This window comes from Stenotrophomonas maltophilia (assembly GCF_006974125.1).
GTDB lineage: Bacteria > Pseudomonadota > Gammaproteobacteria > Xanthomonadales > Xanthomonadaceae > Stenotrophomonas > Stenotrophomonas maltophilia_O.
Map to the genome: position 1 here is coordinate 3864143 of NZ_CP037858.1, position 228932 is coordinate 4093074.

Genomic DNA, 228932 nt, shown 5'->3' on the forward strand with positions numbered 1-228932 from the left:
GATCCGTAGTCTGGTCGGGTGGCTTCAGGCAGCGCGGGCTGCTGCCAGCCAACCATCCCATCCAAGTGAGGAGTCCTGCAAGATGAGCAAGCCAAGCATCATTCTGGTTCATGGTTTCTGGGGCGGTGCCGCGCATTGGGCCAAGGTGATCCTGGAGCTCGATCGCCGGGGTTTCCACGACCTGCATGCCGTGGAACTGCCCCTGACATCGCTGGCCGACGACGCGGAACGCACCCGCCGCATGATCCGCCAGGTGCAGGGGCCGGTGCTGCTGGTCGGCCATTCCTATGGTGGCGCGGTGATCTCCGAAGCTGGAAACGAACCCAACGTGACCGGCCTGGTCTTCATCGCCGCGTTCGCGCCGGATGCGGGCGAGAGCCCCGGCGGCATTACCCAGCAGCAGTTGCCCGAGGCGGCGGCCAACCTGGCGCCGGACGGTGACGGATACCTGTGGCTGCAGCCGGGCAGGTTCCACGAGAGCTTCTGCCAGGACCTGCCGGCCGACGAGGCGCGGGTAATGGCGGTCACCCAGAAGGCACCTCTGGCGAGCACCTTCGGCGATGCCATCACCGATCCGGCGTGGCGGCACAAGCCGAGCTGGTACCAGGTCTCCAGCGCCGATCACATGATCCATCCCGACAACCAGCGGCGCATGGCGGCGCGCATGCAGCCGCGTGCCACCATCACGCTGGATGCCAGTCATGCATCGCTGGCGTCGCAGCCGGTAGCGGTGGCCCAACTGATCACCGACGCTGCGTCCGACGGACAAGGCTGAGTATCCCGGTCTGCCGCAGTGGCGGTGTTCCGGCAAGCCTGGGCACCGCCGCTGTGATGCGGCCGCGCGGGACGGCCAGCGGCCGTGATGAGGTGGGTTACTTGTTCTGGCGCTCGTGCTCCTGCATGTCCTCATGCAGGATCCGCCGTAGTTCGACGATGGCCGGCGTGGCTTCCTGCACGCTGTGCCCGGACACGATCACCTTCTCCGAGTCCGCGTGCGGCAGGTGAGAGCTCCAGTAGGGCACCAGCCCGTCGTCGGTCTTTTCCAGCGGACCATCGGCCTTGGCGCGCGCGATGATCGAGTGGTAGTGCACCTTCGGCGACATCGGCAGGTCGGCCACGGCGCGGACGAAGGGATCGTCCTTGTCCAGATTCTGGATGCTGTTCATCTGGTAGCCGTGCTTGCCGTCGTTGCGATCGATCTGGCCGTCGTTGGCGATGGTGGCGACGTCTTCCAGCACGGTCAGCGGCAACCGCACCAGGCGCCCGATCCAGCGGCCCAGGCGGGTGCCGGCCACATCGGTGCCGCGGTGTGGCGTGGCGATGAACACCACCCGCGACACTTCCGGTTCCGGCAGGAAGGTCAGCACCGGTGCGCCCTTGGTGCGCAGAAGTTCCTGCTGTGCAGGTGTCATCTGAGCGGTTGCCAGCAGCGTGTCCACCAGATGATCGCCGGAAGAGGAGATCATCAGCCGCGCGATCACGCCACCCATGCTGTGCCCGACCAGCACCATGTCATGCGACGCCTGCGCCTTGCCGCTGGGATCGAAATGCTTGAACACCTCGTCCAGCGTATGACGCATTGAATCGTGGCTCATCGCGATGGGCATGTTGGTCGGGTAGTAGAACTGCCAGACCTGGAAGTCCTGGCGGATCTCGTCGTCGCGCATCAGCTCGTTGGCGACGTTGACCCAGGCTTCCGGACTGCTGGCCAGGCCATGGATCATCAGCAGCACGCGGCGGTTCGGGTCGTAGGGCTGCATCATGTACAGATGCGGCGTGTCGATGCCGCCCTTGCCACCAAACAGCGAACGCAGCGATTGGTGGCTGAAATTGGAGCGCGCCAGCCAAAGTGCGTAGCCTGCGGTGAAGTTCGCGGCCAATGGCACCTGCTGGCCATGCAGGGTGACTTCGGTGACCTGGTAGGGGTCGTGGATCTCCAGCTCCGGCTCGTCGTCGTGCAGCACTTCCCACAGGTTCTTTCCGGAGAAGCGCAGCAGCACCGTCATCGACGGCGACGGCATCTCGCTCCAGCTCTGCGTGGCCGAAGTGCTGGCCTGCGTAGCAGGCGTCGCTGCCGGCGGCGTGGTGGTCGTGGCGGCTGCAGGATCGTCCATCACCGCCACAAGTTCGGCACCGAAGCCATCGCGGCGATGCACGCTGCGCAGCGTGCCGGTGAACGACAGCGAGGCCGCCGGTACCAGTTCGGTGGGCGTGCGCGTATCCAGCGGTGATGCCTCGCCTGAAGGCGCCAGTACGAAGGTCCAGCGGCCCAGCTGGAAATGGCTGGCTTCAGCATGCACGCGCCCGGTGGCATAGGCGTTGTACAACTGCACCGAGGCTTCCTGCACGGCCAGGTTGTAGTAGTCGCGCACCTGGGTCTGGCGGTCTTCGAAACCGCGCTGGTTGGCCGTGCGCTCGGTGAAGAACAGGTAGGCGTAGGCCTGCCGTGCGACCTGCATCCACGCGTCCAGGCGCGGCTGGAAGTCGGCGTCCAGTTCGGTGATCGCGCTCTTGGCGCGGCCTGACGTGGAGTACTCGCGCTTGGGCGCGGGCAGGGTCATCGCATACTGCAGCCACAGCTCGGCCAGGCTTGAGCGCTTGTCCTCCTCGCGCACCACGATGCTGCCTTCCATGGCCTCGATGCAGGGCAGGCCGGGCCTGGCGCAGACGCCTTCATCCAGGCCGGCCACGCGCAGCGTTTCCATCGTTGCCGAACTGAGCTTGCCGGTGGTGAGGATGTCACCGCGCTTGAGCGCGATGTACTGGCCGGGCGTGACCGAGGCCACCTGCACCGAGGGGCCGAACTGGCGCAATGTCGCGCAGCCGCCCAGGGTGAGCAGCACGGTGATGATGAGGGTCGTGCGGCCGATGAAGCCCAAGCCCGTGGTAGCCATACGATCCTCCTGCGCGGTCGCGCCACTCTAGCGGTCGGCCTGTCAAAGCGGAAGATACCGGGCGGTCGGTTTGGGCCCCTGAGCCGCTGCCATGCAAGCGATTCAGGCAGTTCCGTGTGACACTGGAGTGAATGGGGCGATGCAGGAACTGCGATGACGTGGTTTGAAACCCGGATCCCGCCGCCGCTGGTGATGCTGTTGTGCGCGGGGATCGGCTGGCTGGGGAGCCGACTGTGGCCGGGTGCGGTGTTGCCCCTGCCGATGCCGGCGCTGATGGCAGGCGGGGTGATGGTGATCGGTTTGGCGCTGAACCTGCTGCCGAAGCTCGCGTTCCAGAGGGCGCGCACCACGGTCAATCCGCTGCGCCCTTCGGCATCGAGCGCGCTGGTCACGCGCGGCGTGTACCGCTACACGCGCAATCCGATGTATCTCGGCCAGGCAACGATCCTGACGGGCGCGATGTTGTACCTGCAGAACACGATCGCGTTGCTGGCTGTACCGTTGTTCGTGCTGTACATCACCTGGCTGCAGATCATGCCGGAAGAGCGGGCGTTGCTGGCCCGCTTCCCCGAGGTGTATCCGTTGTTCCGCCAACGTGTGCGGCGTTGGCTGTAGCGGGGATCAACCCGCTACCGGGTGATCTGGCACTTCACGGCCGCGGAATAGCCTTCGTAGTCGTCGCCTGCGATCACGTGCAGGGTGTGTCGCTTGTCGATGGCCTTCACGTATGAAGGTTCCTCCGTGTTGGCGTGTTCGTTGACCGTGGTCACTGACCACGCCTTGGCCAGATGCTTGGAGTCAACGCCGTTCAAATAGACGAAGAGGCTCTTCTCGCCCTCGGCCACGTTCACATCGGCACTGGTGACGGTACCGCCGAACAGGGCGACCGGCTTGTCCTCCGGCTCGAAGGTGCCACCCGGTTTCCTGGCCAGGCCGGCGGCCTGCAGTGCATCGATGGCGTCGGCCTCGCTGAAGTTCGAGCCGGCCTTGCAGGCCAGCATGGCTTCCAGCGTGGCGGTGCCAGGTGGAGCAATGGCTGGTGCGGCGGCGTGCGTGGCCGGAGCTGCGGCGAATGCGGCGAATGCGGCGAAGAGCAGGGTGTGAGCGAGGGGGGCTTTCATGGCAGATCCTTCAATGTGCTGCGGGATAGCCGGTGGCGGGGCGAACAGACCCCGGCCACCGGCCACATTCGGCGTGACGGGTCAGTCGAACCAGACCAGCGGCATGTCGGCATTGAGCGACATGTGGCGGAAATCTCCCAGTACCTGGGCCACGGCCTGCACGGTGTGGCAGCCCGCTCCCAGCGCGGACGATCCCGCGCTCAGGTAGCTGGCGGAGATGGTACGGGTGCTGACCGAGTCCGGCCTGGAACCCAACTGCTGGGTGCCGAGGCTGCCCACCTGTTGGCCATCGATCTTCAGGAACAGGAACACGCTGCCGCCGCCGTCGTTCGGGTCACCCTGCACACGGGACTTCGTCGAGAACAGCACCACCCCGTTGTGCCCCTGCGGGATGCAGACCTGGCCCTCACCAATGACCACCTGCGAGCCCACCGACGGGCAGCCGGGCGCGAAGCCATTGGTCCCGACGCAGACATAGGCGAAGCGGCGGTAAGGGCCCGCGGCGGCGTAGTTGAATCCTGGATTCAAGCCCTTTCCGGCCACGCCAAAGCCGTTGGACAGCGTCACCAGTCGGGAGTTGGCGCCGAACTTGTACTTTACGTTGTTGGTGTTGGCGTCCTGCGGCTGGTAGTAAGGCGATTCGGACGCGACGAAGCTGACAGTGCTGTAAGCCGGCGGATTGACGAACAGGCCCTGCGAATAGAAGGGAGCCTGCGTTTCGGCGCCACTGAAGATGTCATTGATCGACCAGGTCATCGATTCGATGCCGGGTTCCTGCTCGTTCAGGAAAATCCCCAGCATGCCGTCGCCGTAGCTGCCCCACGCGAACGCGCGGCCGGAAGCCATGGCCACGATGGGGCCACCGGGGTTGCCGGCCTGGGCGGTCATCAGCAGCCTGCGGTCCTTGGCCTGCAACGCCATTCCTTCAGGGCTGCCGACGGTATTGAAGTCCAGCTGCGTGGTGTCACTGGCAAGGCTGCTGTTGGTTACCGAGCCTGCGGAGGTGATGAGCACGGAGAGGTTGCTGGCAGAGCCGAAATTGACGGCCGAACCGATGGCCTGACCGGCCAGGTTGACCGTATGGCGTCCGGCAGGCAGGTATTTGGCACCTATGACATTGAAGGAGTGCTGCTGGGCCGACGTCGACTGCCGCCAGTCGATGTAGCTGTCGTTTGAGACCACCTCACCGTTGATGGTGATGTAGGCATTGGCGGCAGAGCTGCCGCCAGGGAAGTACCGTCCATCCGACTGCACGTACACCCAGCCGGGGGCGCTCAGATCGATGGTGCTTGAAAGCAGGGTTGCCGTGCCGGGTTGTACGCGCTGGTCAGCGGCCAGCTGCAGATAACGGGACCCTGGCGTGGCAGCGGAAGCCTGCCCCAGTGCCAACGCCACGGCCAAGCCCACAAACAGTGTGATGCGTTTCATCTGATGTCCTTTCAGGTGTCGGGTCACGTCGTGTGACGCAGGGACTCTACTGGATCCGGATCCCAGCTTTTGTGACTGGCTCCCGATGCGGGTGGCATTGGGGATGTCGGAACAGCAGATGGGGCACCATCTTCGGAAAACAAAAAAGCCGGAACTCCGTTGCGGGAGATCCGGCTTCTTGCGGCCTCGACAGGCCGTACAGATGGTGGAGGTGGGCGGAATTGAACCGCCGTCCGAAGGCACTCCATCCCCAGCACTACATGCTTAGCTCGCCGTTGAATCTCGTCCCCGAACAGCACGGCGTGCAAAGCGCATCCGGGAACCAGCCTGTTGTGTTCTAGTGCCGGACTGACAGGCAGCCACCCAGCGCGATTCCATGATAGTGACTCTACACCGCGAGCATGGACACAAGCGGTTTCGAGGCTTAGGCCTTAAGCGGCCAGAGCGTAGTTGTCGTCGTTGGCAACTAGAGTTTTGCAGCTGGATTTACGAGGAAAGCTACCCCCTCGGCATGCGCCAGGCGACTTCACAACCCCCGTCGAAACCAATGCACCCCCGGTTTCTTCAAGTATTGCAAGGCTCTCAGGCCCTTGGTTGACCAAATGTTGACCAAGAACCCGCCTAACGATGTGGATGGTACGGCAATCTTCCTGAACAGTCACGCGCGGCCAGGGCTGCCGGCGAACCGGTTCAGTCGCCGCTGCCGTCCAGCAGCAGGCTGCGGGGCAGGGGGGGGCCGTGAGCGGGTTCCAGACTGCCGCCGCCTTGGCGCCGGCATCGGGGACCATCGATGGATCCACCGGCCGTACTTCTTGGCAGTGATCGTCCAGTCGCGGTGCCCCATCTGCCGCGCCACCCACATGACGTTCTCACCAGTGCTGAGCGCCTGGGAGGCAAAGCTGTGGCGCATCTGGTAGTAGGGGTACCGGTACCGAACGCCGGCCTTGCGCAGCGCGCGCTGCCATTCGCCAGCGCGGATGCTTTGATCCGACCCCCACCGCGCATTCGTTCTGGGATCGTGGAAGACGAACTCGCCGGCGGTAATGGTATGGGCACGCTGGGCCTTCAGGGCATTGATCGCCGGCTGCAGCAGCTGCACCTCGCGCACGCCCGACCCGGTCTTGGGCGCTTTCATCTTGCCCATCACCCAAGCGCGCCGGATCTTGACCGTGCCCTTGCGCCAGTCGATGTCCGACCAGCAGAGACCGATCATTTCTGAGGTCCGCAGGCCCGTGGCGAAGTTGAACTGGCAGTAGTTGCGAACCTGGTCGTCGCGGCAGGCGGCCAGGATCGCCTGGACTTCCTCCGGCGTGAAGGGGTCGACCTCTTCACGCGCGTTGGCCTTGGCACGCCGCTTCACCCTAAAGCCGTCCAAGGGGTTGGTGGGGATCAAGTCATCGGCCACAGCCTCATCGAGGGCACCGCGGAGCGGGCCCAAGACGTTGTTGATGCGCTTGGCCGACGTCGACTCGTCGAATGTGGCCACCAGCTCCTTCAGGGCGATACGGTCGAAGTCACGCAACGCGATCGCTCCGCAGCGCGGCACTAGGATGTTGTCGACGATGCGGCGGTAGCCGATCAGGCTGCTGTGCTCGAGCTCCGGTTCCTTCTGTGCCAGCCAACGCGCCAGCACCTTCTCCAGGGTATCCAGGGCCGCTGGCTTTGTTGCCACCTGCACCGCGCGCTTGCTCCCAGGGAAGTGGGTGGCATAGTTGAACGTGCCCTTTTCGATCTCGACTTTGATCTGCCCCAGCAGATTCTCGCAGCAGCGCAGGTTCCGAGCGGTCGGCGGGAGCTTGATTCGCTCACGGCACCGCTTGCCCCGATAGTAGAAGTCTATTGTGATGCTGCTTTGTGTAGCTGGCCTGACGCCGCCCTGCCGTGCATTACCCACTCTTCGTACCCCTCCAGGTCGATCAGGTTTCTTCCATCTGGCGCCTTGATGAAAACGGCGCCCTCCAGCCAGTCGCTACGCTTGATCTTTGAGTTGACCGCGTCGACCGTGTAGCCGTCAGCGTCTCGAACTGTTTGAGCGTGACGAATCGGACGGGACGCAGATTCGCGGGGGCTCCGGTCCTCGGCAATCCTCGGGCAGGGGGGCATTTGTCTCTCACGAGAATCCTCCCGCGAGACAGCTACGGCCAACGAATCTGCCTGGTGGCTGTGTCGAGGGAGGCGTTGATTGCGGGAAGCAGGATCCGTTGAGGAGGTTAGACGCCACTAGGGCAGATCCCGCCGGAACTGCTGGACATGTATGACCAGCTGACACGTGACCAGCACGCGCTGGCGCGGACCTCGTTCGTGCTCCTCGCGGCAATGCGGAGACAATTGGGCTTGCCGGAACTGTAGTGCGCTTACTTGAACCTCAACGAAAAGGGCTCCCCAAAACGGGAGCCCTTACAAAGCAATCCGCAGTGAATCGCGCTGCTGCGTCAGTATGCGACGCACTGGACTGGGCCACCGCCGGCACTGCTGCAAGCAAAACGTGTGTGGCTCACTGGTCCGCTGACCGGAATGCCGTTCTGATGAGCCCAGACAAGGAAGTTCTGTAGATCTGTAGATGGCGGACCCTGGAAATTGTATTCACGATAGCCGTCACCGGCGAAGTCCTCCCTTTTCTCTGGGATCGAGTTGTTGTGCCCGTCACGAGCACTGTTGGGTATCCGTTCCCACATTTTACTGTCGTAGTTGTAGGTAATAAGAACTGTTGTCTTATCGTGGAACTCCAAGCGAACGTAAACTTGCGAGCTTTTCGATCCCAGCCAAACCGCCGGGTTGAAAACGCGAATGACACTCTGGCCGCCAGCAATGAAGGAGGGGAATTTCGTCTCCATCCAGGCATGAACGTTGTTCATTTTTGAGGAGTTGGAGATGGCCTCGTAGGCATTCTCCGGGAGGTCATGGCCGGTTGCCGATGCCCGTGCCGACTGGACACGCAGTGTCGCTCTGCTTGCTGCGCTCATATCAGAGGCGATCACATCAATAGGAACCTTGAACTCCAGGGAGCCGCCGTTCCTCTGGTAAAGATAGACGAGTTCCGCGTAATAGTCGGCTAGGTCGGGGTTGACCGGAAGCTCGATAATACGGAGATCAGGCATGATAACGAATGAATTGATCTCTCCAGTGGACAGGCTGAACACAGCCACGCCTCCAAAGTCAATTTCACTTCTAGCAGCCTCGATTTTTTGCTGGTAACTACATCCTTCGCATTGGGCTGCCGCAACTGCCTGTGCAGAGGCGTTGTCGACTGCCCCTGCGCCAACCACCAAAACCACACTTGCCAATAGTCCCTTCAGCATGACGTTCATCCTTATCACTGTTTCAGTAGAAAAGAATGAGCAATCTCAAGATCACGGCGATGAAAACGCCAATTGAGAGCGCTCGAACGGGTCTGGACGTATTGCGCAACCAAAGGGCCGCGATGAGAGATGAGAGCAAAGCGACGCCACAGGACCACCAAAGCAAGTGGCCACTCACAGTGAAAGTGGCACCAAAGCACAACACGGCCACTAGGCTCAGAAGTACGGCAAGCGAGCCACTACGCTTCAGATACATGCTCTTGACCCCCTCGAGAGAGCAATTCGCCCGCAGCCTAAGTACACCAAATGAGAATGAGTGTCAATATCATGTGCGGTGGTGCGCGCTAGCATCTGGACGTAGTCGTAGGCTGCCAGCTTGCAGGTGGCGCAGAGGCAGGCAGTCACGAGTGTGGCAATAGAGTGTTCGCAATCGCAGCCGCCGCGACCGCAATTCGTATCCTCCCGGCCATGCCGCTTCCCGCCTCCTTCTACTGGACCACACGCTCTGCCAGCAGGCCGGACGATCCGCTGACTGTGATTGCCTGCCAGGGCGTCTGGGTCTTGTCCGTGACCGAGCGTGTCGATGATGGCATCTGGGTCGCGCACCTCGATCGACATCGGTATGGTCCTGGTAGTGGACCATGTCGGAAATGCACCAGCTACGAGCTGGGTCGCGCCGGCGCCGAGCTCTGGGTGGCGAGGCACGAGGCGAGGCTGCGGGACGACGTGGCCAAGATCACGGCCTGGCGGGCAGCCGTGCGGGCAAACAGGCTGGCCAGGGCGAACACCGAGCCACCGTTTGGGTGGATGGGGTAGGTACTTCCTGCGGAGTCCTACGGATCGCGCATGCGAGGCGGCAGGGGAGGCGCCTTCAGGTAGACCTTCAGCACTTCGATGATGGTTGTGAAATCTGCAAGTATCTGGGGGTGCAGCAGGATAGGTTCGTCCGGCGTTGCGAACGACAGCACGATCAGATACCCATGCCCGTGCACTTGGCCGGCCTCTTCCTGTAGGGCAATAAGCGAGTCCCAGTCGGCCGTCGCCATTGCCGCCAGCTTTCGGTCTTCAATTTTCTGGAGTGCGCTCGCCTCGTGCTGCGTGTGAGTCTCCGGTATATAGGGGGGGATGCGGTGGGCAAGTGCATCCCGGTAGGGCTTCAAGTAGGTATCGCGCCAGGCGACCATTTCAGCTGTCGTCAAGTGATCAACCAGAAGCTGCGGAAGCACCTCTTGCGTCCGCGCCTTGAACAGATCGACGTGATTGCGGTTGACCTGACTCTGGAGGCCGTGCCAATGGAGGTAAGCCCAAGCCATGTTGTCCATGACTCCAACCGTGTGAATCAAAAATGCCTGAAGGTTGATAGTTGCGCGCTTTATGACGTCGCGCGATACCTTCGTGCGCGCCGGCGGGATAAGAGTAAAGACTGCGTCCGCAGTGGCGAGCATTGTGTCCAGCCTGCGACCAACACCTTGGGTCAACTGGTCCTTCGCCCCAGTTGGGGCAGTTGCTGACAGATGCCATAGAGTAATCAGGAGGTCCGTGACCTGGGGTCTGAGGGCCCTCCAATTCTCGAGGAGGTACGCCACGGCCTTCGGCGAGTATTGGGATTGACGGGGCTCGCTGGTCATGCGCGGACTATAGCCGTAGGCGTGCCGGAGTCGCCAGTTTGATCTATTCGACAAATCATTCAGGCAGGATGTGCGCTCACCAAGCAAGACGAGAATGGCATGCCAATAGAAATTCTGATTGCGCCCGCGGCGCCCGCGGCAGAGTCGGCGAGCGAATTCTGGAAGTACGGCCTGCCCGTTGTCTCGCTGGTCGCGGGCATCTTGCTGAAGGCGGGGTTGGATTTTTTCCTCGAGCGCCGCCGTGATGCGGCACAGGAAGCGAAGCGCTTGGTCGAGCGCCGCGATGCGCTAAGGGCCAAGCGAATAGAGGCGGAACGAGGCAATCTACTTGCGGTGCAGCCGGTTCTCGTCGGCTTGCTTCATGCTGGCCGAAAGGTTCGAAACGCGCGGACTGCAGCCCAGACAACGGGAGAGGATTGGTCCAAAGCAACAATCGACCCTGAGTTGGTTCCGAAAGTTGAGGAATGGGCTGCGCTGCTATTGCCGATTCGGGCTCGCATCCATTCGTCGAAAGTGACGACACCTATGGATACCTTCATCAACAAGTTCTGGAAGGCTTTCAGAGCAAAGAGCAACGAAGACGCGGAGAGTTTGTGGGACGAAACGTCATCAGCCCACACCAAACTGCAGGCCGAGATCGGTCGGGTCATCAAGCAGCTTGAGGATGAGAACTACCAGCTGAAAGATCCGCCGGCGAGCTGAGGACGGCAGTGGTCAACATCGGATGTTGACCAAGAAGTTGACCAAACGCTGCCAATCGATGCCCATTTCTGCCCATGCGGCAGTCATGAACGAAAAAGCCCATCATGCTAAGGCATTGATGGGCTTCATTATTTCTGCGTTTTGGAAACCGGCGCCGATGGCGTCACGGGGACAATGCACCCCCGGTTTCTACAGTGCTGCAAGGTGCAGGGCCGATTCCGTGTCGCCACGGGCAGGGCCTGCCCAGCGCCGCGAGTGTTACGGCAATACGGCTGAACAGTCACGCACGGGAGTCGGAACCTGGAAATACACGATGGAGCCGGCGGAGGGGCCATCCGTCCGTCGCCGGCTCCGCCCATGCCGCTTGGCACGTTGTGGTCACCGCAGCGGCGTGCTCGAATCGGTCAACGCCCTTCCGCGGACGGCCCCGGCCATGCCCTCCAGCTCCCGCATTCTGCGATTCCGTGGTGCTGCCGCAGCACTCGCCGTCCTGGTGGCGATGCCGTTCTGCACGCTCCAGGCGGCGGAGCCTCCCTATTCGGTGGAGGCCCGCTACAGCCGGGCGCTGGATCTGTTCAATCTGCTGGACAACCTGCCGGACTGGCTGCCTGGATACACCTCGCCGGTGTATCGGGAAGCGTGGCAACGCCGCTTTGGCCTGAGCGATCAGGACCGGGCGCTGTTGGCCGACTACGCGGCTTTCCGACAGCGCACGTCACCGCTTGCGCGGAGCGGTAGGGAACCATCGGCGCCGGCTGATCGCCTGTTCGCGGGTGCTGACACCCGCACCGGCGATCCTTACGCGAGGTATTTCCTGGCCGTGCCGTCCTTCACCGCAGCGGTTGACGCCGCCATCGCGGGGCAGGACAGGGAGGATCAGCTGCTGCTGCGCCGCTACTATGCGCACTTCGCGCCACATGCCGAACAGCTGCTGGCGGCCCAGGCGCCGTTTGTTGCGCAGCAGGCATTGCTTGCCCGGCAACTGGCCGCGCCTGCAGTGCTGGCGCTGGCCCAGCAGATGAAGGCGTTCTTCAACGTGGACGATTCGCCCGTCTTCCAGGTCCGCTTCGTATGGTGGCCCGAGGCGGAACGAACCCAGGCCAAGCTGCGCGGGGGCTACATCCTGCTGTTCTCGACGTTCGGGACCGACGAGGATTGGGCGCCGATCGTGATGCGCGAGTTCAGTCATTTTCTTTCGGCGGGACAGCCAGCGCCGCAGCGGCGGCTCCTGGCCGAGTCCTTCGCCGCGTTGTGCCCGGAGGCCCTGGCACTGCCCAACCCCCTCAATGCACTGGAAGAGCCGCTGGCGATCTACTGGGGCCAGTACCGCTTCGAGCAGCAGGTGCGGGGCGAGGCGCTGTCGGCGGAGAGCGCCTGGTACGTGCAGCCGCAGGCCGACCGTGCGGCGAAGGCGCTTGCAATGGCCTTCCCGGCCCGCGGCCCCGCGCCACGCCTGGAGGTGGGCCCCTTGCTGCGAGCTGCGGCGTCTGCCTGCAGCGCTCCAGAAGACGAGCGGCGTTGATTGGCACGCCGGGGTATCCGGTCCGCAGGGTTGGCGCCTGCCCGCGCATTCTGGCAATCCGCAAGAAGTTGTAGAGCCGCCGTCATAGCGGATTGGTAACTTCATTGGCACGAATTTGCGACACACTGGCGACGACCATCCAAGCCGGTACAGACACGGAGACGGTGGGTGACCGATGCAAGCCAACAACGCAGCCTGCGACAGCTGATCGGGCCGGTCGGTGCCGACTACCAGCGGCGCGCGTTGCCGCCGGGCTGGGTCTGGGCGGTGCTGGCGGTGCTGCTGGCGGCCACCTGGCTGACCGAGCTGCCGGCCACGGCTGCGGCCGCGCTGATCGCCAGCGCGGTGGTGGTGCACTGGTCGCAGCGCGGTCGCATCCATTGGCTGGGTTGGCGCCTGCCGGGCCTGGCCGTACTGGCGGCCCTGCTGTGGGGGCCGGAAGTGCTGTCGCAGTGGTTCGAGCACGGGCTGGCCGTGGTCCTGATGTCGCTGGCCAGTCTCAGTATTGGCGTGCACGTGTGGCAGTCGCGGCAGATGGCGCGCCAGCTGCAGGGCGCCGCCGATGCGCTGGATGATGCCCAGCTGCTGTCCTTGCTGCCGGATGATGCCGCGCAGCTGGCCCAGCAGTGGCGGAGGGGGGATGATCGCCATGCGCCGGAACTGGCGGTGGTGATGCACCTGGCGGTGATGCACGCGGCGCTGGCGCCGCGCATGCGCGGGCAGGGCGTGCTGGCAGGGTGATCGGTCGGCGGCGTCTACAGCCGCTGCGGCCGGGAACCTGGCAACGCCTTGCGCAGGTAGATCCGCTCGTGACCGGGCGGGCAGTCGGGCAGCCGCCCGTACACGGTGTAGCCCTGCCGCAGGTAGAAGGCTTCGGCCTGCCAGTCGAACGTGTCCAGCATCACGCTGCGGGCGCCATGGCGGTGCGCAACGGCTTCCGCTTCCGCCAGCAGGCACTGGCCGATGCCTTGCCCGCGCAGTTCCGGGTCCACCCACAGCACATGCACCTGCAGCCAGCCGGCACAGACATCGGCCAGTACGCCGCCGCGTAGCGCGCCGTGCTCGTCATGCCAGGCCAGGCGCACTGGAATGTCGTCGAACGCATCGCCGCCGTGGGCCTTGTTGAAGGCCAGCAGGCGCGCACACAAGGTGCGCGTTTCATCGGCGCTGGCGGTCACCATGGCGCCGATGGGAGTGTTCATGCGTCGCGGTTGCCGCGACGCATCACGCGCTGCTTCTCGATCGCCCAGTCGCGATCCTTGGCGGCATCGCGCTTGTCGTGGGTCTGCTTGCCCTTGGCCAGCGCGACTTCGAGCTTGATCTTGTTCTTGCTCCAGTACATCGCGGTCGGCACGATCGTGTAGCCATCGCGCTCGACCTTGCCGACCAGCTTGTCGATCTCGCTCCGGTGCAGCAGCAGCTTGCGCTCGCGCCGGTCGTTGGCGACCACGTGGGTGGAGGCCTGGATCAACGGGGTGATCTGGGCGCCGATCAGGAAGATCTCGCCGTGCTTCACGTAGGCGTAGGCATCGATGATGTTGCCGCGGCCAGCGCGGATCGACTTCACCTCCCAGCCCTGCAGGGCCAGGCCGGCCTCGAAGCGCTCTTCGATGTGGTACTCGTGGCGGGCACGCTTGTTCAACGCGATGGTCTTGTTGGCCGTCGCGCTCTTTGCTTTATCCTTGCCGCTGTTCTTGCTCATTTCCGTATTGTCTCCGATTCGGGCCCGCCCGGTCGATTGCCGAAACGTCCTGTATTCATGCCTACTATCCGCCGCAGCGCCCTGGTCGAGCATTCGTCCGCGCGCATGTTCGACCTGGTCAACGATGTCCAGGCCTATCCGCGCCGCTTCCGCTGGTGCTCGGCTGCCCAGATCCTGGAGCAGGGCGAGGACCGCCTGGTGGCGCGCCTGGACCTGGGCCTGGGTTCGTTCAGCACCTGGTTCCAGACCGAAAACACCCTGCAGCGCCCGCACAGCATCGACATGCAGCTGCGCGATGGCCCGTTCAAGCAGTTGCACGGCCGCTGGGAATTCCATGCACTGGCCGAGGACGCCTGCAAGGTCACCCTGACCCTGGAATTCGAGCCCAGCTCGCGCCTGCTGGGGCCGGCCCTGGCGATCGGCTTCCAGGGTCTGGCCGATCGGATGGTCAATGATTTCGTCCGCGTCGCCGACGAGGCCTGAGCGATGATCGAGGTCGAGGTGGTACTCGCCTGGCCGCAGCACGTGCTGTCGCGCCGGCTGCAGCTGGACGAGGGCGCGACCGTGGCCGATGCCATTGCCGCCGCCGCGCTGGAGGGCAGTGACCGATGCCCGGCCGCGGCCGTGCATGGCGTACTGGCGCGCCCGCAGCAGGTGGTGCTGGAGGGTGACCGCATCGAGCTGCTACGCCCGTTGCTGGCCGACCCAAAGGACAACCGCCGGCGACGCGCGCTCGGCGGTTGATGCCCGCAACCCGTCCGTGGGGACGGACAGGGGGCCTCAGCGGCCCTTCTTCTTCTTGTCCTTCGGCAGGTTGCGGCCGAACTGGCGCACGGTCTGCTGGGCCAGGGCCTTGTCGTTGCCCGGGAAGTAATCGCCTTCCCAACGGGTCACGGTGTCATTCTCGAAGAACACCACGAAGTTCTTCACTTCGGTGCGGCCCAGGCGGTTCACGCGCTGGCTGGAGGTGTAGTCCCAGCGCTGGGCGTGGAACGGATCGGGAATGGACGGGGTGCCCAGCAGCGCGGTGACCTGCTGCTTGCTCTGCCCGACCTGCAGCTTGGCCACGGCATCTTCCCGGATCAGGTTGCCCTGATAGATGGGTTGCTTGTAGATGATGCCGCACCCGGTGGTGGACAGGGCGACGGCGGCGACCAACAGGAGATTGCGCATCGGGACTGGCGGTTGGGGAAATCAAACCGATGATACACTCCCGGCGTGCCACCGCGACCCAATCCGAGGCAGCTGGCGCTAAATCGCCAATGAACGGAGACCTATGGAAACCCACGACCTGCGAAAAGTCGGCCTGAAGGTGACCCATCCACGGATGCGGATCCTGGCGCTGCTCGAACAGCGCAATGCCCAGCACCACATGACCGCCGAAGACATCTACCGCCAGCTGCTGGAGCATGGCGATGAGATCGGCCTGGCTACGGTGTACCGGGTGCTGACCCAGTTCGAGGCCGCCGGCCTCGTGCTCAAGCACAATTTCGAAGGCGGCCAGGCCGTCTACGAGCTGGACCGTGGCGGCCACCACGACCATATGGTCGACGTGGACAGCGGCAAGATCATCGAGTTTGAAAGCCACGAGATCGAGGAGCTGCAGCGCAAGATTGCAGCCGACCACGGCTACGAGCTGGAAGAGCACTCGCTGGTGCTGTACGTGCGCAAGAAGCGCAAGTAAGCCGATCCGCCCAGCCATAAGCGACGAAACCCCGGGCCTGCCCGGGGTTTTTCGTTGCCGGGGTCAGAGCCCTTTCCCTTCAGGAAAGGGATCCGACCCCTTGTGACCCAGCAGGATCTCCAGATCCACCGCTTCGGCCATCGCCCGGTTGCCCGCATCGCCCGGGTGCAGGTGATCGCCGGAGTCGTAAGCAGCGGCCATCCGTGACGGATCGGCCGGGTCGCGCAGCGCGGCATCCAGGTCGATCACCGCGTCAAACGGACTGTCCGTGCGCAGCCAGGCATTGAGCTGGCGGCGCAGGGAATCCTTGTCCGGCTGGTAGTAGTCGTCCAGCGGCGTGCCGGGCAGGGCGTCGGCGAACGGTGTCAGCGTGACGCCCACGATCCGAACGCCATGGTGGTGGGCCTGTTCGGCCAGGGCGCGATACCCCGCCTGCAGTTCGGCAAGCGTGGGCCGCGCCTGCTTGAGGGCGAAGGCGGTGCCGGGCCAGCTGATGTCATTGATGCCAACCAGCACGATCACGTTGGACACGCCAGGCTGATCCAGTGCATCGCGGTGGAAACGGACCAGCGCGGACTCCCCCATGCCGTCGCGCAAGAGGCGGCCACCGGAGATACCGGCATTGACCACCGCCACGCCACGCGGTGCCAGACGCGCGGCCAGATGGTCGGTCCAGCGCTGGTCCCGGTCGAGGCTGGCGGTGGCGCCGTCGGTGATCGAATCGCCGATCACCACCACGCTGCGCGCGCTGGCCGGTGCCTCGACCTCGATACCGGTCAGGAACAGGCGGGCCGTGGTGGCGCTGGCCCGGTCCAGCCCGCGTGCCAGGCTCTGGTCGCCGGGGGCGATCCAACTGGTCTGGCGGCCCTCCCAATGAAAGGTCTGCAGCGGCGTCGGCGCTGGCACAAAGACGCTGATCTGCAGCGCCTGGCCATCCTGTACAGCCAGCGACAGCGGGTCGCTCAGCCGTTCCTGGCCGGGGCCGATCAGCACCTCGGGCCGGCCATCGAAGCGGAGCGGCTGCGGCGTCGCACCTGCCTGCGGCGCCACGCTGGCGCCGCCGATCCGCAGCGGGCGGGTGCCATGGGCATTGCTCAACCGCACCCGCAGGCGCGGGCCGCCCAGGCTGATGCGTGCGGTCTGGCGGAAGGTCTGGTCGTGCAGCGACGCCGGTATCAATGACGGGAACAGGAAGTCCGCTCCCCAGACCGGTTGCGGGCTGGCCTGCCAGCTGGCAACCCAGTGCGGGGCAGGGGCGGCGCTGGCGGCGCTGGACAGGCCGATCAATGCGGTGGCGGCGAGCTGGCTGAAGCGGTTCATTGGGCAATCCCGGCTGGAGGGAAGGCCATGGTGATTCCGCACTCATCTGTGAACTAGACTGCGCATGGACAATCATCTGTGAACTGGATTCATTGCCATGGCGCGCTCCGACATCAACCGATCCGGCGAACTGGAAGTGTTCGTGCGGGTGATCGAGACCGGCGGCTTTTCCGCGGCCGCCCGAACGTTGGAGATGACCCCGTCGGCGGTCAGCAAGCTGGTGGCGAGGCTGGAACAACGGTTGGGTACGCGCCTGCTGCAACGCTCCACCCGCCAGCTGCAGCTGACTCCGGAGGGCTGCGCGTTCTACGAGCGCGGCCTGCGCGTGCTGGCCGACCTGGACGAGGCCGAGCGCTGTGCCAGTGCTCACGCCGAGCCGCGTGGACGCCTGCGGGTCAATTCCAATGTGCCGTTCGGCCAGCATTTCCTGTTGCCGCTGCTGCCGGCGTTCCTGCAGCGCAACCCGCAGGTAGGCGTGGACCTGACCCTCAACGACGAGGTGATCGACCTGCTGGAGCAGCGCACCGACGTGGCGGTGCGGGCCGGTCCGCTGAAGAGCTCCAGCCTGGTGGCGCGGCGGCTGGGCGCGACGCGGATGATGATCGTGGTTGCACCTGCATATGCGCAGCGCCACGGCCTGCCGGCCGACGTCGAGGCGCTGCAGTCACACAATCGGCTGGACATCGGCCATGCACGTGCGATGCAGGGCTGGCCGCTGCTGCAGGACGGACGCGAGCGGATGCTGCTGCCCAGTGGCAATGCCCGTGCCAGCAACGGCGATGCGCTGCGCCAGCTGGTGCTGGGTGGTCTGGGCATGGCACGGCTGGCCGCGTTCCAGGTGCAGGCCGACATCGCTGCCGGACGCCTGCTGCCGGTGCTGGAGGAAGCCAATCCCGGTGACCTGGAAGAGGTGCACGCGGTGTTCCTGGGGCAGGGCGGCTACCTGCCGCTGCGGGTGCGCGCGTTCCTGGATTTCCTGGTGGAGAACGTCGACCTGACGCAACCACGGGGGTAGTGCCGGCCGCTGGCCGGCAACCTCACGATCTTCGCCCACCCGCATCGGGGTGCCGGCCAGCGGCCGGCACTACCGCGCGCGTTGTAGATCCACGCCATGCGTGGATAACCGCGAACAGGCGTTACACCTGCAGCAGCTTGCGGGCGGCGGCGCGCGCTTCCTTGCTCACTTCCACGCCGCCCAGCATGCGTGCCAGCTCCTCCTCGCGCGCCTTGCTGTCCAGCTTTTCCACCGCGCTCTGGGTCATGCCTTCCACCGGGGCCTTGCTGACCCGGTAATGGGCATGGCCCTTGGAGGCGACCTGCGGCAGGTGGGTCACGCACAGCACCTGCCGCTTCTCGCCGAGGGCGCGCAGCTTCTGGCCAACGATGTCCGCCACTGCGCCGCCGATGCCGGAGTCGACCTCGTCGAACACCATGGTCGGCACCGCATCCAGGTCCAGCGCGGCCACTTCGATGGCCAGCGAAATGCGCGACAGTTCACCGCCCGAGGCCACCTTGCGCAGGGCGCGCGGCGGCTGGCCGGCGTTGGCCGCCACCAGGAACTCCACACGCTCGGCGCCCTGCGGGTCCGGCTTGCCGGCGTCCTGCGGCTCCAGTTCGATCAGGAACTGGCCGCCGCCCATGCCCAGCTCGGCGATGATGCCGGTGGTGGTGGCCGACAGTTCGGCAGCAGCGCTGCGACGGCTGGCGGTCAGCACTTCGGCCTGTGCGCGCCAGGCGGCGGCGGCCTTGTCGATCTCGCCGGCCAGGCGCTGCAGGCGTTCGTCGGCGCCGCGCAGCTGCTCCACTTCGGCGTGCATGCGCTCGCGCTGCGCGCCCAGCTCGTCCATCGGCACGCGGTGCTTGCGGGCCAGGTCGTGCAGGCGGCCGAGGCGGCGCTCATTCTCCTCGAACTGCTCCGGGTCGGCGTCGAGGTCGTCATGTACGCGGTCCAGCAGCGACAGGGCTTCGTGCAGCTGGATCGAGGCGTTCTCGATCAGGCCGTCCACCTCGCCCAGGCGCAGGTCGTGTTCGATCAGGCGAGACAGCTCGTGGCGCACCTGCTGCAGCAGGTCCAGTGCGGAACTGCCGTCGTCGCCGTTGAGCTGGTTGCTGGCCGCCTGGCAGGCGCTCAGCAGGGCGCTGGCGTGGGCCTGGCGACGGTGGCTGGCACCGAGTGCCGCGATCGACTCCGGCTCCAGGTCTTCACGGTCCAGTTCGCGCAGCTGGTGTTCCAGGAAGCCTATCCTGTCACTCACGTCGCCTTGTTGCGACAGCGCCAGCGATTCATCGACCAGTGCCTGCCACGCGGCGGCGGCGCGGCGCACCTGGCGGCGCTCGTTCTCGTTGCCGGCATAGGCATCCAGCAGGGCCAGCTGCGACGGGCGCGTCAATAGGGCCTGCTGTTCGTGCTGGCCGTGGATCTCCACCAGCAACGAGGCCAGGTCGCCCAGCTGGGCCAGGGTCACCGGGCGGCCATTGATCCACGCCCGCGAACCGCCGTCGGCACGGATCACGCGGCGCAGCTGGCATTGTTCTTCGTCGTCCAGCTCGTTGTCGGCCAGCCACTGGCGCGCGGCCTGCAGCTGCTCCAACGCGAACTCGGCCGAAAGCTCGGCACGGGCGGCGCCGTGGCGGACCACGCCGCTGTCGGCGCGCAGGCCGGACAGGAAGCCCAGCGCGTCGACCATCAGCGACTTGCCGGCGCCGGTCTCGCCTGAAACCACGGTCATGCCTGGCCCGAACTCCAGTTCGGTGGCGCGGACGACGGCAAAATCCTTGATCGAAAGATGTCTGAGCATGGGTAAGGGGGTATCAGCAGCCGCGCAACGCTAGCACGCGGGCGAGGGAGGTCCAATGACTTGCCAAGGTGATGCGCCGCCATTATCTAGTGTCCGTGTCTCACAGGTTGATTCCATGCACGGTTCTCCCGACCAGCTTGCCCCACGTGCGCGCCATCTGCTGCGCACGCTGATCGCGCGTTACATCCAGGACGGTGAGCCGGTCGGCTCGCAGACGCTGGCGCGCGTGGCCGGCCTGGAGGTCAGTCCGGCCACCATCCGCAACATCCTCGGCGACCTGGAAGACCTGGGGCTGCTGGCGTCGCCGCACACCTCGGCCGGGCGCATCCCGACCGCGCATGGCTACCGGGTGTTCGTCGACAGCCTGCTGCAGATGCAGCCGCCGGGCGAGGGTGAGCTGGCCCGGTTGCGCCAGGAGCTGGCCGGTGGCGGCAGCACCCAGGCCCTGCTCGGCAGCGCCTCGGAGCTGCTGTCGGCGATGAGCCACTTCGTCGGCGTGGTCAGTGCGCCGCGGCGCGAGCAGTTCGCTTTCCGCCAGATCGATTTCGTGGCACTGGACGGGCGCCGGGTGCTGGCGATCCTGGTGTTTGCCGACAACGAGGTGCAGAACCGGGTCATCGAGACCCGCCAGGAGTTCGCGCCGGGCCAGCTGGAGCAGGTGGCCAACTACCTCAATGCCCATTTCGCCGGCCTGCCGATGGCCGAGATCCGCACTCGCCTGCTGCTGGAACTACGCGATGCCCGTTCCGAGCTGGAGCAGCTGCTGGCGCACAGCATCGAGCTGGCCGAGCAGGCCCTGCAGCCGGCGGCCGACGACATGCTGGTGGCCGGCCAGACCCGCCTGATGGGGGTACAGGACCTGTCCGACCTGGAGCGCCTGCGCGAGCTCTTCGAGCTGTTCTCCAGCAAACGCGAAATCCTGCAGCTGCTGGAACGGACCATCCAGGCCCCCGGCGTGCGCATCTTCATCGGCGAGGAGACCGGGATGATGCCGCTGCAGGGCGTCTCGCTGGTCACCGCCCCGTACACCGCCAACGGCCAGGTGCTGGGCGTGCTGGGCGTGATCGGCCCCAAGCGGATGGCCTACGACCGTGTGATCCCGCTGGTCCAGGCCACCGCCGATGTGCTCGGCGCGGCCTTTTCGCCGGCCGGCCGCACGCCGGGAACATCCGACGCTTGAAACGCAGCATCCCGCCCACACTAGGGTGGGTGGAGGCGGAGATTGACCGCCAGGGACCCAGACATGAACCACGAACATCCAGATATCGAATCCCAGCAGAGTGCCGCCGATGCGGCCGCCGCCGCCGGCGTCAATGACGAAGTGGAGCGCCTGCGCGCTGAAGTTGAACAGGTCAAGGCCGATGCGCTGCGTGAGCGCGCCGACCTGGAGAACCAGCGCAAGCGCGTTGCCCGTGACATCGAGCAGGCCCGCAAGTTCGCCAACGAGAAGCTGCTTGGGGAGCTGCTGCCGGTATTCGACAGCCTGGATGCTGGCCTGAAGGCTGCCGGCGACGACGCCCACCCGTTGCGCGAAGGCCTGGAGCTGACCTACAAGCAGCTGCTGAAGGTTGCCGGTGACAATGGCCTGGTCCTGCTGGACCCGACCGGCCAGCCGTTCAACCCGGAACACCACCAGGCCATCAGCCAGGTGCCGGCCCCGGGCGCCGCCCCCGGCACCGTGGTGACCGTGTTCCAGAAGGGCTACCTGCTCAACGAGCGCCTGCTGCGGCCGGCGCTGGTGGTGGTGGCCGCCGACTGACCCTGCCGGGCCGGGAGGCGGAATGACCCGCGACCCGGCCCGACGCTGAACGCGCCGGACGACCGGAAACACAGCGTTCGGGAGATGGCTTGAATGTTCCACGAGCCTCCCCCACATCGTATTCATCCACCGGCCGAACGGCCGGACTGACCCCAACAAGCATCCTCAGGAGTCTCCCCCATGGGCAAGATCATTGGTATCGACCTCGGCACCACCAACTCGTGCGTGGCGATCATGGACGGCGGCAAGGCCCGCGTCATCGAGAATTCGGAAGGCGATCGCACCACCCCGTCGATCGTCGCCTACACCAAGGACGGCGAAGTCCTGGTCGGCGCCTCGGCCAAGCGCCAGGCCGTGACCAACCCGAAGAACACCTTCTACGCGGTGAAGCGCCTGATCGGCCGCAAGTTCACCGACGCCGAAGTGCAGAAGGACATCGCGCACGTCCCGTACGGCATCCTGGCCCATGACAATGGCGACGCCTGGGTGTCGACCAGCGACGGCAAGAAGATGGCCCCGCAGGAAATCTCGGCCAAGGTGCTGGAAAAGATGAAGAAGACCGCCGAGGACTTCCTCGGTGAGAAGGTCACCGAAGCGGTCATCACCGTGCCGGCCTACTTCAATGACAGCCAGCGCCAGGCGACCAAGGACGCCGGCCGCATCGCCGGCCTGGACGTCAAGCGCATCATCAACGAGCCGACCGCGGCCGCGCTGGCCTATGGCCTGGACAAGGGCGACAACAAGGATCGCAAGATCGTGGTGTACGACCTGGGCGGCGGCACCTTCGACGTCTCGGTGATCGAGATCGCCAACGTCGACGGCGAGAAGCAGTTCGAAGTGCTGGCCACCAACGGTGATACCTTCCTGGGCGGCGAAGACTTCGACAACCGTGTCATCGAGTACCTGGTTGAAGAGTTCAACAAGGACCAGGGCATCGACCTGCGCAAGGATCCGCTGGCCCTGCAGCGCCTGAAGGACGCTGCCGAGCGCGCCAAGATCGAGCTGTCCAGCGCCCAGCAGACCGAAGTGAACCTGCCGTACGTCACCGCTGACGCGTCGGGTCCGAAGCACCTGAACATCAAGCTGACCCGCGCCAAGCTGGAAGCGCTGGTGGAAGACCTGATCAAGAAGTCGATCGAGCCGTGCCGCGTCGCCCTGAACGATGCCGGCCTGCGTTCGAGCGACATCAGCGAAGTGATCCTGGTCGGTGGCCAGACCCGCATGCCGAAGGTGCAGCAGGCGGTGACCGAGTTCTTCGGCAAGGAACCGCGCAAGGACGTCAACCCGGACGAAGCCGTGGCACTGGGTGCTGCGATCCAGGGCGGCGTGCTGGGCGGCGACGTCAAGGACGTTCTGCTGCTGGACGTGACCCCGCTGTCGCTTGGCATCGAGACCATGGGCGGCGTGTTCACCAAGATCATCGAGAAGAACACCACCATCCCGACCAAGGCCTCGCAGGTGTTCTCCACCGCCGAGGACAACCAGTCGGCCGTGACCGTGCACGTGCTGCAGGGTGAGCGCGAACAGGCCCGCTTCAACAAGTCGCTGGCCAAGTTCGACCTGTCCGGCATCGAGCCGGCCCCGCGTGGCCTGCCGCAGGTGGAAGTGTCCTTCGACATCGACGCCAACGGCATCCTGCATGTGTCGGCCAAGGACAAGAAGACCAACAAGGAACAGAAGGTCGAGATCAAGGCCGGTTCGGGCCTGTCCGAGGAAGAGATCGCACGCATGGTCGCCGACGCGGAAGCCAACCGCGAAGAAGACAAGAAGTTCCAGGAACTGGTGCAGGCCCGCAACCAGGCCGACGCCCTGATCCACGGCACCCGCAGCGCGATCACCGAGCACGGCAGCAAGGTCGGTGGCGAAGTGATCGGCAAGGTCGAGGCGGCGCTGGCCGACCTGGAGACCGCGATGAAGGGTGACGACAAGGCACAGATCGAAGCCAAGTCGAAGGCACTGGAAGAAGCTGGCCAGTCGCTGTTCGCCGCTGCTTCGGCCGACCAGGGCGGTGCCCCGGGTGCCGATGCCGGCAATGCCGGCAAGGCGCAGGACGACGTGGTCGACGCCGAGTTCACCGAAGTCAAGGACGACAAGAAGTCCTGATCCGGACCGACACGGGACGCTGGCAACCAGCGTCCCGTTGTCGCATCAGGGTCCTGACCGCCCACCGGCGTGTCGGGGCGCCCGACGCAAGAGCGGACCTGGTTCCGCTCTTCCGCTTTGACGAATCCCGACTTTCCGGAACCAGATCCACGATATGAGCAAGCGCGATTACTACGAAGTGCTGGGCGTTGCCCGCACCGCCACCGACGAAGAGCTGAAGAAGGCCTACCGTCGCTGCGCGATGAAGTTCCACCCGGACCGCAACCCGGGTGATGCGGCGGCCGAAGCCTCCTTCAAGGAGTGCAAGGAAGCCTACGAAGTGCTGTCCGACGGCAACAAGCGCCGCATGTACGACAGCCACGGCCACGCTGCGTTCGAGCACGGCATGGGTGGTGGTGGCGGTCCGGGCGGCCCGGACATGAACGATATCTTCGGCGATATCTTCGGCAACATTTTTGGCGGTGGCGGCGGTGGTCCGCGCCAGGCCCGTCGCGGTGCCGACATCGGCTACGTGATGGAGCTGGACCTGGAAGAAGCCGTGCGCGGCGTCGAGCGCCGGATCGAGATCCCGACCCTGGCCGAGTGCGGCGACTGCGATGGCAGTGGCTCGGAAGACGGCAAGGTCGAGACCTGCAACGTCTGTCATGGCCGCGGCCAGGTGCGCATCCAGCGCGGCATCTTCGCCATGCAGCAGGCCTGCCACAACTGCGGCGGCCGTGGCCAGATCATCGCCAAGCCCTGCAAGACCTGTCACGGCAACGGCCGTGTCGAGGAAGACAAGGTGCTGTCGGTGAAGGTGCCTGCGGGCGTCGATACTGGTGACCGCATCCGCCTGCAGGGCGAGGGCGAGGCCGGCCCGGCCGGTACGCCGCCGGGTGACCTGTACGTGGAAGTGCGCGTGCGCGAGCATGCGATCTTCCAGCGCGATGGTGACGACCTGCACTGCGAAGTGCCGATCCGCATCTCGCAGGCGGCACTGGGTGACACCGTGCGCGTGGCCACCCTCGGCGGCGAAGCGGAAATCCGCATCCCGGCCGAGACCCAGACCGGCAAGCTGTTCCGCCTGCGTGGCAAGGGCGTACGTTCGGTGCGCAGCCGCAGCGAGGGCGACCTGTACTGCCGCGTGGTGGTGGAGACCCCGGTCAACCTCACCAACGAGCAGCGCAAGCTGCTGGAGCAGTTCGAAGCCACCTTCGTCGGTGAGGAAGCGCGCAAGCATTCGCCGAAGTCGGCCACCTTCATGGATGGCGTAAAGGGCTTCTGGGACCGGATGACGTCCTGAGTTTTCAACGGAAGCGTTGAACGGTAGCGCCGGGCGATGCCCGGCGTTTTCGTTTGCGGGCGCGGCTGCATTCTGCCAGCGTGGCCCGGCGCTACCGGGGAATGCTCACCGGAAAAACGCCGCCGGCGTTTGCCCCAGCTGCCGTTTGAACATGCTGGTGAACGCGCTGGGGCTGTCATACCCCATCGCCAGCGCGACATCGATGACCTTGTCGCCGACTGCCAGCCGTTCCATCGCGGCCAGCAGTCGCGCCTGTTGCCGCCACTGCCCGAAAGTCATGCCCAGCTCGCTGGCGAAGTGGCGCTGGATGGTTTTCACGTCCACCTGCAGTGCCTGCGCCCAGTCCTGCAGGGTGGCATCGTCACCGGGGTGCTTCTGGATGTGCTGGCAGATCCGCTGCAGGCGCGGGTCGGTGGGCGAGGGCAGGTGCAGCGGCAGCACGTCCATGCGGTGCAGTTCGTCCAGCAGCAGGCGCACCAGGCGGCCGTCGCGGCTATCGTCCACATGCACGGTCTCGATCAGGCTGGCGGCCAGCAGCAGCTCGCGCAGCAGCGGCGCTACCTGTACCGCGAACGCCTCGTCCGGCAGCTGCGGCGCGAAGTCCGGTTCCACGTACAGGCTGCGCATGTGTACTTCGGCGATGCAGTCCACTGCGTGCGCCATGCCGGCCGGTACCCAGATCGCGCGGGTCGAGGGCACCACCCAGTGGCCGCCGTCTGCACGCACCACCATCAGTCCGGACATGGCGAACACCAGCTGGTGACGGCGATGCCGGTGGGGCGCGATGTGGGTGCCGGGCTTGTAGTGGCGGGCGCGGCAGGTCACCGGGCGGTGTACCGGAACTTCGTTCCAGGGTGCAGTCTCGCGGACCGGGCAGGGGGTGTCCTTTTTGCGATATGCCATGACCCGAACGCGGCAGAAGGGAGGGGGAGGTCACCGTAGCATGCGTGGCTCGCCCCCAACCTGACTGTGTCCATGTCGACTCTGGCTTCTCCCGCAACGACCTCACGCCCGGTGGCCCCCGGCGTGCTGGCCGCCATCTCCACCTCGCATGTCGTCAACGACATGATGCAGTCGCTGATCCTGGCCATCTATCCAGTGATCAAGGGCGGCTTCAACCTGAGCTTCACCCAGATCGGCCTGATCACGCTGACCTACCAGCTCACCGCCTCGATCTTCCAGCCGTTGATCGGCATGGCCACCGACCGCCGTCCGGCGCCGTACTCGCTGCCGATCGGCATGGCCTCGACCCTGTGCGGCATGCTGCTGCTCGGCTTCGCACCGAACTACGCGGTGGTGCTGATGGCGGCGGCGATGGTCGGCATTGGTTCGGCCATCTTCCATCCGGAAGCCTCGCGCATCGCGCGGCTGGCCTCGGGGGGCCGCCATGGCTTCGCGCAGTCGGTGTTCCAGGTCGGCGGCAACTTCGGTACCGCGCTGGGCCCGCTGATTGCAGCGGCGGTGATCGTGCCGTATGGCCAGCATGCCGCCTCGTGGTTTGCCGGCGCCGCCCTGATCGGCATCGCATTGCTGACCTATGTCGGCCGCTGGTACGCGCTGCACCTGGGCACCCCGCGCCCGGCCAGCACCGCCTCGATGGCTCCACGCCATCCGCCGCGCACCGTGGCCAAGGTGCTGGCGATCCTGCTGGTGCTGATCTTCAGCAAGTACTTCTACATGGCCAGCATCGGCAGCTACTTCACCTTCTACCTGATCCACCACTTCGGCATTCCGGTCGCGCAGGCGCAGCTGCATCTGTTCGCGTTCCTGGTGGCGTCCGCCGCCGGCGGCTTCCTCGGTGGCCCGCTGGGAGACCGCATCGGCCGCAAGCCGATCATCTGGACCTCGATCCTGGGCGTGGCGCCGTTCGCACTGATGCTGCCGCACGCCGACCTGTTCTGGACCACGGTGCTGGCGGTACTGATCGGTTTCGTTCTGTCCTCGGCGTTTTCGGCGATCGTGGTCTATGCGCAGGAGATGATGCCGCACCGCATCGGCATGGTGTCCGGCCTGTTCTTCGGCTTTGCGTTCGGCATGGGTGGTCTGGGTGCTGCCGTGCTAGGCCTGCTGGCGGACAAGACCAGCATTGAGTACGTCTACCAGCTGACCGCGTTCCTGCCGCTGCTGGGCATCGTGGCGGCGTGGCTGCCGCCGTCGCGGCCTGCTGCTCACTGAGGGGGTTTGGTTTGCAGGGCTTGCAGCCCTGCACCTGCCGAAGCAACGTCAACGTCAACAGCAGAAGCTGGCTATCCGTGGGTTGGCGGGGTGGGTCCGGTTGAGGGGGACGCTGCAAGTACGTCCATGTAAGCTCGGTCGCGCCATCCATGGCGCTCACGCCCCCTCAACCGGACCCACCCCGCCTTCGACAGTTGGCCGCGATCTGTCGGGCAGCGTTCTGCTTTGGTGGGTGCCGACCGTTGGTCGGCACAAGGTCGGATATCGATATTTGACAGACGTGTCGACCAACGGTCGACACCTACCAACAGCCGCAGTTGCCAGTAGAGCCACGCCATGCGTGGATGAATTCATTCGGTATCCGACAGATGTGCCGACCAACGGTCGGCACCCACCAACAGCCGCGTGAACCTGTCAGAGGTGGGGCGGTGTCGGAGTGCGGGGTGTCAGCCGCATGGATGCGGCTGCCAAGCCCCCAAGGACGGGTTCACGGCGTCCCCGCATTCCGACACCGCCCCGCCATCCCACGGATAGCCCGCTTTGGCTTTTGCCGTTGCCGTTGCATTGAGCAGGTGCAGGGCTGCAAGCCCTGCCGAAAACCCCCTTGGGCGTAGAATGCGGTCATGAGCGAATCCCTTGATAACCACCTGGTCCACGGCCGCCGCCTGCGGCCCGACGGCCCGTCGCCGATCGATGTCATCTCGGTCCAGTCGCAACTTGTCTACGGCCATGCCGGGAACAGCGCCGCCGTACCGCCGATGCGCGCACTCGGCGTGCGCGTAGCCGAAATTCCGACCGTGCTGCTCAGCAATGCGCCGTTCTACGACACCACGCGCGGTCGCGTGCTGCCCGCCGACTGGTTCGCCGACCTGCTGCTGGGCACCCACGAGCGCGGCCTGCCGCAGCGGGCGAAGATGCTGGTGTCCGGCTATTTCGGCAGCACCGCCAACGGTGCTGCCTTCGCCGACTGGCTGGACGAGATCCTGCCGACCTGCCCGCAGCTGCGTTACTGCCTGGATCCGGTGATTGGTGACACGCACACCGGCCCCTATGTGGAGCCGGGCCTGGAAGCGATCTTCGCCGAGCGCCTGCTGCCGCATGCCTGGCTGGTCACGCCGAATGCATTCGAACTCAATCGCCTTACCGGCATGCCTGCGTTGGCCGAAGCCGATGCCATCGCCGCCGCACGCACGCTGCTGGACCGTGGTCCGCACTGGGTGATCGCGCACAGCGTGGGCGGCAACCCGGGTGAACTGGTGACCCTGGCCGTTGGCCGCGAGGAAACCTGGCGCTGGACCTCACCGCTGCTGCCGGTGGACGTGGCCGGCACTGGCGATGTGTTGATGTCGCTGGTGGTGTCGTTCCTGCTGCGCGGTGAATCGATGCAGCAGGCGATCTCGCACGCCATCGCCGGTACCCATGCGGCATTGGAAGCGACCCTGGACAACGGTTTCGAAGAGTTCGACGTGATCGTCGCAGCACCCGCTGCCCTGGCCGATGGCGCACGCTTCCGCGCCGAACGCGTGGCATGAGCGTCCTGCTCGAACGCACGCCGCGCACGGTCGGCATCGTCGGAAGCGCCGGCGCCTACGGGCGCTGGTTGAGCCGCTTCTTCCAGCAGCACATGCAGCTGCAGGTGATCGGCCACGATCCGGCCGATCCGGACTCGCATACGCCGGAACACCTGTTGGCGCTGGCCGACGTGCTGGTGTTCTCGGCGCCGATCCGGCATACGCCCGCGTTGATCGCCGAATACGTGCGGCAGTCCGCAGGCCGCGAGCGCGATCGCCTGTGGCTGGACGTGACCTCGGTGAAAGAGGCGCCGGTGCAGGCGATGCTGGCCTCGCAGGCCGAGGTGGTCGGGCTGCACCCGATGACCGCGCCGCCCAAGGCACCCACCCTGAAGGGCCGGGTAATGGTGGTCTGCGAAGCACGGCTGAAGCACTGGCAACCCTGGGTCGATGCGTTGTGCGCGACGCTGCAGGCCGAGTGCGTGCGCGCCACCCCGCAGCACCACGACCAGATGATGGCGCTGGTGCAGGCGATGGTGCACGCCACCCATCTGGCCCAGGCCGGCGTGCTGCGCCAGTACCAGCCGCAGCTGGGCGACCTGGCTGCGATGATGCCGTACCGCTCGGCGTCGTTCGAACTGGATACCGCAATCATCTCGCGCATCCTGTCGTTGAACCCGGCAATCTATGAGGACATCCAGTTCGGCAACCCGTACGTTGCGCCGATGCTGGAGCGCTTGGTCGCCCAACTTCAGGCCCTGCAGGCCCAGGTCGGGCAGGGCGACGACACTGCACGCAGTGCATTCCGTGAGCAGCTGTTGTCGGCCAATCGCAGCGCGTTCGGCGAGCAGGCGCTGGCCGAGGGCAACTACACCTTCGAACGCGTGGGCTATCTGCTGGCAGACCTGACCGAGCGCAACGCGCTGTCGGTGCACCTGCCGGAAGACCGGCCGGGGTCGTTGCGCGAACTGCTGAACGTGTTCGAGCAGCATCGCATCAGCCTGGCTTCGATCCACTCCTCGCGCACCCCCGGCGGCGAAGTCCATTTCCGCATCGGTTTCGTTGCGGGCAGCGACCCTGCAGCGATCACCGTGGCGGCGGCCGAAGTGGACGCCAGCGGCATCGGGCGCGTGCTCGGCTGATCGCATTCATCCACAGGCGGTGTGGATGGCTTCTGCGCAAACATGTGGATAACCGCGCGCAGCCCTTGGCAGCCAAGGCTGTCAAGATGGCTGGTCAAAAATTGACCACGCTTTCTTGTAGCGTCGAGCCATGCTCGACTGCTTTTGGCGAAACGCGTGCCGACCAAGGTCGGCACCTGCCAAAGCAGGGCGATGCGAAATCCGGTCGCGCCGGGCCATGCCCGGCGCACCTCAGATCGTCAGCCTCAGCTCACCACCGCTGGTGGTGAATTCGCGGCCATTGCGCACCAGCAATCGACCGTCATCGAGCTCGTAACGGGGCGTGGCTTCGGAGTGGTGCCCGCTGCCATTCGACTCGGGCTTGAACTCGATGATGATGTGGCTTTCACCGTTGCTGTCGACGGCGGGAAACTGACGGAACGACATCCTGCACCTCCTTCAGCGGATGCTGTTGATGCGGTGCCAGCTTCACTCCGCCGATGTTAGCCGGCCGTCATCAATCGATGAACTGCAGTCGTGCCAGTTCAGCGTACAGGCCGCCTTCGGCCAGCAGCTGTGCGTGCGTCCCTTCCGCCACGATGCGGCCCTGGTCCATCACCACGATACGGTCGGCCTTGAGTACGGTGGCCAGGCGGTGCGCGATCACCAGCGTGGTGCGGCCCGCCATCAAGCGCTCCAGGGCCTGCTGCACGCCATGCTCGCTCTGTGCGTCCAGCGCGCTGGTGGCTTCGTCCAGCAACAGGATCGGTGCGTCCTTCAGCAGTGCGCGGGCAATCGCCACACGCTGCTGCTGGCCGCCGGACAAGCGGGCGCCACGCTCGCCCAGCTCACTGTCATAGCCCTGCGGCAACGCGCGCAGGAAGCCGTCCGCCTCGGCGGCGCGTGCGGCAGCCTCGACCTCGCTGTCGCTGGCCTGCAGGCGGCCATAGCGGATGTTGTCGCGTGCACTGGCCGCGAACAGCGTCGGCTGTTGCGGCACCAGCGCCAGCTGCGCGCGCAGTTCGGCCGGGTCGACCTGGCGCACGTCGATGCCATCCACGCAGATGCGGCCACCGGCCGGATCGTGGAAGCGCAGCAGCATCGACAGCACCGTGCTCTTGCCTGCGCCCGACGGGCCGACCAAAGCCACGGTCTCACCCGGGCGGACATGCAGGTTGAAATGGTCCAGCGCGGCCTGGTCCGGGCGCTGCGGATAGTGGAACACCACGTCGTCGAACTGGATCTCGCCACGCAGCGGCTGCGGCAGCACGTGCGGCTGCGCCGGCGCGCGGATCTCGATGTCTTCCTGCAGCAGTTCGCCGATGCGGCCCATGCCGCCGGCCGCGCGCTGCAGTTCGTTCCAGACTTCGGCCAGCGCACCGACCGAGCCACCGCCGATCAGTGCATACAGCACGAACTGGCCCAGGGTGCCTGCGCTGAGGCGACCGTCGATGACATCGTGCGCACCCAGCCACAGCACGCCGACGATGGCGCCGAACACCAGCAGGATGGCGCTGGCGGTGACCAGCGACTGCGCACCGATGCGGCGCCGCGCGGCCTTGATGGCATCGCCCAGTGCGTGATCGAAGCGGCCGCGCTCGTAGGGCTCGCGTGCATGCGCCTGCACCGTCCGTACGGCGCCCAGGGTCTCGCTGGCCAGGCTGTTGGCATCGGCGATGCGGTCCTGGCTGCTGCGCGCGACAGTGCGCAGCTTGCGCGCACCGATGATGATCGGCAGGACCGCAAGCGGGATGCCCAGCAGCGACCACGCCGCCAGCCGTGGGCTGGTGACGAACAGCATCGCCAGGCTGCCAACCACCGTAACGCTGCTGCGCAATGCCACCGACATGGTCGAGCCGACCACGCTGCGCAGCAGTTCACTGTCGGCGGTCAGGCGCGAGACCAGCTCGCCGCTGCGGCTGCGGTCATGGAACCCGGCACCGAGCTGGATCAGGTGGGCGTACAGGCGGCTGCGCAGGTCAGCCACGACCTTTTCGCCCAGCAGTGACACGAAGTAGAAGCGTGCGGCGGTGGCCAGGGCCAGCACCACGGCCACCAGCATCAGCAGGGCGAAGGCGCGGTTGATCTGGCCGCCGCTGCTGAAGCCATGGTCGATCATCTGCTTGACCGCCGGCGGCAGGCTCAGCGTGGCCGCCGAAGACACCGCCAGGGCCAGCAGCCAGGCGGTGAACAGGCCACTGTGGCGGCGCACGAACGGCCATAGCGTGCGCAGGCTGCCGAGGCGGCGCAGCGGCGGGGGCGAGGCGAGGGCGCCGTCCTTGTCAGTCATCCTGGTGGTCGTCTTCTATGCGGATACGGTCACGAGTGGCGTCGCGCAGGCGGATTTTCAATGCGCCGACCTGATCGGCCGGCAATTCAACGCGCAGGCGCACCCCGTTCGCGTCGAACTGTTCATCGCGCTTCTCCGCGCCGAATGCCGGCAGGGCCGCATGCAGGGTACCCAGATCTTCGAAGCCGGCCTGCAGCTGTAGCCGTGCCATGGCGACCAGCGCCAGCCGCGGTGCGGTGCGCAGGCATTCTGCGGCGGCGCCGCCGTACGCCCGGACCAGGCCGCCGGCCCCGAGCTTGATGCCACCGAACCAGCGCGTCACCACCACCATCACCCGGTCGAACCCCTGCCCGTCGATCGCGGCCAGGATCGGCCGCCCGGCGGTGCCTGCCGGCTCGCCATCATCGCTGGAGCGGTAGTCCTGGCCATGCCGGTAGGCCCAGCAGTTGTGCGTGGCGTCGGCCACGGCAACCTGTTGCAGGAACGCCAGCGCTGCGGGGGCGCCGTCGATCGGCGCGGCATGGGCGATGAAGCGGCTGTGTTTGACTTCCAGCGTGTGGCTGACGGGCTGGGCGAGGGTATCGAGCATTCCCGTCATTCTACGGGGTTGCCGGGTATCCCCGTCCGTTTCAGTCGTCCAGCAGCGGGCGCAGGTCGCGGGGCAGGCGCGCTTCCGGATACTGCTGTATGTAGCGCTCCAGGCTGGCGCGGGCGAGGTCGCGCTGGTCCTGGTCACGGCGCTCGCGGATCTTCTGCAGCCATTGCCGGCGCGGCAGGCGCGCGTCGGCGTCTACTTCGGCCTGCACCGTGTCCGCACTCAGTCCGGCTTCGCTGCCGCGACGCATGACGCCGGGTGCCGAGCGGTTGGTGGCAACGCGCTTGCTGGAAGTGACCTGGACCCGATCGAGTGCCGGAGCCGGTTCGGCGTCGGCTGTGCTGGCTGCGGTTGGCGCAGCGCTGCGCGCCTGCATGGCGCCGACCGGAGCCGGTGCGGATGCCGGAGCGGGTGCGGCGTAGGCAACCGGTGCCACAGGCGCCGCTGACGGCGGAGGTGGTGGCAACGCTGCGAAGGCGGTATCGGCGACAGGCTCTGCGACGCGTGCGCGTGCCGCCGCTGCCTTCACCGGGGCGGGAGCCGGCGCTTCAGCAGGCGCTGCCGGGGCTGGCACCGGGGCGCGGGCGGCGGCGGGCGCCGCCTGGGAAGCGGCGGGGGGCACCGACTGAGGTGCGGCGAGTGGCGCCGCCTCTGGTGCGGGCGGAGCCGGAGCCATCGCAGTCTCGGCGGCATTGCCTTCGGCGGTCTGGTCGGCCACGGCGTCGTCAGCGGCAGGCGCGGCGGCGACCTGCGTTTCGCCGGCCGGAATCGGCGGCGGTTCCGGACGCAGCTGCCAGGCGATACCGATGGCGAATACCATCGAGGCGGCGATGCCGAACACCGCCGGCCAACGCGGGCGGGTGCGCTGCGTGCGCGGCGCCTCGGGAGAGGCGACCGCATCGGCCGCCGGCGGGTCTACGGCAGCGCGGGCCGCAGCCAGGATGGCAGCATCCAGCGCAGCGGGCGGAGCCTGCTCGGCGCGACGGCCGAGCAGCCGGGCCAGCTCGCGTTCTTCCGGCGTCAGGGGTTCGTCTCGGTTCATGCGTTCAGTCCCGCACGCAGCTTGTCCATCGCATAGCGCAGCCGCGATTTCACGGTTTCCCGGCCCACGCCGGTGATCTGGCCGATCTCCTCCAGGCTCAGTTCCTGATCCAGCCGCAGCTGCAGCACTTCGCGCTGCTCGGGCGGCAGTTGTTCCATCGCCAGCTGGATGCGGCGACGTTGTTCGAATTCGGAAAGCTCGCCTTCCGGGGTCTGCCCATCCTCGATCGCTGCCAGGCGCAGATCGGCGTCGGCCGGTGCAGCCGGGCGATGACGGGCGGCACGCCAATGGTCGTTCAGGCGGTTGTGGGCGATGCGGAACAGCCAGGTGCTGAACGCTGCCTCGGGTTGCCAGCCGGCGCGCGCGCTGATCACCCGCTGCCAGACGTCCTGGAAGATCTCCTCGGCCAGCGCGTTGTCGCGCAGTTGCCGCAGCAGGAAGCCGAACAGGCGCTTGCGATGGCGCGCATACAGGCTTTCGAACGCACGCAGGTCGCCACCGGCCCAGGCCAGCATCAAGGCTTCATCGGTTGGCAGTGCGCTGGCTTCCACGGCGTACAGGGTAAGGCCTGCAGGCGATGGCGCATAGCCGGTGGCGGGGGCGGGCAGGGCGAGGGTCATGGCTCGGAAGGGGCTACGGACAGCAGGAAAAACGTACGGGCGCACGATTCGGGGTTTACGGGCTTCCATTGCCCCCCGGGTGGCGCGCTATGCTCGGCGGCTCAGGGGAGGCGACGCACAGACGGCGCCAAGAGATTGTCATTTGTCCACGCATGCTGAACCGGCGGAAGAGCCACCACACGAGGCCGTGCTGAGCACGGCGCTGGTGCGCGCGTTGCATGCGCTTTTGCCGGAGACGGCGGTGGTCCGCGTCGGTTGGGACGACCCGCAGCTGGGATATGGCCGGGGCGGCTGGCCCTTGCTTGCAACTGACAGCGCTGCATCCGTGGAACCCGGCACCGGCGATGGCCAGCACGGCTGGGAGTATGACGGTGCGCGGCTGCTGCTGTCGGTTGCGGGCGCGGCGCCTTCACCCGCGTGGTGGGGGCTGGCCCGGCAGGCAATGGAGCTGGCCCTGCAGCGCGGCCGCCAGGCCGGCCAGATCAGGGCACTGGAAGAAGCCGAGCGGCTCCAACAGGCCCTGTTCCAGATCGCCGACCTGGCCGGTGCCGACCTGGAGATGGGCGAGATGCTGCGCCACGTGCACGGCGTGCTGGGCACGCTGATGTACGCGGAGAACTGCTACATCGTCGAGTATGACGATGTGCGCGACCAGATCCGTTTCCTGTACTTCGCCGATCAGGTCGATGACTTCGTCGCCGATCCCACGCAGAGCCATGATGCCAGCGATATGCCGCGCAGCCTGACCGTGGCGCTGCTGCGCCATGGCAAGCCGCTCAGTGGCCCGTCGCGCGAACTTCTGGCGCAGGTGATGGAACAGGAGCACGACCCGCAGCGTGGGCCCGAAAGCCTGGACTGGCTGGGCGTGCCGATGCTGCGCGATGGCCGTGTCTGCGGCGCCATCGTAGTGCAGAGCTACGAGCATGCCGCCCGCTATGGCGAGGCGGAGCGGGCCCTGCTGGGGTTCGTTGCCCAGCACGTCCAGACTGCGATGGACCGGCGGCAGGCGCAGGTGCGGCTGGAACAGCAGGTGGAGCGGCGCACGCTCGAGCTGCAGCGCGCCAACCGCAGCCTGCAGGATGAGGTGGCCGAGCGTCGCCGCGCCGAACAGCTGCAGACCGCGCTGTACAACATCGCCGAGATGGCGATGTCGGCCGACAGCCTGGCCCAGTTCTACGGCCAGGTGCACGGTGTGGTCGGGCGCCTGCTCGATGCCCGCAATTTCTACATCGCCCTGGTCAACCCGGCCGGCAATGGCCTGGACTTCGTCTATTCGGTGGACGAGCACAATGCCAGCCGCGCGCCACGGCCGTTCAGCCGTGGCCTGACCGAGTATGTGGTGCGCAACCGGCGTCCGCTGCTGGCGTCACGCGCGCAGATCGATGCGCTGCTGGCCAGTGGTGAAGTGCGCGAATCCGGCGCGCGCTCGCATTGCTGGCTGGGCGTGCCGCTGCTGCGCGACGACGAAGTGGTCGGCGCGATCGTGGTGCAGAGCTACAGCGAGAACAGCACGTTCAGCGTGCATGACCAGCGCCTGCTGATCTTTGTCGCGCAGAACATCGGCACCGGGCTGGCCCGGCAGCGCGACCAGCAACGGCTGCGTTCGGCGCATGCCGAGCTGGAAAAGCGCGTGGAAGAGCGTACCCGCGAGCTGGCCGAAGTGAACGAGAAGCTGCTCGGCCAGATCGGCGAGCGCCTGCGCGCCGAGCAGCGCCTGACCCACCAGGCCATGCACGATGCGTTGACCGGCCTGCCCAACCGCCTGCACCTGCTGGATCGCCTGCAGGATGCCCTGGCACTGGCCAAGCGTGAAGGCGGGCCGGTATTTGCCGTTCTGTTCCTCGACCTTGACCGCTTCAAGCTGGTCAACGACAGCATCGGCCATGCGGCCGGTGACCGCATGCTGGTGGAAGTGGCCAAGCGCATCGTGTCGATGGCCGGTACCGAAGATGTGGTGGCACGGCTCGGCGGTGATGAGTTTGCTGTGCTGCTGCAGTGCCCGCAGGGCCTGGCGCAGGCACTGGATTTCGGCCAGCGGCTGCTGCTGGCGTTGCAGGAATCGATGTGGATCGCCGGGCGCGAACTGTTTCCGTCCGGCAGCCTGGGCATTGCCCTGTGGAATCCACGCTACCGCACCGGTGAGGAGCTGCTGCGCGATGCGGATGCAGCGATGTACCGGGCCAAGGCGCAGGGCCATGACCGCTGTGCGATCTTCGACGAGGACATGCGCGAGGAAGCCATGCGCAGCCTGGACCTGGAAGCCGATCTGCGCCGTGCGATCAACAACCGCGACTTCCTGCCGTTCTACCAGCCGATCGTGCGCTTGTCCGACGGCGAAGTGGTCGGTCACGAGGCGCTGCTTCGCTGGCAGCATGAGCGCCGTGGCCTGCTGCTGCCCGGTGCGTTCCTGGAACTGGGCGAAGAGAGCGGCCTGATCGAGCAGGTGGACTGGTTGATCTACGAACAGGTCATCGCGGGGCTGGCACGGGGGGGGCGAAGGCTACGTCTCGGTGAACGTGTCGCCCCGGCATTTCCGCTCGGCGGAGTTCAGTGATCGCCTGTTCGGCCTGCTCGACAGCTGCGGTGCCGATCCGCGCCGGCTGCGCCTGGAAATCACCGAGGTAGCGTTGCTGGACGACGGTCCGCACACGCTGCGCATCCTGCAGGGCCTGCGCGAGCGCGGCATCCAGGTGCAGCTGGATGATTTCGGCACAGGCTTCTCCGCGTTGTCCTACCTGCATCGCTTCCCGATCAGCACGCTGAAGATCGACCAGAGCTTCATCGCCGGCCTGCATGGTCCGGAGGTGCAGAGTACGCGCGCACTGGTTGAGGGCGTGCTGTCGCTGGCGCGCACGCTGGGCATCGAAACCATCGGCGAAGGCATCGAGACCGACGCGCAGCGGCAGACCCTGCGTGAACTGGGCTGCGACTACGGCCAGGGCTACCTGCTGGGGCGGCCCGCCCCATGGGCGCACGCGGCGGCCTGAGCCGCCGCGTACTGTTGCATCATCGCAGGGCGGCGCGGCGCTTCTCGTCGATCCATTTCGAGGCCTGCGCCGGCTGGTAATTCTTCATCCACTCCAGCATCTCTTCGATGTCCGAGCCGTACCACAGGTCCTGGCGCTGGTCCGGGTGCAGGAAGCGCTCTTCCACCATGCGGTCGATCATGCCGATCAACGGGGCGTAGAAGCCTTCCACGTCGAGGAACGCGCATGGCTTGTTGCCGATGCCCAGCTGGCGCCAGGTCAGCATCTCGAAGATCTCTTCCATGGTGCCGAAGCCGCCGGGAAGGGTAACGAAGCCATCGGCGAGGTCGAACATGCGCGACTTGCGCTCATGCATCGAACCGACGATTTCCAGTTCGGTCAGGCCACGGTGGGCCACTTCCCAATCGGCCAACTGGCGCGGGATCACGCCGGTCACCTCGCCGCCGGCGGCGAGCACGGCATTGGCCACGGTTCCCATCAGGCCGACGTTGCCGCCGCCATACACCAGGCGCAGGCCATCGCGGGCGATGCGGTCACCCAGGGCAATGGCGCGTTCGGTGTAGGCCGGCTTGCTGCCAGCGTTGGAACCACAGTACACACAGATCGATTTCATGGATCTTCCTGTCTCTTGGCCGGAAACGAAAACGCCCCGTCGCCGACCGAAAGGCAGTCAGCGACGGGGTGTGCGTAGAGTATGAGGCCTTGAGAGGCCTTCTGTAGAGTCGAGCATGGCTATGCCGGTCGTCCTGACCGGCACCCTTCGGGCCGTCGCCAGCGACGTTGGCAGCGGCTCCTGCCGCTGCCTTCGGCTCTACCGACGCGGGCGCTTACGCCGCCGCGGCCTGCTCGCGGCGCGGGCCTTCACGCAGGGCGCGGCCGACCATGCCCACCAGCAGGTCCAGCTCCTCGCTGTCCATGCCGAAGTGCGGGGTGAAGCGCAGCGAGTTCTCGCCACCGTGGATCACGTTGATGCCGTGCTGGCGCAGCCATTCCTCTGTGGAGTTGGCGCCGTAGCACTTGAACTGCGGGGCCAGCTCGCAGGAGAACAGCAGGCCGGTGCCCTGCACCTTGGTGATCAGCCCGCCCAGCTCGTTCTTCAGCTGTTCAAGCTTGCGCACGGCCTCGGCACCACGCTCGGCGATGTTGGCGCGCACCTGCGGGGTCAGCTGGGCCAGGGTGGCGCAGGCCACATCCAGCGCGCGCGGGTTGCTGGTCATGGTGTTGCCATAGATGCCCTTGCGGTACAGCTGCGCGGCATGCTCGGTCACCGCCAGCACCGACAGCGGGTACTGCGCGGCGTTGAGCGCCTTGGAGTAGGTCTCCATGTCCGGCGGGTCCAGGCCTTCGAAGCCCGGGTAATCGACCACCGACAGCACGCCATGCGCACGCAGGCCGGCCTGGATCGAGTCGAGCAGCAGCAGGCTGCCATGGGCACGGGTCAGTTCGCGGGCCACGGCATAGAACGACGGCGGCACCGAACGGCCCGGGTCGCCTTCGCCCATCACCGGCTCCAGGAACACCGCCTCGATGAACCACTGGTTGCGCGCGGCGTCCTCGAACACCTTGCGCAGGCCGGCTTCGTCGTACGGCGCCACGGTGATCACCGAGTCCTCGCCACGGTAGCTGGCCAGGTGCTGCATGTAGCTCTTGCGGCTGGAATCCGAATAGAGGGCAGGGCGGTCGGTACGGCCATGGAAGCTGCCCTTGACCACCACGCGCTTGATCGCAGCGCCGGCGTGGCGAGCACCCGGGTCGGTCTGCAGCTTGGCGTTGACGTCGGCGATGCGCGCGGCCAGGCCGACCGCTTCGGAGCCGGAATTCAGGCACATGAAACGGGCAAACGGGCAACCGCCACGGCGGTGGCCGATCTCGGCGCGCAGGGCAGTGATGAAGCGCTGCTGCGACAGGCTGGGGGTCATGATGTTGGCCATCACCTGCGGGCGGGCCATCGCCTCCAGCACGGCGTCCGGGGTGTGCCCGAAGCCGAGCATGCCGTAGCCGCCGGCGTCGTACAGCACGGCGCCCTTCAGGGTGACCACCCACGGGCCGCGCGCGGCCAGCGCCACGTACGGGGTCACCGCGTCATCGGCATAGAAATTGACGAAACCGTCCTGCATCGCGTCGATCTGCGCCTGTTCGTCCTGCGCCAGCAGCGGCCCCAGGTCGGCCTGTACGCGCGCGAATTCCTCGGCGGCGGCGTCCACCGCGGCGATCAGCTGCGGGTGGTTGGCGGACAGGGCGGTCAGGGTGGCATCGTCCAGACCGGAGGTAAGGCGGGCGCCGGGCTGGTTGCGCAGGGGGGCGAGGCGTTCGATGAAGCTCATTGCAGATCTCCTGAAACAATGGGTCGCACGGGTCTTCAAAAGCAAAACGCGCGTCATCACGCGCGCTTGGGGCAGGCTCGTGCAGCGGACTTCCGGCTCGATGCTAGCACTTGTTTTTTTGCGCGATAACCCCGCAAAAGCCTGCTGCATAGCAGCATTTTGCGCGACGTTCGCTGCGAAGCGCGCCGGCTCGCAGACGCTGGACGTACAATGCGCGCCATTGTCGACCTGTTGCCGCCCACTGCCTTGAAGAAGTCCGATTTCCACTACGACCTGCCGGCTGAACTGATCGCGCAGGCACCCCTGGCCGAACGTTCCGCAAGCCGCCTGCTGCTGGTGCCGCCGGCGCCCGATGCCTTCACCGATCTGCAGGTGCGCGACCTGCCGTCGCTGCTGCAGCCGGGCGACCTGCTGGTGTTCAACGACACCCGGGTGATCCCGGCGCGCCTGTTCGGGCAGAAGGCCAGCGGTGGCCGCGTGGAGATCCTGATCGAGCGCCTGCTCGGCGCCCAGCAGGCACGCGCGCAGGTCGGCGCCAGCAAGTCGCCGAAGGCGGGCAGCCGCATCGCGCTGGATGCCGGTGGCGAAGCCGAGGTGCTGGGCCGCGATGGCGAGTTCTACGTGCTGCAGTTCCATGTGCCGGAATCGCTGGAACAATGGCTGCTGCATGCCGGCCGCCTGCCGCTGCCGCCGTACATCCAGCGCGAGCCGGGCGTGGACGACCGCGAGCGCTACCAGACCGTGTTCGCGCGCGAAGTGGGCGCGGTGGCGGCGCCGACCGCCGGCCTGCATTTCGACGAACCGCTGCTGGCTGCGCTGAAGGACAAGGGCGTGGAGTTCGGCCACGTCACCCTGCACGTGGGTGCGGGCACCTTCCAGCCGGTGCGTGCCGATGACCTGAAGGACCACGTGATGCACCGCGAGTGGCTGAACGTCGGCGCCGAGCTGGTGCAGCAGGTGCGGCGCACGCGCGCCGGCGGCGGCCGCGTGATCGGCGTCGGCACCACCGTGGTGCGCGCGCTGGAAAGCGCGATGCGCGATGGCGAGCTGCTGCCGTTCGTCGGAGAAACGCAGATCTTCATCACCCCGGGTTATCGCATCCGCAGTGTCGATGCGATGGTGACCAACTTCCACCTGCCGGAAAGCACGCTGCTGATGATGATCTCTGCGTTCGCCGGCAAGGAGCGCGTGTTCGAGGCCTACCAGCACGCGATCGAGCAGCGCTATCGCTTCTTCAGCTACGGCGACGCGATGCTGCTGTTCCCGCAGGCAGGCTGACGCGCACTTCATCCACGCATGGCGTGGATCTACTACCGTCCAGTAGATCCACGCCATGCGTGGATGAATCCGGTACCCCCGGCCATCTCCGGCGGATCTCGCCGCCGGGCATGGCCCGGCGCTACCGGAGCAGGGAAGGCGGTTTTGGGAGACAATAGGCAACTATTTGCCTGAACGACCGCTCCATGTCCCGATTGCAGTTCCAGCTCCAGACCCGCGACGGCCGTGCCCGCCGTGGCCGCCTGACCTTTCCGCGTGGCACGGTGGAAACGCCGGCCTTCATGCCGGTGGGGACCTATGGCTCGGTCAAGGGCATCCTGCCGGACCAGGTGCGTGCGCTGGGCGCCGAGATCATCCTCGGCAACACCTTCCACCTGTATCTGCGCCCGGGCCTGGACATCATCGCCGACCACGGCGGCCTGCACGGTTTCTGCCGCTGGGATGGCCCGATCCTGACCGACTCCGGCGGCTTCCAGGTGTTCTCGCTGGCCCACCGCCGCAAGATCACCGAGCAGGGCGTGACCTTTGCCTCGCCCACCGACGGTGCCCGTGTGTTCCTGGGGCCGGAAGAGAGCATGAAGATCCAGAAGGTGCTCGATTCGGACGTGGTGATGATCTTCGACGAGTGCACCCCGTACCCGGCCACCGAGGATGTGGCGCGCCGCTCGATGGAGCTGAGCCTGCGCTGGGCCCAGCGCAGCCGCAACGCGCATGACGAGCTCGGCAACGACGCGGCCCTGTTCGGCATCGTCCAGGGCGGCGTGCACACCGACCTGCGCAGCCGTTCGGCCGAGGCCCTGCAGGCGATCGGCTTCGACGGCTACGCCATCGGCGGCCTGGCCGTGGGCGAGCCCGAGCACGAGCGCAACGCCATGCTCGACCACCTGGACCCGGAGCTGCCGGGCGACCGCCCGCGCTACCTGATGGGCGTGGGCCGGCCGGAGGATCTGGTCGAGGGTGTCGCACGTGGCGTGGACATGTTCGATTGCGTGATGCCAACCCGGAATGCGCGCAACGGCCACTATTTCACCTCGTTCGGCACCGTCCGCATCCGCAATTCCCAGTACGCGCGGGACATGGACCCGATCGAGCCGGGCTGCGGCTGCGTGGCCTGCACCGGCGGCTACACCCGGTCCTACCTGCGCCACCTGGACCGCTGCAACGAGATGCTGGCACCGATGCTGGGCACCCTGCACAACCTGTTCTATTACGAAAAGCTGATGGCCGACATCCGCGCGGCGATCGAGGCGGGAACCTTCCTGGCCTTCCGTGAGTCTTTCTACGCGGCACGCGGGGCAGTTGCCCCGCCCCTGTAACCCGGATGCCCCCTGCCGAACGGCCCAAGGACGAACGCCTGGGGCCGTGGCATACTTCAAGGCTGACCCAGATCCGCGGTCGACACCCCCGCCCCTGAAGGGACGGGAGCGCCGCCCAACCAAAGGACCAACGATGAACCTGCTTGCCTTCCTGATTCCCGCCGCCCACGCCCAGGCCGCCGGCGGCCAACCGCAGGGCATGGGCCTGACCACGCTGCTGTTCCCGGTCATCCTGATCGCCATCATGTACTTCCTGATGATCCGCCCGCAGATGAAGCGGCAGAAGGAGCACAAGGCCATGCTGGAGAAGATCAAGCGTGGCGACGAAGTGCTGACCAACGGCGGCATCGCCGGCGTGGTCACCGACATCGGCGACAACTTCATCACCATCGAAGTGGCCGACAACGTGCGCATCCGCGTGCAGAAGGGCGCTGTCGGCAACGTGCTGCCGGCCGGTACCCTGAAGTCGGCCCAATAAGCCACTCCCTTTCCGATGCACAACCGCGGCGCCGGGGATGGCGCCGCGCGGGACCCAAGCAATGCTCGAATTTCCACGCTGGAAGTACGTCGTCATCCTGATCGTACTGGCGCTCAGTGCGCTGTACGCACTGCCCAACATCTACCAGAAGGACCCGGCCGTCCAGATCACCGCCAACCGTGGCGGAACGGTCGACGACGCGCTGCGCGACCGTGTTCTGGCCGACCTGAAGAAGGCCGGCGTGGACACCATCGGTGCCGAGAAGGAAGGGGAGAGCCTGATTGTCCGCCTGCCGGACCTGAAGGCGCAGTCCGCCGCCAGCGACGCCCTGCGTGACACCGTCGGCGAGAAGTACACCGTGGCCCTGAACCTGGCTTCGACCGTGCCGGACTGGCTGGCCAACCTCGGCGGTCGTCCGATGGTGCTGGGCCTGGACCTGCAGGGTGGTGTGCACTTCGTGCTGCAGGTCGACCAGAAGGCCGCCCTGGACAAGCGCCTGGACGCCTACACCGAAGACGTGCGCAGCACCCTGCGTGACGCACGCATCGCGTACCAGTCGGTGGAGCGCCGCGCTGACAACAGCATCGTGGCCAACCTGAGCCCGTCCGCCGGTGATGACGCCGCGCAGCGTGCCCGTACGGCCCTGGTCAAGGCGCAGCCGACGCTCGGCTACGACGTCAGCGGCAACCGCATCACGGTCACCGTGCCGGAGACCGAGATCGCGCAGATCGCCAATGGCGCCATCGAGCAGAACATCAACACCCTGCGCAACCGCGTGAACCAGCTCGGCGTGGCCGAGCCGATCATCCAGCGCCAGGGTGCCGACCGCGTGGTCGTGCAGCTGCCCGGCGTGCAGGACACTGCCGAAGCCAAGCGCATGATCGGCGCCACCGCCACTCTGGAATACCGTGCGGTGGTCGAGGGCAACGCGCAGGACGCGATCGACTCCGGTCGTATCCCGCCGGAAGCGAAGGTCTATCAGCGCCGTGACGGCGGTGGTCCGATCCTGCTGAACAAGCGCGTGATCGTCACCGGCGACCAGATGGTCGGCGCGCAGGCGGTGACCGACTCCACCAGCGGTGCACCGGCGGTCAGCGTGACGCTGAACAACGTCGGCGGCCAGCGCATGTTCGATTTCACCAGCGCCAACGTGAACAAGCCGATGGCGGTGGTGTATACCGAGCGCGTGCCGACCGTGACCGTGGTTGACGGCCAGGAAGTGCGTGGCTTCAAGGTCAACGAGGAAGTGATCTCGGTGGCCAACATCAACGGCGTGTTCGGCAAGAACTTCCAGACCACCGGCCTGCAGAAGAAGGAAGCCGACGACCTGGCCAAGCTGCTGAAGTCCGGCTCGCTGGCCGCGCCGATGGACTTCGTCGAAGAGCGCGTGGTCGGCCCGAGCCTCGGCGCCGAAAACGTCAAGAACGGCATGCGCGCGGTGGTGTTCGCGTTCCTGTTCACCCTGGTGTTCTTCAGCGTGTACTACCGCATGTTCGGTGTGATCACCTCGGCAGCGATGCTGTTCAACCTGCTGATCGTGGTGGCGGTGATGTCGCTGTTCGGCGCGACCATGACCTTGCCGGGCTTCGCCGGCCTGGCGTTGTCGGTCGGCTTGTCGGTGGACGCCAACGTGCTGATCAACGAGCGTATCCGTGAAGAACTGCGTGCCGGCGTGCCGGGCAAGACCGCGATCGTGACCGGTTACGAGCGTGCCTCGGGCACCATCCTCGACGCCAACCTGACCGGCCTGATCGTCGGCGTCGCGCTGTTCGCATTCGGTACCGGTCCGCTGAAGGGCTTCGCGCTGACCATGATCATCGGTATTTTCGCCTCCATGTTCACCGCGATCACCGTGTCGCGTGCGCTGGCGACGCTGATCTACGGCCGTCGCAAGAAGCTCCAGAACGTGGCCATCTGACGGGACGACACGCACAATGAAACTGTTTCCGCTGCACATCCTCCCGAACGACACCAAGATCGACTTCATGCGTTGGCGCCATGTCGCCATGGCAGTCACCATCGTGGTGTTCCTGGCCTCGATTGCCATCATCGGCATCAAGGGCTTCAACTACGCGCTGGACTTCACCGGCGGCACCCTGATCGAAGCCCGCTTCGACAAGGCGGTGGACGTCGAGCAGGTCCGCAACAAGCTCGAGCAGAATGGCTTCGAAGGCGCCCAGGTACAGAGCGTCGGTGGCAACACCGACCTGCTGATCCGCCTGGCCCCGCACGGTGAGCATGCGCCGGGTACCGGTGACGCCGCCGCCGAGGACAAGGCGACCGCCGCAGCCGTGGTGAAGGCCCTGTCCACCGCCGACAACCAGGCCACCGTGCTCCGCAACGAGTTCGTGGGCCCGCAGATCGGCAAGGACCTGGCGATGAATGGCCTGTACGCCACCATCTTCATGCTGGCCGGCTTCCTGATCTACATCGCGGTGCGCTTCGAGTGGAAGTTCGCGGTCACCGCCAGCATCGTGGCGATGTTCGACCTGATCGTGACGGTGGCTTACGTGTCCCTGCTGGGCCGTGAGTTCGACCTGACCGTGCTGGCCGGCCTGCTGTCGGTGATGGGCTTTGCGATCAACGACATCATCGTGGTCTTTGACCGCGTCCGCGAGAACTTCCGCAGCCTGCGCGTGGACTCGATGGAAGTGCTGAACCGTTCGATCAACCAGACGCTGTCGCGTACGGTGATCACCGCGGTGATGTTCTTCCTGTCCGCGCTTGCCCTGTACATGTACGGCGGCAGCTCGATGGAAGGCCTGGCCGAGACGCACATGATCGGTGCGGTGATCGTGGTGCTGTCCTCGATCCTGGTGGCGGTGCCGATGCTGACGATCGGCTTCCTGCGCGTCAGCAAGCAGGACCTGCTGCCGAAGGCAAAGGACGTCGAGGCCCTGGCCCGTCGCCCGTAAACGCCTGCTGCCCGCAGCACACAGAGAACCCCGCGCAAGCGGGGTTTTTTGTGTGCAGGGCTTGCAGCCTTGCACCCGCTCAATGCAACGGCAACGTCAAAAGCCGGAGCTGGCTTTCTGCTGGTTGGGCGGGGCCATGTGGGTTGGCAGGACACGCCGTAAACCCATCCTTGGGGGCTCGATGGCGCCATCCATGGCGCCAACGGTCCTGCCAACCCACATGGCCCCACCTCTGACAGATTCCTGCGGCTGTTGGTAGGTGTCGACCTTGGTCGACACATCTGTCAGATATCGATAATCAAACTGGAATCAGATCTACCGTGTCGACCAAGGTCGACACCCACCAGAGAAGAATGCTGTCCCGACAGGTCGCGGAAATCTGTCGAAGGCGGGGTGGGTCCGGTTGCGGGGGCGTGAGCCGCATGGATGCGGCGACCGAGCTTACATGGACGTACTTGAAGCGCCCCCCGCAACCGGACCCACCCCGCCAACCCACAGGAACCCAGCTTTTGACGTTGCTGTTGGGGTTGCCGGCCAGCGGCCGGCACTACCGCAGGTGCAGGGTGCAACCCTGCAAAACAAGCACCACCCTACGCCAGCGTCGGTTGTGCATTCGGCCCCCGCGCACTACGATCCTGCGGTTCGCGCGCGCAGGCGCGCACCCGTATTCCTGCTGAGCGCCCCGTGCGCCGCATCTGCCAACCCGAGGTATCCATGGTCATCAAACCGCGCGTCCGCGGCTTCATCTGCGTCACCACCCACCCGACCGGCTGCGAAGCCGCGGTCAAGCAGCAGATCGACTACATCCGCGCGCGTCCGCCCATCCAGAATGGTCCCAAGCGCGTGCTGGTCATTGGTGCCTCCACCGGCTACGGCCTGGCCGCACGCATCACCGCCGCGTTCGGCAGCGGCGCCGCGACCCTGGGCATCTTCTTCGAGCGCCCGGGCACCGAATCCAAGCCGGGCACCGCCGGCTGGTACAACTCCGCCGCGTTCCACAAGTACGCCGACGAAGCCGGCCTGTACGCCAAGAGCATCAACGGCGATGCCTTCTCCGATGAAGTGAAGGCCAGGACCATCGAGATGATCAAGGCCGATCTCGGCCAGGTCGACCAGGTCGTGTACAGCCTGGCCGCGCCACGCCGCAAGCATCCGAAGACCGGCGAGATCATCAGCTCCACGCTGAAGCCGATCGGTGAGCCGATCACCCTGCGTGGCCTGGATACCGACAAGGAAGTGCTGACCGAGACCCACCTGCAGCCGGCCACCCAGGAAGAAATCGCCGGCACCGTCGCGGTGATGGGCGGGGAAGACTGGCAGATGTGGATCGACGCGCTGGCCGATGCCGGCGTGCTGGCCAATGGCTGCACCACCACCGCCTTCACCTACGTGGGCGAGGAAATCACCCAGGCGATCTACTGGAACGGCTCGATCGGCGCCGCCAAGAAGGACCTGGACACCAAGGTACTGGGCCTGCGCGAGAAGCTGGCCAGGATCGGCGGTGACGCGCGCGTGTCGGTGCTCAAGGCCGTGGTCACCCAGGCCAGCTCGGCCATTCCGACCATGCCGCTGTACCTGTCGCTGCTGTTCAAGGTGATGAAGGAAAAGGGCACCCACGAAGGCTGCATCGAACAGCTGGATGTGCTGTACGACATCCTCTACGGCGGCAAGGCCGACGGCGTGGCAATCGATCGCCTGCGCCACGACCTGGTCGATGGCGATGGCCACACCGTTGCGCTGGTCGATGAGGAAGGCCGCCTGCGTGCCGACTACAAGGAAATGGCGGCGGACGTGCAGGGCAAGGTGGTGGCGCTGTGGCCGCAGGTGACCAACGAGAACCTGTACGAGATCAGCGACCTGGCCGGCTACAAGGCCGACTTCCTGCGCTTGTTCGGCTTTGGCGTGGAGGGCGTCGACTACGAGGCCGACGTCAACCCGGACGTGAAGATCGACAACCTGGTCGACATGACCTGATCAATGAAAAGGCCGGCGAAAGCCGGCCTTATCTTTGGGTAGTGCCGGCCGCTGGCCGGCAACCCTGGGTACCAAAGGCTGCCGGCCAGCGGCCGGCACTACCTCGGTCACCCAAACTCAAACCCCATCTCCGGCAGCGCCGGGCCGACGAAGTCGCCCTGCACGTAGTCCACGCCGGCACTGAACAGCAGGGTCATCGAATTGGCGTCGCTGACGAACTCGGCGATGGTGCGGATGCCGGCTTCCTGCGCACGCGCGGTGATCTGGCTGATGCGGTCGATGTTCTCGCGGGTGGCCGCCAGATCGCTGGTGAAACCGCGGTCCAGCTTGAGGAACTGCGGCTGGAAGTGGGCCAGCAGCTGGAACGAGTCCAATCCCGAACCAAACTGCTCCAGGCCGATGCGGCAGCCCAGGGGCGCCACTTCGGCAAGGAACTGCTGCGCGCTGCGCAGATGGGTGAACACCTTCGCCTCCGGTGCATGCAGCCACAGCCGTTCGCCGGGCACACCCTGTGCCTGCAGTTCGCGCCGCAGGGTAGCGATCATCTGCGGGTCGTCGAACGACTCCGGCGTCACCTTCACCAGGACCTGGGTGGCATGGCCCTCGCGGGCGCGCTGGCCCAGTACGGCGATGGCCTGAGAAACCACCCAGCGGTTGATCTCCGCCAGCAGCCCGTACTCCTCTGCGATGCCAAGGAACGCAGTCGGGCTCAGCAGTTCGCCGTTGTGCTCCAGGCGCAGATAGGCTTCGTACAGCTCCAGCGGCTCGCCCTGCAGGTTCAGCACCGGCTGGTAGTGCAGCTGGAAGCCGTCGCCGGCCAGTGCTTCACGGATACGGGTGACCCAGCGCAGCACGCGCTCTTCCTCGACGCGGTCGGCCGCGGCCGGATCGAAGATGCGGCAGGTATTGCCCAGTTCGGCGGCGGCATGCGTGCACTCGCTGGCGCGTGCGAGCACCTGGCCGATGCTGGCGATCTTCTCGCCCACCTGTACGCCACCAATGCTGACCGTCACCGTGGCCGAGCGCGCACCGATGCTGAACACATGCGCTGCATAGGCTTCGCGGATCCGCTCGGCCAGTGCCACGGTCTGCGCGTAGGGCCCGGCCTGCAGCACGGCGAAACTGTGTTCACCGAAGCGGGCCAGCTGGGCCTCCTGACCGACCACGTCGGCCAGCAGCGACGCCAGTGCGCCGATCAGGGTGTCGGCCGATGCCAGGCCGATGTCCGGCAACAGGCGCGCATAGTGGTCCGGCTCGATCAGAAGCAGGCCGAACTGGCCTTCGCTGCGGCCGGCCTGGGCCACCGCGCTTTCCAGTTGCAGCATGAAGGTCGGGCGGTTGAGCAGGCCCGTGACCTGGTCGCGCTGGCGCAGGTCCTCCACTTCGCGGGCCAGCTCCGGATCGAATTCCATGCGGCGGCGAAGCACCACCTGCAGGCAGGATTCGCCTTCGTAGGTGGCAGCGGTGAATTCCATGGTTGCCGCGAACGTACTGCCATCCTCGTGGCGGGCATCGAGCTGGTACTGCGGCGGCGGCGCCTCGCCGCGGCTGAGGCCCTTCAGCAGCTGCTTGAAGCCCTCCACATGCTGCGCGGCGACCATGTCCAGCAGCGAGATGCCTTCGATGTCGTCGAACTGCTCGTAGCCGAACATCTCCAGGTAGGCATCGTTGGCACGGATGTGCATGCCTTCGTGCACGTAGGCGATGGGATCGCGCGAAGAGGCGATCAGCGCATCGCAGCGGCGCTCGGTCTCACGCATCTGCGCCTCGATGCGGCGCAGGCCGCGACGGGCCTGCAGGTCCACCCATTGGTCGCGGATCACAGCCAACAGATGCTCGGAGCGCTGGCGGAGGGCGAGGGCACGGATGCCGTGGCTGCTGGCCTGCACCAGCTCGTCCTCGTCGATGTGCTCGGCCAGCAGCACCAGCGGGATGTCCTTGCCACTGGCGGCGATGTGCTGGGCTACCAGCGGCAGCGGGATGCCCTGCGAGGGCGACGCCAGCACCAGGTCGATGGCCTGGCTGGACAGCACCTGGGACAGCTCGGCCGCATCCTGCGGCCGCCAGGGCCGCACCGCGATGCCGCTGTTGCGCAGGGTGCTGACAATGGCTTCGGCATTTTCGCCGCTGTCATCGACGATCAGCAGGCGGATGGTGATGTCGTTCGCGTTCTGCATGCACTGCTCCCCAATCTGCGAATCTAGATACACGATGCGCGGCGAACCGTCCATGCGCGCACCCCTTGCGCGCATCGAACGGCGATCTGGTTCACACCACGCCCCCGGCCGCGTGGCCGCTGGCCCAGGCCCACTGGAAGTTGTAGCCGCCCAGCCAGCCGGTCACATCCAGCACCTCGCCAACGAAATGCAGGCCGGGCACGCGCTTGGATTCCATCGTCGAGGACGACACCTCAGCGGTATCCACGCCGCCCAGGGTGACTTCGGCGGTGCGATAGCCCTCGGTGCCGCTGGCCACCAGCGGGAACGCGCCCAGCAGCTGCGCGGCCTGGCGCAGCACCGGCTCGTCCAGCTGGCGCACGGGCCGGTCGGGCAGCCAGTGTTCGCACAGGCGCTGCGCCAGTCGCTTGGGCAGCACCTCACCCAGTACCGTGCGCAGCTCGGCGGCCGGGCGCTCGCGCTTCATCTGGCGCAGCCACTCGCCGGCATCCTGGCCGGGCAGCAGGTCCAGCTCCAGCGCGTCGCCGGGTTGCCAGAACGAGGAGATCTGCAGGATCGCCGGTCCACTCACGCCGCGATGGGTCAGCAGCATGAAGTTCTGGAAGCTCTTGCCGTTGCAACGCGCCTCGATCGGCAGGGCGACACCGCTCAGATCGGCCAGCCGCTCCTGGTGCTTGCCGCTGAGTGTCAGCGGCACCAGGCCGGCGCGGGTCGGCAGCACCTGATGGCCGAACTGGCGGGCAATTTCGTAGCCGAAGCCGGTGGCACCCATGCTCGGAATCGACAGGCCGCCGGTGGCCACCACCAGCGAGGCGCAGTGGAACAGGCCATCGGTGGTGTGCACGCGGAAACCGTCGCTGCCGTGCTCGATGCGCTGCACGCTGCACCCGGTGCGGATCTGCGCGCCGGCCGCCTGGCATTCCTCCACCAGCATCTTCACGATCTGCTTGGACGAGATGTCGCAGAACAGCTGGCCCAGTTCCTTCTCGTGATAGGCGATGCCGTGCTTGCTGACCAGCTCGATGAAGTGCCAGGGCGTGTAGCGCGCCAGCGCCGACTTGCAGAAGTGCGGGTTGGCCGACAGGAAGTTGGCCGGGCTGGTGCCGGTGTTGGTGAAGTTGCAGCGGCCACCGCCGGACATCAGGATCTTCTTGCCGACCTTGTTGGCATGGTCGATCACCTGCACCTGGCGGCCGCGCTGGCCAGCCGTGATCGCGGTCATCAGCCCGGCCGCGCCGGCGCCGATGACCACCACGTCGCAGCGGGTCGTGCTCATGCCTTGGCGCGCTTGCGCCAGTTCGGGATCACGTCGAGCTGCATCTGATCGTTGAGCAGCTGCACTTCACCGTCCTGGATCAGCACGCTCCAGCGCATCGCGCGCTGGACCTGCTGGCCCCAGCGTTCGACGAACTCACCGTCCAGATCAACTACCGACAGGTTGTCGAAGCGCGCCAGGCTCTTGCCCTGCTTGCCCCACCAGATGTCCGAGGCATTGCCGCCGTAATTGATCACCTGCACCTGGCGGCTGCGGTTGCTGGCCTTGCGGATGCGGGATTCGTCGGGATGGCCCAGGTCGATCCACTGCAGGATGTCGCCGGTGTAGTCGTGTTCCCACAGGTCCGGCTCATCGTCGGTGCTCAGGCCACGGCCGAACTCCAGGCGGTCTCCCGCATTGAGGGCGAAGGCGAGCAGGCGCACCATCAATCGTTCGTCGGTCTCGGACGGGTGCTGGGCCAGGGTCAGGTTGTGGGTCGCGTAGTAACCGCGATCCATGTCGCTGATCTGCAGCTCGGCCTTGCGGATGGTGGCGGTAAGAGCCATGGGGGATCCGTGGACTAAAGACGACAATGATAGAGGTTTGATCCTGGGGTGTCCGTTGCAGGGCTGTCTGCGCGACGTCAACGTGGCACGCTTGCACGCTTTCCCGCCGCAGGAATGGACCCGATGACCCTGCCCAGCCGCCTGCAGCTGCCGCCCGGCCACTGGCCCAGCCTGCTCGAAGGCCTGTGCGCACGTTTCCCACGCATCGACCGTGCGCAGTGGCAGGACCGCTTCGCGCGTGGCCGCGTGCAGGACGTGCAGGGCAGGGCGCTGTCGCCGGACATGCCCTGGCAGGTGGGGCTGGAGATCCAGTACTTCCGCGAGGTGGCTGACGAACCGGTGATTCCCTTCGCCGAGACCATCCTGCATCTGGATGAGCACCTTCTGGTGGCCGACAAGCCGCACTTCCTGCCGGTGACGCCGGCCGGACGCCATGTGCGTGAAACCCTGCTGGCGCGCTTGATCGCACGTACGGGCAATACCGGGCTGGTACCGCTGCACCGGCTGGACAGGCTGACTGCTGGCCTGGTGCTGTTCTCGGCGAAGGCGGCTACGCGCGATGCCTACCAGCGGCTGTTCCGCGAGCGCCGCATTGAAAAGATCTATGAGGCGCTGGCACCGGCGCTGCCGGGGCTGGAGTTCCCGCTGCAGCGGCACAGCCGGCTGGCGCCGGACGAGCCGTTCTTCCGCATGGCCGAAGTGCCGGGCGAGCCCAATGCGCGCAGCCTGATCGAGCCGATCGAGGCCGAGGGGCCGATCTGGCGCTACCGGTTGAAGCCGGAAACCGGCCGCAAGCACCAGTTGCGCGTGCACATGGCCGCGCTGGGCGCGCCGATCGAGGGTGATGACCTTTACCCGCAGCTGCAGTCGCGGCCGGAGGGCAGCGCCGAGCCACCGCTGCAGCTGCTGGCACAGGCGCTGGCCTTTGACGATCCACTCACCGGGGAGCCGCGGCGGTTCAGCAGCCAGCGGCGCCTGCGCCGAATGGACCCGGGCGGCTAGCGCGGGTCAGCGGGCCGGGCGCCGCGCCAGCCAGCGGTCCAGTTCGGCGGCGAACAGCTGCCGGTCGCGCGGCCCCAGCGGGGGCGGTCCGCCGGTCTGCACTCCGGCACCGCGCAGCTCCTCCATGAAATTGCGCATCGACAGCCGCTCGGCCATGTTGTTCGGTGTGTACAGCTGGCCGCGCGGGTTCAGCGCCACGGCCTTCTTCTCCAGCACCAGTGCAGCCAGCGGGATGTCCTGGGTGACCACCAGGTCGCCGGCGGCCACCCGTTCGACGATGGCACTGTCGGCCACGTCCAGGCCTTGCGGCACCTGGATCGAGCGCAGCCAGCGCGACGGCGGGGTGCGGATCCACTGGTTGGCGACCAGGGTCAGCTCGATCCCGACCCGTTCAGCGGCACGGAACAGGATGTCGCGAATGACGGTGGGGCAGGCGTCCGCGTCCACCCAGATGCGGGGGAGGGCGGGTTCAGCTTGGGTTTCAGCTTCAGTCATTTACCCAGTGTAGGGTAGGAAAAACCTGAATGGGGACTCGGAGTTAGGCTTGATCGGCTGCCAAGCCTTGTCACGCCTAGCGGGCGGGGTTTGCCCATGAACGTCCGGGCTATCGCTTTTTGCAGAAAACACGCGTATCGTTCGACCCACTGTGTTTGCTAGGGTCACCGTGAATCGTGGCCTGGTGCAGTTGATCTCACGATCCGCTCATCGATCCGCTTTACCAACGCCTGCAACTCAGTCTCGGCCCCGATACCCGGTGGCTGCGATTTTTTTCAACATGTGTTTCAGGAGTTAGTCAAATGTCTGATCGTCAGACCGGCACCGTCAAGTGGTTCAACGACGCCAAGGGCTTCGGCTTCATCACCCCGGAAAGCGGCCCGGACCTGTTTGTGCACTTCCGTGCCATCCAGGGCACCGGCTTCAAGACCCTGCAGGAAGGCCAGAAGGTTACCTTCATCGCCGTCCAGGGTCAGAAGGGTATGCAGGCTGACCAGGTGCAGGCGGTCTAATCCGTCTGCTACCGTTGGGTAGCCAGAACGCCGGAAGCGAAAGCTTCCGGCGTTTTTATTGCCTGCCGTTTTGTAGAGTCGAGCATGGCTCGACTCTACAAAGGGCATGCAGCCGCCGCGGTAGGATGTGGGCCTCCCCAAGGATCATCCTCATGCGCATCGTCCATCACCTGGAAAACTCCCGTTCCCTGCGCGTGCTGTGGATGCTGGAGGAGCTGGGGCTGGACTACGAGCTGCGCCGCTATCCGCGCGATCCAAAGACGCTGCTGGCACCGCCGGAGCTTCGCAATGTGCATCCGCTCGGCAAGTCGCCGGTACTGCAGGATGGCGGACTGGTGCTGGCCGAGTCCGGTGCCATCCTCGACTACCTCGCCGACCGCTATGACACCCAGCGCCAGCTGTCGCCGTCACCGATGCCGGCCGATGGCGCCGAGCGCATCGCCTACCGCTATTGGCTGCACTACGCCGAAGGCTCGGCGATGCCGCCGCTGCTGCTGACCCTGGTGATGGGCCGCATCCGCAACGCGCCGATGCCGTTCTTCGCCCGTCCGATCGCGCGCAGCATTGCCGACAAGGCCGAGCGTGGCTTCATCGGCCCACAGCGGCGCCTGCACCTGGACTGGATGGAGCGTCGGCTGACCGAAAGCCCATGGTTTGCCGGCGAGCGCTTCAGTGCGGCCGACATCCAGATGAGCTTCCCGATCCAGGCGGCCGCCGCGCGCGGTGGTGGCCTCGACGACAAGCCGGCACTGCGTGGCTTCCTCAAGCGCATCAGCGAGCGCCCGGCCTACCAGCGTGCCGAGGCCCACGGCGGCCACCTGCAGGCGCTCAGCGGCAATTGAGGAGGGCCGCCGTCGTCCCCATCTTCAACCCCATGGATACCGACAGCCCCCGTTTCGACAACCGCCTGCTGCATGCCTTGCCGGGCGACCCCGAATCCGGCCCGCGCAGGCGTGAAGTGCTGGGCGCCGCCTGGTCGCCGGTGATGCCGACGCCAGTGGCCGCTCCCACGCTGCTGGCCTGGGCGCCGGAGGTCGCCGCGATGCTCGGCTTCAACACCACTGAGGTCGAGAGCGAGGGCTTTGCGCGCGTGTTCGGCGGCAATGCGCTGTACGCCGGCATGCAGCCTTGGGCGGCCAACTACGGTGGCCATCAGTTTGGTCACTGGGCTGGCCAGCTCGGCGATGGCCGTGCGATCTCGCTGGGTGAACTGGTTGCGCCGGATGGCCGCCACTGGGAGCTGCAGCTGAAGGGCGCCGGCCCCACGCCGTACTCGCGCGGCGCCGATGGACGCGCAGTGCTGCGCTCATCCATCCGCGAATTCCTGTGCAGCGAGGCCATGCACCACCTGGGTGTGCCGACCACGCGCGCGTTGTCGCTGGTCGGTACCGGCGACGACGTGGTGCGTGACATGTTCTATGACGGCCATCCGCGTGCCGAGCCTGGCGCCATCGTATGCCGGGTGTCGCCGTCCTTCCTGCGCTTCGGTTCCTTCGAGCTTCCGGCATCGCGCGGGGAAACCGCCTTGCTGCAGCAGCTGGTTGATGCCTGCATCGCCCGCGACTTCCCCGAACTGCAAGGGCAGGGCGAAGCGCTGTACGGCGACTGGTTCGCGCAGATCGCGGTGCGCACCGCCGAGATGATCGCGCACTGGATGCGTGTCGGCTTCGTGCATGGCGTGATGAACACCGACAACCTGTCCGTGCTCGGCCTGACGCTGGATTACGGTCCCTATGGCTGGGTCGAGGACTTCGATCCGGACTGGACGCCGAACACCACCGACGCGCAGGGGCGTCGCTACCGCTTCGGCACGCAGCCGCAGGTGGCGTACTGGAACCTGAGCCGATTGGCGCAGGCACTGTCGCCGTTGTTTGCCGATGTGGCGCCGCTGCAGGCTGGATTGGCCGCATACCAGTCGACCTTCGTGGCCTGCACGCGCCGCGATGCTGCCGCAAAGCTCGGCCTGGCCGCAGCCGACGATGACGACCTGCAGCTCTTCCTGCGCTGGCAGCAGCTGATGCAGGACGGCGGCATGGACATGACCCTGGCCTGGCGCGCGCTGATGCGCATCGATCCGTTGGCACCGGACACAGCAGTGCTGGAGGCGGTGTACTACGACGAGGCACGCCGGCAGACGGTGCAGGCACCGTTGCAGCAGTGGCTGCAGGGCTACGCGGCGCGGCTGCAGGCCGATCCGCTGTCGGCGACTGAGCGCGCGGCGAAGATGGCCGCAGCCAATCCGCTGTACGTGCTGCGCAACTGGCTGGCGCAGGAGGCCATCGATCGCGCCGAGCAGGGCGACCTTGGCGGTGTACATGCGTTGCAGGACGTACTGCGTGATCCATACACCGAGCGCGCCGGGCTCGAGCACTTTGCCGGCAAGCGCCCGGCCTGGGCCGACAATCGTGCCGGCTGTTCAATGCTGTCCTGCAGTTCCTGAGGGTGGGTTTCGGCAGGGCTGCGCCCTGCACCTGCAGAGGCCAGGTCAACAGCCAGAGCAAAAGCTGGATTCCGTGGCTTGGCGGGGCGGTGTGGGAGTGCGGGGACGCCGCAAGTACGTCCCTGTAGGCTTGGCAGCCGCATCCATGCGGCTGACACCCCGCACTCCCACACCGCCCCACCTCCGACAGATTCCCGCTGCTGTGGGTAGGTGTCGACCTTGGTCGACACGGTAGATCCACGCCATGCGTGGATGCTCTTCGTTCAATTCTTGAAATACTCGATTTCGATGGAGATTCATCCACGCATGGCGTGGATCTACGACAGATCGCAGGAAACTGTCGAAGGCGGGATGGGTCCGGTTGCGGGAGTGTCCGCAGCATGGGCCCGAGGCATGCCTCGGGCGGGTTGGGCAGGACGCCCAACCCCGGTCTTGCCGTGTGCGCAGGACAGCGCACACGAGCAAGCCGCGGCCAAGCCCCCATGGGTGAGGGCGCTTTGCTTGCGAAGCACTGCTTCGCAAGCGCCCGAACGCCCAGCCGCCAGCGGCTGGGCCGGCCCGGGGGTTTACGGCGTCCCCCGCAACCGGACCCACCCCGCCATCCCACAGGAAACCCGCTGTTGCTCTTGCTGTTGCCGTTGAGGTTGCCGGCCAGCGGCCGGCACTACCGCAGGTGCCGGGTGCAACCCGGCCGAACACCCCCGACAGGCAGGCGGCGCCCGGAACAGGTACCCTATGCCGCCATCAGATAGCCAACGTGACATGACCCACGCCATCGTCGCTCCGCAGTGGGCCTCCCGCCTGCGCGACATCGCCGACTTCCCCAAGCCCGGCATCCTCTTCAAGGACATCATGCCGCTGCTCGCCCACGGCGAGGACTTCCGTGGTGCGATCACCGCGATGGCCGACCGTTGGCGCGACCAGAAGCTGGACGCGGTGATCGGTATCGAATCGCGTGGTTTCATCCTTGGCGCCGCGATGGCGCTGGAACTGGGTGTCGGCTTCGTGCCGGTGCGCAAGCCGGGCAAGCTGCCGGGCCAGGTGCTGCGCGAGGAATACACGCTGGAATACCGCAGCGACTGCATCGAAGTGCACGCCGATGCGCTGCCGGCCGGTGCCCGCGTGGCGATCATCGACGACGTGCTGGCCACTGGCGGCACGCTGGTCGCTGCGCTGTCGCTGGTGCGCCGCCTGGGCGTTGACGTGGTCGGTGCCGGCGTGCTGGTCGAACTCGACGGCCTCGGCGGCCGTGCGCGCTGGGAAGCGGACCTGCCGCTGCACACCGAACTGGTGTTCTGATCGAAGGGCAGGTGCCAACCAAGGTTGGCATCTACCAGAGCGAATGGCCGGGAACCGGTAGTTGCCAACCTTGGTTGGCAGCGCTTTTCGCGACTGACGCCACGGAGTGGGCCAACCAAGGTTGGCCACTACCAGGTCAGATCGTTGCCAACCGTGGTTGGCAACGCTGCTTCAATCACATCATCCGCACGCGGAACCGGCGGCCCTTGATCTTGCCGGCTTCCAGCTTGGCCACGGCCTTGTTGGCCTGCTCACGCGCGATCGCCACATAGGAACGGGTCGGGAAGATCGCGATCTTGCCGATGAACTTGCTCGACAGGCCGGCATCACCGGTCAGTGCACCGAGGATGTCGCCCGGGCGCAGCTTGTCGGTCTTGCCGCCGTCGATGCGCAGCGTGCGCATTGCCGCCTGTGGCAGCTCGGCCGGGCGCGCGGTCGCCAGCGGCGTCTTCTGCCAGTCCAGCGGCTGCCCCATCTGCGCTTCGATGGCTTCGGCGCGGGTCTTTTCGCGGCCGGCCACCAGGCTGATCGCCAGGCCGCTGGCACCAGCACGGCCGGTGCGGCCCACGCGGTGCTGGTAGCTCTCCACGTCGGTCGGCAGTTCGTAGTTGATCACCGCCGCCAGTTCTTCCACGTCCAGGCCGCGCGCGGCCACGTCGCTGGCGACCAGCACGTTGCAGCTGCGGTTGGCCAACAGCAGCAGCACTTCCTCGCGGTCGCGCTGCTCCATGTCGCCGTGCAGGGCGAGTGCGGAGAAGCCGAACTGCTGCAGGGAATTCGCAACCTCGTCCACATCCTTGCGGGTGTTGCAGAACACTACCGCCGATTCCGGCGTGTACTTCAGCAGCAGGCCGGCCAATGCCTTCTGGCGGTGCGCCGGTTCCACCTCGCAGAACATATGGCGGATCGCGGGTGCCTGGTCGGCACCCTCCACGGTCACTTCCACCGCATCGCGCAGCAGGTCACGCGCCATGGCGCGGATGCTGTCGGGGAAGGTGGCGGAGAACAGCAGGCTCTGGCGGTCCTTGTGGGTGCGGCCGGCGATCTCGCGGATCGGTTCCTCGAAGCCCATGTCGAGCATGCGGTCGGCTTCGTCCAGCACCAGCGTGCGCACCGCGCCAAGATTCAGCGCGCGCTTGCGCGCCAGCTCCTGCACACGGCCGGGGGTGCCGACGACCACGTGCGGGTCATGGCCTTCCAGCGATGCCAGCTGCGGACCGAGCGGCACGCCGCCGACCAGCAGCAACAGCTTCAGGTTGGGGATGCCGGTGGCCAGCTTGCGGATCTGCTTGCCGACCTGGTCGGCCAGTTCGCGGGTCGGGCACAGCACCAGCGCCTGCACGCGGATCACGCTGGGGTCGATGGACTGCAGCAGGCCCAGGCCGAAGGCGGCGGTCTTGCCGCTGCCGGTCGGCGCCTGTGCGATCACATCGCGGCCATCGAGGATGGCCGGCAGGCTCTGCGCCTGCACGGGGGTGAGAGTGGTGTAGCCGAGGGCATCCAGGCCGGGCTGCAGGGCCGGGCTCAGCGGCAGGGTCGAGAAGTCAGTCATGGCGCATTGTACCCGTCCGGAAGGCAGCTCCCGCCTAATGGGGTGGGGTCAGATCCCCTTCCGCGGGAAAGGGCTCTGACCCCATCGGAGTCGTCATCCACGCATGGCGTGGATACACCGGGGGGCATCCACGCATGGCGTGGATCTACTGGTGGGTGCCGACCGTTGGTCGGTAAGCTCCTGCTCAGCCCAGCACCGCCAACACACCCTGGTGGATCGCCAGGCCGCCGAACAGCAGCCAGGCGAACAGGATCAGTGCCAGCAGCAGCGGCTTCAGGCCCGCCTGGCGCAGCGCCGAGACGTGGGTGGTCAGGCCCAGCGCGGCCATCGCCATCGCCAGCAGCACCGTATCCAGCTGCACCAGCCCCGCCTGCAGGCCGGCCGGCAGCAGATGCAGCGAGTTGAACCCGGCCACCGCCACGAAACCGAACGCGAACCACGGCACCACGATGCGCGCCTTGCTGCCGTCGGCGCTGGTCTTGCCGCCACGGGCCAGCCACAGTGACAGCGCGATCAGGAACGGCGCCAGCAGCATCACCCGCACCATCTTGGTGATCACCGCCGTGTCGGCCGCTGCTTCGTTGACCGCACGGCCGGCCGCCACCACCTGTGCCACTTCATGCACCGTCGCACCGGTGAACAGGCCGTACTGCTGCGCGTCCATTGCCAGCCAGCCGTGCGACTGCACCAGTGCATACAGCGCCGGGTACAGGAACATCGCCAGCGTGCCGAACACCACCACCGTCGAGACCGCGACGGTGACATGCGCAGCGCGGCCACGCACCACCGGTTCGGCAGCCATCACCGCTGCCGCACCGCAGATCGCGCTGCCAGCACCGATCAGCATGGCTGCCTCGCGCTCCATCTTGAACACGCGCACGCCCAGCCAGCAGGCCAGGCCGAAGGTGCTGGCAACCACCAGCACGTCCATCAGCACGCCAGTGACGCCGACATGGCCGATGTCCTGGAAGGTCAGGCGCAGCCCATACAGCACGATGCCGGCGCGCAGCAGCCAGTGCTTGGAAAAGCCGACACCGGCCGCGCTGCTCGGTGCCAGCCGCGGGTAGAACGTGTTGCCGACCACGATGCCGGCGACGATGGCGACGGTCAGCGCGCTCAGGCCATGTGCCTGCAGCCACGGCAGCTCGGCCAGGTACAGCGACGCCGCCGCGATCAGGCCCACCAGCAGAAGGCCGGGCAGGCGTGGCTGCCAGCGTTGGCGCAGGGCGGGCAGGGACCAGGGGGAGAGGGCGGGGGCGTTCATGGCAGGGGCAGGGCTGGAGTGATGGGGCAAGCGTGCGCCCGGGACGATGACCTGTAAAACGAATAATATTGGTGAAACCTACCCATCAAGAAGGTAAGTGCCATGCGCCTGACCTTGCGCCAGCTGCAGGTCTTCGTCGCCATCGCCGATCACGGCAGCACTACCGCCGCGGGCCAGGCCATCGCGCTTTCGCAGTCGGCCAGCAGCGCCGCCCTGCAGGAGTTGGAAGCGCACTTCGGTACCCCGCTGTTCGACCGCATCGGCCGCCGCCTGGCGCTGAACGGGCACGGCCGCGCACTGCTGGAGCCGGCGCGTACCCTGCTGGTCAACGCCGCCGATCTGGAGCGGCAGCTGGCTGCCGGCGGCGACCCATCGCAGGGCGCACCGCTGCGTTTGGTGCTGGCCGCCAGTACCACCATCGGCAATTACCTGCTGCCGCCGCGCATTGCCGAACTGCTGCGCCAGGCGCCACAGGCCGAGGTCGACCTGCGCATCGACAACAGTGCCGGCGTGGTCGCTGCCGTGCAGCGTCTGGACGTGGACGCCGGCCTGATCGAAGGCCCGTGCCACGAGCGTGGCCTGCAGGTCACGGCCTGGCAGCAGGACCCGCTGGTGATCGTCGCTGCCGCCGACGCCCCCGCGCGCTGGACGCTGGATGAACTTCGCGCCGCACGCTGGCTGCTGCGTGAGCCCGGCTCCGGCACCCGCGAAGCCGTCGAACAGGCCCTGTTGCCGCACCTGCGTGGCTTCGCCCAGACCCTGCAGCTGGGCAATACCGAAGCGATCAAGCAGGCCGCCATCGCCGGCCTCGGCCTGGCCTGTCTTTCGCGTCACGCGCTGGAAGAGCCACTGGCCCTGGGCCGCCTGCGCGTGCTCGAGACTCCGCTGCCCGCCCTGCAGCGCACGCTGTGGCTGGTACGTCACCCGGGCAAGCAATGGCTGCCGGGGTTGCAGGCGTTGCTGGGGGAGGTGGGGTAATCCATCAGAACCCCAGTCGATCCCATCCATCGACAGTCCCTCCAGCGTTCATCCACGCATGGCGTGGATCTACCGTGTCGACCAAGGTCGACACCCACCAGAGCAGAATGCCGTTCCGACAGATCGCGGGAAACTGTCAGAGGCGGGGTGATGTGGGTCTGCAGGACCGTTGGCGCCATGGATGGCGCCATCGAGCCCCCAAGGATGGGTTTACGGCGTGTCCTGCAGACCCACACCGCCCCGCCATCCCACAGGAAACGAGCTTTGGCTGTTGCTTCGGCAGCAGCAGTGGCCTCTGCGGGTGCCGGGTGCAACCCGGCCGACGCCCCCAACCCGTACAATATCCGAATGCCTCTGATTACCCTACAGAACGTCGACTTCAGTGTCGGCGGCCCGTTGTTGCTGGAAAAGGCCGAACTGTCGATCGAGCCGGGCGAACGCATCGCCCTGATCGGCCGCAACGGCGCCGGCAAATCCACCCTGCTCAAGCTGCTGTCCGGCGACCACAAGCCCGATGACGGCGAAGTCCGCGTGCAGCAGGGCGTGCGCGTCACCCGCCTGGAGCAGGAAGTGCCACACGGCGCCGCCGGCTCGGTGTTCGACGTCGTCGCCGATGGCCTCGGCGAACTGGGCCAGTGGCTGGCCGAATTCCACCACCTCAGTCATGCCGAAGTATTCGATGGCGAAGCCCTCGGCAACGTGCAGGCCAAGATCGACGCCGCCAACGGTTGGGGCCTGGACCAGCGCGTCAGCGAAACCCTGACCAAGCTCGACCTGGACGGCGAGGCCGAGTTCGGCCGCCTGTCCGGCGGCATGAAGCGCCGCGTGCTGCTGGCCCGTGCACTGGTGTCCAGCCCCGACGTACTGCTGCTGGACGAACCGACCAACCACCTGGACATCGAAGCCATCGACTGGCTCGAAGCATTCCTGAAGGGCTGGAGCGGCAGCGTGGTGTTCGTCACCCACGACCGTCGCTTCCTGCGTGCACTGGCCACCCGCATCGTCGAGATCGACCGCGGCCAGGTCACCAGCTGGCCGGGCGACTGGGCCAACTACGAGCGCCGCCGCGAGGAACGCCTCAACGCGCAGGCGCAGGAAAACGCGCGCTTCGACAAGCTGCTGGCGCAGGAAGAAGTGTGGATCCGGCAGGGCATCAAGGCCCGTCGTACCCGCGACGAAGGCCGCGTGCGCCGCCTGAAGGCGATGCGCACCGAGCGTTCGCAGCGCCGCGACCTCAGCGGCAACGTCAAGATGGAAGCCGCGCAGGGCGTCAGCTCCGGCAAGAAGGTGATCGACGTCAAGGACATTTCGTTCGCCTTTGGCGAGCGCACCATGGTCCGCGACTTCACCACCACCATCCTGCGCGGGGACCGCATCGGCCTGATCGGCCCCAACGGCAGCGGCAAGACCACGCTGCTGAAGCTGCTGCTGGGCGAACTGCAGCCGGCCAAGGGTGAGGTCAACGCCGGCACCAACCTGCAGATTGCCTATTTCGACCAGTACCGCGCGGTGCTGCGCGAAGACTGGAGCGCGATCGAGAACGTGGCCGAAGGCCGCGATTTCCTCGAGTTCAACGGCAAGCGCAAGCACGTGCATGCCTACCTGCAGGACTTCATGTTCACCCCGGAACGTGCGCGTGCGCCGATCACCCGCCTGTCCGGTGGCGAGCGCAACCGCCTGCTGCTGGCCAAGCTGTTCGCGCAGCCGTCCAACCTGCTGGTGATGGACGAACCGACCAACGACCTGGACGTGGAAACCCTGGAGCTGCTGGAAGAGTTGCTGGGCGACTACACCGGCACCCTGCTGCTGGTCAGCCACGACCGTGACTTCATCGACAACGTGGTGACCTCCACGCTGGTGATGGAAGGCGATGGCGTGATCGGTGAGTACGTCGGCGGCTACAGCGACTGGCAGCGTTACGCGGCAAGTGTGGCGACGCCTGCTGCCGCTCCGGCAGCCAAGCCGGCGGCAGCTGCACCGGCCGCTACGGCCGCTGCTCCGGCGGCGCCCAAGCGCAAGCTGGCCTACAAGGAAGCGCGCGAACTGGAGCAGCTGCCGAAGACCATCGAGAAGCTGGAAGGCGATGTCGAAGGCCTGACCTCGGCGATGAACGATCCGTCGTTCTACACCCGCAGCAGCGCCGAAGTGACCGCGCACACCCAGCAGCTGGCCAAGGTGCAGGCCGAGCTGGATGCCGCTTACGCGCGCTGGGAAGAGCTGGAAGGCTGAGTATCGGTCGGCGCCAGCAGTGCGCCGATTGATCGGGTGGAGAATCAGTAGATCCACGCCATGCGTGGATATCCGGATCTGTGCGGACCAGCGGTCCGCACCCACCAATCAACGGTCCGTGCAGACCAAGGTCCGCACCCACCGGGGGCCGGCGGTCATTTGACCCCGTGCAGATCCCGCAGCTGGCTCGGCCGGCTGCCGAAATACGCGGCCAGATCGGCGATGTCCTGATCGCTCAGGTCCTTCGCCTGCGGCGTCATCAGCATGTGCTGGCGGTCACCGGCACGGTAGGCCTGCAGGGCATGGGCCAGGTAATCGCCATACTGCCCGCCCAGCTTGGGGTAGGTAGGGTCGATCGGCGCATTGCCGTCGGCCCCGTGGCAGTCGATGCAGCTCTGGTTGGTGGCCTTGCCCTTCACCTTGGCGCGGGCTTCACCGGCGGCCTCGCGGCCTGCAGGCAGGCCGGCCGAAGAAGAAGAACCGTGTTCGCCGCTGGCATGGCCCGGGTCGGCGGCGGATTTCTCGCTGTTTTCCACCTGCGACTGCGAACAGGCGGCCAGCAGCAGGGCAACGGACAGGGCGATGGCATGACGCATCGGATGCGCGGCTTTCGACATGGGCGGGCCTTACTTGACGGTGGACAGGTAAACAGAGAGATCGGCGATCTCCTGTTCGCTGAAGCTCATCGACTGCGCCTGCATCGTTGGATGCCGGCGCTTGCCCTGGCGGTACTCCGTCAGGGCCTGGGCCAGGTACTGCTGGGTCTGGCCGCCGATCTTCGGCACCCGGTAGCTGGGGTAGGCGTTCTTGTAGCCGGTGATGCCGTGGCACCCCTGGCAGGTGTAGGCCAACACGCGGCCATTGTCGAAGTTGCCGGTGGGCGCGGCAGGCGCCGGCGCGGCGGCAGGAGCCGGGGCCGGAGCGGGTGTGGCAGGAGCAGGAGCGGGCTGTGCGGCGGCCCCAAGGGGCAGGAGGACGGCCAGAGCGAGACAAGCGGCGAGCGGCTGCGGGCGCATGGTGTCGTTTCCGGGGATTCGGGTCTGGTCGTTCCGGCGTGGGGTACGGAACGACCCGAGTATAGCCCCAGGTTTCATCTAGCTGAAATGGGGTCGGTCCGACCGGTGGCGTGAAGGCACCATGACCTTTGGGATATGGTGTGGCCGTGAAGTGGTGCATTACTTTGCTACCACACCTGTCCACGCATCCTCCAGGGACCTGACGATGTCGCACCCAACCTTCCTGTCCGGCCGTCGCAGCGGAATCTGCGCTGCCGCACTGCTGATCTCCACCTCCCTGCTGCTGGGCGGTTGCGCCGCAGGGCCCAATTCCGAAGCCAAGGCTGCCGAGACCAAGGAGGAGAAGAAGGTCGACGCGGTCCCGGTCGAGGTGGCAGTGGCCAGCCACCGTGCCGTCGCGGCCAGCTACACCGGTACCGCTGCACTGGAACCGCGCGCCGAATCGCAGGTCGTCGCCAAGACCTCGGGCGTGGCGCTGGCGGTGCTGGTCGAGGAAGGCCAGCGGGTGAGCGCCGGCCAGCCGCTGGTGCGCCTGGACCCGGACCGCGCACGCCTGGCCGTTGCCCAGAGCGAAGCGCAGATGCGCAAGCTGGAAAACAACTACCAGCGCGCCCAGAAACTGGTTGGCCAGCAGATGGTCAGTGCCGCCGATGTCGACCAGCTGCGCTTTGACCTGGAGAACGTCCGCGCGCAATACCGCCTGGCCACGCTGGAGCTGTCCTACACCACGGTGGTGGCGCCGATCTCCGGCGTGATCGCCTCGCGCTCGATCAAGACCGGCAACTTCGTGCAGATCAACACGCCGATCTTCCGCATCGTCGACAACTCGCGCCTGGAAGCCACCCTCAACGTGCCCGAGCGCGAACTGGCCACGCTGCGCGCCGGCCAGCCGGTGACGTTGGCTGCCGATGCGCTGCCGGGCCAGAGCTTCACCGGCACCGTCGATCGCATCGCGCCGGTGGTGGATTCGGGCAGCGGCACGTTTCGCGTGGTCAGTGCCTTCGATGGCGCCGCGCACGCGCTGCAGCCCGGCATGTTCGGGCGCATCCGCATCGATTACGACCAGCGTGCCGATGCGCTTGTGGTGCCGCGCCTGGCGCTGCTCGACGACGGTGAGCCGGCGGTGTTCCGGGTGCGCGAAGGCAAGGTCGCACGCGTTCCGGTCAAGCTGGGTTACGCCGAGGGCCCGTGGGTGGAGATCCGTGATGGCCTGGTGGCCGGTGATCAGGTGGTCACCGCCGGCAAGGTCGCGCTGCGCGACGGTACCGCGGTGCAGGTGATCGCCGATCCGAAGGCCAAGGCGAAGACGGTCGCAGCGGCCCCCACGCCGGCAGACAAGGCCGGGAGCAAGCAATGACCGCCCCGGGCCACGACCACGGTGCCTCGCCGGCGAGCGACGGCGCCGCCGCCGGCATGCGCGGAGGCCTGGTGGAATTCGCCACCCGCCGCCGCGTGACCATCGCCATGTGCACGGTCACGCTGCTGCTGTTCGGCCTGATCGCGCTGGGCAACCTCAAGGTCAACCTGCTGCCTGACCTGAGCTACCCGACGCTGACCGTGCGCACCGAATACACCGGTGCGGCGCCGACCGAAATCGAAACCCTGATCACCCAGCCGGTCGAAGAAGCGGTCGGCGTGGTCAAGAACCTGCGCAAGCTGAAGTCGGTCTCGCGCACCGGCCAGAGCGATGTGGTGCTGGAGTTCGCCTGGGGCACCAACATGGACCAGGCCAGCCTGGAGGTGCGCGACAAGATGGAAGCGCTGAACCTGCCACTGGAGGCCAAGGCCCCGGTGCTGCTGCGCTTCAATCCGTCCACCGAGCCGATCATGCGCCTGGTGCTGTCGAGCAAGGACGCGCCGGCCACCGATGCCGATGCGATCCGCGAGCTGACCGGCCTGCGCCGCTATGCCGATGAAGACCTGAAGAAGAAGCTGGAGCCGGTTACCGGCGTGGCGGCGGTCAAGGTCGGCGGCGGCCTGGAGGATGAGATCCAGGTCGACATCGACCAGCAGAAGCTGGCCCAGTTGAACCTGCCGATCGACACCGTCATCAAGCGCCTGAAGGACGAGAACATCAACATCTCCGGCGGTCGCCTGGAGGAGGGTTCGCAGCGCTTCCTGGTGCGTACCGTCAACCAGTTCGCCGATCTGGAGGAAATCCGCAACCTGCTGGTCACCACCCAGGCGTCGAACGGCAGTGCGGCGGACTCGGCACTGCAGCAGATGTTCAACATCGCCGCGTCGACCGGTTCGGCGGCCGCCATCGCGGCGGCCTCGGCGGCGCAGAGCGCATCGTCCGGTGGTGGCTCCAGCGTGGTCGCCAACGGTGTGCCGGTGCGCCTGAAGGATGTGGCCACCGTGCGCCAGGGCTACAAGGAGCGCGAAGCGGTGATCCGCCTGGGCGGCAAGGAATCGGTCGAACTGGCGATCTACAAGGAAGGCGACGCCAATACCGTGTCCACCGCCGAAGCGCTGCGCAAGCGCCTGGAGCAGATCAAGGCCACGTTCCCCTCCGATGTCGAGATGACCACCATCGAGGACCAGTCGCGCTTCATCGAGCACGCCATCGCCGACGTCAAGAAAGATGCGGTGATCGGCGGCCTGCTGGCGATCCTGATCATCTTCCTGTTCCTGCGCGATGGCTGGAGCACGTTCGTGATCAGCCTGTCGCTGCCGGTCTCGATCATCGCCACGTTCTTCTTCATGGGCCAGTTGGGCCTGAGCTTGAACGTGATGTCGCTGGGTGGCCTGGCACTGGCCACCGGCCTGGTGGTGGACGATTCGATCGTGGTACTGGAGAGCATCGCCAAGGCCCGCGAGCGTGGCCTGGGCATCCTGCAGGCGGCGATTGCCGGTACCCGCGAAGTGAGCATGGCGGTGGTCGCCTCGACCCTGACCACCATCGCGGTGTTCCTGCCGCTGGTGTTCGTCGACGGCATCGCCGGCCAGCTGTTCCGCGACCAGGCACTGACCGTGGCGATCGCCATTGCGATCTCGCTGCTGGTATCGATGACACTGATCCCGATGCTCAGCTCGCTGAAGGGGCGGCCGCCGCTGGCGTTCCCGGAAGAAGCACCGAACGAACCGTGGCAGCCGCAGAACCGCTGGCAGAAGCCGGTGGCACTGGGGCGTCGTGGTGCCGTCGCAACCGCGCGCTGGAGCTTCTATGCGCTGGCCTGGCTGGTCGTGCGTGCGTGGCGTGGCGTGGTGGCGGTGGTCGGCCCGGTGATGCGCAAGGCCAGCGATCTGGCGATGAAGCCCTACGCCGGTGCCGAGCGCGGCTATCTGCGCCTGCTGCCGAGCGCGTTGGCGCATCCGGGCAAGGTACTGGGCGTGGCCACCATCATCTTCGTGGCGACCATGGCGCTGGTGCCGATGCTCGGTGCCGACCTGATCCCGCAGCTGGCGCAGGATCGTTTCGAAATGACGGTGAAGCTGCCGGCCGGCACGCCGCTGAAGCAGACCGATGCGCTGGTGCGCGAGCTGCAGCTGGCCCACGGCAACGGCGAGGGCGTGGCCTCGCTGTACGGCGTCAGTGGCAGCGGCACCCGCCTGGATGCCAGCCCGACCGAGAGCGGCGAGAACATCGGCAAGCTGACCGTGGTGATGGAAGGCGGTGGCAACGCGCGTACCGAAGCGGAGATCACCGAGCGCCTGCGTGACACCATGGGCCAGCATCCGGGTGCACAGGTCGACTTCGCGCGGCCGGCGTTGTTCAGCTTCTCCACGCCGCTGGAAATCGAGCTGCGCGGGCAGGACATGGCGACGCTGGAAGTGGCTGGCCAGCGCCTGGCGGCGATGCTGCGTGGCAATGCGCACTACGCCGACGTGAAGTCCACGGTGGAAGAGGGCTTCCCGGAAATCCAGATCCGCTTCGACCAGGAACGCGCCGGTGCACTGGGCCTGACCACCCGCCAGATCGCCGATGTGGTGGTGAAGAAGGTGCGTGGTGATGTCGCCACCCGTTACAGCTTCCGTGACCGCAAGATCGACGTGCTGGTGCGTGCGCAGGAAGGTGATCGTGCCAGCGTGGAAAGCATCCGTCGGCTGATCGTCAATCCGGGCAGCACCCGCCCGGTGACGCTGGACGCGGTGGCCGATGTGGTGGCCACCACTGGCCCGAGCGAGATCCATCGCGCCGACCAGACCCGCGTCGCTGTCGTGTCGGCCAACCTGCGCGATATCGATCTGGGCGCGGCCATGCGCGAAGTACAGCAGATGGTGGCCGAGCAACCGCTGGGCGCGGGTGTCGGCCTGCACATCGGCGGCCAGGGCGAGGAACTGGCACAGGCGGCGAAGTCGCTGATCTTCGCCTTCGGCCTGGCGATCTTCCTGGTCTACCTGGTGATGGCCTCGCAGTTCGAATCGCTGCTGCATCCGTTCGTGATCCTGTTCACCATCCCGCTGGCGCTGGTCGGCGCGATCCTGGCGCTGATGCTGACCGGCAAGCCCATCTCGGTGGTGGTGTTCATCGGCCTGATCCTGCTGGTCGGCCTGGTCACCAAGAACGCGATCATCCTGATCGACAAGGTGAACCAGCTGCGCGAGGCCGGCGTGGCCAAGCATGAGGCCCTGGTGGAAGGTGCACGCTCGCGCCTGCGGCCGATCATCATGACCACGCTGTGCACGCTGTTCGGCTTCCTGCCGCTGGCGGTGGCGATGGGCGAGGGCGCTGAAGTGCGTGCACCGATGGCGATCACCGTGATCGGCGGCCTGCTGGTATCGACCCTGCTCACCCTGCTGGTGATCCCGGTGGTCTACGACCTGATGGACCGCCGCGGCGACGCCTACTACCGCGAGCGCGGCCGCAAGCACGCCGGCGAAATCGAGCCGGGCGCAGCAGGCAGCGCGGCGGGCACGGAGGAACCGGCATGAGTGTTGCCGAGTTCTCCATCCGCCGCCCGGTCACCACCATCATGTGTTTCGTGTCACTGGTGGTGATCGGCCTGATCGCCTCGTTCCGGCTGCCGCTGGAGGCGCTGCCGGACATCTCCGCGCCGTTCCTGTTCGTGCAGATTCCCTATACCGGGTCGACCCCGGAGGAAGTGGAGCGGACCATCATTCGACCGGTCGAAGAGTCGCTGGCGACGATGACTGGCATCAAGCGCATGCGCTCGTCGGCCACCTCCGAAGCGGCGCTGATCTTCATCGAGTTCAGCGACTGGGACCGCGACATCGCCATCGCCGCCTCCGATGCACGCGAGCGCATCGATGCGATCCGCAGCGACCTGCCCGATGACCTGCAGCGCTACAACGTGTTCAAGTGGTCCAGCAGCGACCAGCCGGTGCTGAAGGTGCGCCTGGCCAGCACCACCGACCTGACCACCGCCTACGACATGCTCGACCGCGAGTTCAAGCGGCGCATCGAGCGCATTCCCGGCGTGGCCCGCGTTGACATCACCGGCGCACCGCCGAATGAGGTGGAGATCGCCATCGATCCGAACCGGCTCAATGCGCACGGGTTGAGCATCAATGAGCTGAGCGAGCGCCTGCGCACGCTGAACTTCTCGATCTCGGCCGGGCAGATCGATGACAACGGCCAGCGCGTGCGCGTGCAGCCGGTAGGCGAGATCACCGACCTGCAGGAGATGCGCGACCTGGTGATCAACGCCAAGGGCCTGCGCCTGGGGGATATCGCCGACGTGCGCCTGAAACCGGCGCGGATGAACTACGGGCGTCGCCTGGACGGCAACCCGGCCGTCGGCCTGGACATTTTCAAGGAGCGCAGTGCCAACCTGGTCGAGGTGTCGCGGGCGGCGCTGGCCGAGGTCGAATCGATCCGCGCGGAGCCGTCGATGCGCGACGTGCAGATCAAGGTGATCGACAACCAGGGCAAGGCGGTGACCTCCTCGCTGCTTGAGCTGGCCGAGGCCGGTGCGGTCGGCCTGATCCTGTCGATCACGGTGCTGTTCTTCTTCCTGCGCCATTGGCCGTCCACGCTGATGGTGACCCTGGCCATTCCGATCTGCTTCACCATCACCCTGGGTTTCATGTACTTCGTCGGGGTGACGCTGAACATCCTGACCATGATGGGCCTGCTGCTGGCGGTGGGCATGCTGGTCGACAACGCCGTGGTGGTGGTGGAGAGCATCTACCAGGAGCGCGAGCGCATGCCCGGGCAGCCGCGGCTGGCCTCGATCATCGGCACCCGCAACGTGGCCATCGCGCTCAGCGCCGGCACGCTGTGCCACTGCATCGTGTTCGTGCCGAACCTGTTCGGCGAGACCAACAACATCAGCATCTTCATGGCGCAGATCGCGATCACCATCTCGGTCTCGCTGCTGGCCTCGTGGCTGGTTGCGGTCAGCCTGATCCCGATGCTGTCCGCGCGCATGGCCACGCCCAAGCTGGTGCACTCGCAGACCGGCCTGATCGCGCGGCTGCAGCGCCGCTACGCCAAGCTGCTGGACTGGTCGCTGCACCATCGCGGCTGGAGCCTGCTTGGCATCGTGCTGGTGGTGCTGGTCAGCCTGGTGCCGATGAAGCTGACCAAGGTCGACATGTTCGGCGGGGATGGCGGCAAGGACATCTTCATCGGCTACATGTGGAAGGGCGCATACACCTATCGGCAGATGTCCGAGGAAGTGGCGCGTGTGGAGAACTGGATCGACGCCAACCGCGAACGCCTGCACGTCAAGCAGGTGTACTCCTGGTACAGCGAGCAGGAAGGCAGCTCGACCGTGGTCACCCTGGACGAGAAGTACGCCAAGGACATCAAGGCGCTGCAGGAAGAACTACGCAAGGGCCTGCCGAAGTCGGCGCGTACCGATTATTTCGTCGGCAACCAGGGCGGCGATGGAGGTGGTGGCGGCAACCAGGGCGTGCAGGTGCAGCTGGTCGGCGACTCAAGTTCGATGCTGCAGGAGATCGGCCAGGAAGTGGTGCCGCTGCTGGCCCAGCGTGCCGAGCTGCGCGACGTGCGCATCGACAATGGCGAGAAGGGCGGCGAGCTGAAGGTACGCGTCGACCGCGAGCGTGCGGCGGCGTTCGGCTTCAACGCCGAACAGGTGGCCAGCTTCGTCGGCCTGGCCCTGCGCGGTGCACCGATGCGCGAGTTCCGCCGTGGCGACAACGAAGTGCCGGTGTGGGTGCGTTTCGCTGGTGCCGAGCAGAGCAGCCCGGAAGACCTGGCTGGCTTCAGCGTGCGTACCGGCGATGGCCGCAGCGTGCCACTGCTGAGCCTGGTCAGCGTTGACGTCGGCTCCTCGGCCACCCAGATCGGACGCACCAACCGCCAGACCACGCTGACCATCAAGGCCAACCTGGCCGAGAAGGTCACCGCGCCGGATGGCCGCAAGGCGATGGAGTCCGTGCTCAAGCCGATGAACTTCCCGGCCGGCTATGGTTTCACCTTCGATGGCGGCGACTACGGCAACGACGACGAAGCGATGCAGCAGATGGTGTTCAACCTGCTGATCGCGCTGGTGATGATCTACGTGGTGATGGCGGCGGTGTTCGAGTCGCTGCTGTTCCCGGCGGCGATCATGAGCGGCGTGCTGTTCTCGATCTTCGGCGTGTTCTGGTTGTTCTGGATCACTGGCACTTCGTTCGGGATCATGTCCTTCATCGGCATCCTGGTGCTGATGGGTGTGGTGGTGAACAACGGCATCGTGATGATCGAGCACATCAACAACCTGCGGCGCGGCGGCATGGGCCGAACGCAGGCACTGGTTGAAGGCTCGCGCGAGCGCCTGCGACCAATCATGATGACGATGGGCACGGCGATCCTGGCGATGGTGCCGATCTCGTTGACCAATACGCAGATGTTCGGCAACGGCCCGGAGTACGCACCGATGGCGCGCGCCATTGCCGGCGGCCTGGCGTTCTCGACCGTGGTCAGCCTGCTGTTCCTGCCGACGATCTACGCGGTGCTCGATGACCTGCGCAATGCCGTGACGCGGCTGATCCGTCGCGCGCGCGGCCTGGAGATGGTAGAGCCGGGCGCTGCCCGGCTGTAATGCGTGACAACGTGTTGTGGTGTGGGGGAGGCCGGTCGTAGTGGGGCGGCCTCCCCCTTTTTACGCTGGGGATGGCGTGCCAACCAAGGTTGGCACCTGCCGGAGCGCAGTCGAGCATGGCTCGACGCTATACAAAACAATCAACCAGCGACCTTGCCCCACACCTTGAACGTGGTCAGCCACAGGCCGAGCATGCTGCCGATGTTGGTCAGCATGAAGGTCAGCACCACGCGGGTGACGCGGTTGCGGTACCACCCCTTCAGGCTCTGCGCATCGTCGCGCAGCTTGAGGAAGTCCTCGTACGCCGGCTTGCGCAGGCGTGCTTCCACCAGCGCCGAGAAGGCGCCGGTCGGGATGCTCAGGCGGAACGGCTTGAACGGGGCCACCGCGATCGCGGTGAGGATGCTCAGCGGATGGCCGCCGGCCAGCAGGCAGCCCAGGCCCGCCAGGCCGCCGGTATACATCGCCCAGGTCGCCAGCAGTTCGGTGCCCACGCCCAGCCCGCCGCGGTAGAAGCCCACGCCGATACCGGTCGCCACGATCGCCAGGATGCCCAGCGTGAACCACGGAATGTTGCGCTTCTTCGGCACCGCTTCCAGCTCGGCGCGTAGCGGTGCCGGTGCCTCGGTATCGGTTTCCAGGTAGCGCGCCAGGCCTGCAAGGTGACCCGCACCGACAACCGCCAGCACTTCACGCTGCTGCGGGTCGTGTTCCTCGCGCAGGCGCGTGGCCATGTAGCGGTCGCGCTCGCCGATGATGGTCTCGTACAGCGCCGGGCTCTCGCTGGCGAACTCGCCGAAGCTCGACTCCAGCATGTCGCCCTGCTTGAGCTTCTCGATTTCGTTTTCGCCCACTTCCTCGGACGAGAACAGGCCGGCGCCAAGCCCGGCGACCAGCTTCAGCTTGCCGAAGAAGCCCAGCCGCTGCGAGGCACGACGGAAGGTCAGGCCGACTTCGCGGTCGATCAGGTGCACCGGCAGGTTGCGTTCGCGCGCCAGCTCCACCGCACGCTTCAGCTCGGCGCCGGGCTCAATGTCGAGCTGTTCGGCCAGGCGGCGCTGGTAGGCGGACAGGGCCAGGTTGGCGGCGAACAGGGCGACGCGGCCCTTGCGGATCACCTCGACCAGGTCGAGCTTGGCCAGCGTGTCCGGATCGCTCAGCGCCTGCAGGCGTTGCGGGTCCAGTTCAACGGCCACCGCATCGAAACGGCCACTGTCGATCGCTTTCTCCACGGCTTCAACGCTGGCGCGCGAAACATGGGCGGTGCCCAGCAGGGTGTAGCGTACGCCGTCGCGTTCGACGACGCGCACCGGCTGGCCGGCGAACAGGTCGTCGCCGGTCTCGGAAAGGGTTTCGGTCATGGGTTCATTCATTGGAAGGTGCGGTGTCGGCGCCATCGCCGAGCGCGCGCTGCATCTGCACGGTATCCAGCCAGCGGCCATGCTTGCGGCCGAGGCCACGGAACACGCCCACCAGCTCGAAGCCGAAGCGTTCGTGCAGCTTGATTGAAGCGGTGTTGGTCGGTTCGCCGATCACGGCCACCATCTGCCGGTAGCCGCGCGCCACGCAGGCATCGATCAAGGCCTGCAGCAGGCCCGTGCCAACACCCTTGCCCTGGAACGCGGCATCGACGTAGACCGAGTTCTCCACGGTCCACTGGTAGGCAACGCGGGTGCGGTAGGTGTTGGCGTAGGCATAGCCGGCGACCTGGCCGTCGATCTCGGCAACCAGGTAGGGGAAGCCGCGGTCGATGATGTCGCGCATGCGGCGCAGCATCTCGGACGCGTCCGGGATGTCGTACTCGTAGGTGTTGACGAAGTCGGTCACTTCCACCGCGTAGATCGCGGTGATCGCGGCGATGTCGGCCGGGCCGGCATCACGGATGAGGACGGCCATGCGCGGCTCCGGCTCAGTCGATGTAGCGCTTGAGCAGGTCACCGTACGCGTCGATGCGACGGTCGCGCAGGAACGGCCAGATGCGGCGCACGTGCTCGCTGCGCTGCAGGTCGACATCGCACAGCAGCACGGTGGCCTCGGTGCCGGCTTCGGCCAGGAACTCACCCTGCGGACCCAGCACGTGGCTGTTGCCCCAGAACTGGATGCCCGACGCGCCCAGCGGCGAGGCCTCGTGGCCGACGCGGTTGCAGCTCAGCACCGGCAGGCCGTTGGCCACGGCGTGGCCGCGGTGGCTCAGCACCCAGGCATCGCGCTGGCGGGTCTTCTCGTCCTGCACGTCGTCCGGGTCCCAGCCGATCGCGGTGGGGTAGAGCAGCAGCTCGGCACCGGCCAGCGCCATCAGGCGCGCCGCTTCCGGGTACCACTGGTCCCAGCACACCAGCACGCCAAGGCGACCGACCGAGGTATCGATCGGCTTGAAGCCGATGTCGCCCGGGGTGAAGTAGAACTTCTCGTAGAAGCCCGGATCGTCCGGGATGTGCATCTTGCGGTACTTGCCGAGCAGCGTACCGTCCTTCTCGAACACCACCGCGGTGTTGTGGTATAGGCCGGCAGCGCGGCGCTCGAACAGCGAGCCGACCAGCACCACGCCATGCTTCTTCGCCAGCGCACCCAGGCGCTCGGTGCTCGGGCCCGGAATCGGTTCGGCCAGGTCGAATTCGTCCACCGATTCGTGCTGGCAGAAGTACGGACCGTTATGCAGTTCCTGCAGCAGCACCAGTTTCGCGCCCTGCGCAGCCGCCTCGGCCACGCGTGCTTCGATCACCGCCAGGTTGGCGGCGGCATCACCGTGGTTGCGCTCCTGGATCAGGGCGACGGTAAGGGGGCTGCGCGAGTTCATGCGGGGCGTTCCTGCGGGGGAAAACCAGCATGTTAGCGCGGATGGACGGCGACGGCGTGTCGCGCGCTGAATGGGTGCTGGGTAGTGCCGGCCGCTGGCCGGCAATCCCGTGGATCCATCAGGCAGTGCAGGGTTGCCGGCCAGCGGCCGGCACTACCGTCATGCCTTCAGCAACCCTGCCGGCAGCTGCATGGTGATGCAGTGCAGGCTGCCGTTCTGCCAGATCAGCGAACGGCAGGGCACCTGCACGATCTCGCGGCCCGGGTGCGCCTGGGCCAGCACGTCGCGGGCCAGGTCGTCGGCCGGATCGCCGTAGGCCGGCATCAGCACTGCGCCATTGACGATCAGATAGTTCGCGTACGACGCAGCCAGGCGGCGGCCTTCGTCGATCACCGGCTGTGCCCACGGCAGCGGGAACAGGCGGTACGGCTGGCCATCCTTGGTACGCAGCGCCGCAAGCTCATTGCCCATCGCCTGCAGTTCGGCGTAGTGCGAGTCGCTCTCGTCGTCGCAGGCCTGGTAGACGATGCTGTCAGCCGAGGCGAAGCGGGCGAGGGTGTCGATATGCGCGTCGGTGTCGTCGCCTTCCAGATAACCGTGGTCCAGCCACAGTACGCGGTCCTGCTGCAGCCAATCGGCCAGGTCGGCGCTCAGGCTGGCGCGGTCGCGGTCCGGGTGGCGCTCGTGCAGGCACTTCCAGGTGGTCAGCAGGGTGCCTTCGCCGTCGGTTTCGATGCCGCCGCCTTCCAGTGCGAACGGAATGCTGCGCACCGGCGCATCGTTGAACACACCGGCCTGGTCGAGCACGCCCACCAGCTGGTCATCCAGGGTGGCGTCGAACTTGCCGCCCCAGCCGGTGAAGCGGAAATCCAGCAGCTGGAACCCGCCGTCGGCACGGCGCAGGGTGATCGGGCCGGAATCGCGCAGCCAGGTATCGTCGTAGGCCGCCGTGGTGAAGTGGACCTTGTCCATGTCGATGCGGTTGGAGCGCAGCCGCATCTCGGCGTAGGTCTCCACATCATCGTCGGCCACGCAGATCAGCACCGGCTGGAAGCGGGTGATGGCCGCGACCAGGGCGATGTAGGTCTCTTCCACCTGGCCCAGGCGGTCAGCCCAGTCGGTATCGGCGGTGGGCCAGGCAATCAGGACGCCGCTCTGGGCTTCCCACTCGGCAGGAAAACGAAGGGTCTGGTTCATGGTCTCGCTACACAGGCCCGCCCACGGCGGGTAAAGGGATCAACGGATCGGCGGTTTCGGGCCGATTTCGTTCGGGTCCGCCTGGTTGGCCACCACGTCGATCACCTTCTGCTTCTCGAAGTAGACGGTGAACTGCGGGTACACCCAGCGGTTGATGGTCGGCCATTGCCGCTTCTGCCCGCCACGCGGCTGCAGCTGCTCGCTCGGCGCGCCGAACTGCGCCTGCACCTGCTGCATGCTCTGGCCGCGCACGGGCAGGGCGCCGGCCGGCTTCTCGCGGGCACGGTCGACAAGCAGGGTATCGGCCAGCGCCGGCGTGGCGGCGGCCAGGGTGGCCATCACGGCCAGGGCGGACAGGTAACGCTTCATCTCGATCTACTCCCCAGTGGTCAAGAAAGGCGATTACAGCGAAAACGGCAGGAAAAAGCCGCATAAACAAAAAACCGCCCGAAGGCGGCTTTTTGCATCGGGTCGGCCCCGCGTAGGGCCAGCCGCAGCCGCGAAGGCTGTTGGGCTTAGCGCTGACGCGCCTTGAAACGCGGGTTCGACTTGCAGATGACGAAGATCTTGCCACGACGACGCACGACCTTGCAGTCACGGTGACGGGCCTTCGCCGACTTCAGGGAGGACAGGACTTTCATGGCATACCTCGGCGTAAACAGTAGTTGTTCGGGTGGAGCGTGGCCGCGATATGCGAAAGACAATCGGCAGTTGACGCTCGTTCAAGCCCGCCATTCTACCGGGCTTTTCCTCGTGGTTTCAAGTGGTTGCACAAAAGATCCCGCTGGGGGCGTCTGGCAGGGGCTAGAATGACCCCTTCACACGCTCTGGGAACCCCATGAATCCACTCGCTCCCGTCCTGACCATCGACGGCCCTTCAGGGGCTGGCAAGGGTACCATCAGCCGCATCATCGCGCGCCGGATGGGCTGGCATTACCTGGATTCGGGCGCGCTGTACCGCGCAGTGGGCGTGGCCGCGAGCTGGGCAGACATCGACACCTCCGACGCCTCGGCGCTGGTGCGCTGCACCTTCGACACCCATGTTCAGTTTGTTGAACAGGGTGAGTCGATGCGGGTCATGGTGAACGGCACCGATGCCACCGACGAGCTGCGCCTGGAGACCACCGGCGCACTGGCCTCGGCCATCGCCGCCATTCCCGAGGTCCGGGCCGCCCTGAAGGAGCGCCAGCGCGCATTCAGGGAGCTGCCCGGCCTGGTTGCCGACGGTCGCGACATGGGCACGGTGATCTTCAAGGACGCCCCCTACAAGGTCTTCCTGACCGCCAGTGCCGAGGAGCGCGCCGAGCGCCGGCATAAGCAGTTGAAAGACAAGGGGGTTTCTGTTAACTTTGATGACCTCCTGCGCGAGATCATGGCCCGCGACGCCCGTGATGCTCAGCGTACCGTGGCGCCCCTGAAGCCGGCAGACGATGCTGTCCTCATCGACACCACAGGCATCGGCATCGATGATGTCGTTGCCCGAGTGATGGATCTGCTTCCGGTTCCGGCTGCCTGATCCGTTCGCGCGGGAGCACTGCCAGCAGCATCGGTGGTGGTCGCGCATAGCAGTGCTGTACCAGCTCCGTCGCGCAATGATGCGTGGCGGTTTTCCTACTACACACGACCTGCGTTTCCGGGGTCGACCAACAGGCGGGCGGTCGCCATTCCCCTGAAGGGGACGCCACCGACCCATGTGTCCAACAGAGTAAATCTAATGACCGAATCATTTGCCGAACTGTTTGAAGCCAGCCAGGCCAACCTGGCCAAGCTGAAGCCGGGCGCCATCGTCAGCGGTACCGTTGTTGAAGTCCGCGGCGACGTCGTGGTGATCAACGCTGGCCTGAAGTCCGAAGGCATCGTGCCGATCGAACAGTTCCGTAACGACGCTGGCGAAATCGACGTCGCCGAAGGCGACATCGTCAAGGTCGCCCTCGACTCGATCGAGAACGGCTTCGGCGAAACCGTCCTGTCGCGCGAGAAGGCCAAGCGCGCGATGGTGTGGGACGAGCTGGAAGAAGCGTTGGAAAAGAACGAAACCATCACCGGCCGCATCAGCGGCAAGGTCAAGGGTGGTTTCACCGTGGACATCAAGGATGTCCGCGCCTTCCTGCCGGGTTCCCTGGTCGATGTGCGCCCGGTGCGCGATCCGGCCTACCTGGAAGGCAAGGAACTCGAGTTCAAGCTCATCAAGCTGGACCGCAAGCGTAACAACGTCGTGGTCTCGCGCCGCGCTGTCGTCGAAAGCGAGCACTCGGAAGAGCGCGAGCAGCTGATGGACAAGCTGCAGGAAGGCGCGATCCTGAAGGGTGTCGTCAAGAACCTGACCGATTACGGCGCGTTCGTGGACCTGGGCGGTATCGACGGCCTGCTGCACATCACCGACATGGCGTGGAAGCGCGTGCGTCACCCGTCGGAAGTCGTGAACGTCGGCGACGAGCTGGACGTCCGCGTGCTGAAGTTCGACCGCGAGCGCAACCGCGTTTCGCTGGGCCTGAAGCAGCTGGGCGAGGATCCGTGGGACAACATCGGCCGTCGTTACCCGGCCAACAGCCGCGTCTTCGGCAAGGTCTCCAACGTCACCGATTACGGTGCGTTCGTTGAGATCGAGCCGGGCGTCGAAGGCCTGGTGCACGTCTCCGAGATGGATTGGACCAACAAGAACGTCAACCCGTCCAAGGTTGTCCAGGTTGGTGATGAAGTCGAAGTGATGGTGCTGGACGTCGATGAAGAGCGTCGCCGTATCTCGCTGGGCATGAAGCAGGTTGCCGCCAATCCGTGGGAAACCTTCGCTGCCACCCACAAGAAGGGTGACAAGGTGTCGGGCCAGATCAAGTCGATCACCGACTTCGGCATCTTCATCGGCCTGGACGGCGGCATCGACGGCCTGGTCCACCTGTCCGACATCAGCTGGAACACCACCGGCGAAGACGTCGTTCGCAACTTCAAGAAGGGCGATACCCTGGACGCCGTCGTCCTGGCTGTCGATCCGGAGCGCGAGCGCATCTCCCTGGGCGTGAAGCAGCTGGAGCAGGATCCGTTCGGCCAGTACATGGCTGCCAATCCGAAGGGCTCCAAGGTTGAAGGCGTGGTGAAGGAAGTCGACGCCAAGGGCGCGATCATCGAGCTGGCTGACGGCATCGAAGGTTACGTCTCGGCTCGCGACATCGCCAACGAGCGCGTTGACGACGCCACCCAGCACCTGAAGGTCGGCGACAAGATCGAAGCCAAGTTCGTGGGCATGGACCGCAAGGGCCGTACCCTGCAGCTGTCGATCAAGGCCAAGGATGACGCGGAAATGCGCGAAGTGCTGGAGGAATACCAGTCCTCTTCGGCTTCGAGCGGCACCACCCAGCTGGGCGCGCTGCTGCGTGCACAGCTGAACGGCAACAAGTCCGAGTAATCGGCCTTACGCTGTTTGTTGTTTCCTGGACGGCCCGGGCTTCTGCCCGGGCCGTTTCAGGCTGAGATGCCCCTGATGTGAGCCGGTAATGACCAAATCCGAACTGATCGAAATCCTTGCGCGCCGCCAGGCGCACCTGAAGGCCGATGATGTCGATCTGGCGGTGAAGTCGTTGCTGGAAATGATGGGCGGTTCGCTGTCCGCCGGGGATCGCATCGAAATCCGTGGTTTTGGCAGCTTCTCGCTGCACTATCGTCCGCCGCGCCTGGGTCGCAACCCGAAGACCGGCGAATCGGTTGCCCTGCCGGGCAAGCACGTCCCCCATTTCAAGCCGGGCAAGGAACTGCGCGAGCGGGTCAGCAGTGTGCTGCCGCTGGACGCCGATCCGGCCTGAGCCTCCGTCGCGCCACCGCGTGCGAATCCAGCCGCGGGTCGGATAAGCTACGGACTCCTGCCACTGGAGCTGTCGCATGAAGGTCTTTCGTCTGCTGGTCCTGCTGGCGGTCCTGATCCTTGGGCTGATCATTGGTGCGGTCAACATGACCGCGATGTCGATCAACCTGCTGTTTACCCAGTTGAATACCTCTGTCGGCGTGGCGCTGATCGCGGCCCTGCTGATCGGTGTCATCGTCGGTGCCGGCCTGGTACTGGTGAGCGTGGTCATTCCGCTCTACGGTCAGCTGCGCCGTGCCAACAAGTCCGTGGCGGCAACGCCGGCTGCGGGTGTTTCCCCCCAATCTTTTGATGGACGCTGATCGAAGATGGATTTCGTCACCGAGTGGCTGTGGTTTTTCCTGTTCGTTCCGCTGGCCGCACTGGCCGGGTGGGTGATCGGCCGGCGTGGTGGCCAGCGCCACGGTGACAACCAGGTCAGCCGCCTGTCCAGCACCTACTTCCGTGGCCTGAACTACCTGCTCAACGAGCAGCCGGACAAGGCCATCGAACTGTTCCTGCACATCGCCGAGCTGGACAAGGAAACCTTCGAGACCCAGGTCGCGCTGGGCCACCTGTTCCGCCGCCGCGGTGAAGTCGACCGCGCCATCCGCCTGCACCAGGGGCTGGTCAACCGCCACGACCTGAGCGACGCGCAGCGCGTGCAGGCCCTGCTGGCGCTGGGCGAGGACTACATGAAGTCCGGCCTGCTGGACCGCGCAGAGACCGTGTTCACCGAGCTGGCACAGCTCGACCAGCGCGCCCCGCAGGCGCTCAAGCACCTGATCGGCATCTATCAGGCCGAGCGTGACTGGGAAAAGGCGATCGACAACGCCACCCGCTTCGAAGACGTCACCGGCGAGCCGATGGGCAAGCTGATCGGGCAGTTCGAATGCGAACTGGCTGAACGCTTCCGCGGTGCCGGCAAGCTGGAAGAGGCGAGGGCGGCGATCGCCCGCGCCTACCAGGCCGACGCCATGTCGGTGCGCGCCGGCATCATCGAAGGTCGCCTCGAGACGGATGCGGGCAACGCTGAAGCCGCGGTGCGTGCATTCGAACGTGCCGCGCGCAACGACCCCGAGTACCTGCCCGAGCTGCTGCCGGCGTTGATGGAAAACTATCGCAAGGTCGGCGACCTGGGCGGCGCACGTGCGTTCCTGTCGGAAATGACCGAACACTACCGTGGCATCGCCCCGGTGCTGGCCCTGACCCGGCTGATGGAAGAGCAGGAGGGCGTGGCTCCGGCCCGGGCCTACCTTGGCCGCCAGCTCAAGGATCGTCCGTCGGTGCGTGGCGAATCCGCGCTGATCGACCTGACCCTGGCCGAGGGCGCCGATTCCACTGCGACCCTGCATGACCTCAAGCACATCACCGACCAGCTGCTGGTGCGCAATCCCGCTTACCGCTGCACCCGTTGCGGGTTCGGTGCGCGCACCCACCATTGGCAGTGCCCGAGCTGCAAGGAATGGGGTACGGTCAAGCCACTGCTGAACTACGCGGTGCTCTGATCCATGCCGTGGCTCGTGATGGGCGCGCTGCTGGGGCTGGCCCTGCTGAGTGCGGGGCTGACCTGGGCGGCACGGGGTTATGCCCTGCGCCAGCAACTGATGGACCAGCCCGGCGAGCGTCGCAGCCATAGCGTGGCGACGCCGCGCGGTGGTGGTATCGCCATCGTCATCAGCCTGCTGGTCACCGCCGGTGCAGCGATGTGGGTCTGGCCTGAATCGACACCGAGCCTGCTGGTGGCCAGCCTGGGCCTGGTTCTGGTGGCGGGCATCGGCTGGTGGGACGACCACCGGCCGTTGCCGGCCATGCGCCGCCTACTGGTGCACTTCATTGCCGCCGCGCTGCTGGCCGCCCTGGTCAAGGTGCACGGTGGAAGCTGGTTGCTGGCCGGGCTGGTGCTGGTATTCACCGCCTCGTTGATCAACATCTGGAACTTCATGGATGGCATCAACGGTATTGCCGCCAGCCAGGCCATTGTTGTCGCACTGGGTCTGGCGCCGGTGCTGCCCTGGCCGTACTCGCTGGCGGCGGTGGCACTGGGCCTGGCCTGCCTGGGTTTTCTGCCATTCAATTTCCCGCGGGCCCGGATCTTCATGGGTGATGTCGGAAGTGGCGCGCTGGGCTATGCAGTCGCCGTCGTCCTGGCCATCGCTGCGGTGCGTACCGGCATCAACTGGATCCTGCTGCTGGTGCCGGCTTCGGCGTTCCTCGTGGACGCGGGCTTCACACTGGCGGCGCGCATCATTTCCGGACAACGCTGGATGGAACCCCATACCCAGCACGTCTACCAGCGGGCGGTGCAGGCAGGAGCCAGCCACGCCCAGGTGACAGGGATGTACTTTGCTTTGGGCCTGTTCAGTATTACAGTGCTTAATGTCTGCTCCAAGTTGCAGCCGAGGTGGGAGGCTGTCGTGGCGATCGCGTGGTTCAGTGCGCTGAGCGTCCTTTGGCTCTTCCTGCGCAATGGATTGCGTCACCGACAAGGAATTACCTGACTTATGGCTTCACCCTGGCGGGACAGAATCCTCGGCCTGATGCCGCGTTCGGCCATCGTCTGCCACGACCTGTTCATGGTCTGGGCATGCTGGCAGCTGCTCCATGCCGGGCGGTACTCGATCCTCCCCAACGCGCCCGCGCTTCCGCTCTGGAATGTCGACACCACGCTGGTGCTGCTGCTGCAGGGCCTGGTGTTCTGGCGCGTGGGCCTGTATCGCGGGCTGTGGCGTTTCGCCAGCGTCAGTGACCTGCTGAACATCTTCAAGGCCAGCTTCATCGGCCTGGTCGGCATCGTGCTGGTGCTGATGTGGAAGCGTTTTGACGGCGTGCCGATGTCGGTGCTGGTGATCTATCCGTTCGCGCTGTCGGCGCTGCTGGGCGCGCCGCGCCTGCTGTACCGGGCCTGGAAGGACTACCAGGCACTGCAGTCGGATTCGAGCGCGCGCCGCGTGCTGATCCTGGGTGCCGGGCAGGCCGCCGAGACCCTGGTCCGAGATCTGCGCCGTTCCGGCAACTTCGAGCCGGTTGGCCTGCTGGACGACGCACCGCACCTGCGCGGCGCCAAGCTGCAGGGCCTGCCGATCCTGGGCAGCCTGGATGATGCACCGTCGGTGGTCCGCGAGACTGCAGCCAAGTTGCTGGTGATCGCCATGCCCTCGCTGGATGCCGCGGGCATGCAGCGGGTGGTCGCCATCTGCGAAAGCACCGGCGTGCCATTCCGCACGGTGCCCAAGCTGAGCGACATCCTGCAAGGCCAGTCGCTGCCCGGCCAGCTGAAGGAAGTGGCGATCGAGGACCTGCTCGGCCGCAAGCCGATCACCCCGGACTGGAACCTGATCCGCGGCTGGTTGGGCGGGCGCACCGTGATGGTTACCGGTGCCGGCGGCTCGATCGGCTCGGAGCTGTGCCGCCAGTGTGCGCGCCACGGCGCCGGCCGCATCATCCTGCTGGAGATCAGCGAACTGCTGCTGCTGACCATTGAAGGTGAGCTGCGCCGCAGCTTCCCCGATATCGAGATCGAAGCAGTGCTGGGTGATTGTGGCGATCCTGCGGTGATCCGCCATGCGCTGTCGCTGCATCCGGTCGACACCGCGTTCCATGCTGCCGCTTACAAGCATGTGCCGGTGCTGGAGCGGCAGCTGCGCGAAGCCGTGCGCAACAACATCCTGGCGACCGAGAACGTGGCCCGTGCCTGCCTGGAGGCCTGCGTCGAGCATTTCGTGTTCATCTCCACCGACAAGGCGGTCGACCCGGTCAACGCGCTGGGTGCCAGCAAGCGCTACGCCGAGATGATCTGCCAGAGCCTGGACCAGAAGTCCACGCATACCCGTTTCGTTACCGTGCGCTTCGGCAATGTGCTGGCCTCGGCCGGCAGCGTGGTGCCGCTGTTCCGCGAGCAGATCCTGCGTGGTGGGCCGGTCACGGTCACCGACCCGGAAGTCAGCCGCTACTTCATGACCATCCCCGAGGCCTGCCAGTTGATCCTGCAGGCAGCGGCCTCGGCCTCGCACGGTGCGATCTATACGCTCGACATGGGCGAGCCGGTGCCGATCCGGCTGCTGGCCGAGCAGATGATCCGTCTGGCGGGCAAGCAGCCGTACAAGGATGTGCAGATCATCTACACCGGCCTGCGTCCGGGCGAGAAGCTGCACGAGACGCTTTTCTATTCGGATGAGGATTACCGCGCCACGGCGCATCCGAAGGTCCTTGAGGCCGGCGTGCGCATGTTCTCGCGCGATCTGGTGCTGGGCAACGTCCCGCGCCTGCGCGAGGCAGTCTGCAGCTACGACACCGAAACCATCAAGGAAGTCCTGTTCGCGACGATGCCCGAATTCTCGCCAATCGAACAGGATGCTTACATTTCATCCGCTAAAGTCGTGCCCTTTCCGGCACGCGAGGCCAACAGGCACCAATGAGCAAGCGAATTCGCAAAGCAGTTTTCCCGGTCGCAGGTCTGGGGACGCGTTTTTTGCCAGCAACCAAGACCGTGCCGAAGGAGATGTTGCCGATCATTGATCGGCCGCTGATCCAGTACGCGGTGGATGAAGCAATCGAGGCGGGCTGTGACACGCTGGTGTTCATCACCAACCGTTACAAGCATGCAGTCGCCGACTATTTCGACAAGGCCTACGAGCTGGAACAGAAGCTCGAGCGCGCGGGCAAGCAGGAGCAGCTGGAACTGATCCGTCACGTGCTGCCCAATGGCGTGCGCGCAATCTTCGTGACCCAGGCCGAGGCGCTGGGCCTGGGCCATGCGGTGCTGTGTGCCAAGGCCGTGATCGGTGACGAACCGTTTGCGGTGCTGCTGCCGGACGACCTGATCTGGAGCCGCGGCGAGGGTGCGCTGAAGCAGATGGCCGATCTCAACGAAGCCAGTGGCGCCAGCGTCATTGCTGTTGAGGATGTGCCGCACGACAAGACCGCCAGCTATGGCATCGTCGCGACCGAGGCCTTCGATGGTCGCAAGGGCCGCATCTCGCAGATCGTGGAGAAGCCGAAGCCGGAGGACGCACCGAGCGACCTGGCGGTGGTCGGCCGCTACGTGCTGAGCCCGAAGATCTTCGAGCTGCTGGAACAGACTGGCAGCGGCGCGGGTGGCGAGATCCAGCTGACCGATGCGATCGCGCAGCTGCTGAAGACCGAAGAGGTCGATGCCTACCGATTCGAGGGCACTCGTTTCGACTGCGGCACGCACCTGGGGCTGGTGGAGGCGACGATCCGCTTCGCGCTGGACAACCCGAAGCTGGCTGGCCCGGCGCGGGAGAAGCTGACGGCGATGTTGGCGGAATAAGGTTTATCAAGCGCTCCGTTCGCGCTTTGATTGATACGTGATGGGCGGGACGGGTGGGCCTTTGCAGGACACGCCGTAAACCCGTCCATGGGGGCTCGGTCGCCGCATCCATGCGGCGAACGGTCCTGCAAAGGCCCACCCGCCCCGCCTGTCATGTTTCCTGCGGGCGCGGACGGGAAGGGCGGAATCAAAGGCAGAAGCACAAGCAAAAAAGGCAGCCTATGGCTGCCTTTTTCGTTTCCAGAGCAGAGGCATCCACGCATGGCGTGGATCTACTGCCTTTGCTCATCCCTCCGCCGCGGGGAGGCTGGAAGGGCCGGGTTGGCAGGGCTGCCCGGGACCGTTGGCGCCATGGATGGCGCCATCGAGCCCCCATGGATGGGTTCACGGCGTGTCCCGGGCAGCCCTGCCAACCCGGCCCACGCCATGAAGCCCAACGAGGCAACGCTTTGAACCTTACAGCGCCTCGAAAATGCCCGCCGCGCCCATGCCGGTGCCGATGCACATCGTCACCATGCCGTACTTCTGCTGGCGACGACGCAGGCCGTGCAGCAGGGTGGCGGTACGGATCGCACCGGTCGCACCCAGCGGATGGCCCAGGGCGATCGCGCCGCCCAGCGGGTTGACCTTGCTCGGGTCCAGGCCGCAATCACGGATCACCGCCAACGACTGCGCGGCGAATGCTTCGTTCAGCTCGATCCAGTCCAGCTGGTCCTGGGTCAGGCCGGCCTGCTTCAGGGCCTTCGGGATCGCGGCGATCGGGCCGATGCCCATCACTTCCGGGCGCACGCCGGCCACCGAGAAGCTGACGAAACGGGCCAGCGGGGTCAGGCCGTAATCCTTGATCGCCTGCTCCGAGGCCAGCAGCACCGCACCTGCACCATCGCTCATCTGCGACGAGTTACCGGCGGTGACGGTGCCGCCGAACTGGCCGTTGCGGAACACCGGGCGCAGCTTGGCCAGGCCTTCAGCGGACGAATCCGGGCGCGGGCCTTCGTCTGTGTCGGCGATCTTGTTGCGGGTGATGATGCGCTGGCCATCGGCCAGGTCCGGCAGGTGCGAGACGATCTCGTACGGGCTGATCTCGTCCTTGAACTCGCCGTTCTGGATCGCGGCCATCGCCTTCTGGTGCGAGGCCAGGGCGAAGGCGTCCTGCTCTTCGCGCGAGACCTTCCACTCTTCGGCGACCTTCTCGGCGGTGATGCCCATGCCGTAGGCGATGGCCACGTGGTCGTTGTCGAACACGCTCGGTGCCATCGCGATCTTGTTGCCCATCATCGGCACCATCGACATCGACTCGGTGCCACCGGCCAGCATCAGGTCGGCGTTGCCCAGGCGGATCGCGTCGGCGGCCTGCGCGACGGCCTGCAGGCCGGAGGAGCAGAAGCGGTTCACGGTCTGTGCGGCGATGGTGTTCGGCAGGCCAGCCAGCAGCACGCCGATGCGCGCCACGTTCATGCCCTGCTCGGCTTCCGGCATGGCGCAGCCGATGATCGCGTCATCGATGCGGTTGACGTCCACGCCCGGGGCCTGCGCGACGACGCTGCGCAGCACGTGCGCAAGCATGTCGTCGGGGCGGGTGTTGCGGAACATGCCCTTGGGCGCCTTGCCGACCGGGGTGCGGGTGGCGGCGACGATGTAGGCGTCCTGGATTTGCTTGGTCATTGCAGTGATCTCTCGAATAGGTTTTGCCGGTGTGCCCACCAGGGTGGGCATCTACCAGAGGCAGTGGGATGCCGGCCGCAGCCGGCACCCGCCATCAATCAGTTACGCAGCGGCTTGCCGGTCTTCAGCATGTGCGCGATGCGGGCCTGGGTCTTTTCCTGCTGGGCCAGTTCGACGAAGTGCTTGCGCTCCAGGGTCAGCAGCCACTCTTCGTCCACCAGGGTGCCGCGGTCGACCTTGCCGCCGCACAGCACGGTGGCGATGCGCTCGGCGATCTCGTAGTCGTACGGGCTGATGAAGCGACCTTCCAGCATGTTGACCAGCATCATCTTGAAGGTGGCGATGCCCACGTCACCGGCGACCTGGATGCGGCGTGCCGGCAGCGGCGGGCGGTAACCGGCTTCGGCCAGGGCGCGGGCTTCAGCCTTGGCGATGTGCAGGGCCTCGTAGCTGTTGAACACCACCTTGTCGGTGCTGCGCAGCAGGCCCAGTTCCTTGGCGTTGACGGCCGAGTTGGACACCTTGGCCATCGCCACGGTCTCGAAGGTCTTCTTCAGTTCGGCGAACACGTCACCGCCCGGACCGGCTGCCTGCGAGGCACGCACGGCCAGTTCCTTCAGGCCGCCACCGGCCGGCAGCAGGCCGACGCCGGCCTCGACCAGGCCGATGTAGCTTTCCAGGAAGGCCACGGTCTTGGCGCTGTGCATCTGGAACTCGCAGCCGCCGCCCAGGGCCAGGCCGCGCACGGCAGCCACCACCGGCACCAGCGAGTACTTGATGCGCTGGCTGGTGCGCTGGAAGTTGGCGACCATCTCTTCGAACTGGTCGACCTTGCCGGCCTGCAGCAGGCCGAGCGCACCGGCCAGGTCGGCACCGGCGGAGAAGGGTTCCTTCTGCTGCCAGATCACCAGGCCCTGGAAATCCTTCTCGGCGCGGCTGACGCATTCCTGCAGGCCATCGAGCACCTGGTCGGACACGGTGTTCATCTTGGTCTTGAAGCTGACCACGGCGATGCCGTCGCCGTCGTGCCACATGCGCAGGCCGTCGTTCTCGAACACGGTCTCGCCCGGCGCGAACTTTTCGCCCAGCAGCGGATCCGGGAAGCGCTGGCGCTGGTACACCGGCAGCGACGAGCGCGGCAGCTTGGCGTTGCGCGAGGGGCTGTAGCTGCCTTCGGCGGCATGCACGCCGTCGCGGCCATCGAACACCCAGTCCGGCAGCGGCGCGTTGCTCATGCTCTTGCCGGCCACGATGTCATCGGCGATCCACTGCGCGACCTGCTTCCAGCCGGCGGCCTGCCAGGTTTCGAACGGGCCCAGCGACCAGCCGTAGCCCCAGCGGATGGCGAGGTCGACGTCGCGCGCGGTCTCGGCGATGTCGGCCAGGTGGTAGGCGCTGTAGTGGAACAGGTCGCGGAAGGTCGCCCACAGGAACTGCGCCTGCGGATGCTGGCTCTCGCGCAGCTTGGCGAACTTCTCGGCCGGGTTTTTGATCTTCAGGATCTCGACCACTTCCGGCGCGGCAGCGCGATCGGCCGGGCGGTAGTCCTGCTTCTCCAGGTCCAGCACCACGATGTCCTTGCCGACCTTGCGGAAGATGCCGGCGCCGGTCTTCTGGCCCAGTGCGCCCTTGGAAATCAGTGCATCCAGCCACTTCGGCGACTTGAAGAACTCATGCCACGGGTCGTTGGGCAGGGTGTCGCCCATGGTCTTGATGACGTGCGCCATGGTGTCCAGGCCGACCACGTCGGAAGTGCGGTAGGTAGCCGACTTCGGGCGGCCCACCAGCGGGCCGGTCAGGCCGTCCACTTCATCGAAGCCCAAGCCGAACTGCTGGGTGTGGTGGATGGTGGACAGGATCGAGAACACGCCGATGCGGTTGCCGATGAAGTTCGGGGTGTCCTTGGCGTACACCACGCCCTTGCCCAGGGTGGTGACCAGGAATGCTTCCAGGCCTTCCAGCACGGCGGCGTCGGTGGTGGTGGCCGGGATCAGCTCGGCCAGGTGCATGTAGCGCGGCGGGTTGAAGAAGTGCACGCCGCAGAAGCGGTGGCGCAGCTGCTCGGGCAGCACATCGGCCAGCTTGTTGATGCCCAGGCCCGAGGTGTTGGAGGCCAGCACCGCGTGGTCGGCCACGAACGGCGCGATCTTCTTGTACAGGTCCTGCTTCCAGTCCATGCGCTCGGCGATGGCCTCGATGATCAGGTCGCAGTCCTTCAGCTGCTCCAGGCCCGACTCGTAGTTGGCCGGGGTGATGGCTTCGGCCAGCGACTTGCTGGCCAGCGGCGCCGGGCTCAGCTTGCCCAGGTTGGCGATCGCCTTCAGCACGATGCCGTCGGCCGGACCTTCCTTGGCAGGCAGGTCGAACAGCACGGTGTCGACGCCAGCATTGGTGAGGTGGGCGGCGATCTGGGCACCCATGACGCCGGCACCCAGCACGGCGGCGCGGCGGACTAGCAGGGAATTGGACATGGTGTAGGGCCTTTGTTGGTCAGCAGTTACTGGGTGGAATCAAGGGAAGCGGGCAGGGCGCTGGCGCGTGCGGCGGCGCGGAACCCGGCTTCGGCGAAATGGATCAGTTCGTGGGCGGCATGGGCACGATGCGCCGCTTCGGTGACACCGGCGGGACGCTTGATCAGCCCGAAGTCGGCCATGGCATAGGTGAGCGAGCCGGCCAGGAAATCCAGGCGCCAGTACAGCTCTTCCTTGCTCAGGTCGGGCGCGCATTCGGCAATCGCCTTGCCGAACGCACGCAGCACGTGGCCGTAGTGGTCGGACAGGAACTTGCGCAGATTGTCGTTCTTCTCGGCGTAGGCGCGTGCGATCACGCGCACGAAGGCGCCGCCGTTCTGGCGGTCCTGGGCCAGTGCCAGCGCCGGCTCGACGAAGGCGGCCAGCACCGGGCGCAGTTCGCCGGGGTGTTCGCTGCGGGCGCGCTCGAGCTGCGACAGGCGGGCACCGGTCATCTCGTCCATGCGGCGGCGGAACACCTCGTTGACCAGGTTTTCCTTGGAACCGAAGTGGTAGTTGACCGCGGCGATGTTGACGTCGGCCTGGCTGGTCACCTGGCGCAGCGAGGTGCCGGCGAAGCCGTGCTGGGCGAACAGCTCCTCGGCGGCACCGAGGATCCGGTCCTTGGTCGAGAAGTGGGCGGGTTTGGCCATCGGCGGGCAGACCTTAATCAAACGATTGTTTGATACTAGAACCAGACGGTGGCGTATGGCATTTTGCAGTGCAGCAAAACCGGCCGGGCGGTTACAGGGGATTCAGTAGTGCCAGCCCATGGCTGGCAACCCCCAATCCTGAATGGGAGCCCCGGGACCGCAAACGCCGGGCATCAGGCCTGCCAGCCATGGGCTGGCACTACTGAGTGGGATCTCTTACAATTCGCCTACGTTTATCAGGCTAAGCCCGCGTCCCGACGCGGGTTTTTTTCATGTTACCCTTCGGGCCATCAGCGGCCCGATTCCATTGGAGACATCCCATGGCGCTGGAGCGCACCCTTTCGATCATCAAGCCGGACGCCGTTGCCAAGAACGTCATCGGCGAAATCTACGCCCGCTTCGAGAAGGCCGGCCTGAAGGTCGTGGCCGCCAAGTACAAGCAGCTGTCGCGCCGTGAAGCCGAAGGCTTCTACGCCGTGCACCGCGAGCGTCCGTTCTTCAACGCGCTGGTCGAGTTCATGATCTCCGGCCCGGTGATGATCCAGGCCCTGGAAGGCGAGAACGCCGTCCTGGCCCACCGCGACCTGCTGGGCGCCACCAACCCGAAGGAAGCCGCTGCGGGCACCATCCGCGCCGACTTCGCCGAATCCATCGATGCCAATGCCGCCCACGGCTCGGACTCGGTCGAGAATGCCGCGATTGAAATCGCCTACTTCTTCGCCGCCACCGAAGTCGTCTCGCGCTGAGAGTAATGCCGTGAACGAGGTCGTACAGTCCCCCGCCATCCAGCCGCTGCCGAAGTCGGCACCCACGGCTGGCAAGCAGAACCTGCTCGACCTCGATCGCGCGGGCCTGGAGAAGTTCTTCGTCGAGGTTCTCGGCGAGAAGAAGTTCCGTGCCCATCAGGTGATGAAGTGGATCCACCATCGCTACGTCACCGATTTCGATGAAATGACCGACCTCGGCAAGGTCCTGCGCGCCAAGCTGCAGGCCCATGCCGAGGTGCTGGTTCCGAACATCGTGTTCGACAAGCCCTCCGCCGACGGCACCCACAAGTGGCTGCTGGCGATGGGCGTGGATGGCAAGAACGCCATCGAGACCGTGTACATCCCGGACAAGACCCGCGGCACGCTGTGCGTGTCCTCGCAGGTTGGTTGCGGCCTGAACTGCACGTTCTGCTCCACCGCCACCCAGGGCTTCAACCGCAACCTGACCACCGCCGAGATCATCGGCCAGGTGTGGGTTGCCGCACGCCACCTGGGCAACGTGCCGCACCAGATGCGCCGCCTCACCAACGTGGTGATGATGGGCATGGGCGAGCCGCTGATGAATTTCGACAACGTCGTGCGCGCCATGAGCGTGATGCGCGACGACCTGGGCTACGGCCTGGCCAACAAGCGCGTGACCCTGTCGACCTCCGGCCTGGTGCCGCAGATCGATCGCCTGTCCACCGAGAGCGACGTGTCGCTGGCGGTGTCGCTGCATGCGCCGAACGACGCGCTGCGCGAGACGCTGGTGCCGCTCAACAAGAAGTACCCGATCGCTGAGCTGATGGCCTCGTGCGCACGCTACCTGCGCGCCAACAAGCGCCGCGAATCGGTCACCTTCGAATACACCCTGATGAAGGGCATCAACGACAAGCCCGAGCATGCCCGCGAGCTGGCCCGCCTGATGCGCCAGTTCGACAACGCGGTGCAGGCCAAGGATTCGGGCAAGGTCAACCTGATTCCCTTCAACCCGTTCCCGGGCACCCGCTACGAGCGTTCGGAAGAAGCGCACATCCGTGCCTTCCAGAAGATCCTGCTCGACAGCAACGTGCTGACCATGGTCCGCCGTACCCGTGGCGACGACATCGACGCCGCCTGTGGCCAGCTCAAGGGCCAGGTGATGGACCGCACCCGCCGCCAGGCGGAGTTCAACAAGACGCTGCAGGCGGGGAAGGGGAGCGATGCCGCGGCCTGACCGCCTCTGGCTGGTTCTGTTCGCAGGCGTGCTGGCCATTGCGGTCGGCGGCTGCAAATCCCATCCCAAGGCCAAGCTTGGCCCGAGCGAGGCGCCGGTCTACTCCGTCCGTGATCCGGAAGGGGTGCGACAGCAGGTGCGTTGGCAGGAGTTGCTGACCTTGGCCGGCCGCGACATCCAGGGCGGTAATCTCGATGCTGCCGAGCGCAAGGCGCGCGAAGCCCAGAAGCTGGTGCCGACGGCCCCCGACGGCCTGGTCCTGCTTGCGGGCATCGACGAGCGTCGCGGTCGCAGCCAGCAGGCCGGCGAGAACTTCCGCAAGGCTGCCGAGCTTGCGCCGCAACGCGGCGACGTGCTCAACAACTATGGTGCCTGGCTCTGCCAGCAGGGTCAGGCGGCCGAATCGCTGATCTGGTTCGATCGTGCCCAGCGGGCGCCGGGCAATCCCGCCGTAGCCGAAGCACAGGCCAACGCCGGCAGCTGTGCGCTGGATGCAGGCCAGTTCGAACGTGCCGGGCGCGACCTGCGCGCGGCGCTGGCGACACTGCCCGGCAACCCGGTCGCATTGGAGGCCATGGCCCAGCTCAGCTTCCGCCAGGGCCGCTACATGGAGGCCCGGGCCTTCGCCGAACGTAGGATTGCGGCTGCACCCGCAACGCGTTCCGTGTTACAACTTGCGTCTCAAATCGAAGCGCGGCTGGGGGATAGGGCGGCATCTGACCGCTATCTCCAGCGGATTCGACAGGAATTTCCGCAGGAAGCGGGCTCCTAACTCCAGGGTTGATGCATTGTGATTGATGACCAGACTGTGAGCGCTCTCGAGACTGCGGCCGGCTGCGGCACCCGCCTGCGCCAGGCCCGTGAAGCGGCCGGACTGACCCTTGAGGATGTCGGCTCGCGCCTGCGCATGCCGGTCCAGGTGGTCAAGTCGCTGGAAGAAGAGCAGTGGCAGAAGCTGGGGGCGCCTGTATTCGTGCGCGGCCAGCTGCGCAGCTACGCGCGCCTGCTTGATGTCGATGTGAGCCAGCTGCTCGAGCAGGCACAGGTGGGGCCGGTAGTGCCGCCCACCCTGGTCAGCCATACCCATACCCCGCGTGCGCGCCGCATTGCCGAGAATCTCGGCCGGCGCGTGCTGTACGTCGGCATCACCGCCGTGCTGGCCGTGCCGGTGTGGTTCGCCACCCGCGGCCATTTCGATGGCAGTGCCACGCCGTCGCCGAACACCGCCTCGCTGGACGCGATCCCGGCCGCTGTGCCGGTGGCCCCCTCCGCTGCGGGTGTCGAGCCGGCAGCCCCGGTTGAAGTCGCCAGTGCCCCGGCCAGCAAGCCGGCCGCAACCCCGTATGTCGCTTCGCTGTCGCCGGTGCCGCGTTCGGCACCCACTGCGCCCGTTTCCGCCAATACGCTGGAGATGCAGTTCAGTGGCGACAGCTGGGTCGATATCGGTGGTCCGGACGGCGCCACCGTCGAAAAGGCGCTGATCAAATCCGGCGAGAGCCGCAGCTTCACGCCGGGCCAGGTGACCCGGGTGACCCTGGGCAACGCCTCGGCGGTCCAGGTTCAGCAGAACGGCGCTATCGTCGATCTGACCCCCTACCAGCGAGCCAACGTGGCACGCTTTCAGGTATCCTCTGAAGGCTCCGTAGTCCCGGTTTCGCACTGAGGCGCGGTTTCACCACCTTCGATTAAACCCAATGGTCCCTCCCGATGGGCGGGGCGAGAGTACGCATGGCGATCGACGATCTGCTCGACGAGCACGAACAAAGTGAACGCGTCCGCAGCTGGCTGCGGAAGAATGGCGCCAGCATCCTCGGTGGCGTAGCCATCGCGATCGGTGCCATTGCCGGCTGGCAGTGGTACCAGAAGGATCAGGGCGGCAAGCTGGCCTCGGCCAACGTGGAGTACCAGAAGGCGCTGGTCGGTCTTCAGCAGAACAAGCTCGACGACGCTGCCAAGGCAGTGAAGGCGCTCGAAGCCGGCCCGTCCAGCATCTACGGCGACCTCGCGGCGCTGCAGCTGGCCAAGGCCCAGGTCGATGCCGGCAAGAACGAAGAAGCGCTGGCCACCCTGCGCGCCGTGAAGGTCGAAGGTGACCTGCAGCGCGTGGTCGACCAGCGTGTGGCCCGCCTGCTGGTGGCCACCGGCAAGAGCGACGAGGCGATCAAGCTGCTGGGCAGCGCCACCGACAGCAGCAGCCTGGAAATCCATGGCGATGCGCTGCTGGCGCAGGGCAAGCGCGATGATGCCCGCGCACAGTACGAGAAGGCGCTGAAGTCGCTGGACGTGGCAGCGCCGCAGCGGCGCCTGCTGGAAACCAAGGTTATGGATGCCGGCGGCACGGTCGCCGCCCCTGCGGAGTCGGTTTGATGAGTCAGAAGGTCATGATCACCCGCGTCGCCACCGTGCTCCTGATGGGCATGGCCCTGACCGGCTGCAGCACCGTCAAGGGCTGGTTCGCCGGCAAGGACGCGGCAGCGAAGAAGGCCCAGGAGCCGGCTGAGCTGGTCAAGTTCGAGCCGAGCGTGAAGGTCAACAAGGCCTGGTCGGTCAACCTCGGCAAGGGCGAGCGCCGCATCGGCGTGCGCCAGGGCCCGGCGGTGGCCAATGGCCACGTGTTTGCCGCGGCGATCACCGGTGGCGTGCACGCCATCGACCTGCAGACCGGCAAGAAGGTCTGGACCTGGGAGCCGCAGAAGGAAAAGAAGAAGCCGAAGCTGCGCCTGTCCGGCGGCCCGGGTGTCGGTGAGAACCTGGTCGTGATTGGCACGCTCGATGGCCAGGTCATCGCCCTGGACATCAATGACGGCAGCGAGAAGTGGCGCGCCCGTGTTCCGGGTGAAGTCATTGCCGCGCCGGCCGTGGCCCAGGGCCTGGTGTTCGTGCGCAGCAACGACGGCCGCGTCACCGCCTTCGATGCCGGCAATGGCACCCAGAAGTGGTTCAATCCGAGCGAACTGCCGGCGCTGACCGTGCGCGGCAACGCACCGGTGGTCACCGGTCCGGGCGTGCTGTTCATCGGCAAGGACGAGGGCGCGGTTGCCGCGCTGGCCATGCAGGATGGGCGTACCCTGTGGGAACAGAACCTTGGCAACGGCGAAGGCCGTACCGAGCTGGACCGCATGGCCGACGTCGACGGTGCTCCGGTGCTGGAGGGCAACACTCTCTTCGTGAGCAGCTTCAAGAACCAGACCATGGCCATCGAAGGCCCGACCGGTCGCCCGCTGTGGGCGCGTGACCATGGCGGTGCAGGTGGCGTGGCGGTGTCGTCGGGCAATGTGTTCGTCACCGACAACAAGGGTGGCGTGTTCGGCCTGGACAAGGCGACCGGTGCTGCCATGTGGTCGCAGACCGAGCTGGCGCGTCGTTCGCTGACCGGCCCGGCGCTGCACGGTGATTACGTGGTCGTCGGCGACTACAAGGGATACGTGCACTGGTTGAAGACCTCCGATGGTGCGATGGCGGCACGGGCGAAGAGCGGCGGTGACGCCCTGCTGGCCCAGCCGGTCGTCGTCGACGGGGTGCTGCTGGTGCAGAACGTGGATGGCAAGCTGACCGCCTTCCGGTTGGCAAATTAAAAATTGGAGTAATCGCGATGCTGCCTTTGGTCGCCCTGGTTGGACGGCCGAATGTCGGCAAGTCGACTATTTTCAATGCGCTTACGCGCACCCGCGACGCGCTGGTCCATGACCAGCCCGGCGTCACCCGTGACCGCAACTACGGCGTCTGCCGCCTCGACGAGGACAACCATTTCCTCGTCGTGGATACCGGCGGTATCGCCGGTGAGGACGAAGGCCTGGCGGGCGCCACCACGCGCCAGGCCCGGGCTGCCGCGGCTGAGGCCGATCTGATCCTGTTCGTCGTCGACGCCCGCGAGGGCACCTCGGCGCTGGACGACGAGATCCTGGCCTGGCTGCGCAAGCTGTCGCGCCCGACGCTGCTGCTGATCAACAAGATCGACGGCACCGACGAGGACAGCGTGCGTTCGGAGTTCGCCCGTTACGGCTTCGGCGAGATGCTGACCGTCTCGGCCGCGCATCGCCAGGGTCTGGACGACCTGCTGGACGAAGTGATCCAGCGCCTGCCGGAAGAAGGCAGCGGCGAAGAGCTGGACAACGACCCGAACCGCATCCGCATCGCCTTCGTCGGCCGCCCGAACGTGGGCAAGTCGACTCTGGTCAACCGCATCCTCGGCGAGGAGCGCATGATCGCCTCCGACGTGCCGGGCACCACCCGCGACTCGATCGCCGTGGACCTGGAGCGCGACGGCCGCGAGTACCGCCTGATCGATACCGCCGGCCTGCGCCGCCGTTCGCGCGTGGACGAGGTCGTCGAGAAGTTCTCGGTGGTCAAGACCATGCAGTCGATCGAGCAGTGCCAGGTGGCCGTGCTGATGCTGGACGCCACCGAAGGCGTGACCGACCAGGACGCCACCGTGCTCGGTGCCGTGCTCGATGCCGGCCGCGCGCTGGTCATTGCCATCAACAAGTGGGATGGCCTGACCGAGTACCAGCGCGAGCAGGCCGAAGCCATGCTGTCGCTGAAGTTGGGCTTCGTGCCGTGGGCCGAATCGGTCCGCATCTCGGCCAAGCACGGTTCGGGCCTGCGCGAGCTGTTCCGTGCGGTGCACCGGGCGCACGAATCGGCGAACAAGACCTTCACCACCAGCGAAGTGAACAAGGCGCTGGAAGTGGCTTACGAGACCAATCCGCCGCCGACCATCCGCGGCCACGTCTCCAAGCTGCGCTACGTGCACCCGGCCGGCGCAAACCCGCCGACCTTCATCGTGCACGGCACGCGCCTGAAGGAGCTGCAGGAATCGTACAAGCGCTACCTGGAGAACTTCTTCCGCAAGCGTTTCAAGCTGATCGGTACGCCGGTGAGCTTCATCTTCCGCGAGGGTACCAACCCGTACGAGGGCAAGAAGAACGTCCTCACCGAGCGGCAGGTCAAGGCCAAGCGGCGCTTGATGAAGCACGTCAAGGGCAAGTGATTCACGAGAAGGCGGCCGCAGGGCCGCCTTTTTCGTTCGCGCTCCCACCGGTAGTGCCGGCTGCTGGCCGGCAACCTCGTGTCGTGTGACGCGTTCATGGCCATGCCGGCCAGCGGCCGGCACTACCCGATGTTTGCAGATATCGGTCAAGGCGGCCTGCCGTCACGTGCGCGATAATGCCGCCATGAGCATCCAAGAGCTTTCTCCCGAACAGGCGCGCGAGCGCCTGGCCCATGGCGCGGTGCTGATCGATGTGCGGGAGGCGCACGAACGGGCCGGCGGGATGGCCGAGGGCGCGCGCGGCGTGGCCAAGGACGAGCTGCAGGCCGACCCGGCCGCGCATCTGCCGCGGCACGACCAGGAGATCCTGCTGATCTGCCAGAGCGGCAAGCGTTCGGTCGACGCCGCGCAGTTCCTGCTGGAGGCAGGCTACACCCACGTCGCTTCCGTGACGGGCGGTACCGTGGCCTGGCGCGAGCAATCGCTGCCGCTGGTGCAGCCGCTGGCCAGCGCCGCCGACCGCGATTTCTACGACCGTTATTCGCGGCACCTGCTGCTGCCGCAGGTGGGTGAAGCGGGCCAGCGCCGCCTGCAGCAGTCGCGCGTGCTGGTGCTGGGCGCGGGCGGCCTGGGTGCGCCAGCCGGCTTCTATCTTGCCGCCGCCGGGGTAGGGCACCTGCGCTTTGCCGACCATGATCGGGTGGAGCGCAGCAACCTGCACCGGCAGATCGTGCATACCGAAGCCAGCGTCGGCCAGCTCAAGGTCGATTCGGCGCGCGAGCGGCTGTTGGCGCTGAACCCGTCGATCGAGGTTGAGGCGGTGCCCGAGCGGGTCACCTCTGACAACGTGGATGCGCTGCTGGAGGGCGTGGACGTGGTGCTGGATGGCTCGGACAACTTCCCGCTGCGCTACCTGCTCAACGACGCCTGCATCAAGCACGCCACGCCGCTGGTGTACGCCGCCATCGAGCGCTTCGATGGCCAGGTAAGCGTGTTTGACGCCGGCCGCCAGCGTGGCGTGGCGCCGTGCTACCGCTGCCTGTTCCCGGAACCGCCGCCGCCGGAGTTCGCGCCGAATTGTTCCGAGGCCGGTGTGCTGGGCGTGCTGCCTGGCCTGGCCGGCGTGCTGCAGGCCACCGAGGTGCTGAAGCTGCTGCTGGGCATCGGTGAGCCGCTGGTGGGGCGGCTGCTGCGCTTCGATGCGCTGGGCATGCGCTTCCGCGAGACCGGCATCGGGCCGGACCCGTACTGCCCGGTGTGTGCGCCGGGCGTCCCGTTCCCCGGGTATATCGATTACGCCGCGTTTTGTCGGGGTGGGTGAACCCGGCCGGGGATTCATCCACGCATGGCGTGGATCTACCCATGCTTCGGTAGATCCACGCCATGCGTGGATGGATGTGTCGGGTTTCGGGATGATGCCGGGGTCACTCTCTGCATCGTTCCACCCCCAAGACAATCCGGCGCAACATGCGTGCTATTGCCGTCATCGGCATTGCTCTATTGTTGAACCCGATTCTGGATCTTGGGGAAAACACCGCATGGCGGTAGAAGCAGCGACCAGCGAGCTGGTCAAGGTCGTCGCCCTGTTGGGCGCGGCGGTGGTGATGGTGCCTTTGTTCCGCCGGGCCGGCCTGGGCTCGGTGCTGGGCTACTTCGCCGCTGGCCTGGCGATCGGACCGTTCGGGCTGGGCTGGTTCTCCGACCCCCAGGCCATCCTGCATACCGCCGAGCTCGGCGTGGTGATGTTCCTGTTCGTGATCGGCCTGGAAATGCGGCCCTCGCACCTGTGGAGCCTGCGCAAGGAAATCTTCGGGCTGGGTACCCTACAGATCGTCACCTGTGCGCTGGTGCTGACCAGCATCGCCAAGCTGTTCGGCCTGCCGTGGCAGGTGGCCTTCATCGGCGCCACCGGCTTCGTGCTGACCTCCACCGCGGTGGTGATGCAGCTGCTGGCCGAGCGCGGCGATATCGCGCTGCCATCGGGGCAGAAGATCGTTTCGATCCTGCTGTTCGAAGACCTGTTGATCGTGCCGTTGCTGGCGCTGGTGGCCTGGATGGGCCCGAGCGCGGGAAGCGCCGATGGCGAGGGTTCGCGCTGGCTGTCGGTGGCGATCGGCGTCGGCGCCATCGTCGGCCTGGTGCTGGTCGGCCGCTTCCTGCTCAACCCGCTGTTCCGCCTGCTGGCCGAATCGAAGGCGCGCGAGGTGATGACCGCCGCCGCGCTGCTGGTGGTGCTGGGTGCGGCGCTGCTGATGCAGCTGTCGGGCCTGTCGATGGCGATGGGGGCGTTCCTGGCTGGCGTGCTATTGAGCGAATCCACCTTCCGCCACCAGATCGAAGCGGACATCGAACCGTTCCGCGGCATCCTGCTCGGCCTGTTCTTCCTCAGCGTGGGCATGGCGCTGGATCTGAGCGTGGTGGCCGCGCACTGGCAGCTGATCCTCGGGCTGGTGCTGGCGCTGATGGCAGCCAAGGCGCTGTGCATCTACGTGGTGGCGCGCATCATGGGCAGCGACCACGCACAGGCACTGGACCGTGGCGTGCTGATGGCGCAGGGCGGCGAGTTCGCCTTCGTGCTGTTCTCTGCCGCCGCATCGGCGGGCGTGATCGATCTGGAGATCAATGCCAACTTCACCGCCGTGGTGGTGCTGTCGATGGCGCTGACCCCGCTGGTGGTGCTGGTCTACAAGCGCGTGGCGCCGAAGCCGACGGTGAACATGGATGGTGTGGACGAAGCCGATGGCCTGTCCGGCAGCGTGCTGCTGATCGGCTTCGGTCGTTTCGGCCAGGTCGCCAGCCAGTCGCTGCTGGCGCGCGACGTGGACGTGACCATCATCGACAACGATGTGGAGATGATCCAGAGCGCGGCGCGCTTCGGTTTCAAGATCTATTACGGTGATGGCACCCGCCTGGATGTGCTGCATGCTTCGGGCGCCGCGACCGCGCGTGCGATTGCGGTGTGCGTGGACAAGGCCGAGGCCGCCGACCGCATCGTCGAACTGGTGGCGCACGAGTTCCCGCAGGCCAAGCTGATGGTGCGCTCGTTCGACCGCGAACATTCGCTGCGGCTGATCCATGCCGGTGTCGATTTCCAGATCCGTGAAACGTTTGAATCGGCGGTGTTGTTTGGCCAGGCCGCGCTGGTGGAGCTGGGTGCGGATGAGGACGACGCGGTGGAGATCGCCGAGCAGATCCGCCGCCGCGATGCCGAGCGCTTCGAGCTGGAGATTGCCGGTGGTGGTTTGAATGCCGGCGCCCGGATGATCTACGGCAACAGCCCGCAGGGCGTACCGACGCCGACGCCGTTCACCGCGCCGAAGCGGGAGAGCAAGACGCTGAACCCGCAGGATGTGCCGGAAGAGGAAGAATAAAGCCCGGTAGTGCCGGCCGCTGGCCGGCAACCTCAGCGCACCATCCGTTGGTAGTGCCGGCCGCTGGCCGGCAGACACGGAAACGTTCCGACGTCATCGGGTTGCCGGCCAGCGGCCGGCACTACCGGTGCGCGGTGTCGGCGCGCGGCGGTGGGCGAGGGGGCCTGAATCAGGGACAATAGCGTCCCCGCCGCCCCACGCCCGCTCCCGATGACCGATTCCGCCTCCCCGCTTCCTGCCCGCATCCTCGATGGCCGCCGTATCGCCGAGGACCTGCTCGACAGCCTGAAGGTGCGCGTCGACGCCCGCGTGGCCGCTGGCGGCAGCCGCCCGGGCCTGGCCGTGGTGCTGGTGGGTGGCGACCCGGCCTCGACCGTGTACGTGCGCAACAAGCGCCGTGCCGCCGAGAAGGTCGGCATCGAAGCGCATGACTACGATCTACCGGCCGGTACCACCGAAGCCGAGCTGCTCGACCTGATCGACCAGCTCAACGCCGACCCGAAGATCAACGGCATCCTGATCCAGCTGCCGCTGCCGGGCATCCCGGACGCGCGCCGGCTGATCCAGCGCATCGACCCGCGCAAGGACGTGGACGGTTTCCACCCGGAAAACGTCGGCCACCTGGCCCTGCGCGAGTTCGGCCTGCGCCCGTGCACCCCGCGCGGCATCACCACGCTGCTGGGGCACACCGACCAGCCGGTGCGCGGCCGCAACGCCACCATCGTGGGCGTGAGCAACCATGTCGGCCGCCCGATGGGCCTGGAACTGCTGATTGCCGGTTGCACCGTGACCAGTTGCCACAAGTTCACCCCCAAGGACGTGCTGGAGCAGGCCGTGCGCAATGCCGACATCCTGGTGGTGGCGGTGGGCCGCCCGGGCATCGTGCCGGGTGAATGGGTGAAGCCGGGCGCGGTGGTGATTGACGTCGGTATCAACCGGTTGGACGACGGCCGGTTGGTGGGCGACGTCGGGTTTGAAGCGGCTGCCCAGCGGGCGAGCTGGATCACCCCCGTGCCGGGTGGCGTGGGCCCGATGACTGTGGCCACGTTGATGCAGAACACGTTGGAAGCGGCGGAAGCGCTGAGCTGACCCCAGTTGGAGCTGTCTGCTGTTGGTGGGTGCCGACCGTTGGTCGGCACAATGCCGGGGCAGGCCGATGACCCGCTCCTGGTAGGTGCCAACCTTGGTTGGCACACATCCATCGGGGCCATAGCCTCATCTGGGGCACCTGTGCCGGACGGATTGTGCCAACCAAGGTTGGCACCTACCAAAGGCGCTCCAGGACTGGCCCGAGTGATCCTCTTAAGGTGGGTGCCGACCGTTGGTCGGCACAATGCAGGAGCACAGATGTCTGAAGGGTAGTGCGGACCAACGGTCCGCACCCACCAACGGCAGGCCGATGACTCGCTCCTGGTAGGTGCCAACCTTGGTTGGCACACATCCATCGGGACCATCGGCCCATCTGGGGTCCAGGTGCCGGACGGCCCGTGCCAACCAAGGTTGGCACCTACCAAAGGCGGTATGCCGCCGGCCCGGATGGCCCCCTGAACCAATCACCGCCCGCGCGACACTGCGTCGCATCTACCCCCTGCCACACGGCGCGAAAACAGGGTAAAATGTCGCGCTTCCCCACATCTCGGGTATGCCGATGCTGCGCATCCAGGCTGAAGCACTCACTTACGACGACGTCTCGCTCGTCCCCGCCCACTCGACCATCCTGCCCAAGGACGTCAACCTCGAAACGCGGTTGACTCGCGACCTGAAGCTGAAGCTTCCGATCCTGTCCGCAGCCATGGATACCGTCACCGAAGCCCGCCTGGCCATCGCCATGGCCCAGCTCGGCGGCATGGGCATCATCCACAAGAATCTCAGCCTGGAACAGCAGGCCGCGGAAGTGGCCAAGGTCAAGAAGTTCGAGGCCGGTGTCATCCGCGACCCGATCACCGTTGGCCCGGAAACCACCATCCGCGATGTGCTGGCCCTGACCCAGGCGCACAACATCTCCGGCGTGCCGGTGGTGGGCAGCGACGGCCTGCTGGCCGGCATCGTGACCCACCGCGATATGCGCTTTGAAACCGAGCTGGACGATCCGGTCCGCCACATCATGACCAAGAAGGATCGCCTGATCACGGTCAAGGAAGGCGCCGCGTCTGACGAAGTGCTGCAGCTGCTGCACCGCAACCGCATCGAAAAGGTGCTGGTGGTCAATGATTCGTTCGAACTGCGTGGCCTGATCACCGTCAAGGACATCCAGAAGAACACCGACTTCCCGAACGCTGCCAAGGACCTGTCGACCCGCCTGCTGGTCGGCGCTGCCGTCGGCGTGGGTGGCGATACCGATCGCCGCGTGGAAGCGCTGGTCGCCGCCGGCGTGGACGTGATCGTGGTCGATACCGCGCACGGCCACTCGCAGGGCGTGCTGGACCGCGTCAGCTGGGTCAAGAAGAACTTCCCGAACGTGCAGGTCATCGGTGGCAACATCTGCACCGGCGAAGCCGCACTGGCGCTGCTGGACAGCGGCGCGGACGCGGTCAAGGTCGGCATCGGCCCGGGCTCGATCTGCACCACCCGCGTCGTCGCCGGTGTCGGCGTGCCGCAGGTCACTGCAATCGACCTGGTGGCCGAAGCCCTGCAGGACCGCATCCCGCTGATCGCCGACGGTGGCATCCGCTACTCGGGCGACATCGGCAAGGCGCTGGCCGCCGGTGCATCGACCATCATGGTCGGTGGCCTGCTGGCCGGTACCGAGGAATCGCCGGGCGAGACCGAGCTGTACCAGGGCCGTTCGTACAAGAGCTACCGCGGCATGGGTTCGCTGGCTGCCATGGAGAAGGGGTCGAAGGACCGCTACTTCCAGGACGCCGCCACCGCCGACAAGCTGGTGCCGGAAGGCATCGAAGGCCGCGTGCCGTACCGCGGCCCGGTGGGCGGCATCATCCACCAGCTGATGGGCGGCCTGCGCGCCACCATGGGCTACGTGGGCTGCGCCACCATCGAAGACATGCGCAGCAAGCCCAAGTTCGTGAAGATCAGCGGCGCCGGCCAGCGTGAGAGCCACGTCCACGACGTGACGATCACCAAAGAGCCGCCGAACTACCGCGCCTGATGCGGGCCGAGCAAAGAGGAACGGGGAAGCACTTCCCGTTCCTCTTTCTCCATCTGCCGCCGTAAATCTGATTTCGTTTTCCCTACTGCATTGCCGGGGCGCCATGACCAACATCCATAACGACAAGATCCTCATCCTCGATTTCGGCGCGCAGTACACGCAGCTGATCGCCCGCCGCATCCGCGAGCTGGGCGTCTACTGCGAAATCTGGGCGTGGGACCACAACCCGGCCGAGATCGCGGCGTTCGGTGCCAAGGGCATCATCCTGTCCGGTGGCCCGGAATCGACCACGCTGCCGGGTGCGCCGGCCGCGCCGCAGGAAGTGTTCGACAGCGGCCTGCCGATCTTCGGCATCTGCTACGGCATGCAGACCCTGGCTGCCCAGCTGGGCGGTGCTACCGAAGCCGCTGACCAGCGCGAATTCGGCCACGCCGAAGTGAACGTGATCAACCCCGATGCACTGTTCAAGGGCCTGAGCGACCACGGCGGCGAGCCGAAGCTGAATGTCTGGATGAGCCACGGCGACCACGTCTCCGTTGCACCGCCGGGCTTCGCCATCACCGCCACCACCAACCGCATTCCGGTGGCGGCCATGGCCAACGAAGAAAAGCGCTGGTACGGCGTGCAGTTCCACCCGGAAGTGACCCACACCCTGCAGGGCCAGGCGCTGCTGCGCCGCTTCGTGGTGGACGTGTGCGGCTGCCAGACCCTGTGGACCGCCGCCAACATCATCGACGACCAGATCGCCCGCGTGCGCGAACAGGTGGGCGATGACGAAGTGATCCTGGGCCTGTCCGGCGGCGTTGATTCGTCCGTGGTGGCCGCGCTGCTGCACAAGGCCATCGGCGAGAAGCTGACCTGCGTGTTCGTGGATACCGGCCTGCTGCGCTGGCAGGAAGGCGACCAGGTGATGGCGATGTTTGCCGAGCACATGGGCGTGAAGGTGGTGCGCGTGAACGCCGCCGACCGCTACTTCGCCGCGCTGGAAGGCGTGAGCGACCCGGAAGCCAAGCGCAAGATCATCGGTAACCTGTTCGTTGAGATCTTCGATGAAGAGTCGAACAAGCTGAAGAACGCCAAGTGGCTGGCGCAGGGCACCATCTACCCGGACGTGATCGAGTCGGCCGGCAGCAAGACCGGCAAGGCGCATGTGATCAAGAGCCACCACAACGTGGGCGGCCTGCCGGAGCACATGAAGCTGGGCCTGGTGGAGCCGCTGCGCGAGCTGTTCAAGGACGAAGTGCGCCGCCTGGGCGTTGAGCTGGGCCTGCCGCGCACCATGGTCTACCGCCATCCGTTCCCGGGCCCGGGACTGGGCGTGCGTATCCTGGGCGAAGTGAAGCGCGAATACGCCGAACTGCTGGCCAAGGCCGATGCCATCTTCATTGATGAGCTGCGCAAGGCAGATCTGTACGACAAGACCAGCCAGGCGTTTGCCGTATTCCTGCCGGTGAAGTCGGTGGGCGTGGTGGGCGACGCGCGGGCCTATGAGTGGGTGATTGCGCTGCGGGCGGTGGAGACGATTGACTTCATGACCGCGCACTGGGCGCATCTGCCGTATGAGTTCCTGGGTACGGTGAGCAACCGGATCATCAATGAGTTGCGGGGGGTGTCGCGGGTTGTCTATGACATCTCGGGAAAGCCGCCGGCTACTATTGAGTGGGAATGAGTTTCTAGGAAATTTTGCAAAGATTTTGGGCGCCTCGGCGCCCTTTTCTTTGTCTTGGTTCGCTATTACGAACTGCTGTCGGCCCCTTTGGGGTGTGGGGCATATCACTCATGGTGAAGATCATCTTGTGGCACAATCGCAAGTCCGGTTCAGTTTGAGGTTGGCATGGGTTATCGCGACAGAACTTACGTGATATTCGATGGTGACAAGGATATGTGGGCTTATGCATATATGCTGGGTTGGGTAAAAAACGAGCGAATGGATTTTGATTTTCTTGACGCACATTCAATTAGGCCGATTGGGGGTGCCGCCAGCGAGGTATATGTGAAGCGGGTGCTTCGTGAAAGGTTGTCGGCTACCAAGCAGGCGATTGTTCTCGTGGGTGAAAGTACCAAGAATCTGTATAGATACGTTAGGTGGGAAATAGAGTCCTGCTTGGATTTGGAAATACCCATCGTTGTTGTTAATTTAAATGGTGGGCGCTCGCTTGATGTTGATCGGTGTCCTCCTATTTTGCGTGGCACATGCAGTATTCATGTGCCTTTTAAGGCGAAAGCAATCGAGCTTGCTCTTGACGATTTTTGCGACGCATTCCAAGTCTACCGTAATCGTCAAATGACCGACTTGTACTTCTATCCCGAAGAATATAGGCGAATTGGATTGTGAGAGATGCAGAATTTCCGTCTATTTATAGAGCTGCTGATTCTGCTTCGGCGGAGTCGCAGAGGCATTTCTTTCTTGCGCTGGGTTTGAACTACATATTTCTTATACTTGCCGCCACTTTGTCTGTGGCAAACATAAAGAGTCAAGTTTTTGCGGTGGTTCAGGTTATTCCTTTGCTTGCGACGCTTGCAATTACAATATATCTTGGAAGTAGGCAGCCTCAGAGAAATTGGTATGGTGCGCGCGCTCTCGCGGAGTCGGTAAAGACTGTATCTTGGCGGTTCATGATGCAAGCGGCACCTTTCGATGGTGACTTGGTGCGTGCCGAGAGGAAATTTAAAGAGCATCTGTCTGGGATAATATCATCGAATAAGAAAATATCGGAAATGTCACTGGATTGCTTTGGTGGGGCTCTATTGACCGATAAGATGCGCGAAGTTAGGTGTTTGAATCTTGGAGAGCGTCTATCATTTTATTTGAGGGCGCGAGTTGATGATCAGCACTCATGGTACGTATCCAAGGCTGGTGTAAATAGAAAGCTCTCGCGCAGATGGTTTTTTGTGTTGGTAACGGTTAATTGCTTGGCTCTGCTTTTTGCTTTGGGGAAGGTTCTTAGTCCGCAAGGTGATTACTGGCCGGCCGATGTTCTTGTTGCGGTCGCGGGTGCAGTGATGGCGTGGATGCAAAGCAAGAGATTTCAAGAGCTGTCGGCCGCGTATACGCTGACAGCTCACGAAATTGGACTGCTGCGTATTGGGATTGAGGGCATTGATTCCGAGAGGGATTTCTCAAGATTTGTTGGTGACGCCGAGAACGCTTTTTCTCGTGAACATACTCAATGGCAAGCCAGGCTTGACGTTGCATAGATTTTATAGAAATTCATAATTTTGGTCGGTGGGGTGGATTCCATTCATCCTATAAAGGGGGCGAGATGTCAGAGGCGGTTGCGGTCGGGGATGCTCTTTTAGAGCGGGCGGGAAATCCGTTTGTATTTATTAGTCACGATACTCGTGATGCAGAGCTTGCTGAGGCTTTCAGCAATTTGCTTAAAAGTGTAAGTGCTGGGGTTCTGAAGTCGTTTAGGACCTCGGATCGAAGGGGTAGCCAGGGAATCGAATATGGCGTTGAGTGGTATCCGGAGATAATAAAAAATATTCAAGCAGCTTCTGATGTCGTGTGTCTTCTGACTGAGAGAAGTGTTGATCGCCCGTGGATACTTTTCGAGGCCGGCATGGCAAAGGGCAAGCTAGATACACCCATCCTAGGGGTTGCGCTTGGAATCGAGCTGAAGTCTGTTTCAAGCGGTCCCTTTGCTCAGTTTCAGAATTGCGCAGATGATGAAGAGTCTCTGACGAAGTTAGTGTTTCAATTGGTGAATAGAATTCCTGGGTCTGAGCCTGATCGAGAAACCATAAAATTTCAAGTCGGAAAATTCAGGGCCGCTGTGAATGGAATAATTGGAAGAATTGGAGCTTCGCCTCTATCGGAGAAGAAGAAAGCAGTTGTCGAAGCTGATAACTCCTCAGCAAAGCTATTTGAGGAGATCAAAGTGATGTTTCAGGATCTTCCAATGCGGATGTCACTTGGTGATGTGGAAAGCTACGGTCGGCCGCAGAGTTTTCGCCACTTCTCAGAAGATGTCGATCAGATGTACAGGCAGGGAAGCTATTCAATAGGTATTCGTATTGCTCTTGCTACCTACAGAAACTCGCTTCCCTGGCTCTACGACGAAGGTTGTGCATTGATAAAAACCCTTGAGGGCTCGAGCTCACTGGTCGCAAAGAAGAGATCCTTGGCAAATTTTGAGGGTGTTCTCAAGTCGAGTATGCGAAGTCTGCATTTTGAGAGGTCATTCAGAGGGGACAAGAAGGAGTACATGTCCGTAGTCCGAGAGTTTCCTGCGATGCTCATCCATGGTCTGAGGGAAATTGGGGGGGTGTAACCGCCAAGGTCATAGAACCAGGCGGTGGGACGGTGGCCGAACTGAGCTCTCATTCGGGCCTGACTTCCCGGCAAGCCCACTCAACCAACCCTCGGCACGCCAGGAACAACCCATCCACAACCCCCTCATCCAAATGCCGCTCCGGCTCCGCTGCCACCCGGCAGCGGTCCGCCGCGTGCAGCAGCTCCAGTACCGTCAACGCTCCCACCATCGCGCGCTCGCTTCTGGCCAGGCTCACACGTCGGCCGGGTGACACATCGGTTTCCGGCCAAGGATGCCCATCTGCACCTTCGCAGCCGCGCATGCGCTTGAGGATGCCGAGGAGGTAGTTCAGGTCGGGCAGGGGAGTGTCGTCGTTGATGGGTTCAACAACGGTGTACGAAGAGAAGGTGTCGGATTCGTTCATGGCGTCGGCTTCCGTGGCTGTGCTTAACAGCGCCACCGCGAAGAGGGTGGCGGACGATGCGTGGCTGCAAACCGGGACGAAGCAACGAATGACCGGTGGGTCCGAAGACCCCCACGCACCGCCCGCCAGATAGGCCGACGGATTGCCCGCCGGCACCGGTTAAGGACGGTGCCGACGGGCAAGCGTAAACAACAGTCGTTGCTCATCGCGGGTTTGCAGACCCGGAGCCACCCGTTGTCGGTGGCACGTCATGGTGTTTACGCCGCCGCTTCGAATGCCAATAGAAATTCGCGAAGGAATCGCGGAACTCGAGAGCGAGGAACTATTGTTGCATGCGCCATTCGTGCAGCAGGCGACACCGCCAGACGTATTCGTGCAGCTGCTCTGTTGATTGCGATTCGAAACGACGCAATCGCCCGCGCCTCAAGCGAATAGCGCGACGGCCTTCTTTGCAACAGTTCTTAGTTCGCCTCGGCAGGCAACGGTGCCCGACCAGTCTCACGCCCCGCAAATCGGTTCAAACACGACACCGCTAGCGAGCATCCCAGCCTCAACCACCACCATCCCCAACCACCGTCGCATTCCCCACCAGCAACTCAATCATTGCCCGCGCCGCCGCCGATTGCCTCCGATGCGGCGCATAGATCACCGAGAATGGCCTTGACCGGCCCCGCAGCTGCGGCAGCACCTCCACCAACTGCCCACGCCGCAGTCGCTCCCGCACGATGAACTCGTAGCTCTGGCAGATGCCGATGCCCTGTTCGGCCAGCGACACCACGCCCAGCACATCGTCGGAGGTCTCGATGGACGAACGCGGCAGCCAGTCCACATCGCGTCCGTCGTCGCGGAAGATCCACGGCGCAAGTCGCCCGGTGCGCGGCATCACGAAGGGCAGGCACATGTGCTGCTCCAGATCCTCCAGCGTCTGCGGCGTGCCGCGGCGCCGCAGGTAGTCCGGTGCGGCCACCAGCACCAGCGGTGCGTCTTCCAGCTTTCGCGCGACCAGCCCGCTGTCCGGCAGCTGGCCCAGGCGGATGGCCAGGTCGAAGCCCTCGGCCACCAGGTCCACGTTGCGGTTGGTGATGTTCAGTTCCACCTGCACCTGCGGGTACTGCTGCGCAAAGCGCGCCAGCACGGGCGGCAGCCGGTAGTGGCCATAGGTGGTGGGCACGCTCAGGCGCACGCGGCCGGCCAGCGCACCGTCCTGGGCCAGTACGTCGCGCTCGGCGTCGTCCAGCAGGCCGAAGGCAGTGCGCACCTGTTCCAGATAGAGCCGCCCGGCGTCGGTCAGGCCCACGCGGCGGGTGGTCCGCTGCAGCAGCTGCCGGCCCAGCCGCGCTTCCAGACGGGTGACCGCGCGGCTCAGCACCGAGGGCGTGGTGGACAGCGCCACCGCGCCGGCCGTGAACGAGCCGTGCTCGACCACCGCCAGGAACACCTCCACATCGCCCAGGTAGTCGAACTTGCGGCTCATTTGGCTCTCCGGGGAACAGATGTTTTGCGATGGGGCCAATTTATCGCCGCTGGGGCGATGAATAAAGTGGCCGCCATTCCCCGATAGGAGTTCCCCATGAACCTGATGACCCGGCTGGCCGCAGCGCTGGCCCTGACCCTGGCCGCGACCGGCGCGCATGCCGCCAACGTGCTGGTGGTGCTGTCCGACGAAAACCACCTGGACCTGAAGGACGGCAAGGTGCTGTCCACCGGCTTCTATCTCAACGAGTTGATGCAGCCGGTCAAGCTGCTGCTGGACGCGGGCCACGAGGTGACCTTCGCCACGCCGCAGGGGCGGGCGCCGACGGTGGATGCATCCTCGGTGACGCCGGCGTACTTCGGCAACGATGCCGCGCAGCTGACGCTGCACAAGGAGCTGCTGGAGAAGCTGGCGCTGACCTCGCCGACGGCCTCGCCGGTGGTCAGCCTGGCGCGCATCGAGCAGCAGGGGTACGCGCGTTTCGATGCGGTCTACATTCCCGGTGGCCACGCGCCCATGCAGGACCTGCTGAAGAGCCCGGCGCTGGGCCGCTTGCTGGCCGACTTCCACCAGCGCAACAAGACCACCGCACTGGTCTGCCACGGGCCGATCGCGCTGCTGTCCACGTTGCCGGATGCGGCGGGGTTCGTGGCGAAGCTGGAAGCCGGTGCGACGCCGGCCACGCCGAAGTGGATCTACAGAGGCTACCAGATGACGGTGATCAGTAACCAGGAAGAAGAACAGGCCAAGCCGCTGCTGGGTGGCGGTGAGATGAAGTTCTACCCGCAGACGGCGCTGCAGCGGGCGGGGGCGACGTTCAGCAGCAACACCACGCCGTGGACCGGGCATGTGGTGGTGGACCGCGAGTTGATTACCGGGCAGAACCCGGCTTCGGCGCTGGAGGTGGGGCAGCGGTTGGTGGAGCGGTTGAAGTAGGGTGGGTTCTGCATCGCGTGCGGTGCCGTGGCACCATGGCGGACTGGCTTCGTCCTTCTGGACGGGGCCGGTTTTCCAGGGAAGCCCTTCACTACGACATGCGAACGTCCATCCGCTTCATTCTCTCCGCCCTCTGCCTGACCTTGCTGTCTGGCTGCGTCAGTGGGCCGGACTACCACCATTCCAGTCGCGAGATTACCGGCGCGTTCGTGGCCGACGACGGCAAGCTGTACCTGCTGCCGCGCTTTGAAGAGCCAATGCGCTTCAATGCCGCGCCGTTCCGTGATTACCGCGCCCTGATGGACAGCCCGCTGCGCGAGGCCGTGGTCTGCGCGCAGCTGTACTTCCGTGAGGACTGGCGCGTGCCGGCCGACAGGAGCAAGGTGCATGGCAGCTACGCGCTGCTGCTGCGGCCGGAGCAGGTGACGCCGGAACAGGCGACGCAGTTCAAGCTGGAGCGGTTGGAGATCAGCCCACGGGTGGCCAAGGCGATCGATCGGTTGACGCGCCGGCCGTACATCCTTGAAGCCCGTAGTCGCTACGAGCTGGCGGCCAACCCGGACTGCAATCTTTCCAAGCAGGGCGGCAGCTACTACAGCGCGCTGTTCGAGAGTGATGGCGAGCGGGTGAAGCTGCCGGATGCTGCTGCGCTGGCCGCGAAGGCGAAGCTGCCGCAGTCGATTACCGCGCGGGCTGAGCGGATTCGGCCGGACGATACGGACAAGCCGGGGGTTGGGACGGCGGCCGGGAAGGTGCTGGGCGCGGCGTTGATTCCTGTGGCGGTTCCGGTGTTTGTGTTGAGCCTGCCGTTCCTGGGGCCGGATCATTGGAAGTGATGGGGCGTTGAGAGAGAGCATCCGTGCGTGGCATGGATCTACCTCTGGTCAGCTGTCAGGTGGAGGCGATTACGCCTCTACTTCAACCGCCTGTTCGACGGCTGCCTGTCGCTGCAGTCGGGCTGCGAAATAGGCGGCAACTTGTGGATCTGTCGCGTAGACGTAGCAGCCCTTCATCCCTCGGGTCATCAAGGTGCGGTAGGTGTTCTTGATGATGGTGTCCGCAAGTTCGGCGGCATGGGCGGGATGGGACTTTGAGAGCTTCACGTACCCCAACATGGTCTTGTCGTGCCGAGCGCGCGCGCGTGGCACTGTCTTGAGGGCGCCGTTTTCCATGACGAGGTCCGGTCCGATGATTACCCCGATGTAGTCGACTTCCAGCCCCTGGCTGGTGTGGATGCAACCCACCTGGTCAATCGAGTCTGGGGAGACGATCCAAGGGATTTCAGCGTCGTTGAGGTTCCATTGCCGCTGATAGCTGCCGATGACAATATCCATCTCCTTATCGTTCTTCTTGCTTTTCCACGGCCAACAGTAGCCGGCTACGACGCGTGCACGGTTGGCGGTGTTCTTTGCTTCGATGGCGGCATGAAGCGCGGATGGGTCGTTGAAAATCTGGAAGTCGTAACTGATCTCGTCCAGCGTGGTGTTTGCGGTTGGGCGGATATGAAGCACGTCATCCAGCCATGCCAGATAGCCGTCCGAGCCTGCACAGCGGAACTGCGAAGACAGCGCGTATTCCTCTACGGTGGCACCACGGGCGACCGCAAATTCCCGAATGGCTTCCTTGGTGCCAATATCCTTGAGCGTGACCCGTTGGTCTTCATCAATGAAGAACACACTGCACCGGGCGGCATTGATCAGCTCCATGATCTGGTTATTGCCCTCGTTTCCGTAGAATCCGCCTTGCTCGGTAAGCCGGTGCGCTTCATCGACGATCAGAGCGTCAAAGTCGTTCTGAGGGGAATCGATGAACTGGCCGGAGCCGTCAAGAAGCTGGTGCAGATGTGCGTTGTCTTTTGATTTTCCGAGCGAGCGACTGTAGACCGCGCGTGGTGCGGCATTCTTCGAGACGTACCTGACGTTCAGGCCATTACGCAGCGTGGCAAGAAGATTCACGGCGACGACTGACTTGCCTGTGCCCGGACCGCCCTCAACGATGATGACACGAGGTTTTCCGTCAGCATGTGCTTGCGTGCATGCTGCCTTGGCGGCTTCGAACACGTGTTTCTGCTCGTCAAGCAAGGTAAAAGCGCTGTTTTCCGATAGCAGCCGATACACTTCGTCGGCGAGCACCTTGGAGGGACGGATGCGGCCGCTGTCCAGTTCGGCCAACACCGGGAGGCCATTGCCCTTGCTTGTGTATCGACTAATGAAGCTACGCATCCTCTCAAGTTCAGGCGTGCCCTTGAGGAAGAGTGGGGCGCGCTGGATGTAGGGCTGATAGTGCGGTGAGTTGATGACGCCATCTGGCTCGTACTCGTGCAAGTAGGCGCAAGGGTGCAGTTGGAGCCGTCCTTCATGGACGGCCTCGTTGAAGCCTTCCAGGAACGCTGCATAGGACCAGGCCTGATAGCTTGGATGGACGCGCAGGTTCCCGGCGTGCAACTCGATCATGGCGTCGCGACTGGACGGTTTGACGGCTGACCACTGCTTGAGTTCTACGATGATGACGTGTGGCGAACCATCTTCGGCATGCCCGGTCAGGACAACATCGATGCGCTTTCGCGATTGCGGAAGAATGAACTCCACTGCTACGCCGATGTCACCGGGGATGGAAGGGTCGTTCAGCGCACGCGCGACGTATCCCAGTGAGGCGCGCCAGGATTTTACTTCGGAATCGCTGACCTTGGTGTTGGTCGCTGCCTTGTAGCTGGCGAGGATGACCTGGTCGATCTCCTGATCGTTGCACTGACGAAGGAAGGTGTCCTTGTCTGCCTGATAGACGATCATGGCTGCACCAGCTTGTTGTACTTGGTGCTGACGCCACGCGAGAGGTCGACCGGGTACTTGGCGGCATTCATGGCCAGCTTGCTGCTGACGGCTTCATTCAGGTCGATGCCGAGCACGTCCGACAGCCGGATGAGGTACAGGGCTACATCGGCGATCTCATCGCGCACCGCCTTGGCGGTGGCTTCAGAGGACGCTGCCTTGAAGGAGTCGGCCTCCGTCATCCACTGGAATATTTCGTTCAGCTCTCCAACTTCACCAGAGAGGGCCATGACAAGGTTCTTGGGGGAGTGGAACTGCGCCCAATCACGGACTTCGGCAAATTCCTTGAGCGCTTGGGCAGCGCCCTGAACCTCGACAAGAGGGTGTTCCATGGCATGGCCTTATACGACACGATTTGGCCAATTCTACCCATCCCGACGGGGCGTAAGCGACATTTCGCTCTTGATATCCAGGCAAGCAGCAAGGGCGCCGATGGGCGCCCTTGTGGGTGGTGCGATCAGGCGACGGTTGGCCGCCGAGGTGTCAACCTTGGCACCTCTGCCTACCACCAGCTACACAGCTGGCCCGCCAATTCTCCCAGGCCTTGGCATCGATGCCGGCCTTCAATGCGATGCCTTGCAGCTCCGCCCAGCTCTTCGGCGACGGCGCGGCCAGCAGCCCGCGCATGAAGGCCTGCATCTTCGCTTCGCCCACTTGCTTCTCCAGCGAGAGCAACAGCAAGGGCGCATAGACGTAACGATACATCTCGCCCAGATCCGATTTGCCGTCGATGGCATCAATCGCGGGCAGCGGCTTGTCCTGCGTGTCGATGGCCGACTGCAGTCGCGCGATGTAGCGATCCGCCGCGGCATCGCCACTGATCTCGCGCAGCGCCTTGATCGACAGGAATTCGGCGCTGGATTCCAGCAGCACCCAGAAGTAGGGGCCCTGCGGACGGTTCAGCGTACCGAAGTAGTAGTGGCCCATTTCGTGCGCGACGTACTGCACGCGCCGCTCTGCCTTCTCGCCACCGGCCAGCAGCGAGTCGGCCACGTTGCCGATGCTGCCGCTCATGGCGATGGTGGGCCAGGTGGCAAAGCCCCACTCGCTGCCTTCGCGGTCGCGCTCGATCTGGTTGAGCGTGACCATGCGCAGGAAAGTGGGGCGGTCGGCCAGCGGTACGCCCATGTAGCGGCCGTGCACGTCGGCTACCTTCTGCACGGTGCTGGATAGTGCATCGACCTTGGCCGTGGGCAGGGTCTCATTGAGGATGGTGACCTGCGCGGTACGGGTGATCGGGCCGCTGCCACCGAACAGCAGGATCGGCCGCGCGTTGTCGCTGCGGAATCGCCCCTGCGCGCTTTCGATGGCCGGGCTGCCGTTGAGATACAGGAAGCGGCAGCCGGCGCAATCCACCTGCAGGTCGTAGCGGCTTTCGCTGCTGCGCACGCGCGCCATGGGGTCGAACGCCTGCGGCAACCATGCGGACTGTTCGGTGAAACGGGCGCTGTCGCCGTTGAAGGCCATCATGCCTTTGAAGTCGCCCAGGGCGTCGTGCTTCGGGTACAGCGGAAACGCGCCCACGTACTGCACGCAGAGCGTGGCGGCGGGCTCGGCCAGGGTGTAGACACGCGCCTCGCCGTCCACGCTCGGGTCGTACCAGCCATCGAACCCTACCGGCTTGCCGTCACCGTCGGTGACCCGCGCGACGTTCAGGCCGGCGTTGAGCACGAAGTGGGCTTGGGCGTTGGCGGGGGAATTGGATGCGCATACATCGCCATCTACGCGGCCGGTCGCGATATCCACCCGCACGCTGCCGGTGGTGAGCGGCGTGGCTGGCTGCGCGGGCAGGGCAGCCTGGCTGATGGCGGGGGAGAGCAGTGCGGCGACAACGGCGGGCAGCAGGGCCTTGCAGGGGTTCATCGAGCCATCCTTGGGTGGATTGCGTTGACTATAGGGCCAACAGCGATGGGTGCAGAGAGGCTTCAGGTCATCCGGCCTTGTGGGGCTGGCGGGATGCCCTGGCGTGGTGCAGGCATAATGCCAACGGGACGAAAGGATGCCCGCGAACAGGAAGGTCGCCTGCGCCATGACGGACATGCCAACCCAGCTCACGACCGACTTCGATGCGGTGCTCGACCGTGGTGACATTGCCGAGGCGCGGCGGCTGTTGGCCCCGCAGCTTGCACGCGGGTGTGCCGAAGCGTTGTTTCTCTCTTCTTCGATGCCTGCAGGGGAGGACGACGTACATGCCGATGCGGACAGCTTCGCAACCCTCAAGCAGGCGGCGGAGAAGGGCTATATCCCCGCGATCTACGCGGTAGGGCTGTGCCTGCTGACGGGTGACGGCGTTGAGCAGGACGTCACGCGGGCGGCCGCGCATTTTGAGCGGGCATCGAAGGCCGGCTATCCGTCTGCCATGTACGAGTTTGGGCTGGCGTTGTTCCATGGCAACGGTGTCGCCAGGGATGTGCCGCGTGCGGTGTCCCTGATCCGCGCTTCGGCGCAGGCTGGGGATGAGTACGCCAGGGAGTTTCTGCAGGCGCATTCATTGGACGTGGGCATGTAGGAGGTTGGGCGGCGGCAGGCGACGTTACACTGGCCATCTACCCCCGACGGAAGCTCGCGCATGTTCTCTGGAAAGGTTGCGGTGGTTACCGGCTCCACCAGCGGTATCGGTCTTGGCATCGCCACGGCGCTGGCGCGGCAGGGGGCCGATATCGTGCTGAATGGCTTCGGCGATGCGGCGGAGATCGAGCGCATCCGTACCGGACTGGAAGCCGAGTTCGGGGTGCGCGTGGCGCATGACGGCGCCGACCTGTCCATGGGCGAGGCGGTGCGCGGTCTGATCGCCCAAGCCGTCGCGACGATGGGTCGCATCGACATCCTGGTGAACAACGCGGGCATCCAGCACACAGCATCGATCGAGGAATTTCCTGTCGAGAAGTGGGATGCGATCCTGGCGCTGAATCTCTCGGCGGTGTTCCATGCAACGGCGGCGGCCTTGCCCCACATGAAACAGCAGGGCGCCGGCCGCATCATCAACATCGCATCAGTGCACGGGTTGGTGGGCTCGGTGAACAAGTCGGCCTATGTGGCGGCCAAGCATGGTGTGGTGGGGTTCACCAAGGTGACCGCGCTGGAGAATGCGGGCACTGGCAGCACCGCCAATGCGATCTGCCCGGGCTGGGTGCGGACGGCGCTGGTCGAGCAGCAGATCACCGCGTTGGCCGAGCGCGAAGGCACGGACCAGGAGACCGCCGCGCGTGCGCTGCTGGCTGAGAAGCAGCCGTCGTTGCAGTTTGTGACGCCCGAGCAGCTGGGCGAGATGGTGGTGTTCCTGGCCTCGGACGCGGCGGCGCAGATTACCGGCACGGCGCTGCCGGTGGATGGGGGCTGGACGGCGCGCTAGCTGGCTGGCTGCGCCTTACGCTGCAGCATCGGCAGTGCCACCAGCGTGGCGAGGAGGGTGAACAGCACCAGCGACGAGCCGACCGTGCCGAAGCCCAGGCCGCCCTTTTCCAGCGGTTTGGTGAGCAGGTCGCCGAAGGTGGCGCCGAACGGGCGGGTGAGCACGAAGGCGATCCAGAACAGGACGACCTGGTTGATGCCCTTGATGCGGCTGGCCAGTGCGGTGAGCGCGATGAGGCTGCCGATCAGCAGTGCGCCGCCGGTGAAGCCCAGCCCGGAATCGTCGGCCAGGAAGTCGCCCAGCGCGGTGCCGAGCGTGTTGGAGAACAGCACGGCGGTCCAGTAGAAGCCTTCGGCGCGGCGCGATGCGATGTTGCTGACCGAGATGGACTTTTCCGATAACCGCCAGGCCAGCAGCACCAGCGCCAGGCAGCCGGCCAGCAGGCTGGCACCGGTGGCGTAGCCCAGGCCGAGGGTGCGGTCGAGCAGGTCGGACATGGTGGTGCCTGCGGTGCTGGTGGCCAGCACCACCGACCAGAACAGCACCGGGTGGAAGCGCCGTGCAGACAGCTGGAGGGCCAACAAGCCGGCAAAGATCGCCAGCAGGATGGCCGAGCTGGCCACGTAGCCCAGGTTGAGCGTCATCGACAGCAGGTCGCCGGCGGTCTCGCCGAGGGTGGTGGCGGCGATCTTCATCACCCAGAAGCCGAGGGTGACCGCCGCCACTTTGCTGTGCAGGGACTCTGCGTCTGAAGCACTCATCGAACGTCGCCAGGGTTGCCTGTGGGCGATGCTGTGGCGGCGGGCGTCGTAACGTGGTCGGAACCGGGTTTGGTGAGGGTGAGCGTTGGGCGTGGCGTTCAGCCCGCGCTGGTCAGCCGATATGATAGGCAATCGTGTAAGCGATTCATCCGCACAGAATCACCGCTTCAGGAGTCAAGGATGTCCGACGTATCGCTAAGGTCCAGCATAATTGTTGCAGTTGTCTCTTCCGTACTCAGCTCTGTCCTGACTCTGGGGGGCGGTCTGATGCTGCAATCGTACATATCAGAGAAGAGCGAAGCTGAAAGATTCGCCGAAGGCGCCCAGCTTACCTTCCAGGAAACGGTAGTTCTCCTCAATGAAGGCTACTTGGCCTTGAAGCAGCTGCAATGGGCGACGGACGGAAAGGGATGGGAGGAAGTGAAAGACGGTCCTTGGCTGGATTACATGGAGTTCAACCGCCAATGGAATCAGAAGTTGATCGCACACTACTTTAAGATTGAGCGGTACTTTGGGACCGGTGCAGCAAAGAAGCTGGTTGATCTCAGTGGGGCGGCTGAGCCGAATGTGCTGGCGGCCGATGCCGAAAGCTATAGCTTCAAGGATCATGCGGACGCGATCGAGTACTCAATACGGCGCGCCACGATAAGCAGGATGGTCTTCGACAAGGAAAGCGCGAAGCTTCTTCAAGCTGAGTTAATTGATCATCTTGAAGATGATCGTCAGAACAGAGAGAAAATGTCGGATCTGATGGGGGCTTACCAGAAGAGCGTGGTTGGCTACAGCCGTGGATTGGATAGAACTCTCGATCAGTTGGGTGTTAAGCGCGTTGTGGCCAAATCGCATCAGTAGGCGTGGCGGGTGAATCACCAGAGGAAGGAATGTTTTTGCACGCTCAACTCGGCTTCGCAAACACATCCAGCCCCTTGCCCGTCTCCAACAACGACTTCAGGCTCGACAGCACGATCGGCCAGCCCTGGCGGATGCCGGTATCCATGCCGCTGCCCGGCTCCAGTTCGTCGTGGGTGACGGTCAGGCGCACCATGTCCTGGTAGGGCACGATGTCGAAGGTGACGCGGCTGTAGGCATCCGGGTTGTCGGCCTGCGAGGCGGCGGCCCAGGTAATGACCAGACGCGAGGGCGGGGTGCTTTCCACCACTTCGCCGACCAGCTCGACCGAGCGCGTTTCGTTGGCGCGCACATGCTGCCAGCGCGAACCGGGCTTCCAGTCCGAGACGTTTTCATGGCCCCAGTAGCGGCTGGCAATCTCGGGGCGGGTGATGGCCTCGAACACCTTCTGCGGTGTGGAGGCGATGTAGATCACGTGGATGAAGCGGGTGGTCTCTGCAGACATCGTCATTCTCCTTCCAGTTCTCGTTTCAGGTCATGCAGCAGGCTCAGGCGCTGCTGCTCGAACTTGCGTACCCAGCGCTCGTAGACTTCATGCAGTGGCACGGGGTTGATGAAGTGCAGCTTTTCTCGGCCACGGCGCACGGTGCTGATCAGATTGGCGTCTTCCAGCAGGCCCAGGTGCTGGGTGACCGATTGCCGGGCCATGTCCAGGTGCTCGCAGAGCTGGCCCAGGGTCTGGCCGTTGTCTTCGCAGAGCAGGTCCAGCAGCGTCCTGCGCGTGGGATCGGCCAGGGCCTTGAACACCTTGTCTGCATTCATGCGGGGGGTCTTCAGTTCCAGTTGTCGATCCTGACGTCGTGCGGGTTGGGCTGGCCCTTGCCGGTTTCCAGCAGGGCTTTGAGACTCATCAGGAACACCGCCCACTTGGTGCTGCAGTGGGAGGTGAACTCGACGCGCTCCTTCCAGCTTTCGTGGGTGAACAGCACGATGCAGTAGTCGCCTTCCTGTTTCAGTGCGAAACGCGCATGCGTGCCGATCCATTCGGCGGGGCCGGCGAGGAACTTCCAGAGCACGAGTTCGTCAGGAACGAGCTGTTCGAGCTGCATTTCCATGGCGCCGATTTCCTGGCCGTTGTTGGTGAAACGGACCTTGACCGTGCCACCGGTCTCGTGTTCGCCGTGGGTGTCTTCGGCCCACCAGGCGGCGACGCCTTCGGGGGTGGCCAGGGCCTGGTACACCTGGCTTGCAGGGGCCTTGATGCCGACCCGATGTGCGATATCCACCATTGCAGGTTCCTCGCGATGGGCAGGCAGGCGCCGCCCTTGGGATGGACTATATGCAGGTAAATACCTGCATGTCAAATCCGGCCCACGGACTTCCGGCCTTGGTAGTGCCGGCCGCTGGCCGGCATCCTCGTGGCAGTTGATTGACGCGTTGAAAGGAGTGCGCGCATGACTGAAACAGGAAAGGACACCTTGAACATCCGCCGCGCCAGCGTCGCCGATGCGCCTGCGGTGCTGGCATTGTTCGATGAGGTGATCGAATGGTTCGTGTCGATCGGCAATCTGCAGCAATGGGGCAGTGAACCGTGGTCGACGATGCCGCGCCGGATCACCCAGGTGACCGATGCGTGCGCGCTGCCGGGTGCATGGGTGGCGCAGGACCAGCAGGGCGGGGTGCACGCATTCCTGGCGCTGGGCGAGTCGATGCCCTACGTGCCTGCGCCCATCGGGCCGGAGCTGTATGTGCGGGTACTGGTGGCCTCGCGTGAGGTGCGCGTGCGTGGCATTGGCCGCCGCCTGATGGCATTTGCCGACGAGCAGGCACGCGCTGCCGGCCTCGATCATCTGCGCGTGGACTGCTACGGCGGAGGCAGCGGCGACCTGGTGCGCTTCTATGAGTCCTGCGGCTACACGCGCATCGCGCCGTTCAATGTGGACGGCTGGCCGGGGATGTTGCTGGCGCGAAAGCTCTGACGTGGTAGCGCGGCTACCGCTTGAACTCAGCCCGGGCCGTCGGTCGAACGGCTCAGCTGTTCCCACGCGTCGATGCTGCCGGCCATCGACGCCAGCTTCGCCCGCACCAGCTGCAGTGCATCGCTGCCCAGCAGCAGATGGGTGGGCGGTGCGTCGTTGTCGATGACCTGCAGCATGGCCTGCGCAGCCTTCACTGGATCACCGAGCTGGTGGCCACTCTTTGCCTCGCGCGCGCTGCGGATGGGATCGAACAATGCGTCGTAGTCATCAATGCTGCGCGGCGCCCGCGCCATCGAGCGGCCTGCCCAGTCGGTGCGGAATGAGCCCGGTGCGACGGCCGTGACGTGGATACCAAACGGCGCGACTTCCTTGCCAAGCACTTCGCTGATGCCCTCCAGCGCGAACTTGCTGCCGCAGTACCAGGCGATGCCCGGCATCGTGGTGAAACCGCCCATGGAGGTGATGTTGAGGATATGGCCGCGGCGCCGCGCGCGCATGTGCGGCAGCACCGCTTTGATCAGCGCGGCCGGAGCGAACACGTTTACTTCGAATTGCTGCCGCAGCTCGGCGAGCGTGGATTCTTCGAGGATGCCTTCGTGGCCGTAGCCAGCGTTGTTGACCAGCACGTCGATGCTGCCGATGTTGGTTTCGATATCGGCGACGAGTGCATTGATGGCGGCGGTATCGGTTACGTCCAGCAGGCGGCCGAATGCGCGGCCGGGCGCCAGCGCTTCGAACGCCTGGCGGGCGGTTTCGTTGCGCACGGTGCCGACTACGCGATGGCCGGCCAGCAGGGCCTGCTGGGCAAGGGCGCGGCCGAAGCCGCTGCTGACACCGGTGATGAGGAGAAGGCGGGAAGAGGTCATGAGGGAGCGTTCGTGGTGGGCAGGGCTTGCACGTTAGTGCTTGAACGACCGGGCACACAGGCCTAGGATTCGGCCATTCTTGCCTATTCCTCTGGAGTGCCCGTGCCGGTAGTCAACTCCCTGCAACGGCAGGTGCAGGCGCGCATGGTCGGCCTGCTGAAGACGCTGGCGGTGGAGGAGGGCTATACGCTCACGCCCCTGCCGGGGGTGCGGTTGCTGCGATCGGACCGGCCACTGGCGCGCACGCCGGTGTTGTACGACCCCGGCATCGTGATCGTCTGCCAAGGCGTGAAACGGGGTTATCTGGGCGGGCAGGTCTACCAGTACGACGCACAGCACTACCTGGCAGTGTCGGTGCCGGTACCGTTCACCATGGAAACCGATGCGTCGGCAGAGGTGCCGCTGCTGGCGATCTACCTGCATCTGGATCTGCAGCTGGCGGTGGATCTGCTGATCGAACTGGGCGAACAGGCAGGCACCTCGGAGACACCGGCGCAGAGCATGATGTCCAGCCCGATGCAGGCGCCGATGCAGGCCACGGTGCTGCGCCTGTTGGAGGCGCTGACCGACCCGTTGGAGGCTGCCGTGCTCGGCCCGGCGTTGGTGCGTGAGGTGTACTTCCGCGTGCTGACCGGCGCACAGGGCGGCGCGATGCGCGAGGCGCTGGCCATGCGCGGGCGCTTCGGCCGCATCGGCCGGGTGCTGAGAACAATCCATGCCGGATATGCCACCGCCCTGGGCGTGGGGCAACTGGCCACCGAAGCAGGCATGAGCGTGGCGACCTTCCACGACCACTTCCGCGCGATTACCGGCACGTCGCCGATGCAGTACGTGAAGTCGACCCGCCTGCACCAGGCACGGCTGCTGATGCTGCGGCAGGGGATGACTGCCGAAGCGGCAGCGCTGGCGGTGGGGTATGCCAGCCCGTCCCAGTTCAACCGTGAGTTCAAGCGCCTGTTCGCGTTGCCGCCGGCGGCCGAGGTGGCGCGGATGCGGCGCAGTTTCTCGCTGCCACCTCCGCCCGCCGATGCGGTGTACGTGTCTTCGCATTGAGGGGGCATTCGAAGGTCACTTTGCCAGCAAGCCGGCCTGCGGCCGTCTCTACCGGGGCGATGCCCGGCGGGTGCAGCAGAGAGTGGTTGACAGGCGATCTACCTACTAGTAGGTTAATTGCCATGAAAGAGTCGCTCTCGCCCAAGGCCCAGGAGATCCTGGCCCATGCTCGCTCGCTGCTGGAAGCCGGTGGTTACAACGGTTTCAGCTATGCCGACGTGTCGGCGCGGGTGAACATCAGCAAGGCCAGCATCCACCACCACTTCCCCAGCAAGGCGGACCTTGTGCGCACGGTGGTTGAACTGTACCGGGCCGAGGCGCGTGAAGGCCTGGCGCTGCTGGACCGGCAGCTGGGCGACCCGTTGCAGGAACTCAATGCCTATGTGGACTACTGGTCCAGCTGCATCGCGGGTGGTACGTCCTCGTTCTGCATCTGCGCGATGCTGGCCGCCGAAGCGCCGATGATTCCGGACGAAATTGCCGAGGAAGTGCGCGGCCATTTCGAGGACCTGAGCGGCTGGCTGGCGGTGACTCTGGAGAAGGGCGCTGCCATGGGCCAGCTGCAGTTGCAGGCCTCGGCGGCCGATGAGGCCAAGGCGTTCATGTCCTCGGTGCATGGCGCCATGCTGGCTGCGCGCGGTTTCGGTGATGCGGCCACGTTCGCGACGCTGGCCCGGCTGGCCATCGCGCGGGTGAGCGCAGCCGCCTGACGTTTGTGTGATGGGCCTGCGGATACGCGGGCCTTCTTTTTAGCCTATTAACCTACCTACTAGTAGGTTCAACTCATCAGCGGAGATACCGATGGCACATCCCCTTACCCTTCCCGGAGCGATCCATACCGCTATCAGCCTGGTGCCGATCCTGGCCGGCCTGTATGGCTTCATCCGCCACCGGGCGATCGATCCCGGCACGCGTTCGGGCAGGATCTATCTGGTTGGCCTGGTGCTATCGGTGGCGACCTCGTTCACCGTGTCCAGCACCGGTGGGCTCAATCCCGGCCATGCCTTCGGCGTGATCGTGCTGCTGGTGGCGTTCGGCGGTGTTCTGGCTTTGCGACTGCGTTTCCTCGGACGGCTGGCGGCCTACCTGTCGACCTTTGCGCTGTCTTTCAGCTTCCTGCTGTCGCTGGTGCCCGGCGTGAATGAAACGCTGACGCGGTTGCCGGTGGCACACCCGCTGGCGGCGGCGCCGATGGCACCGGTGGTGTTGCAGACCTTGCTCGGCTGCCTGGTAGTGTTCGTGATCGGGTTTGCCGGGCAGTGCTGGCGGATCCATCGGCGCACCACCCCGTTGTGAGCGACGCAGGCCCGCAGCACGACGTACTGCAGAATCAGCAGCCCACCAGCCGATCCGCGCCAATACCGCCGCGATGCTGGCTGCGGTACTCGGTAGGGCTCGCATCGACCTGACCACGGAAGTGCCGACGGAAGGATTCCTGCGAACCAAAGCCGGCCTGCTCGGCGATCCACTGCAGCGGCCGGTCGGTGGTTTCCAGCAGCTCACGCGCGAAAGCTACGCGCTCACGGATCAGCCAGTCGATCGGCGACAGGCCGGTGGCTTCCAGGAACTGCCGCTGCAGGGTGCGCTGGCTGAGCGCGGCCTGCTCGGCGAGGCTGCCAAGTGAGTGTGGCTCGCGCAGATTGCGGCGCATCCATTCCATCAGCTTTGCCAACCGCGTGGGCTCGCCGTTGGGTATGGCCCGGCTGACACGCTGGCTGCGTTCGGCATCACGCCACGGCGCCAGCACCAGCCGTTCGGCTACAAGGTTGGCCACGCGCGCGCCGTAGTCCTTGCGCACCATGTGCAGCATCATGTCCATGCCGGTGGCCGAGCCGGCCGAGGTGATGATGCTGCCGGTATCTACGTAGAGCACATCCTCGCGCACATCGATGCGCGGGAAGTCGCGCGCCAGCGCTTCAGTGAGGCGCCAGTGGGTGGTGGCCTGGCGGCCATCGAGCAGCCCTGCCCATGCCAGCACGAACGCACCGGAGCAGATCGAGGCGATGCGCGCGCCGCGTGCGTGGGCACGGATGAGTGCATCAAGCAGCGCCTGTGGCGGACGCTCGCTGGGTTCGCGCCAACCGGGGATGACGATGACGTTGGCATCATCGACGCTGCTGAGATCGTAGGGGAGTTGGACCTGCGTTCCACCGAGCATGCGCAGCGCACCCGGTTCACCCGCGCACAGCTGGGTGCGGTACCAGGCGACGCCGAGTTCCGGCCGCACCGGTGCGAACAGGCCTACCGCGCAGCCGAATTCGAACAGCCCCTGGCCGTGGCAGGCCACGATGGCAACGAGTGGCGCGGTGGGATCGGCAGGTGGGCTGGGCATGGCTTGATGCTACGGGTGGCGGTGCGCGGCGCTGAGTGGTGCGCGGGCATGAGGTGATGCCGGGCGGGCATATGGAAACCGGGGTCGGAGCCCTTTTCCTTTGAAAAGGGATCCGACCCCCATGCGTGTGGGCCACCTAACGTCATTACCAGCGGTCATGTGGGTGGCCGGATATGACGGTTGGGTGACGTGATCCCGCCTGTCGCACCAGGTGAACAGGCCCTTGAATGGAAGCGTGTTTCCGGCCCACTCCCACGAGCCCCCATGCCTGCCGCCCACGCCCCTGTCCTGAGTACTCTCGCCGTCCTGATCCCGGCTGTCCTCGCCGCCTCGCCCAGCCATGCGGCTGAAGCCAATGCAGATCCTGCTGCCACCGCCGCGACGGCCAACGTGGCAGCGTCCACGTTGGATGCCGTGGTGGTCACCGGCTCACGCACCAGCACGCGCACGGTGAAGAACAGTTCCACACCGATCGATGTGATTTCCGCAGAGGACCTTGCTGCGACCGGCCAGGGCAACCTGCTGGAAGCGCTGCAGCGCAGCCTGCCGTCGCTGAGCCAGATTGGCGGCTACCAGAGCGACCAGGAAAGCCTGATCCGCGGCTACCAGCTGCGCAACCTGTCACCGGGTTACACGCTGGTGCTGGTGAACGGAAAGCGCCGCAATGCCAGTGCCTACGTGAGCGGGGCCAACGGTGGTGGCTTTCCGGGGCACGCCTGGGCTGACCTCGCGCTGATTCCAGTGTCGGCCATCGACCATGTGGAAGTGCTGCGCGATGGCGCTTCGGCCATCTATGGCTCGGATGCGATCACCGGCGTGGTCAACGTGATCCTGAAATCGCAGGCACACGGTGGCGATGTGTCGGTGGAAAGCGGGCAGAGCACCGACGGCGATGGCTCGCGCACCAGCGTGCGCGCCAACGTGGGCCTGCCGTGGGGCCAGGATGGCTTCGTCAACCTGGCCGGCGAGACCACGCGGCAGCACCACGCGATCCGTACCCGCCGCTACATCGATGGCTATCTGAGCTATCCGGCGGTGGATGCCAACGGCAATCGGGTGGCGTTGCGGCCAAACAACCGGCTGCCGGCCGGCGCCTCGCCCAACCCGGCAGAAGCCAGTCGCAATGCCGAGGCCAACACGATTCTCAGTTCCCCGTCGTATGCGCTGAAGGCGTTTGCGGTGAACGTGGGCCATGGCCTGGGCGACAGCGCGCAGTTCTACGCCAATGCCACGGCCAGTGACCGTACCGCGCAGGCGATCCAGAACTTCCGCCTGCCGGCGACCATCTTCACCACCTACAAGGCGCCCGGTGTTCTGAGCGTGTTTCCCGATGGCTTCCTGCCGGTGCTGGAAACCAAGGAGAAGCAGTACACCGGCACTGCCGGTGTGAAAGGCCAGATCGCGGGCTGGGACTACGACGCCAGCCTGACCGGCAACCGCAGCACGGTACGTACCTATACCCGCAACTCGGTGAACTACTCGTTGCCGTACCCCGGCTCGCCCACGGATTTCTATGACGGCAAGCTGGACTACCAGCAGGGCATCGCCAACCTGGACCTGCGACGTGGCTTCGAGGTGGCGGCATTTGCTTCGCCGCTGGAAGTGAGCGCAGGCGCCGAATACCAGCATGAACAGTATGAGCGTGGGGCGGGGCAGTGGGAGTCGTACACCGGCTTTGGTGCTGCGGCCTTCGTCGGCTATTCCACTGCGGACGCGGTGAAGGCTACCCGCAACAGCAAGGCGGTGTACGTGGGTGCGGCCACCAACATCACCTCGCGCTGGTATCTGGATGCGGCCGCGCGCTGGGAAGACCATTCCGACTTCGGCAGTGTCTCCACCGGCCGCCTGACCACGCGCTTCGACTTCACCGATGCGCTGGGCGTGCGCGCCACGGTCAGCAACGGCTTCCACGCGCCCAGCCTGGGTGCGCAGTTCTACCAGGCCACTGGCAGCTGCCCGTGCGGCACCACGCTGGTGGCGCAGGTGTCTTCGCCGGCGGCGATCGCGCTGGGTGCCACGCCGCTGAAGCCGGAAAAGGCCACCAACTACAGCCTGGGCGTGACCTGGGACCCGAGCCCGGCGTTCCATCTGGCAGTGGATGCCTACCAGATCGACATCCGCGGCCAGCTGGGCCAGTCCAGCCAGATCGGCTACAACGCGCAGGATCCGGCGCGCGTCACCGACAACAGCGGCACGGTGCTGAGCGCGGCGCAGAAGAGCACCATCGATACGCTGCTGGGTACGGCCGGCATCAGCATCCTGCCGGGTGATGCCTTCTATGCCAGCTATTTCACCAACGTGGGCAACACCCGCACGCGCGGTGTCGAACTGACCCTGGAGGCGAGCCAGGAAACGTCGTGGGGCAAGCTGCGCTGGAGCTATGCGGCCAACGTCGGCCGTACCACCATCCAGAAGGTGAGCGACATTCCGGGGGCGCTGCAGGGGCTGCCGAACATCAACCTGCTGACCAAGTCCAGCGAGTACGCGCTGCGCTTCCGCACGCCCAGCTACACCCAGGTGGCCGGGCTGGGCTGGCAGAACGGACGCTGGCGCTCGAACCTGGACTTCACCTACTACGGCCCGATCAGGCGCCTGAACAACGGCGTGGAATACAAGCAGCCGCCGGTGCTGGTGACCAACCTGTCCGGTGGCGTGGAACTGGGTGCGGGCTGGAGCGCGGCGCTGGGCATCAACAACGTGTTCGACAAGCGCACCCGCAAGGTGCCCGAGTACGCGCGCAGTGCCACCGATGTGGCCAGCATCGAGACGACGTGGGATAGCGGCGATGTGTTGAGCAACGTCGGTGCGTACTGGTACGGGCGGGTCAGTTACCGGTTCTGAGGTTCACGCCAAAGACGGCCGGACGTAGTTCGGCATCATCGAGGAGCAGTTCATGTCTTCTGCATTGAAGGTGGTTGCAGTGGTGGGGTCGCCGACCAGTTCGGCGACATCGCGCACGTTGCTGCTGGTGCGGCACCTGCTGGCGTCGTTGCAGCAGCGGGTGCATGCCAGCGTGGAGCTGGTGGAGCTGGCGCCGATCGCGCGCTCGCTGGGCCAGTCATTGTCGCGCGGTGAGGTGGAACCGGCGGTGGAACAGGCGCTGCAGACCATCGAGGCCGCCGAACTGCTGGTGGTGGCCGCGCCGGTGCATCGCGGTTCGTATCCGGGGCTGTTCAAGCACCTGGTCGATTTCATCGAGCTGGAGGCGCTGGTGGATACACCGGTGCTGCTGGCGGCGACCGGTGGCAGCGAGCGCCATGCGCTGGTGATCGACCACCAGCTGCGGCCGTTGTTCAGTTTCCTGCAGGCGCACACGCTGCCGATCGGCGTGTATGCCACGCCGGCCGACTTCGATGGCGAGCACATCAACAGTGCAGCGTTGCAGGCCCGCATCGCGCTGGCGACCGAGCGTGCGGCCGGGCATCTGGCTACGCAGGCGCTGGCGGTAGCGGCGCCGCTGCGACGCATCGCCTGATGCCATAACCGGCGGCGCTTTGCATATGGCCAAGGCGCATCTGCGTGGCCGGATCTGACCGCCGATTGTCGCCTGGCAGCGCTATGGCAGCCGCTGGCATCTCTAGCATCGATATCGAAGCGGCATCGCATTGCCGGCACAGATGAGGACCACCCAGTGACGCTCGACGCAGCAAGCAAACCCATCCTGTTCCTGCTCGACCGCGAGTTCGAGGACGGCCAGATTCCCGGCCAGCGCTTCTTCTGCCGGCACAGCCTGTTGCTGGAAGGTGCGCTGTCGAGCATCGACGGCCTCGACGCGCAGCTGGATGTACGCCGCATCGGTTTCGCGCGGCCGCGCCGCGAGGTGATCGCCGAGATCGGCGAGCAGGACCAGTCGCTGCCGAAGCTGGTGCTGCCGCAGGGCGTGCGCAGCGACCTGGCCAGCGGCGCGCATCAGGACCGCCAGTACATCTCCGGTGCCGAGCCGATCCTGGCCGCACTGAACGGGTTGCTCGGCATTCCCGTGGCCCACCCCTGAGCGAGGACGCGACCATGAGTTATCAGATCAGCGTGCTGGACAAGAGCCCGGTGACCGAAGGTGCCTCGCCGGAGCAGGCGCTGCGCAACAGCCTGCAGCTGGCGCAGCGTGCCGAGCAGCTGGGCTACCACCGCTACTGGTTCGCCGAACACCACGCAGCCCCGACCTTGGCCAGCCCGGCGCCGGAAGTGCTGGCGGCCTGGGTGCTGGCGCAGACCCGGCGCATCCGCATCGGCAGCGGCGGGGTGATGCTGCGCCACTACGCGCCGTACAAGGTCGCGGAGAACTTCAACCTGCTGGCGGCGTTGGCGCCAGGGCGCGTGGACCTGGGCGTGGGCAAGGCACCCGGCGGCCTGCCGGCATCGACCGCGGCGCTGGCGGCTGGGCGCCCGGCGTTCGCCGACTTCGACCAGCAACTGCGCGACCTGGAGGGCTATCTGTCCGCTGCCGAAGCCGAGGCATTGGCGCGGCCGGTTCCGCAGCAGGCGCCGGAGCGCTTCCTGCTCGGTGCCAGCCCGCAGAGTGCGCAGCAGGCGGCCGAGTTGGGTTGGCGCTTCGTCTACGCCGCGCACTTCGATGGCGACCCGAAGCACATCGAGGCCGCGTTCGACGCCTACCGCAGCGTCTCCTCGCAGCCGCCGCTGCTGGCCACGGTGGCCTTCGCCGCGCCGACTGCCGAAGCAGCTGCGCGTCATATCGGTGCATTGCGGGTCTACAAGCTGCACCTCGGCCCCGGGCAGACGGTGAACCTGCCCAGCCCCGAGGCGGCTGCCGAGTACGCACGCCAGGTGGGCGTGGCCGACTTCCGCATCGAGGAAACACGCCCAAGCGTGTTGTCCGGTGATGCGCAGCACGTGCGTGACGAACTGGATGCGTTGCACCGGCGCTTCGGCGTGGGCGAGTTCATTCTCGATGCGCCCGTGGCCGACCTCGACGCGCGCCTGACATCCCTTGAACTGCTGTCGCCCGCGCCGCGCGCGGCGGTGGCCTGACCTGCAGGAGCGATTCCCATGAGCACGACCCCGCGCCACATTCCGTTCGGCATCATGCTGCAGGGCCCCGGCAGCCACATGCATGCCTGGAAGCATCCCTCCAACCCGGCCGATGCCAGCGTCAACCTGCAGTTCTACATCGACATCGCGCGCACTGCCGAGGACAACGGCATCGCCTTCGGCTTCGTGGCCGATGGCCTCTACATCAACGAGAAGTCGATCCCGCACTTCCTCAACCGCTTCGAGCCGATGTCGCTGCTGTCGGCGCTGGCCACGGCGACGAAGAAGATCGGCCTGGCCGGCACGCTGTCGACCTCCTACAGCGACCCGTTCACCGTTGCCCGCCAGTTCGCCTCGCTGGACCTGCTCAGCGGCGGCCGCGCCGGCTGGAACGTGGTGACCTCGCCACTGGAGGGCTCCGGCCGCAACTATGGCCGGCCGCACCCGGAGCATGCGCTGCGCTACCAGATCGCCGACGAGTATCTGGACGTGGTGCAGGGGCTGTGGGATTCCTGGGATGACGATGCCTTCGTGCGCGAGCGCGACAGCGGCACGTTCTTCGCGCCGGAAAAGTTCCGCCGGCTCGACCACAAGGGCCGCTTTTTCCAGGTGGAAGGTCCGCTCAACATCCAGCGCTCGCCACAGGGCCAGCCGGTGATCTTCCAGGCCGGTTCGTCCGATGATGGCATTGCGTTGGCCGGCAAGTACGCCGATGCGGTGTTCACCCATTCGCCATCGCTGGAAGAAACCCGCGCGTTCACCCAGAAGGTGAAGAACTCGGCGATCGCGCACGGCCGCAGCGGCAATGACGTGAAGATCTTCCCGGGCATCGGCCCCATCATCGGCCGCACCGCCGAGGAGGCCGAGGCCAAGTACCAGGCAATCGCCGCACTGGCCACGCTTGAGGATGCGCTGGCCTATCTCGGCCGCTTCTTCGATCACCACGATTTCAGCCAGTACGATCCGGATGCGCCCTTCCCGGAGCTGGGTGACATCGGCAGCAATTCGTTCCGTTCAACCACTGACCGCATCAAGCAGGATGCGCGTGAGAAGGGCCTGAGCCTGCGCCAGGTGGCACTGGAAGCAGTGAGCCCGCGACCGAACTTCATCGGCACCCCGGAGCATGTGGCCGATGAGCTGATCCGCTGGTTCGATGCCGGGGCCAGCGATGGCTTCATCCTCGGCTTCGCGGCGCAGCGCGAAGGCCTGGACGATTTCGTGACCCAGGTGCTGCCGATCCTGCAGGCGCGCGGCTACCACCAGCGCGAGCTGGAGGGACAGACCCTGCGCGAGCATCTGGGCCTGCCGTACAAGGCCAGCCGCCATGCGACCGACGCCGAACCGGCGCGGAAGGTGGGGTAAGGCGATGAGCGGAGAGTCCGCAGTAGCGCCGGGCCATGCCCGGCGGAAATCCCAAACGACGGGCGTATTGCCGGAGATCGCGGCGCGCGCCGAGGCGGCCATCGCGATCCGTCATGACCTGCACCGGCACCCGGAGCTGGCCTTCGAGGAGCACCGCACCAGCGCCCGAGTGGCCGAACTGCTGCAGCAGTGGGGCTATGAGGTGACTACCGGCCTCGGTGGCACCGGCGTGGTCGGTACGCTGCAGCGCGGGCAGGGCAGCCGTCGTCTCGGCCTGCGCGCCGACATCGATGCACTGCCGATCCACGAGGCGTCCGGGCTGGCCTACGCCAGCCAGAACGAAGGGCTGATGCATGCCTGTGGCCACGATGGGCATACCGCCATCCTGCTGTCCGCCGCGCATTACCTGGCCCATCACGGCGATATCGACGGCACCCTGCAGCTGGTGTTCCAGCCGGCCGAGGAGACGGGTTCGGGCGCGTCGAAGATGATTGCCGACGGCCTGTTCGAGCGTTTCCCGGTGGATGCGATCTATGGCCTGCACAACTGGCCGGGCGTGCCGGTGGGCCACTTCGGCTTTGTCGATGGCCCGGCGATGGCGTCGGTGGACTGGGCGCGGCTGAAGGTGATCGGCAAGGGCGGCCACGGTGCCGAGCCGCAGGGCAGCGTCGACCCGATCCTGGCGGCGGCGCACATCGTCACCGCGCTGCAGAGCGTAGTGTCGCGCAACGTCGATCCGCGGCAGATGGGCGTGGTCACGGTCGGTTCGATCCACGGCGGGCAGGCGGCCAATGTGATCCCGGACGTGGTCGAGCTGAAGCTGACCGTGCGCGCCTACCTGCCGGAGGTCCGTGACATCCTGCGGCACCGGGTCACCGAGGTCGCCGAGCAGACCGCTGCGGCCTTCGGCGCGCGCGCCGAGATCGAGTTCCCGCGCGGTTTCCCCAGCGTGATCAACCACCCGCAGCAGACCGCCTACATCCGCGAGGTGGCGCTGCAGGGCTTCGGCAGCGAACACGTAGTGCCCGGATTCGCGCCGCGCACCGCCAGTGAGGATTTCGCCTTCCTGCTGCAGGCGCGGCCGGGCAGCTTCGTGTTCGTCGGAAACGGCGACAGCGCACCGCTGCACAGCCCGCGCTACGTGTTCAACGATGCGGCCATCGCGCCGGCCGCCAGCCTGTGGGCGCGGCTGGCCGAAGACTATCTGGTGAAGGACGTGGCATGAGCAGCAACGAACGCTTCCTCTATACCTCGGTGGATGATCCGCTGGCGCGGCCGCTGTTTGATGGCTTGGAACAGGAGTACGACAGCCGCTACGCCGACGTGCGCCGACGCATCGGTGGCAGCGCCCGCGAGGAGCTGCAGCGCTACCCGGCGCAGGCCTTTGCTGCCCCGGTCGGTGCCTTCGTGCTGCTGCTGCGCGACGATGTGGCGATTTCCGGCGGTGCCTTCATGCCGCACCGCGATCCGGATACCGCCGAGTTCAAGCGCATCTGGACGCTGCCTGGATTGCGCCGCCAGGGCATCGCGCGGCGCGTGCTGCAGGAGCTGGAAGATCAGGCGGCACGGCAGGGCTATCGGCGGGTGTTCCTGACCACCGGCTTCCGCCAGCCTGAAGCTGTTGGCCTGTACCTCAGCCACGGTTACACCGCGCTGTTCGATCTGGATGCGGACCCGGAAACGGTTGCGCATCTGCCGTTCGAAAAGCACCTGCGGGCAGCGACGCCTGTCGTTGCGCCTGCGCAGGCCGCGCTGCATGGAGCCCACGCATGAGCACGCCGTCGACTGCACTGGACGGGATCACCACGCGGCCGGCGCCCGCGCCGGCGCTGAAGATCGTGCCGGCCCGGCATCCGCTGCAGGTCTTCGGCACGGTGCTGGCACTGGCGCTGATCCTGATCGGGCTGCAATCCGTGCTGGGTAATCCACGCTGGGGCTGGGGCACCTTCGCCGAGTGGTTCTTCGCACGCCCGGTGCTGGAAGGCCTGGGCCGTACGCTGCTGCTGACCGCGCTCGGTACCGGTCTCGGCTTCGCGCTGGGCACCTTGCTTGCGCTGGCCCGGGTGTCCGGTTCACCGCTGCTGTCGGCGGTGTCGTGGGGCTATGTGTGGCTGTTCCGCTCGATCCCACTGCTGGTGCTGTTGTTGCTGTTGAACAACCTGGGCTACCTGTACAGCACCATCGAGCTGGGCGTGCCGTTCACCGGTATCAGCCTGTTCTCGTACCCGACCACCCAGCTGATTGGCGTGTTCACTGCGGCAGTACTGGGTTTGACCCTCAACCAGGCGGCGTTCTCGGCGGAGGTGATCCGTGGCGGCATCCTGTCTGTGGACCATGGGCAGTATGAGGCGGCCGCCGCGCTTGGCCTGCCGCGTGGCCGCCAGGTGCGACGCATCATCCTGCCGCAGGCGATGCGCTCGATCCTGCCGGCCGCGTTCAACGATGTGATCGGCCTGGCCAAGAGCACCTCGGTGGTCTACGTGCTGGCGCTGCCTGAGCTGTTCTACACGGTGCAGGTGATCTACCGCCGCAATCTGGAGGTGGTGCCGCTGCTGATGGTGGCCACGGTCTGGTACCTGGTGATCCTGACCGTGCTGTCGCTGCTGCAGCGGCGCGTGGAGCAGCGCTTTGCGCGCGGCCAGCTGCAGCGTGAGCGCTCGGTGTCGCGCGTGTCATCGTCCCCGCGCGTGCAGAGCGATGGTGCGCCGCGCGTGATCAACCGCCCGCGCATCGCCACCCAGGTCGAAGCGGGCGAGGGTGCGTCGGTGTCGTTGCACGGCGTGGGCAAGGTGTTCGGCGAGCAGTCGGTGCTGGAAGACGTGAACCTGGACCTTCGCGCGGGCAGTGTGACGGTGTTGATCGGGCCATCTGGTGCGGGGAAATCCACGCTGCTGCGGCTGATCAATCACCTGGAACGCGCCGACAGCGGATACGTGACCGTTGGCGGCCAGCTGATCGGCTACCGCCGCGACGGTGACACGCTGTACGAACTGCCTGAGCGCGAGATCCGCCGCCGTCGTGCGGAAGTGGGCATGGTGTTCCAGGGCTTCAACCTGTTCCCGCACCTGACCGCGCTGGAGAACATCATCGAGGCACCCATTGCAGTGCGTGGCGTGCCGCGCGCGCAGGCCGAGCAGCAGGCGCGCACGCTGCTGGAGCGGGTCGGCCTGGCCGACAAGGCCGATGCCTTCCCGCGCCAGTTGTCCGGTGGCCAGCAGCAGCGCATCGCGATCGCCCGCGCACTGGCGCTGCAACCGAAGGTGCTGCTGTTCGATGAACCGACCTCGGCGCTGGACCCGGAGCTGGTAGCCGAAGTGCTGAGCGTGATCGAGGAGCTGGCCCGTTCCGGCACCACGCTGGTGATCGTCACCCATGAACTGAGCTTCGCCCGCCGCGTGGCCGACCACGTGGTGATGATGGACCAGGGCCGGGTGATCGAGCAGGGCACGCCCGAGGCCCTGTTCGAGCGCCCACGCCAGCAACGCACGGCCGATTTCCTGGCCAAGACCCTGTAACCCTGGAAGGAACACCATGAGCCCTGCAGCACCGCGTCGAATCTCACGCAGCGCCCTGTTGATCGGAGGCGTTCTGGTCATCGGTATCGCCGGCATCGTCTATTCGCGCGTGCGCCAGGCACCGGATGCCGGCGTAGCGGCCGCGACCAGCCTCGCCGGTGTGAACACCTCTGTGCTGAAGGGCACGCTAGATCCCAAGGCACAGGCGTTGATCCCGGCTGGCTACCGCTTTGTCACGCCGGGTGCGTTCACCGTGGCGACCCACCCGGGCCAGCTGCCACTGGCCGACTACGGCGCCGACAGCAAGGACGTGGTCGGCATCGAGCCCGACATCGCACGGCTGATCGCCGATGGGCTGGGCCTGAAGCTGGTGATCGTGCCGGTGGCCTGGGCCGACTGGCCGCTGGGGCTGGAGTCGGGCAAGTACGATGCGGTGCTGTCGAATGTGACGGTCACCGAAGAGCGCAAGAAGAAGTTCGATTTCTCCAGCTACCGTTACGACCTGCTGGGCATCTACACGCGCACTGATGGGCCGATCCAGAAGATCGAGAAGCCGGCGGATGTGGCGGGGCTGAAGGTGGTGGTGGGTGCCAGCACCAACCAGGACCAGATCCTGCGGCAGTGGGACCAGCAGAACATTGCGGCCGGCTTGAAGCCGGTGGAGTACCAGTACTTCGATGACGCGGTGGTCGGCCGGTTGGCGGTGATCACCGGGCGGGCCGATGTCTCGTTCGAGCCCAATGCCACCGGCGCCTATTCGGCGCGCGATGGCAAGGTGCGGCGCGTGGGCCTGTTCCCCGGCGGCTGGCCGAACGCCGCGGCGATCTCGGTGACCACGCGCAAGGGCAGCGGCCTTGCGGATGCGGTGACGCAGGCGCTGAACACGCAGATTGGCAGCGGCACCTATGCGCAGGCGCTGAAGCGGTGGAATGTGGCCGAGGAAGCCGTGCCGCAGTCGCAGACCAATCCGCCGGGGTTGCCGACGCTGCAATGACGCCGGGCGTGGCCCGGCGCTACCCATGCATTGCCGCGAGAGTAGATCCACGCCATGCGTGGATGCTCCTGTCGAGCCGAGCCATGCTCGGCTGCTCTACCAACGCGCCTCCAGCGTCTTGAACGGCCTTGCCAAGCGCACACCCTCGGCATCGAAGTTGGAAACGATACGTCCATCCACACGCACCGTTTTCGGCGTCGTGCGCGTCGGCCACCAGACCTTTACCGCCGTCCCGTTGCGCAGCCCCGCGCCGAGCGTGACTGTCAGTGTGCCGTCGCGCTGCCGTGCCTGCATCTGCAGCGTGCCATATGCTGTCGGCAGGCGTTCCACCGCCAATCCATCCCCCGCCACCCACGACGGTGGCGTACCTGGCAGCAGCGACATCGCATCATCGTCCTCGCGCATCAGCATGCCGAACAGCGTGCGGCCGTACTCGGCGCCGATCCAGGTGTGCGGCATGTCGCCGAGATAGCGCGGGAAACGCAGCCGCGAATGCACCACTTCGGCCAGCACCTGCCACTCAAGCGGGCGTCGATCATGCAGCAGTCCCTGCAGCAGCTCGTCGGCCACCTGTGGCTGGCCAAGGTGCACGTAACTCAGCACGTTGCGGATCTCGTACGGCGTATAGGCGTACAGCGCACCGGGCTGGCTGCGCCTGCGCACATCGTCCAGGTAGCGTTCGAAGGTGGTACGCAGGGCTTCTGCGGGCAGTACGCTCTGCGCTCCGGTGGGGTCCAAGGCGATCGATACCCCGGTTGGGTCGCCATCGCCCAGGTCGGCCGAGGAGGGTATGAAGTCGATGCCCTTCCACGCCATCGTCGCCCGGATCGAGGCGTGCAGCGCGTCGTAGAGCAGCTTGTACTGCCCGCGCGCCCACATTGCGGTCTCGTGGTCGCCCAGCGATTCGGCCAGCCACGCGCCGTCGTGCCAGCCCTTCAGTCCCCAGTAGTCATCCCAGTAGCTGTGGGTGGGCGAGGGGTAGCCCTCGTGGCTGATCGACGGCGCAAGAATGCCCGCGAAGCGTTCCGGTGCCGGCTGGTCGGCCTTGTAGCCGGGCACCAGCGTGCGCTCGCGCAGTTCCTGCAGGAAGTGCAGCGCGGCTTTCACTTTCGGCAGGTAGTCACGGACCGACTCGGGCCCGCCATCCAGGCGCGCGACATCGGCCACCAGCGCGACGTACTGGCCCTGGCTGTCGTACTCGATGTCCGATCCAAAGCCGGTGTTGACGCTGCCATCGTCGTTGAGGATCGGCGAAACCAGACCGTTGGGATGCACGCCGTGTTCGCTGTACCAGGCCAGGTAGTCGCGGGCGACGCGGGCTTCGCCCATGCGCAGCAGCACCGCCGAGGTGGCCATGCCGTCGCGGATGAAGGAACGGTTGTAGTTGCGCGGGCCGGGCTGCATGGCCGGGCCGGTCTGGTTGATCAGCATGTAGGCGGCCTGCGCACGCAGCATGTCCACCAGTGAGGGATCGGGCAGGCGCAGGCCGACCTGGCCCAGCCGTGCTTGCCAGTCCGCAGAGGCCTGCGTGGCCAGGGAATCGAATGCTGCATTGGCATCGCGGGGCAGCGCGGCCAGATCGAGCGCAGGCGCTTCGGGTAGTGCGCCCTTGGTATCGGCGGCGGCAGTACCCAGCGGGAACGCGACCACGATGGCATCGCTGGCGCCTGGTGCCAGTGACACGCGGTAGTTCAACGCAGCCGAGGCAAGACCGTCGTCGTCGTGCGCCTGTTGCGTGGAGGGCAGCTGGCCGGCAGCGAGGGTCGCGGTGATTTCCGTTGCGCCATCCCTGCCAAACGGCGCCGCGCCGGACACAGCCACCGGCGTGAGCGAGTGCAGCAGCGTGCGCCCGTTGATGCGCACGGCCTGTCCATCGATGGTCACATCGCGGATCGGTGACAGCCCGCCGTTCTGCCACGGTGGATTCATCTGCATCGGGCGCACGACCAGGCTGAGCGTGCCGTCGATGCGGGTCTTTCCGGTGTTGTGCAGGCGATGGCGGAGGAAGGTGACCGGTTGCCCGTCGCGTTCGATGGCGAACACTTCGCTGCGCAGCTCCAGGCCGGGCTGCGGTGACCAGGTGGCGGAGGGCATCGGCTTCCAGCCATCACGCAATGCATGCTGCACGTTCTGCCCGGTGGCACCTGCGGCACGCCCGTCAGCGCTACGCCAGAGTGGCTGCACCAGTGGCGCGCCCTTGAAGGCTTCCAGGTTACCGTATTCGTCGAAGATCGATTTCTGTCGCCCCGCGTGCACGCCGACGGCGGTCCAATAGGTCTGCTGCATCTGCAGCGAGGCCGGGAACAACGCGCGCTGCGCGCCGCTGGCGGCGATCTGATAGCGCTTCATCGGCGTCATCACCGCTTTGGGGCCGAGCAGGCGCAGTCGCGCGACCTGGGGTGCGGCGCCGTCCACGCTCAGCCGGAATGCACGCAGCGGCTGCGCCGTGTCAGCCGCCAGCCAACTCTGCCTGCGGCTGGCCGCCTGCGCATCATGTGCGAGGTCCTGCCAGCGGCCTTGCGCGTCCTGCGCCTGCAATCGAGCAGCGCCGCGCGCGCCTTCCGCCCATTCCACTACAAGGCCAGCCGTGGACTGCGCGCGGGGCAGGGTGATCTCGAACGCGTGAGCGCCTGCTTTTCCGGGCGGAACCGCAACGGCGCCACCGCCTTGCCAGAGCGCTGCTGCCTGCGCTGCATCCACACCGCCGATGCGTGCACTGAGCGAGTCGTCCAGTGGCTCCATCTCGAAGATCGACACGCCCCAATCGGAGGTGCGCTGTGGGCTGGCCAGCCGCAGGTAGCGCGCCTGCCGTGGTGCAAAGTACAGCGTTTCCACATCGCCCAGTGAGTCGGCCATCGTGTACGCGGTCTGCCACTGCGTGCCGTCCAATGAGGTCTGCAGCGAATAGCCTTCCGGGTTGGAGACATCCCAGGTGAGGCGCGCACCGGCCAGCAGCGCTGGTGCGCCCAGATCGATCTGGAACCAGTGGCCGGGGCTGAAGGCGCCGCCGGTGACGGTCTTCGGGTCGCCGTCGATCAGGTGGCTGATCGCCATCGCCGGTACCTGCTGCGAGGAGCTGCTGGCCTGCCATTGGTTGCGCGGGGGGAGGGTCTGTGCCTGTGCGCTGGAGGCCAGGGCGGCCAACAGCAGGGCAGTGGCAGATCGCCATGGGATAGTTGAGCGGAAGACCTTGGAACGTTCGGCGCGCAACGTCATTACGGACAGCCTCGCAGGTTCGACCGGAATCGGGCGAGCGCTACGCTAGCAAGGGATGTAATCGGTTACATGACGCACTGCAATAGGTTGTGGATGATGGCCGGTCGCCTCGATCGCCGGTTTGAGTCACGATCACCATCAATGGGGTTGACGGATGTGGCTCTGGACGGCCGTCGACCAGGCCATACGCTATTGGTAGCGACCTCGGATCTGGAATGGATTGATGATGGAATTCAGTTTCACGCTGATGTACCGAGTGTCCGATATCGGGGAAGGTCTCAGTGCATTTGAGCGAAGTCTCGCAGAGTCGGGATGTGACGATGCGCTGCCGGGTAGTGGTTTGCCGGGTATCTTGGCGTTGCGATTCCAGAGAGAGGGAACGGTCGCAAACGAAGTCGCGCGTGATACATGCGTGCAGGTCCAAAATGCGCTTCCGGAAGCCGGGTTGATAACCGTGCATTTCGATGTCAGCAATGCTGCCAGTATCTCTACTTGCGGTGCCTCCAGAGCTGGGCTTGTTTGACTTCCACGGAACACTTTTGAGAAGCAGCCGAGCATGGCTCGGCTCTACATGGTTTCCGGCAGGTCAAGCGCCCCCCCTGTTACAGCTCCACCGTCTCCCACCAGCGGCTACCCGCCTGCGGCGCCTGCATGTCCAGCGCTTCGCCCATCATAGGCGTGGCCACCGGAACATTCTTCGCTGCGGCCAGCGCGGTGATCCGTTCGAACGGCTGCTGCCACTCGTGCAGGGCCAGGTCGAAGGTGCCGTTGTGGATCGGCAGCAGCCACTTGCCGCGCAGGTCCAGGTGCGCCTGCAGGGTTTGTTCCGGCTGCATGTGCACGAACGCCCAACGCGGGTCGTAGGCACCGGTCTCGATCATCGTCAGGTCGAACGGGCCGTACTTTTCGCCGATGGCCTTGAAGCCGTCGAAGTAGCCGGTGTCGCCGCTGAAGAAGATGCGGAAGTCGCCGTCCTGGATCACCCATGACGCCCACAGGCTGCGATCACTGTCGCCCAGCCCGCGGCCGGAGAAGTGCTGGCCCGGGGTGGCGGTCAGGCGCAGGCCGCTGGCTTCGGTCGATTGCCACCAGTCCAGCTGTTCCACCTTGCTGGCGTCCACACCCCAGGCAATCAGCTGGTCACCCACGCCGAGCGGGGCAATGAAGCGCGCGGTCTTGCCGGCCAGCTGCATCACTGCGGCATGGTCCAGGTGGTCATAGTGGTTGTGGGAGAGGATCACGCCGGCGATCGGCGGCAGCGCGTCGATGCTGATCGGTGGCGCATGGAAGCGTGCCGGCCCCATCCACTGCACCGGCGATGCGCGCTCGGAGAACACCGGGTCGGTCAGCCAGTACTGGCCACGCAGTTTCAGCAGGATCGTGGAGTGCCCCAGCCGGAACAGGCTGCGGTCCGGCGCGGCGTCGAGGGTGGCGCGGTCCAGCGGCTGCACCGGAATCGGGTGGGCGGGCACGGTGCCCTTGGGCTTGTTGAACAGGAACGTCCACCAGATCTCCGCACCGTCGCGCAGGCCCATTGCTGGACGGGGCAGGGCATTGCGGAACTTGCCGTCGCGATACTGCGGCGAATCGGGGAAGTCGGGGAGGGACCAGGACTTGCAGAAGGTGTAGGCGGTCACGGCGAGGATTCCAAGCAAAAGGACAAGGAGCAGGCGCTTCATGGGTGACGTCCGCTGAGTACACTGCACAGTGTAGTTTCGTGTTTTCAAAAAGTACACTGCCGGGTGTAAAATGGTGGCGTCCGTTCAGTTATCCGGTTCCCGCCATGCCCCGTGCCCCACAACGCCTGACCGACCGTAAACGCGACGCCATCGTGCGCGCGGCGGTGGAGGAGTTCCGTGCATCCGGCTACGAGGCGACCAGCATGGACCGCATCGCAGAGGCGGCCGGGGTCTCCAAGCGCACCGTCTACAACCACTTCCCGAGCAAGGAAGCGTTGTTCTCGATGATCCTGGAGGAGCTGTGGGAACGCAGCGTGGCCAGCGACGCATTGCCGTACCGCGCCGACCAGCCGCTGCAGGCGCAGCTGCTGCAGCTGCTGGGCCAGAAGCTGGAACTGCTCAGCGATGCCAATTTCATCGATCTGGCGCGGGTGGCGATGGCCGAGATCATCCACTCACCGGAGCGGGCGCAGGCCATCGTCTGCCGCATGGGCGAGAAGGAAAGTGGCGAGAGTGCGTGGATCCGCGCGGCAATCGCCGATGGCCGGTTGCGCGAGGTCGATCCGGAGTTCGCCGGCCACCAGCTGCACGGGTTGGTGAAGAGCTTTGCGTTCTGGCCACAGGTGACGATGGGGCAGGCACCGTTGAACGCACAGGAGCGTGCACGTGTGGCCGAATCGGCGGTGGCGATGTTCCTGGGTTTCTACGCGGTCTAGCTGGCGGCGAAGCGGCGGAACTCGTCGGCCGGCAGCGCTGCCGAGTACAGATAGCCCTGGCCGACATCCACGCCCAGTGCACGCAGTTGTTGTTCCTGCGCCAGGGTCTCGGTGCCCTCGGCCACGACAACCGCACCGCAGCGGTGCGCGACTTCGACGATGAAGCGTACGATCGACTGCGACTTGGCGTCGGACAGCGTGGCGATCAGCGCCTGTTCGATCTTGACCTCGGCGATGGCCAGCTGCGAAAGCAGGATCAGGGTTGAATAGCCGGCACCGAAATCATCCAGTGACAGGGTGACCTCCGCCGCCAGCAGCTGTGCGATGTTGGCATCGACCACGTCGCGCTCGACGATCTCGGTCCATTCGACGATCTCCAGGCGCAGCATCGCGCCAGGTACATCGTGCAGTGCCAGCAGTTCCTGCAGTCGCAGGCCGAAGTCGGGCAGGCGCAGTGACTCGGCCGAAACGTTCACGGCGATCTTCAGCTGCGTGCCATCGCGTCGGCACTGCTGCAGGAAGTGGACGGCCGACTGCAGCGTGGCCCATTCCAGTTCAGCCAGCCGCCCCTGCCGGCGCAGCAGCGAGATGACCCGCATCGGCGCGATCAGCCGGCCCTCGCCGTCGCGCATGCGCAGCAGTGCTTCGGCGCCGACCAGCTGGCGGTCCTGCAGGCGATGCTTGGGCTGGTAGCAGAGCGGTGCGTCGCCCTGTTGCAGCCAGCGTTCGAGGGCGACTTCGATCAGGGCGTCGATCTCGCTGTCACGCTGGATCGGGTCGTCGAAGAACACGACGCCGGATTCGATCGCACTCAGTGCCACGGTGATTGCCCGGAAAGGCAGGTGGCCATCGTCTGCGGCGGCCGGTGGCTTCAGTTCGACCACCGCACAGCGGAACAGCGGCCGGAAGCCTGGCCAATCGCGGCCGACACGATCGGCCAGGTTGCTGGCCAGCTCGGTGATCTGCGGTTGCGTGCGTAGTTCGGACAAGGTCAGGTCGCGCACCAGGATCGCCAGCGCGGCATCGCCGAACTGGTAGATCTCCAGCCGCCCGGCCGGCAGCGAGGGCAGCAGCCGATGCACCTCTTCGGTACTGTCGCGTTGCCACAGGCCGTTGTCCTGAAGTGGACCATAGCGCAGGCGCAGATCGCGCAGGTTGCCCATCTCTGCCACGATCAGGCAGGCCTTGCCGATGCCGTCGTTGTCGCGCCAGTAATGCTGCAGGCGTTCGCCGAGCGCGCGCATGTTGGGCAGGCCACTGATCGGATCGATGCGCAGCCAGGCCTGTTCGCGCTGGCGCTGTGCATCGATCTGCGCATCGTTGTAGACCAGTGCGAACACCGCGCCCAGCATCAGCAGCGATAGTGGCAGTGCCAGCAGGCGCTGGATTGCCAACTCCTCCACAGGCAGCTGATTGGCGCCGATGATTGCTACGCCCAGTGCCAGGCCCAACGCAGTGACGACAATACGCACGCCCCAGGCCTGCAGGATCATGCGCAGCGAGAGTTCGTTGAGCATGCGCGGGTGCAGGCGCCTGCGCAGCCAGACGCCAGCCAGCATCTGCAACATGGCCTCGAGGCCGGCCGGCAGGAAGTACTGGGTGCCGACGAACTGGTAGCGTGCCAGCAGGCTTGCGCCCAGGCAGGCCAGGCCACCGCGCCAGCCGCCAAGCAGGCCGCTGACCAGCAGGATGTCGAAACCCAGGTGGAGCTTGACCACGCCCTGGGTGTAGCGGGCCACGAACCAGGCGTTGAACAGGTAGATCAGGCCCAGCGCCACGCCCACGTACAGGCGGCGGCCTTCAATGGCATGGCCGGCGCGACGGGTGGCGATCAGCAGCACGCCGATCATGCCGATCACCGCCGTGGCCTGCAGCAGGTACAGCGGCAGGCTGGGCAGGGCGCTGTCCAGGACCTGGGCCGCAACCCGTGAAAGCGCATCCATAGCAGGTTCCCGCCTGTGACCGACGGCCAGTGACGATCAGCGTAGTCGCAGCAGGGCGCAGGTTCAATTGCGTTGGCTGCGTTCGGGCAGGAGGTGTTCGGCCATGAAATCCACGAACGCGCGTACACGCGGCTGCTGATGGCGATGGCTTGGCCAGAGGGCCCAGAAGGTGCTTCGCTCGGTGCTCCATGGGTCCAGGACACTGACGAGCACACCGCGGTCCAGCGCATCACGCGTGGCGAAGTCGGGCAGGCACGCAATGCCATGGCCATCGATGGCCATGTGCAGGATCGTCTCAAGATGATTGGCGGTCATCGCGGCAGTCAGCCGCGGCTCAGTGCCTCCCTCATGCGCGGGCAGTGGCCAACGTTCGAGCAGGCCGGTGCCGGGAAAGCGATGGAGGAGGCAGGCGTGAGCACTCAGCTCATCCGGGTGCTGCGGCGTGCCGCGCTGGGCGAAGTATGCAGGGGCACCCACGCACAGCAGGCGGGTACTACCCAGGTTGCGGCCGTGCAGCCGGGAGTCGGCGGGGCTGCCTGTGCGGACGACGGCGTCGAAGCCCTCCTCGATGACATCGACCAGGCGGTCGCTGAAGTGCAGGTCGAGTTCGATGGCGGGGAAGCGGTGCGCAAACGCCGAAAGCACCGGCAGCATCAGACCGCTGGCGAGTGGAAGACTGACCTTCAGGCGTCCGCTGGGCGCGGCCTGGGCATCGGTCAGCTCGCGTTCTGCCGCAGCGACCTCGATCATGATGCGGCGGCAACGTTCAAGGAACTGCTCGCCTTCGGCAGTCAGGCTGACGCTGCGGGTATTGCGATTCAGCAGGCGGGCGCCCAGGCGCTCTTCCAGCCGGGCGATGGTCTTGCTTGCTGCCGAAGGGGTGATGCCACGCTGTCGCGCTGCGGCCGCGAAGCTGCGTGCCTCGGCGACCAGAACGAAGAGGCTGAGACCGGCAAAGCTGTCCATGACGTGGCCATTGATGACGTTTTTGTCATTAAAGCATGGACAGAATGACGGATTCTTCCGCAATAGCGTCGTCGATAGCATCAATGCAGTGGCGCTTGGCCACGCTCGAGTTTCATCGACATGTCTGTTGCCTCTGCTGAGACGGCCGGATCATCACGCTTTGGAGTGGTGCTGGCAGGCTGCCTGACCGCGCTCACCATTCCCTTGAGCATTGCCAGCCCCGCGGTGGGCATTCCCGCCATCCGGGACGCGCTGGGCGGTTCCCCTGCGGCGCTGTCCTGGATCATCAATGCCTACCTGTTGACCTACGGCTGCACCACGCTGGTGGCCGGTGGACTGGCCGATCTGCATGGCAGGCGCCGGATCTGGATTCTGGGCGGCGCGTCGTTTGCGCTCGTCACCGGCCTGATTCCCCTGATGCCCGATGTGGCGTGGATCAATGCCCTGCGACTGCTTCAGGGGATGGCGGCGTCGGCAGCGTTTGCCGGCGCGATGGCGTCGCTGGCGCAGGTGTTCGACGGCCAGGCGCGGGCAAGGGTTTTCAGCCTGATCGGCACCACCTTTGGTGCAGGGGCCGCAGGCGGTCCGCTGCTGGCGGGCGGGTTGATCGATGCGCTGGGCTGGGAATGGGTGTTCTTCCTGCCGGCGTTGCTGGCGGCCCTGACCGTACCGCTGGTCGCCCTGTCATCCGCCGAATCGGGAAACGCCGGTTCGCCACGCCTGGATTGGCTGGGGGCCATCACCTTCATGCTGGCGCTGGGCTCACTCACCTACGCCATGATCGTGCTGCCGGAACGTGGCCTGTTGCATCCGCAGACGCTGGTACTGCTGGCGCTCTCGGTGGTGTTGCTGGGCGGGTTCATTGTCGTTGAGCGCTCCCATCGCACACCCTTGCTGGATCTCGGCCTGTTCCGCAACCGGCGCTTTGTTGGCGTGCAGATTCTGGCCGCTGCCCCTGCGTTCTCCTACGTCGTCCTTCTGGTCGTGCTGCCGGCTGGCTTCATCGGTGTTGAAGGACTGCGGCCCACCGAGGCTGGGCTGGCGATGGCAGCACTGTCTGCACCCTTGCTGGTTGTTCCCCTGGTTGCCGGTTACCTGCTGCGCTGGATTCCGGCGCGGACGCTGTGCTGTGTGGGCCTGCTGATCGGCGCCCTTGGGCTGGCATGGCTGGCGCAGGTGTTCCCGTTCCCGTCGGTGCGCTGGATGCCGATGCTGGTCATCGGGATCGGCATCGGCCTTCCCTGGGGGATCATGGATGGCCTGGCGGTCAGCGTGGTCGGCAAGGAGCAGGCCGGCATGGCCGCTGGCATCTTCAATGCGATGCGACTGGCAGGCGATTCCATTGCCCTCGCGCTTGTCGGCATCATGCTCTCGGCCCGGATTGGCGGGAACATGACGCTGGAGGCCGGCGCCGTGGCCCGTGCCGCCGTGCACAGGCTGTCCATGGGCGACCTCGGTGGAGCGGTGGAGGCGTTGCCCGGCGTTTCGGGAACGGTGCTGGCCCAGGCGTACATGGAGGCCGTCCGTGGCCAGCTGTTTGTCCTGGCGATGGCGACCGTGCTGACCGCCATCGTGCTGGGGTACCTGTTGCGCGAAGAGGCCGAGCCTGGCCAGCGCAGCGGTAGTCAGTAGCGCGGGTCAGCGATGGCCGGCAGCACCAGTTCGCGCACGAAGCCGGACGGCGACAACTGCAGCAACGCACGCACCATCGCAACGACGTCATGGACGGGCACCAGTTCGCCCTCGCCGCGCGCTGCGGCCTCTGCCATCGGCACCGACAGTGCATCGTCGGTGTTGAGGTAGCCCAGCTGCAGGCTGGTCACCGCCAGGCGGCGATCACGGAAGCCCTCGCGCAGTGCATCGGCGATGCCATTGAGCGCGAACTTGGATGCGCCGAACGCCACTTCCGGGCGGCCGCTGCGTGGCAGTGCCGAGGTCGAGCCGGTCAGCACCAGCTGCGGGCGTGGCGCGCCGAGCACTCGCGGCAGCAGGCGCTGCAGCAGCACCAGGGTCGCGGTGATGTTGACGTCGACCAGTTGGGTGAGCGCGGCATCACTCTCGTCGAGGAAGGAGTACTCGTCGCTGAAGGCGGTCTCTTCCCAGATGCCCAGGTTGTGGATCAGCACATCCAGATCGGCCGGTGCCTGCGCTGCGATGTGATTGGCAGCCAGGGTGGGCCGGGACAGATCGGCTTCGATCCACTGCAGGGTGACACCCTCGGGGCATTCAAGATCGCGTGGACGGTTGCGCGAAACGCCGATGACGGTGTCGCCCGCACTGCACAGGCCTTCCACGAACGCCCGACCGAGGCCCCTGCTGGCGCCGATGACCATCAATTTCATGTTGCTTCCTTGTTGTACTGCGGCAGCCTCAATCGGCTGCCAGAACGGTGTCCCAGTCGGCGAACGCACGCAGGCCGCTGCGCTCGGCGGTAATGATCGAGGCGGTGTTGTCGAGCTGGCAGCGGTATTGAGGCTGCAGCCCGGCCGCCTGCGCGGACACGGCCATGGCGTGTACCAGCTGGCGCGCGTGCCCGCGACCGCGGGCCTCGGGCAGGGTCAGCACGCCCATGTCGGCCAGGGCTGGATCCAGGCTCCACGGGTACATGCTTGCCGCGGCAACCAGCTGCTCGCCATCGAAGGCGCCGAACACCTGCCAGTGGTCCAGTTCAACCCAGGCCGCATCCAGATCCTCTTCGCTGGCGCTGGCCTGGAACATGTCGAACGCGGCTGCGTCGGCCGGGTCGAGACGGCGGATATGTGGCGGTACAGGGCGATCGGCCAAGGCCGCAAGTTCTGCGGCAGGGAAGTAGAAGACGCGATCCGCGCCATGCGTGCGCTGGTCGAGCTGCTGCAGACGCTGTTGCAGCTGCGCCAGCGTCCAGTGCGGTTGTACTGGCAGTTGCAGGCGAGCCGCCAGGGCAGGGCGCAGCAGTGCGCGCGCAGGGCCGACGAGTGGCTGCAGCAGCATGCCATCCTCGCCCTCATCGAAATCATCGCTGCACGCCAACTGCAGCAGTGGATCATCCTGCAGCGTGCGCTGCCCGGAGAACACGCCGCGCCAGGTCGCATCGATCAACGGGGCAAACACATCATCCATGACCGGTGTCTCGCTCAGTGCCGGGGCAGGTCCACCTGCAGGCCGGCGGCCTTCCATTCGGGGTAACCGGCAGCGAGCCGCTGCGCGGTCAGTCCGGCCTCGCGCAGCATCGCCACCGCATCGTTGGACAGCACGCAGTAGGGACCGCGGCAGTACGCGACAATGTGGACGGCACGCGGCAGTTCGTCCATCCGTGCACGCAGTTCCGTAACGGGAATGTTCAGCGCGCCGGGCAGGTGGCCCAGATCGAATTCCTCGCGCGGCCGTACATCCAGCAGCACCACGCTGCTGCGTTGTTCCAGCAGCTGCTCGACGGTCAGCCCCTCCAGGGCATCGCGGCGCTGAAGGCTGTCGTGGATCACGCCCTGCATCTCGCTGCGCTGGCCTTCGGCACTCTCAGTGTTGCCGCGCCGTTCCTCATCCTGCAGCCGGGCATGGGTGCCGGCCTTGCCGCTTCGAAGACCCCGGCGCCGGGCAAGGCGCGCCTGCGCAGCCTGGTGGCGCACAGCGTGTTCGGCGCAGGCATGTACCTTTCCGCGCTGCTGTTGGCCGCGATCCGTGCAGGATGAGCGAGAATCCGTGGGGTCACCGGCAACAGGAACACCCCGGCATGGAAGCACCCGATCCCTCCACTGATGGCATGCCGCTACCGTGGGCATGGCAGGAAACGTTGGCCGATGCGCGCATCGAGCGCCAGTCGATCGGTGTTTCGCGCGCGGATGTAGCCCGTGTGCAACGGCCGGGGCAGGCCGATGCCTTCGTGAAGTCGGAAGTGATCGACGCCTTCAGTGAGCTGGGCGATGAGATCGCGCGCCTGCGCTGGCTGCAGGCACAGGGACAACCGGCGCCGACGGTGATTGCCACCGCCGAAGAAGCGGGCCGGCGCTGGTTGCTGATGAGCGCGCTGCCCGGCCGCGACCTGGCTTCGTCGCCTGAACTCGCGCCGCAGGAACTGGTGGAACTGCTGGCCGACGCGCTGCGCGGGCTGCATGCGTTGCCGGTGGCAGCCTGTCCGTTCGACCAGCGACTGGCCTCGCGCCTGCAGGCGGCGCAGGCACGGGTCGAGGCGGGCATGGTCGACGCTGACGACTTCGATGACGAGCGCCTGGGCCAGAGTCCGCAGCAGGTCTTCGCCGAACTGTGCAGCACCCGGCCCGATCATGAAGACCTGGTGGTCAGCCATGGCGATGCCTGCCTGCCGAACCTGATGGTGGTCGAGGGGCGTTTCAGCGGTTTCATCGACTGTGGGCGACTGGGTGTTGCCGACCGCTACCAGGACCTGGCGCTGGCCGCGCGCAGCCTGGTCCACAACTTCGGCGACACGCGTTGGGTCGCGCCGTTGTTCCAGCGCTACGGCGCGGTGGCCGACGAGCGCCGGCTGGCGTTCTACCGGTTGCTCGACGAGTTCTTCTGAGCCCGCGCGTGGCTGGCGATGGCCGCGCAGATCAGGCCGCCGACCACGCTCAGGTGCTCCAGCGCGAAGAACAGGGCCAGCTGCTGTTCCGCGCCGTGCTTGGTCCAGAAGGTATGCACGATGACGATGGTCAGCAGCATGAACACTGCCAGCGCACCGCTGCCCAGCCAGAGCAGGCGGTCAAGCAGCAGGCACAGTGAGCCGCCCAGCAGCACCACGGCGCTGGCGAGGTTGAACAGCACAGGCGGTTGCAGCCCGGCCGCCTGCATTTCGGCCACGCTGTTGTCCCACGCCAGCAGCTTGGCCAGGCCCGAGGACAGGAACACCACGGCCAGCAGCAGTCGGGCGAGGAGCCACAGCACGCGGCTGTCGAGCAGGGTGGTGATCATCCTTGGCATGCAGGAACTCCGGGTTGAGCATGGGACAGGCCGCGCAGCATCGGGCCTCAACAGCGGTTGAGGTCAAGGCTGGCTGAACGAAGCCCGATGGTGGTCGGGTTGTCGTCTTCTAATTGGACGAACGTTCGTTCACTATTTGCGTCATGAACCGAGCCGACCGCAACGAGCAACGCATCGCGCAGATCCTGCAGGCCGCTCTGCAGTGCTTTCTCGCAAAGGGATTCCACCAGACCAGCATGCGTGACATCGCGCAGGCGGCCGGTGTCAGCCTGGGCAATCTCTACAACCACTTCCCGGGCAAGGAAGCGATCATCCTTGCCGTGGCGGTGGCTGAGAGCGAAGAACTGGCACCGTTGCTGCAGCGCCTGGCTGCGTCCGATGGCGAGCGCGCACAGGTGCTGGTGTTCCTTCAGGACTTCCACGCACTATGCCGGCAGCCGGAATGGGCGACGCTCGCCGTCGAAGTATTGGCCGAGAGCGCACGCAATCCTGCCGTGGCCGAGGCATTCGCGGCCAATCGCAGGCAATTGCAGGCGACGCTGGCCGAAGCCCTGCAGCACGTTGCGCAGCGCGAACGTCGGCGCCCGGCGTTGACACCGGCATTGCAGTCGCAGGTGCTGCTGGACGCCATCGAGAGCGACGCGCTGCGGCGGGGGCTGGGCGAAGCCGATGGCACCGATGAGGCTTCGCTGGATCTGGGTCTGCTCGCGCTGCTGCTTGGGGCACGCGCTTGAGCGCCGTCGACCGGCGATTGCACGGCCTTGATCTTGCGCGCTACCTGGCGCTGGCCGGCATGGTGCTGGTCAACTTCCGCCTGGCGATGGCCGTGCCGGCAGAGGGTGAGGGTTGGTTGGCAGGCTTCTTCCATCTGCTGGAGGGCAAGGCCTCGGCGACGTTCGTTACGCTGGCCGGTCTTGGCCTGGTACTGGCCACGCAGCGGCAGGGTTGGTGGCTGGCCAGTGTGCAGACCTGGCGGCGCGCACTGTTCCTGCTGGTGCTGGGCCTGCTCAACCTGACCCTGTTCCCGGCCGATATCCTGCATTACTACGCGGTGTATTTCGCATTGGCCGTGGTGTGGTTGCGTGCTTCGCCGCGGGTGTTGCTGGCCAGCATCGTGGGCCTGGCGGCCTGTTCGTTCTGGGCGTTGCTGCACTGGGACTACAGCCAGGGATGGAACTGGCAGACGCTGGAATACGCCGGTCTGTGGCAATGGCCGGGCGCGGTCCGCAACCTCCTGTTCAACGGCTTCCATCCGCTGCTGCCCTGGTTGTGCTTCTTCCTGCTGGGGATGCTGCTGGCACGGCTGGAGCTGTCGCAACCGCGGGTGCAGCGTGCACTGCTGGTGCTGGGCGTGCTGTTGGTTGGTGCCGGCCAGGGCGTGCAGCAGCTTGCGCAGGGAACGCCATGGCAGGCGTGGCTGGGAACGCAGCCGATGCCGCCGGGACCGGCCTACGTACTCACCGGTGCGGGCGCGGCGTGCAGTGTCATTGCCGCCTGCCTGTGGCTGGCGCGTGTGCGACCGGGTGACTGGCTGGCGCCGTTCACGGCGGCAGGGCGCATGACCCTCACGCTCTATGTCGGCCACATCCTGCTGGGCATGGGAACACTGGAAAGCCTCGGCCTGCTTGACGGACGTGCGTCGCTTGCCTCGGTGCTGTTGTGGGCGCTGTTGTTCCTGATGCTGGCGACAGGCGCGGCGTGGCTGTGGTCGTGGCAGTTCGCACGCGGTCCACTGGAAGCGATGATGCGGCGCATCGCGGGCTAGTCCTTTGGTCGCGCCGAGGTGATGTTGTGACGGACATGTCTGTGTCGCGGCGAACGCATCTGCGATAGTGGCGGCAGGTATTACTTTCCGCTTGCATCCATGTCATTCGCTTCGGCGCAGCATCTCGGCGAAGTCCTGCAACAATCCTATGGCATTACCGCCACCGCTGTGGTGCCGCGCCCGGTGGGTGCCGACGCCAATGCCAGCGTGTATCGTGTCGACGCGCGCCACGGTCAATGGTGGCTGAAATGCCGCACGTACCAGGTTGATCCGGCGGTATGGGACAGCCTGCACTGGCTGCGCGGTACGCTGGGCATCGATGAAATCGTGGCCCCATGGCCGGCGCTGACCGGTGGTGCGTCGGTGCAGCGTTGGGGACTGCAGTTCACCCTGTTCCCCTACATAGAAGGCCAGTCCGGGTTCGAGGCGGCGTTGAGCCATAGGCAGTGGCGACGCCTGGGCGAGGTGCTGCGGCGCCTGCACGCGTCGCCGCTGCCGACCGAACTGCAGCGTGGGCTACCGACCGTGCGGCTGGAAACTGCGGCACTTGAGACCGTTGGGCAGTGGCTGGCGGGCGAGGGCCTTGCCGCCGCAAAGGATGGGCTGGGCCGTGCATTCGTTTCCGTATGGGACCGGCAGCATGCGCGCATCACCGCGCTGCATGCGCAGGCACTGCAGCTGCGCGCGGCATTGCAGGAGGTTCCGGCTGACCTGCACCTGTGCCATACCGACCTGCATGCCGGCAATCTGCTGATGGGCAATGACGGTGGCCTGCACCTGATCGACTGGGATGGCCTGTCGCTGGCCCCGCGCGAGCGTGACCTGATGTTCATCGGTGCCGCTGTCGGCGGGCGCTGGGGCCGCGAGAATCCACTGGGGTTCGAAGACGGCTACGGCAGTGACCGTGGCGATCCGCGCTGGATCGCCTGGTACCGGCACTGGCGCATCCTCCAGGACCTGATCGAGTTCCAGCAGGTGCTGCTGGGGAGCGATGGAGAGGAGCGCTCGCCTCCATTGCGGCGGCAGTCGCTGCACTATCTGGGCGAACAGTTCGCGCCGGGCAATGTGTTCGATGCGGCGGAGCGTGCGTATCGCGCGCTGGGTTAGTTCCCGGGCCGTTGCCAGGATCGCCCCGGGTAGAGTCGACTGTTAGTTGTGACTTCCCGGTAGGTTGTTCACCCATGGCGTGTCCATGCAGGTGGTTTCTATTCCGCGGGCTTGGCCGCTGCCGAGGCCGCGGCACTGGCGGCACGACGCGACAGCACGGCCTCGCGATGGGCAATGTAGGCGTTGGCGGCGAGGATGATGCCGGCACCAATGATCGTCCAGCGATCCACCGTTTCGTTGAACAGCAGCCAGCCGCACAGCGTTACCAGCGGCAGCTGCAGGAAGCTGATCGGGGTCAGGGCGGAGACTTCGCCCAGGCGCAGTGCGCGCGTCCACAGCAGCTGGCCGATGGTGCCAAGCACGCCGGTGGCCAGCAGCCACAGCCACGCCATGCCGGTGGGCCAGACCCAGACGAACAGTGCCGGGACCAGCGACAGCGGCACCCAGAACACGTAGGTGTAGAGCACCACGGTGTCGGCACTGTCGACGCGGGTCAGCTGCTTGATCTGGATCGCCACCAATGAGCTGAGCACGGCGGCAGCCACCGCCACCAGGCTTCCCGCGGTGAAGCCGGCGGTACCGGGGCGCACGATCACCAGCACGCCGATGAAGCCGACCACCACCGCGGCCCAGCGGCGCACGCGCACGGTCTCACCCAGCCAGAGCACGGCAGCAATGGTGACGAACAGCGGCGTGGAGTACGAGAGCGATACCGCCTGCGCCAATGGCAGGTGGCCCAGCGCCCAGAACGCGCACAGCATCGAGCCCAGGCCGATCGCACTGCGCACGAAATAGCGCGGCAGCTGCTGGGTCTTCAGTGGTGCGTGGCCGGGGCGCAGCAGCATCGGCAACAGCGCGAGCAGGCCGAAGGCGTTGCGGAAGAACGCCACTTCCTGGGTCGGTACGTAGCGCGTGGCGTAGCGGATCGCCACGGCCATCAGGCCGAATGCCATCGTGCTGCCGAGCATCAACAGCGCCGCCCGCATCGGGGTGGCGCTGGGGGAGAGGGCGGGGCTGTTCACCACTGTGCGCCGAGCAGGCGGGGCTCCGGTTCGATCGGCACGCCGAACTTCTCCAGCACCGAGGCGGAGATGCGTCGCGCCAGCGCCAGCAGCGCAGCACCGGTGGCGTTACCGTGGTTGACCAGCACCAGTGCATGGCTCGGGGCCACGCCGGCATCGCCTTCGCGGAAGCCCTTCCAGCCGCAGGACTCGATCATCCAGGCCGCCGAGACCTTGCGTTTTCCGTCCTGGTCGGACGGGAACACCGGCAGCTCGGGGAAGTGCTGCAGCAGCACGTCAACCTGTTCCAGCGGCAGCACCGGGTTCTTGAAGAAGCTGCCGGCATTGCCCAGCACGTCCGGATCGGGCAGTTTGCGGCGGCGGATCGCGATCACCGCATTGGCCACGTCTACCGCACCCGGCAGTTCCACGCCCTGTGCCTGCAGTTCCTCGCGGATGCCGGCGTAGTCCATGCGCAGGTCGTGCAGCAATGGCAGCTTCAGCTCGATGGCGGTGATCAGGTAGCGGTCCATCTGCTGCTTGAACACGCTGTCGCGGTAGGCGAAGCCACACTGTTCGTTGTCCAGCCGCACCCAGGCCTGTTCCTGGCAGTCCCAGGCTTCGACGGCCTGGATGAACTCGCCAACCTGCGCGCCATAGGCACCGATGTTCTGGATCGGCGCAGCACCGGCCGTACCGGGAATCAGCGCCAGGTTCTCCAGTCCGGACAGGCCTTCCTGCAGCGACCACATCACCAGGCCATGCCAGGGCACGCCGGCGCCGGCGCGGATCACTGCATGGTCGGCGCGGTGTTCCAGGAAGCTGATGTCGCGGTTGCCGAACACCAGCACGGTGCCGGGCAGGTCTTCAGCGATCAGTACGTTGCTGCCGCTGCCCAGCACCAGCAGTGGGCCGCTGGCCACTTCGGGCAGCGCCAGCACTTCCGGCAGCAGCGTGGGGTCGTGCAGTTCCAGCAGCTGCGCTGCACTGGCCTGCACATGGAAGGTGTTCAGCGCCTGCAGCGGTGCATTGCGGGTGAGCGTCCAGCGCAGCGGGGCGTTGCCGTCGACGGTATCCATGGGCGCGCTCACAGTGGGGCCACCGCGCCGCGGCTGGGCGCTTCGCGACGGCGACGGATCGCCTCCACGCATTCGGAGACCAGGGCAGGGCCACGGAAGATCAAGCCGCTATAGCACTGCACCAGCGCGGCGCCGGCGGCCATCTTGGCCACGGCATCGGCACCGGACAGGATGCCGCCGACGCCGATCAGCGGCACCGATTCGGGCAGGCGCGAGCGCAGGCGGCGCAGCACCAGGGTGGACTGCTCCAGCACCGGCGCGCCGGACAGGCCACCGGCCTCATTGGCCAGCGGATCGCCGGCCACCTTGCTGTGGTCGATGGTGGTGTTGGTGGCGATCACGCCGTCCACCTGCAGTTCGCCCAGCACACGGGCGGCGGCATCGATGTCGCGCTCGCTGAGGTCGGGCGCCACCTTCACCAGCATCGGCACGCGGCGACCATGCTGCGCAGCCAGGGCTTCCTGGCGGTCACGCAGCTGGCTGACAAGCTGGCGCAGTGCGGTCTCTTCCTGCAGCTCACGCAGGCCGGCGGTGTTGGGCGAGGAGATGTTGACCGTGATGTAGTCGGCCAGCGGATACACCTTGTCCAGGCAGGCGATGTAATCGTCCACGGCCTGTTCGTTGGGGGTGTCCTTGTTCTTGCCGATGTTGATGCCGAGCAGGCCGCGACGGTTGCGCGCGCGCTCGACATTGCGCACCAGTGCATCCACGCCCGCGTTGTTGAAGCCCATGCGGTTGATGATCGCGTTGTGTTCCGGCAGGCGGAACAGGCGCGGCTGCGGATTGCCAGCCTGCGGGCGCGGGGTGATGGTGCCGATCTCGACGAAGCCGAAGCCGAGCGCGAACAGCGCATCGATGTGCTCGCCGTTCTTGTCCAGGCCGGCAGCGAGGCCGACCGGATTGGGGAACGTCAGCCCGAACACGGTGCTCGGCATCGGCGCGATGCGGGCGGCCAGCAGCGGCGTGGTGCCGGTGCGATAGGCCAGGTCCAGTGCGGACAGGCCGAGGCCGTGGGCGCGCTCGGCGTCGAGCGAGAACAGGAAGGGGCGGGCAAGCGAATACATGCGTCGGTTCAGTCCAGCGTGCCGAGGAAGGCTCGGGTTCGATATTCAAAAGCAACCTGGCCGTCGACCGCGTGGGCGGCGAACAGGTCCTGCAGAGCGGCGATCATCGGCGCATGGCGCGGGTGACCGGGCTGGGGGGCATAGGAGGAGGACAGCAGGCGCCCTTGCAGCGCATCCAGATCCAGGTACTGCACGTTCGGCAGCTGCACCATGCCGCGCAGCCCGGCGCCGAACCAGGCCTGCATGGTGGCGTCGTCCTGGTAGCGCTCGGCCACGGCGGTGTAGTCGGTGCCGTAGTCCAGCAGCAGTTGTTCGTAGCCGACCAGGAACGGGCTGGCATCGAGCAGGCGTGAATTCCAGTAGATCAGTGCCAGGCCACCTGGGCGCAGGATGCGCTGCCACTCGGCGCGCACCGCCACGGTGTCGAACCAGTGGAAGGCCTGCGCGACGCTGACCAGGTCAACGCTGGCCTCGTCCAGCCCGGTGGCCTCGGCGCGGCCGTCGATGGCGCTGAACTGCGGATACTGCGGCGCCAGCCACTGTTCGGAGGCGGCGCGCATGGCGGCGTTCGGTTCCACCGCAATGACCGGATGGCCGGTGGCCAGAAACTGGCGGCTGGAAATGCCGGTGCCGGCGCCGATGTCGGCGACCACGGCCTCGTGGCTGACGCCCATGGGGCCATGCAGCCACTCCAGCAGGGCGGGCGGGTAGTCGGGCCGGTAGCGGACGTAGTCGGCGACGCGGCTGCTGAAGCGTTCAGTGCTGTCGGAAGTGGTCATGGCGATCAGTTCGACATCGCGGCGAGCCAGGCCAGGCCGCCGAAGAACAGGATGAAGACCAGGATGGCGGCGATAGCGGCGCCGACCATCACCCAGCCCAGTACAAGGCCAGTGACGGCCAAACCGTCGCCTTCCAGTTCCTGCGGGCGACGGCGGATCTCGGCGCGGGCCATGTGGCCGGTGACGATGGCCACGATGCTGGCCACGAAGGGCAGGACGGTCCAGCTGGCGATGCCCATGACCAGGCTGACTACGGCCAGGGCGCTTGTCTGTCGGGGTGCCACGCTCATCGGGGTCCTCCTTGGCAGTGTGCACATGATAGTGCGTCTGCCCAGGCAATCCCATGCCCGGCAAGTGCAAGGATGCGGTAGGCGTCGACCGTGGTCGACGAACGGGATGTCAGCCCTGGCGGACGTCGACCTTGGTCGACGAACGAGGTGCCAGCCCTGGTAGGCGTCGACCTTGGTCGACGAAGGGCATTTCAGCCGGGTAGGCGTCGACCTTGGTCGACGAAAGGCATGCCAACCAAGGTTGGCAGCTACCGAAGTGCCGGTGTCAGCCCATCAACACCTGGCCACCATCCACGTTGAGCACGCTGCCGGTGACCCAGCGCGCCAGCGGCGAGCACAGGAACAGGGCGGCGTCGGCGATCTCGCGCGGGTGTCCGAAGCGGCCGAACGGGATCTTCGCCAGGGTGCCGTGGTACAGCGTCGGATCTTCGGTGCGGCGGCGATCCCACAGGCCATCGTCGAATTCGATCGAACCGGGGGCGATGGCGTTGACCCGGATCCGGTCCTTGGCCAGCGCCAGTGCCTGCGAGGTGGTGTAGTGCGACAGCGCGGCCTTTGCGGCGGCGTAGGGCGCGCCACCGGGGCGCGGCTGCTGTGAGGCGATCGAGGACAGGTTGAGGATGCAGGCATCGCTGGATGCGCGCAGCCACGGCAGTGCCAGGCGCGACGCCCGTACCGCCGCCATCAGGTCGATCTGCAGGCTGGCGGCCCAGCCATCCTCGTCATCGGCCATGCCGTAGCCGGTGGCGTTGTTGACCAGCACATCGATGCCGCCGAGTGCATCGGCAGCGGCCTGCAGCCAGGCCTGGATCTGGCCGGCATCGGCCAGATCGGCGGAGACGGTATGCAGCGGGGTGCCCTGTGCCTGCGCATCGGCGCGCAGGGCATCCAGTCCGGCCTGGCCGCGGGCGCAGACCGAGACCTGCGCACCGGCGCCGGCAAATGCCAGCGCCATTTCACGACCGATGCCTTTGCTGCCACCGGCGATGAGTACGCGGCGGCCGCTGAAGTCGAGGGTCGGAGCCCCTGCGGGGATCCGACCCACAGACGTCTCGGCGTCGTTTGCCATCACAGATCGAACTTGATGCCCTGGGCCAGCGGCAGCGAGTCCGAATAGTTGATGGTGTTGGTCTGGCGGCGCATGTAGACCTTCCACGCATCCGAACCGGACTCGCGGCCACCGCCGGTGTCCTTCTCGCCACCGAAGGCGCCGCCGATCTCCGCACCGGACGTGCCGATGTTGATGTTGGCGATGCCGCAGTCGCTGCCGGCGGCCGACAGGAACTTCTCGGCGGTCTTCAGGTTCTGGGTGAAGATCGAGGACGACAGGCCCTGCGGTACGCCGTTCTGCATGTCGATGGCTTCGTCGATGCTGTCGTACGGCATCACGTACAGGATCGGCGCGAAGGTCTCGTGCTGGACCACGGCGTCGCTGTTCTTCAGGCCGGAGACGATGGCCGGCAGCACGAAGTTGCCTGCGCGGTCGATGCGGGTGCCCCCGGTTTCGATGGTGCCGCCGGCGGCCTTGGCCTGGGCGATGGCATCGAGGAACTGCTGCACGGCACCGTCGCTGTTCAGCGGGCCCATCAGGTTGGCGGCATCGGTCGGATCACCGATCTTGCCTTCCACCTGCTTGTAGGCCTTGACCAGGGTGGCCAGCACGTCGGCGTAGATCGAGCGGTGCACGATCAGGCGGCGGGTGGTGGTGCAGCGCTGGCCGGCGGTGCCGACGGCGCCGAACACGATGCCCGGCACGGCCAGCTTCAGGTCGGCGGTTTCGTCCAGGATGATGGCGTTGTTGCCACCCAGCTCCAGCAGGCAGCGGCCAAGGCGGCGAGCGACCTTTTCGTTGACGGTGCGGCCGACCTGGGTCGAGCCGGTGAAGCTGATCAGCGGCACGCGACGGTCATCGACCATCTTTTCCGACAGCGCGGTGCCCGCATCGTTGATCAGGAAGAAGATGTCCGGGAAGCCGGCTTCGCGCAGGGCGTCGTTGCAGATCTTCAGCGAGGCGATGGCGGTCAGCGGCGTCTTGTTGGACGGCTTCCAGATGCACACGTCGCCACAGATGGCGGCCAGGAACGAATTCCAGCTCCACACCGCGACCGGGAAGTTGAAGGCCGAGATGATGCCGACCAGGCCCAGCGGGTGGTACTGCTCGTACATGCGGTGGCCGGGGCGCTCGGAATGCATGGTGTAGCCGTACAGCATGCGGCTCTGGCCCACGGCGAAATCGGCGATGTCGATCATCTCCTGCACTTCGCCATCGCCTTCCGGCTTGCTCTTGCCCATTTCCAGGGCGACCAGCGAGCCCAGCGCATCCTTGTGCTTGCGCAGCGCTTCGCCGCACAGGCGCACGGCTTCACCGCGGCGCGGCGCCGGCGTGGTGCGCCAGACCTTGAAGGCTTCCTGGGCGCGGGCGACGACGGTTTCGTACTCGGCCTCGGTGGTCGCGCGGACCTGCGCGATCGGCTCGCCGGTGGTCGGGTTGACCGGGGTGATCAGCTCACCGCTGGTCGCGCTCGACCACTCCCCGTTGCCCAGGTACGTGCCAGCGTTGATCGCGTCCAGGCCAAGGGACTTGAGCAGCTCGGAAGACATGCAGACTCCTGTGTTTCGTTACGTTGTTTGGTGCCATCGCGGGCAGCTGGGGGACGCGATGAACTGAATCGCCGATGGTAGCAGAGCGGCCTGTCCGGCCATGGTGCAACGCGCCAGCGGAATCGTACGGAGCATGAATGCTTGGAGGGCAGGGTGTGTTGCCTGTAAACTTCCCGGCTGCATGGCCCCGTAGCTCAGCTGGATAGAGCGTCCCCCTCCTAAGGGGAAGGTCGCCCGTTCGAATCGGGCCGGGGTCACCAGAATCAACAGCTTGCGAAAGCCGCTATATCGCCACAGGCCATATCGGACCATCAAAAGGCACCATTTGGTCACAGTGGAGGTAATGGCGAATCAATAGGTTGGCTTCGCCACCGCACCGTCATCGCCCTCAGGGGTGAGGTGCGCGTAGTACTTCGCAATAGTGGCGTAGTCGGCATGCCTGGCCGGAACTGCATCTGTCGCAACGGAACTCCGGTGATGGCCATACCGTGTTCTTGTGCACGGCGACAAGCGGATCGGATAGACAGCGAAGTGCCCAGCGCGCATACCGGCCCAGCGGCGCCTCGCGCCACTTGCCGACTTCGTGCGCCCCCGGCCATCTTCGTCTGGATCGCTCTCAACACTTTGGCTGCCCACCTCGTGCGTCCGGACTGGGTACCTGGCCCAGGTGGAGGCTGGATTCACGCGGCCGCAGGCCATGCAACCGGTGTCCGCCAAGCTGGGCCCCCAGCAAAAGGTGGGCAGCGTCGGATTGTCGGTCCCGTGAAAACCGCAATCCTGTGGTAGTAAAGGCCCCAGCGGTGGCATGACGCCGCCGACAGGGGGCAACATGAAGGCGATGACCGCTGTTCTGGTTGCGGCTGTGCTTTGCGTTGGTTGTTCAACCAAGGGGGGTTCCACTGCACCCTACAACATCTCTTTCGTTGGCCATCCTTCCCGGGCCGACGTAGCACCACCTCCACCTCCACCCCCACCTCCGCCGCCCCCCGTTGACGGTCAGGTCCAGGCGCCTGATCCCAGCGGAGTCAAGCCTCCGAGGAGGCTTCCCCGCGACGGATGGTATGAGCCTGGAGAGGAGGTGGATGACGCCTCGGACGTTGAAAAGGCGTTGCCAGCGGTACTGGCGGAATGCAAGAAGCTCATCCTCGGGATGGAGAACAAATCCGTTGATCAGCGAAAGGCGTCCCTCTGGGTGTACGGGATCGGGCTGGTCGCGGGCACGGTCATCGCACCTGCACTTACGGCGGCGAACGCTGCCAAGCACGCCGGTGCGATAGCCGGACTAAGTGCATTGGGGGGCGCCTCTGGTATGGCGGGAAAGGCGCTGGAGGACTCTGGGTTTGGGGGATCCGCGGCAATTGCTGATCGTAAAGCCATCGCCGACGTGATTCGTCTGAAGCTCCCAGTGATCACGGATCGCAGAGAGGCGTCGCACGATCGACGGAAGGCGCTTACGGAAATGCAGGCTGCATGCTTTGCCTACGATCTGACCACCCCGAAGCCCATCCAGTCGGCAACAACCGGCAAATGAACAAGGAAGGGCCCGCTCTCCGACGGGCCCTTCTCTTTTACACTCCGCGCCAAGCTCGCCGCCGTCACCTTCCTCCGGGTGAAGAAGGTGGGCAACATCGGCGAGCGCGCCATCAACACCATCGTCGTGCGGTACGACATGCCCGATACCTTGGTGGCCCTGAAGGGAAAGGGTATCGGGAGGAAGCGCCCGAAGACCCCGACGGCGATGGACGACACGTTGCGTCTGTGGGTGAGGCCGATTGAATTTTCTGTTGGGGCAGTCGGCATGTGTTCCAGAGATGGCAGTAGAATCCGCGCCAGTCCCCTCTCTTCCGGGTCATCATGTCGATACGAGTAGCGTGCCTGTGCGGGAACGTCGCCATTGAGCTGGCTGGAGAGCCGGTCGCACGCGCCAACTGCCACTGTTCATCGTGCAGGGACTTCTACGGTGTCACCATGTTCTCCGCGACGGCTTGGGAGGCTTCGTCGGTTCAGATGGCCTCCTTCGATGCGCGAAGCTTCAGCCACCCCCAGAAGCAGCTGAAGAAGACCTTCTGTGCTACGTGCGGCGAGGTTGTGTTCGGCACGAACCGTCTGGGCATGTGTGTCGTTCCCAACGCCATGCTCGCCCGCGCAGACGGCGGATGGCTGGACGTTGCCATGGCGCCCACAATGCATCTCTACTACCGGCAACGCGTAGTTGAGGTTCGCGATGAGTTGCCGAAGTACCTTGATGGCTGGGACGGCCCTACCTACCTGCAGGAATGAAGCTGCGACTGTGATGGTGCAAGGGCATTGTCGCAGGACAACATTCAACGGCTGCCGCGCAGCGTGACGGCGCCGGGCGGGCCGCTCACAATCAGTGGGCCAGACCACACAGGCATCCTCATGCCCGCACAGTTGCAACCGGTCCAACCACTGCATTACCCACGTATCGCTGGCTGGCTCGATTCGCTTGCAGCGACGCAACGCTGGGCCGGCCCAGGCGTTGCATTTCCTCTGCTGCCCGAAGCGTTCGCACAGACGCTTGAACTGGCCGAGCGACCGGGTTGGGTGCTGCTGGACGGGGAGGGCGCGTGCTTGGGGTTCGGCCAGTACTGGTTGACCGCGCCCGGCACCGCCCACCTGGGCCGCATCATTGTTTCGCCGCAGGCGCGTGGGCGCGGCCTGGGGCGGGTGCTGGTGCAGTTGTTGGGTGCCGAGGCCCTGCGGTCGCCTGGAGTGCAGCGCCTGACCCTGCGCGTCTACCGTGACAATGTCGCAGCGGTGGCCCTCTACCGCGATCTCGGCTTCCAGCCGGTGGAAGACGCTTCGACGCCGGAACTGCTGTTCATGCAGCGCAGCGGGGTCTGACCCAGCTTCAGCGTCGGCTGCTGCGGGTGGGGGCGGTATCTTGATCATTTCGGTACTTTTCACAAGTCTGGCGCCGGGCCCGATATGCTGGGCCCCGGAATCCCGCCGGATCAGCCCGTGGACCGCATTCCCCAGCTTCTGGAACAGGACGAATCCATGCGCCTGGAGGTCAGCACGCTGGCGGAAGGCTTGGGTGTTCCGCTGTCGTTCGGGCACGCGTATCTGGCGGTGCTGGTGTGCGTGTCTGGGCGTGCGCGTTTCGCACTGAACTTCCGCGAGGTGGCGGTGCAGCGGCACGACGTGCTGGTGCTGGCGGAGGATACGCTGGCGCTGCTGCGGCAGCGTTCGCGCGGTTTCCTGGCGGTGGTCTGCCTGATGCCGAAAGCGCTGGCGTCGGAGGTGGCCTACGTGCTGCCCAATGCATTGTTCAAGTTCCTGCACGAGCATCCCCATTGTGTGCCGTCACCGCTGGAGGTGCCGCTGCTGCTGGGCTGGCTGCAGCAGTTGATGGACGCGCAGCACAACGGCGGTCGCCATCGGCACGTGATGCTGCGCAACCTGCTGCAGACCTTGTTCCTGAAGTTCGCCACGCTGCTTCCGGAACATTCCGAGGCCGCGCCGCAGGTCGGCCGGCGCGAGCGCCTGGCCTGGAATTTCTGGGAGCTGGTTGGCCAGCGCAGCACGCGCCAGCGCGACGTGCAGTCCTACGCCGAGGCGCTGTGCATTACCCCGTTCTATCTCTCGCAGTTGACCCGGGAATGCTTCGATGAAACGCCGAAGGCGCTGATCGACCGCCAGGTGGTGCTGGAGATCAAGGCCCTGCTGAGCTACAGCGAACTGCCGATCGGACGCATCGCCGAACGCCTGTGCTTCGAGGATGCGTCCTACCTGTGCCGCTACTTCCGGCGGCATACCGGCCAGTCGCTGACCGGCTACCGTCGCGCCGGGCAGGGTGACGCTAGTGCGATACGAACAGCGGCGCCGGAACTTCGGCCAGCAGATCCTCGGTGACGCCGCCGAGCACGCGTTCGACCACGCGGCTGCGGCTGTAGGGCCCCAGCACCAGCAGATCGGCTTCGGCATCGAGTACATGCTGGCGGATGGTGGCGGCAACGCCCCCCTGGCTGGAGCTGATCGCCTGGATTTCGACCTCGACGCCATGCCGCGCCAGATGCTGGGCCATTTCGGCGCCCGGCGCGGCTTCAGCCTTGGGCGTGTCGACCATCAGCAGGTGCACGGCCTGCGCCCGGGCCAGCAGAGGCAGGGCATCCGCCACGGCACGACGGGCCTGTTTGCTGGCATTCCAGGCCACCACGATACGCCGGCCGACCTGCTCGCCCTTCCAGTGCGGCGGCACCAGCAGCATCGGCACGCCGGTCTGGCGCAGTGTGCCCAGTGGGTACCAGCCGGAGGGAGCGCCGGGCGTACGCGGATAGCCGGCGACGATCAGATCGCAGTACAGCGACTGCAGGGCCAGATCGGCGCCGCCCAGATAGTCCGAGACGATGCGCAGTTCGGTGCTGATCTGCAGCGGCTCGGCGGCGTCGCGCAGGTTCTGCATCAACTGCGCGGTGCAGGCGGCGTCGGCGCGGGCTTCATGGTCGAGTGCGGCGGCGATGCCCGCGCCACGCGCGAAACCGTTGGCGATGTCGGTGGGATGCTGGGCGGTCGATACCGCGACCAGATGCGCCTGCTGCGCCTTCGCCAGATGCGCGGCAATGCTCAGTACGCGGTCCCCGGTATCGCTGGCGTCGAAGAGCACGGCGATGTCGCGTAGCGGATGCAGCATGGCGTTGTCTCCTTCGATGCCTGTGACGCGTTCCCTGCCGTGCACCGACCCGGGTGCACCGGACGCAGGTGTGTTGTAGCGCATTCGTGATTCGAGTGAATCAAATATGATTCAGTTTATTAATTGATGATTCATGCTAGCGTGATCGGACTCTGCATCCAGGCCCCTCCATGCGACCTGCCACTGCCCGCACACGCCGCGACCTGCACCACGCCCTTGCTGCCACCCTGGTCAGCCATCCTCGCTGCACGCTCAGCGAACTGGCGCGCGGGGCAGGCATCAGTCGCGCGACCCTGTACCGGTTCGCGCCAACGCGGGAGGCGATTGACGAGGCCTTGTTCGCGGCGGGATTCGAACGCCTGGAAGCAGCGGCAAGCTCGTTCGATGGCAACGTGGATGCACAGCAGGTGCTGGAGCAGGTCACGGCAGCGCTGCTGGCCGACTGGGAACTGGTGACGCTGGTGTTCGCGCGCATGATGGAAGAGCAGCAGCGCCAGGGTGACCTGCATCTGCTGCCGGAGCGCTGGGCTCCGATCGGTGAACGTTTCGAGGCGTTTTTCCTGCGCGGCCAGCGAGTGGGTGAGTTCAACGTGGAGTTCACCGCGGTGTGGTTGGCCGACTTCTACTGGACCTGCTTCTACGGCATCACCTGGTCGCTTGCGCGCGGCCGTCTGGCCCCGGCAATGGCCGCATCCACGCTGTTGGCCTCGTTCCGGCATGGGGCGATGAAGGGCTGATCGTGGCGCCCATGGCGCATTTCGTGCCGACAAGACCTACGGAACCTGCGCCGAATTCGCGTGACGTCTTGCCGGAAAGGGCGTTCGCGCTGCCGGAATCGTGCACGGGGCCGCACTTCCGGATTGCTACAACTGTGGTCGTCGAATAACGCCGGAATCGGCAAAATTAAATGAGACGTTCATCACACTTTTGTTGCGGTGCGGTATCGTAGTCACTGAAATTCATACCTGACCTACGAGGTCCAGGGACGGTTGTAGTGGCCATCGAGCCGGCAGAACGTGCTTCGCGCGCGTTGCGTGGCTGATGAGTTCGTCCCAGGCGACCTACTGAACAGCGGCCTCTGCGGGCCGCCCGGGGAAATCACCATGTGGCAGTCGACGACGTCGCGCATTCGCGCGGGCGGTGGATGCGTTCATCCCAAGAAAAACACCCGATGCGTGCGGCCCGGCCGCTGGATCGCGCTTGTCCTGATCCTGCTGCTGTCGATGGTGGCGCCATCGTTTGCCTGGGCAGCCGCCTACGCCACGGGTGGCAGCAGCCCGTATCGCAATACGGTGTTGTGGTTGACCTGGGGGGGGCGGTGCCAACGGCGTCGACAACGTCGTGCTCAATGATGGGGCGCTGTCGTCCATCGACATGCCGATTGCCGCGGGCATCAACCTGCGCGTCGATTGCCGCTTGAACACGGCCGAGACCGGCGTGCTGCGCAGCTATCGGCCAGGCAACTGGCGCGGCGACAGCCTTGATGATCTGTACAACATCGGTGGTACCGATTCGAGCAACCAGCTGATCGCTGGCATCGCGCGCACCGCCGGCACCTCCAGTTTCAGCATCACCTGCACCTCGACCATGGGTGGTGCCCCGTACCGCCTGCGCGGTGTGGTGATGGCCGACGCCGAATCGATCAACAACAGCGGCGAGTTCGTCGAAGCCAGCGCGCAGGGCACCTGGAACGTGGTGGAGGTTCGCAAGAACCTGGCCAATGCCACCCCCTATCTGGTGAACAAGTCGACCAGCGGTGGCAACCAGGTGATCCGCTTCGGTCCCGGCAACGACGACAACACGGCTGCCGTTACCTTCCTCAGTTTCGACAATGCCGCACACGCGCCGGGCAACCTGGCGGTGAACATGGGCTTCTCGATGCGCGGCGGCGGTACCACCGCCATCGCCATCGGCCTGCTGGTGCCGTATGCCGACTTTGGTGACGCCCCGCAGAGCTACGGCGATGCGATGCACGTGGTGGACGATCTGCAGTTCCGTTCCGATGGCATTCCGCAGGGCGCCAGCAACTTCAACATCAACACCGCCGGTTACACGCCGGGTGGCCTGGCACCACCGCTGACCGATTTCCTCGGCAGCCTGGGCCCGGATACCGAACAGAGGAGCAGCTACAGCGCGGACGCGCTGGGTGATGACAACTTCCCGCAGGCGGGCAGCCGTGAGGAAGACGCGTGGCCGACCAGCTACCGGTTGACGGTGATGCAGGCCGGCACGCTGATCACCCAGGCAGTGGCCTGCGTGGGCAATGGCAGCGTCGCAGGCTGGATCGACTTCAACCGCAACGGCCAGTTTGATGCCAACGAACGCAGCACCACCGCGCTGTGCAGTGGTGGCCAGGCCAACCTGGGTTGGACCGTGCCGACGTCGGTCAGCGCGGGTACCAGCTACGTGCGCCTGCGCTACGCCACCAACGCCACGCAGATACAGAGCCCGACCGGTGTGGCCGATGACGGCGAGGTGGAAGACCACCGCATCACTATCACCGCTCCGTCGCTGAAGGTGGTCAAGGGCAACAACGCCACCGGTGGCATCTGGAACTACGGGCAGGCCGGCACCGAGTACACGCTGACGGTGAGCAACACCAGCGATGTGCCGACCGGCAATCCACCGAATGTGCCCGCCGGCCCGATCATCGTGCGCGACCAGCTGCCGGCCGGTATCGTGCCGAACTGGACGGGCGCGCATGTGAGCGGCAACTGGAGCTGCACGGCCAGTGGCCAGGATGTCACCTGTACCAGCGGCCAGGTGCTGGCCGCAGCCGGCAACCCCGGCTCCAGCTCGGCGTTCACGCTGCCGGTGACGGTCACCGCGGCTGCGACCGGCGTGCTGACCAACCATGCCAGCGTGGGCGGCGGCTACGATCCCTTCAACAATGGCAATCCGCCGGCACCGGGCAGCAGCTGCACAGACGCCGACCATTGCACGCGCAGCGACGTGACCGTGCCGGTGACGCGGGCGGGCTACGCCAAGCGTTCGAACACCACCGGCCCGGTCGCGGTAGGCGCGACCGTGAGCTACACGGTGGATGTCACCGTGGCCGACGGCAACACCCGCGATGTGCTGACCTTCACCGACACTCTGGGCACCGGTCTGGATTTCGCCAGCGTCAGCAGCCCCGGTGCATTTACCTGCAACGCGGCCAACCCGCTGGTGTGCACGCTGCCGGCGGGCACGGTGCCGGGCACCTACAGCCTGAGCTACACGGCTACGGTGAATGCGCAGGCCAGTGGCCAGGTGGTCAACACCGTGGTCGGCACGGGTACTGACACACCCACCTGCAGCAGCAACTGCACCACCACCACGCCGGTGGCGGTGCCGCGCATCTCGGTGTCGAAGGCCAGCGGCACCGCCGGTCCGGTCGCCATCGGCGACAGTGTTGCCTATACCGTGACGGTGCTGGTGGCAGACGCGCGCACCACGGCGGTGACCACGCTGACCGACACGCTGGGCACCGGCCTGGACTTCGGCAGCGTCACCAGCGCGGGTAGCTTCAGTTGCACGCCAGGCAATCCGCTCGTCTGCACGCTGCCGGCCGGCACCGTGCCGGGCAGCTATGCGTTGTCGTACACCGGCGTGGTCAATGCGCAGGCCAGCGGCCAGGTGCGCAATGCGGTGGTGCCCAGCGGCACCGACAACCCCTCCTGCGTGGGCAGCTGCGATACCACCACGCCGATGGCCGCCGCGCAGGTGGTCTATGCCAAGCAGGCCTCCACCGGCGGCCCGGTACGGGTCGGTGACCGCCTCGACTACACCCTGACTGCGACGGTGACGCGTGCGCGCACCAGCGCCGTGGTCACGTTGACCGACACGCTGGGCAACGGCCTCGATTTTGCTGGTGTCAGCAGCGCAGGCATCTTCACCTGCAACGCCGCCAATCCGCTGGTGTGCACGCTGCCGGCCGGCACTGTGCCTGGCACCTACAGCCTCACCTATGGCGCCACCGTCAACGCGCAGGCCAGCGGCAGCGTGCGCAACGCCGTGCTCGGCAGCGGCACCGACAACCCGTCGTGCAGCGTGAACTGTGACACCACCACCCCGGTGGCGACACCGGGCGTGAGCTACGCCAAGTCGGTGAACAGCACCGGTCCGGTTTCAGTGGGCGATCGCCTGACCTACACCCTGACCACGGTGGTGACCAACTCGCGCACCACCGATGTGGTGACCCTGACCGATACGCTGGGCACCGGCCTCGACTTCGGCGCGATCACCAGTGCGGGCGCCTACACCTGCAACGCCGCCAATCCGCTGGTGTGCACCTTGCCGGCCGGTACCGTGCCGGGCAGCTACAGCCTGACCTACACCGCGGTGGTGAACGCACAGGCCACCGGCCAGGTGACCAACGCCGTGCTCGGCAGCGGTGGCGACAATCCGTCGTGTACCGCCAACTGCGGTACCAGCACGCCAGTGACCGGCAGTGCGATCGACTATCGCAAGACCTCGGCCGCGGCCGGTTCGGTGAAGGTGGGTGACAGCATCGCCTACACACTGTCCGCGGTGGTCAGCAACTCGCGCACCACGGTGGTGTTCACCCTGACCGACACGATGGGCCCCGGCCTGGACTTCGGTGCGGTGACTGCCAGCCAGGGCTTCAGCTGCAATGCTGCCAATCCGTTGGTGTGCACGCTGCCTGCCGGTACGGTGCCGGGCACCTACACGGTGGACTACACCGCGCGGGTGAACGCGCAGGCCAAGGGCAGCGTCAGCAACGCGGTGCTCGGCAGTGGCACCGGCATCAACACGTGCACCAGCAACTGTGGCACCACCACGCCCGTGCTGTCGGCGGTGGTGACCTACCGCAAGCAGTCGAGCACCGTTGCCCCGGTTGCCGTGGGCGATGCGGTGGACTACAGCGTGGAAGTGACGGTCGCCAACTCGCAGACCCTCGATACGCTGACCCTGACCGATACCCTGGGCACCGGCCTGGACCTGCAGTCGGTCACCCAGCCGGGACCGTTCACCTGCAATGCCAGCAATCCGCTGGTCTGCACGCTGCCTGCCGGCACGGCGCCGGGCACCTATACGCTGGGCTACCGCGCGCTGGTCAATGCCCAGGCCAGCGGCAGCGTGCGCAATGCCGTACTCGGCACCGGCGGTGACACGCCCACCTGCAGCAGCGACTGCAGCACCGAGCACGCGCTGGCCGAACCGCGCGTGGTGCTGGAGAAGCAGTCCGGACCTGCCAGTGGCACCGAAGTGCGACCAGGCGACCGCTTGCGCTACACGCTGGTGGCCACGGTCGAGCGCGCTGCGCTGCGTCGTCCGCTGCAGCTGGTGGATACGCCCGATGCCGGCTTGAGCATCGAGAGCCTGCCGGCCGGATGCGTCCAGCAGGGGCCGGACATCGTCTGCACGGTGCCGACGGGTACCTCGATCGGTCGCCACGAGTTCGCCTACCAGGCCGTGGTCAACCAGGAGGCCCGCACCGAGGTGCTGAACCGCTTGCGCGGGCAGTATCCGGATGGCTCGCCGCCGCCGGACTGCACGACCTGCGAGACGCGCCACAAGGTAGTGTCCGACTTCGCCCTGCGCATCACCAAGACTGCCAGCCCGCGCCGGGTGAAGGTGGGCGACCTGGTGCGCTACCAGCTGGTGGTCGAGAACGTGGGCGGCAGCCATTGGCGTGATGGCGTAGTGGTCGACACCCCGCCGCCAGGCTTCAGCTATGTCGATGGCTCGATGCGCGTGGCCGACGATGACGGTGCATTCTCGCTGGCCAGCAGCCAGGTACCGCTGCGCATCGGTGCGGTGGACATTGCCGTGGGCCGCAGTGCCACCATCACCTACCTGTTGCGGGTGGGCGCCGGCGTGCGCGCGGGCAACCACGTGAACCAGGCGGTGGCGACGACCGATGACGGCAGCCCGTTGTCGAACGTGGCCACTGCCGAAGTGGCGATGGATGCCGACCCGCTGCTGGAAGACAGCCTGGTGTTCGGCACCGTGTTCGATGATCGCGACGGTGACGGCTGGCAGGACAGTGCCGAGCTGAGCGGCGTGCGCGTGCAAGGCGGATTCACTGCTGCGGCCTACGTGCCGGGCTCGACCACGCTGGATCGTGGCGAAGGCCCGCAGCCGCTGGCCGATGCCAGCGCGCCGCTGCTGCACGGGGTGCAGATTGGCGTGGTGCATGGCCGCGCGTCCACGTCCGACACCGCTGAGGCGCATCAGGTGGTGCTGCGTCAGCGCCTGCGCGAACTGTCCTTCAGTGATGACTTCGTGCTGGAGAGCGCGCAGGGCCATCGCCTGCGGATGGACGCGCAGGGCGCCACGCGCGTGGAACGCAGTGGTGAGGCCGGCAAGGGCTTGACCGCGGCCGAGCCGAGCGTGCGCCGCGAGATCGCCCGTGTCGCCGAGGGCTATGAAGTGGCCTACGTGATCGGCAACGAAGGCATCCAGGAGCAGGGCATTCCCGGTGTACGCCTGGCCACGGTGGAAGGCCTGCTGGTCGAGACCGATCCGTTCGGGCGCTACCACCTGGCTGACGTGCACGGTGGTGACGCGCGCCTGGGCCGCAACTTCATCATCAAGCTGGACCCGGCCACGCTGCCGGCCGGTGCCGAACTGACCACCGAGAATCCGTTGCTGCGGCGGGTGACGCAGGGCGTACCGACCCGCTTCAGCTTCGGCGTGCGGCTGCCGCCGTCGCCGCAGGCTGCCGCCGAGCGCATGGAGATCGCGCTGGGTGAGGTGCTGTTCGCGCCGGGCAGCAGCGAGCTGCAGGCCAGCTATCGCCCGGTGCTGAAGAAGATGGCCGAGGTGGTGGACCGCTACCAGGGTGGCGACGTCGTGATCGCTGCCAGTGGCGAAAGCCAGGCGCTGGCCTTCGCCCGCGCGGCGGTGGTGCGCGATGCGTTGCAGGCCGAGGTTGTGGAAAGTGCCCGTGCGGGCCTGGCCGTGCAGCTGCGCACCGACGTGCGCGATCCGCACTCGCTGCTGGCCGGTGTGGATGCCGGTGGCGCGCTGCTGGGCAACGTGCTGTTCGACACCGACAAGGCCACCGTACGCGTTGAGTTCAAGCCGCTGCTGGCCGCTATCGCCGCGCGTCTGGAAAAGCTGGGCGGTGGTCAGGTCAGCCTGGTGGGTCACACCGATGTGCGCGGCAGCCATGCCTACAACCAGGTGTTGGGCCTGCGTCGTGCCAACGCCGTGTTCGAGGCGCTGCGCAGCCAGCTCAGCCCCGCCGTGCAGCAGCGCCTGCGCGTTCGCAACGAGGAGAGCGCCGCCACCCGTGCGGCTGCCCGTCAACAGGAGGCACGCCGATGAGCGCGCATCACTCAGCCGCCCGCCGTGCGGCCCGCCTGCCGCGCGCCGCGCTGTATCAGGCCCTGCTGCTCGGCCTGGCCGGTGCCGCCCAGGCCGCGCCGCCCGCCGCCGAGCCGGCGCCGATCCGTTGTGACGGCACCCAGTGCAACGCCGAGGGCGAACTGTTGTTCAGCCTGCGCTCGCGCAGCTACGACGAACCGGTGACCGAGGGCACCTCGTCGCGTTCCAGCTCGCAGGCCCTGCAACCGGACCGCCGGGTCAGCCTGGCGATTGATGAGCCGGGCAGGGCCACCGTGCGCGGTGAGTTCATGATCCGCCTGCCGGAAGGCGGCGCGATCTGGGCCACCGAAGACCCGGCGATGGGCCAGCCGGAACTGTCGGTCTCCGCACCGGGCATGGTCGCCTTCGACGAAGGCCGCATCGTGCGGCCGGTCGAGTTCTACGTGCGTGGCAACTACACCGCCTTCATCCAGCGCCTGGAAGTCAGCGTCTACCGCGGCAGCGACACGGATCGCGTGGCAGCACTGGCGACGTTCGAACTGCCGGTGGCCGCCGTTGCCCAGGGCGTGTGGGATGGTACCTTGCCGGCCTCGACGCCGCTGCGTCGGGGCGACCGCCTGGTCTATGTGCTTCGCGCCTTCGATGCCGAGGGCAATGTCGATGAAACCACCGCGCAATCGATGCAGCTGGTGACGCCGGCGGAATTCGAGCGCGGCAACCAGCAGTTGCGTGACGCGCTGGAAGACCGCCGCGGTACCTCGGTGGACGCCAACCAGGCAGCATCGTTGTCACTGCTGCAGCAGGTGTTCGATGGCAATGGCCTGCGCCAGCAGAACATCCCGGTGCATGGCTCGCGGGTGCGCCTGCGCGGCCGCGACCTGCCGCTGGGGGCGTCGCTGAAGATCAACGGCGACAGCTACCCGCTGGACCAGGATCGCAAGTTCGCCGCCGAGTACCTGATGCCGATCGGACATCATGCGTTCGACGTACGCGTGGAGCGGCTGGATGCACCGGTCATCGCACGCACGCTGGAGGTCGATGTCAGCGGCCAGTACCTGTTCGGCGTCGGCCTGGCCGATATCACCGTGTACCAGAACAAGGCCAGTGGGGCAGGGCAGGACCTGGCCCGCGGCGAGCGCAACGATGACGTGCTCAGCGATGGCCGCCTGGCGTTCTACCTGAAGGCCAAGACCCGCGGCCGCTACCTGCTGACCGCGCAGGCCGATACCCAGAACCGTCCGCTGGATGAGTTGTTCACCGGCTTCACCACGGCCGATCCGCGCGACCTGTTCCGCAGCCTGGACCCGGACCTGTACTACCCGACCTACGGTGACGACTCGTTGACCCAGCGCGATGTCGACAGCATGGGCCGCTTCTACCTGCGCATGGACTGGGACAAGAACCAGGCGTTGTGGGGCAACTACAACACCGGCCTGACCGGCACCGAATACGCGCAGTACGTGCGTTCGCTGTACGGTGCGGCGCTGTCGTGGCGTTCGCGTGGCGCCAATGCCTGGGGCGATGCGCGCAGCGAGCTGCGCCTGTTCGGCTCACAGGCCGAGACGGCGCCGGGCCACAGCGAGTTCATCGGTACCGGTGGCAGTCTGTACTACCTGCGCCACGCCAGCATTCTCAGCGGCTCGGACCAGGTGGTGCTGGAAATCCGTGACCGCACCACCGGCCGCGTGGAGCAGCGTGTGCCGATGGTGCGGGGTGCCGACTACGAGATCGACGCCCTGCAGGGTCGCATCCTGCTGACCCGGCCGCTGGCCCAGGTCAGCCGCGAGAACCTGCGCCGGATCAGCCGCGACGTGCCGCTGGACGGCTATGAGCAGCGCCTGATCGTGGACTACGAGTGGGTGCCGACCGGATTCGACAGCGATGACATCACCGCGGGTGTGCGTGGCAAGCACTGGTTCGGCGATCACGTTGCCGTGGGCGCCACCTACGTGGACGAGCAGCGCTCCGGCCAGGACTATTCGCTGAGGGGCGCGGACCTGACCCTGCAGGCCGGGCGTGGCACCTACCTGAAGATCGAGCACAGCCGCAGCGAGGCGACCAGTGCGCCGGTGTTCTTCTCGGACAACGGCGGCCTGAGCTTCAGCCGGCTCAATCCGGAGGGGCCGCGCGAAGGCGAGGCGACCGCAGTGGAAGCGCGCGTCAACCTGCGCGAGCTGGGCTGGACCCAGCGCGACTGGAGTGCCGGGGCCTGGTGGCGCCAGGTCGATGGAGGCTATTCGGTGGGGCGCTTCGACACTGGCCAGCGCGTGCGCGAGCAGGGTGCCGAGCTGCTGGGTTACGTGACCGACGACTTCAGCCTGTACGCCCGCTACAGCGAGGCCCGCCGTGGCAGCGAATCGCTGATCCAGGCACAGGCCACCGCCGAGTGGCGGATCGGCGAGAACGACCGCCTGTCGGCTGAGTTGCGTCGCGTGCAGGAAGACCGCGGTGTGGGCGGCAACGTGGCCGGTGTGCTGGCCGCCGCCCGCTACACGCACCGCATCGGCACCTCACTGGATGTGTACGGCGGAGGCCAGCTGACCGTGGATGATGACCATGGCCGCTATGCCGACAACGATGCGGTGGTGGCCGGTGGTACCTGGACCTTCGCCAACCTGTCCACCGTCGGTGCCGAGGTGAGCGATGGTGATCGTGGCACCGCCGCGCAGGTCAACGCCGAGTACCGGCTGACCCCGCAGCACAGCTTCTATGGTGCGTTCACCCAGTCCACCGACCGCAGCGAGTACGACCCGTTGTTCAGCCCGAACGCACAGGATGGCTGGACCCTGGGCCAGCGCTGGCGTCTGTCTGATCAGGTCAATGTGTTCAATGAAAGCCAGTTCCTGAAATCCGGGCAGGAGTCTGGTCTGGCACACACCTTCGGCATGGACTTCTATCCTGCGGTGGGGTGGAACGCGGGCTTCACGCTGAGCAATGGCAAGCTTGATGCCAGCAGTGGCCAGGTGGACCGCAAGGCGGTCAGCCTGTCCGGCGGCCGTACCGCGCCGGGCACCGAGTGGCAGAGCAAGCTGGAATGGCGTCGCGATACCGGCGCCGAGCGGCGCACGCAGTGGGTCAGCACCAATCGCCTCAGCCACCGCCTCAACGACAGCTGGCGCATCGCGGCGCGCTTCAACTATGCCGACACCGACGATGCGATCAATCCGGTGGCGGGCGCGCGCTTCATCGAAGGCAACCTGGGCTTCGCCTACCGGCCGTGGGACAACGACCGCTGGGCGTTGTTCGGTCGCTACAGTTACCTGTACGACCTGTCGACGATGGGCCAGGTGAACGGCGTGGACTACGATCAGCGCACGCAGATCCTGTCGCTGGAAGGCGTGTACCGCATCGACCAGCGCTGGGAGGTGGCGGCCAAGGCGGCGCGGCGCGAAGGCGAGGTGCGTTATGGACGCGGCACCGGCCCCTGGTTCGACTCGGCCACCAGCTTCGCTGCGGGACAGCTGCGCTATGACCTGTATTACCAGTGGCACGGCCTGCTGGAGTACCGCGTGCTGGACGTCCGCGACGGCGGCAGCAGGCAGGGTTGGCTGGCCGGTGTCGATCGCGATATCGGCCGCAACTTCCGCGTGGGCGTGGGCTACAACTTCACCGACTTCAGTGATGACCTGACCAAGTTCGACTACACCCATCGCGGGTGGTACCTGAACCTGGTGGGGCGCTACTGAGGAGCGCAGCCGGCATGGGCCCGGCGCTACAGGAACCAGATGCCGGGCCATGCCCGGCGACGGGTCATTCCTGCTTGAGCAGCTGCACCAGCTGGCGCAGCCGATACGGCTTGGGCAGGAACTCCACCTGTTCGGGCAGCGGCGGCAGCTGCGAACGGGCATAGCCGGATGACAGGATCATCCGTGCCTGCGGCTGTTCGCGTGCCACATGCTCGCTCAGCTCGATGCCGGACATGCCGTTGGGCATGCTGACGTCGCTGAACACCACGTCGAAACGTGCCTCCCCCTTCAGCAGGGCGGCGGCCTCATGCGCATCGGCGGTCGTGGCCACGTCGATGCCAAGGTCGCGCAGGGCCAGGCCGATCATTTCACGCAGATCGGTCTGGTCTTCCACCATCAGTACGCGGATCGGGTCATCGGTCATGGGCAGGGTCCTCCATTGCGGGTAGCAGCAGGCTGACCGTGGTGCCGACACCGGGCGTGGTGGACACGTCGACGAAGCCGCCGCTCTGGGTAGTGAATCCGAACACCTGGCTCAGGCCCAGGCCGCTGCCTTTGCCGATGTCCTTGGTGGTGAAGAAGGGCTCGGTGGCCCGCTCGGCGATGTCGGCCGCCATTCCGTGGCCCTCATCGCAGACGCTGAGCGTGACATAGCCACGTTGCAGGGTGGAGTCCGCATCCGGGTCGAGGCGATGCTCCAATGCGGTGCCGATCAGGATGCGCCCACCTTCGAGGGTAGCGTCAGCAGCATTAGCGACCAGGTTGGCCAGTGCGGTCTGCAACTGCATCGCATCAGTGTTCACCCGGGGCAGGCCGGGTGTGAGCCGTACCTCCAGCAGCACCGCAGGTGGGCAGGCACGCTGCAGGTCCGGCAGCCCTTGCCGTACCAGCGCATTGATGTCCAGCGGCTCGCGGATCAGGGTCTGCCCGGTGCTGAAGGCCAGCAGCTGGCGGGTGAGCAGTGCGCCGCGGTCGGTGGCCGCCTGCGCAGCATCCAGCAGCTCGGCGGCGCGCGCATCGTCACCGTTCACGCGCAGCGAAAGCAGGTCCAGGGCATTGCCGATGGTGGTCAGCAGGTTGTTGAACTCGTGGGAAAGGCCGCGGCTGAGACGGCCGACGGTCTCGAACTGCTGGGTATTGCGCAGCGCACGCTGGGCATCACGCAGCAGTCGCTGTGCCTGCCACTGCTCGGTGATGTCGCGGGTGATCTTGACGAAGCCGAGCAGCTCGCCTGCCTCGACGACCGGCTCGATGACCACGCTGGCACGGAACGAGGAGCCATCGCGGCGTACCCGCCAGCCCTCACTGGCAACGTGGCCATGCTGCGCCGCCAGGCGGAGCAGGCGCTGTGGTTCACCGGCGTCGCGGTCGTTGGCCAGGTAGAAGCGGCTGAAGTGCGTTCCTACCACTTCATCGGCTGAATAGCCCTTGATGCGTTCGGCACCCGGGTTCCAGCTGCAGACCACGCCTTCCGGATCAAGCAGGTACAGCGCATGGTCGCGCACGCTGTCGATCAGCAGTCGCAGTTGTCGGGAAGGGTCCGTCAGCACGGACGTCGTAGAAGCGGCTGCGTCCACGTGGAAATGAGCATTACCCCTGGGAGGGACGTGAAGCTAGGCAGTGCAGTGTGAAGAGTGTGTGGAGGCGTGACACGTGCCATTTGTCCTGTGCGGCTGAATACGACACGGAGTACCATCACCGACCCTTTGTCTTCTGGAACCGACCTGCATGCGTCCTGGTGCGACCACGCGTGACCGCTGGATCTGGATGACTTCCGCCGTGCTGCTGGCGGCAACCATCGCCCTGGAACTGGTGGTTCCACTGGGCTATGCCGTGTGGCTGGCCTATTTCCTGGCCGTGGGCGTCACGGTGTTCCAGCGCAGTGCACGCGCGCCGTTCATCGTGGCGGGGCTCGCCTGCGTCCTGCTGGTCATCGGGTTCAATATCGCCCCGGCCAGCTCCAATTCGGCGTTCTCGGTTGTCAACCGAAGCGTCGGCGGTGGTGCGTTCCTGATGATCGCGCTGATCGTTTCCCGTGCGATCCAGGCACGCCGGGATGCAATGCGGGCGTTGTGGCTGCAGGAGGCCGAGAACGCGGTGGCGATGAGCCTGCGCGGCGACCTCGGTCCGGAGCAGATTGCCGAGGCGGCAGCCACCAGCCTGGGCGCGCAACTGGGAGCCGACGTTGGCGCCGTATACCGGCTGGACGGAGGGCGGTTGCAGCTGACCGGTGGCCTGGCGTTGCCGTCCGGCATGCCGGCGTCGCTGGCGTTGCAGGAGGGCGTGGCCGGGCAGGTGGCGCGGGACGAGCACATCCGCCACCTGCAAGGGGGCGACGACGCTGTACTTGAACTGCAGACCAGCCTGGGGCGGCTGCCGGTGCGCGAGCGCATCCTGGCGCCGATCAGCAGTGATGGCACCGTGGTCGGCATCATCGAGCTGGGACGCGCCCGGATTGGTGGGCAGCGCGATCTGGATCGCGAGCTGCTGGAGCGCTGCGCCGAGACGATCGGCATGGCGCTGCGGGCCTCGCTGCTGCGCGCGCAGCTGGTCGTGCTGCTGGAAGAGTCGCAGCGCCAGGGCGAGGAGCTCCAGGCGCAGCAGGAAGAGCTGCGCGTGGCCAACGAGGAGCTGGAAGAGCAGAGCCGAAGCCTGCTGCAGTCGCAAAGCCATCTGGAAGAACAGCAGGCCGAACTGGAACAGAGCAACGTCCAGCTGGAAGAGCGCACCCACGAGCTGGAGGCGCAGAAGCAGGCGCTGCTGGTCGCACAGTCACAGCTGGTGCGCAACAGCAACGAGCTGGCGGCTACGTCGCGCTACAAGTCCGAATTCCTGGCCAACATGTCGCACGAGCTGCGCACGCCGCTGAACAGTTCGCTGATCCTGGCCAAGCTGCTGGCCGACAACAAGGACGGCACGCTCACCGGAGAGCAGGTGAAGTATGCGCGTGCGATCCTGTCGTCCAACAATGACCTGCTGGCGCTGATCAACGACATCCTCGACCTGTCCCGCATCGAGGCCGGCCACGTCGAGCTGGCCGACGAAGTGGTGGTGGTGGACAGCGTGCTGCAGCGCCTGCGCGAGACGTTCGAGCCGATGGCCCGGCAGAAGGGCCTGTCCCTGCAGATCGAGGCCGACGCATTGGCGCCAAGCCAGTTGATGGCCGACAGCCAGCGCCTGCAGCAGATCCTGAAGAATCTGCTGGCCAACGCCCTGAAGTTCACTGAGCACGGCAGGGTCGGCCTGCAGGTACGCGCGGGTGGCAATGGCCGCGTCCGGTTCGAGGTCAGCGATAGTGGCATCGGCATCGCGCGGGAGCAGCTGCAGGTCATCTTCGAGGCGTTCCGCCAGGCCGATGGCAGTACCCGCCGTCGCTATGGCGGCACCGGCCTGGGCCTATCGATCTCGCGGGACCTGGCCGAGCGCATGGGTGGCAGCATCCAGGTCGACAGCGAACCGGGCCGAGGCAGCTGCTTCATCCTGGAACTGCCGTTGCAGGGCGCCCCGGTATCGGTGCCCGGCGACACCCTCGTTGCCGCATCTCCGTCGCCGCAGCCTGCGGTAGCGGTGGTCGATGCACGCAGCACGACCGCACCTGTGGTTGCGCCAACATCGGTGTCTGGCGCCGCCAGCGTGGCCGATGATCGTGGCCGCCGCCAGCGTGCCGGCCGCCTGATCCTGGCGGTGGAGGACGACGCCACCTTTGCCGAAGCCCTGGTGGCACTGGCCCATGAGCTGGACTTCGACTGCGTGGTGGCCGGTACGGCCGAAGAGGCCCTGGCTCTGGCCAGCGAACTGCGACCGAACGGCATCCTGCTGGATATCGGCCTGCCGGATGTGTCCGGCCTGAGCGTGCTGGAACGCCTGAAGCGCAACCCCGATACCCGCCACATTCCGGTGCACGTGGTCTCGGCGATGGACCGCAGCCAGGTCGCGCGCGAACTCGGTGCGATTGGTTTTGCGATCAAGCCGACCACGCGCGAACGCCTGGTGTCGGCCATCGAGCAGCTGGAGCAGACCAGCCAGCGCGATATGCGGCGCCTGCTGATCGTCGAGGACGACAACGAGCTGCGCCACAACCTGGAACTGCTGCTGGGTCGCGAGCAGTTGCAGATTGTCGCGGTGGGTACCCTGGCCGGTGCGCTGGAGCAGCTCAGCACGGTCACCTTCGACTGCATGGTGATGGACCTGTCGCTGCCCGACGGCAGCGGCTACGACCTGCTCGAGCACATGGCCGGCAACGACGATGTCGGCTTCCCGCCGGTGATCGTCTACACCGGCCGCGCGCTCAGCCGCGAGGAAGAACAGCGGCTGCGCCGCTACTCGAAGAGCATCATCATCAAGGGCGCGCGTTCGCCCGAACGCCTGCTCGACGAAGTGACCCTGTTCCTGCACAGCGTGGAGGCCAGCCTGCCGAGTGACCAGCAGCGCCTGCTGCGCGAAGCACGCCGCCGCGACACCGTGCTCGATGGCCGTACCGTGCTGCTGGCCGAAGACGATGTGCGCAACATCTTCGCGTTGTCCAGTGTGCTCGAGCCGCTGGGGGTGACGCTGGAGATCGCACGCAACGGCCAGGAAGCGGTGGACCGGCTGGCCGAGCGTGAGGTTGACCTGGTGCTGATGGACATCATGATGCCGGAGAAGGACGGGCTGGCCGCGATGCGCGAGATCCGCGCCCAGCGACACCTGCAGGACCTGCCGATCATCGCGCTGACCGCCAAGGCCATGCCGGACGATCGCGAGCGCTGCCTGCAGGCCGGCGCCAACGATTACATCGCCAAACCAATCGACGTCGACAAGCTGGTCTCGTTGTGCCGGGTCTGGTGCTCGCGGCAATGAACGAACAGGCCCTGTTCGACCTGGAGCTGAAGGTCCTGCTCGAGGCGCTTTACCAGCGCTACCACTATGATTTCCGCAGCTACGCGGTATCGTCGCTGCGCCGGCGCATGCGCCAGGCCATGCAGCGTTACGAATGTGAGCGCCTGTCTGACCTGCAGCACCGTCTGCTGCACGAGCCGGAACTGTTTGCCCAGGCCATGCAGTTCTTTACCGTGCAGGTCTCGGAAATGTTCCGTGACCCGGCCTATTTCCGTGAGCTGCGCGAGCAGGTGGTACCGGTACTGCGCACCTATCCCTCGGTGAAGCTGTGGGTCGCCGGCTGCAGCACCGGTGAAGAAGTGTGGTCGCTGGCGATCCTGCTGCACGAGGAAGGCCTGCTCGAGCGCAGCATCGTCTACGCCACCGACATCAACCCGTCGGCGTTGGCCACGGCCGAGGCTGGCGCCTATGGCATCGACCGGATGGCCCAGTTCAGCCGCAACTACCTGGCCGCCGGTGGCACCGCGTCGTTGTCCGACTACTACGCCACCGCCTATGACGGCGCGGTGTTCGATCGCCAGCTGCGCCGCAACGTGGTGTTCGCCGATCACAGCCTGGCCACCGATACCGTGTTCTCCGAAGTGCACCTGGTGTCGTGCCGCAACGTGCTGATCTATTTCAACCGCGACCTGCAGGACCGCACCGTCGGCCTGTTCCGCGAAGCGCTGGTGCACCGTGGCTTTCTCGGCCTCGGCAGCAAGGAGTCGCTGCAGTTCGGGTGTCACCATGATGCCTTCGAGGTCTGTTCGCGCGAGCACCGCCTGTACCGGAAGGTGGCCTGATGGTGGTGCCGGCGCGTCCCGCGCTGCTGGTGATCGGTGCGTCGGCGGGTGGGGTCGCGGCGCTGCAGGCCGTGCTGGGTGCGTTGCCAGCGGGGCTGTCGGCGCCGGTGCTCGCCGTGCTGCACCTGCCGCGTGACCGCACCAGCCGCATCGCCGAGGTGCTGGCGCCGTACTGCGCGTTGCCGGTGCGCGAGGCCGAGGACAAGCAGCCACTGCAGCCCGGCACGGTGACGTTCGCGCCACCGGACTACCACCTGCTGGTGGAAGACACCGGGTCGCTGGCGTTGTCTGTGGATGCGCCGGTTCTGTTCTCGCGGCCGGCCATCGACCCGTTGTTTGAATCCGCCGCCGCGGTGTTCGGTCGGCAGGTGCTTGCCCTGCTGCTGACCGGTGCCAGCAGCGATGGCAGCGAAGGTGTCGCCGCGGTGCGTGCTGCCGGTGGCCGCGCCTGGCTGCAATGTCCCGAGGAAGCCGAAGCGTCAATGATGCCGGCTTCTGCCCTGCAGTACGCCGGAGCCGATGCCGTGCTGCCTCTTGAAATGATGTGTCGCCGCCTGAAGGAGTTGTTTGCATGAACCTGCTGCCACCGGACCCTGCGAACTCGCAGACCCCGGTCAACCTGCTGATCGTCGACGACGTGCCGCAGAACCTGGTAGCCATGCAGGCATTGCTGCAGCGCGAAGGGGTCAACCTGCTGCTGGCTGCCTCGGGTGCGCAGGCACTGGAGCTGCTGCTGGAGCACGAAGTGGCGCTGGCCCTGCTCGACGTGCACATGCCGGAGATCGATGGCTTCACTCTGGCCGAGTTGATGCGCGGTTCGCATCGCAGCCGCGACGTGCCGATCATCTTCCTGACCGCCTCGCCTGACGATCCGCTGCGCGTCTTCAAGGGCTACGAGAGCGGCGCGGTGGATTTCCTGCACAAGCCGGTGGCGCCACAGGTGATCCTGAGCAAGGTCAATGTCTTCATCGAGCTGTACCAGCAGCGGCAGTTGCTGAAGGCGCGCAACGAGGCACTGGAGCGCGCGCTGAAGCTCAACGAGACGATGGCGGCGGTGCTGACCCACGATCTGCGCACGCCGCTGTCGGCGATCCTGCTGTGCACCGACAAGCTGGCGCTGGAGCTTCCGGAAGGCAACGCAGGCGCGCAGCAGACCCTTCAGTACCTGGAAGCCAGCACCCTGCGGATGGCGCGGATGGTCGAGCAGCTGCTGGATTTCTCGCGGATCCGCAGCGGTGGCCTGAGGCTGGAGGCAGGTGCCTGCGATCTGGCCGACGTGACCCGCGCGGTAGTAGCCGAAGCGGGCAGCGCGCATGGGATGGACCGGATCCGCCTGGACACGCAGGGAGACACGCGGCTGCAGGGCGATCTGGATCGCCTTGGCCAGGTCGCCGCCAACCTGGTCGGCAACGCGCTGACCCATGGCAGCGAGGCGAGGGTGGAGGTGGATGGGCGCGACCCGCGCAGCGTGCTGCTGCGGGTCAGCAACGCCGGCCGGATCGATGACGCACTGCTGCCGCGACTGTTCGAACCCTTCAAGGCCAGCTTCCACCAGAGCAAGGGCCTGGGCCTTGGCCTGTACATCGTCGATCAGTTCGTCCGCGCGCACGGCGGTCGCATCGCGGCCCGCAACGAAGCGGGCCAGGTGGTGTTCGAGGCAGTGTTGCCACGGCGCTGGGACGCAGCGGTCATGGCGGCAACCTGAACTCTTCAGCCAATGTCCCGGCGAACTGAGACGGGCTCTTCAGCAACTGCTACCGTGGGTGCACATCCTGTCAAGGAAGCACCATGCCATTGCGTGCCATCGCCTACGTCAGCCGGGCGCTGCCGGACCTTTCCGCCGAGCGCCTGCATCGGCTGGTCGAGGACGCGGCACGTTTCAACAAGCTGGCAGGGGTGACCGGCGTGCTGCTGCATGACGACGAGCGTTTCCTGCAGTACATCGAGGGCCCACCGGACGGCATCGATTCGGTCTACGAGCGCATCCTGCAGGCAGGAAGCCACATCGACATCATCGAACTGGGACGCGGCCGCCTGGGCCAGCGCCAGTTTCCCTATTGGGCGATGCGTTCGCTGCCGGTCGACGCGGCGATGCTGCGCCAGCTTTCTTCCAGTGACTGGTCCGGGTTCACCCGGACCCTGCAGGGCGACCGCTCGGCACCGACGCCGGTGGACCTGCTCGATCAGGTGGTGCAGCCGGCGCTGCACGCTGGCTGAAGGTCTGCGCCGGATTCAGCGCGAAGTACCACCGCAGTAGGCTGCATGCAGCGCCTGCAGCACGCCCAGCGCCGGCCCTTCAACGACCCGGTAGTGGATCGCCTGTGCTGCGCGCCGGGTCGCCACGATATCCAGTCCGCGCAGTACTGCCAGGTGCTGTGACAACGCCGATGCGCTCAGGCCGGTCAGTGCCTGCAGTTCCGGGACCGGTGCCTCACCTTCGACCAGGCGGCACAGCACCCGCAGCCGGGCCGGGTGGGCCAGGCTTTTGAGCAGCGTGGCGGCCTGCGAAGCGTGTTCGGCCATCGCGGCGCTGTCGAGCTGGGTCCGGGCCATGGTTGACCAGTTTGTTTAGGATGATCTAATTTAGAGTAATCTAAATAAATGGGCAATCCCATGTACGGCAGCGAAGAGAGCGGGGCATGAACGTGCCATGGAGTGCGGTGGCCGGTGGTGCGTTGATCGGCGCTGCTGCGGTGCTGTTGCTCGCCACCCTCGGGCGCGTGGCAGGCATCAGCGGTATCGCCGCGGGCAGCCTGCGCGCAGCCAAGGGCGAGCGTGGCTGGCGCTGGGCCTTCCTGGCCGGCCTGCTCGCATCGGCGGGGTTGGTGTTGTGGTGGCAATCGGTGCCCGGGGCGTCGCCACGCGCGCTGCTGCGTGACGTGTTGCCGGCGTGGCAGCTGATCGGTGCCGGCCTGCTGGTCGGCTTCGGTACGCGGCTGGGCAATGGCTGTACCAGCGGTCACGGCGTCTGCGGCATGGCCCGCGGTTCGAAGCGATCGCTGGCGGCCGTGCTGGTGTTCATGGCATGCGCGATGCTGACCACCTACCTGGTCCGTCATGGCGGAGGCCTGGCATGAGCCGCGTAGTCTGGGCCGCCGGCGCGGCGGGCGCATTGTTTGGCATGGGGTTGGCGCTTTCGGGAATGACCGACGCGCGCCGTGTCCTCGGCTTCCTCGACATCACCGGTGACTTCGATCCCACGCTGATGTGGGTGCTGGGCTCGGCGCTGCTGGTCAGTGCGTTCGGGCAGCGATGGGTGTTGCGGCGCGTGCAGCCGTGGTTTTCGCTCCACTTCCAGCTTCCTGCTGCCCGCAGTGTCGATGCTCGTCTGCTGCTGGGTGCCGCGCTGTTCGGCATCGGCTGGGGCTGGGCGGGCTATTGCCCGGGCCCGGCCATCGCCGGGCTGGCAGTAGCGTCGCGCGAGGCCCTGTGGTTCGTGCCGGCGATGCTTGCAGGATTCTGGCTGCACGACCGCTTCGTCCGTTGAGGCTTCACCCCTGTGTCACCCGGCTTGGGGTCCTATCCCTGGATCACGGGGAAAAGGAGTGCAACGACATGGCACGGATGAAGTGGATGGGAAGGGGCATGCTGGCGGTCGCGCTGGCCGCATCCGTGGCACCGGCACTGGCCTGCACCCGCGCGGTGTACCTGGGCGACAACGGTGATGTGATCACCGCGCGCTCGATGGACTGGAAGGTCGATGTGGCGACCAACCTCTACGTGCTGCCGCGCGGCATCGCGCGCACCGGCCAGGCCGGGCCGAAGTCGCTGGCCTGGACGGCACGCTACGGTTCGGTGGTGGCCACCGGCTACGACGTATCGACCACCGATGGCATGAACGAGAAGGGCCTGGTGGCCAACCTGCTGTGGCTGGTCGAATCAGAGTATCCACAGCAGCGTGGCACCAGACCGGGCCTGGCGATTTCGCTGTGGGCACAGTACGTGCTGGACAACTTCGCTACGGTGGAGGAGGCAGTGGCAGCGCTGAAGCGGGAGCCGTACTCCATCGTCACCGACAAGGTGCCCGGCGAGGATCGGCAGGCAACACTGCATCTGTCGTTGTCCGATGCCAGCGGCGACAGCGCCATCGTCGAGTACATCGGCGGTCGCCAGGTGATCCACCATGACCGGCGCTACCAGGTAATGACCAACTCGCCTATCTTCGAGCAGCAGCTGGCGCTCAACAGCTACTGGCAGCAGATCGGCGGCACGGTGATGCTGCCCGGCACCAACCGATCTGCGGACCGTTTCGCGCGCGCCTCGTTCTACATCAACGCCATTCCCAAGGCGGAAGACCCGGTGGTGGCGCTGGCCAGTGTGTTCAGCGTGATCCGCAACACTTCGGTGCCGTATGGCATCACCACGCCGGGCGAACCGAACATTTCATCCACGCGCTGGCGCACCGTGGCTGACCACAAGCGGCGCCTGTACTTCTTCGAATCGGCGCTGACCCCGAACACGTTCTGGGTCGACCTGAACAAGGTTGATTTCGCCGGCAAGGTGCTCAAGCTCGACCTCGGCAAGGACCAGCGCAATACCTTCGCCGGCGATGCGCTGAGCCAGTTTGTGCCCAGCGCGCCGTTCACCTTCCTCGGCGTCGACGGTTAGTTCGACGCTTGGCTGGAGGCCGGGTAGACGGCCTGGATCGTGCAGCTGCCGCGGGTGTACTGCGGCAGCGGCGCTATTCCGTCATGGCGCAGGTCGCCTGCTTCGAACCCGGCGGTCGTGATCCGGTCGCCGGGATTGCCGCAGATCAGGCCATTCTGCAGGCCGGAGTGGAAGCTGAGCTGTGGCGCACGATCGAGCTGGCGACAATGGCTGCCGAGTTCCACGCGATAGTAACGATGGCCGCCATTGCGGTGCGGATTGGTCTCCACCAGCATGCCCTGCGGGTCGGACGACCAGGCGCGCACGTTGCGGGTCGCGAAGCAGTACGAGGGCGAGCCGCCGAAGCTGCGGCGCACCTCCCTGCGTTCACGGATGGTCATGGCGGGGAGGGTGGCCGTGCGCAGGCGGTCGCTGTCGCGGGCGACGCTGGCGTAGTCACGATCCTGCAGCGGGGTGACCGCGCTGATGGCGCATCGGCGGCCGTCGACCACGACGCGTTCGCTGGGGCGGCCGCAGGCCCAGCCGGAGGGGGCTTCCAGTTTCAGCGAGGTGGCACCGCGGACGCCGGGACAATCTTCGTTGAAGTCGATCCGATAGGCCTGGCCGGAGGCGGCACGCAGTGCGATCGAGCGTAGTGATGCCTGCTCCACTTCCTGTACGCCGACAGCGTCCATGCAGTGCGGAGCCGGGGGCGTTCGCTCCTGTGCGAAGGCCGAAGCGGCGAGCATCAGGCTGAGGCTGGTGGCGAACACCAGGGAGACCTGCTGATGGGTCATGTCCTGCACTCCCTGCGTTGGATGACGGATCGACTATAGCAGCGGTTTGCACGGCCGTTGTTACACGCGCACACTGCCCGGATGGGCGCGATCTTCCATCTGCGGCACTACGGACAGGCCACTGGCCTGGACCGCCATGACTACGCGCAGTGGGTGCTGCCGCTGCAGGGTGAGCTGCAGTTCGAGATGGAAGGGCGCGGCGGTCGGCTGGACCTGCTGCAGGGGGCGTTCGTTGCCGCCGGCGAAGCGCATGACCAGATGGCTGATGGTCCCAATGGTTTCGTGATCGTTGACTGTCCTCCGGGCGTACTCGATGACGGCACGCAGGAGCATCTGTGCCGCCAACGCTGGCTTTACCTGCCATTGGCGCTGCGCCAGCGTCTTGCCAGTGTGCAGGCAGGGCAGCCGATGCCGGCGCTGCTGCCGCAGTTGCTGCAGGTATTTGCACCTGCTGGCAGTGGCGCGCGCATGCAGGGCCTGTGTGCGGCGGTCCAGGCCGACCCCGGGCAGGCGTGGCCGGTGGCGCGCATGGCTGCGTTCGTCGGGGTCAGCGAGAGCCGGTTGCACGCGCTGTTCCAGCAGGAGTTCGGGCTCAGCCCGCAGGCCTGGCTCAGTGCGTGCCGCCTGCGCTGGGCCAAGCATCAGCTGCGTGCCAGCACCGCGCCGATCAGCGAAATCGCACTGTGTGCAGGCTACTCCGAGCAGAGCGCATTGACCCGCGCGCTGCGTCGCGAGTGTGGCCAGACCCCGGCAGCCTGGCGCAGGGGCGCCCTCTGAACTGTAGAGCCGGGCCCACGCTCGGCTGCCCTTATCTGCACAGCGGCCAATCGCAGCCGAGCATTGGCTCGGCTCTACAGAACAGAGATGACAAGGCAGTAGCCTCGGTCAAGAACGACCCACCGGTCACCGCGTACACTGCGCGGCCTCTTCTCCCCCCGAAGATCCCGAATGCGCAACAACCCGATGGCTCTGGGCATCGCCAATGGCGTGGCCGCTGGCGCGCTGTGGGGCGTGGTTTTCCTCGCGCCCGCCGTGCTGCAGTCGTTCAACGCCCTGCAACTGTCGGCCGGCCGCTATCTGGTCTACGGCCTGATCGCCGTGGCCCTGCTGCTGCCGCGCTGGAAGCGGCTGGCACCGCGGCTGGGCCGCGCCGAATGGATCGGCCTGCTGTGGCTGAGCCTGGCCGGGAACCTGGTGTATTTCCTGCTGCTGGCGACGGCGGTGCAGTGGGCCGGTGGGGCGGCGGCGTCCTTGATTGTCGGCCTGATTCCGGTGGTGGTCACCCTGGTTGGCGTGCGCGAGCAGGGCGCTGTACCACTGAAGCAGCTGCTGCCGGCACTCGGCCTGTGCGTGCTGGGCGTAGCACTGGTTGGCTGGGAAGCACTGATGTCCGAGCATCTGGCAACCCCGTGGCGGCAGCGCCTGATCGGCCTGCTGTGCGCGTTCGGCGCGCTGTTCTCGTGGGCGTTGTACTCGATCGGCAACAGCCGCTGGCTGGCACGCCGACCGGATCTGTCCAGCCACGACTGGTCGCTGCTCACCGGCGTTACGACTGGCGGCCTGGCCCTGCTGCTGGTGCCGATGGCCTTCATCGGCCACGCCGGCGGGCACACGGCGGCGCAGTGGAGTGGTTTCTGGGCGATCAGCGCCGGTGTGGCGGTGGTGGCCTCGATCCTCGGCAACGCATTCTGGAACCGCGCCAGCCGCCTGCTGCCGCTGACCCTGACCGGCCAGATGATCGTGTTCGAGACGCTGTTCGCGCTGGCGTATGCCTTCGCCTGGCAGCAGCGCTGGCCCTCGCTGCTGGAAGCACTGGCGATCGTGTTCCTGGTGGCCGGCGTGATGCTGTGCGCGCATGCCCACCGCACGCCGCGGGCGATCGCCGAACATGCCGGCTGAATGCGCGCGTCAAGCGTGCTGATGCCGCCTTGGTCTCAGATGCAACCAAATGCCGGCACGTTGACCGATGATCGCGGCAATGGTTTTTTGCATCGCAGCACTTGACAGCGGACCGGCGCACAGTGTTTTCTGTGCGTCATGGTTCTTGATGCCGCCCACGCCAGCCTGATCGCCCCCGCCACTGCGGGTCGTTCGACTGCGCCGGTCGCCACCACCACCATTACCACCACCACCGTCACCACTGCCCTGGTGCGGCCCGTCGTCTTCGTGTAACTCCCGAAAACCACGGCCCCGCACCATACAGGTGGCGGGGAAACTCGACTCCTGCATGCGACGGGGCCTCCTACCGAGGTCTGCATGTCTTCCCACGCCCCCGCTCATCCCGTTGCCCCGGCCGACCTGGCTGCACCGTCCACTGTCGTGCACAAGTTCGGCGGCACCTCGGTGGCCGATGCCGAACGCTACCGCCATGTTGCCGGCCTGCTGCTGGCCCGTCCCGAATCGCTGCAGGTCACTGTCGTCTCGGCGATGAAGGGCGTCACCGACGCCTTGATTGAACTGGCGCAGCTGGCGGCCAAGGGCGACGAGCGTTGGCGCGAGGCCTGGCATGCGCTGCGCGCGCGCCATCGTGGCGCTGCCGTGGCCCTGCTGGGCGAGCAGGTGGGCGAGACCGTGGAGTGGATCGACGCCCGCTTCGAACAGCTGGCCGAAGTGCTGGCGGCGCTGGTGGTGATCGGTGAGCTGCCGCGCGAGGTCCTGGATCGTGTGCAGGGGCTGGGCGAAGTGTTCTCCGCGCAGCTGCTTGGCACCCACCTGCGTGCATTGGGCGAAGACTGTGCGGTGCTCGATGCGCGTGATGTGCTGGTGGTCGGGCACGGTGAACTCGGCGTGGATGTCGACTGGGAAACCAGTGCCGACCGCCTGGCCAAGTGGCGCCTGCAGCACCCGCAATCGCGCCTGGTTGCCACCGGGTTCGTCGCGCGTGATCGCGATGACCGCATCACCACGCTCGGCCGCAACGGCAGCGACTACTCCGGCGCGATCTTCGCCGCGCTGTTCAACGCCGATGAGCTGCACATCTGGACCGACGTCGACGGCGTGCTGTCGGCCGACCCGCGACTGGTGCCCGAGGCGGTGCAGCTTGAATCGCTCAGCTACGACGAGGCCTGCGAACTGGCTTACTTCGGCGCCAAAGTGGTGCACCCGCAGACGATGTCGCCGGCGATCCGCCTGGGCCTGCCGATCTTCATCCGCAACACGTTCCAACCGGCGCATCCGGGTACGCGTATCAGTGCCGAGCGCTCGCCGCGCGGGCCGGTGAAGGGCCTGACCCTGAGCCCAGGGCTGGCCCTGCTGAACCTGGAAGGCACCGGTCTGATCGGTGTACCCGGTACGGCCGAACGCGTGTTCGCGGCGCTGCGCCAGGCGCAGGTGTCGGTCGTGATGATCTCGCAGGGGTCGTCGGAGCATTCGATCTGCTGCGTGGTGCGTGCTGCCGAAGCGGCGCGTGGCCGTGAGGCGCTGCTGCACGCGTTCGCGCATGAGCTGTCGGTCGGGCAGGTGCAGCGCGTGCAGGTCAGTGAGGGCGTAAGCGTCCTGGCGGCGGTCGGTGACGGCATGGCCGGGCAGCCGGGTGTGGCCGCGCGCCTGTTCGAGGCACTGGGGCGTGCGCAGGTAAACATCCTGGCGATCGCGCAGGGCTCGTCGGAGCGCAATATCTCGGTGGCGGTGGACAGTACCGATGCCACCCGCGCATTGCGTGCCGCGCATGCCGGTTTCTGGCTGTCGCCGCAGACGTTTGCAGTGGGCGTGATCGGGCCGGGCAATGTCGGCGCGGCACTGCTGGACCAGCTGCTGGCGGCCCGCCCGCAGCTGCTGGCCAAGGCCAATGTGGACCTGCGCCTGCGTGCGCTGGCTTCGCGCTCGCGCATGCGGCTGGAAGTGGACGGTCTGCACGCCGATTGGCGGGAGGCACTGCAGGAAGCGGGCGAATCCAGCGACCTGGATCGCTTCACCGAACACCTGCTGGCCGCGCACCTGCCGCATGCGGTGGTGATCGACTGCAGCGGCAGCGCCGACGTGGCCGAGCGCTATGAGGGCTGGCTGGCCGCCGGCATCCACGTAGTCACGCCGAACAAACAGGCCGGTGCCGGGCCGCTGCCGCGTTACCAGCGCATCCGTGCTGCTGCGGCCGCCAGTGGTGCGCGCTTCCGTTACGAGGCCACGGTGGGCGCGGGCCTGCCGGTGATCACCACGCTGCGTGATCTGGTGGATACGGGCGACGAGGTGCTGGCGATCGAAGGCATCTTCTCCGGCACGCTGGCCTGGCTGTTCAACCGCTTCGACGGCAGCCAGCCGTTCTCTTCGCTGGTCGCGCAGGCGCGTTCGATGGGTTACACCGAGCCGGACCCGCGCGATGACCTGTCCGGCGTGGACGTGGCACGCAAGCTTGTGATCCTGGCCCGCGAGGCCGGCCATGCGCTCAGTCTGGAGCAGGTGCAGGTGGAAAGCCTGGTGCCGGCACTGCTGCGCGAGGGCAGCGTGGAGGACTTCATGGCGCGATTGGGTGAGTCCGATGCCAGCCTGCTGCAGCGGCTGCACGATGCGCGGGCGCACGGGGCCGTGCTGCGCTATGTGGCGCGGCTTGGCGCCGATGGTGCTTCGGTGGGTCTGCAGGAGCTGCCGGCCGATCACGCCTTCGCCAACCTGCGGCTGACCGACAACGTGGTGCAGTTCCGTACCCGCCGCTACTGCGACAACCCGTTGGTGGTGCAGGGGCCGGGCGCCGGCCCGGAAGTGACCGCGGCCGGTGTGTTCGCCGACCTGCTGCGGGTGGCCGCCGGTGAAGGAGCGCGCCTGTGATCGCACGTGCGTTTGCGCCTGCGTCGGTGGCCAACGTGGCGGTGGGCTTCGACATCCTCGGCCATGCCATTGCCGGTGTTGGCGATAGCGTGAGCGTGCGCCGCATCGAGGAACCGGTGGTGCGCATCGAGGCGATCCGTGGCAGTGCGGTCGAGCTGCCGTTGGATGCGGCCGGGAACACCGCGGGCGCTGCGCTGATGTCACTGCGCGAAGGCCTCGGCCTGGAGTTCGGCTTTGAGGTCGAGATCGACAAAGGCATTCCGTTCGGCTCCGGCATGGGTGGCTCTGCAGCGTCATGCGTCGCGGCGCTGGTGGCCGCCAACGCGCTGCTGGATGTGCCGCTGTCGCGCGAGGCGCTTTACCCGTTCGCGCTGGATGGCGAAGCGGTGGCCAGCGGTGGCCGCCACGGTGACAACGTGGGGCCACTGTTGCTGGGCGGTCTTGCGTTGTGCACGGCCGATCGCCTGCTGCCGATCCCGGTGCCCGCGACCTGGCACAGCCTGCTGGTGCATCCGCATGCGGTGCTGGAAACACGTCGCGCGCGCCAGGCGCTGCAGGGCAGCTATGCATTGGGTGAGTTCGTGGCGCAGAGCGCGAACCTGGCGCTGGTACTCAGTGGCTGCCATCGCAGTGATGCGGCACTGGTGCGGGCGGGACTGCGCGATGTGCTGGTGGAACCACGGCGGGCCGGCCTGATCGCGGGTTTCGTGGCAGCCCGCGATGCGGCACTGTCGGCGAATGCGATGGGCGCAGGCATCTCCGGTGCCGGTCCCAGCGTGTTCGCCTGGTTCGAGGATGCCGACCAGGCCCACGCTGCCGTGGCGCCGGTGCGGGCCGCCTTTGCGGGTGCCGGCTTTGACAGCGATGCCTGGGTCTCGCCGCTGGACGCGCCGGGAGCCCGGCTGTGCTGAATCCTTCCCCTTTACTGGATACCCAACCCATGCAATTTGTTTCGACCCGCGGCCAGTCTCCGGCCGTTGGCCTCAGTGCGGCCATCGCCGCAGGACTGGCGCCCGATGGAGGGCTGTATGTGCCCGAGGTGCTGCCGGCGCCGCGTGAGCTGCAGGCCGGTGCGACGCTGGCCGATACCGCCACCGACCTGCTGGCTCCGTTCTTTGCCGGCGACGCGCTGGAGTCTGTGTTGCCGTCGATCTGCGGTGACGCGTTCGATTTCCCCGTGCCGCTGCGCCCGCTCGGCGATGGCGACCATGTGCTGGAGCTGTTCCATGGGCCGACGGCCGCATTCAAGGATATCGGTGCGCGCTTCCTTGCCGGTGCGCTGTCGCGGCTGCAGGCTGGCCAGGGTCGCGACCTGACGATCGTCGTCGCCACCTCCGGCGATACCGGTGCCGCGGTGGCGGCGGCGTTCCATCGCCAGCCCGGCGTGCGGGTGGTGGTGCTGTATCCGGATGGCCGCGTGTCACCGCGCCAGGCACACCAGCTCGGCTGCTTCGGCGACAACATCCAGGCGCTGCGCGTGGCCGGTGCATTCGACGACTGCCAGGCCATGGTCAAGCAGGCGCTGGCCGACCGTGACCTGCAGGCGCAGGTGCCGCTGAGCTCGGCCAACAGCATCAGCCTGGGCCGCCTGCTGCCGCAGATGAGCTACTACGCGCATGCGGCACTGACCCATCATGCTGAAACCCGCCGCCGGCTCAACCTGGTGGTGCCGACCGGCAACCTCGGCAACGCAATGGCTGCGGTGCTGGCGCGTGCGCTGGGTGTGCCGATCGGGCAGATTGTGCTGGCGACCAATGCAAACGCCGTGTTGCCGGCCTACTTCAATGGCGCTGATTACCAACCGCGGGCCAGCGTGGCCACCGTGGCCAATGCCATGGACGTGGGTGCGCCGAGCAACTTCGAGCGCCTGCGCTGGCTCTACCAGGGCGATGACGCAGAGCTGCGTGCAGCCTTCCGCGCGTTCGCGGTGGATGACGTGACCATCCGCGCGACGATTGCGGCGGCGCACGCCAGCAATGGTGAGCTGTTCTGCCCGCATACGGCGACAGCGGTGAAGGTGCTGCAGGACCTGCGTGCGCGCGGCGCCAAGGGCGACTGGGCGGTGGTGGCTACGGCGCATGCGGCCAAGTTCGAAGCTGTGGTCGAGCCGTTGATTGGTGGCGTGGTCACGGTGCCCCCGGCGTTGGACGCGCTGTTGCAGCGGCCTGCGCACGCGGAACCGTTGGCGGCCGATTACGCGGCGTTGCGCGAGGTGTTGTTGCGCTGATCGGGGATGTCTGGGGTTGCCGGCCAGCGGCCGGCACTACCGGATGGAGACAACCTGGGTTGGGCACGACCGGATGGAGGCAACACGGGTTGGGCACGACCAGATGGATGCAGCACGGGTAGTGCCGGCCGCTGGCCGGCAACCCAACCAACCGCGATGCGGTCAGATCAACCCTTCGCCGGCCAGCATGCGCAGCCCGTCCTCGTCGAGGATCTCCACTACGTTCAGGTGGGGCAGGGCAATCAGCCCCTGCTGGCGCAGCTTGGTGAAGGTGCGGCTGACCGTTTCCATGGTCAGGCCCAGATGATCGGCGATGTCGCCACGACCCATCGGCAGCGACACGCGCAGGCCGTCGCCGCCCAGCTTGGCCTCGCGTGCGGCCAGGCGCAGCAGGAAATCGGCCAGCTTCTCGGCCGGCTGCAGGCGAGCCAGGGCCAGCGCGGCGTCCTGTGCGGCATCCAGCTCCTGGCAGGCGCGCTGCAGCAGCTTGCGCTCCAGGTGCGGGAAGCGGCTGCGCAGTGCCTTCATCTGCGGCAATGCGACGCGGCAGACGCGGCTGTCGGCGATGGCCTCGATGTCGTAGCGATGGTGGTCGCTGCCGCTCAGGCCCAGGTAGTCGCCGGGCAGCACGAAGCCGTTGATCTGGCGGCGGCCGTCAGCCAAGGTGCGCACCAGGCGCAGTGCGCCGCCGGTCAATGTATAGACATGGTCGCGCTCTTCGCCGGTGCGGGCCAGCGTGCTGCCCATGCTGACCTGCTGCGAGACGGTGACCTGCTCCAGCGCCTGCACTTCATCGGGCGACAGCGCCGAGCACACCGCAAGGTGGCGAACCGAGCAGTGCAGGCAGTCCAGCGTGGTGCAGGACGGCGAGGCGGGATCGTTGATGGCGGGCGGAGCGCCGGAAGGCCGTGACATGTTGCGGGGGCGTATCGCGGGCGGGGAGGGCCTTATGATACTTCAAGCGGCCGTTCGACCCTGCCCGAGGCGGGGGCGCTAGAATGTCGCCCCCTCCCACGTCCCGTTCCAGCAGGAGTTCCGCCCGTGATCAAGCCCCGTACCCCGCCCGGCACCCTTGAACTGCTGCCGCGCGAGCAGATTGCGTTCCAGCGCATGCTGGACGTCATCCGCCGCAACTACGAGCGCTTCGGGTTCCTGCCGGTGGAGACGCCGGTGTTCGAGCTGTCCGACGTGTTGCTGACCAAGTCCGGCGGTGAGACCGAGCGCCAGGTGTATTTCGTGCAGTCCACCGGTGCGCTGGCCAACGCCGCCGAATCGGGTGACCGTTCGCTGCCGGAAATGGCGCTGCGCTTCGACCTGACTGTGCCGCTGGCGCGCTACGTGGCCGAGCACGAACACGAACTGACCTTCCCGTTCCGCCGTTACCAGATGCAGCGCGTCTACCGCGGCGAGCGCGCCCAGCGCGGGCGCTTCCGCGAGTTCTACCAGTGCGACATCGACGTGATCGGCAAGGACAGCCTGAGCGTGCGATACGACGCCGAAGTGCTGGCGGTCATCCACGCCGTGTTCTCGGAACTGCGCATTGGTGACTTCAGCATCCAGCTGAACAACCGCAAGCTGATGCGCGGTTTCTTCGAAAGCCTGGGCGTGGCCGAGGGCGAGCGACAGCTGGCCGTTCTGCGCGAAGTAGACAAGCTGGACAAGCGCGGTGCTGACTACGTGCGCGAGACGCTGGTGGGCGAGGGCTTCGACATCCCGGCCGGGCAGGTCGAGAAGATCCTGGCATTCGTGGCCGTGCGTTCGCAGGGCCATGCCGATGCGCTGGCGCAGCTGGCCACGCTTGAAGCCGATGCCGGTTCTTCGGAGATCCTGCGTACCGGTGTTGCTGAACTGCGCGAAGTGCTGCAGCTGGTGCAGGCGCTGGGCGTGCCGGAAACCGCGTACTGCCTGAACTTCTCCATTGCGCGCGGCCTGGACTATTACACCGGCACCGTCTACGAGACCACGCTGACCGACCACCCGCAGATCGGCTCGATCTGCTCGGGCGGCCGCTACGAAGACCTGGCCAGCCACTACAGCAAGTCGAAACTGCCGGGCGTGGGTATCTCCATCGGCCTGTCGCGCCTGTTCTGGCAGCTGCGCGAAGCGGGCCTGATCGACGGTATCGAAGCCAGCAGCGTGCAGGCGCTGGTGGCGCTGATGGACGAGCAGGGCATGCCGCAGTCGCTGGACATCGCCCGTCGACTGCGCGCCGGCGGCATCAACACCGAAGTGCAGATGGAGCCGAAGAAGATCGGCAAGCAGTTCCAGTACGCTGCCAAGGCCGGGATCCGCTTCGTGGTGCTGGCGGGTGAGGACGAACTGGCGCGCGGCGTGGTGGCGGTGAAGGACCTGCTGCGCGAGCAGCAGTTCGAGGTCTCCCGCGATGAGCTGGCCAGCACCCTGCAGGTGGAGCTGGAGCAGTCCAAGGCAATGGCGTGATGCGGGCCGCCGCAGGGGCGCTGTGCGTGCTCCTGCTGGCGGGCTGCCAGAGCGACCCGGCGCTGCACAGTGCACGGATAGGGCCGGCACAGTACCGGCTGCAGGTCGATCGCTGCCACGTGATCGACCGCGCGCAGCTGGAGGGCGACCTGCAGGCCTTGGCCTCGCGCACGTGTCCGACGGGCGCAGGGGCGTTGCAGAACATCCAGTCCCTGCCGAGCCGGCAGGGCAGCCTGTTCGGCGAATGCCTGCGGCGCGGGGCGCTGCAGGCCGAGGTGCGCTGCGCGCCCTGAGTCGGGCCAGGTTGTTGATTTGAAAGCAGAACGCCCGCCCTTTGGTGGGCGTTCTGCGTTTACGGGCGAAGCGCAGTCGCGCATGGCTCGAATCTACAGAAGCCGGTTTCGATCCTACCCACGCCGCTCTGACAGATCGCGGCCAACTGTCGAAGGCGGGGAGGGTCCGGTGGCAGGGGTGTGAGCGGCATGGATGCCGCGACCAAGCCCCCATGGACGGGTTTACGGCGTCCCCTGCCACCGGACCCTCCCCGCCATCCCGCGGGAAGGCAGGCTTTTGCCGTTGAAGTTGACGTTAGCGGGTGCAGGGCAGCAGCCCTGCCGCACCTCAACCCTCGATTTGACGCACTGCGCAAGAATGCGCTAATGTACTAACGCGCTATTACATTGATGCATGGAAACGACCCCGTGAAAGCCCGCCCCGAGATTGCCACCAAAGACCCGAAGGCCGACCTGGAAGCCCTGGCCCGGGCCTTTGCCGCCCTGCGCGAGCCGGAGCAGGTCGAGGCCTTCCTGCGCGACCTGTGCACCCCGGCCGAGCTGGAGGCCATGGCCGACCGCTGGAAAGTGGTGCCGCTGCTGCAGCAGGGCGTGCCTTACCGCGAGATCCACGAGCGCACCGGGGTCAGCGTGACCACCACCGGGCGGGTGGCACGCACGCTTGAGCATGGCCATCGAGGCTATGCCGCCGCCATCGACCGCCTTGCTTCGCGCTGATCCGCGCCCCGTTCCGAACTTCGAGACCTCCCCCATGAGTGCAACCCAGGCAGCGCCGGCACGCGACCGGCTGCGTATCGCCATCCAGAAGAGTGGCCGGCTGGCCGAGCCCGCCCGCAACCTCCTCAGCGCCTGTGGCCTGAGCTGGCGCGAAAGCCGCGACAAGCTGTTCTGCTACGGCGAATCGCTGCCGGTGGACCTGCTGCTGGTGCGCGACGACGATATCCCGGGCCTGATCGCCGACGGCGTCTGCGACCTCGGCATCGTCGGCCGCAACGAACTGGATGAGCAGGCCGCGTCGCGTCGCCAGATCGGCCTGCCGGATGCCTACCAGGCGCTGCGCGGGTTGGGCTTCGGCCAGTGCCGGCTGATGCTGGCGGTGCCCGAGGAGTGGCAGTGGCAGGGCCCGGCGCAGCTGGCCGGTACCCGCATTGCCACCAGCTATCCGGCCATCCTCAAGCAGTGGCTGGATGAGCAGGGCGTGGATGCGCAGGTGGTCGAGCTCTCCGGTTCGGTGGAAATCGCCCCGCGACTGGGCACCGCCGACCTGATCTGCGATCTGGTCTCCAGCGGCGCCACGCTGCGTGCCAACCAGTTGACCCCGGTGCACAACCTGCTCGACAGCGAGGCAGTGCTGGCCGGTGCGGTGCGCGTGCCGGATGATGCGCGTGCATCGCTGCGCGCGATGCTGCTGCGCCGCCTCGACGGCGTGGTGCAGCGCCAGGACCGCAAGCTGCTGATGTTCCGTGCAAGCGAGGATCGCCTCGACGCGCTGTCGCAGCTGCTGGCCGATGCCGAGCCGCTGGTGCGGCTGCCGGCCGATGGCGGCGCGCTGCGCCTGCAGACCATGTGCCCGGGCCCGCTGAGCTGGCAACGCATGGAAGAACTCGAGCGCGCCGGCGCGCAGGGCCTGATGGTACTGAGCGTGGAGCGGTCGCTGGCATGAACCGTCTGATCTGGTCCCGACTTGATGAGGCCGCGCGTAGCGCGGCATTGACCCGCCCGGTGCAGACCGTGGCGCAACAGACCCGCGACGCGGTGGCGGCGCTGATCGCGCAGGTGCGCGCACAGGGCGACGACGCCTTGCGCGCGATCACCGCACGCTTCGATGGCGTGGAGCTGGCGTCCTTCGAAGTGTCCAATGACGAGTTCGCGGCAGCCGAAGCGGCGGTACCCGCCGAACTGCGCCAGGCCATGATGGAAGCTGCCGAGCGCATCACGCGCTTCCACGAGGCTGGCATGGGCAGGGGCTACGCGGTGGAAACCGCACCGGGCGTGGTCTGCGAGCGCATGCTACGGCCGATCGGCCGCGTCGGCCTGTACGTGCCGGCAGGCAGTGCGCCACTGCCGTCCACCGCGTTGATGCTGGGCGTGCCGGCACGGCTGGCCGGTTGCCCGCAGGTGGTCCTGTGCACGCCGCCACGCGACGACGGCACGGCCGATCCGGCGGTGCTGGTGGCCGCGCGCCTGACCGGCGTGCAACGCGTGTTCAAGCTGGGCGGCGCGCAGGCCATCGCGGCGATGGCTTACGGCACGGCCAGCATTCCGGCCTGCGACAAGCTGTTCGGGCCCGGCAACAGCTTCGTCACTGAAGCCAAGCAGCAGGTCGCACAGGATGGCGCGGCCGCTATCGACATGCCGGCCGGCCCCTCCGAAGTGCTGGTGATTGCCGATGCCGGTGCCAATCCGGCGTTCGTCGCCGCCGACCTGCTGTCGCAGGCCGAGCACGGCCCGGATTCGCAGGTGTTGCTACTGACCGACGATGCCTCGATGCTGGCGGCGGTCGAGGCCGAAGTCGAGCGCCAGGTGGCCTTGCTGCCGCGCCAGCAGATCGCACGCCAGGCGCTGTCGGCCTCGCGCCTGATCCAGGTCGATTCGCTGGACGAAGCCTTCGCGATCAGCAACCGCTACGCGCCCGAGCACCTGATCCTGGCCCTGCGTGATCCGCGCGCGTGGCTGGACAAGGTGCAGGCGGCCGGCTCGGTGTTCCTGGGGGATTACACGCCCGAAGCGCTGGGTGACTACTGCAGCGGCACCAACCACGTACTGCCGACGGCGGGTGCTGCACGGGCCTACAGCGGTGTCAGCGTCGCCAGCTTCCAGAACCTGATCAGCGTGCAGAGCGCCAGCGCCGCTGGCTTGGCGGCAATCGGCAGCTGCGCGCGCATCATCGCCAGTGCCGAGGGCCTGGATGCGCATGAGCGTGCAGTCGCAGTGCGCATGGAGGTGGCGGCATGAGCGTGCCTATCGATGATGTGCTGGCACTGGTGCGCCCGGATCTGCAGGCCTTCGCCGGCTACAGCTCGGCGCGCAGTGCGGCAGTGCAGGGCGAGGTCTGGTTGAACGCCAACGAGTCGGCCTGGGCCAATCCGGCCGATGCCGCCGGCAGCAGCCGCCGCTATCCCGAACCGCAGCCGCTGGCGCTGCGCGAAGGCCTGGCCGCACTGTATGGCGTGCAGCCGCAGCAGCTGCTGGTCGGCCGTGGCAGCGACGAAGCGATTGATCTGCTGGTGCGTGCGTTGTGTGTGCCGGGTCGCGACGGCGTGCTGGTTACGCCGCCGGTGTTCGGCATGTATGCGGTCTGTGCACGCCTGCAGGGCGCCGGACTGATTGAAGTGCCGCTGGTGGATGGCGAGGACGACCTGCGCGCCGATCTGGATGCGGTCATCGAGGCCGCGACCGCGCGCAATGCCAAGCTGGTGTTCCTGTGTGCACCGTCGAACCCGGCGGGCAGTGATATCAGCCTGGACGAGGTCGAGCGCGTGGCCACGGCGTTGCGCGGGCAGGCGCTGGTCGTGGTGGACGAGGCCTATGTCGAGTACGCGCAACGCCCGTCGGCAACCACGCTGCTGGCCGCGCACGCGAACCTGGCCGTGCTGCGCACGCTGTCGAAGGCACATGCGCTGGCCGCAGCGCGCATCGGCAGCCTCATTGCCGCCCCCGAACTGATCGCCGTACTGCGCCGTTGCCAAGCGCCGTATCCGGTGCCGACCCCATGTGCCGAGCTGGCCGTGCAGGCGCTGCAGCCAGATGCACTGGCGCGCACCGCCGAGCGCGTGGCCACGGTCATCGCCGAGCGCGAACGCCTGTCTGCAGCACTGCCGGGCCTGCCCGGCGTTCGTCGCGTGTATGCCTCGTCCGGCAACTACCTGCTGGTGCGCTTCGCCGATGCCCAGGCCGCGTTCGATACGTTGCTGGCTGCTGGCGTGGTGGTGCGCGACCAGCGCGCAGCGCCGCAACTGGGTGATGCCCTGCGCATCAGCGTCGGCAGCCCCGAAGAGAACGACCGCGTGCTTGCGGCCCTGTCGGCGCGGAGGGCCGCAGCATGACCCCCATCCTGTTCATCGACCGCGATGGCACCCTCATCGAGGAGCCGGCGGATTTCCAGATCGACGCCTACGAAAAGCTGCGCTTCGTGCCGCAGGTGATCCCGGCGTTGCTGAAGCTGCGTGATGCGGGTTACCAGTTCGTCATCGTCACCAACCAGGATGGCCTGGGCAGCGAAAGTTACCCGCGTGCCAGCTTCGATGGCCCCAACGACCTGATGCTGCAGATCTTCGAAAGCCAGGGCATCCGCTTCCGTGACGTACTGATCGACTGCAGCTGGCCGCAGGACAATGCACCCACGCGCAAGCCGGGCATCGGGCTGATGACGGCCTACCTGCAGGACCGGAGCATCGACTGGGCGCGCTCCGGAATGGTCGGCGACCGCATCACCGACCTGCAGTTCGCCGACAACCTCAACATCCGCGGTTTCCAGCTGCGCACCGAGCAGTTCGGTGGCGAGTGGGACTGGCCGGGCATCGCCCACGCGCTGGCCGACGCGCCGCGTACCGCAGTGGTCCAGCGCACTACGAAGGAGACGAAGATCCGCGTCGAACTGGACCTGGATCGGGCCGGTGATGCGCACATCTCCACCGGGCTGCCGTTCTTCGACCACATGCTGGAACAGATCGGCAAGCACGGCGGCTTCGCGCTGGACATCCAGGCCGAGGGCGACCTGCATATCGACGAGCACCACACCATCGAAGACACCGGCCTCGCCCTGGGCCAGGCGCTGCGCGAGGCGCTGGGCGACAAGCGCGGCATTGGCCGCTACGGCTTCACACTGCCGATGGATGAGACGCTGGCCAGCGCCGCACTGGATTTCAGCGGCCGCCCGTACTTCGTGTTCGACGGCGAGTTCAAGCGCGAGCGCGTGGGCGACATGCCGACCGAGCTGGTGCCGCATTTCTTCCGCTCGCTGTGCGATGCCAGCGGGTTGAACCTCAACCTGCAGGTACGCGGTGACAACGACCATCACAAGGTGGAGGCCTGCTTCAAGGCGTTGGCGCGCGCGCTGCGGCCGGCGTTGGCTCGGCAGGGCACGGCGTTGCCGACCACCAAGGGGGCGCTGTGAGTGACGTTGCGCTGATCGACGCGGGTGGTGCCAACCTTGGTTCGGTGCGCTATGCGCTCGAACGCCTCGGCGCCAGCGTTCGGCTGGTGCGCGATGCCGATGGGCTGGTCGGTGCGCAGCGGGTGATCCTGCCCGGCGTCGGTGCAGCTGGTCCCGGCATGCAGCGCCTGCATGCGCAGCGCCTGGTCGAGCCGTTGCAGCGGCTGGAGGTGCCGTTGATGGGCATCTGCCTCGGCATGCAGCTGTTGTTCGAGCGTTCCGAGGAAGCGGGCGTGGAGACGCTGGGGCTGATTCCAGGCGTGGTCCGCAAGCTGGTGCCGGCCTGCGGCATCCGCGTGCCGCACATGGGCTGGAACCGCCTTCTGCCATTGCGCGAGTCGCTGCTGCTGCAGGGTGTGCCGGAGCGCGCCAGCGCCTACTTCGTGCACAGCTATGCCGCGCCGCTTAACGCCCACACCGTCGCTGCCTGTGACCACGGCGGCCTGTTCACCGCCGTGGTGGAGCAGGGGCGTTACTACGGCGCACAGTTCCACCCCGAGCGTTCGGGAGAAACCGGATCGTTGATGCTGCGCAATTTTCTCGAGGGCACTGCTGCATGAGTTTCATCGTTTATCCCGCGCTGGATATCCGCGATGGCCGCGTGGTGCGGCTGCGCCAGGGCGACTACGCGCAGGAAACCTCGTATGGTGATGATCCATTGCCGCGTGCGCAGGCCTTCGTCGCGCAGGGCGCGCAGTGGATGCACCTGGTCGACCTGGACGCTGCGCGCGCCGGTGGCTACACGCTGGCGCCGCTGCTGTCGTCGATCCGCGCGCAGACGTCGCTGCAGGTGCAGACCGGCGGCGGCGTGCGTGGCCGCGACGATGTGGCGCGCATTCTCGACGCCGGCGCGGGCCGCGTGGTGGTCGGTTCGCTGGCGGTGCGTCGCCCCGATGAAGTGGTCGGCTGGCTGGAGGAATTCGGCGCCGAGCGCATCACGATTGCCCTGGACGCGCGCCAGGATGCGCAGGGGCAGTGGCAGCTGCCGGTGCACGGCTGGACCGAGAACGCCGGCGTGACCCTGGATGATCTTGCACAGCGCTACGCGCGCGCCGGCATGCGCCACCTGCTGTGCACCGACATCGCCCGTGACGGCATGCTGGCCGGGCCCAACATCGGTCTCTACCAGCACCTGTCGGGCTTGTTGCCGGGCGTGGCGGTGCAGGCCTCCGGTGGCATCCGCAACGTGGCCGACGTGGCCGAGGCGCGTGCCGCCGGCTGCGGGGGGGCCATCCTCGGCAAGGCACTGCTGGAGCAGCGCATGGATCTGGCGGAGGCGCTGGCATGTTGAGCCGCCGCATCATTCCCTGCCTGGACGTGCGCGAAGGCCGTGTGGTCAAGGGCGTGCGTTTCCGCGACCACGTCGACATGGGCGACATCGCCGAGCTGGCACAACGCTACCGTGACCAGGGGGCCGACGAACTGGTGTTCTATGACATCGGCGCCAGTCCCGAGGCGCGTTCGGTAGATGTTGCATGGATCGAGCGCATCGCGCGGCTGATCGATATTCCGTTCTGCGTGGCCGGTGGCATTGACAGTGTGGAAACCGCGCGTCGCGTATTGTTCGCTGGCGCCGACAAGGTGTCGATCAACTCGCCCGCGCTGGGCCGTCCCGAACTGATCACTGAGCTGGCCGACGAGTTCGGCGTGCAATGCGTGGTGGTCGGTGTCGACTCGGTACGCGAGACCGATGGCCACTGGCGGGTACGCCGCTTCAGCGGCGACCCGGACAAGACCCAGGCAGTGCCGCTGCGCACCCTGGACTGGATTGTCGAGGCGCAACGGCGGGGCGCCGGTGAGATCGTGCTGAACTGCATGGACAGCGATGGCGTACGCCGTGGCTACGATGTGGTGCAGCTGCAGCAGGCGCGGGCATTGTGCCAGGTGCCGCTGATCGCGTCCGGCGGTGCCGGTGCGATGGAGCACTTCGCCGAAGCCTTCGACCAGGCCGACGTCGATGGCGCGCTGGCCGCCAGTGTGTTCCACAGCGGCGCCATCGCCATTCCGGAATTGAAGCGCTACCTGCGCGGACAGCAGATCGAGGTGCGGGATGTCTATTGAAATCAGGCCGTCATTGGACGCATTGCAGGCGATGGACTGGGGCAAGGGCGACGGCCTGCTGCCGGCGGTGGTGCAGGATGCCGATACCCTGCAGGTACTGATGCTCGGTTATGTGAGTGCCGAATCGCTGGCGGCCACGCTGGCCATCGGCCACATGACCTTCTTCAGCCGCAGCAAGCAACGGTTGTGGACCAAGGGCGAGCAGTCCGGAAACGTGCTGGTGGTGCAGTCGATCAGCGTGGACTGCGATGCCGATACGCTGCTGGTGATGGTGCGCCCCGCCGGGCCGACCTGTCATACCGGTGCGGAGAGCTGCTTCGATGGCGCGCCGAAGGACTTCCTTGGCGGGCTGGGCCAGCTGGTGGCGATGCGCGAGGCGCAGCGGCCACCGGGCAGCTACACCACGAACCTGTTCGAGGGCGGTATCCGTCGCATCGCGCAGAAGGTGGGCGAGGAGGGCGTGGAGACCGCGCTGGCGGCGGTGGCGCAGGACGACGAAGCGCTGCTGGGCGAGGCCTCGGACCTGCTGTACCACCTGCTGGTGCTGCTGCGCGCGCGTGGCTTGTCGCTGGAGGATGCGCGGGCGGTGCTGGAAAAGCGCCATCGTTGAGTGGTAGTGCCGGCCGCTGGCTGGCAACCACCTGGTGCCACCGCGTGCGCGATGTCATCAACGGAATCTACAATAGGCGGTCTTTCTTTCCCGGACCGCCCCATGAAACTGCCTGCCGCCTGGCTGTGCTGCCTGTTGCTGACCTCGCCGGCCTGGGCCGCGGACACCGTGGTCACCGGCAAGGTCTATCTGGAGCGCGACGGCAAGCCGGGCCGCGGTGCCACCGATCCGGGCCTGGCCGGGGTGCAGGTCTCCAATGGCGAGACCATCGTCAAGACCGCTGCCGATGGCAGCTACAGCCTTCCGGTGCGTGACGGCCAGACCGTGTTCGTGATCAAGCCGGATGCCTACGCCTTCCCGAAGGCGACCGATGGTCTGCCATCATTCTGGCGCCACTACCGCCCGAGCGGTTCGCCGGCACTGAAGTACGGCGGCATCGCCGCGACCAGCGACGTCACCCGCAATTGGGATTTCGCGCTGCAGCCGGATCGCCATGACAGCCGCCGTGGCTTCCAGATGCTGGTGTTCACCGATTCGCAGACCGCCAGCCTGAAGGACATCGGCTACTACCAGCAGTCGATCGTGGCGCCGCTGGTCGGCCAGACCAAGGCACGCCTGGGTACCACTCTGGGCGACATCGTCAACGACGATCTGACCCTGTACCCGGCGATCAACAAGGTCACCACGTCGCTGGGCGTGCCGTGGTTCCATGTGCCGGGCAACCACGACCTCGATTTCGATGCAGCCAGCGACGAACACTCGCTGGACAGCTGGCGCAACATCTACGGCCCGGACACTTACGCAGTGGAAGAGGGCGGCGCCAGTTTCGTGTTCCTGGACGACGTGGTCTATGACCCCAAGGCCAGGCCGAAGTACATCGGCGGCCTGCGCGAAGACCAGTTCGCCTTCCTCGCCAGCTACCTGAAGGGCCTGCACAAGGACCGCCTGCTGGTGCTGGGCATGCACATTCCGCTGTTCGACGCGGCACCGGGGCGCGAGACCTTCCGCCACGCCGATCGCCAGCGCCTGTTCGACCTGTTGAAGGACTTCCGCAACGTGCTGGTGCTCAGCGGCCACAGCCACACCCAGCAGCACGTCTACCACGGCAAGGCCGACGGCTGGAACGGCGACAAGCCGCTGCACGAGTACAACGTGGGTGCCAACTGCGGTGCGTTCTGGTCGGGGGTGAAGAATGCCGCCGGCGTGCCGGACAGCACCATGAGCGATGGCACGCCGAAGGGCTATGCGCTGCTCGACGTGGCCGGCAATGGCAGCTACCGCTTGCAGTACCGGGTGGCCGGCGCTGCGGCCAGCGAACAGATCGGCCTGCATGCACCCAAGGTGCTGCGCCAGGGCGCCTACCCGGCCTGGGGCGTGTACGCCAACGTCTACATGGGGGAGGACGCCAGCGTGGTCGAGTACCGCGTCGATGGCGGCGCCTGGCAGCCGATGAAGCAGGTCAGCCAGCCCGACCCGCGCCTGCTGGTGGAAAACGTGGCCGACGATATGGCGAACAGCCTGCGTGGCTACGATCGTTCGCCGGAGGCCACCGCATCGCCGCACCTGTGGCGGGGCGCGCTGCCGACCGATCTGGCGGTGGGCAGCCACAAGGTCGAGGTTCGCTCCACCCAGCCTGATGGTGCAGTGTTCAACGCCACCACCAGCTACAGCCTGCAGACTGCCCAGCCCTGACCCGCCGCAAGGCCTCTCCAGCGAAAGGACCCCGCATGGATATCCGCTTCATGGCCGGCACCACGCCGGTGACCCTCAGCCGCCACTGGTTCACCGGCGCGATGCTGCTGCAGAGCGCCACCGAGAAGGTCTGGGTGCAGCACCCGCTGCATCCGGGCACCCACTTCTCGTTCTCGCTGGTACAGTCGTGGCTGCGCCACATCGCCGGCCACGAAGTACTGGTAGAACGCACCCGGCCGCTGCTGTTCGCCGGCTTCCGCCCGCAGCGCCTGCGCGTGCTGGTGGACGGCGTGCAGGTGGCCGAACAGGAAGGCATGTAGGCCAACCTGAACCACCGGCGTGCTAGGCAAAGCCGCCCCGATGCCCGAGAATCGGGGCGATTCAATCGATCCAAGCAGGCCAGCGTGACCATCGCAGCAGCGCCCCCGGTTTCCTCCGACTCCGCCCGCGGCGGTCTTCCGCGCCATCTGGTCGTCGCCGATGTCGGCGGCACCTTTGCCCGCCTTGCGCTGGCGGAAACGCAACCCGGCCAGGCGCCGCTGCTGGGCAGCCATCGCACCTACGCCTGTGCCGAGCATCCCAGCCTGGCGGCGATCCTTGCTGATTTCACCGCAGGCCTCGGCCAGCCGGTGCAGACCGCCGTGGTGGCCATCGCCGGCCTGCTCGATGGCGATGTACTGATCAATTCCAACCTGCCGTGGATGGTCTCGCTGTCGGCCACCCGCGCGCAGTCCGGGCTGCACGAACTGCAGCTGATCAATGATTTCGAAGCGGTGGCGCTGGCCATCCCGTACCTGCAGCCGGAAACCCTGGCGCCACTGAACGGCGACGCCGATCCGGCGCAGGCGTTCCCGGCGCTGGTGCTGGGGGCGGGCACCGGTCTGGGCGCCGCGCTGCGTTTCGCCGACGGTGAGCGGCCGGTGCTGGCCAGCGAGATCGGCCATGCCGCGCTTGGCGCCGGCAACGCGCTGGAACTGCAGGTGCTGGGCAAGCTGCTGCAGCGCTGGGCGCACGTGGACAACGAGCGCGTGCTGTCCGGCAGTGGCCTGATGAACCTGTATCCATGCCTGTGCGAACTGCGCGGCGTCTCCCCGGTGTGGAGCAGCACCGAGGCGCTGATCGGCGCTGCCCGCAGCGGTGAGGATGCGCTGGCGGTGGAGACGTTGCAGGTGTTCTGCGCCTGGCTGGGCAGCCTTGCCGGTGACGCGGCGATCGCCGTCGGCGCGCGCTCGGTCTACCTGGCCGGCGGCATTTCCGCGCACGTGCAGGATTTCCTGGCCGATGGCCGTTTCCGCGAGCGCTTCCTCAACAAGGGCGTGCTGACCGAGGTGCTGCGCCAGGTGCCGGTATGGCGCGTGGAGCATGGCCAACTGGGGGTGCTGGGCGCAGCGGTCTGGCACGCTGCACGGCAGCCCGCGCACGACTGATCGCTGCGACCGGCATCGTGCCGGCCGCACATTGCAGACTGGGAGGGGAAAATGGTGGATCGCAGGCAGTTCCTGCAGGCCGGTGCGCTGGCCGCAGGCATGGCGGCATTGCCGGGCGTGCAGGCGCGCACATCGGGTGGGGCCAAGGTGGTTTCGACGTGGGACTTCGGTGTTCCGGCCAACCAGGCTGCGTGGAAAGTGCTGGCGCAGGGCGGCAGTGCGCTGGACGCGGTGGAAGCCGGTGCACGCTGGGCCGAGAGCGAACTGTGCAACCCCACCGTCGGCCATTGCGGTAATCCGGATCGCGACGGTGTGCTGAGCCTGGACGCGAGCATCATGGACGGCGATGGCCGCTGTGGTGCGGTGGCCGCGCTGGTCGACATCCTGCATCCGGTGTCGGTTGCCCGCAAAGTGATGGAGAACAGCCCGCATGTGCTGCTGGTGGGCGAGGGCGCGCAGCAGTTCGCGGTGCAGCAGGGCTTCGAGCGCAAGCGCCTGCTGACGCCGCAGGCCGAAGCGGCCTGGCGCGAGTGGCTGAAGACCGAGAAGTACCAGCCACAGATCAATGCCGAGCGCCGTGGTATCCCCGGCAACAGCGACAACCACGACACCATCGGCATGCTGGCGCTGGATGCCAAGGGCCATCTGGCGGGTGCCTGCACCACCAGCGGCATGGCCTGGAAACTGCACGGCCGCGTCGGCGACAGCCCGATCATCGGTGCCGGCCTGTATGTCGACAACGAAGTGGGCGCGGCCACCGCCTCGGGCGTTGGCGAGGAGATGATCCGCAACGCCGCTTCGTTCCTGGTGGTCGAGCTGATGCGCCAGGGTCGCTCGCCGGCGCAGGCCTGTCGCGAGGCGATCGACCGTGTGGTGCGCAAGCGCCCGGAAGCAAGCAGAACGCTGCAGGTGTGCTTCCTGGCCATGAACAAGCAGGGCGAGGTGGGCGCCTACGCATTGCATCGCGGCTTCGTCTACGCCGTATGCGATGGGCAGCGCCAGGATGACCTGCGCGACTCGCCGTCGATCTACACGAGCACCCAGGCGTGAGCACGCGGCTCACCCTGGAAATCGCCAGCAACTCGCTGGCCTCGGCGCTGGCCGCGCAGGCCGGCGGCGCCGACCGCATCGAGCTGTTCGACAACCTGGCCGAGGGCGGTACCACGCCGTCGTTCGCCAGCATCGCGATTGCCCGCGAACGCCTGTCGATTCCGCTGTTCGTGCTGGTGCGCCCGCGACCGGGTGACTTCCACTACGACGCGCTGGAAACCGAACTGATGCTGCGTGATATCGCGCAGTGCCGGGCACTCGGCTGCGACGGCGTGGTGATCGGCGCACTGGATGCGCAGGGCAACGTCGATCTGCCGCTGTGCCGTGAACTGGTGCAGGCCGCCGGGCCGTTGCAGGTGACCTTCCATCGCGCCTTTGATGCCGCTCGCGATCTGCCTGCCGCACTGGAGCAGGTGGTTGGGCTGGGCTGCCAACGGGTACTGACGTCGGGGGGCCAGGTCAGCGCCGAGGCTGGTGCCGATGTACTGGCGGGCCTGGTCACCCAGGCGGCGGGGCGCATCACGGTGATGGCTGGCGCCGGGCTGGGCCCGGCCAACATCACCAGGGTCGCGCGGAAGAGCGGCTGCAGCGAACTGCACGCCTCGGCCAAGGGCCTGCGGCGCTCGGCCATGCAATTCCAGAATCCGGCCCTGCGCGGCCTGGACCCGGATTGGAGCCAGACCGCCACCGCCACCGTGGCCGCACTGCGGCAGGCGCTGGACGACGCGTAGTAACCCGCTTCTTCTGTAGAGCCGAGCCTACGCTCGGCTGCTCTTCGCGACGAACAACAACAGCCGAGCGCAGGCTCGGCTCTACAGCGACCCGCTGCCGGCCTCACGCGACTACGCGGACAAAACCGTTCCGCGCGCGCTTGTCGCGATCGTGTCATTGATTCCTGCGCCGTTCTCTCAGCGATGTATCGCAAACCTTTGATTGCTCAGGAAAGCGGTAGCCAATAGCGGCACTCCGTTGCGTCTTGCTGCGCCGCCACATGCCGTGCATGGTTCAGCTGTGCTTTAGTTTGGATCGATCCACAGGGGAGGGCGCCGCGACGGTCTTGAACCGATCCAGGCGCCCGGATCAGCCGTAGTGCCGCGCCACCACCCGTCCGTGCGTCCACACTTTCGAAGAGCAACCACCCATGGCTCAGATCGTCCGCAAGCGCCGTCACCTGCTGTCCCAGGCCCTGGTCCTGGCCCTGCTTCCCCTGGCTGCCAATGCGCAGGAAGCCTCAAGCTCGTCCACCAAGGATCTCGACGCGGTCACCGTTACCGGCTCGCGCATCAAGCGCGCCAGCGTTGAAGGGCCGGCGCCGGTCAACGTGATCACCGCCGCGCAGATCCAGAAGGAAGGCTTCGTCAGCGTGTACGACGCGCTGAAGACGCTCACCGAGGCCACCGGCACCGTTGAAGCTGCCTCGCAATGGGGCTCGCACACGCCCAACGCCAGCGGCCTGAACCTGCGCGGCATGGGGCCGAACCGCTCGCTGCTGCTGGTCAATGGTCGGCGCGTGGCCGACTACCCGCTGCCGTACGGCGGCGAGACCAACTTCTCCAACTACGGCAACATTCCGGCTGCTGCGGTGGAGCGCATCGAAGTACTGACCGGAGGCGCCTCGGCCATCTACGGTTCCGATGCGATCGCCGGTGTGGTCAATGTCATCCTGAAAACGAATTACGACGGTGATGAAGTGCGCGTACGCGGCGGCACCTCCACCGAGGGCGGCCGTGATACCTGGGATCTGTCCTGGGCCGGCGGCAAGACCGGTGACAACTGGAGCGTGACCTACGCGCTGCAGTACACCAAGCGCGATCCGTTGTTCGGCCGTGACCGCCCGCAGATGGACGACGCAGACGATGCGCCATACCCGTCCTGGAACATGGAACAGCGCAAGGTCGGCTTCCGTCCCACTGCCGGCCTGGCGCTGATCGACCCGAGCAACGGCCAGCGCCTGGCGCCACCGGCCGGCACCTGCGAGAAGTTCAACGGCGAGTACTACACGGCCGACCGGCTGGTCTACAACTACGCCGCCAACACCATCACCAACACCGGCCGCCTGTGCGGCATGAGCGCCGACTACGCCAACTGGCTGCTCACCGGCGGCGCCGAGAACGTGTCCGGCAACCTGTATGCCACCTTCGATTTCAGCACTGACCTGCAGGCCTGGACCAACCTGGCGGTGTACCGCTCCGAAGCGATCTGGGGCACCAATCCGCCCGGCGTGTCGCTGATCGACGATGACAACGGCTACTACTGGGACGCCAACCGCAACCGCCCGATCCTGGGCGTGCGCCAGTTCACCCCGAACGAAGTCGGCGGCCTGGATACGCTGCGCAACACCAACCGCGAACTGTCATGGGATTGGAGCGCGGGCCTGCGTGGGCGTCTTGCCGATCGCTTCGACTGGAGCGCCACGGTGGGGCGTTCCTACTACCGCGTGGAAGAGCGGCAGAACGTGGTCGACAAGCAGAAGTCGTACGACTACTTCCTCGGCCCGCGGCTGGGCACCACTGCCGATGGCGAGGCGATCTACGCATTGAACGAGTCGCGCTGGTGGAACCCGCTGACGCCGGACCAGTACTGGCAGATGGGTACGGTGGCGAAGAACCGCGCGACCTCCTGGGTCAACCAGGCGTCCGCGGACATCACCGGCGAGCTGTTCCAGGGCTGGGCCGGCCCGATTTCGTTCGCAGCCGTGGCCGAAGTCGCGCAGCAGGGCTACCACCTCAGCCCGGACCCGCGCGCCGGCATCGACTTCGATCTGCAGAACGTCGACCGTGGTGGCGGCGAGCGCACCCGCTATTCGGCCGGCGTCGAGTTCAAGATCCCACTGCTGGAAACCGTGACCGCCACAGCGGCCGCGCGCTATGACCGCTATGGCAACTACAAGGCTGACAACAGCGGCGAAGCGCTGGACATCGGCAGCCAGAAGGAAACCACCTGGAATGTCGGCCTGGAATGGCGCCCGGTGGAATCGCTGCTGGTGCGCGGGTCGTATGCCACCAGCTTCCATGCGCCGGACATGCACTACCTGCTGGGCCAGCCGAGCAGCTCCGAAGTACAGACCTATGACCGCCTGCGCTGCATCCAGAGCGGCGCTTACCTGGTCAACAACTGCGGCGTCGGCAACACCGATGTCTGGTACACGTTCGACGTGAACCGGCGTGGCACGCCGCTGCTCCGCTCGGAGACCGGTGATTCGTGGACGGTCGGTTTCGTCTGGGATGTGATGCCGAACCTGTCAGTCAGTGCCGACTATTGGGCGATCAAGCTGGAAGACATGATCGTCGACGTCGGCGCCGACGAGGTGCTGGCCAGCGAAGCAGGCTGCCTGACCGGCAAGAACATGGACGGTACGCCGTGGGCCAATCCAGCTGGTGGCGATTACTGCGCCGGCATCCTGGCGCGCGTGAACCGTGACAGCAACGGGCGCCTGGTATCGATCGAGCGCGGTCCGTTCAACCTGGCCAGCCGCGAGGTACGTGGCATCGACCTGACCGCACGCTATCGCCTGGACACCGCGCAGTGGGGCAGCTTCCAGCTGGGCCTGAACTACACCAACCAGATCTCCACCAAGGAACAGCGCTACGCCAAAGACCCGAATCCGGAGCGGCGCGATCGTGACCTGCGCAGCAAGCTGCGTGCGAGCCTGGCCTGGCAGCGCGGCAACTGGAACGCCAATGTCTACGCCGACCGCGTCGGCTCGGTGCCGGGCGTGCGCTACCACTGGGGCACCGACCGCCTGGACAACCCCGGTGGCTGCCTGCCGTTCGCCGATGGCTACGTGCCCAGCGACAGCCCGTCGCTGAACTGCCTGGAGCCGGCGACGCGTCCGGATGGCTCGCCCAACCCGAACCCGAATGCAGGCCAGCAGACCGCCCGTTATTTCGGCCGGGTCGGGCCGTTCATCACCTGGAACTTCAACGTGGGCTACCAGGTGACCGAACGCGCCAAGGTCAACGTCTACGTCAACAACGTGTTCAATTCGGCCAGCTGGAACCACAAGGATCCGTACAAGCTGGATTACGACTTCGCCCCGACCCGCCTGCTGGGCGCGGTGGGCCGTGAGTTCGCGTTGGAGTACGTGTTCACCTTCTGAGCAGACCCGCAGGGGGCGCCGGGCTTGATCCGCCTGGCGCCTCCGTCCGCTCAGTAGTTCCACGCCATGCGTGGATGAACCCCATCATGAACCCGGGGGTGGCTGGATTTGACCTTCCCACGATGGCAAGGTTTAGCCTGTCCGCATCCAGAAGGAACCCCGGGAATCCGATCATGAGCACGCCTCGCGCCACTGCAGTCCCCGCCAGCCCCTCCACGATCAGCCTGCCCATCGAGGGCATGACCTGCGCCAGCTGTGTCGGCCGGGTCGAGGCGGCGCTGTCCAGGGTCGAGGGCGTCGGCAGCGTCTCTGTGAACCTGGCCACCGAGCGTGCGGACATCCGGCCCTCCGGCCCGGTTGATCGCGCGGCGCTGATCCAGGCGGTTGAACGTGTGGGCTATGACGTACCCGCCGCGACCGTTGAACTGGCGGTGGAGGGCATGACCTGCGCGTCCTGCGTTGGTCGCGTGGAGCGCGCGCTACTGGCGGTACCCGGGGTCAGCCAGGCCAGCGTGAACCTGGCCACCGAGCGTGCCACCGTGCGCGGCGTGGCTGATACGGCCGCCCTGGTGGCGGCCATCGACAAGGTCGGCTATGCCGCCCGCCCGATCGAGGCCGGTGTGCAGTCCGATGATGAAGCCGCTGAAAAGAAGGACGCCGAGCGCGCTGAACTGAAGCGCGACCTGATCGTGGCGTCCGCGCTGGCGCTGCCGGTGTTCGTGCTGGAGATGGGTTCGCACCTGATTCCCGGCATGCACGAATGGGTGATGGCCACCATCGGCATGCAGGCCAGCTGGTACCTGCAGTTCGTACTGACCTTGCTGGTGCTGGCCATTCCCGGCCGCCGTTTCTACCAGAAGGGTTTCCCGGCGCTGCTGCGGCTTGCGCCGGACATGAATTCGCTGGTGGCGGTGGGCACCGCCGCAGCGTTCGGTTACTCGGTGGTGGCGACCTTCGCACCGCGGCTGTTGCCGCCGGGCACGGTGAACGTCTACTACGAAGCGGCCGCGGTGATCGTCGCGCTGATCCTGCTCGGCCGCTTCCTCGAAGCCCGCGCCAAGGGCCGCACTTCCGAAGCGATCAAGCGCCTGGTCAACCTGCAGGCCAAGGTCGCCCGTGTGATCCGTGACGGCCGCACTGTCGACATCCCGGTCAATGAAGTGCAGAGCGGCGACGTGGTGGAAGTGCGGCCGGGCGAGCGGGTGCCGGTCGATGGCGAGGTGGTTGAAGGCCGCAGCTACATCGATGAATCGATGATCAGCGGCGAGCCGATTCCGGTCGAGAAGCTGCCGGGCAGTGGCGTGGTGGGCGGTACGGTCAACCAGAAGGGCGCACTGACGGTGCGTGCCACGGCGGTGGGCGCGCAGACCATGCTGGCGCAGATCATCCGCATGGTCGAACAGGCGCAGGGCTCGAAGCTGCCGATCCAGGCGGTGGTCGACAAGGTCACGCTGTGGTTCGTGCCGGCGGTGATGCTGGCTGCGCTGGCGACCTTCCTGGTCTGGTTGATCTTCGGCCCGTCACCGGCGCTGAGCTTCGCGCTGGTCAATGCGGTGGCGGTGCTGATCATCGCCTGCCCGTGCGCGATGGGCCTGGCCACGCCGACCTCGATCATGGTCGGGACCGGTCGTGGCGCCGAACTGGGCGTGTTGTTCCGCAAGGGTGAAGCACTGCAGCTGTTGAAGGATGCGCAGGTGGTGGCAGTGGACAAGACCGGCACGCTGACCGAAGGCCGCCCGCGCTTGACCGATCTGGAGATCGCCGACGGTTTTGATCACGGCACGGTGCTGGCAGCGGTGGCGGCGGTGGAGTCGCGCTCGGAGCATCCGATTGCCCGCGCCATCGTCGACGCGGCTACCGAGCAGGGCATCGTGTTGCCGGCGATGGCCGATTTCGAATCGGTCACCGGCATGGGCGTGCGTGCCAGCGTTGATGGCGCGCGCGTGGAGGTCGGTGCCGATCGCTTCATGCACGACCTCGGCGTGGACATCACCCTGTTTGCGACGCTGGCGGCAGAGCTGGGTACCCAGGGCAAGTCGCCGCTGTATGCCGCCATCGACGGCCACCTGGCCGCAATCATCGCGGTGTCCGATCCGATCAAGCCGAGCACGCCGGCCGCGATCGCGGCGCTGCACCAGCTTGGCCTGAAGGTGGCGATGATCACCGGCGACAATGCCGGTACTGCGCAGGCGATCGCGCGGCAACTGGGCATTGATGAGGTGGTGGCCGAGGTACTGCCGGAAGGCAAGGTTGACGCAGTGCGCCGGCTGAAGGCCGCGCATGGTCATGTTGCGTTCGTCGGCGATGGTATCAACGATGCACCGGCGTTGGCCGAGGCCGATGTCGGTCTGGCCATCGGCACCGGTACCGATATTGCGGTGGAATCGGCCGACGTGGTGCTGATGTCCGGCAACCTGCAGGGCGTGCCGAATGCCATCGCACTGTCGAAGGCGACGCTGGGCAACATCCGGCAGAACCTGTTCTGGGCCTTCGCCTACAACACCGCCTTGATTCCCGTGGCGGCCGGCGTGCTGTACCCGGTCTGGGGTGTGCTGCTGTCGCCGGTGTTCGCGGCCGGTGCAATGGCACTGTCCAGCGTGTTCGTACTGGGCAACGCGCTGCGCCTGCGCCGTTTCCAGCCACCGATGGCGGATGCCGCCGCAGCGACCCATTGAAGGAGATCCGTATGAACATCGGCGAAGCCGCCAAAGCCTCCAGCGTGTCGGCGAAGATGATCCGCTACTACGAACAGATCGGCCTGATTCCCGCGGCCGATCGCACCGAGTCGGGTTACCGGGCTTACTCGCAGGCGGACATCCACCGCCTGCGCTTCATCCGCCGCGCGCGCGATCTGGGCTTCCAGGTTGCCGAAATCACCGACCTGCTGGGCCTCTGGAACGACACCTCGCGGCACAGTGCCGACGTGAAGCGCCTGGCCGAACAGCACATCGTCGATCTGGAGCAGCGCATCGAGAACATGCGGCAGATGGCCGACACGCTGAAGTCGTTGATCAGTTGCTGCGCGGGCGACGATCGCCCGGAGTGCCCGATCCTGCAGCGGCTGGTCGAGGATGACGAAATACAGTCACCGGTTGATGCTCCGAAGACAGGTGCGGTGCGACGCCGCGCACACAAGCACTGAACTGCCGTCGCGCACATGAAAAAGCCCGCCCGATGCGGTTGCATCGGGCGGGCTTGGTTGTGGATGCGAGGCTGCGGATCAGGCCGTGCGCGGCGGGAAACCGGCATCGTTCACCGCGGCGAACACCTGTTCCTGCGACGCGGTGGTCTGCACCTTGACCAGGCCGGTCGGTGGGTCGGCCACCACGCTGGCGTTCGGATCGATCTGCTGGATCGCGCGGGTCACGCTGCGCGCGCAGCCGCCGCAGGTCATGCCGTCGACATGGAATTCCATCTGTAGCTCCTTGGATGCTCTTGGGGTAGGGCCAGTGTGCACCTTCCAACGATGGCAGGGTCAAGCGCCGGACTGAATGACAGCGCACCAATGAAGACGGCAGCCGCCTGTACCAGCGCGGCTGCCGTGGAGGAACGTCCCCGCTAGGGCGGGGCGTGGGTTGCGCCGGGGCGGGCCCGGGCAACCCGATGCGGGCTTAGAACTTCCAGGTGGCGCCGAAGTACAGCTGGCGGCCTGCGTAGGTATTGGAGATCAGGCGTGCCTTGGTGTCACTGCCCAGGTGCACGCGCTGCTCGGACTTGGTGGCATTGATCACCGAGGCGGTCAGGGTCCAGTCCGGGGTCAGGTTGTAGGCAACGTTCAGATCCAGCTGGTCATACGGTTCGGTGTAGACGGTGAGGCCGTTGTTGAGCCCGCCGACCACCTGGCCGCGGCGGTTGAACGAGGCGCGCGCGAGGAACTTCTCGTTCTCGTAGAAGACCGTCACGTTGGCCTGGTTCTTGGCGCTGCCGACCAGCGGCGAGGAGCCGATTTCCTGTCCGTCCAGAACAATGGACGCCAGGTTGGTGTCGTTGTAGGTGTAATTGGCCTGCACGCCGAAGCCGAAATCGAAGGTGTACTGGCCGTACAGCTCGACGCCCTGCGATACACCATCGCGGCCATTGGCCTGGGTTTCGTAGCGCTGCACGTTCACCGCTTCACCGCCGATGACCATCGGCGTGTCGCGTACCACCGGCAGGGTGAAGTTGTCCACGTTCTTGCGGAACAGGCTGACACCGGCGACCGCGCCCGGCTGGAAGTACCATTCCAGACCCAGGTCGAACTGGGTGGCCTTGAACGGTTCCAGCTGCTTGTTGCTGCCCTGGCCAACCCAGCCTGCGGTCGATGCGCCGCCGGCAACGCGGCGGTCATTGACATACTCTTCGCTGTAATAGCTCAGTGCGCCTGGCGCGGCGATGTCGGTGTAACCGGGGCGCGCGATCACCTTCGAAGCGGCACCACGCAGCACCAGCGTGTCGGTGATGTCCCAGGCGATGTTGAAGCTCGGCAGCACGTCGGTGTAGGTGCGGTCCACGCCGATCAGGTCGTACGTCTTGCTCTGCGCCAGGTCGTGCGGCAGGCGCACGAAGCCGCTCTCGCAGCTGTAGGTCGGGTAGGCCGCAGCGGCGGGGTCGGTGCACGCCATCGGCGCGCCGGAGGCGTTGTCCAGGAAGTAGTCGTTGAATTTCTCGATCGAATCGGAGGACTGGGCGAACTGCTTGGTGCGCACCACGCGCACGCCGACATTGCCGCGCACGCGCTCGGTGCGGAAGTTGGCCTGGAAGTAACCCGAGTAGATCTTCTCGTTGACGTTGTAGACGAAGTCTTCCTCGGTACGGTTGTGCGAACCACCGTAGGTCTTGTTCAGGTAGTCGATGTAGGCCGGGTAGTTGATGCCCGGGAACACGTTGGCATTGAAGCCGCCCGCGATGTTGCTGATCGGGTTGGACAGGAAGAAGCCGGGCTGCGCGTCGCCGGCGGTCGGATCGCAGCCACTCTGGTAGCGGCTGTTGTCATAGTCGGCCGGGTCACGGCCCGGGCACACCCAGTAGGTGTTGCCGGTGTTGCGGTGGACCTTGCCATCGCGGTACTTGGCACCGAACTGGATCGAGTCCAGCCAGCCCGATTCAAACAGCTTGGTGACGTCGGCCTGGAAGTAGTTCTGCTTGACCTCGGTACGCTTCCACGACGAATCGGTCGAACCCGTGTCGACTTCGGCGATGCCGTTCATCAGCTGCTGCTGCAGGTCGGGCGAGAAGGTGGCCGAGGGCGTGCCCGTCAGATCCCAGGCGCTGTACAGATTGCCCGACAGGTAATCGTTGCCGACCTTGCGGCGCGGCTTGGCCGACATCCGGAAGTTCATCGACGGACCACCCTCGGACCAGGTGCGGCCGCCGGTGAACGAGGCCTTCCACAGCGGGCTGATGTCCCAGTCGATGGTCAGGTCAGCGGTCTGCGACAGCGCCTTTTCCTTGCTGTAGCCACCGGTCAGCTGCGGCGTCGGAACGGTGCAGTCGTCCGGGCCCCAGCCGCCGGGCTGGAGGCCGGCAGCCTTGGCCTGGTCTTCGCTGCAGTAGTAGGTCTTCCCCGCCAGCTTTTCAAACTGCGCACCGGTGACGGTGTTGCCGCTGGGGTCGAAGTCCAGGCCATTGAGCAGGCGACCGCCGGCCCAGTTTCCGTCTCCGTTGAAGCGGGCCATGCTCCACTCCGGAATCTTCAGCATGTTCTGGGTGTAGTCACCCTGCAGCTCGAAGCGGAAGTAGTTGGCCGTCATCGTGACGTTGTCGACCGGCTTGAACTGGAAGGTCAGCTGGCCGCCCTTGCGTTCGCGCTTTTCTTCCTTCACCGCGAAGTTGACCGAGGTCGGCATGAAGAAATCGCTGTAGTTGCCGCCGGTCTGGTTGTTGAAACCGGACTTGCCCCACCAGTAGTGGATGCCATCCTGCGCCTGCACGTTGCCATAGGCATCGCGCGCCTTGCCGGCGCCGTACCACTGATAGTCCTCGGTGCTGGCTTCCATGGTGCGGGTGGTGCGCTTCTGCTGCGTCACGCCGATCAGCACGCCGAAACGCTCATCCTTGCTGTGCCACGAGTACAGGGCCGACGCCTGCGGGTCGATATCGTGATGGGTATCGGAGGACGTGCCCTCGAGCGTGACGAAGCCCGAGTTGGCCTCCATGTCCAGCGGACGGCGGGTGTGCAGGATGACCGTGCCGCCAATGCCGCCTTCGTCGATGCGTGCTTCCGGCGACTTGAACAGCTCGGCGCTGGACAGCATGTTCGACGGCAGCAGGGTGTAGTTGAATGAACGGGTGGCTTCGTCGTTGGTTTCCGACGTGGCGACGTAGTTGCCGTTCAACTGGGTCAGGGTCAGGTCCGGCGCAAGGCCGCGCACGCTGACACTCTTGCCTTCACCACCGCTGCGGGTGATGACGACGCCGGGCACGCGCTGCAATGCGTCGGCGACGTTCTTGTCGGGGAACTTGCCGACGTCTTCGGCGGTGATCACTTCGACCACCGCGTTGGCGTCGCGCTTCTGCTCAAGGCTCTTTTCAATGGCGTAGCGGTAGCCGGTGACCTGGACGCTGTCCAGGTTGGTGGCCTCCTGCGAGCCGGTGGAAGCGGCCTGCTGCGCGGCGGCGCCGGCCGGAATGACGGCGGCGGCCAGGGCCAGCGCGATGGCCAGCGACAATGCGTCCTGGCCATGCGTACGTGTTGAATGCTTCATTCCCATCTCTCCCTCTCTCCTGGATTGATCCGGTGACGTGGCACGGACAACTTGAATCGATCTAATTTGAAGTGACATTGTCGCTATCGCCATGCAGTGGCCGTAGCACCGTGCGCGTGGCCTGGTACGTCCTGTTGCTGCTCCCCCAACTCCCGGCCATCGCAATGTCGTCTTGGATCGATCTAAGCGATGGGCGGGCGATTTTTAGCATGGGTCGCCCGCGGGCGCATGCTGCTGCGCAATATGGTACTGGCGTGGCGAAGGGATGACGGCTTGCTGAAAACAGTGGAAACGTTTTCGTGCGCAGGTGAGGGGGGCGGCAGGGCTGCGCCCTGCACCTGCGGTAGTGCCGGCCGCTGGCCGGCAACAGCCAAAGCCAAAGCGGCTCTGGGTTGTCTGTGGGTTGGGCGGGGCGGTGTCGGGTCGCCGTAAACCCCCCTCCGGGGTCCGGCCCAGCCGCTGGCGGCTGTGCGTTCGGGCGCTTGCGAAGCAGTGCTTCGCAAGCAAAGCGCCCTCACCCATGGGGGCTCGATGGCGCCATCCATGGCGCCAACGGTCCTGCCAGCCCACACCGCCCCACCTTTGACAGTTTCCCGGTGACGGTTGGATTGATCCTGGAACGACATGAGGTCGCGGGGTCAGATCCGTTTTCCGTTGGAAAACGGATCTGACCCCGATTGATTTCGATATCCGACAGAGATTCATCCACGCATGGTGTGGATCCACAGATCGCGGAAATCTGTCGTAGGCGGGGTGGGTCCGGTTGCGGGGGCGTGAGCCGCATGGATGCGGCGACCGAGCCTACATGGACGTATTTACGGCGCCCCCCGCAACCGGACCCACCCCGCCATCCCACGGACAGCCGGCTTTTGCTGTTGCCGTTGCTCCAGCTCGTAGCAGGTGCAGGGCGCAGCCCTGCCGAACACCTCCCTCATGCTGCGCCGCAGAATGCATTCGGCTGAACCTGCATGCTCTACTTGAATCGATCTAAATTCACGGTCGCACGGGTCGGGCGTCATTCCAGGGGGAGCTCTTTGCCGGTCACGGCGGCGCTCAGCGGAACGGTGCCGGACGGCCCCGGCCGTGTGCCTCCGCATCATCGACTACAGGAACCCGACATGCGTCCAGTGCCGTCCGCTCCCGCCGTCCCATTGTCCTCGCGCCCGCTGGCGCGCCTGGCCTGCCTGCTCGCCCTGTCAGCGTCGCCGATGCTGCTGCAGGCCGCGCCGGCTGCGCTGGAGCGCGAGGTCAACACCTTCATCGGCAGCAAGGACGACGGCAATACCTTCCCGGGCGCATCGGCACCGTTCGGCCTGATCCAGGTCAGCCCGATCGGCAGCCACTATTCCGGCTGGCGCTACGACGACGAGAAGATCCGGGGCTTCGGCCACTCGTTCATTTCCGGCGCGGGTTGCTGGGAGCAGGGCGGGCAGGTGTCCATCCTGCCGGTCACCGGCAGTATCGGTCCTGGCGGCGATTTCGATACCGGCAACGCCAAGCAGTTCGACCACAAGGCCTACGCATCGAACTACACCCATGACGGCGAGATCGGCCAGGCCGGCTACTACAAGGTACGGTTGACCAGCTACGGCGGCATCGACGCCGAGGCGACCGCGCGCACCCGTGCCGCGGCCGAGCGCTACACCTTCAGCCAGCGCAGCGGCGATGGCCACGTGCTGGTCAATGTCGGACAGGCCAACGAGCGCCATTCGGTGATCGGCAGCGTGGTCGACGTGGTCGGCGACCGCGTGGTCGAAGGCAAGCTGGTCACCAAGAGTTTCTGTGGCGGCCATCAGTACACCACCTGGTTCCGCATCGAGTTCGACCGTCCGTTCAAGGCCCATGGCACCTGGGGCGAGGGCGGTGGCCTGCCCGGCGCGCGCCACAGCATGGAAGGCGAGCAGAAGCCGAATGGTGCCTGGCTCAGCTTCGATCTGGCCAAGGGCCAGTCGGTGACCGCGGTCAGCGCGATCTCGCACGTGGATGCCGAAGGCGCGCGCACCAACCTGCGCGCCGAGGGCATGCAGGGTGGTTCGCTGCTCGGCTTCGACCGGATGCGCACGCTGTCCCAGCAGTCGTGGCGTGAGCAGCTGGGTCGCGTGCGCGTGCAGGGCGGCACCGCCGACGATCGCAGCGTGTTCTACAGCGCGGTCTACCACGCACTGCTGCAGCCGATGACCGGCAACGATGCCGACGGCCGCTACCGCGGCTATGACGATGGCATCCATCGTGCCGATGGCTGGACGTACTACGAGTATTTCTCGCTGTGGGATACCTACCGCGCGCAGAACCAGTGGCTGGCGCTGACCCGTCCGGATGTGGCGCGCGACATCGGCCGCACCCTGCTGGCGATCGACGAGCAGGGCGGTTGGTTGCCGCGCTGGGGCTATGCCAACTTCGAGACCAACATCATGACCGGCGATCCGGTCACCCCGTTCCTGGTCGACCTGTGGCGCTTCGGTGCGCTCAAGGGGCGCGAATCGCAGGCCTGGGATGCGCTGCGCCGCAACGCCTTCGGTACGCCGCCGTTGAACTCGCGCATGGCCGGCCGCTCGGGCAATCCGACCTATCTGGACAAGGGCTACGTGGTCTACGACCGTGCGTTCCCGTCCAAGGGCATGGACGTTGATCCGCACCATGGCGGTTCGGCCACCTTGGAATACGCGCTGGCCGACTGTGCGCTCTCGCAGATGGCCGATGGCCTCGGCCACGCGCAGGACGCGGCGACGCTGCGTGAGCGCGGCCGCAACTGGCGCAAGGTGTGGGACCCGCAGGTGCGCGACGCCGAGACCGGTTTCACCGGTTTCCCGCGCCCGCGCACCGAAGATGGCCAGTGGTACACGCCGGCCGATGGCCACTACAGCCCGCGCTCGCATCACGGTTTCCATGAAGGCACGGCGTGGCAGTACCAGTGGCTGGCGCAGCAGGACGTGCCGGGCCTGGTCGAAGCGATGGACGGCCGCGAACAGGCCGGTCGCCGACTCGACGCGTTCTTTGCGATGGACGCACTGCAGGCCGACCCGCTCAACGCCGCCCGCAAGGAGTGGGTGGTCGGGCCGTACAGCTACTACAACCAGTTCCGCTACAACCCCAACAACGAACCCGACCTGCACTCGCCGTGGCTGTACACGCTGATCGGCCAGCCGTGGAAGACCGCTGCCGTGGTGCGTGCCGCGCAGCAGCTGTTCACCAACGCCCCCAATGGCGTGACCGGCAATGACGACCTCGGCACGATGTCGGCGTGGTACCTGTTCAGTGCCATCGGCGTGTACCCGGCGGTGCCGGGCAGCGGCCAGTTCCTGCTGCACACCCCACGCTTCAGCAAGGTGGAAGTGGACATGGGCAACGGCCGCACGCTGCGCATCGATGCGCCGGGCGCCGATGGCCGCCGACTGCAGTACGTGCAGGGCGTGCAGGTCGATGGCCAGGCGCATGCACCGGTGTGGCTGGACTGGAACCGCCTGCAGCAGGGCCCGCGCCTGCACTTCGCGCTCGACGAGAAGGCGCCGGAGCAGGGCTGGGGCACGGCGGTGAAGGACCTGCCGGTGTCCTGGTGCGCGGCACCGGGCAGCCAGCTGCGCTGAGCCGGACTGTGCCGTTCGCGGTGACCTAGCGAACGGCACGGCACGACACGGCCCTGATCCATTAGGCTTGAGCCTCCAGCGGAGTCCGGGAAGACGATGAACGACAACGGCAGCAGTCCCAGCAAGCGCGCCGGCAAGGCGGTGACGGTGACCGACATCGCGCGTGCCATCGGCGTGTCACGGGCAACCGTGTCGCTGGTGCTGCGTGGCAGCCCGCTGGTCAATGTCGATACCCGCGCCAAGGTCGAGGCCGAGCTGCGCCGGCAGCGCTATGTCTACAACCGCGCGGCCGCCAACCTGCGCCGTCGTACCTCGTCGAGCATCGCGCTGGTGATCAACGATCTGTCCAACCCGTTCTTCGCCGAATTCGCTTCGGGCGTGGATGAGGCGCTGGGCGGGCGTGGTTATGTGACCCTGCTCGGCAGCACCGGCGAATCGCCGGAGCGCCAGCAGGCGGTGCTGTCCACGCTGATGGAGCACACCCCGGCCGGCCTGATCCTGTCTCCGGCCGAAGGCAGCGACACCGCGCAGCTGCGTCAGGCATTGGGCGCCAATGCCAACGTGCTGCTGTTCAACCGCGAACTGGAAGGGGTCGACTGGGACTTCCTGACCCTGGACAACCAGCACGGCGCCTATCTGGCGACGCGCCACCTGATCGAGCGCGGCCATCGCCAGATCGCCTTCTTCGGCGGCCACGCCGCATCGAGCTCGTGCCACCAGCGTCGTGCCGGCTTCCAGCAGGCGCTGGCCGAAGCCGGCCTGTCGCTGCCGCCGGGCTGGATGATCGAGTCGGCGCCGAACCGGCTGGAAGCCGCTGCGCGCACCGATGAGCTGTTTGCCGATGGCCATCGCCCGAGTGCAGCGGTCTGCTACAACGACACCGTCGCGCTGGGCCTGATGCTGGGCTTGAATTCACGGGGTATCCGTCCGGGCGGTGATTTTGCAGTGACCGGCTTCGACGATATTTCCGAGGCATCGGTCGCGGTTCCGCCATTGACCACGCTCACCGCCGATCCGCGCGAGCGGGGCCGGCAGGCTGCCGCGCTGTTGCTGCAACGATTGGACGAGCCGGACGCGCCACCACGGCGCACGGTGGCGCCGGTGCAGTTGCGCATCAGAGAAAGCAGCGCTGCACGGCCGAACTGATTCCTTCCACGTACCCCTTCCACGCAACAACGACCTTCCGCGCATCGAGGCGCGTACCGCATGCCGATCTCCGCAACGCCCCGTCCATCGGGTTCTTCGGGCAACGCACCCGCCGTCACCAACGGCAAGGCGCTGGCCGTGGTCACCACGATCTTCTTCATGTGGGGCTTCCTGACCTGCCTCAATGACATCCTGATCCCGCACCTGAAGGCAGTGTTCGAGCTGAACTACGCCAAGGCGATGCTGGTGCAGTTCACCTTCTTCGGCACCTATTTCCTGATGTCGCTGCCGGCCGGCCGGCTGGTGGCGGCGCTGGGCTACAAGAAGGGCATCGTGGCCGGCCTGGTGATCGCCGGTATCGGCGCACTGGGATTCTGGCCGGCGGCCGAGCTGCGCGTGTATGGCGCCTTCCTCGGCGCACTGTTCGTGCTGGCCACGGGCATCACTGTGCTGCAGGTCGCTGCCAATCCCTACGTCGCGCTGCTGGGACCGGAGCAGACCAGCTCCAGCCGCCTGACCCTGGCGCAGGCGCTGAACTCGCTGGGCACGGCCATTGCGCCGATCTTCGGCGGCATGCTGATCCTGTCCAACACGGTCAAGAGCGCCGATGAACTGAGCGCGCTGCCGGCCGCCGAGCAGCTGGCCTACCGCGCCGCTGAGGCGCAGGCCGTGCAGGGTCCGTACGTGGGCCTGGCGGTGGCGCTGGTGTTGCTGGCGCTGTTCGTTTTCCTGTTCCGCCTGCCGGCGCTGAGTGACGCCACCGAGCAGGCTGACCAGGGCCATCACCACAGCTATCTGGATGCGCTGCGCAAGCGCCACCTGCTGCTGGGTGTGCTGGGCATCTTCTTCTACGTCGGCGCCGAAGTGTCGATCGGCAGCTTCCTGGTCAACTACCTGTCGATGCCGAGCATCGGCGGCTTCAGCGAACAGGAAGCCACGCACTACGTGTCGGCCTACTGGACGATGGCGATGATCGGCCGCTTCGCGGGCTCGGCGCTGCTGGCGCGCTTTTCGCCCAGCCGCCTGCTGGCGATCTTCGCGCTGGTCAACGTGGCCCTGCTGGCCACGACCATGCTGACCTCCGGCAGCATCGCGCTGTATTCGGTGGTGGCGATCGGCCTGTTCAACTCGATCATGTTCCCGACCATCTTCGCGCTGAGCATCGAGCGCCTGGGCCCGCTGACCAACAAGGGCTCCAGCCTGCTGATCATGGCCATCGTCGGTGGCGCCGTGGTGCCGTACCTGCAGGGCGTCCTCGCCGATCACATCGGTGTGCAGGCCAGCTTCATCCTGCCGTTGCTGTGCTACGGCTACATCATTTTCTACGGACTGGTCGGCGCACGTATGCCGGCTTCCGCAACGCAGGGAGGCTGAGTCCGGAATGGGTGCCATTGTGTGCTTCGGCGAAATTTTGATCGATCTACTAGCGCAGCCCCCGGCCTCGGCCGATACGCCGCGCGCGTTCCTGCAGTACGCCGGCGGTGCACCGGCCAACGTCGCGGTGGCCGCCGCACGGCTGGGTGCGAAGACCCAGTTCGTTGGCATGCTGGGCCGTGACATGTTCGGTGACTTCCTGGCCGACAGCCTGGTCGAGCATGATGTGGGCACCGATTACATCGTGCGTACCGATGCGGCGAAGACCGCGCTGGCCTTCGTCGCCCTCGACGCCAGTGGCGAGCGCAGCTTCAGTTTCTACCGCCCGCCGGCGGCCGACCTGCTGTTCCGTGACAGCGACTTCCAGGCCGCGTGCTTCGACAGCGCGCAGTGCTTCCACGTCTGTTCCAACAGCCTGACCGAACCGGCCATCGCCGAGGCGACCTTCGCCGGCATGGACCGTGCACGTGCGGCCGGCGCGGTGGTCAGCCTGGACCTCAACCTGCGTCCTGCCCTGTGGCCGGCCAACGAGGACCCGACGCCGCGCCTGTGGCAGGCGCTGGAACGCGCCGATCTGGTCAAGCTGTCGCGCGAGGAGCTGGACTACCTGGCCACGCCGCTGGGCGCCGATGGCGAGGCGGCGGTGCTGCGACGCCTGCTGGCCGCGCAGGCGCGCTGGGTCATCGTCACCGATGGTGCAGCGACGCTGCATTGGTACACCCGCGACAACCACGGCAAGGTCACCAGCTTCCGCGTGGCCACGGTCGACACCACGGCGGCCGGTGATGCCTTCGTCGGTGGCGTGCTGGTCGGCCTGCTGGAGCGCGGCGGGGCCGGTGCAGGTTTCGCCGCGTTCTGCCAGGACCCGGAGGCGATCACCGCCACGCTGCGTTTCGGCGCCGCCGTGGGTGCGCTGGCGGTTACCCGCAAGGGCGCGTTCGCCGCGATGCCCTCGCTCGATGAAGTGCAGCAGCTGCTGCAGGCACAGGACATTACTGCATGAGCGCCTCGCCCGATTTCCGTTCGCCCGCGTTCCTGCGCGCGCATATCGCCGATACGATGGCGTTCTACCATCCGCGCTGCATCGATCCGAACGGCGGCTTCTTCCACTACTTCCGTGACGACGGCAGCATCTACGATGCCAGCCACCGCCACCTGGTGAGCAGCACCCGTTTCGTCTTCAACTACGCGATGGCCTACCGCGAGTTCGGCAATGCCGAATACCGGGAGGCGGTCGAGCACGGCGTGCGCTACCTGCGCGAGGTGCACCGCAACCCGGCCACCGGCGGCTATGCCTGGACCCTGCGCGACGGCAAGGTCGAGGATGACATGAACCACTGCTACGGCGTGGCCTTCGTGCTGCTGGCCTACAGCTGCGCGCTGAAGGCCGGTGTCGAGCAGGCCCGCGGCTGGATGGACGAGACCTGGCAGCTGCTGGAAGCACGCTTCTGGGAGCCGCAGCACGGCCTGTACAAGGACGAGGCCGATGGCCAGTGGAACTTCACCGGCTATCGCGGCCAGAACGCCAACATGCACATGTGCGAGGCGATGCTGGCGGCGTTCGAGGCCAGTGGCGAGCAGCGGTATGTCGAGCGCGCGCTGCAGCTGGCCGACAACATGACCCGCCGCCAGGCCGCCAAGGCCGGAGGTCTGGTCTGGGAGCACTATGACGTGAACTGGGAGATCGACTGGGATTACAACCTGGACGACCCCAAGCACCTGTTCCGCCCGTGGGGCTTCCAGCCCGGCCATCAGACCGAGTGGGCCAAGCTGCTGCTGATCCTCGATCGCCACGTGCAGGCCGACTGGCTGGTGCCGACCGCGCAGCACCTGTTCGACGTGGCCGTGGCGCGCAGCTGGGACGAGTCGCGGGGCGGTCTGTACTACGGCTTCGCACCGGAGTCGCGCCGGCAGCCGGGCATGGACGGCGCGCCGATCGGTGGCGACAGCTTCGTCTGCGACGACGACAAGTACTTCTGGGTGCAGGCCGAAACGCTGGCCACCGCCGCGCTGATGGCCAAGCGCACCGGCGACGACCGCTACTGGCAGTGGTACGAGCGCATCTGGGCGTACTCGTGGGAACACTTCGTCGACCACCAGTACGGCGCCTGGTTCCGCATCCTCGATGCCGACAACCGCAAGTACAGCGATGAGAAGAGCCCGGCTGGCAAGGTGGATTACCACACCATGGGCGCGTGCTACGAAGTGTTGAACGTCGTGCGTTGAAGATCGTTCGAATGCGGTAGTGCCAGGCCATGCCTGGCAATCCGAAATCGGTAGCGCCGGGTCACGTCCGGCGGAAAAACAGGAGCTCCGCGTGCATCGTCTTTCCCTCGTTGTCCGTCTGCTCCTGCTGCTGATCGCAGCCTCCGCCTTCCCGGCAACCGCAGCGCCGCTGCAGGCACAGTGGCAGTTCCGCATGCTGCCCGGCGACGCCGAAGGTGCAGCCCATCTGGGCCTGCAGCAATGGCGTGCGGCCAAGGTGCCGGGCAGCGTGCACACCGACCTGTTGGCGCATGGGCTGATCCGCGATCCGTACGTCGGTGCGCCCGAGGCCGAGCTGCAATGGATCGGCCTGGCTGCCTGGGAGTACCGCGCCCGCTTTGACGTGGATGCGGCCACGCTGGCCAAGCCCAATGCCGAGCTGCGCTTCGATGGGCTGGACACCTATGCGGAGGTCAGCCTCAACGGCAAGCCGCTGCTGCGCGCGGACAACGCGCACCGTACCTGGCGTGCCCGGGTGGAAGGGCGTCTGCGCGCCAAGGACAATGAACTGCAGATCGTGTTCCGTTCGCCGATCCGCACGCTGTTGCCGGGCGTGCAGGCGATGCCGCACAGGATCGCCGGCAACTATCCTTCGCCCTATGGCGACGAGCCGAAGGACGCGATGGTCGGCAACTTCGCGCGCAAGCCGGCTTACCACTTCGGTTGGGACTGGGGCCCGCGCTATGTCACTGCCGGTGTCTGGCGCGGTGTCGACCTGCAGGCCTGGGATACGCATCGATTGACTGATCTGGCGGTGCGCACCGATGCACTGGATGCGGAACAGGCGAAGCTGGCGGTGCTGCTGCAGGTGGAGCAGGGCGCAGCGGCGGGCTCGGCGGTGGTGAACGTGGATGTGCAGGATCCGCAGGGCCGAAGCGTGGCCCAGGTGCAGCGCACGGTGCTGCTGAAGCCCGGTCAGAACAGCATCGAGGTTCCGGTTGAACTGGCCGATCCGCGGCGCTGGTGGCCGGTGGGCCATGGCGCGCAGGACCGCTACACCGTGCAGGCCCGCCTGGACGACGGTGGCAGGCCGGAGCTGGCGCGCGAGCAGCGCATCGGACTGCGCACGGTCGAGCTGCGCCGCGAAAAAGACGACAAGGGCGGCCAGGGCTTCGCATTCGTCATCAATGGCGTGCCGATCTTCGCCAAGGGTGCGAACGTGATTCCGTTCGATGCCTTCCCCGCGCGCGTCGATGCCGCGCGCCTGCGCCAGGTGTTGGTCGCAGCGCACGACGCCAACATGAACATGCTGCGCAACTGGGGCGGTGGCTATTACGAGGACGACGTGTTCTTCGATATCGCCGATGAGCTGGGGCTGCTGGTCTGGCAGGACTTCATGTTCGGCGGTGGCATGCAGCCCGGCTACGATCCGGCGTTCCGCGCCAGCGTGGTCGCCGAGGCGCGCGACAACGTGCGGCGGCTGCGGCACCATCCCAGCATCGTGCTGTGGTGTGGCAACAACGAAGAAGAGACTGCGTGGAAGGACTGGGGCCATGGCCGCGATCTGAAAGCGGCCGATCCGGCGTTTGCGGCGAAAGTCTGGCAGGGCTATGTCGATCTGTTCGGCAACGACCTGCGCCAGGTGGTGGGCGAGGAGGGGTTGGGCGTGCCGTACTGGTCCAGCTCGCCCAGCAACGACCTGGATGAAAAGGCCAACGATTCCACCCGCGGCGACAAGCACTACTGGCAGGTCTGGGGCAATCCGGCACTGCCAGTCCAGGCCTACCTGCGTGAGACCCCGCGCTTCATGTCCGAGTACGGACTGCAGGCGTGGCCGTCGGTGGCGACGGTGGACCAGATCGCCACCCGCGCCGAGCAGCGCATCGACAGCCCGGTGGTCCGCGCGCACCAGAAATTCATGGCCGGCGAGGGCAACAGCCGCCTGCTGCACTACATCGAGCTGGGCTATGGCACACCGAAGGACTTCGAGGACTTCGTCTACCTCAGCCAGGTGATGCAGGCCGATGGCATCGCCCTGGCGGCGCTGCATCACCGCGCCTCGCGGCCGTACACGATGGGATCGCTGTACTGGCAGCTCAACGATGTGTGGCCGGGCGCCTCGTGGTCCAGCGTGGACTACTTCGGCCGCTGGAAGGCGCTGCATTTCGCCGCGCGGCGTTTCTTCGCGCCGGTGACGGTGGCTGCACTGCGCGACGAGGGCAGCACGCGGGTGCGCCTGATCAATGATGGCGCCGCGCAGGAGGCACGTTGGCGGCTGCGGGTGGTGGACGTGGATGGCAAGGTGCTGCGGCAGCGTGAAGAAGTGGTGGCGCTGGCGGCGGAGGGTGTGACCTCGATCGGTGACTTCCGCGACGCGGAGCTGCTGGCCGGTG

Annotated in this window: 198 protein-coding genes, 1 tRNA gene, 1 other RNA gene and 1 pseudogene (2 of these 201 running past the window's edge); 128 read left to right on the forward strand and 73 right to left on the reverse strand. The window is 66.2% G+C overall.

Annotation, left to right across the window (positions count from 1 at the left end; all coding sequences use genetic code 11):
• A protein-coding gene (locus EZ304_RS17865; protein ID WP_260678441.1) for an AraC family transcriptional regulator crosses the window boundary here: on the reverse strand, positions 1 to 56 show its 5' portion. 949 nt of this gene lie to the left of the window's left edge; only the first 56 of its 1005 coding nucleotides appear in the window; its start codon is at positions 54 to 56; its stop codon lies beyond the left edge, outside the window.
• A gap of 26 nt (positions 57 to 82) precedes the next feature.
• Between EZ304_RS17865 and EZ304_RS17870 the strand changes: the two genes are divergently transcribed.
• Entirely contained in the window at positions 83 to 775 is a 693-nt protein-coding gene (locus tag EZ304_RS17870) for an alpha/beta hydrolase (protein ID WP_142807743.1), read from the forward strand.
• Positions 776 to 872: 97 nt separating this feature from the next.
• On the opposite strand, the gene EZ304_RS17875 is transcribed toward EZ304_RS17870, so the two are convergent.
• Positions 873 to 2894 (reverse strand): esterase/lipase family protein, encoded by a 2022-nt coding sequence (locus tag EZ304_RS17875; protein WP_142807744.1) that lies wholly within the window; start codon positions 2892 to 2894, stop codon positions 873 to 875.
• 153 nt (positions 2895 to 3047) lie between these two features.
• On the opposite strand from EZ304_RS17875, the gene EZ304_RS17880 reads away from it, so the two are divergent.
• Complete coding sequence (locus tag EZ304_RS17880) at positions 3048 to 3509, forward strand: methyltransferase family protein (protein WP_142807745.1); 462 nt, start codon at positions 3048 to 3050, stop codon at positions 3507 to 3509.
• A 14-nt stretch (positions 3510 to 3523) separates the two neighbouring features.
• On the opposite strand, the gene EZ304_RS17885 is transcribed toward EZ304_RS17880, so the two are convergent.
• The 6 genes from EZ304_RS17885 to EZ304_RS17920 form a co-directional block, all read right to left on the reverse strand.
• The gene (locus EZ304_RS17885) at positions 3524 to 4015 is read right to left on the reverse strand and encodes a hypothetical protein (RefSeq protein WP_142807746.1); all 492 of its coding nucleotides are present in this window, start codon (positions 4013 to 4015) and stop codon (positions 3524 to 3526) included.
• Between the two features lie 81 nt (positions 4016 to 4096).
• Positions 4097 to 5443, reverse strand: coding sequence for a hypothetical protein (locus EZ304_RS17890; protein ID WP_142807747.1), 1347 nt, complete (start codon positions 5441 to 5443; stop codon positions 4097 to 4099).
• Between the two features lie 203 nt (positions 5444 to 5646).
• Positions 5647 to 6000, reverse strand: a transfer-messenger RNA (tmRNA) gene (gene ssrA, locus EZ304_RS17895).
• 101 nt (positions 6001 to 6101) lie between these two features.
• A complete protein-coding gene (locus tag EZ304_RS17900) occupies positions 6102 to 7337 on the reverse strand; it encodes a site-specific integrase (protein WP_260678136.1) in 1236 nt (411 codons plus the stop codon).
• Between the two features lie 538 nt (positions 7338 to 7875).
• A complete protein-coding gene (locus tag EZ304_RS17910; protein ID WP_142807748.1) occupies positions 7876 to 8751 on the reverse strand; it encodes a hypothetical protein in 876 nt (291 codons plus the stop codon).
• A gap of 824 nt (positions 8752 to 9575) precedes the next feature.
• Positions 9576 to 10187, reverse strand: coding sequence for a hypothetical protein (locus EZ304_RS17920; RefSeq protein ID WP_142807750.1), 612 nt, complete (start codon positions 10185 to 10187; stop codon positions 9576 to 9578).
• A 282-nt stretch (positions 10188 to 10469) separates the two neighbouring features.
• On the opposite strand from EZ304_RS17920, the gene EZ304_RS17925 reads away from it, so the two are divergent.
• From EZ304_RS17925 to EZ304_RS17935, 3 genes are all read left to right on the forward strand, one after another.
• Positions 10470 to 11072 (forward strand): hypothetical protein, encoded by a 603-nt coding sequence (locus tag EZ304_RS17925; RefSeq protein ID WP_142807751.1) that lies wholly within the window; start codon positions 10470 to 10472, stop codon positions 11070 to 11072.
• Positions 11073 to 11505: 433 nt separating this feature from the next.
• Positions 11506 to 12594: a hypothetical protein gene (locus EZ304_RS17930; protein ID WP_260678137.1), complete on the forward strand. Its 1089-nt coding sequence runs from the start codon at positions 11506 to 11508 to the stop codon at positions 12592 to 12594.
• A 168-nt stretch (positions 12595 to 12762) separates the two neighbouring features.
• On the forward strand, positions 12763 to 13335 hold the full coding sequence (locus EZ304_RS17935) for a hypothetical protein (protein ID WP_142807752.1): 573 nt from the start codon (positions 12763 to 12765) through the stop codon (positions 13333 to 13335).
• Positions 13336 to 13349: 14 nt separating this feature from the next.
• Here EZ304_RS17935 and EZ304_RS17940 read toward each other — a convergent pair whose 3' ends face one another.
• Positions 13350 to 13796: a GNAT family N-acetyltransferase gene (locus tag EZ304_RS17940; RefSeq protein WP_142807753.1), complete on the reverse strand. Its 447-nt coding sequence runs from the start codon at positions 13794 to 13796 to the stop codon at positions 13350 to 13352.
• On the reverse strand, positions 13793 to 14296 hold the full coding sequence (smpB, locus tag EZ304_RS17945) for an SsrA-binding protein SmpB (protein WP_005409231.1): 504 nt from the start codon (positions 14294 to 14296) through the stop codon (positions 13793 to 13795). The genes EZ304_RS17940 and smpB overlap by 4 nt, the downstream gene beginning before the upstream one ends.
• 57 nt (positions 14297 to 14353) lie before the next feature.
• Between smpB and EZ304_RS17950 the strand changes: the two genes are divergently transcribed.
• Positions 14354 to 14779: a type II toxin-antitoxin system RatA family toxin gene (locus tag EZ304_RS17950; RefSeq protein WP_005409232.1), complete on the forward strand. Its 426-nt coding sequence runs from the start codon at positions 14354 to 14356 to the stop codon at positions 14777 to 14779.
• Positions 14780 to 14782: 3 nt separating this feature from the next.
• Complete coding sequence (locus EZ304_RS17955; protein ID WP_142807754.1) at positions 14783 to 15040, forward strand: RnfH family protein; 258 nt, start codon at positions 14783 to 14785, stop codon at positions 15038 to 15040.
• 36 nt (positions 15041 to 15076) lie between these two features.
• Here the strand turns inward: EZ304_RS17955 and EZ304_RS17960 are convergent, their stop codons facing one another.
• Positions 15077 to 15469 carry an outer membrane protein assembly factor BamE gene (locus EZ304_RS17960; protein ID WP_005409234.1) on the reverse strand — a complete coding sequence of 131 codons (393 nt, stop codon included), beginning with the start codon at positions 15467 to 15469 and terminating at the stop codon, positions 15077 to 15079.
• Positions 15470 to 15572: 103 nt separating this feature from the next.
• Between EZ304_RS17960 and fur the strand changes: the two genes are divergently transcribed.
• Entirely contained in the window at positions 15573 to 15980 is a 408-nt protein-coding gene (fur, locus tag EZ304_RS17965; RefSeq protein ID WP_005409235.1) for a ferric iron uptake transcriptional regulator, read from the forward strand.
• 63 nt (positions 15981 to 16043) lie between these two features.
• Here fur and EZ304_RS17970 read toward each other — a convergent pair whose 3' ends face one another.
• Positions 16044 to 17300 carry an SGNH/GDSL hydrolase family protein gene (locus EZ304_RS17970; protein ID WP_142807755.1) on the reverse strand — a complete coding sequence of 419 codons (1257 nt, stop codon included), beginning with the start codon at positions 17298 to 17300 and terminating at the stop codon, positions 16044 to 16046.
• 97 nt (positions 17301 to 17397) lie between these two features.
• On the opposite strand from EZ304_RS17970, the gene EZ304_RS17975 reads away from it, so the two are divergent.
• Positions 17398 to 18315 carry a LysR family transcriptional regulator gene (locus tag EZ304_RS17975; RefSeq protein WP_142807756.1) on the forward strand — a complete coding sequence of 306 codons (918 nt, stop codon included), beginning with the start codon at positions 17398 to 17400 and terminating at the stop codon, positions 18313 to 18315.
• A 121-nt stretch (positions 18316 to 18436) separates the two neighbouring features.
• On the opposite strand, the gene recN is transcribed toward EZ304_RS17975, so the two are convergent.
• On the reverse strand, positions 18437 to 20098 hold the full coding sequence (recN, locus tag EZ304_RS17980; protein ID WP_142807757.1) for a DNA repair protein RecN: 1662 nt from the start codon (positions 20096 to 20098) through the stop codon (positions 18437 to 18439).
• Between the two features lie 115 nt (positions 20099 to 20213).
• Here recN and hrcA point away from each other — a divergent pair, with 115 nt between their 5' ends.
• From hrcA to dnaJ, 4 genes are all read left to right on the forward strand, one after another.
• Complete coding sequence (gene hrcA, locus EZ304_RS17985) at positions 20214 to 21278, forward strand: heat-inducible transcriptional repressor HrcA (protein WP_049416920.1); 1065 nt, start codon at positions 20214 to 20216, stop codon at positions 21276 to 21278.
• A 63-nt stretch (positions 21279 to 21341) separates the two neighbouring features.
• Positions 21342 to 21857 carry a nucleotide exchange factor GrpE gene (grpE, locus tag EZ304_RS17990; RefSeq protein ID WP_099551179.1) on the forward strand — a complete coding sequence of 172 codons (516 nt, stop codon included), beginning with the start codon at positions 21342 to 21344 and terminating at the stop codon, positions 21855 to 21857.
• Between the two features lie 180 nt (positions 21858 to 22037).
• Positions 22038 to 23960 carry a molecular chaperone DnaK gene (gene dnaK, locus EZ304_RS17995; RefSeq protein WP_099551178.1) on the forward strand — a complete coding sequence of 641 codons (1923 nt, stop codon included), beginning with the start codon at positions 22038 to 22040 and terminating at the stop codon, positions 23958 to 23960.
• Positions 23961 to 24114: 154 nt separating this feature from the next.
• Complete coding sequence (gene dnaJ, locus EZ304_RS18000) at positions 24115 to 25242, forward strand: molecular chaperone DnaJ (RefSeq protein WP_099551177.1); 1128 nt, start codon at positions 24115 to 24117, stop codon at positions 25240 to 25242.
• Between the two features lie 105 nt (positions 25243 to 25347).
• Here the strand turns inward: dnaJ and EZ304_RS18005 are convergent, their stop codons facing one another.
• Complete coding sequence (locus EZ304_RS18005; protein WP_142807758.1) at positions 25348 to 26145, reverse strand: AraC family transcriptional regulator; 798 nt, start codon at positions 26143 to 26145, stop codon at positions 25348 to 25350.
• 72 nt (positions 26146 to 26217) lie between these two features.
• Here EZ304_RS18005 and EZ304_RS18010 point away from each other — a divergent pair, with 72 nt between their 5' ends.
• From EZ304_RS18010 to EZ304_RS18030, 3 genes are all read left to right on the forward strand, one after another.
• A complete protein-coding gene (locus tag EZ304_RS18010; RefSeq protein WP_142807759.1) occupies positions 26218 to 27417 on the forward strand; it encodes an MFS transporter in 1200 nt (399 codons plus the stop codon).
• Between the two features lie 623 nt (positions 27418 to 28040).
• Complete coding sequence (gene pdxY, locus EZ304_RS18025; RefSeq protein WP_142807761.1) at positions 28041 to 28949, forward strand: pyridoxal kinase; 909 nt, start codon at positions 28041 to 28043, stop codon at positions 28947 to 28949.
• Positions 28946 to 30070: a prephenate dehydrogenase gene (locus EZ304_RS18030; protein ID WP_142807762.1), complete on the forward strand. Its 1125-nt coding sequence runs from the start codon at positions 28946 to 28948 to the stop codon at positions 30068 to 30070. The genes pdxY and EZ304_RS18030 overlap by 4 nt, the downstream gene beginning before the upstream one ends.
• A 231-nt stretch (positions 30071 to 30301) precedes the next feature.
• Here the strand turns inward: EZ304_RS18030 and EZ304_RS18035 are convergent, their stop codons facing one another.
• The 5 genes from EZ304_RS18035 to EZ304_RS18055 form a co-directional block, all read right to left on the reverse strand.
• A complete protein-coding gene (locus EZ304_RS18035) occupies positions 30302 to 30496 on the reverse strand; it encodes a hypothetical protein (RefSeq protein ID WP_142807763.1) in 195 nt (64 codons plus the stop codon).
• Positions 30497 to 30566: 70 nt separating this feature from the next.
• Positions 30567 to 32339, reverse strand: a complete 1773-nt coding sequence (locus EZ304_RS18040; protein WP_142807764.1) for an ABC transporter transmembrane domain-containing protein — start codon at positions 32337 to 32339, stop codon at positions 30567 to 30569.
• Entirely contained in the window at positions 32332 to 32928 is a 597-nt protein-coding gene (locus tag EZ304_RS18045; RefSeq protein WP_142807765.1) for an IMPACT family protein, read from the reverse strand. The genes EZ304_RS18040 and EZ304_RS18045 overlap by 8 nt, the downstream gene beginning before the upstream one ends.
• A gap of 40 nt (positions 32929 to 32968) precedes the next feature.
• A complete protein-coding gene (locus EZ304_RS18050; RefSeq protein WP_142807766.1) occupies positions 32969 to 33976 on the reverse strand; it encodes a hypothetical protein in 1008 nt (335 codons plus the stop codon).
• A complete protein-coding gene (locus EZ304_RS18055) occupies positions 33973 to 34491 on the reverse strand; it encodes an RNA polymerase sigma factor (RefSeq protein ID WP_229301621.1) in 519 nt (172 codons plus the stop codon). Before EZ304_RS18055 ends, EZ304_RS18050 begins: the two co-directional genes overlap by 4 nt.
• A 247-nt stretch (positions 34492 to 34738) precedes the next feature.
• Between EZ304_RS18055 and EZ304_RS18060 the strand changes: the two are divergent.
• Positions 34739 to 37583: pseudogene (locus EZ304_RS18060) on the forward strand (EAL domain-containing protein).
• 19 nt (positions 37584 to 37602) lie between these two features.
• On the opposite strand, the gene EZ304_RS18065 reads toward EZ304_RS18060, so the two are convergent.
• Complete coding sequence (locus EZ304_RS18065; RefSeq protein WP_049428514.1) at positions 37603 to 38196, reverse strand: TIGR00730 family Rossman fold protein; 594 nt, start codon at positions 38194 to 38196, stop codon at positions 37603 to 37605.
• A gap of 214 nt (positions 38197 to 38410) precedes the next feature.
• Positions 38411 to 39907, reverse strand: a complete 1497-nt coding sequence (locus EZ304_RS18070; RefSeq protein ID WP_099552313.1) for an aminotransferase class III-fold pyridoxal phosphate-dependent enzyme — start codon at positions 39905 to 39907, stop codon at positions 38411 to 38413.
• A gap of 210 nt (positions 39908 to 40117) precedes the next feature.
• On the opposite strand from EZ304_RS18070, the gene queA reads away from it, so the two are divergent.
• The 6 genes from queA to fabV all read left to right on the forward strand — a co-directional run bounded on the left by queA (position 40118) and on the right by fabV (position 47868).
• The gene (gene queA / locus EZ304_RS18075; RefSeq protein WP_142807767.1) at positions 40118 to 41185 is read left to right on the forward strand and encodes a tRNA preQ1(34) S-adenosylmethionine ribosyltransferase-isomerase QueA; all 1068 of its coding nucleotides are present in this window, start codon (positions 40118 to 40120) and stop codon (positions 41183 to 41185) included.
• Between the two features lie 185 nt (positions 41186 to 41370).
• Positions 41371 to 42501: a tRNA guanosine(34) transglycosylase Tgt gene (gene tgt, locus EZ304_RS18080; RefSeq protein WP_029379947.1), complete on the forward strand. Its 1131-nt coding sequence runs from the start codon at positions 41371 to 41373 to the stop codon at positions 42499 to 42501.
• Positions 42502 to 42634: 133 nt separating this feature from the next.
• On the forward strand, positions 42635 to 42979 hold the full coding sequence (gene yajC, locus EZ304_RS18085) for a preprotein translocase subunit YajC (RefSeq protein ID WP_099552311.1): 345 nt from the start codon (positions 42635 to 42637) through the stop codon (positions 42977 to 42979).
• 61 nt (positions 42980 to 43040) lie between these two features.
• A complete protein-coding gene (gene secD, locus EZ304_RS18090; protein ID WP_164145991.1) occupies positions 43041 to 44897 on the forward strand; it encodes a protein translocase subunit SecD in 1857 nt (618 codons plus the stop codon).
• 16 nt (positions 44898 to 44913) lie between these two features.
• Positions 44914 to 45894 (forward strand): protein translocase subunit SecF, encoded by a 981-nt coding sequence (gene secF / locus EZ304_RS18095; RefSeq protein ID WP_099552309.1) that lies wholly within the window; start codon positions 44914 to 44916, stop codon positions 45892 to 45894.
• Positions 45895 to 46608: 714 nt separating this feature from the next.
• Complete coding sequence (gene fabV / locus EZ304_RS18100; RefSeq protein WP_142807768.1) at positions 46609 to 47868, forward strand: enoyl-ACP reductase FabV; 1260 nt, start codon at positions 46609 to 46611, stop codon at positions 47866 to 47868.
• 107 nt (positions 47869 to 47975) lie between these two features.
• On the opposite strand, the gene EZ304_RS18105 is transcribed toward fabV, so the two are convergent.
• The 3 genes from EZ304_RS18105 to EZ304_RS18115 form a co-directional block, all read right to left on the reverse strand.
• Positions 47976 to 50045, reverse strand: a complete 2070-nt coding sequence (locus EZ304_RS18105) for an EAL domain-containing response regulator (protein ID WP_142807769.1) — start codon at positions 50043 to 50045, stop codon at positions 47976 to 47978.
• 91 nt (positions 50046 to 50136) lie between these two features.
• Complete coding sequence (locus tag EZ304_RS18110) at positions 50137 to 51321, reverse strand: NAD(P)/FAD-dependent oxidoreductase (RefSeq protein WP_099552306.1); 1185 nt, start codon at positions 51319 to 51321, stop codon at positions 50137 to 50139.
• Positions 51318 to 51866, reverse strand: coding sequence for a YaeQ family protein (locus tag EZ304_RS18115; RefSeq protein WP_099552305.1), 549 nt, complete (start codon positions 51864 to 51866; stop codon positions 51318 to 51320). The genes EZ304_RS18110 and EZ304_RS18115 overlap by 4 nt, the downstream gene beginning before the upstream one ends.
• A gap of 123 nt (positions 51867 to 51989) precedes the next feature.
• Here EZ304_RS18115 and EZ304_RS18120 point away from each other — a divergent pair, with 123 nt between their 5' ends.
• Entirely contained in the window at positions 51990 to 52868 is an 879-nt protein-coding gene (locus EZ304_RS18120; RefSeq protein WP_099552304.1) for a pseudouridine synthase, read from the forward strand.
• Between the two features lie 6 nt (positions 52869 to 52874).
• Here EZ304_RS18120 and EZ304_RS18125 read toward each other — a convergent pair whose 3' ends face one another.
• A complete protein-coding gene (locus tag EZ304_RS18125) occupies positions 52875 to 53363 on the reverse strand; it encodes a YaiI/YqxD family protein (protein ID WP_059034065.1) in 489 nt (162 codons plus the stop codon).
• 302 nt (positions 53364 to 53665) lie between these two features.
• Here EZ304_RS18125 and EZ304_RS18130 point away from each other — a divergent pair, with 302 nt between their 5' ends.
• The 4 genes from EZ304_RS18130 to EZ304_RS18155 all read left to right on the forward strand — a co-directional run bounded on the left by EZ304_RS18130 (position 53666) and on the right by EZ304_RS18155 (position 57614).
• Complete coding sequence (locus EZ304_RS18130; protein ID WP_004153307.1) at positions 53666 to 53875, forward strand: cold-shock protein; 210 nt, start codon at positions 53666 to 53668, stop codon at positions 53873 to 53875.
• A 152-nt stretch (positions 53876 to 54027) separates the two neighbouring features.
• Positions 54028 to 54717: a glutathione S-transferase family protein gene (locus EZ304_RS18135; protein WP_099552303.1), complete on the forward strand. Its 690-nt coding sequence runs from the start codon at positions 54028 to 54030 to the stop codon at positions 54715 to 54717.
• Positions 54718 to 54749: 32 nt separating this feature from the next.
• Positions 54750 to 56315, forward strand: a complete 1566-nt coding sequence (locus EZ304_RS18140) for a protein adenylyltransferase SelO (RefSeq protein WP_142807770.1) — start codon at positions 54750 to 54752, stop codon at positions 56313 to 56315.
• A 762-nt stretch (positions 56316 to 57077) separates the two neighbouring features.
• Complete coding sequence (locus EZ304_RS18155; protein WP_142807773.1) at positions 57078 to 57614, forward strand: adenine phosphoribosyltransferase; 537 nt, start codon at positions 57078 to 57080, stop codon at positions 57612 to 57614.
• 175 nt (positions 57615 to 57789) lie between these two features.
• On the opposite strand, the gene dbpA is transcribed toward EZ304_RS18155, so the two are convergent.
• Entirely contained in the window at positions 57790 to 59166 is a 1377-nt protein-coding gene (gene dbpA, locus EZ304_RS18160) for an ATP-dependent RNA helicase DbpA (protein ID WP_099552300.1), read from the reverse strand.
• Positions 59167 to 59350: 184 nt separating this feature from the next.
• Positions 59351 to 60430, reverse strand: a complete 1080-nt coding sequence (locus EZ304_RS18165; protein ID WP_142807774.1) for a YeiH family protein — start codon at positions 60428 to 60430, stop codon at positions 59351 to 59353.
• Between the two features lie 102 nt (positions 60431 to 60532).
• On the opposite strand from EZ304_RS18165, the gene EZ304_RS18170 reads away from it, so the two are divergent.
• Positions 60533 to 61408 carry a LysR family transcriptional regulator gene (locus EZ304_RS18170; protein ID WP_142807775.1) on the forward strand — a complete coding sequence of 292 codons (876 nt, stop codon included), beginning with the start codon at positions 60533 to 60535 and terminating at the stop codon, positions 61406 to 61408.
• A 348-nt stretch (positions 61409 to 61756) separates the two neighbouring features.
• Positions 61757 to 63637, forward strand: coding sequence for an ATP-binding cassette domain-containing protein (locus EZ304_RS18175; RefSeq protein WP_099552318.1), 1881 nt, complete (start codon positions 61757 to 61759; stop codon positions 63635 to 63637).
• Positions 63638 to 63792: 155 nt separating this feature from the next.
• Here the strand turns inward: EZ304_RS18175 and EZ304_RS18180 are convergent, their stop codons facing one another.
• Positions 63793 to 64254 (reverse strand): c-type cytochrome, encoded by a 462-nt coding sequence (locus tag EZ304_RS18180; protein WP_019661289.1) that lies wholly within the window; start codon positions 64252 to 64254, stop codon positions 63793 to 63795.
• Positions 64255 to 64263: 9 nt separating this feature from the next.
• A complete protein-coding gene (locus tag EZ304_RS18185) occupies positions 64264 to 64653 on the reverse strand; it encodes a c-type cytochrome (protein ID WP_005413034.1) in 390 nt (129 codons plus the stop codon).
• A 205-nt stretch (positions 64654 to 64858) separates the two neighbouring features.
• On the opposite strand from EZ304_RS18185, the gene EZ304_RS18190 reads away from it, so the two are divergent.
• Genes EZ304_RS18190 through EZ304_RS18200 form a run of 3 tightly spaced genes read left to right on the forward strand, consistent with a single transcriptional unit; the run spans position 64859 to position 72611 of the window.
• Positions 64859 to 66010 carry an efflux RND transporter periplasmic adaptor subunit gene (locus tag EZ304_RS18190; protein WP_142807776.1) on the forward strand — a complete coding sequence of 384 codons (1152 nt, stop codon included), beginning with the start codon at positions 64859 to 64861 and terminating at the stop codon, positions 66008 to 66010.
• On the forward strand, positions 66007 to 69528 hold the full coding sequence (locus tag EZ304_RS18195; RefSeq protein WP_185959192.1) for an efflux RND transporter permease subunit: 3522 nt from the start codon (positions 66007 to 66009) through the stop codon (positions 69526 to 69528). The genes EZ304_RS18190 and EZ304_RS18195 overlap by 4 nt, the downstream gene beginning before the upstream one ends.
• Positions 69525 to 72611 carry an efflux RND transporter permease subunit gene (locus EZ304_RS18200; protein WP_142807777.1) on the forward strand — a complete coding sequence of 1029 codons (3087 nt, stop codon included), beginning with the start codon at positions 69525 to 69527 and terminating at the stop codon, positions 72609 to 72611. The genes EZ304_RS18195 and EZ304_RS18200 overlap by 4 nt, the downstream gene beginning before the upstream one ends.
• Before the next feature lie 140 nt (positions 72612 to 72751).
• On the opposite strand, the gene EZ304_RS18205 is transcribed toward EZ304_RS18200, so the two are convergent.
• The 6 genes from EZ304_RS18205 to ykgO all read right to left on the reverse strand — a co-directional run bounded on the left by EZ304_RS18205 (position 72752) and on the right by ykgO (position 77246).
• Positions 72752 to 73984, reverse strand: a complete 1233-nt coding sequence (locus tag EZ304_RS18205; protein WP_164145982.1) for a TraB/GumN family protein — start codon at positions 73982 to 73984, stop codon at positions 72752 to 72754.
• Positions 73977 to 74507 carry a GNAT family N-acetyltransferase gene (locus EZ304_RS18210; protein ID WP_005409279.1) on the reverse strand — a complete coding sequence of 177 codons (531 nt, stop codon included), beginning with the start codon at positions 74505 to 74507 and terminating at the stop codon, positions 73977 to 73979. Before EZ304_RS18210 ends, EZ304_RS18205 begins: the two co-directional genes overlap by 8 nt.
• 13 nt (positions 74508 to 74520) lie before the next feature.
• Positions 74521 to 75408 carry a carbon-nitrogen hydrolase gene (locus tag EZ304_RS18215; RefSeq protein ID WP_014646847.1) on the reverse strand — a complete coding sequence of 296 codons (888 nt, stop codon included), beginning with the start codon at positions 75406 to 75408 and terminating at the stop codon, positions 74521 to 74523.
• 159 nt (positions 75409 to 75567) lie between these two features.
• Positions 75568 to 76605, reverse strand: a complete 1038-nt coding sequence (locus EZ304_RS18220; RefSeq protein ID WP_032130076.1) for an agmatine deiminase family protein — start codon at positions 76603 to 76605, stop codon at positions 75568 to 75570.
• A gap of 39 nt (positions 76606 to 76644) precedes the next feature.
• Entirely contained in the window at positions 76645 to 76944 is a 300-nt protein-coding gene (locus EZ304_RS18225; RefSeq protein ID WP_227837998.1) for a hypothetical protein, read from the reverse strand.
• A gap of 176 nt (positions 76945 to 77120) precedes the next feature.
• A complete protein-coding gene (gene ykgO, locus EZ304_RS18230; protein WP_005409283.1) occupies positions 77121 to 77246 on the reverse strand; it encodes a type B 50S ribosomal protein L36 in 126 nt (41 codons plus the stop codon).
• A 197-nt stretch (positions 77247 to 77443) separates the two neighbouring features.
• Between ykgO and cmk the strand changes: the two genes are divergently transcribed.
• The 8 genes from cmk to galU all read left to right on the forward strand — a co-directional run bounded on the left by cmk (position 77444) and on the right by galU (position 85730).
• A complete protein-coding gene (gene cmk / locus EZ304_RS18235; RefSeq protein WP_005409284.1) occupies positions 77444 to 78121 on the forward strand; it encodes a (d)CMP kinase in 678 nt (225 codons plus the stop codon).
• Between the two features lie 198 nt (positions 78122 to 78319).
• A complete protein-coding gene (rpsA, locus tag EZ304_RS18240) occupies positions 78320 to 80005 on the forward strand; it encodes a 30S ribosomal protein S1 (RefSeq protein WP_005409285.1) in 1686 nt (561 codons plus the stop codon).
• Between the two features lie 88 nt (positions 80006 to 80093).
• Positions 80094 to 80399 (forward strand): integration host factor subunit beta, encoded by a 306-nt coding sequence (locus EZ304_RS18245; RefSeq protein ID WP_005409286.1) that lies wholly within the window; start codon positions 80094 to 80096, stop codon positions 80397 to 80399.
• 76 nt (positions 80400 to 80475) lie between these two features.
• On the forward strand, positions 80476 to 80760 hold the full coding sequence (locus EZ304_RS18250) for a LapA family protein (protein ID WP_076739220.1): 285 nt from the start codon (positions 80476 to 80478) through the stop codon (positions 80758 to 80760).
• A gap of 6 nt (positions 80761 to 80766) precedes the next feature.
• Entirely contained in the window at positions 80767 to 81945 is a 1179-nt protein-coding gene (gene lapB, locus EZ304_RS18255; protein ID WP_049428020.1) for a lipopolysaccharide assembly protein LapB, read from the forward strand.
• A gap of 3 nt (positions 81946 to 81948) precedes the next feature.
• Positions 81949 to 82938 (forward strand): MraY family glycosyltransferase, encoded by a 990-nt coding sequence (locus EZ304_RS18260; RefSeq protein WP_142807778.1) that lies wholly within the window; start codon positions 81949 to 81951, stop codon positions 82936 to 82938.
• A gap of 3 nt (positions 82939 to 82941) precedes the next feature.
• Positions 82942 to 84855 carry a polysaccharide biosynthesis protein gene (locus tag EZ304_RS18265; protein WP_185959193.1) on the forward strand — a complete coding sequence of 638 codons (1914 nt, stop codon included), beginning with the start codon at positions 82942 to 82944 and terminating at the stop codon, positions 84853 to 84855.
• Entirely contained in the window at positions 84852 to 85730 is an 879-nt protein-coding gene (gene galU / locus EZ304_RS18270; RefSeq protein ID WP_142807779.1) for a UTP--glucose-1-phosphate uridylyltransferase GalU, read from the forward strand. Before EZ304_RS18265 ends, galU begins: the two co-directional genes overlap by 4 nt.
• 456 nt (positions 85731 to 86186) lie before the next feature.
• On the opposite strand, the gene EZ304_RS18275 is transcribed toward galU, so the two are convergent.
• The 3 genes from EZ304_RS18275 to EZ304_RS18285 all read right to left on the reverse strand — a co-directional run bounded on the left by EZ304_RS18275 (position 86187) and on the right by EZ304_RS18285 (position 90558).
• The gene (locus EZ304_RS18275; protein ID WP_108752874.1) at positions 86187 to 87395 is read right to left on the reverse strand and encodes an acetyl-CoA C-acyltransferase; all 1209 of its coding nucleotides are present in this window, start codon (positions 87393 to 87395) and stop codon (positions 86187 to 86189) included.
• 98 nt (positions 87396 to 87493) lie between these two features.
• Positions 87494 to 89866 carry a 3-hydroxyacyl-CoA dehydrogenase/enoyl-CoA hydratase family protein gene (locus EZ304_RS18280; RefSeq protein WP_033834902.1) on the reverse strand — a complete coding sequence of 791 codons (2373 nt, stop codon included), beginning with the start codon at positions 89864 to 89866 and terminating at the stop codon, positions 87494 to 87496.
• Positions 89867 to 89892: 26 nt separating this feature from the next.
• Positions 89893 to 90558, reverse strand: a complete 666-nt coding sequence (locus EZ304_RS18285) for a TetR/AcrR family transcriptional regulator (protein ID WP_142807780.1) — start codon at positions 90556 to 90558, stop codon at positions 89893 to 89895.
• A 320-nt stretch (positions 90559 to 90878) separates the two neighbouring features.
• On the opposite strand from EZ304_RS18285, the gene ndk reads away from it, so the two are divergent.
• The 15 genes from ndk (at position 90879) to EZ304_RS18360 (ending at position 108261) form a co-directional block, all read left to right on the forward strand.
• Positions 90879 to 91304, forward strand: coding sequence for a nucleoside-diphosphate kinase (gene ndk / locus EZ304_RS18290; RefSeq protein ID WP_008265389.1), 426 nt, complete (start codon positions 90879 to 90881; stop codon positions 91302 to 91304).
• 10 nt (positions 91305 to 91314) lie between these two features.
• Positions 91315 to 92520: a 23S rRNA (adenine(2503)-C(2))-methyltransferase RlmN gene (gene rlmN / locus EZ304_RS18295; RefSeq protein WP_079221620.1), complete on the forward strand. Its 1206-nt coding sequence runs from the start codon at positions 91315 to 91317 to the stop codon at positions 92518 to 92520.
• Positions 92507 to 93292 carry a tetratricopeptide repeat protein gene (locus EZ304_RS18300; RefSeq protein WP_142807781.1) on the forward strand — a complete coding sequence of 262 codons (786 nt, stop codon included), beginning with the start codon at positions 92507 to 92509 and terminating at the stop codon, positions 93290 to 93292. Before rlmN ends, EZ304_RS18300 begins: the two co-directional genes overlap by 14 nt.
• A gap of 18 nt (positions 93293 to 93310) precedes the next feature.
• Entirely contained in the window at positions 93311 to 94183 is an 873-nt protein-coding gene (locus tag EZ304_RS18305; RefSeq protein ID WP_099552920.1) for a RodZ domain-containing protein, read from the forward strand.
• Between the two features lie 65 nt (positions 94184 to 94248).
• Entirely contained in the window at positions 94249 to 94887 is a 639-nt protein-coding gene (locus EZ304_RS18310; RefSeq protein ID WP_043884373.1) for a YfgM family protein, read from the forward strand.
• A complete protein-coding gene (bamB, locus tag EZ304_RS18315; RefSeq protein ID WP_099552919.1) occupies positions 94887 to 96095 on the forward strand; it encodes an outer membrane protein assembly factor BamB in 1209 nt (402 codons plus the stop codon). The genes EZ304_RS18310 and bamB overlap by 1 nt, the downstream gene beginning before the upstream one ends.
• A gap of 17 nt (positions 96096 to 96112) precedes the next feature.
• On the forward strand, positions 96113 to 97510 hold the full coding sequence (gene der, locus EZ304_RS18320; RefSeq protein WP_142807782.1) for a ribosome biogenesis GTPase Der: 1398 nt from the start codon (positions 96113 to 96115) through the stop codon (positions 97508 to 97510).
• Between the two features lie 184 nt (positions 97511 to 97694).
• Positions 97695 to 98831: a molybdopterin-synthase adenylyltransferase MoeB gene (gene moeB, locus EZ304_RS18325; RefSeq protein WP_142807783.1), complete on the forward strand. Its 1137-nt coding sequence runs from the start codon at positions 97695 to 97697 to the stop codon at positions 98829 to 98831.
• A 217-nt stretch (positions 98832 to 99048) separates the two neighbouring features.
• Positions 99049 to 100881: a monovalent cation:proton antiporter-2 (CPA2) family protein gene (locus tag EZ304_RS18330; RefSeq protein WP_142807784.1), complete on the forward strand. Its 1833-nt coding sequence runs from the start codon at positions 99049 to 99051 to the stop codon at positions 100879 to 100881.
• Positions 100882 to 101091: 210 nt separating this feature from the next.
• Positions 101092 to 101970, forward strand: coding sequence for a bifunctional methylenetetrahydrofolate dehydrogenase/methenyltetrahydrofolate cyclohydrolase FolD (gene folD / locus EZ304_RS18335; RefSeq protein ID WP_132809944.1), 879 nt, complete (start codon positions 101092 to 101094; stop codon positions 101968 to 101970).
• Positions 101971 to 102529: 559 nt separating this feature from the next.
• Positions 102530 to 103987, forward strand: a complete 1458-nt coding sequence (gene guaB, locus EZ304_RS18340; RefSeq protein ID WP_005409308.1) for an IMP dehydrogenase — start codon at positions 102530 to 102532, stop codon at positions 103985 to 103987.
• Between the two features lie 103 nt (positions 103988 to 104090).
• Positions 104091 to 105656: a glutamine-hydrolyzing GMP synthase gene (guaA, locus tag EZ304_RS18345; protein WP_142807785.1), complete on the forward strand. Its 1566-nt coding sequence runs from the start codon at positions 104091 to 104093 to the stop codon at positions 105654 to 105656.
• Positions 105657 to 105821: 165 nt separating this feature from the next.
• Entirely contained in the window at positions 105822 to 106322 is a 501-nt protein-coding gene (locus EZ304_RS18350; RefSeq protein WP_142807786.1) for a TIR domain-containing protein, read from the forward strand.
• Entirely contained in the window at positions 106319 to 107185 is an 867-nt protein-coding gene (locus EZ304_RS18355) for a DUF4231 domain-containing protein (RefSeq protein WP_185959194.1), read from the forward strand. Before EZ304_RS18350 ends, EZ304_RS18355 begins: the two co-directional genes overlap by 4 nt.
• Positions 107186 to 107250: 65 nt before the next feature.
• A complete protein-coding gene (locus EZ304_RS18360) occupies positions 107251 to 108261 on the forward strand; it encodes a toll/interleukin-1 receptor domain-containing protein (RefSeq protein ID WP_142807788.1) in 1011 nt (336 codons plus the stop codon).
• A gap of 49 nt (positions 108262 to 108310) precedes the next feature.
• Here EZ304_RS18360 and EZ304_RS18365 read toward each other — a convergent pair whose 3' ends face one another.
• Both EZ304_RS18365 and EZ304_RS18370 read right to left on the reverse strand, forming a co-directional pair.
• Entirely contained in the window at positions 108311 to 108667 is a 357-nt protein-coding gene (locus tag EZ304_RS18365; RefSeq protein WP_142807789.1) for a hypothetical protein, read from the reverse strand.
• Between the two features lie 550 nt (positions 108668 to 109217).
• Positions 109218 to 110141, reverse strand: coding sequence for a LysR family transcriptional regulator (locus EZ304_RS18370; RefSeq protein ID WP_142807790.1), 924 nt, complete (start codon positions 110139 to 110141; stop codon positions 109218 to 109220).
• Positions 110142 to 110237: 96 nt separating this feature from the next.
• Here EZ304_RS18370 and EZ304_RS18375 point away from each other — a divergent pair, with 96 nt between their 5' ends.
• Together EZ304_RS18375 and EZ304_RS18380 are read left to right on the forward strand one after the other, a co-directional pair.
• Positions 110238 to 111077, forward strand: a complete 840-nt coding sequence (locus tag EZ304_RS18375) for a type 1 glutamine amidotransferase domain-containing protein (protein ID WP_142807791.1) — start codon at positions 110238 to 110240, stop codon at positions 111075 to 111077.
• Positions 111078 to 111175: 98 nt separating this feature from the next.
• Positions 111176 to 111913: a hypothetical protein gene (locus EZ304_RS18380; RefSeq protein WP_142808125.1), complete on the forward strand. Its 738-nt coding sequence runs from the start codon at positions 111176 to 111178 to the stop codon at positions 111911 to 111913.
• A gap of 69 nt (positions 111914 to 111982) precedes the next feature.
• Here the strand turns inward: EZ304_RS18380 and EZ304_RS18385 are convergent, their stop codons facing one another.
• The 3 genes from EZ304_RS18385 to EZ304_RS18395 form a co-directional block, all read right to left on the reverse strand.
• On the reverse strand, positions 111983 to 113866 hold the full coding sequence (locus EZ304_RS18385) for a DUF2075 domain-containing protein (RefSeq protein WP_142807792.1): 1884 nt from the start codon (positions 113864 to 113866) through the stop codon (positions 111983 to 111985).
• Positions 113863 to 114237, reverse strand: coding sequence for a nucleotide pyrophosphohydrolase (locus EZ304_RS18390; protein WP_142807793.1), 375 nt, complete (start codon positions 114235 to 114237; stop codon positions 113863 to 113865). Before EZ304_RS18390 ends, EZ304_RS18385 begins: the two co-directional genes overlap by 4 nt.
• Before the next feature lie 151 nt (positions 114238 to 114388).
• Positions 114389 to 115768: a M1 family metallopeptidase gene (locus EZ304_RS18395; protein ID WP_142807794.1), complete on the reverse strand. Its 1380-nt coding sequence runs from the start codon at positions 115766 to 115768 to the stop codon at positions 114389 to 114391.
• Positions 115769 to 115904: 136 nt separating this feature from the next.
• Between EZ304_RS18395 and EZ304_RS18400 the strand changes: the two genes are divergently transcribed.
• Positions 115905 to 116414 (forward strand): tetratricopeptide repeat protein, encoded by a 510-nt coding sequence (locus EZ304_RS18400; protein ID WP_142807795.1) that lies wholly within the window; start codon positions 115905 to 115907, stop codon positions 116412 to 116414.
• 60 nt (positions 116415 to 116474) lie between these two features.
• Complete coding sequence (locus EZ304_RS18405; protein WP_142807796.1) at positions 116475 to 117257, forward strand: 3-hydroxybutyrate dehydrogenase; 783 nt, start codon at positions 116475 to 116477, stop codon at positions 117255 to 117257.
• On the opposite strand, the gene EZ304_RS18410 is transcribed toward EZ304_RS18405, so the two are convergent.
• The gene (locus tag EZ304_RS18410; RefSeq protein ID WP_142807797.1) at positions 117254 to 118018 is read right to left on the reverse strand and encodes a COG4705 family protein; all 765 of its coding nucleotides are present in this window, start codon (positions 118016 to 118018) and stop codon (positions 117254 to 117256) included. The genes EZ304_RS18405 and EZ304_RS18410 overlap by 4 nt on opposite strands.
• Positions 118019 to 118198: 180 nt before the next feature.
• On the opposite strand from EZ304_RS18410, the gene EZ304_RS18415 reads away from it, so the two are divergent.
• On the forward strand, positions 118199 to 118870 hold the full coding sequence (locus EZ304_RS18415) for a hypothetical protein (RefSeq protein ID WP_142807798.1): 672 nt from the start codon (positions 118199 to 118201) through the stop codon (positions 118868 to 118870).
• 43 nt (positions 118871 to 118913) lie between these two features.
• On the opposite strand, the gene EZ304_RS18420 is transcribed toward EZ304_RS18415, so the two are convergent.
• The 3 genes from EZ304_RS18420 to EZ304_RS18430 are packed head-to-tail and all read right to left on the reverse strand — an operon-like array spanning position 118914 to position 120156.
• Positions 118914 to 119372 carry an SRPBCC family protein gene (locus tag EZ304_RS18420; RefSeq protein WP_026347174.1) on the reverse strand — a complete coding sequence of 153 codons (459 nt, stop codon included), beginning with the start codon at positions 119370 to 119372 and terminating at the stop codon, positions 118914 to 118916.
• 2 nt (positions 119373 to 119374) lie between these two features.
• Positions 119375 to 119689 (reverse strand): ArsR/SmtB family transcription factor, encoded by a 315-nt coding sequence (locus EZ304_RS18425; protein WP_005416268.1) that lies wholly within the window; start codon positions 119687 to 119689, stop codon positions 119375 to 119377.
• Between the two features lie 11 nt (positions 119690 to 119700).
• Positions 119701 to 120156 (reverse strand): SRPBCC family protein, encoded by a 456-nt coding sequence (locus EZ304_RS18430; protein WP_142807799.1) that lies wholly within the window; start codon positions 120154 to 120156, stop codon positions 119701 to 119703.
• 165 nt (positions 120157 to 120321) lie between these two features.
• Here EZ304_RS18430 and EZ304_RS18435 point away from each other — a divergent pair, with 165 nt between their 5' ends.
• A complete protein-coding gene (locus EZ304_RS18435) occupies positions 120322 to 120846 on the forward strand; it encodes a GNAT family N-acetyltransferase (RefSeq protein WP_099552901.1) in 525 nt (174 codons plus the stop codon).
• A 26-nt stretch (positions 120847 to 120872) separates the two neighbouring features.
• On the opposite strand, the gene EZ304_RS18440 is transcribed toward EZ304_RS18435, so the two are convergent.
• Positions 120873 to 121712 (reverse strand): oxidoreductase, encoded by an 840-nt coding sequence (locus tag EZ304_RS18440; RefSeq protein WP_142807800.1) that lies wholly within the window; start codon positions 121710 to 121712, stop codon positions 120873 to 120875.
• 102 nt (positions 121713 to 121814) lie between these two features.
• Between EZ304_RS18440 and EZ304_RS18445 the strand changes: the two genes are divergently transcribed.
• From EZ304_RS18445 to EZ304_RS18455, 3 genes are all read left to right on the forward strand, one after another.
• Entirely contained in the window at positions 121815 to 122765 is a 951-nt protein-coding gene (locus EZ304_RS18445) for an AraC family transcriptional regulator (RefSeq protein WP_260678139.1), read from the forward strand.
• Between the two features lie 122 nt (positions 122766 to 122887).
• Entirely contained in the window at positions 122888 to 123475 is a 588-nt protein-coding gene (locus EZ304_RS18450) for a TetR/AcrR family transcriptional regulator (protein ID WP_099552899.1), read from the forward strand.
• Positions 123476 to 123566: 91 nt separating this feature from the next.
• The gene (locus tag EZ304_RS18455; RefSeq protein ID WP_142807801.1) at positions 123567 to 124061 is read left to right on the forward strand and encodes a hypothetical protein; all 495 of its coding nucleotides are present in this window, start codon (positions 123567 to 123569) and stop codon (positions 124059 to 124061) included.
• Positions 124062 to 124095: 34 nt separating this feature from the next.
• Here EZ304_RS18455 and ftrA read toward each other — a convergent pair whose 3' ends face one another.
• The gene (gene ftrA / locus EZ304_RS18460; protein ID WP_142807802.1) at positions 124096 to 125097 is read right to left on the reverse strand and encodes a transcriptional regulator FtrA; all 1002 of its coding nucleotides are present in this window, start codon (positions 125095 to 125097) and stop codon (positions 124096 to 124098) included.
• Positions 125098 to 125361: 264 nt separating this feature from the next.
• On the opposite strand from ftrA, the gene EZ304_RS18465 reads away from it, so the two are divergent.
• The 9 genes from EZ304_RS18465 to EZ304_RS18505 all read left to right on the forward strand — a co-directional run bounded on the left by EZ304_RS18465 (position 125362) and on the right by EZ304_RS18505 (position 135954).
• Complete coding sequence (locus tag EZ304_RS18465; RefSeq protein ID WP_142807803.1) at positions 125362 to 127938, forward strand: TonB-dependent receptor plug domain-containing protein; 2577 nt, start codon at positions 125362 to 125364, stop codon at positions 127936 to 127938.
• Positions 127939 to 127990: 52 nt separating this feature from the next.
• Positions 127991 to 128572 (forward strand): FMN reductase, encoded by a 582-nt coding sequence (gene msuE, locus EZ304_RS18470; RefSeq protein WP_099552895.1) that lies wholly within the window; start codon positions 127991 to 127993, stop codon positions 128570 to 128572.
• Between the two features lie 156 nt (positions 128573 to 128728).
• The gene (locus EZ304_RS18475) at positions 128729 to 129091 is read left to right on the forward strand and encodes a DUF3088 family protein (protein WP_032960011.1); all 363 of its coding nucleotides are present in this window, start codon (positions 128729 to 128731) and stop codon (positions 129089 to 129091) included.
• A 14-nt stretch (positions 129092 to 129105) separates the two neighbouring features.
• Positions 129106 to 130083: an MsnO8 family LLM class oxidoreductase gene (locus EZ304_RS18480; RefSeq protein WP_142807804.1), complete on the forward strand. Its 978-nt coding sequence runs from the start codon at positions 129106 to 129108 to the stop codon at positions 130081 to 130083.
• An 18-nt stretch (positions 130084 to 130101) separates the two neighbouring features.
• Positions 130102 to 131445, forward strand: coding sequence for an LLM class flavin-dependent oxidoreductase (locus tag EZ304_RS18485; RefSeq protein WP_142807805.1), 1344 nt, complete (start codon positions 130102 to 130104; stop codon positions 131443 to 131445).
• Positions 131446 to 131449: 4 nt separating this feature from the next.
• Positions 131450 to 132670 (forward strand): M20 aminoacylase family protein, encoded by a 1221-nt coding sequence (locus EZ304_RS18490; RefSeq protein WP_142807806.1) that lies wholly within the window; start codon positions 131450 to 131452, stop codon positions 132668 to 132670.
• Entirely contained in the window at positions 132667 to 133218 is a 552-nt protein-coding gene (locus EZ304_RS18495) for a GNAT family N-acetyltransferase (RefSeq protein ID WP_142807807.1), read from the forward strand. The genes EZ304_RS18490 and EZ304_RS18495 overlap by 4 nt, the downstream gene beginning before the upstream one ends.
• On the forward strand, positions 133215 to 134960 hold the full coding sequence (locus tag EZ304_RS21230) for an amino acid ABC transporter permease/ATP-binding protein (protein ID WP_142807808.1): 1746 nt from the start codon (positions 133215 to 133217) through the stop codon (positions 134958 to 134960). The genes EZ304_RS18495 and EZ304_RS21230 overlap by 4 nt, the downstream gene beginning before the upstream one ends.
• Before the next feature lie 16 nt (positions 134961 to 134976).
• On the forward strand, positions 134977 to 135954 hold the full coding sequence (locus EZ304_RS18505) for an ABC transporter substrate-binding protein (protein WP_142807809.1): 978 nt from the start codon (positions 134977 to 134979) through the stop codon (positions 135952 to 135954).
• A 96-nt stretch (positions 135955 to 136050) separates the two neighbouring features.
• Here the strand turns inward: EZ304_RS18505 and EZ304_RS18510 are convergent, their stop codons facing one another.
• The gene (locus EZ304_RS18510) at positions 136051 to 139170 is read right to left on the reverse strand and encodes a discoidin domain-containing protein (protein ID WP_142807810.1); all 3120 of its coding nucleotides are present in this window, start codon (positions 139168 to 139170) and stop codon (positions 136051 to 136053) included.
• Positions 139171 to 139393: 223 nt separating this feature from the next.
• Between EZ304_RS18510 and EZ304_RS18515 the strand changes: the two genes are divergently transcribed.
• Positions 139394 to 139693 carry a hypothetical protein gene (locus tag EZ304_RS18515; protein WP_142807811.1) on the forward strand — a complete coding sequence of 100 codons (300 nt, stop codon included), beginning with the start codon at positions 139394 to 139396 and terminating at the stop codon, positions 139691 to 139693.
• Positions 139694 to 139772: 79 nt separating this feature from the next.
• Here the strand turns inward: EZ304_RS18515 and EZ304_RS18520 are convergent, their stop codons facing one another.
• Positions 139773 to 140849 carry an MBL fold metallo-hydrolase gene (locus EZ304_RS18520; RefSeq protein ID WP_142807812.1) on the reverse strand — a complete coding sequence of 359 codons (1077 nt, stop codon included), beginning with the start codon at positions 140847 to 140849 and terminating at the stop codon, positions 139773 to 139775.
• Positions 140850 to 140953: 104 nt separating this feature from the next.
• Between EZ304_RS18520 and EZ304_RS18525 the strand changes: the two genes are divergently transcribed.
• Entirely contained in the window at positions 140954 to 141565 is a 612-nt protein-coding gene (locus EZ304_RS18525) for a TetR/AcrR family transcriptional regulator (protein WP_049449635.1), read from the forward strand.
• Here the strand turns inward: EZ304_RS18525 and EZ304_RS18530 are convergent.
• Positions 141562 to 143508 carry an EAL domain-containing protein gene (locus EZ304_RS18530; protein ID WP_099552886.1) on the reverse strand — a complete coding sequence of 649 codons (1947 nt, stop codon included), beginning with the start codon at positions 143506 to 143508 and terminating at the stop codon, positions 141562 to 141564. The genes EZ304_RS18525 and EZ304_RS18530 overlap by 4 nt on opposite strands.
• Positions 143509 to 143571: 63 nt before the next feature.
• Positions 143572 to 144474, reverse strand: a complete 903-nt coding sequence (locus tag EZ304_RS18535) for a LysR substrate-binding domain-containing protein (RefSeq protein WP_142807813.1) — start codon at positions 144472 to 144474, stop codon at positions 143572 to 143574.
• A gap of 120 nt (positions 144475 to 144594) precedes the next feature.
• Here EZ304_RS18535 and EZ304_RS18540 point away from each other — a divergent pair, with 120 nt between their 5' ends.
• Positions 144595 to 146106, forward strand: coding sequence for an MFS transporter (locus EZ304_RS18540; RefSeq protein ID WP_142807814.1), 1512 nt, complete (start codon positions 144595 to 144597; stop codon positions 146104 to 146106).
• On the opposite strand, the gene EZ304_RS18545 is transcribed toward EZ304_RS18540, so the two are convergent.
• Genes EZ304_RS18545 through EZ304_RS18555 form a run of 3 tightly spaced genes read right to left on the reverse strand, consistent with a single transcriptional unit; the run spans position 146100 to position 147935 of the window.
• Positions 146100 to 146816, reverse strand: coding sequence for an SDR family NAD(P)-dependent oxidoreductase (locus EZ304_RS18545; protein ID WP_142807815.1), 717 nt, complete (start codon positions 146814 to 146816; stop codon positions 146100 to 146102). The two genes, EZ304_RS18540 and EZ304_RS18545, sit on opposite strands and share 7 nt — an antisense overlap.
• A 28-nt stretch (positions 146817 to 146844) precedes the next feature.
• The gene (locus tag EZ304_RS18550) at positions 146845 to 147573 is read right to left on the reverse strand and encodes a GNAT family N-acetyltransferase (protein ID WP_142807816.1); all 729 of its coding nucleotides are present in this window, start codon (positions 147571 to 147573) and stop codon (positions 146845 to 146847) included.
• A gap of 14 nt (positions 147574 to 147587) precedes the next feature.
• Positions 147588 to 147935 carry a rhodanese-like domain-containing protein gene (locus EZ304_RS18555; RefSeq protein WP_239503745.1) on the reverse strand — a complete coding sequence of 116 codons (348 nt, stop codon included), beginning with the start codon at positions 147933 to 147935 and terminating at the stop codon, positions 147588 to 147590.
• On the opposite strand from EZ304_RS18555, the gene EZ304_RS18560 reads away from it, so the two are divergent.
• Together EZ304_RS18560 and EZ304_RS18565 are read left to right on the forward strand one after the other, a co-directional pair.
• Positions 147927 to 148142 carry a DUF2938 family protein gene (locus tag EZ304_RS18560; protein ID WP_239503746.1) on the forward strand — a complete coding sequence of 72 codons (216 nt, stop codon included), beginning with the start codon at positions 147927 to 147929 and terminating at the stop codon, positions 148140 to 148142. The two genes, EZ304_RS18555 and EZ304_RS18560, sit on opposite strands and share 9 nt — an antisense overlap.
• Before the next feature lie 41 nt (positions 148143 to 148183).
• Positions 148184 to 148987 (forward strand): APH(3')-II family aminoglycoside O-phosphotransferase, encoded by an 804-nt coding sequence (locus EZ304_RS18565; RefSeq protein WP_142807817.1) that lies wholly within the window; start codon positions 148184 to 148186, stop codon positions 148985 to 148987.
• Here the strand turns inward: EZ304_RS18565 and EZ304_RS18570 are convergent.
• Positions 148960 to 149385: a DoxX family protein gene (locus tag EZ304_RS18570; protein WP_099552880.1), complete on the reverse strand. Its 426-nt coding sequence runs from the start codon at positions 149383 to 149385 to the stop codon at positions 148960 to 148962. The two genes, EZ304_RS18565 and EZ304_RS18570, sit on opposite strands and share 28 nt — an antisense overlap.
• A 143-nt stretch (positions 149386 to 149528) precedes the next feature.
• Between EZ304_RS18570 and EZ304_RS18575 the strand changes: the two genes are divergently transcribed.
• The 3 genes from EZ304_RS18575 to EZ304_RS18585 all read left to right on the forward strand — a co-directional run bounded on the left by EZ304_RS18575 (position 149529) and on the right by EZ304_RS18585 (position 152257).
• Positions 149529 to 150119 carry a TetR/AcrR family transcriptional regulator gene (locus tag EZ304_RS18575; protein ID WP_142807818.1) on the forward strand — a complete coding sequence of 197 codons (591 nt, stop codon included), beginning with the start codon at positions 149529 to 149531 and terminating at the stop codon, positions 150117 to 150119.
• On the forward strand, positions 150116 to 151150 hold the full coding sequence (locus EZ304_RS18580; protein ID WP_142807819.1) for a DUF418 domain-containing protein: 1035 nt from the start codon (positions 150116 to 150118) through the stop codon (positions 151148 to 151150). The genes EZ304_RS18575 and EZ304_RS18580 overlap by 4 nt, the downstream gene beginning before the upstream one ends.
• A gap of 99 nt (positions 151151 to 151249) precedes the next feature.
• Positions 151250 to 152257, forward strand: coding sequence for an aminoglycoside phosphotransferase family protein (locus EZ304_RS18585; protein ID WP_142807820.1), 1008 nt, complete (start codon positions 151250 to 151252; stop codon positions 152255 to 152257).
• Positions 152258 to 152355: 98 nt separating this feature from the next.
• Here the strand turns inward: EZ304_RS18585 and EZ304_RS18590 are convergent, their stop codons facing one another.
• The 7 genes from EZ304_RS18590 to amaB form a co-directional block, all read right to left on the reverse strand.
• Positions 152356 to 153243 (reverse strand): DMT family transporter, encoded by an 888-nt coding sequence (locus tag EZ304_RS18590; RefSeq protein ID WP_099552876.1) that lies wholly within the window; start codon positions 153241 to 153243, stop codon positions 152356 to 152358.
• 32 nt (positions 153244 to 153275) lie between these two features.
• Positions 153276 to 154337 carry a UDP-N-acetylmuramate dehydrogenase gene (gene murB / locus EZ304_RS18595; protein ID WP_099552875.1) on the reverse strand — a complete coding sequence of 354 codons (1062 nt, stop codon included), beginning with the start codon at positions 154335 to 154337 and terminating at the stop codon, positions 153276 to 153278.
• Between the two features lie 8 nt (positions 154338 to 154345).
• Complete coding sequence (locus EZ304_RS18600) at positions 154346 to 155401, reverse strand: quinone-dependent dihydroorotate dehydrogenase (protein ID WP_099552874.1); 1056 nt, start codon at positions 155399 to 155401, stop codon at positions 154346 to 154348.
• Between the two features lie 8 nt (positions 155402 to 155409).
• A complete protein-coding gene (locus EZ304_RS18605; protein ID WP_099552873.1) occupies positions 155410 to 156180 on the reverse strand; it encodes a class I SAM-dependent methyltransferase in 771 nt (256 codons plus the stop codon).
• Between the two features lie 5 nt (positions 156181 to 156185).
• Positions 156186 to 156470, reverse strand: a complete 285-nt coding sequence (locus EZ304_RS18610) for a DUF4190 domain-containing protein (RefSeq protein WP_099552872.1) — start codon at positions 156468 to 156470, stop codon at positions 156186 to 156188.
• Between the two features lie 265 nt (positions 156471 to 156735).
• Positions 156736 to 157539 carry an SDR family NAD(P)-dependent oxidoreductase gene (locus EZ304_RS18615; RefSeq protein ID WP_099552871.1) on the reverse strand — a complete coding sequence of 268 codons (804 nt, stop codon included), beginning with the start codon at positions 157537 to 157539 and terminating at the stop codon, positions 156736 to 156738.
• Positions 157539 to 159071, reverse strand: a complete 1533-nt coding sequence (gene amaB / locus EZ304_RS18620) for an L-piperidine-6-carboxylate dehydrogenase (protein ID WP_049398541.1) — start codon at positions 159069 to 159071, stop codon at positions 157539 to 157541. Before amaB ends, EZ304_RS18615 begins: the two co-directional genes overlap by 1 nt.
• 183 nt (positions 159072 to 159254) lie before the next feature.
• Here amaB and EZ304_RS18625 point away from each other — a divergent pair.
• The 5 genes from EZ304_RS18625 (at position 159255) to EZ304_RS18650 (ending at position 162947) form a co-directional block, all read left to right on the forward strand.
• A tRNA-Arg gene (locus EZ304_RS18625) sits at positions 159255 to 159331 on the forward strand.
• A gap of 818 nt (positions 159332 to 160149) precedes the next feature.
• A complete protein-coding gene (locus EZ304_RS18635) occupies positions 160150 to 160602 on the forward strand; it encodes a hypothetical protein (RefSeq protein WP_142807821.1) in 453 nt (150 codons plus the stop codon).
• Between the two features lie 437 nt (positions 160603 to 161039).
• Positions 161040 to 161351, forward strand: a complete 312-nt coding sequence (locus EZ304_RS18640) for a GFA family protein (protein WP_428999703.1) — start codon at positions 161040 to 161042, stop codon at positions 161349 to 161351.
• 120 nt (positions 161352 to 161471) lie between these two features.
• A complete protein-coding gene (locus EZ304_RS18645; protein WP_142808127.1) occupies positions 161472 to 161936 on the forward strand; it encodes a GNAT family N-acetyltransferase in 465 nt (154 codons plus the stop codon).
• A 117-nt stretch (positions 161937 to 162053) separates the two neighbouring features.
• Positions 162054 to 162947 carry an AraC family transcriptional regulator gene (locus EZ304_RS18650; protein WP_142807823.1) on the forward strand — a complete coding sequence of 298 codons (894 nt, stop codon included), beginning with the start codon at positions 162054 to 162056 and terminating at the stop codon, positions 162945 to 162947.
• On the opposite strand, the gene EZ304_RS18655 is transcribed toward EZ304_RS18650, so the two are convergent.
• Positions 162895 to 163725: a universal stress protein gene (locus EZ304_RS18655; protein WP_142807824.1), complete on the reverse strand. Its 831-nt coding sequence runs from the start codon at positions 163723 to 163725 to the stop codon at positions 162895 to 162897. The two genes, EZ304_RS18650 and EZ304_RS18655, sit on opposite strands and share 53 nt — an antisense overlap.
• Before the next feature lie 170 nt (positions 163726 to 163895).
• Here EZ304_RS18655 and EZ304_RS18660 point away from each other — a divergent pair, with 170 nt between their 5' ends.
• From EZ304_RS18660 to EZ304_RS18670, 3 genes are all read left to right on the forward strand, one after another.
• The gene (locus tag EZ304_RS18660; protein ID WP_099552866.1) at positions 163896 to 164462 is read left to right on the forward strand and encodes a TetR/AcrR family transcriptional regulator; all 567 of its coding nucleotides are present in this window, start codon (positions 163896 to 163898) and stop codon (positions 164460 to 164462) included.
• Between the two features lie 604 nt (positions 164463 to 165066).
• Positions 165067 to 171003, forward strand: a complete 5937-nt coding sequence (locus EZ304_RS18665; protein WP_260678141.1) for a CshA/CshB family fibrillar adhesin-related protein — start codon at positions 165067 to 165069, stop codon at positions 171001 to 171003.
• A complete protein-coding gene (locus tag EZ304_RS18670; RefSeq protein ID WP_142807825.1) occupies positions 171000 to 174689 on the forward strand; it encodes a hypothetical protein in 3690 nt (1229 codons plus the stop codon). The genes EZ304_RS18665 and EZ304_RS18670 overlap by 4 nt, the downstream gene beginning before the upstream one ends.
• Before the next feature lie 64 nt (positions 174690 to 174753).
• Here EZ304_RS18670 and EZ304_RS18675 read toward each other — a convergent pair whose 3' ends face one another.
• Together EZ304_RS18675 and EZ304_RS18680 are read right to left on the reverse strand one after the other, a co-directional pair.
• The gene (locus EZ304_RS18675; protein ID WP_099552864.1) at positions 174754 to 175113 is read right to left on the reverse strand and encodes a response regulator; all 360 of its coding nucleotides are present in this window, start codon (positions 175111 to 175113) and stop codon (positions 174754 to 174756) included.
• Complete coding sequence (locus EZ304_RS18680) at positions 175103 to 176266, reverse strand: two-component system sensor histidine kinase NtrB (RefSeq protein WP_428843490.1); 1164 nt, start codon at positions 176264 to 176266, stop codon at positions 175103 to 175105. Before EZ304_RS18680 ends, EZ304_RS18675 begins: the two co-directional genes overlap by 11 nt.
• Before the next feature lie 151 nt (positions 176267 to 176417).
• On the opposite strand from EZ304_RS18680, the gene EZ304_RS18685 reads away from it, so the two are divergent.
• From EZ304_RS18685 to EZ304_RS18705, 5 genes are all read left to right on the forward strand, one after another.
• Complete coding sequence (locus EZ304_RS18685; RefSeq protein ID WP_142807826.1) at positions 176418 to 179528, forward strand: response regulator; 3111 nt, start codon at positions 176418 to 176420, stop codon at positions 179526 to 179528.
• Positions 179525 to 180349: a CheR family methyltransferase gene (locus tag EZ304_RS18690; RefSeq protein WP_142807827.1), complete on the forward strand. Its 825-nt coding sequence runs from the start codon at positions 179525 to 179527 to the stop codon at positions 180347 to 180349. Before EZ304_RS18685 ends, EZ304_RS18690 begins: the two co-directional genes overlap by 4 nt.
• Complete coding sequence (locus EZ304_RS18695; RefSeq protein ID WP_142807828.1) at positions 180349 to 180924, forward strand: chemotaxis protein CheB; 576 nt, start codon at positions 180349 to 180351, stop codon at positions 180922 to 180924. Before EZ304_RS18690 ends, EZ304_RS18695 begins: the two co-directional genes overlap by 1 nt.
• Positions 180921 to 182054, forward strand: coding sequence for a hybrid sensor histidine kinase/response regulator (locus EZ304_RS18700; protein ID WP_142807829.1), 1134 nt, complete (start codon positions 180921 to 180923; stop codon positions 182052 to 182054). Before EZ304_RS18695 ends, EZ304_RS18700 begins: the two co-directional genes overlap by 4 nt.
• Positions 182055 to 182137: 83 nt before the next feature.
• Positions 182138 to 182566 carry a BLUF domain-containing protein gene (locus tag EZ304_RS18705; protein WP_142807830.1) on the forward strand — a complete coding sequence of 143 codons (429 nt, stop codon included), beginning with the start codon at positions 182138 to 182140 and terminating at the stop codon, positions 182564 to 182566.
• Positions 182567 to 182581: 15 nt separating this feature from the next.
• Here the strand turns inward: EZ304_RS18705 and EZ304_RS18710 are convergent, their stop codons facing one another.
• Positions 182582 to 182902, reverse strand: a complete 321-nt coding sequence (locus EZ304_RS18710) for an ArsR/SmtB family transcription factor (RefSeq protein WP_142807831.1) — start codon at positions 182900 to 182902, stop codon at positions 182582 to 182584.
• A gap of 86 nt (positions 182903 to 182988) precedes the next feature.
• Here EZ304_RS18710 and EZ304_RS18715 point away from each other — a divergent pair, with 86 nt between their 5' ends.
• The 3 genes from EZ304_RS18715 (at position 182989) to EZ304_RS18725 (ending at position 184957) form a co-directional block, all read left to right on the forward strand.
• Positions 182989 to 183426: a YeeE/YedE family protein gene (locus EZ304_RS18715; protein WP_142807832.1), complete on the forward strand. Its 438-nt coding sequence runs from the start codon at positions 182989 to 182991 to the stop codon at positions 183424 to 183426.
• Entirely contained in the window at positions 183423 to 183836 is a 414-nt protein-coding gene (locus EZ304_RS18720; RefSeq protein WP_142807833.1) for a DUF6691 family protein, read from the forward strand. Before EZ304_RS18715 ends, EZ304_RS18720 begins: the two co-directional genes overlap by 4 nt.
• A gap of 68 nt (positions 183837 to 183904) precedes the next feature.
• Entirely contained in the window at positions 183905 to 184957 is a 1053-nt protein-coding gene (locus EZ304_RS18725) for a linear amide C-N hydrolase (protein ID WP_142807834.1), read from the forward strand.
• On the opposite strand, the gene EZ304_RS18730 is transcribed toward EZ304_RS18725, so the two are convergent.
• Positions 184954 to 185733 carry a DUF6491 family protein gene (locus tag EZ304_RS18730; protein ID WP_142807835.1) on the reverse strand — a complete coding sequence of 260 codons (780 nt, stop codon included), beginning with the start codon at positions 185731 to 185733 and terminating at the stop codon, positions 184954 to 184956. The two genes, EZ304_RS18725 and EZ304_RS18730, sit on opposite strands and share 4 nt — an antisense overlap.
• A gap of 81 nt (positions 185734 to 185814) precedes the next feature.
• On the opposite strand from EZ304_RS18730, the gene EZ304_RS18735 reads away from it, so the two are divergent.
• Together EZ304_RS18735 and EZ304_RS18740 are read left to right on the forward strand one after the other, a co-directional pair.
• Positions 185815 to 186510 (forward strand): helix-turn-helix domain-containing protein, encoded by a 696-nt coding sequence (locus EZ304_RS18735; protein ID WP_142807836.1) that lies wholly within the window; start codon positions 185815 to 185817, stop codon positions 186508 to 186510.
• A 171-nt stretch (positions 186511 to 186681) separates the two neighbouring features.
• Positions 186682 to 187632, forward strand: coding sequence for a DMT family transporter (locus EZ304_RS18740; protein WP_099552851.1), 951 nt, complete (start codon positions 186682 to 186684; stop codon positions 187630 to 187632).
• Between the two features lie 9 nt (positions 187633 to 187641).
• On the opposite strand, the gene EZ304_RS21005 is transcribed toward EZ304_RS18740, so the two are convergent.
• Complete coding sequence (locus EZ304_RS21005; RefSeq protein WP_185959195.1) at positions 187642 to 187962, reverse strand: hypothetical protein; 321 nt, start codon at positions 187960 to 187962, stop codon at positions 187642 to 187644.
• Between the two features lie 27 nt (positions 187963 to 187989).
• Between EZ304_RS21005 and thrA the strand changes: the two genes are divergently transcribed.
• The 3 genes from thrA to thrC are packed head-to-tail and all read left to right on the forward strand — an operon-like array spanning position 187990 to position 192721.
• Positions 187990 to 190494, forward strand: coding sequence for a bifunctional aspartate kinase/homoserine dehydrogenase I (gene thrA, locus EZ304_RS18745; RefSeq protein WP_142807837.1), 2505 nt, complete (start codon positions 187990 to 187992; stop codon positions 190492 to 190494).
• Positions 190491 to 191405, forward strand: a complete 915-nt coding sequence (locus tag EZ304_RS18750) for a homoserine kinase (protein ID WP_099552849.1) — start codon at positions 190491 to 190493, stop codon at positions 191403 to 191405. The genes thrA and EZ304_RS18750 overlap by 4 nt, the downstream gene beginning before the upstream one ends.
• Before the next feature lie 29 nt (positions 191406 to 191434).
• Positions 191435 to 192721 carry a threonine synthase gene (gene thrC, locus EZ304_RS18755; RefSeq protein ID WP_142807838.1) on the forward strand — a complete coding sequence of 429 codons (1287 nt, stop codon included), beginning with the start codon at positions 191435 to 191437 and terminating at the stop codon, positions 192719 to 192721.
• A 162-nt stretch (positions 192722 to 192883) separates the two neighbouring features.
• Here the strand turns inward: thrC and EZ304_RS18760 are convergent, their stop codons facing one another.
• A complete protein-coding gene (locus EZ304_RS18760; RefSeq protein ID WP_142807839.1) occupies positions 192884 to 193636 on the reverse strand; it encodes a Crp/Fnr family transcriptional regulator in 753 nt (250 codons plus the stop codon).
• Positions 193637 to 193762: 126 nt separating this feature from the next.
• On the opposite strand from EZ304_RS18760, the gene hisS reads away from it, so the two are divergent.
• From hisS to cueR, 19 genes are all read left to right on the forward strand, one after another.
• Entirely contained in the window at positions 193763 to 195160 is a 1398-nt protein-coding gene (gene hisS, locus EZ304_RS18765) for a histidine--tRNA ligase (protein WP_142807840.1), read from the forward strand.
• On the forward strand, positions 195160 to 195453 hold the full coding sequence (locus tag EZ304_RS18770; RefSeq protein ID WP_260678142.1) for a hypothetical protein: 294 nt from the start codon (positions 195160 to 195162) through the stop codon (positions 195451 to 195453). The genes hisS and EZ304_RS18770 overlap by 1 nt, the downstream gene beginning before the upstream one ends.
• Before the next feature lie 408 nt (positions 195454 to 195861).
• Entirely contained in the window at positions 195862 to 196170 is a 309-nt protein-coding gene (locus EZ304_RS18775; protein ID WP_142807841.1) for a YerC/YecD family TrpR-related protein, read from the forward strand.
• Between the two features lie 34 nt (positions 196171 to 196204).
• Positions 196205 to 197116: an ATP phosphoribosyltransferase gene (gene hisG, locus EZ304_RS18780; protein WP_099552844.1), complete on the forward strand. Its 912-nt coding sequence runs from the start codon at positions 196205 to 196207 to the stop codon at positions 197114 to 197116.
• Positions 197113 to 198408 carry a histidinol dehydrogenase gene (hisD, locus tag EZ304_RS18785; RefSeq protein WP_142807842.1) on the forward strand — a complete coding sequence of 432 codons (1296 nt, stop codon included), beginning with the start codon at positions 197113 to 197115 and terminating at the stop codon, positions 198406 to 198408. Before hisG ends, hisD begins: the two co-directional genes overlap by 4 nt.
• A complete protein-coding gene (hisC, locus tag EZ304_RS18790) occupies positions 198405 to 199499 on the forward strand; it encodes a histidinol-phosphate transaminase (RefSeq protein WP_142807843.1) in 1095 nt (364 codons plus the stop codon). Before hisD ends, hisC begins: the two co-directional genes overlap by 4 nt.
• Complete coding sequence (hisB, locus tag EZ304_RS18795; RefSeq protein WP_142807844.1) at positions 199496 to 200569, forward strand: bifunctional histidinol-phosphatase/imidazoleglycerol-phosphate dehydratase HisB; 1074 nt, start codon at positions 199496 to 199498, stop codon at positions 200567 to 200569. The genes hisC and hisB overlap by 4 nt, the downstream gene beginning before the upstream one ends.
• Positions 200566 to 201168 carry an imidazole glycerol phosphate synthase subunit HisH gene (hisH, locus tag EZ304_RS18800; RefSeq protein WP_142807845.1) on the forward strand — a complete coding sequence of 201 codons (603 nt, stop codon included), beginning with the start codon at positions 200566 to 200568 and terminating at the stop codon, positions 201166 to 201168. The genes hisB and hisH overlap by 4 nt, the downstream gene beginning before the upstream one ends.
• Positions 201165 to 201899: a 1-(5-phosphoribosyl)-5-[(5-phosphoribosylamino)methylideneamino]imidazole-4-carboxamide isomerase gene (hisA, locus tag EZ304_RS18805; RefSeq protein ID WP_099552839.1), complete on the forward strand. Its 735-nt coding sequence runs from the start codon at positions 201165 to 201167 to the stop codon at positions 201897 to 201899. Before hisH ends, hisA begins: the two co-directional genes overlap by 4 nt.
• The gene (gene hisF / locus EZ304_RS18810) at positions 201893 to 202669 is read left to right on the forward strand and encodes an imidazole glycerol phosphate synthase subunit HisF (RefSeq protein ID WP_099552838.1); all 777 of its coding nucleotides are present in this window, start codon (positions 201893 to 201895) and stop codon (positions 202667 to 202669) included. The genes hisA and hisF overlap by 7 nt, the downstream gene beginning before the upstream one ends.
• Positions 202659 to 203279 (forward strand): bifunctional phosphoribosyl-AMP cyclohydrolase/phosphoribosyl-ATP diphosphatase HisIE, encoded by a 621-nt coding sequence (hisIE, locus tag EZ304_RS18815; protein WP_142807846.1) that lies wholly within the window; start codon positions 202659 to 202661, stop codon positions 203277 to 203279. Before hisF ends, hisIE begins: the two co-directional genes overlap by 11 nt.
• Positions 203280 to 203381: 102 nt before the next feature.
• Positions 203382 to 204971 (forward strand): calcineurin-like phosphoesterase C-terminal domain-containing protein, encoded by a 1590-nt coding sequence (locus EZ304_RS18820; protein WP_142807847.1) that lies wholly within the window; start codon positions 203382 to 203384, stop codon positions 204969 to 204971.
• Between the two features lie 35 nt (positions 204972 to 205006).
• A complete protein-coding gene (locus EZ304_RS18825; RefSeq protein ID WP_005409434.1) occupies positions 205007 to 205291 on the forward strand; it encodes a hypothetical protein in 285 nt (94 codons plus the stop codon).
• An 84-nt stretch (positions 205292 to 205375) separates the two neighbouring features.
• Complete coding sequence (locus tag EZ304_RS18830) at positions 205376 to 206398, forward strand: glucokinase (RefSeq protein WP_142807848.1); 1023 nt, start codon at positions 205376 to 205378, stop codon at positions 206396 to 206398.
• A 51-nt stretch (positions 206399 to 206449) separates the two neighbouring features.
• Positions 206450 to 207448, forward strand: coding sequence for a N(4)-(beta-N-acetylglucosaminyl)-L-asparaginase (locus tag EZ304_RS18835; RefSeq protein ID WP_099552834.1), 999 nt, complete (start codon positions 206450 to 206452; stop codon positions 207446 to 207448).
• Complete coding sequence (locus EZ304_RS18840; RefSeq protein ID WP_142807849.1) at positions 207445 to 208179, forward strand: copper homeostasis protein CutC; 735 nt, start codon at positions 207445 to 207447, stop codon at positions 208177 to 208179. The genes EZ304_RS18835 and EZ304_RS18840 overlap by 4 nt, the downstream gene beginning before the upstream one ends.
• A 410-nt stretch (positions 208180 to 208589) precedes the next feature.
• On the forward strand, positions 208590 to 211547 hold the full coding sequence (locus EZ304_RS18845; protein ID WP_142807850.1) for a TonB-dependent receptor plug domain-containing protein: 2958 nt from the start codon (positions 208590 to 208592) through the stop codon (positions 211545 to 211547).
• 173 nt (positions 211548 to 211720) lie between these two features.
• Positions 211721 to 214222, forward strand: a complete 2502-nt coding sequence (locus EZ304_RS18850; protein WP_142807851.1) for a heavy metal translocating P-type ATPase — start codon at positions 211721 to 211723, stop codon at positions 214220 to 214222.
• A gap of 11 nt (positions 214223 to 214233) precedes the next feature.
• Positions 214234 to 214689: a Cu(I)-responsive transcriptional regulator gene (gene cueR / locus EZ304_RS18855; RefSeq protein WP_099552830.1), complete on the forward strand. Its 456-nt coding sequence runs from the start codon at positions 214234 to 214236 to the stop codon at positions 214687 to 214689.
• Positions 214690 to 214767: 78 nt separating this feature from the next.
• Here the strand turns inward: cueR and EZ304_RS18860 are convergent, their stop codons facing one another.
• Complete coding sequence (locus EZ304_RS18860; RefSeq protein WP_008267227.1) at positions 214768 to 214962, reverse strand: heavy-metal-associated domain-containing protein; 195 nt, start codon at positions 214960 to 214962, stop codon at positions 214768 to 214770.
• A gap of 196 nt (positions 214963 to 215158) precedes the next feature.
• Positions 215159 to 218236, reverse strand: coding sequence for a TonB-dependent receptor (locus EZ304_RS18865; RefSeq protein WP_142807852.1), 3078 nt, complete (start codon positions 218234 to 218236; stop codon positions 215159 to 215161).
• A 1112-nt stretch (positions 218237 to 219348) separates the two neighbouring features.
• Here EZ304_RS18865 and EZ304_RS18875 point away from each other — a divergent pair.
• The 6 genes from EZ304_RS18875 to EZ304_RS18900 all read left to right on the forward strand — a co-directional run.
• Positions 219349 to 221814 carry a GH92 family glycosyl hydrolase gene (locus tag EZ304_RS18875; RefSeq protein ID WP_099555228.1) on the forward strand — a complete coding sequence of 822 codons (2466 nt, stop codon included), beginning with the start codon at positions 219349 to 219351 and terminating at the stop codon, positions 221812 to 221814.
• Positions 221815 to 221910: 96 nt separating this feature from the next.
• Positions 221911 to 222960, forward strand: a complete 1050-nt coding sequence (locus tag EZ304_RS18880) for a LacI family DNA-binding transcriptional regulator (protein WP_142807853.1) — start codon at positions 221911 to 221913, stop codon at positions 222958 to 222960.
• A gap of 60 nt (positions 222961 to 223020) precedes the next feature.
• Positions 223021 to 224334: an L-fucose:H+ symporter permease gene (gene fucP / locus EZ304_RS18885; protein ID WP_142807854.1), complete on the forward strand. Its 1314-nt coding sequence runs from the start codon at positions 223021 to 223023 to the stop codon at positions 224332 to 224334.
• A 7-nt stretch (positions 224335 to 224341) separates the two neighbouring features.
• Positions 224342 to 225337 carry a carbohydrate kinase family protein gene (locus EZ304_RS18890; RefSeq protein ID WP_142807855.1) on the forward strand — a complete coding sequence of 332 codons (996 nt, stop codon included), beginning with the start codon at positions 224342 to 224344 and terminating at the stop codon, positions 225335 to 225337.
• Positions 225334 to 226560, forward strand: coding sequence for an AGE family epimerase/isomerase (locus tag EZ304_RS18895; protein WP_142807856.1), 1227 nt, complete (start codon positions 225334 to 225336; stop codon positions 226558 to 226560). Before EZ304_RS18890 ends, EZ304_RS18895 begins: the two co-directional genes overlap by 4 nt.
• Before the next feature lie 91 nt (positions 226561 to 226651).
• A protein-coding gene (locus tag EZ304_RS18900; RefSeq protein ID WP_142807857.1) for a beta-mannosidase crosses the window boundary here: on the forward strand, positions 226652 to 228932 show its 5' portion. The gene runs 338 nt beyond the window's last position; 2281 of the gene's 2619 nt are visible here — the first part of the coding sequence; the start codon lies at positions 226652 to 226654; its stop codon lies beyond the right edge, outside the window.

Coding starts and splice junctions, on each gene's coding strand:
- EZ304_RS18105 (WP_142807769.1), bottom strand. CDS start 50,045: ATGCAGAACGCGAACGACATCACCATCCGCCTGCTGATCGTCGATGAC.
- EZ304_RS18140 (WP_142807770.1), top strand. CDS start 54,750: ATGGATACCGACAGCCCCCGTTTCGACAACCGCCTGCTGCATGCCTTG.
- EZ304_RS18875 (WP_099555228.1), top strand. CDS start 219,349: ATGCGTCCAGTGCCGTCCGCTCCCGCCGTCCCATTGTCCTCGCGCCCG.
- EZ304_RS18660 (WP_099552866.1), top strand. CDS start 163,896: ATGCGACCTGCCACTGCCCGCACACGCCGCGACCTGCACCACGCCCTT.
- EZ304_RS18170 (WP_142807775.1), top strand. CDS start 60,533: ATGCGCCTGACCTTGCGCCAGCTGCAGGTCTTCGTCGCCATCGCCGAT.
- EZ304_RS18175 (WP_099552318.1), top strand. CDS start 61,757: ATGCCTCTGATTACCCTACAGAACGTCGACTTCAGTGTCGGCGGCCCG.
- EZ304_RS18530 (WP_099552886.1), bottom strand. CDS start 143,508: ATGGATGCGCTTTCACGGGTTGCGGCCCAGGTCCTGGACAGCGCCCTG.
- EZ304_RS18525 (WP_049449635.1), top strand. CDS start 140,954: ATGCCCCGTGCCCCACAACGCCTGACCGACCGTAAACGCGACGCCATC.
- secF (WP_099552309.1), top strand. CDS start 44,914: ATGAAACTGTTTCCGCTGCACATCCTCCCGAACGACACCAAGATCGAC.
- EZ304_RS18405 (WP_142807796.1), top strand. CDS start 116,475: ATGTTCTCTGGAAAGGTTGCGGTGGTTACCGGCTCCACCAGCGGTATC.
- hisG (WP_099552844.1), top strand. CDS start 196,205: ATGAGTGCAACCCAGGCAGCGCCGGCACGCGACCGGCTGCGTATCGCC.
- grpE (WP_099551179.1), top strand. CDS start 21,342: ATGAACCACGAACATCCAGATATCGAATCCCAGCAGAGTGCCGCCGAT.
- hisIE (WP_142807846.1), top strand. CDS start 202,659: ATGTCTATTGAAATCAGGCCGTCATTGGACGCATTGCAGGCGATGGAC.
- queA (WP_142807767.1), top strand. CDS start 40,118: ATGCGCGCCATTGTCGACCTGTTGCCGCCCACTGCCTTGAAGAAGTCC.
- EZ304_RS18520 (WP_142807812.1), bottom strand. CDS start 140,849: ATGAAGCGCCTGCTCCTTGTCCTTTTGCTTGGAATCCTCGCCGTGACC.
- EZ304_RS18225 (WP_227837998.1), bottom strand. CDS start 76,944: ATGGCCACCCTGGCCGCCGCCACGCCGGCGCTGGCCGATACCCTGCTT.
- EZ304_RS18245 (WP_005409286.1), top strand. CDS start 80,094: ATGACCAAATCCGAACTGATCGAAATCCTTGCGCGCCGCCAGGCGCAC.
- guaB (WP_005409308.1), top strand. CDS start 102,530: ATGCTGCGCATCCAGGCTGAAGCACTCACTTACGACGACGTCTCGCTC.
- EZ304_RS18670 (WP_142807825.1), top strand. CDS start 171,000: ATGAGCGCGCATCACTCAGCCGCCCGCCGTGCGGCCCGCCTGCCGCGC.
- EZ304_RS18860 (WP_008267227.1), bottom strand. CDS start 214,962: ATGGAATTCCATGTCGACGGCATGACCTGCGGCGGCTGCGCGCGCAGC.
- EZ304_RS18005 (WP_142807758.1), bottom strand. CDS start 26,145: ATGGCATATCGCAAAAAGGACACCCCCTGCCCGGTCCGCGAGACTGCA.
- EZ304_RS18610 (WP_099552872.1), bottom strand. CDS start 156,470: ATGAGCGTGGCACCCCGACAGACAAGCGCCCTGGCCGTAGTCAGCCTG.
- EZ304_RS18710 (WP_142807831.1), bottom strand. CDS start 182,902: ATGGCCCGGACCCAGCTCGACAGCGCCGCGATGGCCGAACACGCTTCG.
- EZ304_RS18035 (WP_142807763.1), bottom strand. CDS start 30,496: ATGTCGTTCCGTCAGTTTCCCGCCGTCGACAGCAACGGTGAAAGCCAC.
- EZ304_RS18260 (WP_142807778.1), top strand. CDS start 81,949: ATGCCGTGGCTCGTGATGGGCGCGCTGCTGGGGCTGGCCCTGCTGAGT.
- EZ304_RS17910 (WP_142807748.1), bottom strand. CDS start 8,751: ATGAACGTCATGCTGAAGGGACTATTGGCAAGTGTGGTTTTGGTGGTT.
- EZ304_RS18045 (WP_142807765.1), bottom strand. CDS start 32,928: ATGCTCGATACCCTCGCCCAGCCCGTCAGCCACACGCTGGAAGTCAAA.
- EZ304_RS18195 (WP_185959192.1), top strand. CDS start 66,007: ATGACCGCCCCGGGCCACGACCACGGTGCCTCGCCGGCGAGCGACGGC.
- EZ304_RS18895 (WP_142807856.1), top strand. CDS start 225,334: ATGAGCGCCTCGCCCGATTTCCGTTCGCCCGCGTTCCTGCGCGCGCAT.
- EZ304_RS18685 (WP_142807826.1), top strand. CDS start 176,418: ATGCGTCCTGGTGCGACCACGCGTGACCGCTGGATCTGGATGACTTCC.
- EZ304_RS18430 (WP_142807799.1), bottom strand. CDS start 120,156: ATGGTGGATATCGCACATCGGGTCGGCATCAAGGCCCCTGCAAGCCAG.
- lapB (WP_049428020.1), top strand. CDS start 80,767: ATGGATTTCGTCACCGAGTGGCTGTGGTTTTTCCTGTTCGTTCCGCTG.
- EZ304_RS17960 (WP_005409234.1), bottom strand. CDS start 15,469: ATGCGCAATCTCCTGTTGGTCGCCGCCGTCGCCCTGTCCACCACCGGG.
- EZ304_RS18770 (WP_260678142.1), top strand. CDS start 195,160: ATGCGGGCCGCCGCAGGGGCGCTGTGCGTGCTCCTGCTGGCGGGCTGC.
- EZ304_RS18540 (WP_142807814.1), top strand. CDS start 144,595: ATGTCTGTTGCCTCTGCTGAGACGGCCGGATCATCACGCTTTGGAGTG.
- EZ304_RS18495 (WP_142807807.1), top strand. CDS start 132,667: ATGAGCAGCAACGAACGCTTCCTCTATACCTCGGTGGATGATCCGCTG.
- EZ304_RS18605 (WP_099552873.1), bottom strand. CDS start 156,180: ATGACCACTTCCGACAGCACTGAACGCTTCAGCAGCCGCGTCGCCGAC.
- EZ304_RS18545 (WP_142807815.1), bottom strand. CDS start 146,816: ATGAAATTGATGGTCATCGGCGCCAGCAGGGGCCTCGGTCGGGCGTTC.
- EZ304_RS18065 (WP_049428514.1), bottom strand. CDS start 38,196: ATGAAATCGATCTGTGTGTACTGTGGTTCCAACGCTGGCAGCAAGCCG.
- amaB (WP_049398541.1), bottom strand. CDS start 159,071: ATGTCTTCCGAGCTGCTCAAGTCCCTTGGCCTGGACGCGATCAACGCT.
- cmk (WP_005409284.1), top strand. CDS start 77,444: ATGAATCCACTCGCTCCCGTCCTGACCATCGACGGCCCTTCAGGGGCT.
- EZ304_RS18865 (WP_142807852.1), bottom strand. CDS start 218,236: ATGGGAATGAAGCATTCAACACGTACGCATGGCCAGGACGCATTGTCG.
- EZ304_RS18070 (WP_099552313.1), bottom strand. CDS start 39,907: ATGAGCTTCATCGAACGCCTCGCCCCCCTGCGCAACCAGCCCGGCGCC.
- EZ304_RS18820 (WP_142807847.1), top strand. CDS start 203,382: ATGAAACTGCCTGCCGCCTGGCTGTGCTGCCTGTTGCTGACCTCGCCG.
- EZ304_RS18400 (WP_142807795.1), top strand. CDS start 115,905: ATGCCCGCGAACAGGAAGGTCGCCTGCGCCATGACGGACATGCCAACC.
- EZ304_RS18215 (WP_014646847.1), bottom strand. CDS start 75,408: ATGAACTCGCGCAGCCCCCTTACCGTCGCCCTGATCCAGGAGCGCAAC.
- EZ304_RS18390 (WP_142807793.1), bottom strand. CDS start 114,237: ATGGAACACCCTCTTGTCGAGGTTCAGGGCGCTGCCCAAGCGCTCAAG.
- EZ304_RS18515 (WP_142807811.1), top strand. CDS start 139,394: ATGATGGAATTCAGTTTCACGCTGATGTACCGAGTGTCCGATATCGGG.
- hisD (WP_142807842.1), top strand. CDS start 197,113: ATGAACCGTCTGATCTGGTCCCGACTTGATGAGGCCGCGCGTAGCGCG.
- EZ304_RS18700 (WP_142807829.1), top strand. CDS start 180,921: ATGAACCTGCTGCCACCGGACCCTGCGAACTCGCAGACCCCGGTCAAC.
- EZ304_RS18655 (WP_142807824.1), bottom strand. CDS start 163,725: ATGCTGCATCCGCTACGCGACATCGCCGTGCTCTTCGACGCCAGCGAT.
- EZ304_RS18250 (WP_076739220.1), top strand. CDS start 80,476: ATGAAGGTCTTTCGTCTGCTGGTCCTGCTGGCGGTCCTGATCCTTGGG.
- EZ304_RS18435 (WP_099552901.1), top strand. CDS start 120,322: ATGACTGAAACAGGAAAGGACACCTTGAACATCCGCCGCGCCAGCGTC.
- EZ304_RS18385 (WP_142807792.1), bottom strand. CDS start 113,866: ATGATCGTCTATCAGGCAGACAAGGACACCTTCCTTCGTCAGTGCAAC.
- thrA (WP_142807837.1), top strand. CDS start 187,990: ATGTCTTCCCACGCCCCCGCTCATCCCGTTGCCCCGGCCGACCTGGCT.
- EZ304_RS17920 (WP_142807750.1), bottom strand. CDS start 10,187: ATGCTCGCCACTGCGGACGCAGTCTTTACTCTTATCCCGCCGGCGCGC.
- EZ304_RS18125 (WP_059034065.1), bottom strand. CDS start 53,363: ATGACTGAAGCTGAAACCCAAGCTGAACCCGCCCTCCCCCGCATCTGG.
- fabV (WP_142807768.1), top strand. CDS start 46,609: ATGGTCATCAAACCGCGCGTCCGCGGCTTCATCTGCGTCACCACCCAC.
- EZ304_RS18440 (WP_142807800.1), bottom strand. CDS start 121,712: ATGACCTCTTCCCGCCTTCTCCTCATCACCGGTGTCAGCAGCGGCTTC.
- EZ304_RS18370 (WP_142807790.1), bottom strand. CDS start 110,141: ATGAGCCGCAAGTTCGACTACCTGGGCGATGTGGAGGTGTTCCTGGCG.
- EZ304_RS18455 (WP_142807801.1), top strand. CDS start 123,567: ATGGCACATCCCCTTACCCTTCCCGGAGCGATCCATACCGCTATCAGC.
- smpB (WP_005409231.1), bottom strand. CDS start 14,296: ATGAGCAAGAACAGCGGCAAGGATAAAGCAAAGAGCGCGACGGCCAAC.
- rpsA (WP_005409285.1), top strand. CDS start 78,320: ATGACCGAATCATTTGCCGAACTGTTTGAAGCCAGCCAGGCCAACCTG.
- EZ304_RS18165 (WP_142807774.1), bottom strand. CDS start 60,430: ATGAACGCCCCCGCCCTCTCCCCCTGGTCCCTGCCCGCCCTGCGCCAA.
- EZ304_RS18275 (WP_108752874.1), bottom strand. CDS start 87,395: ATGACCAAGCAAATCCAGGACGCCTACATCGTCGCCGCCACCCGCACC.
- EZ304_RS18205 (WP_164145982.1), bottom strand. CDS start 73,984: ATGAATGAACCCATGACCGAAACCCTTTCCGAGACCGGCGACGACCTG.
- EZ304_RS18880 (WP_142807853.1), top strand. CDS start 221,911: ATGAACGACAACGGCAGCAGTCCCAGCAAGCGCGCCGGCAAGGCGGTG.
- pdxY (WP_142807761.1), top strand. CDS start 28,041: ATGAGCGAATCCCTTGATAACCACCTGGTCCACGGCCGCCGCCTGCGG.
- der (WP_142807782.1), top strand. CDS start 96,113: ATGCTGCCTTTGGTCGCCCTGGTTGGACGGCCGAATGTCGGCAAGTCG.
- EZ304_RS18485 (WP_142807805.1), top strand. CDS start 130,102: ATGAGCACGACCCCGCGCCACATTCCGTTCGGCATCATGCTGCAGGGC.
- EZ304_RS18055 (WP_229301621.1), bottom strand. CDS start 34,491: ATGCTGGCCTGGGCCGGTGGCGACCTGCGTGCGTTCGAAAGCCTGTAT.
- EZ304_RS18115 (WP_099552305.1), bottom strand. CDS start 51,866: ATGGCTCTTACCGCCACCATCCGCAAGGCCGAGCTGCAGATCAGCGAC.
- EZ304_RS18185 (WP_005413034.1), bottom strand. CDS start 64,653: ATGCGCCCGCAGCCGCTCGCCGCTTGTCTCGCTCTGGCCGTCCTCCTG.
- EZ304_RS18825 (WP_005409434.1), top strand. CDS start 205,007: ATGGATATCCGCTTCATGGCCGGCACCACGCCGGTGACCCTCAGCCGC.
- EZ304_RS18420 (WP_026347174.1), bottom strand. CDS start 119,372: ATGTCTGCAGAGACCACCCGCTTCATCCACGTGATCTACATCGCCTCC.
- ykgO (WP_005409283.1), bottom strand. CDS start 77,246: ATGAAAGTCCTGTCCTCCCTGAAGTCGGCGAAGGCCCGTCACCGTGAC.
- EZ304_RS18505 (WP_142807809.1), top strand. CDS start 134,977: ATGAGCCCTGCAGCACCGCGTCGAATCTCACGCAGCGCCCTGTTGATC.
- EZ304_RS18585 (WP_142807820.1), top strand. CDS start 151,250: ATGTCATTCGCTTCGGCGCAGCATCTCGGCGAAGTCCTGCAACAATCC.
- ndk (WP_008265389.1), top strand. CDS start 90,879: ATGGCGCTGGAGCGCACCCTTTCGATCATCAAGCCGGACGCCGTTGCC.
- EZ304_RS18280 (WP_033834902.1), bottom strand. CDS start 89,866: ATGTCCAATTCCCTGCTAGTCCGCCGCGCCGCCGTGCTGGGTGCCGGC.
- EZ304_RS18110 (WP_099552306.1), bottom strand. CDS start 51,321: ATGAGCACGACCCGCTGCGACGTGGTGGTCATCGGCGCCGGCGCGGCC.
- EZ304_RS18135 (WP_099552303.1), top strand. CDS start 54,028: ATGCGCATCGTCCATCACCTGGAAAACTCCCGTTCCCTGCGCGTGCTG.
- EZ304_RS18740 (WP_099552851.1), top strand. CDS start 186,682: ATGCGCAACAACCCGATGGCTCTGGGCATCGCCAATGGCGTGGCCGCT.
- EZ304_RS17925 (WP_142807751.1), top strand. CDS start 10,470: ATGCCAATAGAAATTCTGATTGCGCCCGCGGCGCCCGCGGCAGAGTCG.
- EZ304_RS18645 (WP_142808127.1), top strand. CDS start 161,472: ATGCCCGCACAGTTGCAACCGGTCCAACCACTGCATTACCCACGTATC.
- bamB (WP_099552919.1), top strand. CDS start 94,887: ATGAGTCAGAAGGTCATGATCACCCGCGTCGCCACCGTGCTCCTGATG.
- thrC (WP_142807838.1), top strand. CDS start 191,435: ATGCAATTTGTTTCGACCCGCGGCCAGTCTCCGGCCGTTGGCCTCAGT.
- murB (WP_099552875.1), bottom strand. CDS start 154,337: ATGGATACCGTCGACGGCAACGCCCCGCTGCGCTGGACGCTCACCCGC.
- EZ304_RS17955 (WP_142807754.1), top strand. CDS start 14,783: ATGATCGAGGTCGAGGTGGTACTCGCCTGGCCGCAGCACGTGCTGTCG.
- EZ304_RS18040 (WP_142807764.1), bottom strand. CDS start 32,339: ATGACTGACAAGGACGGCGCCCTCGCCTCGCCCCCGCCGCTGCGCCGC.
- EZ304_RS18720 (WP_142807833.1), top strand. CDS start 183,423: ATGAGCCGCGTAGTCTGGGCCGCCGGCGCGGCGGGCGCATTGTTTGGC.
- EZ304_RS17970 (WP_142807755.1), bottom strand. CDS start 17,300: ATGAACCGCTTCAGCCAGCTCGCCGCCACCGCATTGATCGGCCTGTCC.
- EZ304_RS17880 (WP_142807745.1), top strand. CDS start 3,048: ATGACGTGGTTTGAAACCCGGATCCCGCCGCCGCTGGTGATGCTGTTG.
- EZ304_RS18120 (WP_099552304.1), top strand. CDS start 51,990: ATGACCCTGCCCAGCCGCCTGCAGCTGCCGCCCGGCCACTGGCCCAGC.
- EZ304_RS18030 (WP_142807762.1), top strand. CDS start 28,946: ATGAGCGTCCTGCTCGAACGCACGCCGCGCACGGTCGGCATCGTCGGA.
- EZ304_RS17875 (WP_142807744.1), bottom strand. CDS start 2,894: ATGGCTACCACGGGCTTGGGCTTCATCGGCCGCACGACCCTCATCATC.
- EZ304_RS18285 (WP_142807780.1), bottom strand. CDS start 90,558: ATGGCCAAACCCGCCCACTTCTCGACCAAGGACCGGATCCTCGGTGCC.
- EZ304_RS18450 (WP_099552899.1), top strand. CDS start 122,888: ATGAAAGAGTCGCTCTCGCCCAAGGCCCAGGAGATCCTGGCCCATGCT.
- EZ304_RS17940 (WP_142807753.1), bottom strand. CDS start 13,796: ATGAACACTCCCATCGGCGCCATGGTGACCGCCAGCGCCGATGAAACG.
- EZ304_RS18415 (WP_142807798.1), top strand. CDS start 118,199: ATGTCCGACGTATCGCTAAGGTCCAGCATAATTGTTGCAGTTGTCTCT.
- EZ304_RS18550 (WP_142807816.1), bottom strand. CDS start 147,573: ATGGATGATGTGTTTGCCCCGTTGATCGATGCGACCTGGCGCGGCGTG.
- EZ304_RS18200 (WP_142807777.1), top strand. CDS start 69,525: ATGAGTGTTGCCGAGTTCTCCATCCGCCGCCCGGTCACCACCATCATG.
- cueR (WP_099552830.1), top strand. CDS start 214,234: ATGAACATCGGCGAAGCCGCCAAAGCCTCCAGCGTGTCGGCGAAGATG.
- EZ304_RS18890 (WP_142807855.1), top strand. CDS start 224,342: ATGGGTGCCATTGTGTGCTTCGGCGAAATTTTGATCGATCTACTAGCG.
- EZ304_RS18575 (WP_142807818.1), top strand. CDS start 149,529: ATGAACCGAGCCGACCGCAACGAGCAACGCATCGCGCAGATCCTGCAG.
- EZ304_RS17885 (WP_142807746.1), bottom strand. CDS start 4,015: ATGAAAGCCCCCCTCGCTCACACCCTGCTCTTCGCCGCATTCGCCGCA.
- EZ304_RS18725 (WP_142807834.1), top strand. CDS start 183,905: ATGGCACGGATGAAGTGGATGGGAAGGGGCATGCTGGCGGTCGCGCTG.
- fur (WP_005409235.1), top strand. CDS start 15,573: ATGGAAACCCACGACCTGCGAAAAGTCGGCCTGAAGGTGACCCATCCA.
- EZ304_RS18845 (WP_142807850.1), top strand. CDS start 208,590: ATGGCTCAGATCGTCCGCAAGCGCCGTCACCTGCTGTCCCAGGCCCTG.
- guaA (WP_142807785.1), top strand. CDS start 104,091: ATGACCAACATCCATAACGACAAGATCCTCATCCTCGATTTCGGCGCG.
- EZ304_RS18375 (WP_142807791.1), top strand. CDS start 110,238: ATGAACCTGATGACCCGGCTGGCCGCAGCGCTGGCCCTGACCCTGGCC.
- EZ304_RS18050 (WP_142807766.1), bottom strand. CDS start 33,976: ATGAACCGAGACGAACCCCTGACGCCGGAAGAACGCGAGCTGGCCCGG.
- yajC (WP_099552311.1), top strand. CDS start 42,635: ATGAACCTGCTTGCCTTCCTGATTCCCGCCGCCCACGCCCAGGCCGCC.
- EZ304_RS18330 (WP_142807784.1), top strand. CDS start 99,049: ATGGCGGTAGAAGCAGCGACCAGCGAGCTGGTCAAGGTCGTCGCCCTG.
- folD (WP_132809944.1), top strand. CDS start 101,092: ATGACCGATTCCGCCTCCCCGCTTCCTGCCCGCATCCTCGATGGCCGC.
- hrcA (WP_049416920.1), top strand. CDS start 20,214: ATGCACGGTTCTCCCGACCAGCTTGCCCCACGTGCGCGCCATCTGCTG.
- EZ304_RS18360 (WP_142807788.1), top strand. CDS start 107,251: ATGTCAGAGGCGGTTGCGGTCGGGGATGCTCTTTTAGAGCGGGCGGGA.
- EZ304_RS17975 (WP_142807756.1), top strand. CDS start 17,398: ATGGCGCGCTCCGACATCAACCGATCCGGCGAACTGGAAGTGTTCGTG.
- EZ304_RS18310 (WP_043884373.1), top strand. CDS start 94,249: ATGGCGATCGACGATCTGCTCGACGAGCACGAACAAAGTGAACGCGTC.
- EZ304_RS18675 (WP_099552864.1), bottom strand. CDS start 175,113: ATGACCGATGACCCGATCCGCGTACTGATGGTGGAAGACCAGACCGAT.
- hisA (WP_099552839.1), top strand. CDS start 201,165: ATGAGTTTCATCGTTTATCCCGCGCTGGATATCCGCGATGGCCGCGTG.
- EZ304_RS18510 (WP_142807810.1), bottom strand. CDS start 139,170: ATGACGTTGCGCGCCGAACGTTCCAAGGTCTTCCGCTCAACTATCCCA.
- EZ304_RS18490 (WP_142807806.1), top strand. CDS start 131,450: ATGAGCGGAGAGTCCGCAGTAGCGCCGGGCCATGCCCGGCGGAAATCC.
- EZ304_RS18705 (WP_142807830.1), top strand. CDS start 182,138: ATGCCATTGCGTGCCATCGCCTACGTCAGCCGGGCGCTGCCGGACCTT.
- EZ304_RS18615 (WP_099552871.1), bottom strand. CDS start 157,539: ATGGCAAACGACGCCGAGACGTCTGTGGGTCGGATCCCCGCAGGGGCT.
- EZ304_RS18730 (WP_142807835.1), bottom strand. CDS start 185,733: ATGACCCATCAGCAGGTCTCCCTGGTGTTCGCCACCAGCCTCAGCCTG.
- msuE (WP_099552895.1), top strand. CDS start 127,991: ATGTCTTCTGCATTGAAGGTGGTTGCAGTGGTGGGGTCGCCGACCAGT.
- EZ304_RS18465 (WP_142807803.1), top strand. CDS start 125,362: ATGCCTGCCGCCCACGCCCCTGTCCTGAGTACTCTCGCCGTCCTGATC.
- EZ304_RS21005 (WP_185959195.1), bottom strand. CDS start 187,962: ATGCAGGAGTCGAGTTTCCCCGCCACCTGTATGGTGCGGGGCCGTGGT.
- recN (WP_142807757.1), bottom strand. CDS start 20,098: ATGCTCAGACATCTTTCGATCAAGGATTTTGCCGTCGTCCGCGCCACC.
- hisC (WP_142807843.1), top strand. CDS start 198,405: ATGAGCGTGCCTATCGATGATGTGCTGGCACTGGTGCGCCCGGATCTG.
- EZ304_RS18425 (WP_005416268.1), bottom strand. CDS start 119,689: ATGAATGCAGACAAGGTGTTCAAGGCCCTGGCCGATCCCACGCGCAGG.
- EZ304_RS17930 (WP_260678137.1), top strand. CDS start 11,506: ATGCCCTCCAGCTCCCGCATTCTGCGATTCCGTGGTGCTGCCGCAGCA.
- hisF (WP_099552838.1), top strand. CDS start 201,893: ATGTTGAGCCGCCGCATCATTCCCTGCCTGGACGTGCGCGAAGGCCGT.
- EZ304_RS18410 (WP_142807797.1), bottom strand. CDS start 118,018: ATGAGTGCTTCAGACGCAGAGTCCCTGCACAGCAAAGTGGCGGCGGTC.
- EZ304_RS18210 (WP_005409279.1), bottom strand. CDS start 74,507: ATGGCCGTCCTCATCCGTGATGCCGGCCCGGCCGACATCGCCGCGATC.
- EZ304_RS18570 (WP_099552880.1), bottom strand. CDS start 149,385: ATGCCAAGGATGATCACCACCCTGCTCGACAGCCGCGTGCTGTGGCTC.
- fucP (WP_142807854.1), top strand. CDS start 223,021: ATGCCGATCTCCGCAACGCCCCGTCCATCGGGTTCTTCGGGCAACGCA.
- EZ304_RS18735 (WP_142807836.1), top strand. CDS start 185,815: ATGGGCGCGATCTTCCATCTGCGGCACTACGGACAGGCCACTGGCCTG.
- EZ304_RS18640 (WP_428999703.1), top strand. CDS start 161,040: ATGTTCTCCGCGACGGCTTGGGAGGCTTCGTCGGTTCAGATGGCCTCC.
- hisB (WP_142807844.1), top strand. CDS start 199,496: ATGACCCCCATCCTGTTCATCGACCGCGATGGCACCCTCATCGAGGAG.
- EZ304_RS18380 (WP_142808125.1), top strand. CDS start 111,176: ATGCGAACGTCCATCCGCTTCATTCTCTCCGCCCTCTGCCTGACCTTG.
- EZ304_RS17870 (WP_142807743.1), top strand. CDS start 83: ATGAGCAAGCCAAGCATCATTCTGGTTCATGGTTTCTGGGGCGGTGCC.
- EZ304_RS18155 (WP_142807773.1), top strand. CDS start 57,078: ATGACCCACGCCATCGTCGCTCCGCAGTGGGCCTCCCGCCTGCGCGAC.
- EZ304_RS18300 (WP_142807781.1), top strand. CDS start 92,507: ATGCCGCGGCCTGACCGCCTCTGGCTGGTTCTGTTCGCAGGCGTGCTG.
- EZ304_RS21230 (WP_142807808.1), top strand. CDS start 133,215: ATGAGCACGCCGTCGACTGCACTGGACGGGATCACCACGCGGCCGGCG.
- EZ304_RS18715 (WP_142807832.1), top strand. CDS start 182,989: ATGAACGTGCCATGGAGTGCGGTGGCCGGTGGTGCGTTGATCGGCGCT.
- EZ304_RS17950 (WP_005409232.1), top strand. CDS start 14,354: ATGCCTACTATCCGCCGCAGCGCCCTGGTCGAGCATTCGTCCGCGCGC.
- EZ304_RS18220 (WP_032130076.1), bottom strand. CDS start 76,605: ATGAACCAGACCCTTCGTTTTCCTGCCGAGTGGGAAGCCCAGAGCGGC.
- EZ304_RS18690 (WP_142807827.1), top strand. CDS start 179,525: ATGAACGAACAGGCCCTGTTCGACCTGGAGCTGAAGGTCCTGCTCGAG.
- EZ304_RS18590 (WP_099552876.1), bottom strand. CDS start 153,243: ATGCGGGCGGCGCTGTTGATGCTCGGCAGCACGATGGCATTCGGCCTG.
- dbpA (WP_099552300.1), bottom strand. CDS start 59,166: ATGACTGACTTCTCGACCCTGCCGCTGAGCCCGGCCCTGCAGCCCGGC.
- EZ304_RS18265 (WP_185959193.1), top strand. CDS start 82,942: ATGGCTTCACCCTGGCGGGACAGAATCCTCGGCCTGATGCCGCGTTCG.
- EZ304_RS18395 (WP_142807794.1), bottom strand. CDS start 115,768: ATGAACCCCTGCAAGGCCCTGCTGCCCGCCGTTGTCGCCGCACTGCTC.
- galU (WP_142807779.1), top strand. CDS start 84,852: ATGAGCAAGCGAATTCGCAAAGCAGTTTTCCCGGTCGCAGGTCTGGGG.
- moeB (WP_142807783.1), top strand. CDS start 97,695: ATGAGCATCCAAGAGCTTTCTCCCGAACAGGCGCGCGAGCGCCTGGCC.
- EZ304_RS18190 (WP_142807776.1), top strand. CDS start 64,859: ATGTCGCACCCAACCTTCCTGTCCGGCCGTCGCAGCGGAATCTGCGCT.
- EZ304_RS18130 (WP_004153307.1), top strand. CDS start 53,666: ATGTCTGATCGTCAGACCGGCACCGTCAAGTGGTTCAACGACGCCAAG.
- EZ304_RS18600 (WP_099552874.1), bottom strand. CDS start 155,401: ATGTATTCGCTTGCCCGCCCCTTCCTGTTCTCGCTCGACGCCGAGCGC.
- EZ304_RS18365 (WP_142807789.1), bottom strand. CDS start 108,667: ATGAACGAATCCGACACCTTCTCTTCGTACACCGTTGTTGAACCCATC.
- dnaK (WP_099551178.1), top strand. CDS start 22,038: ATGGGCAAGATCATTGGTATCGACCTCGGCACCACCAACTCGTGCGTG.
- EZ304_RS18565 (WP_142807817.1), top strand. CDS start 148,184: ATGGAAGCACCCGATCCCTCCACTGATGGCATGCCGCTACCGTGGGCA.
- dnaJ (WP_099551177.1), top strand. CDS start 24,115: ATGAGCAAGCGCGATTACTACGAAGTGCTGGGCGTTGCCCGCACCGCC.
- EZ304_RS18010 (WP_142807759.1), top strand. CDS start 26,218: ATGTCGACTCTGGCTTCTCCCGCAACGACCTCACGCCCGGTGGCCCCC.
- EZ304_RS18760 (WP_142807839.1), bottom strand. CDS start 193,636: ATGTCACGGCCTTCCGGCGCTCCGCCCGCCATCAACGATCCCGCCTCG.
- EZ304_RS18350 (WP_142807786.1), top strand. CDS start 105,822: ATGGGTTATCGCGACAGAACTTACGTGATATTCGATGGTGACAAGGAT.
- EZ304_RS18180 (WP_019661289.1), bottom strand. CDS start 64,254: ATGTCGAAAGCCGCGCATCCGATGCGTCATGCCATCGCCCTGTCCGTT.
- EZ304_RS18835 (WP_099552834.1), top strand. CDS start 206,450: ATGGTGGATCGCAGGCAGTTCCTGCAGGCCGGTGCGCTGGCCGCAGGC.
- tgt (WP_029379947.1), top strand. CDS start 41,371: ATGTCCCGATTGCAGTTCCAGCTCCAGACCCGCGACGGCCGTGCCCGC.
- EZ304_RS18480 (WP_142807804.1), top strand. CDS start 129,106: ATGAGTTATCAGATCAGCGTGCTGGACAAGAGCCCGGTGACCGAAGGT.
- EZ304_RS18850 (WP_142807851.1), top strand. CDS start 211,721: ATGAGCACGCCTCGCGCCACTGCAGTCCCCGCCAGCCCCTCCACGATC.
- secD (WP_164145991.1), top strand. CDS start 43,041: ATGCTCGAATTTCCACGCTGGAAGTACGTCGTCATCCTGATCGTACTG.
- ftrA (WP_142807802.1), bottom strand. CDS start 125,097: ATGCCCAGCCCACCTGCCGATCCCACCGCGCCACTCGTTGCCATCGTG.
- EZ304_RS18535 (WP_142807813.1), bottom strand. CDS start 144,474: ATGGACAGCTTTGCCGGTCTCAGCCTCTTCGTTCTGGTCGCCGAGGCA.
- EZ304_RS18695 (WP_142807828.1), top strand. CDS start 180,349: ATGGTGGTGCCGGCGCGTCCCGCGCTGCTGGTGATCGGTGCGTCGGCG.
- EZ304_RS17890 (WP_142807747.1), bottom strand. CDS start 5,443: ATGAAACGCATCACACTGTTTGTGGGCTTGGCCGTGGCGTTGGCACTG.